Origin of the sequence: Actinomadura sp. 9N407 (assembly GCF_044326315.1) — a bacterium.
Taxonomy (GTDB): domain Bacteria; phylum Actinomycetota; class Actinomycetes; order Streptosporangiales; family Streptosporangiaceae; genus Spirillospora.
In genome coordinates this window covers 57,672-238,190 of sequence record NZ_JBIRAW010000013.1, presented here as the reverse complement: position 1 = coordinate 238,190, position 180,519 = coordinate 57,672, and the positions used below count along the sequence as shown (strand labels likewise).

Genomic DNA, 180,519 nt, shown 5'->3' with positions numbered 1-180,519 from the left:
TACCCCGCCCGGCCCAGCCGGCCAGCGCCGACCGTTCCTCATCGGACAACACCACTGGCTCAAGCTTCGGGCTCGGCATCCCCACACCCTACCGAGTAACAACAAACTAATGACTCAGGACACTAGCGCGCCTTCATGTGATTGATGCCTTGGCGCCGACCTCCGTCGTGCGGGATATCGGACCAGCACCGAGCTGCGCCCTGTCCTGCGGGCAATGGAACCATAGGCCATCGCGGACACCGCCGAGTTGGTCACCGATGCCGATGGCTAGGCCCCTCCGAAGCGCGGGCGGTGCCTGACCGCGCACAGTGAGCACACCATCGCTAATTAGCGGCGTTGCCGCAGTTGCTGAACGACGGGGACAACGGCCAGGGAGAGCAGTGCGGCGCCTCCGAATGCCGCGCCTGCTGAGAGGACGGCATCGGTGGCCGGGCTGCCGTCCAGTGCCTTGAGGAAACCGACGCACGCCGCGACGAGGGCGGAGAACAGCACCATGACCAACAGCCAAGGGATCCAGGTGAAGCGCCCCGGGTCGAGTGGAGGCTCCATCAAACCAGGGCGCTTCAAACCGACGACTCTGTCGCCGGCGGGACACCGCACCGCTCGCAGCCGTTCGCATGGTCGTCCCGACAGACGTAGGCGATGGTACCTTCCACGCACCATTCGGCAGCTGCTTCGGACAGCAGGTCCGGCCCGGCAAGCAGGAGCCGTCGCAGTTCAGCGTTGTCCGCAATGTCGGCCGGACGGCTGGTGAACCACTCGTCGAACCAAGGCTTGTCCCGGTGCACGCGCCAGTGTCCGTGCTCCCGGTCGTCGACTGCGGCAACGAACCGATCGACGATGCGCCCCCAACTAGGTGCGCCGAACCAGCCGTTGTCGGACGCGCAGAAGCGTTCGATCAGGGTCCGCAGGCCGAACTCCTGCTCGTGGAGGCGGTACGCACGGCCCCAACCGATCGCGTCCTGTGCCATCTCCGCGAGGTCGTCGCGCGGATCATCCTCGTGCACCGGGTCGTCAGGGTTGTGGCAGGCCAACCCGAGCTCGAGCACGGACTGTCCAGTCGGCAGAACCCGAGACGGGTTGACCATCGCGAGACCGACAGCGACCCAGTCGACATGGTCAAACGACAGCATCGAGCGCACGAGCCGGGTGGTCGCCGCGTTGATCCGCATCATCGTGCCGTCGTGCAGCGGGCTCCTGCCGGCATGCCAGTTCTCGACAGGCGTGTTGCGCCACAGGGCGAGCGTGATCCGGGTGGCGGCGAGCCACAGCAGAGCGTCGTCATCAAGGTGCCCGAACCGGCTGGCGCACTCCTGAGCGCCGTACCGGATCAACTCTCGCTGGCTCGGTCGCACGTGGCCGTCGGACCTTTCGGGTTCGACGTACTCGTAGTCGGTGGAGTACTCGTCGAGGATCTCGTTGAGCTCGGCCGCGCTGTCGGCGACGTCGCACTCGAAGCCGTCCGGCCCATTGACGGTGTACACGTCGTGATCCCACGTGACTTGCACGTCGCCCCAGAGCACGACCTCGTCGCACTTATCGATGGCGCCGTCAGTCACTACCGGCCTGATCGTGATCGGTGCAGTTCGCCCATCGGTCCGCCCGTCGTCCTGTTTGGCCGCCCACGCGGTGATGACGCCGAGCGGCTTCGGGACGAAGGGACCGACCTCGGTGAAGCCGAACGGCTCGTCGTTCTCATCGGTGTCGAACCGGCTGTTGATGAACGCGACCGCCTCGGCAGGCGTACTGACGATGGCCTCGGCGCCACTGTCGTTGTCGACAACTCGCCACAACACGCTGTTCTTCACGACGGCTCCGATCGAGGTGGGGACACCCGGGGCTGGCAGGACGCGCCGAGTTACTCGGCGCTGACTCCAATGATGGGGTGACCGTCCCCTCTGTAGGTCCCGCAGGCGCTCGACGGCGATGATGCCTGAGCGAACGGTGTGCAACCTACATTTCGCGACCGTGGTGACACGCCCGAGATCGAGAAGAGTACGGCGGTGTGTCTGCGAAGTCTGCGCTGCAGGTCGCCGCACCCGGCGTCGAGTAATCCACGAACGACAGCTGGACGCCGCGCTCGGTTCCGCCCTGGTCGTAGTACCAACCGACCACGATCGCCCTCACACGGTCGAATGCTGCCGCGCTGGTCTTGCCGCTACGAAGGCAGCGTTACCGTCGTAACCCGGTCGATCACCGGTTGGAGGCAGACGGTGCGGCTGCAGGCCCCGTAGGAGACGACGATCTTTGCTGCCGGACCTTTACCGCGGACCGGGAGGGAGATCGTGACCGGCCCGTCGGGGTAGACAGACAGTTGTGCATCCAGAAGGGACAGGTGCAGCCTGCGCTCTTTCTTGTTCGCCGTGGGAGGGCCGGTGGCCTGCAGGCCCGCCCGCACGTTGACTCGGGTGGGGATACCGATGCCGTCCGGCGGCAGGTCGAGGCTGTAAATGTGAAAACCGGGCCGGGCCGGGCGGAAAGTCACCTTCACCAGGTCCGCCGCTGCGACGATGGTCACCTCCACATCTCCCGCCGTGAACCGGGCGGCCGCTGGGCTCGGGTCTGGTCCACACCCGGCCAAGAGAACGATGGATAGGAGTGCGGCTCTCCTCACTGCCAGCGCCTGAGGAAGGCGGCGATGTTCCCGGGAAGCAACTCGCCGTGGCTGGAGGCCGGGTACAAGCCCTCGTTGCCCGCAGTTCGCACTTCACCCGTTGCAGACAGAACGACCAGAGCGGGGATCCCGGTCCGCTTGAGATCGAGTCCGTACTTGCGGGCCAGCCCCAGCCGCCGATCGATCCGGCCAACGTCGATGGTGACCAGGTGGTAGCCGTCCAGGATCGGGCGTACGGCTTTCAGCCGGAAGGCCTGCTGAAGCGTCGCGCATTCGGGACACCACCGCGCGCCGAAATCCAGGAGGACGGGGCGTCGGTCCGTCTGGGCCTTCGCAAGCGCGGCGCCGATTTCAGCGGCGGCGTCGCCTTTGGGGTCATAGGCAGGCCGCAACGCCGCGGGGTGCGGGGAAACCGGCGATTCCATTGCTGCCGGAGGAACTGCCACAGGACGTTCGGACCGGCCGCCCGCCTCGACGATCCCGCAGGCCGTGGTGGCCAACAACGCGGTCGCCAGAACCAGGAGCCATGTGACGGCGGGCATGGCTCTCTTCTTACCTACAGTCACAATCGTGCTCCCTGGCCGTTGGGGAACGCCGGCCCTGGCAACCATGCCGACAGGTGCCGGCGCCGTCTTGGCAGCGATCCGGCCAGGCGAGTGGCGCTGGGCCTTGACCGCGCGAGCGTATTCGATCTTGCTGGTGGGGAGCGGACGATCGGCGCGCATTGCAGCGGCCGGGTCCGGTCACCGCCCAACCGGACACTGCGTGTGGAGGCCGAAACTGTGTCACTGCACCCGACCTGCCCATACTCGTGAAGCACTTCGACAACTCGGTCCTGCCAAAAGCTCGCGAAGTTGCAGACATTTCCCGGCGCCCACCCCAACATGATCACTTCACCGGGGCTGATCCGCGGCCGGTCCGCCAGAACGACAACAACTCCCAGCGACCTGCACGGCGCCTCCCGAACCATCACCTGTCGGAACAATCAGCGCAGGAGGAAGTCGACGACGCGGGGCAGCATCCCCGCCGCTGTCAAATGCACCACTGCGGGGCCCCCGCGCGGACTATGTTCGCTCGTAGTTCGCTCGGGGGTACCGGTACTGTGCGTCAGACGCCAACACGGGGTATCATCTAAACACCGCTGGATGCGGACAGAGCGGCACAGCTTAACAGCTGGAATCACGGAAGAATCCGCTGTTATCCGACTCTTAATCCGCGGGTTCGGGGTTCAAGTCCCTGACGGCGCACCCCGTCTGACCTGGGCATTCGCAGCAACACAGCGAATGCCCATCAGTCTTTATAGGGGCATTCGTCCCCCGTGTTGCTCCATGTTCGCTCGCGGGTCCCAACCCAGACACTGCACGCCCGATAGGCGTCCCGGAACAGCGCCCGATCGTCGGCGCAGTGACCTGGCCAACACTGTTTCTCCCGCGACGCCAGTCCTTCTCCGGTTGATTGTCAGCGCGACGCAGCTCCATGCACCGACTCGCACTATGACCACCCGAGAGGGCGACTGCTCGCGCGCTACGGCACTTCTCGGCGAGGGCACTCCCAGGAAGCCGGTCGCCGGTAAGGGGGATGAATGACCAACAAGATCATCAAGGACAAGGTGCTCTGCTACATCGTCCGCAACGGGCGGCTCCTGGTCCTGCGGCACATCGACCGCAGCTACGAAGAGGTCGGCATCCAGGTACCGGCCGGCAGCATCTTGTGGGGGTTCCATACCCCCTGTCGCGGCATCTGACCTGCGGCGTCGCGGTCGGCAGGATGGCGGTCACGCCGTCCGCCGGTACTCGTTGATCAGTCCGCCCACGACTCTCCGCCGCCGAATTCTCGCCGTCGTCATCTCGGTTACCGCGGCCGTCGCGAAAGGGCTGTCGTCGCGGTCTGGTGGTCGCAGATTCCGGGCTCGGTGCGGACGATGCGGGTTGTAGTGCACGACGTACTCATTCAGGACCGCGTGCAGATGGCGTGGCTCGGCGATCAGCATCCGGTCGGTGACCTCGGCCCGCACCGTGCTGATCCAGCGTTCGGCGAAAGCGTTCGCCCTCGGAGTGCGCGGCAGGATTTTCACCACCGTGATCCCGGCAGCGGCGAACACCGCGTCGAACGCCGCGGTGAACTGCCCCGCCCGATCGCGTACCAGGAAGCCGGACCCGGCGGCCCGCTCCCCCAGATCCATCAGCAGATTGCGTGCCTGCTGCACCGTCCATGCCCCGTCCGGGTGCGCGGTCACGCCCAGGACATGAACGTGGCGGGTGCCCACCTCCATCACGAAGAACACATAGACGCGGCGCAAGGTGACCGCGCAGTCGACGTGGAAGAAATCGCAGGCCAGCATGGTCGAGGCCTGGATGCGCAGGAACTGCCGCCACGTGGACCGGGTGCGTTGCGGCGCGGGCGGTATCCGCAGCCGCTTCAGTACCCGCCGCACCGTGGACGCCCCGACCCGGATGCCCAGGCCGAGCAACTCGCTCTGGATCCGCCGGTAGCCCCAGCCCGGGTTCTCCCGCGCCATCTGCTCGATCAGCACCACGACCCGGGCATCGACCGGCGGCCGACCACCACGGCGAGGATAGGTCCACCGCCACCGGACCAGCCGCCGATGCCAGCCCAGCAGCGTCTCCGGGGTCACCAACCGACTCCTCCGCAGCGGTCTGGGAAGCAGCCCCGCGAACGCAGCGATCACCGCCCGATCCGCCCAGTCCAGCCTGGGCCGCGGATTCTGGCGCCGCAACCTCCTGGCGCAGCACCAGCAACTCGGCATCCTTGGACGCCGCCGAACGCGCCAGCAGCGCCATCCACCCGGCCAAGCGGACGAACATCAAATACAGCATCCGTACCGTCACAAGTACGCGATCCTGCCAGCACAGCGACCATTACGGTGGGCGTACCGGCAGGTCAGACACCTATGCCCCGTTTTTGGAACCCCACAGGAACCGCGGGCGAAGAAATGGCCAAGTCGGCGCATGCCACAGACCGGCAGGTAGACCGGAATCATGCGAAAACTCAGGAAGAGAAGGGTCCGAGCCGGTCGGCCAGCACGGCCAGCGCCTCCGCGCCCACCAGATCCCCCGGCAGCAGCGGCACGTCGAGCAACGGTACATCCGGGACCTGCTCCCGCAGCCGGACGAGGTGCTCATCCTCCTGCTTTCGGCGCTGGGCGAGCAGCTCCCCAGCATCGGCCGGGGAACGGCGGTTGGCGACGAGAGCGGCCACGTCGACGTCGAGGCCGGTGAGCTTCTCGTACACCTCCATGGTCTCGGCGATCGGGAGAAGCTCGGCGGTCAGCACGATCACGAAGCCGGTCCGCGCCGGGTCTGTCACCACATCGCGCAGCCGGGAGAAGCGGTTGCGCCGGCGTACGAGGATCCGGCGCAGCTCGGCGTCGCGGTCGGTCTCCTCGCCGCCGCCGAGACCGCGTAGTGCGGCGCTGAACCGCTCGGACCGGTCACGGTTGGCGAGCAGGGCCTCGGTCCAAGAGGTGAGCTGCTCGGGCAGCGCAAGCAGCCGCAGCGTGTGGCCGGACGGGGCCGTGTCGAAGACGGTGAGGTCGTACGCCTCCTCCCCGAACTCCACTGCCTCGGCGATCCGTTCCAGCACTGCCGATTCGTGGGTGCCGGGCGCCTGCCGGGCCAGCTCCAGGTGCCGGGCGGCAGGTGCGTGCATCCGCTCGGGGAGCAGCCGCCGCATCGTCCCGGCGACCGCAGCCAGGTGCTGCTCGACCGTGCGTTCCGGGTCGATCTCCAGCCCGTCGACGTAACCCGCCGTCCCGGTCCCCGCCCCGGAGGCAAGATCCCACGGGTCGGCGAGGCGCCGGGGCTCGTCGCCCACTGGGCGGTCCCAGAGGTGGCCGAGGTTGTGGGCAGGGTCGGTGGAAACGAGCAGCACGCGTGCGCCCGCCCTGGCACGGCCCAGGGCAAGCGCCGCGGCGATGGACGTCTTGCCGACCCCGCCCTTGCCGCCGACGAAGACGACCCTGCGCGAGGTGATGAGGTCTAGCAGCACCCGACATGCTCCAGTGGCGAACGGTCCATGCCCATCCGGCGATGCCAGGCGTGAAAGTCCTCGTACAGGACGGGCATCAGCTCGGCGGTGTAGTACGCCGCCGGATCAGGCACGCCCAGTGCCTCCGCGAGGACGACCATCCGGAAGAGGTCGTCCTCCTCTCGCCGGGCGCGGGCGAAGGTCCTCCGGTAGGGGCCGGCGTAGAACTCCTCCAGCCCGGCACGGAAAGAGGCCCAGCGGGAGGTCATCCCTTCGACCCGGCCTTCTCCATCACATCGGCGTCAGGGGCCTCCGGCGGCTCCCGGGACGCCCGCCGCATCGCGACGACCGCCTCGAAGGCCACCCACACGGCGGCGACGCTGATGACGACGTCCATGATCAGCAGCAACCAGTCCCGGGCGGCGTAGAGGTCGCCGAGCTGCACGACCGCGGCCCAGAACGACATCACGAACACGAACACGAGCGGCACGATCGCAGGCATCGGGCTGCGCCGCTTGCGAATCAGCATGACCGCGACGATGGACAGGGTCAGGGAGGCCAGCAGCTGGTTGCTGGTGCCGAACAGCGGCCAGATACGGAGGCCACCGGCGCCCTCGGCGCCCTGGCTGAAGGTGAGCCCTAGACCGGCGGCGAGCGCGACGAGGGTGCCGACGCCATTGTTGATCTTTACCTTCGCGGCCTCGCCGGCCTCCTGGACCACGAAGCGCAGCAGGCGCACGCCGGTGTCCATGGTGGTGGCGGCGAACAGGACCGCCATGGTGGCCAGGATCGTCGAGCTCAGCGAGGCCGACAGGCCCAGGCCGCTGTTGATGATCTCGCCGCCGCCCGCGACGAACGCCTTGACGCCGCCCTCGCCGAAGGCGCTGTAGACGGCCTCCCAGTCGGCCAGGGTGCGGTAGCCCGCGACGGCGGCGATGATCGCGCCGAGCGCGAGCATGCCCTCGCCGACCGCGCCGAAGTAGCCGACGAAGCGGGCGTCGGTCTCCTTGTCCAACTGCTTCGAGCTGGTGCCCGAGGAGACCATGCCGTGGAAGCCGGAGATCGCGCCGCACGCGATGGTGACGAAGAGCAGCGGCACGAGGTCCGGCGTGCCCTCGGGCACGGCGTTGTTGATGGCCGGGGCGACGATCGTCGGGGCGCTCAGCAGCACGGCGCCGAACAGGATGCCGAGCCCGACGAAGAGCTGGACGCCGTTGATGTAGTCGCGCGGCTGGAGCAGCACCCACACGGGCAGCAAGGAGGCTATGGCGGCGTAGCCGAACAGGGCGATGATCCAGAACGTCGCCGGGGACATGCCCAAGATCGGGTCGGGCAGTTCCACCGGGACGGCGTCACCGAGGAGGATCAAGCCGTAGAGCGCCGCGACGCCGACCACGGTGACCAGGCCGAGACCAAGCTTGTAGCGGTAGACGGCCTGGCCGACCAGTAGCGCCACCACGACCGCGCCCCAGGCGGGAATCACCGCCGTAGGGGTGGAGATCAGCAGGTTCTTGATGACCACCGCGAAGGCCGCGACCACCATCAGGAGCAGCAGAAAGATCACGACGAGGAAAAGGCTCGCACCCCGGCGGCCGATGTAGCGGCCGGAGAGCGTGCCCATCGAGCGACCCTTGTTGCGCGCCGAAGCCCACAGGGCGCCCAGGTCGTGCATGCCCGCGAAGAAGACCGTGCCGAGAGTGACCCACAGGAACGCGGGCAGCCAGCCCCAGATCACGGCGATAGCGGGGCCGACGATCGGAGCTGCGCCCGCGACCGAGGTGAAGTGGTGACCCCACAGCACGAACTTGTTGGTCGGGACGTAGTCCACGCCGTCCTCGAGCTCGTGTGCGGGCGTCTCGAAGGACGCGTCGAGTTTGTAGACCCGATCGCCCAGGAATTTCGAGTACAGGAAGTATCCGCCCGCGAACATCGCAAGGCCGATCAATAGCAGCGGAAGTGCATTCATTCCTGGTGCCCTCTGGGGTCGGGGAGATGGAGCCGATGCCGTGCACGAGATGTGCATCTGGCAGGCACAGACAGCGGGGACGGTAGAGCGCGGCCTTCCCCGACCGAGGGAGACCGGCGGCCGGAACGGGGATGCTCGCGCCCCTGTGCATAGCTTGGCAGCGTACCCGGGACACGGTGTGCTGCGGTTGTGCCGACGCCGACGGCGGAGCTCTCCTGCCACGGCCACAGGCACCTGGCCGAAGCCGTCGGTCAACGTGAACCGCCCCCGGTTCTGTGAGCTGATGTACCCCAGGTTCTGCGGTGTCGGGCGTGTAGTGATTCAAAACCCGCGATGTAGGCACTGAGCTGGGGATTCGTCTACCCGGCTACGCGGCCCTGTGATACTCGTCGGTCAGCCCGCCGGGCACTTTACGACGGTGGACTCGGCTTTCGATCGGCGTGGTGGCGTGCTCGTGGCGATCAGGTGGCCGCTGGCGGCGGAACCGGTGCGGCCGGTGCTCTCGGCTCGCACGGTCCGTACCCACCGCTCGGCGAAGCAGGGCTGGCGGTGACTTCAGCACGGTCACGCCCTCCCCGCCGAACACCCCATCGAAGGCCGCGGTGATCTTGGCGTCATCGATCGCAGATGAGAAAGCGAAACGCCCCGACACGCGCCGCCGTCCACACCACCGCCCGCGGACGGCGCGCACCCGGCAACTCCACCCGCGATGCCGGATTGTCGGTGAGGAGGCCTTGCCGGATGGCGGCGTTAAGCGCAGTGTGCAAGGTGGCACGGTTGCGGACCAGGGTCGTCGGCGACATCGGCTTCCCAAGCGCCTCGTGGTGGCGGGTGATCGCGGTGAACATCGCTTGCACATGCGCGAGCGAAAGCTCACACAGGAGCAGCTTGCCCAGATACGGGGACAGGTAGAGGCGGACATGGCCGGTGCACCCACGCACCGTTCCAGCGGCACGGTTACGGGTCGCGATCCAATGCGACAGCCAATCCCCCACCGTCAACATGCCCGCCCCCGCGTCGCCCGCGCTGGGCGTCCGCAGCCGCGCCAACGCCTCCTCGGCGGCCTTGCGGGTCGCGAAGCCGCCACGGCGGATACGCCTGCGGCCGCCGTCCAGGTCGGCGGGAAGCTCCAGCCGCAGATACCAACTGCCATGCCGCCGACCAGGCAGAAGCTTCGGACAGGAACGGCCCCAAGGGTTACCGGTCTCGGGGTACAGGCAGCCGCATCGCCGGTACACCCCACCAGCACACGTCGAAATCGTCACCACCGACACCTACACCCACAGAGCGCAAGGGGGCGCTCAACGCGACGAGCCGCTGGCTACTTGCTGTGAACGGAACCCGGTGCACTTCGCCTTGGCGCGCCCGAAACCGTCTGCGGCGGACGTGCGTCCCATGAATTGTGATCACGAGGTTGAAGAAGATGGGTCGGTGGGTCTTTGTGCGTTTACGGCGGCGCTGGGTGGTGCGGCTTTTGCTGGCCGGAATCCTGCTCGTCGTGGCGGCGCTTGTGCCGATCGGCTGGGCGTACCTTAGCTCGGCGCCCTACCGCGAGTCCGTTCAGGACGTTCCCGCAGCGCCGGTGGCGCTGGTGCTGGGTGCGGGTGTCAGACCGGACGGGTCGGCATCTCTTTCCCTGTCCCAGCGCCTGGATCTGGCTGCCGGGCTCTACCGCTCGGGGAAGGTGGAGGTCCTCCTGGTGTCGGGGGACAACCGCACCAAGAACTACGACGAGCCGAGTGTGATGCGCGACTACCTCCTACGCCACGGCGTCCCCGCGCGCCGGATTGTGCGGGACTACGCGGGGCACGACACCTGGGACTCCTGTACCCGCGCCAAGCGGGTATTCGGCGTGAACCGGCTGACGGTGGTCACCCAGAGTTTCCACCTGCCCCGAGCGGTCGTTCTCTGCCGCGCTGCCGGGATCGAGACCAACGGGGTCGGCAGCAACGTGTGGATCAAGCACGCGACGACCCTCGGTTACGCGCGCGAGCCCATCGCCATGCTGAAAGCGATGACGGACGTGGTATCGCGCCCCGATCCAGAGGTGCTGGGCCGACCGGAAACCAGCGTCCGCGAGGCCCTGTCCTCCCCAAGATGATCGAACCATCGACCTGCCGGCGGTTCCGCACCCCGCCGAGGACCCGTCGCGTCGGCTAAGCGGCCACGGCGCACCCGACAGCACGTCGACGGTCGCCGCCGGAAGCCAGGAGGTGGCCTTGGCTCGTCGAAGCCTGTGGTTGCCGAGAACCTCATCCATGCAGGTCACGCGGCATTCTCATACTGGTTGAGGATTCCGCCGAGGCGGTGGCGCCGTCGTACGTCCAGCCGGGTCATCTGCTTGAGGTCGGTGATCGGCCGGGGGCAGGGGAGTGCACGGCCGGGGGTTCGCGATGCCCTGATGAGGCCGATGCTCGTTATAGAAGGTCTCGAACTCGCGCAGTGCATGAACCAGGTGGCGCTGGTCAGAATCAGGATCCGGTCGAGCAACTCACGGCGGCAGGTCAGCACCCACCGCTCCATGATCGCGTTCATCCGTGGCATCCGCACACCGGTGAGCACGGTCTCAAAGCCCGCGCCGGCCAGCACGGTGTCGAACAGCCCGGGGTACTCGCCGTCACGATCCCGGATCGGCCACCGTGCCCGGCACCCGGAGTCCTCCAAGTCCATGACCAGGTTCCTGACCGCCTGCCTCACCCAAAAGACGGCCGGGGTGCGGGGTCGCACCCACGACGCGGATCCGGCGGGTGCGGTGCTCGATCACGGCCGGCACATACATGCGCGCCCCGGACGGCGTGACGGTCTCCAAAAAACCGCAAGCCATCAGGACGTCGGCTTGGGAACGCAGAAACACCGCCCATGTGCTCTGAGCGCGTTCGGGTGCCGGATCGATCCCGGCGTCGTGGAGAATCTCCCACACGGTCGACGCAGCGACCTTCCCCCAGCAGCAACTCGCCCTGCACACGCCGGTACCCCAGCTCGGGTTCTCCCGGACCAGCCGCAGCACCAGCACCCGGATGGAACGCACCGTCGGCGGCTGGCCCGGCCACTTCGGCCGGGACCGGGCAGCGTGCCGATGCCGGACGAGGTCGCGGTGCCGGCGCAGCACAGTGTCCGGGCGCACCGGCAAGGGCATCCGCCGCAACACCTCGGGTCACAAACGGTGCGGCAGCGCCGCCAGGAACGCCCGGTCAGAAGCGGTGAGCTGAACTCTCTTCCTGCCCAACCGGCGCTCCAAGACCGCGATCTGATGCCCGCAACGCCAGGATCTCGACGTCCTTCTCACGATTGCTCATCGGAAGAAGACCAAGCACCGCGAACGTGTTCGTCACCGTCAGATACGCCAATCGCAACAACACGGCCGACCATCATGCCGGGGCGACGTCCCCGCACCCACATCCGGCGCGATCACCCGAACCGTCACCCCGTGGCCTGCCGACACCAGCGATCACGACTCTCACCTGCACGGATCTAGTTTTCGGCAGGCACAGCATTGGAGACGCCCACTGAAGCGTGGACGAGCAGCCAGCAGCAGTAAGGTGATCGCTGAAAAGGCTCAGTACATTTAGGGGGCGCGGAGCCGCATGGCCGACGAAATGAAGTACGAGTACAAGACCGTGCAGACAGTTCGCGGCACCGACGGCTTGGTGATCTCGAAGATGCGGAAGGATGGCTGGGAGTTCGTAGAACAGACCCAGGGCACGCTTCGCTCCACCCTCAACTTCCGTCGGCCGAAGAAGCCGCAACCGTGGCTCCTGATCGGCATAGCGGCCGCCGTCCTGCTGATCCTGACCATCGTCATCGGCGCTGCCTCTGCACTCAGCGGCGGAGGCGAGAAGAGGGACGAGTCAGGCAAGTCGACAGCTGTTGCGAGCGAGAAGCCTTCCGCTACGCCGACTCCGACTCCGAGCGCGGCCACGTCCGCGGCCAGGTCGGCGGCCACTGAGGTGATCACGCCTCAAAACAACCCGGAGTTCGCAGCGCTGCTGAAGGGAGGGGACAACTGCGACAACGCGAACCTGAACTTCGCGACCAGGTATAAGGGCCAGACGGTTGCGTTCAACGGCTCGATCGTCCACATGGCGCCCCACGATGACTACGACACCCGCTACGACTTCCTCCTAGGTCCAGGCGGCAAGGGACCGAACACGGATATCGGGCCGGCCTTCAAGTACAAGGACGTCAACATCTCCGACCTGAAACTGACCGGCAAGAAGATCCCTGCCACCATCAGCGCAGGCGACAAGTTCCGCTTCGTCGCCAAGGTGGGCGAATTTAACGCGGACCAGTGCATCTTCTTCCTCGACCCGGTCTCGACGGGGATCCGGTAGTCAAGATGGGCAGCCCCGGTCACGGACCAGTGTGCCCGACTTGCGCGGCCGTATCTGTCACAGCAGAGAGCGCCGGCTCTGTCGTTCTCTCGGCTCTGGCTCACTTTCGGTGGTAACCGATCGTGACTGTGAACGATGAAGACGCGCTTGAGGTTAATCAGCTGGTCAGCAGGGTTTCGTGGCGCAGTCCGGTGAGCCGGGTCAGAGGCGACGGCACGGCCTCACAGGCATCCGGCGAATAAACGCTCAGCTCCGAGACATCAGATCGATGCACACGCTCCGTTACCAGTGCGTGGCGAAAACCGTGTCACCTCATGCGGCCTGCCAGTACTCGTGAATGAGTCCGCCGAGTCGATCACGGCGCAAGACGCGGATATTGCCGGATGGGGCTCATCGTTTCGCCCGTCGGGCGGTCGCTGCTTCAGACTGCGGTGGGGTCGGTGGGTGTTGTAGTGATCGGCGTAGCCGGTCAGCACCTGGCGCAGATGCCGTTCACCGGCGATCAGGATCCGGTCGGTGCACTCGCGTCGGGCACTGCCGAACCAGCGTTCGGCGATCGCATTGGCCTGCGGAGCCCGCACCGGCGTCACGATGACCCGAACGCCGATCGAGGTGAACGCCGCATCGAACACGTAGAAGGTGAACGATCAGTTCGAGCGGTTGTCGATGCTGATTCGGTTGCCAGACCTGAGGCGCGGTGCGGCCACGTTCTTGCTGGCCACCGGGTATGACATGAAAGGTCGTGCAGGAGACGCTGCGGCTGTCGTCGATCACCATTGCCGCCGGCATCTACACCAGCCTGCCACCCCGGTCGGCGGAGGACGCCGCCGCAGTGGTCCTCGACGCCGACCTCGCCACTTCGGGCCATCGACCTTGGTCAGAGCGTGGTGGCCACCTTCCACGCCGAGTGGATCGCACCCTGGATGTAGTTGACCTCGTCGGCGTCGCCGACCAGGTGGACCTCGACGCCGGCCTGGGCCAGTTCGTCGGCGAGCGGCGCCGCCGCCGAGACACCCGACGCCACGACGACCATGTTCGCCGGCGCGGAGTGCGACTTGCCGTCGACCGTGAACTCGACGGTCTTGGGAGTGATGCGCTCGACCGTCGCGTTGCGGTGGATTCGCACGCCCAACTCGCTGGCGTGCTTGACGGCCGTCCAGCGGCGGGGCATCGCCATCGGCACACCGAGTTGCCGGCCTTCCTCGACCAGGGTCACCCGGCTGCCGCGCTCGGCGAGGAACTCCGCGAGTTCGAGACCGACGAGCGATCCGCCGATGACGACGACGTTCTTGCTCATCGGCAGGAACTTGAGGAACCTGCGGCTCATGCCGCGAATCCTGGCGGGGCTCTTCGTGATACCGGCGAGACCGCCCAGCTTGCCGGCGATCCGCAGGAACAGCGGCTGGTCCGAGACGTCACCGGTGCCGGTCATCAGGTCGCGCAGGCTGTCACCGGTATGGACGTGGGGCAGGTCGCCGCCCGCAACGTTCGGACGTCCGCGCACAGCACCCGTGGCGACGACGACGGCATCGGGCGCGAGAGCCTTGATCGTCGCGGCGGTGGCCTCGGTCTTCAGCCGGACGTCGACACCGGCCCGCTGCACCTCCTGGGTGAGCCACGTCAGCAGGAGCTCGTTGTCGGGGGTGGTCAGCGACGAGAACCACAACGTTCCGCCGAGACGATCGGTCTTGTCCAGCAGGGTGACGCGGTGGCCGCGTTCGGTGGCGATACGGGCGGTCTCCATGCCACCCGGTCCGGCACCGACGACGACGATGTGCTTGGAAGTCGTGGTACGCGGGAACGGCAGCAGCGTCTCGCTGCCCAGCGCGGGGTTGACCGCGCACAGCGGGGTGGCGTCCCAGAAGTTCTCCTGTACGCACACGTAGCAGTTGATACAGGGGCGGACCTGCTCGCTGAGGCCGGCCTCCAGCTTGTTGACCAGGTCGGGATCGGCCAGCAGCTGGCGGCCCATGGCGACGAAGTCGGTGCCGCCCTCGGCGATCATTCGCTCGCCGACCTCGGGCAGCATGCGGCCGACGGTGATGACCGGGATCGACACCGCGCGCTTCACGACCGCGGCGTTGGCGGTGTAGAAGGCGACCGTGTTGGGGAGCGGTCCATCGGTGAAGTTGGCGAACGCGTTCAGCGCGGTGCCGGTGACGTGGATGGCATCGGCACCCGCCTGCTCGAACATGGCGGCGGCACGGGCGGCCTCGTCGGGCGTCAGCCCCTCGGACTCGCCGTACTCCTGGCCCGAAAGACGCACGATCACGGCGAGGCGGCCACCGACCTCTTCCTTGACCGCGCGGATCACCTCGCACGACAGCCGCGCCCGGTTCTCCAGCGACCCGCCGTACTCGTCGGTGCGCTGGTTCGAGTAGCGGCTCAAGAAGCCGCCGAGCACGTAGTTGTGGGCGCAGTGGATCTCGACGGCGTCGCCACCGGCGGCCTCCACACGGCCTGCCGCCTCCGCGAACATCCGGACCAGCCACGCGAGGTCCTCGTGGGTGGCCTCACGGTGGGTGGCCTTCTTGCCCTCCTGGGTCGCGGCCATCTTCCCGAGTTCCTCGGGGGTGCAGTCGATCATCATGCTCATGTCGCTGGGAGGCTTCGGGACGGACGGCACCAGCTGTGGCCGGCCGTCGAGGGTGTCGATCCGGGCGACCTTGCCGTGGTGAACCATCTGCACGCAAAGCTTGCTACCGGCCTCGTGGACCGCGTCGGCCAGCGCCTTGAGGCCGGGGATGAACCGGTCCTCGGACAGGCCCGGCTCCTTGCGGCTGGTGCAGCCCGCCGGATAGGCGACGGCGGAGCAGCCCGTGATGATCATCCCGGCGCCGCCCTTGGCCCGGGCCGCGTAGTGGTCTATATCACCCTGGTGGATCTCACCGTCCTCGCAGAGGTTCATGTCCATCGCGGGGAGAACCACCCGGTTGGCCAGCGCGACTGGTCCGATCTTGCCGGGCGAGAGGAGGGCAGGGAACGTTCTCTTTCGGGTCACCACCAGCCGAAAGATATGGCGCAACACCGATGGCCTCTCGCGCCTTCTCGCTCAGTGAGACGTCCTCGCAGGACCCGGGTGCGCCACGACGAGACGATTTGCCAGGTGGGATGGGCCACGGACGCCAGACGTCGGGGGGTCGCAGCGGGTGCCGTCCGGCCGTTCCGGCTGCTGCGGAACAGGCAGGCACAACTCGATTCAGGCAGCGAGATGACCATCATGCCGGGTGCCAGGCGAGTGCCCGGGACGGTTACGCCGCAGACCTTCACCGTGGCCTCCCAACCGACGACATCGAACCCGTCCAGGAGTTCCCCGACTCCCCAATGAAGGAGTGGATGCGCGCCGCGATCCAGCCCATATCCACCGGGTTTGAGCTGGCGGTGCATCCTGAGGGGCGTGAGAACGCTGGTTCCTCTCGTCCACCCTCCCGTCTCGCTGGCCGGACCCGCACCACAGCCCCGAACCTGCTCGCCCCGGACATCATCCACCGCCGAACGAGAAACCGCAGGTCACGACAGGCGGCGGAGTTCCGGCACCGACAGGTCGCGACCGCGCTATCGGTCGGCGGTCGCGGCGAGGGTGCCGAGCAGTGCGAGCGCGTCCGCGCTCGCGGAGCCGGGCTCGGCCTGGTAGACGACGAGCTGCTGCCCGGGTGCGGCCCGTACGTCGAAGGCATGCATGCGCAGTGTGAGTTCGCCGACGTCGCCGTGGCGGAAGGTCTTCACCTCGGCCCGTTTGCCCCGAGCCTCGTTCGCCCGCCACAGCTCGGCGAACTCCGGACTGCGCTCCAGCATCGAACCGAGCACCTCCCGTACGCGTGGATGGTGCGGGTCCTGCCCGTACAGCAGCCGGAAGCCGGCAACGGTGCCGACCGCGGCGGCCTCCCAGTCCTTGTAGAACCAGCGCGCGTCCGGATCGAGGAACAGCTTGACCAGCAGGTTCGCCCCGCCACGGAATTCCTCGAAGAGCGCGTGGCCGAGCCGGTTGCCGGCGAGCACGTCGTAGGCCCGCCCGAGCACCAGTGCCGGGTTGTCCGGCCAGCCGTCCAGCAGCTGCAGCAGCTCGGGATCCGCGCGCTCGGGGGTGGACCGCGCGGGCCGCGGGGCCGGCCCGGCGAGCCGGAAGAGGTGCGAGCGGGCGTCGTCGTCGAGGCGGAGTACGGTCGCCAGCGCGTTCAGCACCTGCGGTGACGGGTTTCTTTCCCGCCCCTGTTCCAACCGCACGTAGTAGTCCACGCTCATGCCGGCCAGCAGCGCGACCTCCTCACGCCGCAGCCCCGGCACCCGGCGCCGTGGTCCCGCCGGGAGGCCGGCGTCTTCGGGGCGTACGCGCGCCCGCCTGCCGCGCAGGAAGTCGCCCAGATGCCGTTCGGTCATGCTTTCAGGGTAGGCGGGCATGGGCGGCCAAGGGTGGGTGCGGGACTCCCATGCACGCGGCGGCCTGGAGCGGAGCAAGCAGCTGCCCGAGTCTCGAAGCATGACAAGGACACCAGAACAAAAGGTCGTACTGGTGACCGGCGCGAGCAGCGGCATCGGCGCGGCCACCGCCCGCACGCTCGCGACCGCCGGACACCACGTGATCCTCACCGCCCGCCGCACCGACCGGATCAAGGCGCTCGCCGCCGACCTGACCGCGGCCGGCCACTCCGCCGAAGCGCGCCCGCTCGACGTCACCGACAGTGCCGGCTTCCACGAGGTGACCGAGGAGGTGGTGAACTCGTACGGCCGACTCGATGTGCTGGTCGGAAACGCCGGAGTCATGCTCCTGTCCAGGCTGGACGCACTCCTGGTCGAGGAGTGGGACCGGATGCTGGACGTCAACGTTCGCGGCCTCCTCCATGGCATCGCCGCGGCCTTGCCGACCTTCCGCCGTCAGGGAGGCGGCCATTTCGTCACGGTCGCTTCGATCGGCGCCCACCAGGTCGTGGAGACCTCCGCGATCTACTCCGCGACCAAGTACGCCGCGTGGGCGCTCACCGAAGGGCTGCGGCTGGAATCCGAGCCGGGCATCCGGGTCACCACCATCTCACCGGGCGTGGTCGATACGGAGCTGGCCCACCACATCACCGATCCGCTCGCCGCCGAGGCCATGCGCACCTACCGGGCCGCCTCGATCCGCCCCAAGGACGTCGCGAACGCCATTGCGTATGCCCTCGCCCAGCCCTCCGACGTCGGCGTCAACGAGATCGTTCTCCGCCCGTCCGCCCAGCGCTGACGGACCTTCTCGCTGAGGGACTTCTCGCTAACGGACTTTTCGCAAATCGAGAGAAGCCGCTTGGTCAAGAAGGTCGCCATAGCCGCACGCCGTCCGTGTAGCCGAGGCTGGCCAGGGTCTTGCCGTCAGGGCTGAAGGCCACCGATTTGACGAAGGTGGTGTGGGCGGTGAGGGGACTGGCGATCTGGGTCCGAGTGGCCACGTCCCACAGCCGTACCGTGTTGTCGTTGCTGCCGGTGGCCAAGGTCTTGCCATCGGGGCTGAAATTCACCGAGAAGACGAAGTTGGTGTGGCCCATCAGGGGCTTGCCGATCTGGGTGCGGGCGGCCACATCCCAGAGCCGTACCGTTGCGTCGAAGCTGCCGGTTGCCAGGATCTTACCGTCAGGGCTGAAATCCACTGAGGCGACGTCGTCGGCGTGGCCGGTGAGGAGTTTGCCGGTTCGGGTGCGGGTGGCCACGTCCCATAGCAGCACCGTTTTGTCGGAGCTGCCGGTGGCAAGGATTTTGCCGTCGGGACTGAAGGCCACCGAAAGGACGAACTCGGTGTGGCCGGTGAGAGATTTGCCGATCTGGGTGCGAGTGGCCACATCCCATAGCCGTACCGTTGTTTCGTCCTTGCTGCTTGTGGCCAGGATTCTACCGTCGGGACTGAAGGCCATCGAGATGATGTCGGCATCGCCGTTGTGGCCGGTGAGGGCTTTGCCGGTTTGGGTACGTTCGGCTACATCCCATAGCCGCACTGTGCCGTCGTTCATGCTGGTGGCCAGGGTTCTACCGTCGGGGCTGAAAGCCACCGCGAAGTGGCTGTTTTCTGGACCGGCGAGGGGTTTTTCGGTTCGGGTGCGGGCGGCCGTGTCCCACAGCAGCACCGTTTCGTTGTTGCCGGCGGCCAGGGTTTTGCCATCGGGGCTGAAAGCAACACAGTAGAAGACGTTGGTGCGGCTGTTGAAAGGCTTGCCGATCTCGGTGGGGTTCCGCCAGGCACTGAGGGGTTGAAGGGCGGCAGGGGGATCTTGCCGGCCGTGCGTCTTTTTCTGGACCAGGCCGTAGGTGACGGTTGCCACCAGGCCGGCGGCGCCCACACCGGCGAATCGGCGACGGGTCAGGAGCCGTCCTGGCCCTGCGGCGGGAAGCAGCGACCGGGGCGCGGCCGGGGCGGGCCGATCAGAGGCGGCGCCGGAGGTCTGGGAAACGAGGAGGTGCTGGTTGGGCGCGTGTTGGAGGATGGTGGCGGCCTGGGTGGCGGTGGGGCGCTGGCCGGGGTCGGGGTTCATCAGGTCGTGCAGGATGGGTTTGAGGAGGTGGGCGCGGGTGGTTTGGGTGGGTACGCCGCGGGAGACCGCCAGCAGCAGCGCGCCCATGTTGGTGGCGGTGAAGGGGCGGCGGCCCTCGACCGCGGCGTACAGGGTCGCGCCCAGTGACCACATGTCAGAGGCGGGGGTGGCTTGGTGGTCGTTGACTTGCTCGGGCGCCATGTAGGCGGGGGTGCCCAGCAGCATGCCCTCGGCGGTGAGGGTGGCGTCGCCGGCGACGGCGGCGATGCCGAAGTCGGTGACCACGACGCGTTCACCTTCCACCAGCACATTGGCGGGTTTGATGTCGCGGTGCACGATGCCGGCCTGGTGGGCGGCGGCCAGCGCGGCGGCGATCTGCGCCCCGATCCGCAGCACTTCGGTCTCGGCCTGCGGGCCGTCCCGCTCCAGGAGGTCGGCCAGGGACAGCCCGTGCACGTACTCCAACACGATCCAGGGCAGCCCGTCCTGATCATGGAACTGGTCGTACACGGTGACGATGCCGGGGTGCTTCAGCATCCCGGCCGCGCGCGCCTCCCGCTCCATCCGGGCGACCAATTGCCCGCGGCGCCGAGCGTCCAGTGTCGGAGGGACCTTGAGCTGCTTGAGGACCACATCGCGGCGCATCCGTTCGTCCCGGGCCCGCCAGGCCGCGCCCATCCCGCCCTCGCCCAGCACCTCCACCAACCGGTACCGCCCGACGACGACTCTTTCCATGTCCCTGGTCACGCCCACACCATAGCCACTTTGAAGGGCGAGCCCAGGCATGACTAACAACAAACGTGATCGGCTTAATATCTCGTAGAATCGATTGAACAAGAGAGGTGTTGTGGTCATCTAAATCGCAGGTCACGGTACCCGAATCCGCTTGTCACGCTGCGGTACAGGAAAGGGCGAACCAGTACGGCGCCCCTCCAGCTATTTCGACGTCCCCAGCCGTGTCTCGGCTCCGGCTCGTGACGCTTCACCATATCCCCAACGCCATGAGCCGCCCAGAAGTGGTAGACGGCGGCAATAGGGCTTGGTCAGGCGAAGGTGCGCGCGAAGATGACGGTTACCGGGCCGTCCTCGTCCGGCCCGATGACCAGTTCGGCCTCGATCGTGAAACCCGCGTCACGAAGCCAGCCCGCGGTCCTGCTCGGCAGTGGTGGTGACCGTCAACGTTGATCGGGCGACCCGTGTAGCGCTCGGGCGTATGTCGTGTCTCGTCAGCGATGTGAAAGCCGACCAGTAGGGGCCCCTCTGGGCGCAACACTCGGCGGAACTGCTCGAACCGCCGGGCGCAGCGTGGTCGGGCACGTGGATCACGGACGAGAACGCGAGTACGCCGGCGACCGAATCGACCGCCAGATCGAGGGCGCTTGCGTCCCGGCCTGGAAGCGCAATTCGGGGTAGCGGCACGGTTGCCGAGGTCGACGAGCCTGGCTTGCCGGTGGCAGGAGGCGCCGCTCGCGCCATGCGGCCAGGACCGTTTCGTTCAGCGCCTAGCACGCTTCGGACAGGTCACTGGGATAACGGCGGTGTCGGTACATGGCCAGCGCGTACGCCGCGCTGGGCCGGATGCCCGGGCGTATGCGCCCCTTGGTCTGACGCCGCCCCGGGGGTCGCACGGTCTGGGGGCTGCTCGCCCTTAGACACCCGCAGAGCACATCCGACATCACGTCGTGTAGCGCTACATACACATTTTGCCACGCCCTCTTAGTCTATTTACGGATCTCCGCAGTGTCGTTTTCGGACACAACAAGAAAGGGACGCCTGTGGCGTGAAGAGGGGCAATCTATGTGGGTTGACCACTGAATATGAAATTTAGGAGGAACGCCGGATGAGTTCTGTGGTGCCGCGATTGGCCTGCGCTATACGATCACGCCGTTGGTGCACTCATGCTTCTGTGGCCCTCGGGCCCGCCCTTCCGAGGACCCCTTGATGACCATGCAGGACGCCGCGTTCGATCACTCGACGAGGCCACGTTCACGGCCGTCCGCGGCCTGGTCGGCGCTGCTGGTCTGCGCGATACCGGCCCTCGCCGTCGTGGCGATGGCGGTGCTGATGGCACCGGACTCCTACCGTCCTGCGCTCGCGGCGGGGGCGGTGGCCGCCGCTGCCGTACTGTGCGCGGCGGTCGCGGCGGCGTTCCACTATCGCGATCAGGCCATACGAAGCCGCAGGCAGGCTGCGGCGGACGCGGCGCAGGCCGCAGCCAGGATCGCCGGTGGAAACGAGGCGGTGGCGCGGCTGGCCGAGGAGTCCAAGCACAGTGAGGCCCGGCGGGCGAGCGCCATGGCCGCGTGCGCCAGCGCCGCGGGCCGTATGCAGGCGATGACGGCCAGCATGCTCGCCGACCTGCGTGAGATGGAGGATCGGCACGGCGACCCGAAGGTGCTGGCAGATCTGCTGCGTCTGGATCACCGTGCCGCGCAGGCCGGTCGGCTGGCGGACAGTATCGCGGTGCTGTCCGGAGCGCGCTCCGGACGCCGGTGGGCCAAGCCCATCGCGATGGAATCGATTCTGCGTGGGGCGATGGGCCGGGTCGGTGGTTATCAGCGGATCCGGCTGCGTGCCGTCACCGATGTCGCGATCGCCGGGCATGCCGCGGAGGGCGTGATGCACGCTCTCGCCGAATTCTTCGACAACGCCTGCAATTTCTCCCCGCCCACGACCGAGGTCCACGTCTATTCCGCTGAGGTCCCGGCCGGCGCGATCATCACCATCGAGGACAGCGGCCTGCGGATGAGCCAGTCCGTGCTGCACCGGGCCGAACGCGCCGTGTCCGGCGCGGCCGGCGACCTGTCCATGCTCAGCGGGACGCGGCTGGGGCTCGCGGTGGTGGGGCTTCTGGCCCGCAAACACGGCCTGACCGTGTCCTTTCGGCCGTCGGCCATCGGCGGCACCGCCGTGGTGGTGATGGTCCCGAAGGAGCTGATCACCAGGCCGGTTCCGGTGGCCCCGCGTCAGGTCTCCGGACGGCCCGCCGGCGGCCGGCCGGAGACGCCCGCGACCTCCGAGCAGGACCCGCCGAGCGGCAGCGATCGGCCGGCGGGCGACGGGCACTCCGCGTCCGCCCTGCCCAAGCGGCCGCGGGGCGGCACGCTGGCCACCGCTCATCCGGACGGCCTGCCGACCGATCGAAAGGCCCGCGATGCCGTCGCGGCCCCGTCGCGGCGCGCGCCCGACGGCTTCAGCGCCTTCCGCGATGCTTTCGCCCGACGGGAGGCCGGCGACACTCCGCCGCCGCCCTCCAGCCCCTCCGATCCCAGTGAGGACGACCGATGAGCGCGGTGTTGCCCGAGGGGACACGACCCTCCATGCCGCCTGTGCCGGGCAGGAGACTTCGCCCATGAGCACGGATCTGATCTGGCTGCTGGAGCGGCTGCTGAGCGGTACCCCCGGTGCCCGGCACGCCCTGCTGCTCTCCCGGGACGGACTGAGGATGTGTCACACCCCGGAACTCTCGGTCGACCAGGCCGATCAGCTCGCGGCCATCTCCGCCGGGATCCAGAGCCTCGCTCAGGGCGCCTCGGTCGAGTTCGGCGACGGGCGGGGAGGTGTCCGCCAGTCGATGACCGAGTTCTACGGCGGCATCCTGTTCATCGCCGAGGCCGGTGCCGGTGCCCATGTGGCGGTCGTCGCGGCCGACAGCGCGGACCCCGGTCTGGTCGGCCACCACATGCTCGAGCTCGTCGAGCAGCTCGGTCACCATCTGACGGCCGCGCCGCGGGCCCCGGCGGGCAGCCTCGACACGGGCGCGACGCTGTGAAGCGGCCCGGCCGAGACGACGATCCTGACCGGCTCTTCACCCTGACCCAAGGGCGCACCCAGCCGGACTCCGACACCTTCGACCTGGTCACCTTGGTGGTCAGCGAGTGCGATCCCGCACCGGGCATGCAGTCCGAACACGCGGCCATCCTGCGGATGTGCAAAACCCCGGCGGCCGTCGTCGAGGTCGCCGCGGAGCTGCGACTGCCGGTCGGCATCACCACGATCCTGCTGTCCGATCTGCTGATCACCGGAAAGATCACTGCCCGCCATCCACGACCGCGTCCCGCCGGGACGCGGCTGCATGACGCATCGACGCTGGAGAAGGTGCTCGTTGGACTCCGCGAGCTTTGAACGCCGGCCGACGCGGGCAAGCGCGCCGCTCAGCGGCACCGCGCGGCACGGCCTGAAGATCGTCATCGTGGGCGGCTTCGGTGCCGGCAAGACGACCATGGTGCGCTCGGTCAGCGAGATCCGCCCGCTCAACACCGAGGAGACGATGACCCGGGCCGGTCAGGACATCGATGATCCGCGCAAGGTCCCGGGCAAGTCCACGACCACGGTCGCCTTTGATTTCGGGCGCATCAGCGTGGCCGACGACACCGTGCTCTACCTGTTCGGCGCCCCCGGCCAGGAGCGGTTCTGGTTCTTGTGGGATCGGCTGTTCAGCGGCGCGCTCGGCGCCGTCGTCCTGGTGGACCAGCGCAGGATCGGGGATTGCTGGTACGCCATCGACCGTCTGGAACACCAGGGCACGCCGTTCATCGTCGCCCGCAATGACTTCGGCGGCCCGCCCCACGCGTCCGCGGCGGTCCGCGAGGCGCTGGACCTCGACCCGGGTGTGCCGCTGGTCGACTGCGACGCACGTTCCCGCGAGTCCAGCAAGCGGGTCCTGATCACCCTGGTCGAGCATCTGCAGACCCTTCCCACCATCGTGGAGACCGCGCCATGACCGCGTCCGACCCCGCCACGCCCGCCGCGGCCACGTCCGCCACCGGCCTCGCGGAGGGGCCGTCCGGGCTCGTGCCGCTCAGCGGACCCGGGTTCCACACCGACCCGCACCGGCTCTATCGCCAGATGCACCGGGAGCACGGACCGGTGGTCCCGGTCGAGCTGCCCGGCGGGTTCCCGGCCTGGCTCGTCATCGGGTACGCCGAACTCCACCAGGTCACCAGCGACCCCGAGCTGTTCCCCCGGGACGTGAGCCTATGGAACCAGTGGGCGAACGTTCCCGCGGACTGGCCGCTGCTGCCGATGATCGGTCCGCCGATGCCGTCCATCTACTTCACCGCGGGCGCCGAGCACCGGCGGCACGTCGCGATGGTGGAGCCCGCGCTGGAGGCCGTCGATGCCTTCGAGCTCCGGCGGACCTGTGAGGAACTCGCCGACGGGCTCATCGACGCCTTCTGCGGACGCGGCTCGGCCGAACTCGTCACCGAGTTCGCCGAGCCGCTGCCCGTGCTGGCGCTCGCCCGGATCATCGGCTTCCCCGACGAGGTCGGCCCGCACCTGGCGCAGACCATGAAGGCGTTCACCGACGGCGGCCCGGACGCCCAGCAGGCGCACCGGCGTTTCGGCGAGCACATGCAGCGCCTGCTGGCGGCCAAGCAGGCGCAGCCGGGCGAGGACGTGACCTCCAGGATGCTGGCCCATCCCGAAGCGTTCAGCGACCAGGAGTACGTGCTGGACCTGATGGCGATCACCGCCGCCGGCCACCTGCCCACGGCCGACTGGCTCGGCAATTCGGTGCGGCTGATGCTGACCGACAGCAGGTTCGCGGCGGCCCTGGGCGGCGGGCAGCACAGCATCGGCCAGGCGATGAACGAGGTGCTCTGGGAGGACACCCCGACCCAGATCCTCGCGGGCCGGTGGGCGGCGCGCGACACGCAACTGGGAGGGCGGGCCGTCCAGGCGGGTGACATGCTCCTCCTCGGACTGGCGGCGGCCAACGCCGACCCCCTTGTACGGCAGCACCAGCATCTGCCCGGCACCACCGAGCCCGCGTACTCGGGGAACAGCGCGCACTTCGCGTTCAGCTACGGGGAGTACCGCTGTCCTTTCCCGGCCCAGGAGATCGCCGAGATCATCGCCCGGACCGGTATCGAGGTGCTGCTCGACCGGCTGCCAGATATCGACTTGTCCGTCCCGGCGCAGAGCCTGGTCCGGCGGCCGTCGGCCTTCCTGCGCGGTATGACCGCGCTGCCCGTCAGCTTCACGCCCGTACGACCCACCGGAGGTCACTCTTGAGCAGTCAACTTCCCGACGCCATGGTCATCGACCCTCTCGTCCGTGACCTGGCCACCGAGACCGAGCGGCTGCGGGATGCGGGCCCGATCACCCGTGTCGACCTGCTGGGCGTCCCCGCCTGGACCGTGACCCGGCATGCCGAGGCCAGGCGGCTGCTCACCGACGAGCGCCTGGTCAAGGACATGAACCACTGGACGTTGTGGACCTCGGGGGCGGTCACCGACCAGTGGCCGCTGATCGGCATGATCGACGCGGGCCGTTCCATGTTCACCGTGGACGGCGCCGAGCACCGGCGCCTTCGGGCCAAGACCGCCCAGGCCGTGACCCCGCGCCGGCTCGAGGCGCTGCGCCCGGTGATCGAGCGGATCACCGACCAGCTCCTGGACGATCTTGCCGAGCACGGCCGCGACGACGCGGTCGTGGACCTAAAAGCGATCTTCGCGTACCCGCTGCCGATGCGCGTCGTCAGCGAGTTGATGGGCGTGGACCAGGTCGACCACCCGATGCTGATGGACAGGTACAAGGCGTTCTTCTCCCTGCTCACCCCGCAGGACGAGCGGCTCCGGGTGATCGGGGAACTGGACGACTACTTCACCGGCCTGGTGCGGGGCAAGACGGCCGAGCACACCGACGACCTCACCACCGCTCTGATCCTCGCCGACGCCGATGGCGAGCCGCTGACCGAAGAGGAGGTCGTGGGCAACCTCAAGGCGATGGTGGCGGCCGGCCACGAGACCACGATCGGCCTGATCCTCAGCGCCGTACGCGCCCTGCTCACCCATCCGGAACAGCTGCGCAAGCTGCTGGACGGCGACGTGCCGTGGGAAGCGGCGGTCGAGGAGACTCTGCGCTGGGACACCCCGGCGACACATCTGCTGATGCGCTTCGCCACCGAGGACATCAAGGTCGGCGACATGGTGATCCCCAAGGGCGATGGAGTGGTCATCTCCTACCGCGCGATCGGCAGAGACCAAGAGCAGCACGGCCCCGACGCCGATGCCTTCGACATCACCAGGCCCACCCCGATCCGGCACATATCCTTCGGCCACGGCCCGCACATCTGCCCCGGTGCGGCCCTCTCCCGGCTAGAGGCCCGCATCGCCCTTCCTGCGCTGTTCGCCCGGTTCCCGGGTCTACGGCTCGCCGTTCCGGTCGAAGAGATCCGCAACCTGCCGGTCCTCACCCAGAACGACCTGGAGTCGTTCCCCGTACGCCTCGGCACCTACTCAGCCGACCCGCAACCCGACTGACCGAACCGGTCCGCGATTGGACGGGCATCAAGAACCCCGCACCGAGCACGCCGCTGTCGCGGGCGCTCAGCACCTCTCGCTTGCGTGAATCGGGCTTCCGTTATGGGCAGGTGAAAAGAGGGGCCCCGCCGGTCGGGCGCCGTACGTCCGGTCATGCGGTGATCTCGTGCGTGAAGGCGTACCTGTCGAGGTCGGCGGTCAACCCACTTGGGTCTCCCCCACCGGTCAGCCGGACCGAGACGTGGGGCCGCCCGTCGCGCGTCTCGACCTCGACGGACCCGGTGAGGCCTGCTTCATCGAGCGCAGCGCTCACCAGGCGGCGGACGGCGTCCTCGACGAGCGCGGGCTTGAAGATCTTGCCGATGAGCGTCGTCGGCAGGCCGGTGACCACGTGCACCGCCTTCGGGGCCGCGGCGGGCTCGGGAGCGTGGGCACGCGCCCAGGCGAGCAGTTCCGCCTCGTCCACGCGGGCTTCCGTCGGGGAGAGGACGAGGTAGGCGACGGGGACCTCTCCCGAGTACGGATCGGGCGCGCCGACGACGGCCGCGGCGGCGACGCCGGGATGCCCGAGCAGGGACTCTTCGATGGGCAGCGGGTCGATGTTGTGGCCGCCGCGGATGATCAGATCCTTCGCGCGGCCGGCGAGGCGGACGTAGCCGTCGGCGTCGACCGTCCCGAGGTCGCCGGTGAGCAGCCACCCGTCGAACACCTTCCCGGACGGGTCGGGTACGGGACCGCCGGGCCCAGGCCGCAGGTAGCCGGGAAAGACGCTGGGCCCCTTGATCGCCAGGACTCCGGTCCGTCCGGGCGGGCAGTCCCTCAGCGGGCGTTCCTCGGCGTCCACGGTGACGGCTTTGACCTGCTGGTAGGGCAGCCGGAGCCCCACCGAGCCGGCACGCGGCGCGAGCGCGGGCGTGGCTGCGGTCGCACAAGTGGCCTCCGTCAGACCGTAGCCCTCCAGCATCGGTACCTTGGTGGTCTCCTCGAACGCGCGCCGCACCTTCCGGGGCAGGGGAGCCGCGCCGACGGCCCCGGCGCGCAGGCTGGACAGGTCGGCGTCCTCGGGCACCTCGGGCAGCCGGGCGTAGACCGTCGGGACTCCGGAGAAGCTCGTCACCTTGTAGTGCTCGATGATGCGCCAGAAGTCGGCTATGAGCGCTTTGTCCCGGTAGCCGAGGGGTCCGAAGCTGACGACCGGTATCCCGTGCAGGAACGGACCGAGCCCGGTGACGTGGACGGCGTTGACATGGAACAGGGGCAGGCCGGACAAGACGACGGAGTCGTCGAGGTAGGCACCCGAACAGCCCAGTGCCCAGGCCATGTACACCTCCATGGCATGGGTGTGCGGGGCCACCTTGGGCACCCCGGTCGTCCCGCCGGTGTGGAAGTAGGCGGCCAGGTCGCCCGGGCCAGGGCGGCGCCCGGTGCGCAGTCCACCGGACGGCTGCCGCGCGGCGACCGCGTCGAAGGCCACTCCCCCTGTGTCCGGCGGGTGGCCGACGGCGGCCAGGACGAGCGGGCCGCGCAGCAGGGCGGCGATGCGCCGTGCCTTGGCCCACAACTCCGGAGACAGACCTGGCCCGGGGGCCAGCAGCAGCCGCGCGCCGGTGAGGCTGAGGATCTCCGCCAGGTGCTCCTCGGCGAGCATCGGGTTGACGGGATTGGCGATCCCGATGGCCTGGGCGCCGAGCAGGGCCGCGTAGGCGGATCCGGAGTTCGGCAGCATCGACGCGACGACGCCGCCTTCAGGGACGCCGAGGTCCAAGAACGCGTTCGCGGCCTGGTGCACGCGCTCCAGCAGCGCGCCGTAGGTCCAGCAGGCGGCCTCGCGCCAGGGCAGGCCGTCCTCGCCGAGCAGGTACAGGGCGGGCCTGCCTGGATGTACGGACGCGGTCCGATACAGGAGCTCGTACGTGTTGGCGGGCAGGTCGCGTTCGTCCAGGGCGACCATCTCGACGGCGGGCAGGTCCTCGGGCAGCAGGATGAGCGGACGGTCGCCCTGCGTGTGCGGGGCAGCGGTCATCGAGATCTCCTCGAAGGCAGGGATGGAGGTCGTCTGCGCTGACGAGACCGGCGACGAATCCGGTCGGGACGTGATGGTTCAGGCGCTGTGCGCTCCGGTCATGAGCGCGGCCAGGTCGTCGGGCTCGATGAACGACGGCGGTACGGGCGGCCCCCAGCTGTAGAGGATCCGCATGTCGGCGAAGTCCTCGGGCTTCCAGACGGCCTCGTCGACGATGCAGTCCAGGTCGCTGTAGTACTCGGAGAAGTTGCCCGCCGGGTCCTTGAGGTACCAGAAGAAGTTGGAGCCGATGTGGTGGCGTCCCAGCCCCCAGACGTGCCGTTCCGGGTGGCCCTCCAGCATCCGGTGCGCGCCCCGGCCGATCTCGTCGACGTCCTCGACCTCCCAGGAGGTGTGGTGGAGGTAGGGCACGGGTGCGGGCTGGACCAGCACGTTGTGGTGGTCGGTGGAGCAGCGCAGGAACGCCGCGATGCCCGGCACCTCGTCGCTGATCTTGAAGCCGAGGCCTTCGGTGAAGAACCGCTGGCTGGTCTCCTGGTCGGTGGAGCCCAGCACCACATGGCCGAGTTTGCGCGGCCGGACGGCCTCGGCGCGCTCGATTCCGGGCGCGCGGGCGTCCAGCCTGGGGGTGCGGCCCGGTCCGTTGTAGACCGGTGCCGGCTCGGGTGTACGGACGATGGGCTCGGCGACCGTGACCCGTACGGTCACCCCTGTTCCCGGCTCACGGACGGTCAGTGCCCCGTCCTTGCGGTCGGGCCGGTGGCCCAGCCGGGACAGGCTCGCGGCGGTACGGGCCAGGTCGTCCGGGTCTTCGGCGCCGACGCCGAGTTCGACCAGCCGCCGGGTCGGCGTCCTGACCAGCCGCAACTGCCGGCCGCCGTCGGCGGTCGCGAAGAGACCGTCGCCGTCCGGCGTCAGCCCGAAGTCGGCGTAGTAGGCGGCGGTCTCGGCGGGGTTCGGTACGCCGATGGTGATGGTGGTCAGGCGGTGCAGTGCCACCTCAGGCCCCCTTGAACGTGGTACGGAGCGTTCCGAGGCCCTCGATGCGGCTGACCAGTTCGTCGCCGGCCTCGAGGAAGCGCGGCGGGGTACGGGTCCCGCCGATCCCGGCCGGGGTCCCGGTGAAGATCACATCACCGGGGAGCAGCGGGGCGACGGCCGACAGCCGCTCGACCAGCTCCGGCACACTGAAGATCATTTCGCTGGTGCGCGCGTCCTGCATCGTCTCGCCGTTGAGCTCGCAGCCGATCCGCAGGTCGTCCGGATCGCCGAGGTCGTCCAGGGTGACCACGGCGGGCCCGATCGGACCGAAGCCCGGGTAGGACTTGCCCAGCGAGTACTGCTGAGGGACGGGGCCGGACAGCTGCGTGATCCGCTCGGACAGGTCCTGGCCGACGGTCAGCCCCGCGACGTGGCCCCAGGCGCCGGCGGCCGTGACCCGGCCGGTGCGGCGGCCGATCACCACGACCAGTTCCACCTCCCAGTCCACCAGGCCGTCGGGCAGCGTGACCTGGACGTGCGGGCCGGCCAGGCAGGAGGGGAACTTGGTGAAGGTCGGCGGCCACGGCGGGCGCTCGGACACGTCGATGTTCGACTCGGCCGCGTGCTCGCGGTAGTTCACCCCGATCGCGAACACCTGCCGCGGCGCGGGGACGGCGGGCCCCAGATCGGCCGCGTCGTACGGCTGCGGTTCGGCGGAGGCCTCCCCGCGCGCTTCCCATGCCCGCAACTCGTCCCACCGTGCGTACAGCTCTTGCGGGTCTGGGCCGAACAGGCCGCCGCTGGCCTTGTGGACGTCGAGGGCCCCGTCGGCGACGAGCAGCACGGCTCGTCCGGCGAGATTGGCAACACGCATCTGGAGAGGCCTTCCGATCGGTGATGGCGTCTCCGATTCAACGCGTGCGGCCGACGGAACCGCTTGGGCGTGGCGCCCAAGCCGGCCGGCGCGTTTGTGCGCGACGCTCAGCCACCCGCGTCGTCGTGGCCGAGAATCCGGGCGGCCTCGAGCGCCAGCCAGATCTCCAGACCCGCGCCCACGGGGCGGCCCAGCAGTTCTTGTGCGCGTTTGATCCGGTAGGTCACGGTGTTGCGGTTGACGTGCAGCCGCTCGGCGGCCCGCTGGGGGCTGCGTCCCTCAGCCAGGTACACCCGCAGCGTCTCGCGGAGTTCCCGGGTCCGGTCATCGGGGGCGCCGAGCGCTCCCAGGACCTCCTGGACGAACCAGTGTCCGTGCTCGGCGTCGGCGGTCACCAGCGACGCCACCCGGATATCGGCGTAGTCGCACAGCCGCTCGCCGCCGCTTCGGCGGCGGATCCGCTCGGCTTCGCCCGCGCCGAGATGGCTGCGCCGGAACCCCGCGAGCCCCGCCGCGGAAGGCCCCACCGCGACACGCAGCTCTGGCGGGGGTTCGAAACGGGCGCGCCGGCCGGCGATGACGTCGGCGGGCGGGCCGGTCGCCCAGCCGGCCCAGGCCCACAACCGCGACGGACCCGACGGGACGGTGAGGAGCCGGTCCGCTCCGGCCGTCCGCGCGAACTCCGCGGCGTACCGGTGGAGGTCTTCGGCCGGCGTGTCAGGAGAGGGAGCCCAGACGACGAAGGCCAGATGATGGTGGGCGAGGTCGTAGCCGAGCACCCGCGTCGCGGTCTCCTGGTCGACGCGGCGGCCGGCCAGGATGTCCTCGACGATCCGCCGCCTGGCCGTCTCGGTGCCGCTACGCCAGCGGTCCCGTTCGGCGATGTAGTCCTCGGCGAGCCGGCTGGCCTGCATGTCGGCGTAGTCGAACAGCAGCTCAGTGACCCGGTTGGTCTCCGCCGCCCGGATCGGCTCCGGCTCGGACTCGATGGCGGCCATCAGTTCACGATGCAGGCGCGCGTGCCCGATCCGGACCCCGCGCAGGACCCGGTCCAGCGGGACGCCCCGGCGGGCCAGTTCATGGTTGCCCTCCACCGCCTCGGGTGCCACCAGGTCCGGATCCGGCCTCCTGTCGGCATGCAGCCCGCACAGCGCCACCAGCACGGTGGCCTCGACGGAGCGCCGCAGGGTCTCGAACGGAGCGGGGCCGCCGCCGTGCTCGGGCACCCGCTCGATGATCTCCGCGGTCATCGCCCGGGCCACCTGGACCGCCCAGTCCACCGGCCCCGAGCCCACCCACTCGACCGCGCCGGCGACGGTCGGCGCGGCGCAGGCCGGCCGCAGGTTCGGCGACTTCTCGCCGCGCAGCCTCAGCAGCCAGGCCTGTGCCGGATCGGTCACCGCTTCAGTAGATCAGAGGCCGGCGGCCGGTCCGCCGGGCGCCCGGTCAGCCGGTCGCGCAGATCGTCCACCAGATCCCCCAGGTCGTCGGCCGTGGCGGTACCGAAGACGTAGAAGTCGGGCCGGACGATGACGGCGGTCCGGCCGGTGCCGTTCAGCAGCGCGTGGTAGACCCCGTCGGAGTCGGTCACGGCGCCTGGAACGGGCTTTCCGGTGGCGGCCAGCCGGACCAGCCGGGCTCCGATCGCCGTACAGAACGCGAGGTGCTGGTCCGTGAGCGCCTCCGCCGGGTCGAACAGCGCGGCGATCACGAAGCCGGTCCCGACCACCTGGTCGAACGGTCCGGCGGCCCCGTTCCAGGAGACGTGGCCCTGCGGGCTGAGCTCGCCTGCCGCGGGGCCGGGCGTCCCGTCGGGGCCGCAGTGCAGGACACCTGCGGACAGCGCGGCGTCGGGAATGGTGTCCACGACCGTCCCGCCGGTCGCGGCTCCCATCGCCTGATCGCGCTCGGCCGCCGCCGCATCGTCCAGGACGCAGATCACCTTGCCCAATTGGATGGAGGTCTGGATCGCCTGCTGGACGTGCGCGGAGCGTTCGACGGTGTAGGAGTCCAGGAGTTCGGGCACGGCCCTGCGGGCGAGGACGAGGTCGAGTTTCCAGGCCAGGTTGGCCGCGTCCCGCAGCCCCGAGCACATTCCCTGTCCGGCGAACGGCGGCATGAGATGAGCGGCGTCCCCGGCCAGCAGGAGCCTGCCGTCCCGCCACTGGTCGGCCCATCGGGCCTGGAAGGTGTAGACCGCGTGCCGTTCCAGGACCGCGTTGGACGGTGTCAGTCCCCACGGCTCGATCAAAGACCAGGCCGTCTCGGCCTGATCGAGCCACTTCGCGGTCTCGTGCGGCAGCCGCATGAACTCGAACCGGCGCCGCCCCGGTCCTCCGGAGACCACCGTGGTCGGGCGCAGCGGGTCGCAGATCTGAAGATTCGACGGCGTCCACTCCCCTTCATGGTCGGGGACGACGTCGACGATCAGCCAGTCGTAGCGGAAGCCCAGGTCGGTGACCGTCGCCGTCATGTGCCGCCGTACCGTGCTGTTGGCTCCGTCGCAGCCGATCACGTACGAGGCGCTGATGACGTCCAGGTGACCGGCCGCGTCCCGGACGGTCACCTCCGCCCGGTGCTCGGACTGGACGACGCCGACGACCTCAAGCCCCGGGCGAACTCGCAGGCCGTCGATCTGCACCATCCGCTCGGCCAGCAGCGCTTCCAACCGTGGCTGAGAGAACATGCTCGACCAGGGCCATCCGGAGATGCCCGGCCGATCCCACTCGAACCGCAGCAGCACCTGCCCCGCGGCGTTGCGCCACTCGTACTCGCGGGCCGCCTCGCTGATCTCCCCGAGCCGGTCCCCCAGACCCGCGGCGGCCAGCAGCCGGGCGGCCTCGTGATCGAACGTCACGGCCCGCGGGAGCGGGTACGGCTCGGGCCACCGCTCGACGACCACGACACGCCATCCCCGCGTCCCGAGCAGGATGGCCGTCAGTTGCCCGACCGGACCGCACCCGACGACCACGACGTCGGCGCCGGCCTCCGCGTCACCACTCAGCATGATCCTGATCCCCTCCGTGCCGGATCGAGAGCAGGCTCCCGAGATCTCGTCATCAGTAAACGGCGCGAGGACAGCCACGGACTTGGGCCATGAGCCCAGTAGTCCCTCAGCTTTTGGGCGGGCCGGCGAGGTCGAAGCTCAGCAGATCCCGTCCCACGGTGATCCGGCCGCGATAGCCGCCCTCGCGGAGGTCCGCGGCGAACCCGTCCTCCTCTTCGGCCGTACTGGGCGCGGGGATGAGATGGGTCAGCACCGTGTGCGGGACTCCGGCACGCTCGGCCATGCCGCCCAGAGCGACGGTGTCGGCGTGATAGTCGAAGATGGTCGCGAAGACCGTCCCCCGCACGGCCCCGGCCAGGGCGGTGGCACGGCAGGCCTCGTGGACCAGCAGGTCCGCGCCGTGGCAAAGTGCCTCCACCTCGGGACAGACGCGGGTGTCACCGGAGATGACCACGGCGCCCTCGGGGGTGTCTGTTCCTCCTGGGCAAAGCCGATGAGCGGCCGCCCCCGGCGCTCGGACCGGGTGCCGCCCCATCAACTCGCATAAGGGAGCTTGTCGACCAGTATTCGTCGGCCCAGGCGAGCGAGGATCTTTATGCGCGCCGCCCAAGAACGCCGCCGTCGCCATGGAACGGACCAGGAACCTACTCGGGAAAGTCTTCGGGACTTACGTCCGAGGTGCGCGCGTTCCCGCCGACGACCTCCTGAAGCGTGATGCTCCAGGTGCGGTACCGAATCTGGGTGGCTGTCCGGGTGGTGGTGTAATCGAGCGGATCCTCGAACTTCTGGAAGGCGCACTCGCGGCCGAACGCCTTGGCCGCACCGTCCCAGCTGGTGCCGCCGGTGAAGAACACCGTGTACGCGCCGTCCGGCACACCGCTGAGCGTGTGCTTCTTACCGTGCCGGACGAAGACCGACATCATCGGCTTGCTGCCCTTGCCCAGCGTCACCAGCGTGTCGTCCGAGCCGCCCCTGTTGTCGATGGTGAGCCGCCCGTTGCCCCCGCCGCCGCCCGACCGGATGAGCGTCCCGTTGGACGGGCGCGACCCCGGCTTCTGGCCGGCGGACGGCAGCGTGAGCGTCCGCCGCTTGCCCGGCACCTTGGCCTGCACCGCCGCCATCGCGGAGCGGAGCGCGCCCGGGCCGTCCGCGTCGCCGATCTTGGCCCGGACCGCCGACCCGGTGCACAGGTTCCGCGAGCCGACCTCGCCGCCCAGGTCGCCGACCACGCTCTCGAACCGCCCGAGGGCACTGACGAGACTCGTGTGCTCCCCGGCGGCCTCGGCAGGCGGGGTGACCGAACGGAGCTTGGCGGCGGCCTGGGGCACGGCGTCCTTGACGTCGTTGACGCGACCCTGCAGACCCTTGTACGCCTTGGCCTTCGCCAGGTCCGCCAGTTCGGTCTCCAACGGATCGATCGCGCTCTTCAGCGTGGCGCCGTACTGCTCCATCGATACCGGCGTCGCGGATGGCGACCCTGCCGGTGTCGTCCCGCCGCTCGCGCCCGAGTCACCCGCGCACGCGCTCAAGCACAGCGCACCCGACACCGTCACGGCGACGCCCGTCACCCTCTGCCACTTCGTCACAGCTGTATCTTGGGCCCCACCCGATCAGAGATCAACGCGAATATCCGCAGACGGCCTGAAGCGGACGATCATGCGGTCACCCGGCTGCCGATCGCCAGGGTCTCGCGGTCGGATTCCTTTCAGCAGTAAGGGCCGAGGGCCTTCCTGATTTTGGCCGGCGCATTCGCCATTTTGGGACCGTCGCAAAGGGCGTCGGTGCCGTAGGTGACCAGGCTGACCTTTCCGCTTCGCGTCCGTACGATCACGCGCGACGGATCCGAGCCCGGATAGCGCATCTCTGTCGTCGCCCAGCCGCCCTGGCAGGTGATCTCGTCCGACACGATGACGCCGCTGGAACCGTCGGCGGCCGACACGGCGTCGGCGATCTGCGCCCGCGACGGGCACGGCGCGGCGGCGGGCTTGGAAGGGGACGGCGGCCGCGCGGTCGTGGCGGGCGCGGGGGCGCCGGGTGCCGTGGCAGGTGGGGCGGCGGACGTCTTCCCGGCGGCATCGTCATCCCCGCCGCCCTGGCAACCGGTGAGCACTCCCGCGCACGTCAGAACGGTGACGACTGTTACAAGCCTGAACACGGCCACGCAACCTCCGCTGTACGATTTCCGGACACATTTGCGCCCGCTCTGGTCGGGCGGCCACTATAGCCGGGCCGGCAGGAGTGAGCGCGAGATGGGAGACGCGGGAGTGCGTCGAGAGGAATTGCCGCAGAACATCGGCAAGTACCGTCCGCAGTCGCATCTCGCGGCCGGCGGCATGGGCCGCGTATTCCTCGCGCTCGCCCCTGACGGAGGGACCGTCGCGGTCAAACAACTCCATCCCAGCATCTCCTATGACCGCAAAATGCGGGAACGGCTCAGCCGCGAGGTCCAGGTGATGCGGCGCGTCAGCAGCCCCCGCGTCGCCGAACTGCTGGACGCCGACCTCGATGCGGATCCGCCGTACATCGTCACCCGCTACGTCCAGGGCCGGACGCTGCACGACGTCGTCAAGACCGACGGCCCGCTGCGCGGTGACGATCTGATGCAGATGGCACGCGGCATCGCCGAGGCCCTGGTGGCCATCCACGGCGCCGGGCATATCCACCGCGACCTCAAACCGTCCAACGTCATGGTCGTCGGCGGCGAACCGGTCGTCATCGACTTCGGCATCGCCCAAGAACAGGACGCGACCCGGATCACCCGCGAAGGCGGGACGATCGGGACGGTCGGCTACATCCCGCCGGAGGCCCTGGAGGGCGGCGCCGCCGGTCCGCCCGCCGACGTCTTCGCGTGGGGCGCCACCATCGGGTACGCGGCGACCGGCAAACCCGTCTTCGGCACCGGCGGAATGCAGGCCGTCGCGCTGCGCGCCTACCAGGGCGCCACCGACCTCGACGGCGTTCCCGCCGCATTCCGCCCGCTCCTCACCGCCTCGCTCGCGCCGCGACCGGACGTCCGGCCCGATGCCCGCACCCTCGTCCAGACCCTTTCCGGCCCGGAAGGCCCGGCCGCGTTCTCCGTGGACCCGGCCGCCGTCCGACCCGTACAGGCATCCGCGCTCGCGCCGGCCACCGATCCCGCCACCCAGGCCGCCGCAGCGAGCCGGAGACGAACCCTCGCCGTCGTCGCGAGCACGCTGGCCGTGGTCGTCGTCATCGGCGGGTCGCTCCTCATCCGGCAACTCCGCCTCGACGAGAACGAGCGCCCGTCCGTGCAGCAGACCCCCGTGGCCGCTCCGTCCCATCCGTCCTACCGGAAGGCCATCGCCAACTGGGCCCCGGGGAAGGAGTTCGCGCAGTTCCTGCAATCCAGTGTCGGCAAGAAGATATTCATCGGCGCCCGGCTCGATGAGGACATCGTCCCCGAGGACGGCAAAGGCCAGCCCTTCCGGGCCTCCCGCAAGAACGACGGGGCCTTGATCGTGGTGTGGACGGAGTGCTTCGAGAAGCTGGACCCGGGCGAACAGCCCTCGTATAACAAATGCACCGGCGTCCAGGTCAGCATCCTGGGTGAGCAACCGGGCTGGGCCGGAATGAACTGGGCGCACGGAATGTACAGCATCCAGGGTAATTTCGAGGTGGCGGGCGGCACCGTTCACCAGGGAATCGTCACCTACAGCCTCAAACCCGCCGCCGCCGCCTGACCGGACGGCGGCGGAACATGCAGATCACGCGTCCCCATCGCAGGTGCCTTCTGTGTCGGCGCACGTTGGGGCGATCGGTGTATCAGGGCGATGGCGGCGTCGCCCGTCCGCGTCGAGGGCCGACGCGGACGGGTTCGGGGCTCAGTCGCGGTAGGTCTCCAGGAGCCGGAGCCAGACCTCGCTGAGAGTGGGGAACGAGGGGACGGCGTGCCACAGGCGGGAGAGGGGGACCTCGGCGGTGACGGCGATCGTGGCCGAGTGGAGCAGTTCGGCGACGCCCGCCCCGACGAAGGTGGCGCCGAGGAGCGTCTCGCGGTCGAGGTCCACCACCGCACGGGCACGGCCCTGGTAGCCGTCGGCGTGCAGGGCGGCACCGGCCAGGTTGCCCATGTCGTAGTCGACCGCCCGCACCCGGCGTCCGTCACGGGTCGCCTGCTGAAGGGTGAGGCCGACGGAGACGGCTTCGGGATCGGTGAAGACGACCTGCGGTACGGCCCGCTCGTCCGCGGTGGCCACGCTGCGTCCCCAGTCGGCGATGTCCAGCGGGCGGGCGGCGGCGCGGTCGGCGATCACTCCGCCGAAGACGCGTCCCTGGTACTTGCCCTGGTGGGTGAGCAGGGCACGGCCGTTGACGTCCCCGGCCGCGTACAGCCACCCGTCCGGGACGCCGGCCGCCAGCCCGGTGGAGTCGACCTCGACCGGCCGGCCCGGCTCCAGGCCGACCGTCTCGAGCCCGAGGTCGGCGGTGGCCGGCACCCGGCCGGTGGCGAACAGCACCTCATCCGCGGTCACCGTCTCGCCGCCCTCCAGCGTGAGCGTCAGCGATCCGTCGCGGCGCACCGCGGTGACCGACGTACCGAACCGCACCTCCACTCCCGACGCCCGCAGGCTCTCGGTCACCAGTTCCCCGGCGAACGGCTCCATCCGCGGCAGCAGCCCTGATCCGCGCACCAGCAGCACCACTTCGCTGCCGAGCGCCCGCCAGGCCGTGGCCATCTCGCACGCCACCACGCCGCCGCCGACCACGGCCAGTCGCGGCGGCACCTGCGCGGACGCGGTCGCCTCACGGCTGGTCCAGGGGCGCGCCTCGGCCAGTCCCGGCAGATCGGGCAGCGCCGCGCGGGTGCCCGTGCACACCGCGACGGCATGCCGGGCGGTCAGCACCCGTCGCCCGCCCTCGGGAGTCCGCACGGCGACACGCTTGGGCCCGTCCAGCCGGCCGTGGCCGCGTACCAGCACCAGGCCCGCGCTCTCCAGCCAGCCGACCTGGCCGTCGTCCTTCCAGTGCGCGGCGAATTCGTCCCGGCGCTTGAGGACCGCCGCCGCGTCCAGACCTCCGCTGACCGCCTCGCGTGCGCCGGGCAGGCGCCGCGCGTCCGCCAGCGCGGCGGCCGGGCGCAGCAGTGCCTTGCTGGGCATGCACGCCCAGTACGAGCACTCCCCGCCGACCAGCTCGGCCTCCACGATCGCCACGCTCAGCCCGCCGGCGTGCGCCCGTTCCGCCAGGTTCTCCCCCGTCGGCCCGGCCCCCACCACCACGACATCGAACTCGTCCACAACGCCTGCCTCTCGTTCAACGCGACCTGTCGGTTCGTGCATCTTCCCTGGAATCCCCGGTCGTCTGCCGCCGGGCGCGCCCGGTCACCGGAATCGGCGGTCAGGCCGCGGTGAGCTTGCGGCCGAGGAAGTCGCGGATCAGGTCGGCGATCTCGGGGCCGTGGGTCGCGAGGGCGAAGTGGCCGGCGTCGAGGAGGTGGATCTCGGCGTCGGGCAGGTCGCGGGTGAAGGCCCTGGCGCCGTCCGGCCCGAAGATCTCGTCGTTCTGGCCCCAGACGACCAGGACGGGCGGCCACTTTGGGATCACATCAGGGCCGCCAGGTCCACCAGGAGTTCCGAGATGGGCACCGGGTCGCCGGGGGTGCCGGGCGGGGACTCGAACGCGACCGACTCCAGCCGCTGTTCGGGGAAGGTGTGGACCCTCCCCGCCACGATGCCCGGACTCAGCCTGATCACCAGGTCAGAGCCCGGGAGGTAGCGGTGAAGGGTGTACTCGACGCCGCCGTCCTCGACGGGGCCGCGTCTCCAGCCCTTGCGGGTGAGCCCGAGGAGTGCGCCGACGGGGACGGTGCGCCCGGTGAACCGGGCGAGCTCGCCGGTGCGGCGCTCCTCCTCGGTGAGCGTGTCGACCGGCCGGCCGAGCTGCGGGAACGGCTGGGTGATCAGGTAGTCGCCGAAGATCGCCGTCCAGGCGGCGACCGCGTCCGGCCCGAGCGCGGCCGGGTGGGCGATGGTGACCGTGGCGTCGTCGCCGGCGGTGAAGGCCGTGTCGTCGACGTCGGCGAGCGTGCGGTCCTCGGCGATGCGGAACGGGATTCCGCCGGCGCACCACACCAGCCCGCTCGCGATTCGCCACAGCAGCGGGTGGCCGAGCACGAACCGCCGGAAGTCCGCGCCGTTCCAGCGGTGGCCGTTCACCATGTGGTGTTCCAGCCGGTTGACCTGATCGCGGCCGAGGGCACGGGCGCCCTTGCGCAGTTCGGTGAACCGCTCGTATGCGGCGGTCGCCAGTACCGGGTCGTCCTTGGCGGCGGGCCGCGGCGCCATGGTGCGGCGCCCGCCGCCGTCATCGGTCACGTACGGGACGAGGGAGGCGTCGAACTCGACGGTGAATCGCCGGGGTCCGTAGTCGAGCAGGAGGGACCCGTCCCCTTCCAGGCCGAGGTCGTCGACGATGCGGTCGGCGAGCTCGCCGGCGGAGAGCCCGCGGGAGGTCGCGGCGTGCCGAAGGCGTTCCTCGGCGGCGGCGACACGGCCGGGCGGGCGGCCGCGGAGCGCGGTGCGGTGCAGCTCGCGCAGCGCCGCGTCGGTGGCGATCCAGCCGAGGACGCCGATCGCGTGCTTGTCGGTGCCGCCCGCGCCGGGCCACCGGCCCAGAACGTCGCCGAGCCGCGCGACGGTCGTGTCATCGGCGGTCCAGATGAACTGGTCGATCACCCAGCCGCTGCGCGAGGGCGTGCGGGCTCCCAGCCAGGCGTCGAACAGCGCCCAGCCGAACGCGGCCAGGGACCGGGGCTCCAACGCCTCCAGCGCTTCGGCGATCCCGCCGGGGAGCTGGGCCGGCGTGTCCCACAAAGCCCCGTACGAGAGGGAGAGCCCGCCGATGACGTTCTCGACGATCTCCAGCGGCAGTACCGACCCGTCGCGCAGCCGTAGTTCGGGCAGTACGTTCCGGTCGAGCCACGGGAGTTTCGGCGGCTGGGCGGGGCGCTCCGGCAGGCCGGCGGGGACCGCCGCTGGGGATGCCACAGAGAGCAGCAGGGCGACCGCCTCGGCGGCCTCGTCCCCGTGGTGGCGGGCGGCCTCGACGACCCGCTCCGCGCCGAGCTTCCCGGCCAGGGCGGTGAGCGCGGTGACGGCACGGTCGCGCAGGGCCTTCCCGGTTCCGAGGGCGTCCGGGACCAGGAACGGGACGGCGGCCGCACCGTGCAGGTCGAACCACTTCTCCGCGATCTCCCGTGCGGACTTGAGCCGGTGCAGCCAGTCCGCCATGAGCCGCGCGATCTGTACGTCGCGGAACGGCAGTAGCGAGTCGCCGTTGTCCTGGGGCCGGGACCGCACCTCGGCGAGAACGGCGTCCAGGGCCTCGCACTCGAAGCGGCTGAGGATTCCCGAGATGTCGCTCTGCATGTGCCAGCCGGTGGGAGCCGGCCGCCAGCCCGGAAGCAGCGGGCGGACGAGTTCCTCGGGTGCGTGCAGGAACATGGACCACTGGAGGGACGTGCTCAGCTCGCTCTTCTCATAGAGGTCGACGAGATGCTCCCAGCCATGGGAACGGACCAGGTAAGGCGCGTCGCCGGAGCTGGGCTTATCGATGTGGTAGCGCCTCCGCAGTTCCGGAGTCCAGGAGACGACGCGGTCGCCTGGCGGCGTCAGCCCCGCCATCTGCGGCGGCTTCCCTGCGGCGGCCCGCTTGGCGGCCCGTTCGGCCTTCTTCGCCGCTTCGTATTCGCGTAGCCGCAGCAGCCATGGCGGGTCGACGAGGACGGCGGGAATCCGGTCGGAGGTCATGGGTTCTCCAGGGTCAGGGCGGCCGGGACGGTCAGGAGTTCCGAGGCGCTGACGGGATCGAGCGCGTCGCCGGGCGGGTGATCACCCGGTCCGACCCATCGGACGCGCGCCTGGAACTTTCTGTTCCGGTCCGGTCCGAACAGGAGAGAGCCTGTTCGGCCCGGGAACCGGGCTTCAGGCTGTGAGCTGGGGCTTTGCTGCGCGATCAGCGACCGTTTCGGGGATGGTCGCCGTCCTGCAGAGGAACCTGCCCCGCCGTCCATGGAGTCGGCCGCCACGAGTGCCCCTGGTCGCACGGGTCCACGACCATGGAAATGGGCAGGTCTTAGCGATCTTGTCGGTGACCTCCTCTACGGTACGTCGTTATGACCGACCCTGCGGGCTCCGCTGAGGAAGCCCTCGTCGTGCCGGACAGCTGGCACCGCGTCCACCACCCGCGCCGCGACCGGCCAGGAGTCCTGGCGCCGCCCGCGCCCGCCACGGGCGCCGCCGAACGCGTGCTGCAGTTGGTGGACGGTGTCCGGGACGAGATCGAGGACATCCTCGCGCTGACCGGCACCCCGCCGCCGGTCGCCGATGAGGCCCGCGCCCACCTGCGCGGCGACCCCGCCCCGCGCGGCGCGGCGGCGGTCGCCATGCTCGCCGCCGTCCTGAACGAGCTGGAGCGCAAGGACGACCGCCTGTTCGCGTCGGTGTGGGTGGCCGAGCACGGCCTCCCCTTCGCCGCCGCGGCGTTCGTGGAGATGGGCGGTATCCATGCCGACTTCGACGTCGTCGGCATGGAGCGCCGGTGGAACGGCATCCGGTACGGGCCGGTAGTGGAGACAGGGAGCCCCTGGGTACTGAGCCGCGAGACCGCCCGGTGGCTGCGCACCCACCTCGCCGCCGCCCCCGACGACGTGTACGCCGAGGCCGTCGAGGGCCTCGGACGGCGGCGCGAGCACCTGCTGCAGCGGCTGGTCGGGGCCTACCTCGCGCCGACCCGCGGCGACTGGGTCCAGGAGCTGTGCAGGGAACCGGTCCTCCCCCGGGCCACCGGCGACGGCGCGCGCTGGATGCTGCTGTGCGCGCTCGGCGAGCCGCACCAGCTCACCGCCTTGACCGATCCGCTCGACTACACCAACCGCGGCCTGGATGTCATCGCGTCGCTGATCAACGGGATCGGGTTCGAGCCCCTCGTGCCGCTGCTCATCGAAGCCGCCGACGAGGAGTACGTCGGCGCCGACGTGCTGCGAACCGTTCTGGACGTGCTCGCCGCGCTGCCTTCGGACGAGGCGTTCCGGGCGCTCGCCGACCGGGCGGGCCGCCACGCCGTCCCGTCCGCCGTGCTGGACGCCGCCCGCCGCTTCCCGGCCCGCGCGATGCGCCTGCTGCCACAGGCGGCCGCCCCGCAGGCCGCCGACCTGCTGTCCGCGCACGTCCGCGCTCACCCCGAACTCGCCGGGGAGATGCTCCCCGGCCTACCCGCCGCCGCCCAGACGGCGATCCGGGAGACCCTGGACACGGACACACACCTCCCGCAGGCCAAGGACCTGCCACCGCTGCTGGCCGAGCCGCCGTGGACCCGGACCCGCCCGAAGACCAAGCCGGTCGTCATCAAGGGCCTGACCTCGTCCGGTGCCCGCGCCGCCACCTGGGAGCCGGGCGAGCGCGAGGCGTGGCTGGCCGAGGAGCCGTTCCTGTGGCGATGGGCCGACCGGCTCGACCCCGAGGAGCAGGCGGCGCGGTTCGCGTCCGGAACGCTGGTGAAGCACCAGGAGCCCGTGCTCTTCGTCAAGGGCCCGGAGGAGCTGGTGCGCCCGCTGCTCGACGGCTGGGAACCCCCGGACGCCTGGGATCCGGCCGACTGGATGCGGGTCATCGTCGCCCGCTTCGAGACCGACGCCGCCGACGCGGCCCTGTTCGCCGCTCGCCGCAACCCCGCCGGCGCCGCCGGGATCCTGCTGCCGCTGCTCACCGACGAGATCGCTCGAACCATGGCCGACTGGCTCGCCCGCCTCAAGACCGCCGGGCGGACGGCCCGCGCCTGGTTCACCCGCCATGGCCTCGCCGCCGTCCCCGCGCTCATCCCGGACGCGCTCGGCAAGGCCGGCACCTCCCGCCGCGCCGCCGAGACGGCCCTGCGCCTGCTCGCCGGGCGGCACGGCGCGGAGCCGATCAGCGAGGCCGCCCGCGTGCACGGCGACAGGGCCGCCGCCGCGATCGAGGCCATGCTCGCCGCCGACCCGCTCGACAACCTGCCCGGGAAGATCCCGGCCGCCGACTGGGCCGACCCGCGCGTGCTCCCGCAGATCCTCCTGCGCGGCCGCACGCACGCCCTCCCTCACGATGCCACCCGGCACGTCCTGACGATGCTGGCGATGTCCGGCCCTCGTGACGCGTACGCGGGCGTCCAGACCGTCCGCGAGCTGTGCGATCCGGCGTCGCTCGCCGAGTTCGGCTGGGCCCTGTTCCGCTGGTGGGAAACGTGGGGTGCCCCGTCCAAGGACGGCTGGGCGCTCACCCAGCTCGCTCTGACCGGCGACGACGAGACCGTCCGCCGCCTCACCCCGGTGATCCGGGCATGGCCGGGGGACGGCGGCCACGCCAAGGCGGTGACCGGCCTGGACGTCCTGGCCGCGATCGGCACCGACACCGCGCTCATGCACCTGCACGCGATCGCGCAGCGGGTGAAGTTCAAGGCGCTCAAGCAGCGCGCCCAGCAGATGATCGGGGAGGTCGCGGCCGAGCTCGAGCTGACCGCCGACCAGCTCGCCGACCGGCTCGTCCCCGACTTCGGCCTGGACGCCGCTGGCACCCTCACCCTCGACTACGGCCCGCGCCGCTTCACGGCCGGGTTCGACGAGCGGCTCAGGCCGACGGTCACCGACGAGGACGGCACGGCACGCAAGGCCCTGCCGAAGCCGGGCGCCAAGGACGATCCCGAGCTGGCTCCCGCGGCCTACAAACGCTTCTCGGCCCTGAAGAAGGACGTCCGCACCATCGCCGCCGACCGGATCTCCCGCCTCGAAACGGCCATGGTCACCCGCCACCGCTGGCCCCTGGGGGAATTCGGCGACCTCCTCGCCGGGCACCCGCTGATCCGCCATCTCGTGCGACGCCTGGTCTGGCTCGCCGAACACGAAGGCCGGACGACCGCCTTCCGCGTCGCCGAGGACGGCACCTACGCCGATGCCGCCGACGACTCCGTCACCCTCCCCGGACAGGCCGAGATCGGCGTCGCCCACCCGCTCGACCTCGGTGGCACCGTCCCCGCCTGGAGCGAACTGCTCGCCGACTACGAGATCCTGCAGCCGTTCCCGCAGCTGGGCCGTACCGTCCACACCCTCACCGACGCCGAACGCGAGGCCGGACACCTGGATCGCCTGGCGGGCCTGAAGGTTCCGGCCCACGCCATCCTCGGCCTGACCGGACGCGGCTGGGAGCGGGGCGTGCCGCAGGACGCGGGCATCGAATGCTGGATCTCCCGCCGAGTCGGCCCCGGCCGCCACGTCGTCATCGATCTCGACCCCGGCCTCCCTGTAGGCAACCCCGACGGCATGGGCGACCAGACCATCGACGGCGTCCAGCTCCGGGCGCGGCCCGAAGACGCCTACTTCGGCATACGTGACGACGACACGTCCCTCCTGTTCGGCGACCTCCACCCGGTGACCGCCTCCGAAATCCTTACCGACCTGCACACCCTCCTCTAGGCGAACGAGGAACCGCGCACAGGCCGGAGAAGGGCTCCTGGACGACCTCGATCACGACCGCGGCCGTCCTCAGTCGATGATCGCGGTGGCTTCGGCCTCGATGAGGATGCCGGGCTCGAAGAGGATGTCGACCCCGATCAGCGCGGCCGGCGGGGTGGCCATATCGAACTCGCGGGCCGCCTGTTCAACGCCGGCGTTGAAGGCGTCGTACATCTCCCTCTTCCAGCCTGCGGCGTACCAGGTGACCCGGACCACGTCGTGGAACGTCGCTCCCGCGGCGTCGAGTGCCTTGGCGAGGTTGCGGTAGACCTGGGCCACCTGCCCGGCGAGATCACCGGGTGCCACGAGCTCGCCGTTCTCGTCCCAGGCCACCTGCCCAGCGATATGAACCTGCCTGCTCCCCGTCGCCACCGCGACGTGGTGGTAGAGCGGGACTTGGACATGCCTGTCAGGGTTGATGAGCTGAACAGCCACACGATCTCCTCATTGCTTCATCGGGTAGGGAGCGCGGAGGCGGCGAGCCGTGGCGGGCCGCCCCGTACTCACTTGTGGTTACCCGGGAACCATAGGAGAGTGAGCGCTGACATGGAAGAACGCACTTTTCAGTGACAGGGGAACCAGATGGTGACCAAGCAGTTCACGGGCTCCTCCGACGACGCGGACCTGAGGCGCGCGGACTCCCTGGCGCGGGAGATCTTCTCGGATGTCGCCAACAAATGGGCGCTGCTGATCATCGAGGCGCTCGGTGAGCGCACCCTGCGCTTCAGCGAACTGCGGAACGAGGTCGAGGGCATCAGCCACAAGATGCTGACCCAGAACCTGCGCATGCTGGAACGCAACGGGCTGGCCGAGCGGAAGGTGTACCCGACCGTCCCGCCGCGGGTCGAGTACACCCTCACCCAGCCGGGTCAAGGCCTGCGGGCCACGGTCGACCTGATCTGCGACTGGACGCACCAGCACATCGGTCACATCGAGGGTGCTCGGCAGCGCTTCGACGTCTGACGGCTTGGAGTCGATGGCCGGAGGACAGACCTTCGCGACTCTTACCTGAACTCCTGGTCCTCTTCCCGCGTTCACGGAGCCGGACATCTTGCATTCGGGTCGCCTGCTCGGAACGGACGGCCCCAGGCAACCGTCCGAGCCTGAGGATCGGTTCGACCGTGTTCGGGACGAAAGGCTCCCAGGGTGCTTGACAGGGTGTATCTCCGAGCGGCGGCGGTCGTCGCCGGGACCTTCGGTCTGGCGGTACTCGGGGCATGGGTGGACGAGGGCTTGGGCCGGGACGGCCTCGGCATGCTCGTCATCGTCATCGCGGCGCTGTTCTGCGGCTGCGCCACGTTCTGGTACGTCCGCGACTCCCCGGTCGGTTGTGCCGCCCTGTTCCTGGGGACCTTCGGTGCACTCGTGTTCGGGATCGGCCTCGGACTGGAGACCAACACCTACTTGCTGCGTCACAATGGAATCGACGCCGAATGCACGTTCGAGCAGCAACTCCCCCCGCCGAGCGAGAACGACAAACGATGGCGGCTGCGGTGCCCGGGAGGGCAGAAAGCCGATCTGACGACCAAGCGCCTGACCAGAGGGCCCGACGGTCTCGTTCCCGTGCGTTACGACCCGAGAGGCCGTACGGACGCCGTCGAGGCCGAGGTATGGGAGAGCAGGAGCAGCAATCCCTGGCCCCGGCTGATGCTGGTCGGCGGCGGAATCGCCGTCCTCTGCCTGCCGTTCGCCGCGGCCATGGGACGCCCCCTGGACGATGACAGTGCTTGAGGCCGACCACGAAGGATGATCGCCCGCCTCACTGCGAACTCCGCAGGTGACGCGGGAAGATTGGCTACCGTGTCGCCCATGCCCGACAGCTGGCTGTCCGATACCCGCTCTTCGTACGACACCGACGCGCCCGGATACGCCGAGAAGGTACGTGGCCTGCTGGGTGAGAGGCCTTACCTGCGCGCGAGCCTGGCGTTGTTCGCCGAGTTGGTCCACGGTGCCGGAGGCGGGCCGGTCGCCGATGTCGGCTGTGGGCCGGGCTACGTCACCGGCCATCTCCACGACCTCGGAGTGGACGCGTTCGGCATCGACATCTCGCCCGAGATGATCGCCATCGCGCGGCGGGACCACCCCGGCCTCCGCTTCGAGGTCGGGACGATGACCGCCCTCGACCTGGCGGACGGTTCGGTCGCCGGCGTACTCGCGTTCTGGTCCGTGATCCATGTGCCCGACCACGCCATGCCCGGCGTGTTCGAGCAGTTCCGCCGAGTGTTGCGCCCAGGGGGTCCGCTACTGGTCGGCTTCCACGTCGGTGACGAGACACGGCATACCTCCGAGGGCTACACGGGCCGTCCGATCAACGTTGACAGTCACCACCGCCGGCCGAGCAAGATCGCGGGCTGGCTGCGTGACGCGGGGTTCACGCTCGAGGCCGAACTGGTCATCGGGCCGGACGAGGACGGCCCGGGAGCCGTCATCTTCGCGCGCAACCGCGCCTGACCGCGCCCTCGCTCTAGCTGCGGAGGGTGGCGACCGCCTCATCGAAGAGGCGCTCGACATCGTCGGTCCCACCGGAGCGGTACCACGCGTCGGTGGCCGCGTCGACGCAGGCCAACGCGGCGCTGCGCAGTGAGGGCCGCACCCTGGAACTTGTCGCTCAACACCTCCCGGCCGGCACGGATCTGCTGAGCTTTCTCCCTCCCTCCACACGGACGAGTGACCAGTAAGCGCACCGCAGCAGAGGTGGTCTCCCGCTGGGTGTATCAGATGGACCGTCAAAGCCGGCGATTCCTTCGTTCCATCGGACTCGGGGCATCGTGAAGGAAGCCGGTGGCCTCGTCGTCTGGTTCGGCCACGTTCCAAGTGCTGGGCAGTGGTGCTTCGCAAACAGCACAGACGAAGTGATCGTCTTTGACGATGTTGCGCTGTCGGCATCGGAGGCAGCGGCGGAAGTCGATCGGATGAGTGAAGCCGTGGGGGTGATCGATGCCGGCGCGGTCGAGGGCGGCCTCGACCGCTGCCCAGGACGTGACGTCGGGACAGTAACCGGTGGACTGGTTACTGATCTCATGGACCAGCCATCGGCCTCGCTCGCGAGCGAACGTGATCTCCCCAGCGCTCAGCACCGGGCCGCCGTTCGCGCAAGCAACGTGTTCACTTCGGCGCGGCGCGAGCACGAGTGTCGTGGTCACATCGATGACAAAGGTGAACGGGTTCTCACGATCGTCCTGGGTTCGACCTTCCAGCCAGGCGGCGAGGTCGCCGTGACAAGCGATCGGATGTCCGTTGCTGCTGGTTCGAACTTGTTCGCGAATTTCGGCAGGGCCGACGTAATGGTAGCGGTTCATACGGAGAGAGTCTGTCTCAACTTCACCGGCATAGCCTTTCGAGGATTCCCGTAGTGACGGATGGTGCTCGGGCTTCGCGTTTCCCGGTGGATGGGTGGCGCTCGCTGTAGCGTCGCCGGGGTCGGTCGTCGCGCAGGGACGACCGCTCGTGGGCGGTGCGTGCGGCGCACTAGCATCGGCCCATTCGCGGCGGGCGGGAGATGAGCGCGTGATCCACGAGGTCGTACGGGCGTCCAACGAGCTGACGGGCAGATGGGCGCGGCACGCCTGCACCGGGGAGACGAGCGCGCTGTCGGGCGCCGGGCTCTGGCCGCTGCTGGCGCTGCTGGCCGCCGCGGCGGAGGGCACCGGGCGCGCCGAATTGCAGGAGGCCGTGGGCTGCGACGCCGCCGTCGCCGATCAGGGCGCGCGGGAGTTGCTGGAGGTGCTGGCGCGCGGCACCGCGGTCGATGGCGCGTTCGGGCTGTGGAACCGGGCCGGGCTGCCGCTGGAGCAGTGGTGGCTGGACGCCGCGCCCGGCGGGTCGCGCGGCGAGCTGACCGGCGACGCCGGAGCCGACCAGGCGCGGCTGGACGCGTGGGTCGAGCGGTACACGCGCGGCCGGCTCCAGCGGATGCCGGTGCAGATCAAGCCCGACACTCTCATGGTGCTGGCGACCGCGCTGAGCGTGGACACCGAATGGCGGCACCCGTTCCAGGACGTCCCGTTCCGGCCGCAAGAGAGCCCGTGGGCCGGAAGGCAGTTGGCCGGGCTGTACCGCAACGGCGACGACCTCGGCCCGCTCGCGCTCGCCGAGACGCCCGGCGGCCCGCTCACCCTCCTCACGGTGGCGGGCGTCGACGACGTCGACGTGATCCTGCTGATGGGCGGGCCCGAACGTGCGGCGGGCGAGGTGCTCGCGGCCGGAGTGGACGCACTCGACGGCCGGCACACGCTGCGGCAAGGCACCGACCTGCTCGCCGAGCCGGTCGCCCGCATGGCGCCGGGCGTGACGTTGACGATCGTCCCGTCGTACGGCCCCACGCCCATCCTGCGCACGGCGACCGTCCGGTTCGACATCACCGCCGAACACGATCTGCTGTCCGAGCCCGGCCTGTTCGGGCTGTCGGCCGTCTCCACCGACGCCTCGCGCGGGCACTTCCCCCGGATCAGCCCGGCGCCGCTGAAGATCGGCCAGGGCGCGCAGGACGTCAACGCCACGTTCACCGCGGAAGGGTTCAAGGCCGCCGCGGTCACCGCCTTCGCCGTCGCGGCCGGTGGTGCGCCGTCCGGAGCCGAGGCCCCCATGCTCGCCGCCGTGTTCGATCGGCCGTTCGGGTTCCTCGCCCGGCACCGCCCGACCGGCCTCGTCCTCGTCGCCGGCTGGGTCGCCGAACCAGCGGAGTGGTCGCGGGAGACCGACGTCTCCTGGTGACCTCCGCCGATCATCGGCGCGACACCGAACACCCACGGCCGAGCACGGAGACCAGGACCATCCGACGCGATCGAGTCGGCGGCCTCCTTCATGAGTATTCGCAGGTCGCATAGGGCGGCCGAGTTTCCGGTGCCTGCAGGTGGGGCTTCCGCGCGGCGCCGGGCCGTTCATGACCTTGCCGATTCCGCGCCCCGGATTGTTAACACGAAGGGGGAGACATTTCTCAATCTTGGCGTTATCTTAGCGTGAATCTAACAGGTGATCCTGATATGGACTCATTCCAGGATGAGGTCCACTGACGGAAGGGAAGCGGTAGGTGGGCAGAAACGTAGAGGTCGGGCCTGCTTTGAGCGATCCGGGCAGGCGGCGTTTCCTGGGGTACTCCGGGGTCGGGGCGCTGGCACTGGCGTTCGGGCCGTTGCAGGCAGAGCCGTCGACCGTGACCCGTGAGGTGTCCAGGTTCAAGGCGAATCCGTTCAGTCTCGGCATCGCGTCCGGCGATCCGCTGCCCGACTCGGTCGTCCTGTGGACGCGGCTGGCACCGGAACCACTGGCCTCGCTCGGCGGCATGCAGCCGCACCGCGTCCCCGTCCGCTGGCAGGTCGCCGAGGACGCGAGGTTCCGCCGGGTCGTCCGGCAGGGGACGGCGACCGCGAGGCCGGAGTACGCGCACTCGGTGCACGTCGACGTGCGCGGCCTGCGGCCCGGACGGGAGTACTTCTACCGGTTCCAGACCGGCAGCGAGATCTCACCGACTGGACGGACCAAGACCGCGCCCGCACCCGGGGCGACGGCGAGCGCGTTCGCCTTCGGGATGGTGTCGTGCCAGGCGTGGTTCGACGGTTACTACACCGCGTACGGCCACCTGGCCAAGGAAGACCTCGACCTGATCGTTCATCTCGGCGACTACCTGTACGAATACGGCGTCCAGACCAATGGCGGCAGGGCGGACACGCCGGTGCCGGCCAAGTTCCACACCCCCACCATTCACCTGTCGGACTATCGCGACCGGTACGCCCTCTACAAACTCGACCCGGAACTGCAGGCGGCGCACGCCATGGCACCGTGGATCGTCACCTGGGACGACCACGAGGTCGTCGACAACTACGCCGACCTCGCCCACCCGTCGGCGCCGCCGGCGGACTTCCTCGTCCGCCGCGCCAACGCGTACCGGGCGTACTGGGAGCACATGCCACTGCGGGCACTGGAGCCGTCCGGTCAGAGCATGTCGCTGTACCGCCGGTTCACCTTCGGCAAGCTGCTGGAGTTCAGCGTCCTTGACACCCGCCAGTACCGCAGTGACCAAGCATGCGGCGACGGCCTCAAAACCGACTGCGACCAGCGGCTGGACCCGTCCCGGACGCTGCTCGGCGACGCCCAGGAGGCGTGGCTGCTGGGCGGCCTCGGACAGTCGCAGGCGAAATGGAACGTTCTGGCGCAGCAGATGATGCTGTCGCAGGTCGACTTCAACACCGATCCCGGGCAGGCGTTCGGGATGGACCTGTGGGACGGGTACAAGCCCTCCCGGGACCGGTTGCTGAACGGGATCGTCGAGCGGAAGGTCAGCAATCCGATCGTGCTGTCGGGCGACTTCCACCGCAGCATGGCCGCGAACGTCAAGCAGGACTTCAACGACTCCGCATCTCCGACGATCGCGACGGAGTTCCTCGGCTCGTCCATCTCGTCCGGCATGGACGGGGCGGACATGGACGAGTTCGGCTCGCAGTTCCTCGCGGCCAACGACCACATCCGCTTCTACAACGGGCAGCGCGGATACATGACGTACAACGTCACGCCCGACACCTGGAACGCGTCCTACCGCGTCGTCCCGTACGTCCGGGAACGCGGCGCGCCCGTGTTCACCCGCGCGAGCTTCGCCGTCGAGGACGGCAAGCCCGGCCTGCAGGCCGACTCCCAGAGCGCGGCACGCGGCAAGAGGTACCTGTCCGCCTCCGAAGTCGAACCTCCCGAGCCGCTGAAGGGGAACCGCAAGTGAGCGTTCGCAAGCTCATCGCACTGCTGGCCGTATCGTTCACGGCGGTCGCCGGTGTCGCCGTGTACGGCGGCACGGCCTCCGCCGCCAGGCAGGGACGCGGGCCGGTCACGATGACGGTGCAGTCCGGGACGCTGGACGTGCTCGCCGCCCCGTGCGGAGGCAGGCCGCTGCTGGTCGACCTCACCAACCCCGGCTCCGAAGGCGCGTACGTCGACGTGTTCATCACGCCGGAGCGTCCACTCGTCACCTCGCATGACGTCATCTCGACCTACGTGCCGCCGAACGACAACGTCGTCCTCCGGGCGCAGGTCTCCGCGCCGCTCGGCTCCGCCGGAGGGACGCACGGCGTGTCGCTGCGGCTGGGTCCGCGCGGGCCACGCCAGCAGGCGGCCGTCACGGTCACGCCGAAGCCGTCCGGGCCGGGCGCCGACCTCGCCCTCGGCGGTCCCGTCAGCGCCTCGTCCACGCACGGCAACTTCAGCGTCTGCGGCGCCGTGGACGGCAACACCGACTCCGAGGACTGGTCCACGCGGACCGGCTGGAACGACGGCACGCGCACGGTGTTCCCGGACACCTACACGGTCGAGTTCGGCGGCCCGCGGCCGATCGACCGGATCGTCCTGTACACGCTGGACTCCGCGCGCTACCCCGCCGCCCGCAACGGCCTGAAGGACTTCGACGTCCAGACGCTCGGCAGCGGCGGCGAGTGGACGACGGTGTCGAGCGTCCGCGGCAACACCACGGGCCGGGTGGAGATCTCGCCCGATCCGGTCGTCACCACCGCGTCCGTACGCATCGTCGCGCTCGCGTCCAACAGCGGCGACTACTCCCGCATCATCGAACTGGAGGTCTACCAGGACGCGTGATCGCCGCCGTTCGCCGCCATGAAGCGGCCCGGCCCAGGGCGCCAGAAGGGGCCGTCTGACGGTGCTCTCCCGGGGAGGATCAGGAAAGGAGCATGAAGTCGGCGACGAACCGGGAGATCCCGCCGTCGGCGTCGCGTCCGATGAACGTCGGATAGGCGCCGTCGCCCCATCCGGACCCGACCACCGAAAGGTTGGCTCCGGTGGCAGGGTCGACCACGGCCGTCACGTACCCCGGGACAGGCTTGTCAGGCAGTGGCCGGGGAATGTAGACCGATTCGAACCGGCTGAAATCCCATTTCCACAGCGCTTCACATGATTCGGCATCGGTCATGGTCGCGCAGCCGGAATCGACCGCGAAGCCGAAGTAATCGTCGTCGGTGTCGAGGGAGTCGATCGACTGCTTCTCAGTGAGGGCCATCTCCCATGACACGGTCGGGGCCTCACTGATCCGCAACTCCAGTGCGGCATTGCGGCGATCGATCTCCTTTCGGCGTCTCCTGATGACCGCGACCCATGCGTACATCGGATAGGTCCCGGGCGGGATCGTCGCGGCGAACGGCGCGTCACCTCGGGAGGGGTATCCGCCGCTGGCGACGATGCGTCCCGTTGGCAGTACCGCAGGGGCGAGTTCCCTTGATTCGATGATGTACTCGGTCCTCCACTTGGTTCGACGGTGGCCGTCGACCAAGAGCGTGGCGAGGTCGGCTGTGTAAGGCATCTCCAGATGGTAGAGGCCGGCCCGCTGATCGGAACCGGCGAATCCGGATCGGTAAAGCAGTTCCGGATACGGCCGGTGGAGTCCTGGAACGGGTCGCGACCGTACGGCCGTAGACCCGGTTATGCGGCAACCGTCCGTGGTGGTGATCCAGTCCCATTGAAGGCTTGTCAACTGTGGCCGAGTGTCCGGCGGAGTCTGTCGGTGTCGACGCCTACGGCGGCGAGCAGCGCGTTGCACGGGTCGTCGGGGTCCGCCAGTAGCGCGGTCAGCAGGTGGGTGGTCCCGGTGGACGGGTCCTTGCGCTCGTTCGCGTTCAGGCGTGCGCGCGTCAATGCCTGCTCGGCGCCACCGCTCAGCTTGGGCGGAACGGGTGAACCTGGCTCGCCTCGCTCCGCCGGGACCAGTTCGGCGGCATTGACGGCGACGGGCAGCGTGACCCCTTGGGCGCGCAGCAGTTCGGCGGCGGTGTTGTTCTGCTCCAGCCCGTCGCGGAGTCGGAGGCCGGTGGTGGTGAGCTGGTCGTCGAGGGCGAGCATGGCGAGCAGCAGATGCACGGTGGTCACGTTGGAATGTCCGAGCCGAACCGCCTGGCGCCTGGCCTCCTGGCGCACCGTGGGGACGATCGGCGACCCGAAGCCACCACTGGTGAGAGCCCTGGCGAGGCCGCCCCAGAGCTTCCAGCCTCCCTGGTTGAGCACGCCCAGATTGCGCAGACCCTCGACGCCGTCCGAACGGGGTGTGCCGTCCTGGTGCGCGCTCGGGTGCACGGAGAGCCTGGCGATGAGTTCGTCCCGGTCCAGCCGCCGTTCGAGCAGTGCCTCACAGGCCCGGTTGCCGGGATCGTGAATGAGCCCCATGAGCATGTGGGTCGCGTTCGCCTGGGAGACGCCGCGTTCGTGAGCGTGCAGGAACGCCTGGCGGATCGCGGCGGCGAGCGCGTCGGTCGGCAGTGGGTGCTGGATTTCCGGCGGGGGCTGCCCGCCGTCCGGGTGCTGCTTCCCGCGTCGGCCGGTGCTCTGCCGCGCCAGCCACTCCGCCTCGCGCAGCAACGCCACGACCGCGGGGTCGCCGGCGGACGCCGGGTCGGCGGCGCGCTCCTCGCTGGCCCAGTGCACGTCGTCCTTGGCTGCGATGACCCCCATCAGCGGGCCGCTGACGCGCGCCTTGGGAGCCAGCAGCTCGCTCGCCGCGGATTCGCCCGTGAGAAGTACGAAGAGCAGGTGCTCGGTTCCCACCGTGGGCCGGCTGAGCCGGATGGCCCGCTTGAACGCTCCGACCAGCGGCTTCACCATCTCGCGGGAGGCTCCGGCGATTGCAGGGTGCGGTTCGGGCCGCATGTCGATCCCTTCCTTTCCTTGGGTGGGGCGAACGAGATGAGTCACGGGGGCGGCTGCCGTGTGCACGGCCGGTTCCCGTTGAACGCGCATGGTTCCGTCCCTTCGGCTGATCACTGAGACGCAGCCTAGGAACGCGGCATGCGCCGGGGCGCCTGCCGATCGGCCCGGGCTCGTGGCCGATCGGCCATCATGTGCGAGCAGATCGGCAGGCTCCGGCATGCCGGTCGTTCATCGACAATGAAGCGTGTTCAGGCCGACCAGTCGAAGGTGAGGTGGCCGCAGATCTCCCCGCCGGCCGAAAGGACCCGTTCAGCCGTCGCGGCCGCCGCCCGCGAGGTGCGGGAGGCGCGGAACGCCGTGCGCTCCGCGCCGCGCCGCGTGGTGGCCCGCGAACTGGCCTTCTTCCTCGTGGCGCTCGCCATCGGATTCCTTCATCTCTCGATGTCACCGCTGTCTCCGAGCCACGTGGCCGCCACCGCGGCGAGCGCGTGCTGGGCGGCGCTGCTGGTCCCCGCCCGCAGGCGCTGGCCGGCGGCGACGCTGCTGGCCACGGCACCGATATTCGCCGGCGACAACATCGGGGCACTGGCGCTCCTGCCCGCCGTCACGTACTCGGCGGCCCGGCGCATCCGTCCCGCCCGGCGCCTGTGGACGACGGTGCTGCTGGTCGCGGGCGCCGATGCGCTCCTCCTCGTCGCGGCCGAGATCGGCGAGCCGCACGGGCTCGGCGAGGTGCTCGCCGGTTACGCGGTGAGCGCCGGGCTGCTGCTCCTGCTTCCGGCGCTCTCCGGCGGCCTGCTGGGACGGCGCCGGCCGGTGGTCCGCGTCCTGCGTGAACGCAACGACTACCTGGAACGGGCCCGGGTGCTCACCGGGGAGAAGGCGCGCATGAAGGAACGCGCACGCATCGCCGCCGAGATGCACGACATGCTCGGGCACCGGCTCAGCCTGATATCGATGCACGCCGGAGCGCTGGAACTCACCACCGCCGAGAACGCCCCCGAGCTGAGCGGCCAGGCGGAGCTCCTGCGTACCACGGCCGCGACCGCGATGACCGAGCTGCGCGACATCCTGGAGGTTCTCCGCGACACCCTGGAGAGCGCCCCCGACACCGCCGGCGAGCGCACCGGAACCCGGGCGGATATCGCCGATCTCGTGAACGGGTCCCGCCGCGCCGGCATCGAGGCCGACCTGGCGTGGTCAGGCGCGGACCTCGACTCCGCCGATCCGCGGACGCGTCACGCCGTGCACCGCGTCGTACGGGAAGGGCTGACCAACGTGCACAAGCACGCCCCGTCCGCGCGTACCAGGGTCGAGGTGACCAGCGAGGCCGACCGTGTCCGCGTATGGGTGGTCAACGGCCCGGTGCAAGGCGCGAGCCACCGTCTCCCCGGCACCCGCCAGGGGCTCGTCGGCCTGGAGGAACGGGTCGCTCTGCTTCGCGGCGCCTTCACCGCCGGGCCCACACCCGAGGGCGGTTTCCGCGTCATGGCCGTCCTCCCTCCCCACCCGCCCGTGCCCGCCTCCCCCGGCCTCGGAACGCTCCGGGACGAGCCCGAGCGTCCCGCGCCGCTCGACGCCGAAGTGCTCACGCTGCCCCGAGCACTGGGCGCCGGATGCCTGGGGGCGCTGGCGACCGTCCCGGTCGCGGTCGGGACGGTCCTGCTGATCGTCACGCGGGTCCTAGAATGATCAGGTGATCCGGACCCTCATCGCCGACGACGAGAAACTCATGCGCGCCGGCATCCGCCTGATCCTGGACCACGCCGACGACATCGAGGTCGTGGCCGAGGCATCGGACGGCCCCTCCGCCGTCCGCGCCTGCGGCGAGCACGAGATCGACGTCGCCCTGCTGGACGTGAACATGCCCGGCGGCGACGGGATCACCGCCGTCGCGGAGATCGCCCGCCGGTCCCCGCGGACCAACATCGCGATGCTCACCGCCTTCGGCGACGACCGCAACGTCGCCGAGGCGCTCCGGGCCGGCGCCATCGGCTTCCTGCTCAAGGACACCGGCCCCACCGAGCTCATCCAGGCCGTACGCGCCGCCGCCACCGGCGAGTCGATCCTCGCGCCGCAGATCACCCGCCGGCTCATCGAACGCCACCTCCTGGCCGGCGACGACGGCGCCCAGGCGGCCAAACGCCGGATCGACCGGCTCACCGACACCGAACGCGACGTGCTCGGGCTGGTCTCCGCCGGGCTGTCGAACGCGGAGATCGCCCAGCACCTCTACATCGGCGCGGGCACCGCCAAGGCGCACATCAGCCGCATCCTCACCAAGCTCGACTGCGCCAACCGCGTCCAAGCCGCCATCCTCGCGCACGAGGCCGGCTTACCGACCGGCCTCTGAGCCCGCTCCTCGCATGCAACGGACGACCTCGTCGTCCGTACCGGCGCCGTCGAAAGGCATCATCATGAACGTCACCATCACCGACGCAGCGGACCGGCACCGTTTCGAGGCGCACATCGACGGCTCCCTCGCGGGATTCGCCGAGTACATGCGGTCGGACAAGCTCGTGGTCTACCCGCACACCGTCGTCGAGCCCGCGTACGAGGGGAAGGGAATCGGCGGGGCGCTCGCCCGCGCGGCCCTGGACGACGCCCGCGAACGGGGGCTGCCGGTGCTGGCCACCTGCCCGTTCATCGCGGCCTGGCTGCGCCGCCACCCGGAGTACGAGGACCTCGCGTACCAGAACCGTAGCCGCGTCAGCGACTGACCACACTTCCGCCAATTCACCCTTTTGTCGCCCAGATCCAGACAAATGCGTACGATCACTACAGGCGGCGATGCGGGTGGTCCATGGATCCAGCTCGGGAGACTCCACCGAACCGGGATGATCGGGTTCGGCGCGCATTGTGCATCGCGGTCACGGCTTTCAGCACCGCTGCATGGGAAGACCTCGATTCGGCCGCGCTGGGAACCGAAGAACTGGGCGCCGCTCTGGAGCGGTTCGGATACGAGATCGTGCCTCTGGTCCAAGAGTCTCAGGATAGCGATCTCACCGCCGATGGGCTCGGCGACAGCGTGTACGCCTTCATCGAGCAGGCGGAAAGGGACGATCTGCTGGTCGTGGCGGTTCTCGGCCACGGCCTGACCCGAGGTGTAGGCGACCTTTATGTGATCGGTGCCGACGGGGCGCACACCAGCCGCACCCGAGTCGGGGACTGGATGAAGGAGATCGACCACTTCTCCGGTCCGTGCACGCTTTTCCTGCTGGACCTGTGCAACGCCGGCATCGCCGCCTGGCCGCAACGGCAGCCCGGCCAGCCGGCACGCAGCTGGATGCTGGGGGCCGCCGAGCCGGACAGGGCCGCCTTCGATGGTCGCTTCACGCGGGCGGTCGCCAATGTTCTGAACAGGATCGCCGAGGGGGAGCGCGACATCCACCATTCCGTCGCGCACGTTCCGCTCACCACCATCGCCAGTGACGTGCGCGGCGAACTGAACGCCCTGGTCAAGGCCGAGGAAGGCTACGAGCAGAATGTCGTCGGGGGTCTGGTCGAACTGTGCGACGCCGACGCACCGCCCTTCTTCCCCCATCCCCACTACCGGCCGGATCCCCTCGATTCGGTTCGGCGCCGGAGTGACGGCCTCGCCCGCGGATTCCTCGATGACCTCATAGAGTCGATCAACGTACCGGGGCTCGACCCCGATCATTTCGCGGGCCGCGCCAGCGGCCGCGGCCACACCGCCGATGTCGCGCTGACCGGTTGCTTCACCGGCCGGACCGAGCCGCTGGCCGATCTGGCGGCCTGGATGGACGGTGAGCGGGACGGCGACCTGCGCGTCGTCACCGGCAGCCCCGGCGTCGGGAAGTCGGCGCTGCTGGGCCTTCTGGTCTGCGCGGCCCACCCGGCACTGCGCGAACCGACGCAGCACCTGTGGTGGTCCGAGGGACGCCCCTCCCCTTCGGAGCATGAGGCCCTGGCAGTGGTCCACGCGCGGCAGCGCGGTGAGGCCGATGTCCTGGCCGCTCTCGCCGGGCAGCTGTCGATGAGTCCGGCCCCGGCGGACTGGGCCGCGTTCGTCCAGGAACTGAGCACCCGCGAGGGTGAACCGCCACTCATCGTGGTGGACGCGCTGGACGAGGCCGTGCGGTACGACCTTCTCACCGAAGGCCTGCTCCTCATCGTGCGCACCCGCCGCGCCGACGGCTCCCCGATCTGCCGGCTCCTGATCGGGATGCGGCCCTGGGACCGGTTCGCCGGGCTGCGCGAGGCCGCGGCGGCCGCGGGGGGCCTGCTCGACCTGGACGAGCGGCCGCGCGAGGAGACCCGCACCGATATCGAGCGCTATGTGAACGCCCTGCTCTCGCTCGACGAGACCTATCGGAGCCGGGCTCGCCTGGGGGCCCGTACGGCGTTCGCGAGAGCCGTCGCCACCGCCCTCACCGCCGAACCGGCCGGATCCGGGGAGAGGGATCATTGGGGGGCGTTCCTGGTCGCCGGGCTGTACACCAACCTGCTGACCCGGCGACCCATCGACGATCCCGATCGTGCCGCGGAGTTCGGCGGCAGCGTACCGCGCACGCTGCCGGGCGTCCTCAGGATCGAGCTGAGCGATCGCCCCCGGCTGCGTTCCGTGCTCACCGCCCTGTCGTACGCGGAGGGCGACGGGATGCCGCTCGACCTGGTCGAGAGGATCCTGCCCTTGTTCGAGGAGGACGGCGGCACCGACGTCCGCGACGCCTTTCACGAAGCGCGCTTCTACCTGCGGCAGACCGTCGACGTCGACGGTACGACGCTGTACAGGCTGTACCACCAGAGCCTGACCGACGCACTGCGGGACGAGCGTTTGGAAGGGGAGGTGTTCGAGCGGGTGCACACCGGTGACTGGCGACTCGCGACGCCGTACGCGACCAGGCATGCCGCCGGTCATGCGGCCGCCGCGGACCGTCTCGACGAGTTGCTCACCGATCCGGAGTTCCTCGCCCACGCCGACCCGGCGGTGTTGCTGCCGCATCTGACCGGCGCCGCCGGCGCCGAGGCCCGCCGGCTCGCCGCGATCTACCGCACCTCATTCCCCCGGCACCGGCGCCTGGGCCCGGACGAGCGCCGGCAGGTCCTCGCGGTGGACGCCGCGAGACATGGTGTTCCGTATGCGGCCAACGGCTTCGCACGAGGCATGCGGCTACGCCCCGTCATGGCCACCGGAAGCCAGGTGAGCCCGGCCCTGCTGGCGAGCGTCAGGCCTGACGGCGGCGCCGTGGTGTCCGTCGTGCCCTCGTCCGGGGAACGGCCGACCGTGATAGTGGCGACCGAGGACGGGCCGCCGCGCGAATGGGATCTGCGACTCGGCGCGCCCTTGAGACCGGCGCTCGGCTCGGCGCCCGCCGGCGCGATGGCGGTGACCTCGCTCAACGACCGCCGGGTCCTGGTGGCCGGTGGCCGGGACGGGACGGTGACCGTTTGGGACCTGAGCGATGCCCGGCCGGCGGGGCCACGGTGGACCGGACACACCGCGTGCGTCACGGCCGTCGAGTGCATCGGCCCTCCCGAGCGCCGCATCGCGGTGACCGGAGGCGCCGACGGCACGGTCCGGCGGTGGGACCTGGCCGCGATGGCGCCGTTCGGCCGTCCGGCACTGGTCGCCGGGAACTCTCCGGTGACCGCTCTTCTGGCGACACGTCATGCCGGGCATGACGCGCTGGGGGTCGCTACGGAGGACGGCTGGCTCTCCCTGTGGACTCCCGGTCACCGTCCGCTGCCGGACGAAGCCGCGGACCTGATCGGAGGCTCCCTGACGCCTTCGGTCGGCCAAGTGGTGGCCACGATCCATCTCGCGGATTCTCCGGCCCACGCCCTGTGGCAGGGCCCTTCCGGCTCCATTCTCGTTCAGCGCCGGAACGGTGAACTGCACGCGTGGGATCCCGTCACCGGGGAGACGGCGCAGACTCCTTCCGAGTCGGGCATGGCCTTTCCATGGTCGCTTCCACGGCTGCTCCCGGCCGATGCCCAGCCGACCACTTACGCATTCGCTCTCGGCCATGAGCCGGCGATGGGCATCGTCGGAACGGCGGGCGGACCGGTGATGCTGGCTCGCGCCGACGGGGCCGCGCATCCGCGCAGGGAGCACTACGCCGGGCACGGCGGCGCGGTCACGGCGTCGGCATTCCTGAACTGGGAGAGTCATCCGGTGGCCGTCACCGGCGGCGACGACGGCCTGCGCGTCTGGCTCCCCGGCGCCGGTCCTGAGAACCCTCCGGTGAGCGACGGCGCTCCGGTCACCACCGTCGTGCCGGCCTCGCCGGACACGGGCACCGGAGCCTTCGCCGCTCTGAACGGGCAAGGCCGCCTCACCATCTGGCACGCGGATCGAACTGCCACGCTGCTCAGCGACATCCTCTTCGCACCCTCGGCACTGGCGTCAGGATTTCTGCAGGGGCGTCCCGTGCTGCTCGCCAGCGGGCCGGAAGGCGACGTCTTCGCGGTGGACGCCGCCGACGGTCGTGTCCGCCGCCGGATTCCGGGATCGTCCGGGCCGGTCAGTGCGCTGTGCTGGGCGCGGATGGACGGCCGCGACGTGACCGTGGTCGCGGACCGCCGGGGCGTGATCAGGATCGCCGACTTGCAGGATGAGCGCCCTCTCCTGTCGTTCGCCACGGGCCATGGCGAGCCACGGGACCTGCGGATGCTCCCCGGCATGGGCGGTCGCACCGCGATGGTGATGCTGACCGCGGACGGTGGCTGCCGGTTATGGGATCTGGCCCGGACGGACCTGCCCTCCATCAGCGTCGGGCACGGGCCGGAACACGAGCGCGCGAGCGTTCTGGCCTGCGTCCGCATGGACCGGCGGCCACGGCTGGTGACCGGCGGCGCCGAGGGGATGCTCCGCGTCTGGGATCCGCAAACGGGACTTCAGGCCGGCGATCCGATGCGTGCCCACAGTGCCCCGGTCACCGCCCTGGACTGCCTGACGGTCGGCGACCTGACGCTCGCGGTGTCGGCCGGGCGGGACGCCAGGCTCACCGTCACCGATCTGGACGCCGGGCAGCGGGTCCACACGTTCGCTACTCCCGAATCGGTGCAGGCGCTGGCGGCCGGACCGGGCACGGTGTTCATGGGTATGGGGCAGGAGGTGATACGGATGGCCCTAAACGAGGGGCGGCCAATTCCTTCGAATGGAAATGCGTCACATGACACAGGTGCGGGAAGCGAAGATTAATTCCGGCGGTCTCCTGACGTATCATCACGGGGATTCCCTCTCGCTGAGGAGGTTGCCGATGGAGCGGTTCGGCCCTGACCTCGAATCGATCATCGCCGATCTGTCCGGCTCTCCGTTGTTTCTGCTCCGTACCCTGGACGACGCGGCACTGGCGGCCGTGGTCGACGGCTTCGTCGATTCCCGCGCCACCGCCTGTGCGCTCTTCAACAACGGCCAGCCGGGAGGCGAGCCCGCTGTCCGGACGACCCGCGATCGCGGCGCCGCCGCCCGTGACACGTGCCCGCCAACCACCGCCTGATCCCGGACGACCTGGGAGAGCTGGCCGACGGGCGGCCGGGCCCCGAGTTGCTCCAGCGGCTGCGGGCGGCGCAGTCGAGCAAGAACAAGCTGCTCTTCGAGGCACTGCGCCGGCGAGCGGCCGATCCTGATCTGGACGATCTGTTCCGCGACATCGAAAGGGCCGAACGCCTCGATCCGCCCGCCGCGCACGCCCCCTTCTCCCGGCCGTCCGCCGGGGTATGGGCCGTGCACTCCCTGCGGCTGCTGACCGCGGGCGGCCGCCCCGATCCGGCCCACTTCGCCACCCTGTCGGCTCCGAACGACGCTCCCGTGCTCCGCGCACAGCACGGTGATGCGCGGATCCAGATCGCGCTCGACGGTCTGGACCCGTTCCTCGATGTCTACGGATGCCCGGTCGATGTTCCGCAGCACGCGGAACTGGCCCTCTGGCGGGAACGGTTCGCGGCCTGCTGGCGGCTGCTCGTGACATTCCATCCGCGAACGGCCGCCGCCGTACAAGCCGGGATCAGCACCATCGTCCCGCTCAGGAGCGGTCCGAACGGCGAGGTGGTCAGCGCCACCTTCGGGTCCGCGTTCGGCGCGGTCGGATTGTCACTGCCCGCCGACCCGCTCGCCTTCGCCGAGAATCTCGTCCACGAATTCCAGCATCTGGTGCTCGTCGCCATCGACGACCTCGCTCCGCTGACCGACGGAGCGGGCCGGACCAGATACGCCCCCTGGAGGGACGATCCGCGCCCGCTGCCCGGCAGGCTGCACGGATGCTTCGCCTACCTGGGCATCTGCGCGTTCTGGCGGCGGCATCGCCGCTGCGGGCCCGAAGCGGACCGCGCGCTCGCCGACCGGCGGCTGGCGCGGTGGGTGACACCGACGCTGCAGACCGTCCGGGAGCTGCGGACCGATCCGGCACTCACGGACGTGGGCAGGGTGCTCGGCTCGGCCATGGAGGAACGGCTCTCGGCATGGGCCGACCAGCTGGCCGGTCCGGGCGGCGTGCCCGCCGACGTCCTCCGCGAGGCGGACGCGGCCGCGGCCTCCCACCGTGCGCTCCACCGGGACGGGGCTCGGTCCTGAGGCACGTCGGCCGGCCGGGTCAGGTCGCCATCGGCTCGATGTCCAGGCTGATCCTGCCGCGCTGGACGGCAAGGCGCGTCTGCGGGTGCTCGGGGAGAACCCGGTGGTACCGGGTGACCACCTCGTCGTAGAGCGCGGCCGCCGCCTCCTCGTCGCCGACCGCCTGCCGGTCGATCGAGAGGTTGGCGGCCGTGGCCAGGGTGGCCGGATGATCGGCGCCCAGCACGGCCGTGCCGGCTTCCATGGCCCGTTCCCCGAGGTCGCGGGCGCGGCGCACATCGCCGGTCGCGTTCAGGTCACTGGCGAAATTGGTGGCCGCCACGAGGCTGCTGGGATGCCGGGGGCCGAGATCGCGCTCGAAGATCTCCAACGCGCGCTCGTCCAGCTCCCGGGCCTCGTTCGGATTGCCGCGCAGGCGCAGCACGACCGCCAGATTCACCGCGGCCGACAGGGTGTTGGGGTGCTCGTGCCCCGCCACCTTCTGGAGCCCGGCCAGGGTCGCGCGGCCCAGTTCGTCGGCGGCGGGCAGATCCTCGGCGAGCCGCCGGTCGTTGATGAGGTTGACCGCGACCTGGAGCGTCTGGCGGTGCGTGGGGCCGAAGACCGACAGGTGCCGCTGGTATGCCTCTTCACCCTGAGCGCGCGCCTCGGCGTAGTGGCCCAGACGGCGCAGCGAGACCGCCAGATCCGTTTCCGACAGCATCCGGATCGTCCCCCAGGACTTGTCCTCGGAGGCGGCGATACGGACGAGAGCCCGGAGTTCGTCGAGCGACTCCTCATAGCGCCCCAGGCGGCGCAGGTTCCGCGCCACCGCGAACCTGGACGTCAGCGTGATGGTGTTGGTCGGTCCGAACGCGTGCAGGCGCTGCGTGAGATTCTCCTGGTCGTAGCGCAGGGCCTCCTCGAACCGGCCGAGGCAGCGCAGATCGATGGCGATGTTGTTACGCAGATTGAGCGTCTCGACGTGCTCGGGACGGAACACACGCTCGTACAACTGCAGCAGTCCGCTGTCGAACTCGTAAGCCTCCTGGTACCGGCCCAGCAACCGCAGCCCCTGCACATGGTTGCGGGCGGCCTTGAGATAGACCTCGTTCTCCTCGCCGAAGCCCTCGACCAGGCCGGTGAGGGCCGTCCGGTTCAATTCGTAGGACTCGTCGATTCTGCCGAGCAGGCGCAGTGTCGTCGCGTACTCGACCAGCAGGGCCAGCGCCTGGAGATCGTCGTCGCGGTGTTCGGCCCGCCAGACGCCGAGAGCGCGTTCGGCGAGCAGCAGTCCCTCTCGATAACCGCCCCGCAGGTGCATGCGGCGGACCTGGTTGATGATGAGCGCGCGGACGATCGTGTCCCGGGACTCCAGGGATCCGGACGGGATCAGATGCTGGAAGGAGCGCTCGTAGAACGCGTCGCTGGCCTCGTTGTCCGGCGAGCCGGGGTCGGACGCGCCCAGCAGAGTGTGCACCGCGGTCCGGTAGTCCGCCGCCTCACCGGCGTTCTCCTTCTCCAGCCTGCTCCGGGTGACCCGCTGCACCACCCGGTGCATCTGCACGACGTTGCGCAGGCCGTAGATCCGGACGAGGGAGAAGCGCGCCAGTTCACGGGCCGCGCGGCGGAGCTCGGCCAGGTCCTCGACCACCGGCCGCAGATCCTCGGGCATCTGCTGGGCGTGACCGGGACGGACGAGGATCTCCTCGGAGACCGGCTCGGGCGCGAAGAAGGCCAGCAGCTGGAACAGCGCCCCCGCCCCAGGAGTCAAGGAGGCGCGTGACACGCTCCAGGTGGTGGCGACCGCGTGCGGATAGTAGATGTCGACGTCGTGGCCGAGCAGGTCGTGCGCGTTCTTGTCGAAGGACTCCAGGTAGTCCTCCACCCGCGTGCCGGTCTCGACCAGGTAGGCGGCGGCATGCTCGGCGGCGAGCGGCAGGTTGCCCAGCGTGTCGCCCAGGCGGGTGGCCTCGGCGACACGGCGGCCGTTCTCGTCCCGGTCGTCGGTCTCGGCGAGCCGGTCGACGCGCCGGCGCAGGAACGCCACCGTCTCGGCGGGGTCGAACTCGGAGATCTCCAGGCCCTTCGAACGCAGCGACGTCTGCCACTCCGACAGGCGGGAGGTGATGATGACGTGACCCGTCCCCTGAGGCAGGAAGCGTGACACCACATCGGGCATCTCGGCGTTGTCGAACACCAGCAGCCATCGTTCGTACGGATCGCCGACGCGCAGCGCGTCCAGGACGACTCCGGCGGCGTAGTCGCGCTCCTGGCTGTGGAACTCGGGCAGACCCATCCGGCTGCCGAGCGCGACCAGGGCGTTGCGGATGGTCTCCTCCTGCTCGGCCCTGATCCACCAGACCAGGTCGTAGTCATCGCCGTGGCGGTGGCAGTACTCGGCGGCGATCTCGGTCTTGCCGACGCCGCCCAAGCCGTACATCGGCTCGGCCGGCTGGCCGACCAGCGCGGACGCGTGACCTGTCAGCCGTTGACGCAGCACACCCAGCTCGGTCTCACGGCCGGTGAAGTGCGGGTTGCGGAAGGGCACCTCGCGGCCCCAGATCTTTCGTGGATTCCGCCGCGCGTCCGGTCCGATACTGGCACCATGCGTCATACCAGTCACCACATCGCTTTCCAGGAGTCGCACCCGAGAGTCGACACTGCTCGACCAAAAAAACTAGAGGTCATTGTATGACCGCTCACGCTCTCACAGGCAGCTAGTCGATAATGTCCTTCATCCCCCCGAAGTCCGATTCTCTCCCGTGCCGGGTAACACTTCTCTGGCCACAAGCAGCCGTAACACTTGCGCCACAGCCGCCACGCGCTCCACTAAACTCCCAGGTCGTGGCAGCTCTCCCAGGTCTCGACGGCATGACGAACCGAACCGATTCGGCGATTGACGTATGCCGCCTTACCGGAGAGGCTCGACGGGGCGAACCTTCGAGCAGGGGGCCACAATGAGCGGCGTTTTCGCTTCGTCCGCTTTCACCCCCGTGACCTCGCCATGCCCGCCCGCCCAACGCGGCGAACGGATGCGCGCGCACGGCCTCCTCGAGAGGGCGAGCGCCGCCTGGAGGCAAGGTGATCTGGCCTCCGCCGAGGAGGGCTTCCGCGCCGCACTGGCACCGCTGGCATTGCTGGAGGACGTGCACGGAGTGGCGCGCGTGCTGAGCCAGATCGCCAGCCTGCGCGCCGCTGTCGGCGATCATGCGGCCGCCATCGGGCTGTACCGGCAGGCCGTCGAGCGCGCCCCGACCAACACGACCGCGCTGACCGGGCTCGGATACGCCCTGTGGCGTGCCGGCCACCCGGCGGACGGCGAGGTCACGTTCGGCCAGGCGCTCCGGCAGGACCGCCGCGCCGTACGGGCACTGGCCGGACGCGGTCAGGTCCGTGCCGAGATGGGCCTGCACACTGCGGCGCTCACCGATCTGGACCGGGCCCTCGACCTTGCCCGGACCGGCGAAGGAGACGGAGACCTGCTTCCGGGCGAACGCGCGGACATACGATCGGCGCGCGCGCTGAGCCTGGCACTGCTCACCCGCTTCGACGAGGCGGACACCGAACTGCAGAACGCCCTGGCCCTTTCTCCGGACCGGGCCCGTACCTTGGCGCGAGCGGGCCGGATCGCCGCGATGGCCGGACGTTCCGAACGGGCTCGGGAATCGCTGCGGCGAGCATTGCGGCAAACCGGAACCGGCGGTGAGACCGCTCCGGATACCGAGCCGCTGAGCGCCTCTGAGACAAGGGCGGTGCGTCGCATGCTGTCACTGCTCGAAACCACACCCTGAGTACTCAGGCCGAGTGGGTACTCGCGCCGAGCGGAGACCCGCCGCCGGACTCATGGCGGCATCCCCGCCGCGGGATACACAGGAGTCGTGAACTCGATACTCGGCATCCATGGCATCTGGAACCACGGTTACTACTCTGGTCATCGAAAGAACGCGGACGCGGCCGCCGCTGCGATGACCGATGATTGGGCCGAGGCGCTCGGTGGCGTCCTGCCCTCCGACGCGGCCTTGCGCGTTTGCTACTACTCACATCTGCTGCATCGCGGAACGGCGCAATCACCCGACGATCCGGAAACGCTCGACGACGACGAACAGGACATGCTCATCATGGTCGGCGACCTGCTGACCGAGCGGATATCGGGGGGACCGGTCCCGATCGCCCAGGGGACCCGGACCGTCCGGGCGCGCGCCGCGGCGGAAATGATCACTCGAAGATTCGGGCCGCAGGCCCGGGTCCTGGCGATGGCGTTCTGCCGGGAGGTCAACTGCTACCAGTCCAAGCCGCGGCGACGGGCCCGGACCCAGGAGACCCTCGCCGCGGCGGTCGCCGAGCACCGCCCGCGCGTCCTGATCGCTCACTCCCTGGGCAGTGTCATCGCCTACGAGACGCTCTGGAGCCGGCCGGACCTCCATGTCGACCTGCTGATCACGCTGGGCAGCCCGCTCGGTATGCCGACCGTGGTGTTCGACCGGCTCAAGCCGTCTCCTGAGGGGGGACGTGGCAGCCGTCCTCCGGGGGTACGCCGCTGGGTCAACCTGGCAGACATCGGCGATTTCGTCGCCGTACCGCCTACGCTCGCGCTCAAATTCGACGGCATAGGCCACGACGCCGAGGTGGTCGTGGGCGAGTGGGCCGCGCACGGGGCCAGGCACTACCTCGCCAATGACGACGTGCGGGAGGCCATCCTGCACGGTCTCCCTTGAGATCCTGAACGGTCTCGTCTGGGCGGGTGCGCCGGTGGCACCCCGACATCGAGCGCTGCCGGTTCCTGGGTGGGAATTAGGATCGGGGGCATGAGCTCGACTGCGCAGGATGTCGACCGGTTCGAGGCGTCCCGGCCGCGCCTGGAGGCCATCGCCTACCGCATGCTCGGTTCCGCCGGGGAGGCCGAGGACGCCGTACAGGAGACGTTCCTGCGCTGGCATGCCGCCGACATCGACCGCATCGAGGTCCCGGAGGCATGGCTGACGAAGGTCCTCACCAACCTGTGCCTCAACCAGCTCACCTCCGCCCGGGCGCGCCGCGAGACGTACGTGGGCCAATGGCTGCCCGAGCCGCTGCTCGCCGGGGACCCGATGCTCGGCCCGGCCGACACCGCCGAGCAGCGTGAATCGGTGTCGTACGCGGTCCTCACGCTGATGGAGCGCCTCTCCCCCGGCGAGCGGGCGGTGTACGTGCTGCGGACCGCCTTCGACTACCCGCATCGGGAGATCGCCGAGATCCTCGGCATCAGCGAGGCCGCCAGCCAGCAACTCCTGCACCGCGCCAAGGAGCACGTCGCGGACGACCGGGCCCGCGTCGAGATCGACGAGACCGCCGCCCGGCGGATCGTCGAGGAGTTCCTGGCGGCCGCCACCAGTGGCCGGACCGAGTCGCTGGTGCGCCTGCTCACCGAGGACTCCACCGCGATCGGCGACGGCGGCGGGAAGGTCCCGGCCCGCGCCAGGGCGTACGAGGGCGCCGTCGCGGTCGCGAAGTTCCTGCGGGGGCTGTTCAAGCCCGGGAAGGCCAAGCACGCCATTCTGGGCGGTACCGCCGAGGTGTACGCCTCGACCGCCAACGGCGATCCCGCCGTCGTGGCCGTGGTGGACGGACGGGTCTTCGGCGTCATGTGCCTGGAGGTCACCGCCGAGGGCATCGCCGCGGCCCGCAGCCAGGTCAACCCCGACAAGCTGGAACGCACGACGGCGCATTGGGCGGCCTCCGACCACGGCGAGCCCCTGATCCACGCCTTCTGATACCCAGCCCGCCGTCCACGCCTCTGCTTCCACGCCCTACCGACCTCCATGTGAGGTGCTTCACAGTGCATTCCTGTCAGGAAACGGCGGGCCGCCCGGTTCAAGGGTCGAACCCACCGAGACAAGGGGCAGGAAAATGGAGCACCGGATCATCGTCCTCGGCGCCGGATACACCGGAGCCTCCGCCGCCGGCCGCCTCGCCAAGCGGCTGCGCCGCCAGGACGTCGCCATCACCCTCGTCAACGCCGAGCCCGACTTCGTGGAACGGGTCCGCATGCACCAGCTGGCCACCGGCCAGGACCTCAAGGAACGGCCGTTCAGCGAGATGTTCGCGGGCACCGGCGTCGAACTGAGGCTCGCGAAGGTCACCGGCGTCGACGTCGACCGCAGGACCGTCGCCGTCACCGGCGTGGACGGCGACGAAGAGCTGGCCTACGACACGCTCGTGTACGCGCTGGGCAGCGGCTGGGACTCCCACGGCGTCCCCGGCGCCGCGGAGCACGCGAATGAGATCGCCAGCCGGGCCGGGGCGTTCCGGGTGCGCGAGCGCCTGGCCCGCCTCGGCGCCGGGCAGACCGTGGTCGTCGTCGGCGGCGGCCTCACCGGCATCGAGGCCGTGACCGAGATCGCCGAGGCCCGTCCGGACCTCGACGTCGCGCTGGCCGTCCGCGGCGCCCTCGGCGACTGGCTCGCCCCCAAGGGCCGTGAGCACCTGCGCAAGGTCGTCGGCAAGCTCGGCATCACCGTCCACGAGCACACCGCCGTCACCGGCGTCGAGGGGAACCGCGTCGATGCCGCCGACGGCACGGCCATCCCCGCCGACGTCACCGTGTGGACCGCCGGCTTCGCCGTCCACCCGATCGCCAAGGCGACCACCCTGGAGGTCAGCGGCACCGGGCAGATCGTGGTCGATGAGACCATGCGCTCGGTCTCGCACCCGGACGTGTACGCCATCGGGGACGCCGCCCTGGCGATGGGCCCCGGGGACAAGCCGCTGCGGATGTCGTGCGCCTCGGGCACCCCGGCCGCCTGGAAGGCCGCCGACGCGATCGCGGCGCGCCTGACCGGCCGGAAGCTCCCCAAAGCGTCGATCCGCTACTTCAACCAGTGCATCTCGCTGGGCCGCAAGCAGGGCCTGATCCAGTACGTCACCGCGGACGACCGCGCCCGGCGCGCGGTCCTGACCGGAAGGCTCGCCGCCGCCTACAAGGAAGTGATCTGCAAGAGCGCGGCCTGGGGCGTCGCCAACCCGACGCTCGGCCTGCCGGTCCGGCGCCGCCCTGTCACGCGGAAGGCGGCCCCGGCGGGCTCGGCCGTCCGCACGGGAGCGGCGGCACGGTGAAGGGCGCGCGGCGTCCGATGGCTGAACACCATGGCTGAACAACCGTTTACCGATGGACGCTCCGTTCCGTATGTTGTCTGTGCAACGTCCATGATGGTCAGCCCCATATCGATCGTCGAAGGGCGGGGCGTCGGGCGGCCGGACGCTTCCAGCGCGGCGCACCCGCCCGCGCCCCGGACAGGCCCCGGTACCCCGGGACCGCGAGGAGGAAGTCCGTGGAGCACGTCAAGCAGTTCTATATCGGCGGCCAGTGGGTCGCGCCGCTCACCGACAAGACGATCGACGTCATCAACCCGGCCACCGAACAGCCCATCACGTCCATCGCGATGGGCGGCGCCGAGGACGTCGACGCCGCCGTCGCCGCGGCCAGGGCCGCGTTCGAGACGTTCTCGCAGACCAGCCGGCAGGAGCGGCTCGACCTGCTCGACAGCGTCATCGCCGTGTACAGCAGGCGCCTGGACGAACTGGCCGACATCATCAGCCAGGAGATGGGCGCGCCGCTGTCCCTCGCCCAGGCCGCGCAGGCCCTCGCCGGGCTGGGGCACCTCGGGACCGCGCGGGCGGTGCTCGCCGACTTCGAGTTCGAGAGCCAGATCGGCGGCAGCCTCGTCGTGCGAGAGCCGGTGGGGGTCTGCGGGCTCATCACCCCCTGGAACTGGCCGCTCAACCAGATCGCCTGCAAGGTCGCCCCGGCCCTGGCCACGGGCTGCACGATGGTGCTCAAGCCGTCCGAGGTGGCGCCGCTGAACGCCATCCTGTTCGCCGAGATCATGGACGAGGCCGGCGTGCCCGCGGGCGTGTTCAACCTGGTCAACGGCGATGGCCTCGGTGTCGGTGCCCCGCTGTCGGCGCACCCCGACCTCGACATGGTGTCGTTCACCGGCTCCACCCGCGCCGGCATCGAGGTCGCCCGCGCCGCGGCCCCGACGGTCAAGCGCGTCACCCAGGAACTCGGCGGCAAGTCCGCCAACATCATCCTGGACGGCGCCGATCTCCAGACGGTCATCACGCGCGACATGGCCAACATGTGCACGAACTCGGGGCAGTCGTGCAACGCACCGACCCGGATGCTCGTCCCCGCCGCTCGGATGGACGAGGCCGCGGCCATCGCCGCCGAGGCCGCCGCCGGCATCGTCGTCGGCGACCCGCGCGAGGCGACCACCACCATCGGCCCGGTCGTGTCGGCCACCCAGTACGGCCGCATCCAGCAGCTCATCGAGAAGGGCGTCGGCGAGGGCGCCAAGGTCGAGGTCGGCGGCCCCGGCAAGCCCGACGGCCTGGAGACCGGCTACTACGTGCGGCCGACCGTGTTCTCCCACGTGTCCAACGACATGACCATCGCCCGCGAGGAGATCTTCGGGCCGGTGCTGGTGCTGATCGGCTACGAGGACGACGACGACGCCGTGCGCATCGCCAACGACACCGTCTACGGACTGTCGGGCTACATCTCCGGCGACACCGACCGCGCCAGGGCCATGGCCCGCCGCATCCGCAGCGGCAACGTCCACCTCAACGGCGCGGGCCCCGACTTCAACGCGCCGTTCGGCGGCTACGGCCACTCGGGCAACGGCCGTGAATGGGGCGCGTTCGGCTTCGAGGAGTACCTCGAGACCAAGGCCATCCTCGGGTACGGCGCCTGACCGTCCGGTCCACCCGGCCAGCATCAGCGCGGGACGCTGATGCCGCCGGGTGAGGCCGTCGGCCGCGCCGTCCGGGTGCGTGCGGGTTCAGGCAGCGACGCCCACGACGTGGCGCAGCGTCCGTTCGATCTCGGTGGTGCAGCGGACTCGGCGGTCGCCTCGCGGCTGGAGCAGGCCACTCTCTTCGGCGTCGTAGAGTTCGACGAGCTCGTCGGCCAGCAGCGGCGGCAGGCCCGCGTCAGCGCCCGAGCCGCCTCTGCCCCGATGTCGCGGGTCGCGGCCATCGGCGCCTCGACGTCGGCCGACGCGGCGAACACCGGGTAGAGGCCGTCCCCGGTGGCGGCGGCGAGCAGCGCGTCGGCGGTCGCACCGCCGATGACCTACCTCACCGGCTGGCGCATAACGCGGGCCGCCGACCTGCTCCGCCAGACCGACGCGACCATCGACACCATCGCCCGCCAGGTCGGCTACGCCAACGCCTTCGCCCTCAGCGTCGCCTTCAAACGCGTCCGCGGCTCGACCCCGCGCCGGCACCGTGCCGGAACCTGACCCGTCCGCAGCCGCAGTGTGGGTTTGGGAGAGCAGTTCAGGAAAGCAGCGCGGAATTGGGAGAGTATGGCGGTTTTCTGTTATCCGTGAGCGGCTGGAGGGTCCCCTGTGAGGTGGTCGGACGCGCCAGGCGTCCGAGGCGAAGGGTGAGCAGAGGTAGGCATGGAGGACCTGGATCGGCTGGTGGTGGCCGCGCGGGCCGGGGACGCGGCGGCGCGCGAACGGCTCGTGCGCGAGTACCTGCCCCTGGTCTACAACGTGGTCGGCCGTGCGCTGGACGGGCACGCGGACGTCGACGACGTGGTCCAGGACACCATGCTGCGGGCGCTGCGAGGGCTGGGCGGCCTGTACGATCCGACGCGCTTCAGGTCCTGGCTGGTCGCGATCGCGATGAACCAGGTGCGCCGGCGGTGGCGGTCCCGGCGGGACCGGCCGGGCCTCGGCCTGGACGGCGAGGCCGCCCAGGTGACCGACCCGGCCGCCGACTTCGTCGAGGCGACGATCGTCCGGCTGGGCCTGGACGGGCAGCGCCGCGAGGTCGCCGAGGCCACGCGCTGGCTGGAGGAGCCCGACCGTGAGCTGCTGGCCCTGTGGTGGCAGGAGGCGTCGGGGGTCCTGACCAGGGCGGAGCTGGCGGTGGCGGCGGGGGTGCCGCCCCGGCACGCCGCCGTACGCGTCAAGCGGATGAAGGAACGGCTCGACACCGGACGGGTCGTCGTCCGGGCCCTGGCGGCATCGCCGGCCTGCGAGGGGCTGGCGGCGGTGACGAGCCGATGGGACGGCAGGCCGTCGCCGCTGTGGCGCAAGCGGATCGCCCGGCACGTACGCGACTGCCGGGCCTGCCGTGGGCGAGAGAGGCTGATCCCGGCCGAAGCGCTGCTGGCCGGCCTGGCCTTGGTGCCGCTTACTCCGGTCCTGCTCGAATCGGCGCCGCAGGAACTGGTGGCGGCCGCCTCCTCACTCCCGCCCATGCCGGCGGACGTCTCCGTCGGCGCGTCCACCGGGCACGGGTCTCGGCTACCGCGCGGCAGCCGAGCGGCGGCGGCCGCCGGCGCGGTCGTCGTGATGGCGATCGTCGCCATCACGGTGTGGCCGGAGCAATCGCCCCGGCCCGAGAACGCGATATCGCGCTCGCCCGTACCCGCGACGGAAGCGGGCGAGAGGGCCGGCGCCGTTCCGTCCCGGCGCCCGTCCGCGAAGGTGACCAAACCCGCTCCCCGCAAGACCCCGCGGCGCTCCCGGGCGCCCGGTGCGTCCGATGCCCGGACCGAGGTGATCGAACTGGTCAACGCCCAGCGGGCCCGGCGCGGGTGCGGTCCGGTACGCGCGGAGCAGCGCCTGGCCACCGCGGCCCGCCGCCACTCGGCCGACATGGCCGCACGGGGCTTCTTCGGCCACACCAGTCCGGACGGCAAAGGCCCGGGAGACCGGATCGACGCCGCCGGTTTCCGCTGGAGCTCTTGGGCCGAGAACATCTCCAAGGGCCAGCGGTCGGCGACCTCCGTGATGACGTCCTGGATGAACAGCCCCGGTCACCGGGCCAACATCGTCAACTGCCGGTTCACCCGAGCCGGCGTCGGGCTCGTCCCCGGCGCGGGCGGCCCGTACTGGACCCAGGTCTTCGCCACCCCGCGCTGAACCGCGGGGTGGCGACGGACCGGCCGGGAACGTTCAGCGAGCCCCGAAGACCTGTGTCCAATTGGGCGTCCCGCCCTTGCGGGCAAGGCCGATCCCGATGTGCCGGAACGAGCAGTTGAGAATGTTGGCCCGGTGGCCCGGGCTCTTCATCCACGCCGACACGACGCTGGAAGGAGTCGGCTGGCCTGCGGCGATGTTCTCCCCGTAGGTGGACCACCGGTACCCGGCCGCGGTGATGCGGTCCCCCGGGCTCTTGCCCTCGGGACTGGTGTGGCTGAAGAAGCCCCGCGCGGCCATGTCGGCCGAGTGCCGCTGGGCCGCGTTCTGCAGCCTGCCGTCGAGTGTGAGGGGACGGCACCCGTGCTTGGCGCGCTCGGCGTTGGTGAGCGACACGACCTGCCCGGCCGTCGAGGCGTCGACCGGCGCCGCACGCCGCGGTGACCGTGCCGGACTGCGGGACTTGCTCGGAGTGGCGCGGGAAGGCTTCGTCGAAGCGCTCTCGCGCGCCTTCTTCTGCTTCGGCTTCGGAGTCGGCGTGGTGGACTTCGCGGGTCGCTCGGGTGTCGTGGTCGCCGGTGCCGGCGCCGGCGCCGGCTGCTCCGCCCGGTCCGCCGCTCCCGCCGGGGATCGGGGAGACTTCTCGGCCGAGCCGGCCAGGGCGTACCCGGTCCCGGCGACGGCGATGGAGACCACGGCCGCTGCTGACGCGGCCACCGCCCACCGCGCGCTCGAACCCCGGCCGCCCTTGGGCCGGGCGCTCTGGGGCCGGGCGCCCTGGGGCGGCCGGGCACCGGAGCGCCTGCCGTGGCGCTCCTCGCCGAACGTATCGCCGGGTCTCTTGTCGTAACGATTCATGCTTTGGGAGACCCTGGGGCCAGCGCCCGATAACAGAAACCCGCCGAGATTCTCGTGGCCGTGCCGCTCGCCTCGCGGGTCCCGGGACCCAGGTTCCGGCCCTGGATCGGGTGCCGGCGTTCGGCTCGGCGAACCGTTCGTGGGGGCTTCGCGTCCGAAGGTGGACGGTCGCTCCGGGACGGCGCCATGGTCGCCCTTGGCGACGGCGATCCGTCCGACCCGAGGGATGGGACCCATGCTCGACGCGCAGGAGATCCTGCGGCGCATCGACGCCGCCTATGACCTGGAACCGGAGAAGTCGCTCAGCGATCACGGCGTCTACTTCGCGGCGATGGCCGACTGCCTCGCCCAGGCCGAGGCGCTGGGCGACGCCGATGTGCTGATGTACGCCCGGCTCGGCTACGCCTACGCGCTACGCGAGAAGCACGAAGGCACGATGCGCGCGATCACCGGGGAGTGGCTGGGCGTCCTGCGCACATGCCTGCTGGCCTGGCACGCCGAACCCGGCCGGTACGACCCCAGGTACGTGAGGTTGCTCTGGTACCGCCTCCTCGACCTGGTGGGCTTCTACATCCAACTCTTTCCCGATCCCGGCGACCGGGTACTGCGGCTCGCCGACGAGCTGGGGCGGTACGCACCGTCCGCCCTGCCCTGGGTGCCGTACGAGCTGGACAGGGCCCGGATGATGGTGGCGGCGCGGCGCGGTGACGCCGCCGGGACCGAGCGGATCTGGCGGTCGCTGCGGGCGCGGGAGATGCCGAAGGGGCGCTTCTACCAGGACCGCATCCTGGCCGAGGACGCCAAGATATGGGCCTGGTTCGGCCGGGACGACCTGGCCGTCGAGTCGCTGGCGCCGGTCCTGGCCGGGCAGGTCCCGCTGACGGACGGTGTCCCGGTCGAGTACCAGCTGATCGTCCCGTACCTGCGGCTGGGACGGATCGACGAGGCCGTCGCGATCCACGAGCGCTCCTGGGACCTGCCCGGGCAGAAGGTGGAGCCCGTCCTGGCCCACCTGGAGTTCTGTCTGCTCACCGGCAACGAGGAGCGCGGCCTCCAGGTGCTGCACCACAGTTTCCTGCAGGTCGGCGGCCGGGCAGGCGGATCGCTCCACGGGATGGTGGTGGCGGCGCTGGGGGCGGCGCTGTGCCGCCGGGTCCTGGCGCGCGGGCTGGACCGCGAGTGGCTGCGGGACTGCGACTGCGGCGACCCCGACTGCGCCGATGTCACGCTCTACACCTATGCGGCGCTGGAACGGGACCTGTACTGGGACGCCGTCAATACCGCCGAGGAGCTGGACGAGATGGACGGGGCCTCGTTCCAGTCCGAGCGGGTACGCGCGCTGCTGGCGCTGGAGCCGGTCGCGCACGTCGAGCTGCCGTCGCGTCCGGTCGTACCGCCTGCCTTCCCGCATCCGGCGGCACATCTGCCCGCCACCGGAGCCGGCGAGCTGACCGCGGCGCTGGACGGCGCGATCGCCGCGCCGTCGAGCCGGCGCCGTGTCGCTCTGCTCCAGCGGATCACGCACAACGCCCTGCTCGCGGCCCTGCCACTGACGGCGGGCACGGCCCGGACGGCGATGCTGGACGATCTGGCCCGCGAGGACTGGGACGGGTGGCGGTTCGAGCTGGCCCGGAACCTGCTGGAGCTGTTCCGGCTGCACGACGCCCGCCCGGCGCTGCTCGGCGCCGACCGGCTCGACCGGATGTGGCGGGTCGTCCCGACGACGTTCGACCGCGTCCTGGACCGCCCCGGCCTGCACCTGGCCCAGGTGTACGAGCTGCTCGATCTGCTGGACCGCCACCGCCGTCCGGGCACCGACGACGAGCATCACCTCCGCTGGTATCGCGGTGCGTTCCGTACGCGCGGCGGGGACCGGGACGGGGCGCGGAGGGCCTGGGAGTCCTTCGACGCGCTGCCGCCCCACGACCGCTACCGCGCGCCCGACCAGATACGCCGCCGTGTCCGCCTGCACCTCGACCTTGGCGACGACACCGCCGCACTCGCCGCCGACCCGGGCGATAGCGACCTGCTGCTCATCCCGTACCTGCGCACGGGTCGCCCCGACTTGGCCCGTACCGTCCACGAACGCACCCGCGAGACCGCCTCGAGCGCCGCCGCCGTCACCGAGCACCTCCGCTACTGCATCGCCGTCGGCGCCCTCGGCGACGCCGTCGACATGATCCAGCGCAACCTGCCCCTCTACCACCTGCTGTACGACGACAACGATCCGACGTTCGACCACATGCGCGCCCACGCCGCGGCCACGCTCGTCTCCGAGGCGATGGTGGCCGCGGGCCGCGACACCACGTGGATCTGGCCCGGGGACGACTGCGACCCGCCCTGCCCGCCCGAGGAAGGCTGGAGCTACGCCCGCTTCGCCGACGGCACCCGCCCCTCCCTGCTGGCGCACGCCCGCCGCTGGGAGTCGCTGCTGGGCACCGATCTGCACACGCGCGCCGTGTTCGCCCTGGCCGGTGGCGACCGGAACGAACCGTGCGAAAGCCCGTTGCGTCCGACGAGGTGATGAATGATCAGGAGAGAGTCGCGGACGAGCATGGTTTCCGGGTCGACCTGCGCGGGATCGTCGACCTGCTGAGCCGGCACCTGTACAGCAGCCCCCGCGTCTACGTGCGGGAACTGCTGCAGAACGCGGTCGACGCGATCACCGCGCGAGCCACGGTGGAGGGTTCGGTGGTGGAGGGCACGGTGGTGGAGGGCACGGTGGTGGAGGGCACGGTGGAGGGTGCCGTGATCCGGATCGAGACCGGCGACGCGCTGCGGGTGCACGACCCGGGCATCGGGCTGACCGAGGAGCAGGTGCACGAGCTGCTGGCGACGATCGGGCGGTCGTCCAAGCGGGACGAACTGGGGTTCTCGCGGAGCGACTTCCTCGGCCAGTTCGGGATCGGGCTGCTGTCCTGCTTCCTGGTCGCCGATGAGATCGAGGTACTGACGCGGAGTGCCACCGGCGGGCACGCCGTCCGCTGGCGCGGCCACGCCGAGGGGCGCTACACCGTCGAGAGGTCCGAGCGGAACGAGCCCGGCACGACCGTCACCTTGCGGCCCCGGCGTGACCTCGGGCACTGGCTGGAGGAGTCGACCGTCCGGGAGCTGGTCCGGCACTACGGGTCCTACCTGCCGTACGAGGTCCGGCTCAACGACGTCCGGATCGACGACGGCGACCCGCCGTGGGAGACCCGGCACGACGGTCCCGGCGCGCGCCGGGACGCCCTGCTCCGGCACGGGACGACCGTGCTCGGCACGGTTCCGTTCGACGCGATCGACCTGGACGTACCCGAGGCGGGGCTGCGCGGCGTCGCGTACGTGCTGCCACGCGAGACCAATCCGAGCGACCCGCCCAAGCACCGGGTGTACCTGCGCCGGATGCTGGTCGGCGACCGGGTCGAAAAGGTGCTCCCGGACTGGGCGTTCTTCGTGCGGTGCGTGGTGGACGCGACGGAGCTGCGGCCCACCGCCAGCCGCGAGCAGCTCTACGACGACGGCCTGCTGACCACTGTGCGGGACCGGCTCGGCGAGCAGATCCGGGGCTGGCTGGTGCGGACCTCGGTGACCGAGCCGGAGCGGCTGCGCGCGTTCCTGGACGTCCACTACCGGGGCGTGCTGGCGCTGGCGGTGCACGACGTCGAGATGCTGCGGATCGTGGACGAATGGATCCCGTTCGACACCGGCGAGGGCCAGATGCCGCTCACGCGGTTCCGGGCACGGCACCGCGACATCCGGTACACGCTGAACGTCGAGGAGTTCCAGCAGTACGCGGGCATCGCCGCCGCGCAGGGCATCGGGCTCGTGAACGGCGGCTACACGTACTACACCCAGGTGCTGCAGCGGCTGCGGCTGCTCGACCCGGAGCTGGTCGTGCGGCGGCTCGACCCGGCGGACCTGGCGACCCGGTTCGACCGGGTGGACTCGACCGTGGAGTTCGCGGCGCGGGACTTCCTGGCCGTCGCGGAACGGACGCTGAAGGCCCGTGGGTGCGTCCCGGCGCTGCGGTCGTTCGCTCCTACGGAGCTGCCGGTGCTGTTCCTGGCCGGCGGCGGCCCGTCGCTCGATCCGCCACCCGCCGACAGCGTCTGGGCCGAGTTCACCGAGGAACCCGCCGAGCAGGTCGGGCGGACCGGTCCGACCCTGGTGTTCAACCACCGCAACCCGCTGGTCGCCCGGCTCACGACGACGGCCCGCGAGTCCGTCGTGGCCCTCGCCGTCGAGGCGATGTACGGCTACGCGCTGCTCACCGGGCGGCGGGCGGCGGGCCCGGCGGACGTGGCGGCGATGAACCGCGCGTTCCTCGGCCTCGTGGAGCACGCCGTCGAGTCGGAGGGCTGAGCACCGATGGGCACGATCCTGGGCAGGCTCCGGGCGCTGCGCGCCGGCCGCGAGCCGACCGTCGTCGGTTCCGCCGTGCTGCGCGGCGGCCTGGTGCTCGGTACGACCCTGCTCGGGTTCGCGCTCGCTGCGGCCGGCAGCCTGTGGTGGAGCACGACGGCCGCAGCTCTGATCACCGTCCCCGTGATGAGCGCAGCGCTGGTGGCGCTGCTGTGGCTGTACGGGACGCGGCGGCCACTGCGCTTCAAGGGCGTGCCGCTGGCCCTCGGCGTTCTGGCGATGTTCGGCCTCTTCTTCGTCGGTGTCGTGGCCGCGCCGAGCGTCGCGATGACGCTGGTCGGCGTCGACGCCGAGGCGGTCGTGGAGCGGACCTGGACGACGGGGGGCCGTGGCCCCAAGAACCACCATTGCACGCTCCGCCTGCCCGACGGCCGCACGATCCCGCGCGAATTCGCGGCCGACTGCCAGGGGTACGAGCGCGGGGACGGCATCCGGATCGTCCACGATCCGCAGGGACGCTTCGCGCCGGTCCGCGGCCCCAAGGCGGACCTGCCCGCGGTGGGACAGAGCCAGGTGGTGGCGGTCGCCGGGCTCGTGCTGCTGGTCTCGATCATGATCGGGAGCGTGCCCGAACGGGGTCGCGCCCGCCGGAGCCGTCAGCGCGGACCGCGCTGAGACCCTCCGTTGCCCTGGGCCGCCTTCTTGCGATTCAGGTAGAAGAGGACGCCGCCCGCCACGAATGCCGCGAGAGCGTACATGAGGTTGGTGCCGGCCCCGGAGGGGTCGATCATCGCGAGGACGATGAACGCGACACCTATCACCCCGGCAAGGCCCACGTAGACCATGTTGTAGGCACTCCACGCCTTGTCCGTCCTGTTCCCCATGACCGATCCCTTCTGTCGACTTCCAAAAAGACAGTAGCGTCTGTCAGAGATGGGTGCGGTGAACGGGGGCGGTATCGAGGGTGAAGAAGGCGTGACCGTGCCGAGGCCGCCGCCGGCCACGCGGCCGATCCACAGAGACCGGGCCACATGGACCGGGCCACAGAGTCCAGGTCGCATGGATCAAGCCAAATAGACACGAGTGTCTGCTAGATTCGGCGGCGATGGGCGACCGCCGTCCGGCCACCGGACGGCGCGCACTCGCACCGAGCACTCTGGAGCTGGGATGCGCCTGTTCAAGACGATGGCCACAGTGGTCACCGCGATGGTGGCGACGAGCTTGACGGGTCCGGCCGCCGCGGCGACCACCCCGGAGTACTACCTCGCGCTCGGCGACTCGTTGTCCGTGGGCGCGCAGTTCGGACTAGGCGAAACCGACCAGGGCTACACGGACCGCCTGCATGCCGCACTGACGGCACGCCAGCCCCGGCTGAAACTGGTGAAACTCGGCTGTGGTGGGGAGACCACCACGACGATGCTCAAAGGGGGCATCTGCCGGTACGCGGCCGGCTCCCAACTGGCCGCCGCCGAGTCCTTCCTGAAGTCGCACGCCGGCCGGGTCCGGTACGTCACCTTGAACATCGGAGCCAATGACACCAACACCTGCCTGCCCGGCGGTGGCATCGACGCGGGCTGCGCGCTGGAAGGCATCGGCTCCATGATCGCCAACCTGCCGCAGATCACCGCGCGGGTGCGGCTGGCCGGGGGCGGCACCCCGGTCTACGCCGCGATGAACTACTACAACCCCGGCCTGGCGTCCTGGGTGGCGAACCCCGGCGGAAAAGCGGCCGCGCTCGCCTCGATACCGGTCGTCGACGTCTTCAACACTTACGAGCACGCCGTCTACCTCGCCGGCGGGTTCAGGGTCGCCGACGTCAACGGCGCCTTCGCCGGCCACGACCTGACCACGAAGGTGACGGTGCCTCCGTACGGCACCGTTCCCCTGGCCGTGGCCCGGATCTGCACATGGACGTCCCAGTGCAGCGACAACGACGGCCATGCGACCCCGGCGGGCTACCGGCAGATCGCCGGGGCCTTTTTGAAGGTCCTCCCCGCCGACGTCAGGTGAACGGCCGCGACGACGGGCCGGAGCACGCGACGACGCTCCGGCCTGCACAGCGAAACGCCTGGCCGGGACGTCCCGGCCAGGCGCTCTGTCACCGTCTCCTCACAGCTTCTTCGGCCGGTACGCCGTGTACTCGCTACCGGACGACAGTCCGTAGTCGCGCGTCCGGTGGTCGGTGCCGTACCTGCCGCGCTGTTCGTAGGCCCAGTAGGACGTGCGGTCCTCGTCGGCCCATTTCTCGAAGATGACGACATGCCGGGTCGTGTTGGTGCCCTCGGCGTCCATGACGAGGTCACCCTTCTTCAGTTCGGACATCTTGATGCGCTCGGTGTACCGCGACGCCGTCAGGCCCACGGTGTTCGGGCCGGGCTTGGGCAGGTCGAGCGCCATCGCCACGTAGCCGGAGCAGTCGGTCCGGTAGCCGTCGTGGTAGTCGGTCTGGCTGTAGGGGACCCTCCGGTCGGTGTGCGGATCCCAGGTCTTGGCCCGGGTGATCACGTCGGAGCGGTCGTCGCGCGCACCGTCCGCCTCCCTCCCGGTGTCCGACTTCCCGGTGTCCGACTTCGTGGAGTCCGGCTTCTTCGCGGACTCCTTCGCGGAGAGCGTCGATGCGGCGGCGGCCCGGTCCGCACTGCCCGGCTCCGAGGACTGGACCGAAGCGTGGGCGGTCGTCGCCACCACGCCGGCCAAGGCGAGGCCGGCCAGTGCGCCGACGGCCTTGGGGTTCACGCGGTTCTTGCTGTGCTTGCCTTTCAAGGGGACTCCTTGGCTTCCAAGACGCCTGCCGGGTTAGCTGACGGGTTCGGACGTGGAAGTCGCCCTACGGCCTGGAACAGGCCGACTCACCCCTGTGCGGACGTTCGGAGTCCGGCACGTCGTGGGTCCCCGGCTCCGCCTTGACGGCGGACTCGGCGTTGCCGCTGCGATCGTTGGGCACTGGGCCCGTCCACGGGACTCTGGTGTCCCGTGCGCGAAAGAGCGGCGCTGATGGGGTTGTGCGGCCATGCGAGGGCCGCGTGCTCTGAGAGCGGTTGCCGGCGCGCTCGGGCCCCGCACGCCGTGGCGTGCGCATGGGAAGGCCTGACGATCGGGTCTCGGAGAGACCGGGCGCGGCAGGAAGGATGCGGGGTGACGCGTGGGTCGCGCCCCCGTCTCACCCGACGGTGTCAGGTGAGGTCATCGCGCCTCTTGGGGCATATAGGACCAAAGCGCCTGGCGGGCGCTTTGGTGGCCGACAAGCTACTCCGAACGTCGATAGAAGGCAAACTCGTACAAAATCAATATCGCCGCAGGTCAAGACCGCGCCATCAGGTGCCGGAGGTGCCGGTGGACTCCAGAGACGACGCGAGCGCCTGCACGTGTACGCGGACGGGCCGTCAGGGAGAGGAGAGCAACAGGGGCGAATCGATCCGCGTACTCCCCGCCAGCCAGATCCGTCCACTCGGCGCGACGGAGACGTCGTGGGTCCATGTCTCGACCGGGGTGGTGAACGTCTGCCAGCCGCCGCCCGCGTACCGCAGCAGCGGCGCGCGACCGTACTGCCTCGGTCGGATGACGGCCACGAGCGGGTTGCCGTCCTTGTCCAGTCTCACCTTCACGCCGTGGCCGTCCAGGGTGCCGGCGGGGGCCGCGGTCCACGTCGTTCCGTTCCAGCGGTACAGGGTGTCCCAGGCGAGCGCCCAGACCGTGCCGCCCTCGGCGGGCGCGACGCTGGTGACGCACGTGGCGGTGGGGAGCGGGGGCAGCACCGTCCAGCTGGAGCCGTTCCAACCGAGGGCCACCGATTCGCTGCTTCCGGTGTCGGGGTTGGAGCGGCAACCTCCGGTCCAGGCATCGGTGGCGCTGCGCCCCTGCAGGTCCCCGACCCCGTGCCACAACCGGCCGGCGACGGGGTCCGCCACCCAGGCGTCGCCGACCCGCCGGAACAGCGCGGGCAGGACCGTGTTGCCAGGGCCCGGTACCTGGATCTGGATCCACACCCCGGCCGGATTAGCCCACAGGCGGGTGTCGTAGTCGAGGATGCCGTCGGGCGGCGGGGCGACGGGCTGGAACGCGGTGCCGTCGAACCGCGCCAGGTAGAGGCGCTCCCCATCTTGAAGGCCCCACACCCAGACCTCGGTGCCGTACGCGACGACCTTTGAGATGCCGCCGTTGCCGGACCAGCCCCTGAGCGGATACTCCTTCCACTGCGACCCCATCCGGCGGCGCACCACCGGGTTGCCGGTGTTGTCGCCGATGTATCCCTGGCCTCCAGCGACCCATGCCTCGGTGTCGGAGACGGCGGCGACGCTGCCGGTCCACGCCCTGGGCCACAGGAACGGCAGCGGGACGTCCTTCAGCGTGGCGGGCGGGGGCGCGGCGTGCACGGCGGACACGGGGGCCAGGGCGATGAACGCGATGGCCGCGGCGGCCAGCCGGGCGGGGAGTGACCTCATGGCGAACATCATCCGAACGAGTGCCATAAGAACGCCAGTGTTCACTGGGAAAATCAGGACCGATCCCGTGTCCGCTTGTGGCCGCCGCCTACGCTCACCTGACATCGGCACGCCCCTGAGGCGGCGAGCGGGGTGTCCCGGTTCGAGGTCGCGAGATCGCGCCTCGATCCACCGACTCCGCTGCTCATAGCCACGGCGCCTATGATCCAGGAATGTTCAGCGATCTCGGGGCGCGGTTTCCCGGTGTGCCGGTGGAACACCGGTCGGTGCCCGAGAGGCACGTGGTGCAGCGCATCGGCGGGATGGACCGGGCCGTCGCGCAGCCCGTCACGTTCACCCCCTTCGCGTCGGCTCGACCGTGTTCGGCACGGTGCGTGTTCTGCTCGGAGACCCTGCGCCATGTCGACGCCTCCCGGCTCTCGGCCTCGCTGCGGCCCGCTTCGGACTATCACGATGGGTTGCGCACCGCACTGGCCGACCTGCGCGGCCTCCCCCTGGGCGTCTCCCTGTCGGGTTTGGAGGCGACCGACGATCCGGACTGGCTCGAGGCCACGGTCGCCGCGCTCACCGACCATGCGCACGCGGGCGGGATACTGACCGAGAGGGTGCTGTACAGCAACACGGCGGGGCTTTCCAGAGAGACGCACGGGGCGCGCCTGATCCCGTTGCTCCGCGACTTCGGGCTCGACCGGATCGAAGTCTCGCGCCACCACTTCGAAGCAGGGCCCAATGGCGCGATCATGCGATTCCGCCGCGGCCAGGCCGTCGCCGATCAGAACGTCTTCGAGGAAACGGTCAAAGAGGCGTCCTCGGCGATGCACGTCCGTCTGGTGTGCGTCATCCAGAAGGCCGGGATCGCCGATGCGGCGGCCGTTCACGGCTATCTCGACTGGGCGCACCGGACGCTCGGAGTGACCGATGTCGTGTTCCGCGAACTGTCGCGGCTGCCCGCCGACGAGTACCGCCCCAACACCACCTACCGCACGATCGAACGGGACCGCGTTCCGATCGAACACCTCGTTGACGCGGTGTGGCCGGTCGGAGCCGACCCGGTCGGCGAGTTCACGCCGTCGCGGGGCACCGCCGGTTACTACTACCGGAACGTGGTGCTGCGGTGGCGGAACACCGTGGAGGTCACGTTCGAGACCTCCGACTACGCGGTGATGAAGGACGCCCATCACTCCGATGTCGTCTACAAGCTGATCTACCACGCGAACGGGAACCTCTGCGCCGACTGGGATCCCGAGACCGCCGTGCTGCTCCGTACGGGAGCGCGGTGAATCGCGATGACACGGAGCTGGCGATATCTGGCCGCCGAGGAGGCCGGGTTCACCGGCGCTGAGACCGCCCCGGACCAGGGCTGGGTCGCGCAGATGCGGCCCCTGGTCACCGAACTTTCACAGCCCGGCGATGTGGTGCTGGATCCGTTCGCGGGCTGGGGCACCACGCTCGTCGCGTGCGCGGCCGAAGGCAGGCGCGGTGTCGGATTGGAGATCTCCGAAGCGCGGGTGGCGGCCGCCCGGCGGCGGTTGGCGCGGTGCCCGCAGGCGACACCGCAGGTGATGGTGTGCGCGGATTCGCGCACTCCCCCGTTGCGGGACGGAACGGCCGACCTGTGCCTGACCAACCTGCCGTATTTCGGGGGCGGAATGGAAGCGGACTCCAGCACTGACGGACAGTTGTACACGCGGCTCGACTATGCGGAATATCTGTCGGAAGTGGACCGCGTGTTCGCCGCGTTGCGGCGCGTTGTACGGCCCGGCGGGTACCTGGTGGTCGCCGCCGAGAATCTGCGCCTGAGCAGTGGCTTCGTGCCACAGGCCTGGGATGTGGCGCGATTGCTCGGACGGCATTTCACCCTGGGCGATGAGCGGATCCTGTGCTACGACAAGAAATCGCGAAGCAGTGACCCGCTGATGAGCAACCGCGCACACGAATATCTCCTGGTGGCGCAGCGGTGACAACGGTCCCGCCGGGCGAACAGGTCTATGTGGACGCGCTGCGCACGCTGCGCGAGCACGGGATCGCCTTCGTGGTGATCGGGAGTTTCGGACTCCGGCTCCACCTCGGCGAGCGGCTCGAGGGGGTCACGGGCAGGCCGCCCGCCGACTGCGACATCGTCGTCCCCGGCGACCGGGCGACGCTACTGGGCTTCGTCGAGGCCCTGCCGGAGTGGCGGGTGTGGTCATGGCGAGACCCGGTACCGCCGCTTCCCGAGGACATCGCCGGCCGGTTCTACCTGCGAGCACGGCGCGGCGGGCTGATCCTGGACGCCACCTACGAACCGCTCGGCGTGACCTGGCCCGAGTTGCGGGACACGGCGATCGAGCGGACCGGGATTCCGGTCGCCACGATCGAGAGCATCGTGAAGACCCTGGCCGTCCGTGGCGGCGAGCGGGATCGCCGGATCATCGACCGGCTCCGCGACCTCGAGCCATGACGTCGCGCCCGAGCCGGGAGGCATAGGGGTGTCACCGTGCCGGTAGTGACGCGGCCCCGCCCGTCCATGGTTACTAATTGAATCGACTCAACTACTGATGGTTATCCCACAGTGAGGGTGAGGCCCATGCCGCTCCGCACCGCCGGCACCCCGTCCGCGCTGTTCGGCACTGCCGTGCTGGGCTCCGCGCTGATCAGCCCTGCCGTCCTCGGCGTTCCGCCCCGGCCGGCGGCCGCCCCGCCGCGACCGCGGATCGCGGCCGTCGGCGGGGCCGGCGCCGCGGCCGTCACGATCACCAATGGAACGCGGTTCATCGGTGCCGGCGGCAAGGTCGTGCACGCACACGCCGGCGGCATGATCAAGGTGGGCGGCCATTACTACTGGTTCGGCCAGAACGCGCACTCCACCAACCGCTTCCGGTTCATCTCGGTGTACCGCTCGGCCGACCTGCGTACCTGGCGGTTCCGCAACCACGTGCTGACCCAGGCCTCGGCCGACGAACTGAACGTGGCCGGCCTCTGGCGGCCCAAGGTCATCTACAACGCCCGCACCAGGCGGTACGTGCTGTGGATGCGCAAGGAGAAGAAGGAGGGTGACTTCCGCCAGGGCCGGGTCGCGGTCGCCACCTCCGCCACGGTGGACGGCGACTACACCTACCGGGGCAGCTTCCGGCCCCTCGGCGTCAAATCCTTCGACATGAGCGTGTTCCGTGACGACGACGGCAGGGCCTACCTGATCTCAACGACCAATGATCAGAAGGATCTCACCATCTTCCGCCTGACCTCCGATTACCGCAGGCCCGCCGCCAGGGTGGCCACCCTGCGCGGCGTCGGGCGGGAGGCGGCGTCGATGTTCAAACGCGACGGGGTCTACTTCATCGTTTCCTCGGGCGTCACCGGCTGGCAGCCCAACCAGGCCAAGTACACCAGTGCCCGACGTATCACCGGGCCCTGGAGCCGCCATTCCAACATCGGCGACAGCATCGCCTACGGTTCGCAGGCCGCCTCCGTCCTTCCGGTGCAGGGCAGCACCACGACCTCCTACCTGTACATGGGCGATCGGAACGCCAACGCCTGGGGCGGCCGGATCAACGGCTCCGAGTACGTCTGGCTGCCGCTGCGGTTCCCCTCCCGCCGGTCGGTGTCGATGCGCTGGTATCCGCGGGTCTCGATCAACACCGCGACCGGCGTGGTGCGCGGTGTCGGCTCGGGTCACGCCTACGAGGTACTGCGCGCGCGGCACAGCGGCAAATGCCTGGCCGTGCGATGGTCCTCCAAGGCCGACGGGGCGGGGACGGCACAGCAGCCCTGCGGAACCTCCGCGAGCTCGAACCAGCACTGGCAAGCGCTCGGGCTGGGAAACGGCTACCACCGGCTCGTCGCCAGGCACAGCCACAAGTGCCTCACCGTGCCTTCATCGTCGACCGCCGACGGAGTACGGGTGACGCAGCGGACCTGCGGCACGGGCGCCGCTCAGCAGTGGCGGCTCACCCGGATCGACGGCTACTACCGGATCACGGCCCGGCACAGCGGCAAATGCCTGGACATCCGTCACGGAAGCACCGCGGCCGGCGTGCGGGCCATCCAGTACCGCTGCCGCGGCAGCGCCAACCAGCAGTGGCGCCGGGCGGGCGCACCCTACTGAACCTGCCCCAGCGTCCGAACCTGCCCCAACGTCTGAAACCTGCTCCAACGTCCATTCCAGGAGTGCGGCAACAGCGAAGACGGTGGCCACTCGCGCCACATATGCGACCGACCGATCAGAGTCACCATCTCGCATGGACGGGGGATCATGCATCACACCTTCAGGCGTTCAGGCACCCTCAAGCGTTCAGGCACCTTCAGGCGTTCAGTGCCCGTCACCGTTCTCCTTATCGCCGCTCTGGTGGCCGCCACGCCTATGCGGCCGACCGTGGCATCCGCGGCGAAGGCCCCGCTACACGTCTGGGTTCATCCCGGCGACAAGGTGGCCATCCAGCCGACGGTCTTCGGCGTGAACAATGAATGGCGCCAGGTCACCAGCGCCGAGTTCCCGGCCTTCAACGCCGGACTCCACAGTTTCGGATACCGGCTGCTGCGTTTCCCGGGCGGCTGGGAATCGGAACACTACGATTGGGCGACCAACACCACCCCGGGCTGGAGTAAATCACCGGCACAGCCCGGCGCGAACGTGCGGCAGGCGAAGAGGGCGGGCGTCAAGGCGGCGTTCGTGGTCAGAACGGCGCCCTATGTCGGCGATCCGACCGCGGCCAATCTGAACATGCTGAAGAACCAGGCCCGCCGCCTGGTGCGCGCGCATGGCGACACGGTCAAGCACTGGCTGGTGGGAAATGAATGGTGGCTCCAGTGGGGCGGCGACAGGGGCGAGAAGCTTCGCAGATACGCGACGGTGGCACGGGCCATCGCGCGAGAGATGAAGGCCGCCAACCGAACGATCAACGTGTACGTGACCGGCGACTGGACGGCCCCATGGGAGTTCACCTGGATGAAGAACATGTTCACCGCCACATCCGCCTGGCGTGACGTCGATGGCGTGGACCTGCACATCTACGCGGGAGACGACGGCACGGCCACGGATTACCGCAACATCCCGCGCAATCTTCGGGCCATCAGGTCGAGAACCGGAAAGTCGAAGATCTTCGCCTCGGAGTGGGCGGCCACCAAGGCCAACTCCGTCGGCAACAAGAGAGCCTTGCGATCGGTGAACAACATGGTCGTCATCATGCACTCGATGATCCGAGCCGGGGTGACGTCCATGGCCTACTGGCCGGCGCCTGACATCGCGCAGGGAATCGGCCTTCTTCGCGAGGTGCGCAGCGGGGTCTATCACGAACTGCCGCACGGTCAGGCATTCAGGTGGATGGCCAAGGGGATGGCGGGATACTCGGTCGCGACCACCGGCAGCCCGGCCACGGTCGCCTCACAGCGCACTCGCAACAAGACCATCACGGTGCTGATCCCGTCGAAGGCGACGTTCAACCAGCCGATCACCGTACATTTCGCCAATACGGACGTGACCGAGGTCCTGTCCGGACACGCCATGTGGATGAAGGACCCGAACGCGATCAGGCAGGCGGCGAACATCACCGGAATCCGGATCACCGACTTCGACGGGGCGAACGACACCGTGACCGTGACCGCCAACCCCGGAAGTGCCGGACGGGGAAGCAGCCACGAGCTCATCAGGCTCGTCGTCGGGTACCGGTGACTTCTCCGCATCGGGTCCGTGGCGTCGCCGAGCCCCTCGGCCCTTCGGGTGACCGGTGTCCAGGAGTCCACGAGCGATGAGTCCCGCCGTGCTCGCCGGTCTGTATCCCCGACACGATCTGTATCCGACACGATCAAGCACTCGAGGAGAGCATCATGACCGCCACCTACACGTTCGACGTCTTTTCCAGCCTTGACGGCTTCGGCGGCGCCGGTGGCGACTGGACCGGCTACTGGGGCAAGCAGGGCCCTGAGCTCCTCGACCACCGCCTCGCCCTGTACGGCGAGGAGCAGCGGATGGTCTTCGGGGCCACCACGTATCGCGCGTTCACGCAGATGCTGGCCTCGAGCACCGAGGATTCCGACGTACGTGACCCATGGGTCACACGGATGGTGAACCTGCCGGCGACGGTGGTGTCGACGACGCTCGAAGGCCCTCTCGACTGGCCGGACGCGACTCTCGTGGGCGGTGACGCCATCGACGTCGTCGCCCGGCTCAAGGAGGAGTCCGAGGTGCCGCTGCGCTCGCACGGCAGCCTGTCGATGAACCGGGCGCTGATGGCCGCCGGCCTGGTCGACCGCGTCCAGGTCACGCTCTTCCCCGTGATCACCGGACGGAGCGGGGAGGACCCGATCTTCCAGGGCGCGGCCGACTTCGACCTCGAACTGATCGAGCACCGGACGCTCGACGGCCGCACCCAGGAGCTCGTCTACCGGCCCACCCTGCACGCCTGAGTCCCGCTCGGGCCGGCTCAGGTCCGCCGGACGGTCTCGCGGTACTGCCGGGAAGTGAGACCGATCTGCCAGGCGGCGGCCTGCACCGGGTCCCGGATCCAGCCGGGCACCAGCTCACCGAACTCCCGCCGGGTACCGTCCCGTTCCACCGTCCCGTTGATCATCAGCAGCAGGTGCAGGTGGTCGTCGTACAGCTCCTCGACACACCAGAGGCTGAGGACCTGTCCGGGGTTGCCCGGGTCCGGTGCCTCCTGACCGACCCGGGGCCATCCTGCCTCGCCGACCAGCCGATGCCAGCCGGCCCGCCCGGCCAGCATCTCCACGGCGCAGCGGCGCTGCTCGGAGTTGCGCAGCGACACCGCGCGGCGGATCGGAACGTCGTCCTCGAAGATCTGCCGCGGCATCGTGACGCCGTGCCACGCCCACAGGCACCAGCCGTCGGGATACCGCACCGCCGGTCCGCTCGGATGGTGGAGCCGGCCTTCGGCGTCATGGTGCAGCTCGGTGGGGCGTTCGGTGAGGATCACGCTGTCGCGCATCGGCCACCACTCCCCGGCCGCCCGTCCCACCTGGAGCAGACCGCGGCCGTGGCGGTCCGGCTCCAGAACACCGCAGCGTGCGAGGAGATCGAGCCGGGCGAGCTGCCCCAGCATCCGCGGACGGAACGCGCCCAGCCGGGGCAGCGCCGCCACTTCTGGAAGCTGCTGCGCGTCCTGCAGGGTCGCGGCCGCCTGGTCGACGGCCGCGCCGAGCGCCCCGCCGAGCCCTGTCTCGACCGCAGCGGTCACGTCGCGGCCGAGCCGGCCCAGCAACCCGCCCCACCCCGGGTCCCGCTTCAGGTGGTCGAGGCCGGGCGGCAGCGGATCCAGCATGATCAGGTCGGTCTCCGGCGGGTCCTGCGGAACCTGGTCGACGATGGCCGCACCCGTCTGTTCCGGCAGTGACCGCCACGCCCGCCTGGAGACCAGTGGAAGCCGGCCCGCGCGGATGTCGGCGCCGATGCCGCCCGCCATCGGCGAGCCCAGCCAGATCACGTGCTCCGGTGGCTCCCGGCCGGCACCGAGGTAGACGTCGTGGACGCCCGCCTCGGCCGCCGCCCGGTCCGCCGGACCCACCGCCAGCCCGTGCCCCACCCACTCCGCCGACACCGACCGCAGCAGTGCCTGCTGCTCAGGGGTCGGCGCCGGTAGTGGCCGGCCATGGCCGTGCGCGGGGCGCAGATCCGCCATCGTCAGTCCGCGACGAAGCGGACGGTCGCGCTCCATGCCTGGTCACGTTCCGCCTGGTCACGTGCCGCTTGCGCGCGTACCGCCTGAGCCGCCCGCGCCTGTGCCGCCTGCTTGCGGGCCCGCTTGCGGGCCTGATCGCGCTTGCGGCGCGTCTCAGGGTCCAGGACGCGCGGCGCCAGCTCGCGCTTGCGGCGCAGGACGTACAGGCCGGGGGCGATTCCGGTGTTGCCGTGCTCGGGGTGGTCCAGCCACGCCGTCGCGCCGTCGCCGACCTCCAGCGTCCCCAGGGTGATGTGGTCCGCCGCGCCGTCGCGGGCGTCGTACCGGACGTCACCGGAGCCGAGCAGCAGGTGCGTGTGGCCGCCCGCCTCCCCACGGACCACCGCGACGCCGGCCGCCGGGACCGGAGCCATCGGGGGACGGCCGTCCTCCACCGCCATCGCGGCGGGGATCACGGACAGGTCGCCCTGGTGCTGCAATCCGGCGATCGTCGGGATGTCGAGTTCGGCGGCCAGATGAGCCAGGTCGGCGCCTTCTGACTGCACGCTGCTAAGGAGTTTCACCACGGCCTCCCGCGAAGTGTCTTCCATAAAAGCTAGCGCCGCCCGTCCGCATGGGAAACGCATTTATTTGGGGAGGGCTCCAGCGTCGTACGCCTGACCTAGGGTGATGGTCCATGGGAGATCAACTTCATTCATCGGATGAGAACAGCCTCGTCATTCCTGCCTCGTGGGCCCGCCCGCTGTACCCGCGGCGGGATGGGCGGCCAGGCCTTGGAGTCAAGGTGGACCGCTCCGCCGGTGCGGCGATGCGCGAGCGATTCGGTGAGTTGGAGGCGTCGGAACCGCTGGCAGAGCGCGACGATGTCGATACGGAAATGGCGGAGGCGGCGCGCGATTTCCTGGCCGGTGGCGCGAATGCCCGTGGGGCGGCCGTGGTCGCGGCGTTGCTGGCCCAGAAGACGAGCAACTGGGACCTGGAGAAGTTCGCGGTGCCGTTGACGGACTCCTGGGTGGCCGAGCACGGGGTGCCTTTCGCCGCCTGCGTGTTCGCCGAACTCAGCCAGTTCGTCTGGGACGACGATGGCATCGGGATCATGGACGAGCACGGCTCGAGCCGGGGGCACACGTCGACCACCAGGTCGAAGCTGATGACGGCCGCGACGCGGCTGCGAGCCCTCCTGGCCGCCGGCACCGACGAGGACTACCAGGAGGCCGTCGACCGCTTGGCGGGGTGCCGCCGTACCGCGGCGCAGCGGGTGGTGGTCTCCTTCCTGGTGCCCACCCGGCACGACTGGGTGCGGGAGTGCTGCGCCGCACCACCGCCGCCCGGGCACCAGCCGCACTTCTGGTGGATGCTGTACTGCTCGCTGGGCTCGGCGGAGCACGTCGACCTGATCACCGGGACGACCCCCAGCGGCTACAGGATTCTGTTCTGGGCGTGGACCCGGCCGATCATGCTCACGATGGTGGACGGGGCGGGAGCGGCCATCGCGCCGTTGCTCATCCAGGCGTTCGACGTCAGCCGCGAGACCGTCATCACCAAGACGGTCCCGGAGATCCTGGCGGTCCTGCCGACTGACGAGGCGTTCCAGGCCCTGGTCGACCGCGCCGACCGGAAGGGTGTGCTGCCCGCGCTGCGGACGGCGACGAAGCGTTTTCCCGTGCGGGCGTTGCGCCTGCTGGCACCGGTGGCGGCCGGTACGCCGAAGTTCGCCGAGTTGCTGGCCGAGCATGTCCGGATCCATCGTGACCTGGTGCTGGAGGTGCTGCCGGGCCTGCCGGCCGAAGTCGCCGAGGTGGTCGGTCCCCTGGTCGCCGACGGCGGCATGCTGCCGGACGCTCCGGCGGACGTCCTGCCGCGGCTGCTGGTCGACCCGCCGTGGCTGCGTACCGCCAAGCCGCCCAAGCCAGCGGTCGTCGCGGGGCTCACGCCACCCGGAGAGTCCGCGATGAAGTGGGCGCCGGGCGAGCGGGAGCGATGGGCGCAGACCCATATGCGTTTTCTCCGGCTGAAGTGGGAGGACCCGGACGGGCCGATCGACTGGGACGAGGAGATCGAGCCCTTCCTCCCCGGGGGTTTTCGGTCCGTCTCCCGCCAGCCGGAGATCCTCATCCACGGTCCTGAGGACAAGGTCCGCCCACTGCTGGCCGACTGGCGGCCACTGGAGACCGCCTACAGGCCGGACCTGGCGTACATCCAGAGGGAGGCCATGCCGGTCGTGGCGCGGTTCGGGCTCGATGCGCTCCCCGGCGTGCTGTCCCGCGTGGAGGACGCGCCGGTGTACTTCGCCGTTCTGCTGCTGCCGTTCCTGGACGCCCAGGCCGCGCGGTTGGTGGCCGGGTCGCTGGCCCGGCGGAAGACCCGCAAGGCCGCCCTCGACTGGTTGGAGCGGCATGGCCTGGCCGCGGTCCCGATGCTGGTCCCGGCCGCGGTGGGCAAACCCGGCGTCCAGCGGCGGGAGGCCGAGAGCGCGCTGCGCCTGCTCGCCGACGGCCACGGGGACGAGAAGGTCGTCCAGGCCGCGGCGCGCTCGTACGGGAGTGAGGCCGCCGGCGCCGTCGAGGCGATGCTGGCGGCGGATCCGCTGGAGCTCGTGCCCAAGCGCGTGCCGGATGTGGGTGAGTGGGCCGATGTGCGTGCGCTGCCGCAGGTCCGGCTGCGCGGCCGGGACGACGCGCTCCCTGCCGAGGCGGCCCGGCATCTGCTGACGATGCTGGCGATGTCCAAGATCGACCAGGTCTACCCGGGTGTCGAGGTGGTCAAGGAGGTGTGCGACCGCGAGTCGCTGGCCGCGTTCGGGTGGGAGGTGTTCCAGCAGTGGCGGCAGCACGGGGCACCGTCCAAGGACGGCTGGGCACTGGCGCAATTGGGCTCGCTCGGCGATGACGAAACGGTCCGCAGGCTGACCCCGCTCATCCGCGCCTGGCCGGGCGACGGCGGCCACGCCAAAGCGGTCACCGGCCTGGACATCCTGGCCCGGATCGGCACCGACGTGGCCCTGATGCACCTGTACGGCATCGCCCAGAAGGTGAAGTTCACCGGCCTCAAGACCCGCGCCCAAGCCAAGATCCAGGACGTCGCCGACAGCCTGGACCTGACATCCGAGCAGCTGGGCGACCGGCTCGTTCCCGACTTCGGCCTGGACGCCGCCGGCGGGCTGGTCCTGGACTACGGGCCGCGCCGTTTCCTGATCGGCTTCGACGAGGCGCTCAAACCCTTCGTCGCCGACGAGGACGGCGCCCGCCGCAAGGCGCTGCCCAAGCCCGGTGCCAAGGACGACCCGGAGCTGGCGCCCGCCGCGTACAAGCGCTTCTCGGCACTGAAGAAGGACGTCCGAACGGTGGCCGCCGACCAGATCCGGCGCATGGAGGCCGCGATGATCGGCCAGCGCCGCTGGAGCGTCGGCGACTTCCGGCGCCTGTTCGTCGCCCATCCGCTGATCGGGCACATCGCCCGGCGGCTGGTGTGGATCGCCGAAGACGGCGGCAAGACAACCGCGTTCCGCGTCGCCGAGGACCGCACCTTCGCCGACGCCGCCGACGATGTCCTGACCGTGCCGGAATCGGCGGTCATCGGCATCCCCCACCCGGTGCGACTGGGCGACACCCTGGACACATGGACGACGGTGTTCGCCGACTACCTGATCCTGCAGCCGTTCCCGCAACTCGGCCGCACCGTACACACCCTGACCGACACCGAACGCGCCGGCCACCGCCTGGACCGGTTCCAGGGCGCCGGCGCGTCGGGCCAGGCCATCCTCGGGCTGGAACGCTTCGGCTGGCAGCGCACGGCCCCCATGGACGCCGGACTCCAGCACGCCCTCTACCGAGAAGTCCCCGGCGGCATGTACATCAACATCAGCCTGGACCCACCGGTCAGCATCGGCGACCTCGAAGGCGCAGAGCTGAAAGAGATCTGGCTCGAGAATGACTCCGCGAGCAACTACGCTCCCGAGCCGTACCGGCCAAGGCCCTTCGGTGACCTCGACCCTGTCACCGCCTCGGAGGTGATCAGCGAACTCACCGACGCGACGCGCTGACCCGCGCCGCCAGGAGTACGCTGCCGCCGCCGGCCCGGCACCTGTCGTTCAGCGGAACCGGTCGTTCAGCGGAACCAGGTGCCGCGGCGGTACTCGTACCCGTTGCCCTCCACGGTCATGATCAGGGTGAGGGCGGCCGCCATGGTCTCGGCGGCGCGGTGGCGGGCCCGGTACGCCTCCGGCTCCAGCGGGGTCAGCCCGAGCGCCCCGGCCGCCTCCTCGTCGGCCTCCTCGGGGTCGCCGTCGTCGGGATGGGCGCTCACCATCAGTTCCAGGGCCTCGGTCAGGTCGCGGCCCAGCACCTGCGCGCCGCCCTCGGAATCGGCGTACAGCAACGGCCGGCGCGGGCCGTCACCGCACAGGAAGTAGGTGCCGCCGGTGCCGTGGCCGCCGATGGCCTCCAGCCGGGAACCGCTGATCAGGTGGACGTCCTCGACGTGCCCGCCGGGACCGAGTTCGAAGTCCAGGCCCGCCACGTCGCCGGTCAGGTCGGGGCTCTCCCGGATCCGGCGCAGCAGGGCCGGTTCGGGTGCGGGTTCCGGGCCGTCGCCGCCGAGCCATGCCGCGGCGGCGACCGGGTCGTCGGCGTCGGTGGGCACCAGCAGGCCGGTCCCGTCGGCGGTGCCGCCGGTGCGTACCACCACCCGGGCCGGACGGCCGAACACCGCTTCGGGTACGTCGTACAGCGTCAGCGTCGTGCCCGGATCGTGCGGGTCGGCGGCGGGGCCCGTCACCGGGGGCAGAGCGGCTTCTGCGGCGAAGCGGCTCCAGCCCAGCCGCTCGACGGCGCAGCGTCGCAGATCGGGCACCACGTATTTGGCGGGCAGCCGCCCGGTGAACGAGCCGGGGCCGAGCTGCCGGGCGGCCCGTCCCTGGAGCTCGTCGTCGGAGGCTTCGGCGATATCGGAGGCGCTCCACCCAGGGGCGATGAGGTCGGGCGGCACCATGTGGCCATGCCAGAAGTAGTGCGTGAGGCCGTCGGCGAACCGGATCGCCGGGCCGTCGGCGCGGTGCGGTACCCCGCGGGAGTCGGTGTGCAGTTCGGGCGGGGGCGGGGTGAGGAGCGCGACGCCGTCGAGCGCCCACCACCAGCCGATGGCAGCAGCGATCCGCATAAAGGCGTCGACCGGTTCGGAGACGGTGGCTCCGACCGTGGCCAGGAAGGCGGCTGACACGAGCGGCACGGGGTTGGAGGGCGCGCGCGCCGCCTGCCAGATCTCCTGCCACTGCTCGTCGGTAGAACGCGGACCGGCGCCGTGGTCCTGGAGCGCGTCGCGTACCGCGTCACGTGATCCGGCGGGGACCAGCGGCGGCAGTCGCTCGGCGAGCCGCTTGGTGACATCGGCGTGTACGCGGGCGAGGTACGCCGCATCGCCGGACGCGATCGTCTGCAACCGCCACTGCTCGACCAGAGCGGAGGGCATGGCCCAGGTGGGCTGGGCGACCTGCCGGGCGATCTCGTCCTGGAGCCGGGACCACGGTTCCCAGCCAATGTGCCTGGCGGCCTCTTCGGCCAGGCCGTACGCGTCCGGTTCGCTCGTGGCCGGCAGTCCCTGCGGGGCCGTGCCCGCCTCGGCCCATACCGTACGAGCCTGCGGATGCTCGGCGAGGCGCGGATGCCCGTGGCCGTGCATGAGCGTCCACGCCGCCACGGCCCCCGCGACGGGCGAGTCCAGCCAGACGAAGGCCTTGGGCGGTTCAAGACCGGCGGCCCGGTACAGCTCGGTCACACCGCGCTCGGCCTCGGCCCGGTCGGCGCCGGCGGCGCGGGCCGCCCATCGCGCGCTCGACTCGTCCACCGAACGCCGGTGCTCGTCGCTGGGCCGGCCTGCTGTCACGGCTGCTCCCTCACATCGTGGAAGTCATGATCTTTCCTCAGATGCTCGGGAGCTTCCGAATGGTTCCCTAAGCCGGCGAGGGTCGTCCAGGAACCGATCACCGACCGATGGCGCCTAAGCAGTCGCCCAGCGGGACGAGCCCCCCGTGGACCCAGTGCCCCCGTGAACCAGGTGCCCCCGTGAACCCAGTGCCCCAAGGAGACCGCATGGTGGTCCCAGTCGTCGTGGTCGGCGCCCCCCGCAACCAGATCATCGAGTTCGGCGGGCTGCCGGTACTGGACGCGATCCCCTCACTCAGCAGCTGGAACCTGCGCGAGAGCGCCGCGGGCGAGTTGGAGCGCCTGGACGAGGCGCTTCGGCCCGGCCTGGTGCCCGATGGACGGCGCGACGCCGAGCGCCTGGCCGCGGCGGTCGCCGATCCGGGTTCGGTGGCCTGGTGGCTCCCGCCGATCTCCTGGGTGGACGGCGACTTCCACTACACCCGCGAGCACCTGCGGGACCTCGCACGGCTGACGTGCAGTGAGGCGATCACCGCGCTGGTGATCGGCGGCACCTTCGACCACCTCCAGGTCGAGACCGACGCCGAGGACGAGATCGGGGAGCCGATCACCCCGCCTCGCCCGCAGGTCTTCCTCGAACCGCGCGACGCCCCGCCCCGGCTCGCCGACGAGGGCGTCCTGCCCGCGACCGTCGAGGCGCTGGCGCAGCGGGCCGCGGACTTCCCGAACCTGCGCGCACTGTTCGCCGGGGAAATCGACAACGGCCAGTGGATCCATGGCGACAAGGTCGAGGTGGCGGCCGTCCTCCAGGCGTTCCCTCGATTGGAGGAACTCGCCATGTCCGCCTTCTGGATGCTGCAGTTCCGCGTTCCCGGCCACGCCCGGCTGCGCCGCTTGAGTCTGCACGGCGTGATGGACCCGGAAGAGATCCTGGGCATCGCCCTGTGCCGGCTGCCCGCCCTGGAGCACCTGGAGCTGTGGTGGCAGGAGGACGCCGGCGGCGTACAGGACCCTGACGAGCGGACGGCCTTCGACGCGCTTTTCGGCAGCGACACGATGCCGAACCTGCTCCACCTCAGACTGGGCCAGTTCACCTTCATCAACGACATGGTGGAGCAACTGGCAAGTTCGCAGCTGCTGTCCCGGCTGCACAGCCTCGACCTGTCCCACAGCCTCCTGACGGACAAGGGAGCACGCGTGCTGCTGGAGGCCCCCGGCTTCCGGGGCCTCCAACGGCTGGAACTTCGTCGCAGCCGCATGTCCGAGGAAATGGCCGGACACCTCGACCGGGCCTTCACCGCAGCGGGCGTGGACATCGACACCCGCCACGGCAGGCCGATGCCTCGCAGGCGGTGATCGATCGCCGGTGCGCGCAGAAGCAGTTCGCCTAGGGCAGCCCAGTAATCGGCACCTACACGCCCAGAGACGGTCGAGGGCGCCCTGCTCTAGGAAGGGTCGCCTGGCCGGTCGGTCGTCCTGGGTGGGGCGGAGGGTTTCTCATGCTGCCGGGACCGGTGGTGGTCACTGCGGTCTGGCGGGGTGTCGAGCGTGGTGGCCCAGCTGGCGAGCAGGCGGAGCTTGTCTTCCACATCGCTGCCGGGTTCGGCGCTGTAGGCGACCAGGGTGAGACCGTCGGCGGACAGGTCCAGGGATTCGTAGGTGAGGTGCAGATCACCGACCACGGGGTGGCGGAAGGGCTTGGCGCCGATGTGGTGCTGGCGGACGTCGTGGCGGGCCCAGCGGGTACGGAAGTCGTCGCTGCGGGTGGACAGTTCACCGACCAGGCCGGTGAGGCCCTTGTCGTACGGGTCGCGGCCGGCCTGGGCCTGCAGGAGGGCCACGGTGTCGTCGGCGGCGCGTTCCCAGTCGGCCCAGAACGCCTGGGACCGGGGATCGAGGAAGATGAACCGGGCGTGGTTGGGGGTGGCGCCGCGGGCCGCGTCGATCATGGGGGCGTACAGGGCGCGGCCCAGAAGGTTGAAGGCCAGGATGTCCCCCTGGCCGTTCATGACGATCGCCGGGGCATCGGTCATGGAGTCCAGCATCCGCTGCACCGTGGGCCGTACCTGCTGCGGAGCCGAACGGCGTTTGCGGCGCGGGCCGGGGCCTGCGGCGCGGGCCAGGTCTTCCAGGTGGGTGCGTTCCTCGTCGTCGAGGCGCAGGGCGCGGGCCAGGGCGTCCAGAACCTGGTCGGAGACCCCGGCCAGGTCGCCGCGTTCCAGGCGGGAGTAGTACTCCACGCTGACCCCGGCGAGCTGGGCGACCTCGGCGCGGCGCAGGCCGGGCACCCGGCGCGTGCCGTACGAGACCAGCCCGGCCTGCTGCGGGCCGATCCTGGCCCGGCGGGAGGTCAGGAACTCGCGGATCTGGCTGCGGTTGTCCACCCTTCCCAGGCTAGGCGGCCCCGCGACCGGCAGGGGTGCCCTGCCGGTACACCCTTCAGCAGTGCCTTCTTCCCACTGCGGCAGGCGCCTTTGATGGACGACGGCCGCCCTATCCCGCAGGTCCTTGGGATGCGGGGCGGACCGACCCCGATCTAAGGAGCGATCTTCATGCGCGTCCGCGCCTATGCCGCAGCCGCCGCCGGCGAGCCGCTGGAGCCCACGACCATCGAACGGCGTGACGTCGGTCTCAACGACGTGCTCATCGAGATCGAGTACGCCGGTATCTGCCACTCCGACCTTCACACCGTCAACGGTGACTGGGGTCCCCAGCCCTATCCGCTGGTCCCCGGCCACGAGATCGTCGGCATCGTCGCCGAGGTCGGCACTGCCGTCACCCGGCACCGGATGGGGGACCGCGTCGGAGTCGGCTGCATGGTCGGCTCCTGCGGCGAGTGCGCCAACTGCCGCAACGGCGATGAGCAGTACTGCTTCAGCGGGATGGTGCCCACCTACGGCGGCACCGACCGGGACGGCACCATCACCCAGGGCGGTTACTCCACGCACGTCGTCGTCGACGCCGGCTTCGTCCTGTCGGTGCCCGAGGGCATCGAGCCGGCGGCCGCGGCGCCGCTGCTGTGCGCCGGCATCACCACCTACGCGCCGCTGCGCCGCTGGGGCGCCGGCCCGGGTAGGAAGGTCGCCGTGGTCGGCCTCGGCGGGCTCGGGCACATGGCCGTCAAGATCGCCCACGCCATGGGGGCCGAGGTCACCGTCCTCTCGCAGTCGTTGAAGAAGCGGGAGGACGGCCTGCGGCTCGGGGCCGACCACTACCACGCCACCAGCGACCCCGGCACGTTCGAGCGGCTCGCGGGCCGCTTCGATCTGATCGTCAACACCGTCAGCGCTCCCATCGACCTCGACGCCCACCTCGGCCTGCTCGCGCTCGACGGCGCCCTGGTCAACGTCGGCGCCCCCGCCGAGCCGCTGAGCCTGAACGTGTTCTCCCTCCTCACCTCCCGGCGCTCCTACGCCGGGTCGATGATCGGCGGCATCGCCGAGACGCAGGAGATGCTGGACTTCTGCGCCGAGCACCGCATCGGCGCCGACATCGAGCTGATCCCGGCGGACCGGATCAACCAGGCCTACGCGCGCGTGCTGGGCTCCGACGTCCGCTACCGGTTCGTCATCGACGCCGCCACCCTCGGCTGACGCACGGCAAAGCCGCGGGCAGACCGGGCAAGGCCCGGGAAGCAGATGCCACGGCTGATCGCCGGTCGCGTTCGCGGGCAAGGCCGCCTTCGCGACCGGCGCGGCCGGCGGTGGCGGCCGCGCCCTGGTGGTCGACGCGGCCAGATCACCTGGAGCAGCACCGCCTCCCATAGCGTTCACTCTCATTTCATTGCAACGGACAGAGTGGCGATCGTTGCATTAAAGCCGACAACATTGCAACAATTTTACGGCCTCTACCTGCATAGATCGTGATTTGACGCAACGAGCTTGTTGCCGAATTCTCGAAAGCAACGTAGCTTTTGCGTTGTACGAAACAACGAGTCGCAAGCAACGAGTCAGGGAGCACCCCATGGAGAAGTTCGCCACCGCCGCCCCGGTCACCGCCGTCGTGGAGATCCCCGCCGGGCGGGTCCGGTTCATCGCCGCCGACCGCGCCGACACCACGGTGGAGGTGCTGCCCGCCACCCCCTCCAAGGGCCGCGACGTCAAGGCCGCCGAGCAGACCACGGTCGAGTACGCCGACGGTGTCCTGCGGATCCAGGCCCCCCACAACCAGCAGGTCCTCCGGAACTCCGGCTCCATCGAGGTCACCGTCCAGCTGCCCACCGGCTCCCGCGTCGAGACCAAGGCCGCCAGCGCCGAATTCCGGGGCGTCGGACGGCTCGGCGACATCACCCTGGACACCGCGCACGGCGACATCAAGATCGACGAGGCCGCCGCCGCCCACCTCAGCACCCAGGCCGCCGACGTCGAGATCGGCCGCCTGACCGGGCCCGCCGAGATCAGCACCGCCAAGGGCGACATCCGTATCACCGAGGCCGTACGCGGCACGGTCGTGCTGAGCACCCAGGCCGGCGACATCACGGTCGGCGCCGCCGCCGGAGTCTCGGCCTCCCTGGACGCCGGGACCGGCTACGGCCGCATCACCAACGCCCTCAAGAACGACGGCACCGCCGGACTGGACATCCGCGCCACCACCTCTTACGGCGACGTCACCGCCCGCAGCCTCTGATTCGTCCTCCCCAAGAAGCGCCGCCATGACCCGCCGAACGGGCTGCGCGGGTCCTACGGCGACAGGACCGTGCTCGACGGCGGCGGGCGCCCGCGAGCAGACCTGCGAACCGCGCCCGGCCCACCGCCGCGCCGGCCGCGGCCTCCAGGCGGCGGGTCGGTCCTGAGGCGCTGCGGTTCATGGTCATCGAGCGGGCCGGGAACGCCGTAGAGTTCGACGCGTTCAGCGAGCGTCAGTGCTGCCGCCTGGACGGCCACGCCTGCGAGCGGGCCGGGATCGGCTGAGCACAATGGGGGAAATGATGGCATCAGGTCAGACGGTCGCGGTGTTCGGCGCGTACGGGCACACCGGACGCTTCGTGGTGGCGGAGCTGCAAGATCGCGGGTTCGTCCCGGTCCTCTCCGGCCGCGACGCCGGGAAGCTGGAAGCACTGGCGGTGTCCTTTCCAGGGCTCGACGTCCGGCCCGCGTCGGTCGACGATCCGGCGTCGCTCGACCGTGCGCTGGCGGGCACCGCGGCGGTGATCAACTGTGCCGGGCCGTTCGCCGCGACGGCCGCCCCGGTGATCGAGGCGGCGCTGCGCGCCGGCGTCCCGTACGTGGACGTGGCGGCCGAGATCGAGGCCAACGCCGACACGTTCGCGCACTTCGCCGAGCGCGCCGCCGGGACCGTGATCGTTCCCGCGATGGCCTTCTTCGGCGGCCTCGGCGACCTGCTGGCCACCGCCGCGATGGGCGACTGGACGGCCGCGGACGAGGTGCACATCGCGTACGCGCTGAGCAACTGGCACCCCACCACGGGGACGCGCGCCGCCGGCACGGTCTCCCGGGAACGGCGGGACGGCCGGCGGGTCCGCTTCACCGGCGGGAAGCTGGAGTACCACGAGGACGCCCTCCCGTCCCTGAAGTGGACGTTCCCCGAACCGATGGGCGTCCGGCCCGTCATCGGGGAGTTCAGCATGGCCGACGTCGTGACGATCCCCAGCCACCTCGCGGTCCCAGAGATGAACTCGTACATGACGGTCGAGGCGGTCGAGGACCTGTCGGCCCCCGACACACCGGCACCGGCGGCGGCCGACGAGCGCGGACGCTCCGACCAGACGTTCCTCGTCGATGTCGTCGTACGCTCCGGCGGCACGGAACGGCGCGCCACGGCGAGCGGCCAGGACATCTACGCCATCAGCGCGCCGCTCGCGGTGGAGGCGGTCCACCGCATCCTCACCGGCCAGACCAGAACGACCGGGGTCGCCTCCGCCGGAGAGATCTTCGACGCGGCCGATTTCCTCGGCGCACTGTCCGCACACCTCACGTTCGACCTGCACCGCTAACCGCCGCCGCGAGGCAGGCGCGCCCGATCCCTCGGGGGACGTTGACTCGTGGCGTGTTCGCCCCTACGGCCTTCCGCCAAGGCGAACACGCCACGAGTCAACCAAAGGGCCGAGGGCGGGCGGGGGCGGGGAGGATAGGGATGGGGCGGTCAGGTCAGGTCAGGTCAGGTCAGGTCGAGCTGACCGGCCTTCACCCGCCGGGCGAAGACGTTCCAGGCCGCCGAACCGAACACCAGCTTCGGCCCATCCGGATCCTTGGAGTCCCGCACTGCAACATCATGCGGACATCCGGCCAGCTCAATGCACTGCCCACCGGTGTCACCGCTGCGGCTGCTCTTACGCCACACACCGCCAAGCTCGACGCACTGTCCGCCTGAAGAGTCACTATGGGAACTCTTACGCCAGTGGATCGATAGGTCCAGCATGGTCACATGCCTCCATAACTTCGCGAATGAAGCACTCGGAGTCATCAGCCGTCAAGGCAGCCGATCTCACCTGATCGAACACTACGCCAAGCTCGACGACTGCTGCCGGTTCATCGACCAGGCTTCCATGCCCCATGGCTCCGTCGACGAAGCCGATGTCGTCGTCCCCCTCGAATCCCAGTAGACAGACGGCACTCGCCTGATAGACCGGCGCACGCTCAGGTATCACCTGGATCGTGACGTTCGGTTCGCGGGCTACATCCAACAAGCGTTGAAGCTGCCTCTTTTGGATCTCTGGGCTACCAACCACTCTGCGTACCGCAGCTTCGCTGAGCAAGACGAGCAACCAGGGCGGATCGTCTCTCACCAAGGTCGTCTGCCGTTCCATCCTGGCGGCAACCAGTTCCACTGCCTTCTCTCGCCGCTGGCCAGAGCCCATGACAACTGCCGCATACTCTTCTGTCTGGAGAATCCCAGGAACCAGTTGTGGCTCAAAGACCCTGATGTACGCCGCCCTGCGTTCGGCTTCGGCGAAGGGACGGAAACCGGCTGGCAGAATCTGAATCCGATCAATCTCCTGAATCCACAGCCAGTTTCTATAAAATGACCCGTTTGTCCCAAATACGGTATCGCAGTCCTGGGCGAGCTCCTCGGAGGGACTTCCGTCACCCGCCTCGACCTGGCCGATCCACTGTGGTGAGTAGCCGATCTTCTTCGCCAAGGCGGGGCGCGACAGTCCAACAGCCTCACGATAAGCGCGCAGTTCCTTGCCGAAGTACTGGGCGGGAGTCTGGGGAGTGCCGGGGTCGCGGGGGCGGCGAGGCATCGGTTCCTCCGGGGATAGAAAACTGATCCACTTTCTAACGACCAGAAGCGCATTCCAACGCTGGTTTTCTTGCTCTTCACGACGATAACTCGATCACGCCATGCTTGCGAGTCGTAACGGAGAGATACAACGTTGTGAGGCTCTTCACATGTCGAACACTCGCGTCAACACCGACCACCAGGCGCTCATCGAGCTACGGACGGACTTCCCCGGGCACCGGATCTTCCGGGCCAACCGCTGGGACGGACGGTACGGCAGCTGGGTCGCCACACTCCGCGATCCGGCGTGCGGCGTGGACCCCACCGTCATGGCCGACACCGCCGAAGACCTCCGCAAGGCACTGAAGGTCGAGGCCGGCCGGGCAACGGTTCCCGGCACGAGCCGATGACCAGTCGGCGAGGCCCGAGTTCTCGCCGCACCAAGGCCCGTCTCCGGTGGACATGGGGACGCAAACGCACGGAATCCCACGCCGACACCTCGCGGCCGCCTCAGCCAGTGGCGGTAGGTGCCCAACGCGCACGAGCGAACGGCCCCCGCCCTTACGGGCTGCCCGCACCGGCGATACTCCCTCCTCCGAGCAACGCCCCACGCGAATACCGGTCCGCGCCGTCACAGCCGCTGACCATCGCGGAACTGCGGCACCGTCTACCCGGCGTCCTCTGCTGGTGGGGAGTCTGGACGCACGAGTGGTGGGCGCTCGTCCAGACATCCGGCGACTACCGGCTCGTCAACGCGACCACCGTGGACGGCCTCGCGCGGGCGATCACCACCGCGCTCGCCGAATGACCGCCGCGCGGCCGGAGGTCCTCCCCCCGGGTCCTCCGGCCGCGCGGCCTTTCATCAGCGAGACCGCACAGCTCCGTTGACTCGTGGCGTGTTCGCCCCTTCCAGGGCGGTGGACAGGCGAACACGCCACGAGTCAACAGAGGTGGATCGTGGCGGTGAACGGTGGTGGGCGGGTCAGGCGTCCCGCACGATCCGCTGGACGACCGCGACGGCTCGGGCCAGGTGCGGTTCCGTACGGTCGGTCCGGTGGGCGATCGCGAGGTCGACGTCCACGACGGGCCGTACCAGCGGCCGGAAGGCGACGCCTTCGAGGGCCAGGACCATCACCGGTTCCGGGACGACGGCCACGCCGAGACCGCCCGCGACGAGGGTGATCAGCGTGGAGGTCTCGCCGACCTCGTGGCGGATCCGAGGCTCGACGGCGGCGTCGCGGAAGAGTCCGAGCACGACGTCGTACATCATCGAGCGGCGGTCGGCGGAATGCACGATGAGGTCGGCACCCGACAGGTCGGTGACCCCTACCTGCCGCAGGGCGGCCAGCGGGTGGTCGGCGGGAACGGCGACGACGAGCCGGTCCCTGCGCAGCGGCAGGACGGTGAGGGCGAGATCGGGGATCGGCGGCCGCAGCAGCGCCAGGTCGATCTCGCCGGTCCGCAGTGCCGCGGCCTGGTCGGGCACCAGCATCTCGCCGCGGAAGGAGAAGTCGACGCCGGGCAGCTCCAGCCGGAGGCCGCGGGAGAGCGCGGGCAGCAGGCTGTACGTCGCCGAGCCCACGCAGCCGATCGCGAGATGGCCCACCGCGCCGGCCGCGACCCGGCGGGCCTCGTGCGCCGCCTCGTCCACCTCGCCGAGGATCTTCCGGGCCCGCGCGAGGTAGGAGCGGCCCGCGTCGGTGAGGTCGACCCTGCGCGTGGTGCGGTGCAGCAGATCCACGCCCAGCTCGTTCTCCAGCCTGCGGATCGCCTGGGACAGCGGCGGCTGGGCCATGTTGAGCCGCTCGGCGGCGCGGCCGAAGTGGAGTTCCTCGGCGACGGCGACGAAGTACCGCAGGTGGCGCAGATCCATATCGAAAAGGTCTTAATGGGAGTGGATATTGATACTTCACTATATCAAGGGAGGTCACCTAGCCTTGAGGTCATGAGCCGAACCGAAGTTCTTGACAGCGTGGACGAGGCCGTCCAGGGGATCGAGGACGGCAGCACCATCCTGGTCGGCGGCTTCGGCATGGCCGGAATGCCGTTCGACCTCATCGACGGGCTGATCCGGCAGGGCGCGAAGGACCTCACCATCGTGTCCAACAACGCCGGCAACGGAGACGTCGGGCTGGCCGCGCTGCTCAAGACCGGGCGCGTACGGAAGGTGATCTGCTCCTTCCCCCGGCAGAGCGACTCCCATGTCTTCGACGGGCTCTACCGGGCCGGCGAGATCGAGCTGGAGATCGTCCCGCAGGGCAATCTCGCCGAGCGGATGCGCGCGGCCGGCGCGGGCATCGGCGCCTTCTACTGCCCGACCGCCGTGGGCACTCCCCTGGCCGAGGGCAAGGAGACGCGGACCTTCGACGGGCGCGTCCACATCCTGGAGCACCCCATCAAGGGCGACGTGGCGCTGATCAGCGCCCATCGCGCCGACACGATGGGCAATCTCGTCTACCGCAAGACCGCCCGCAACTTCGGCCCCGTCATGGCCACCGCCGCGACCACCACGATCGTGCAGGTGGACGGGATCGTCCCCGCCGGCGGCCTCGACCCGGAGACGGTCGTCACGCCCGCCATCTACGTCGACCGCGTGGTGCAGGTCGAGGAACGGCACTACACCGTCCAAGGAGCCCGCTGACATGTCCCTCCCCACAGGACCTCCCACCGCAGGACCTCCCGCTACGGGCCGTCTCACCACGGGACCCCTCACCCCCGACGAGCTCGCCGCCGTCGTCGCCAACGACATCCCGGCCGGCTCCTACGTCAACCTCGGCATCGGCCGTCCCACCAAGGTCGCCGACCATCTCCCCGACGGCTCGGGCATCGTGCTGCACACCGAGAACGGCATGCTCAACATGGGCCCCGCCGCGACCGGCGAGCAGATCGACCCTGACCTCACCAACGCCGGCAAGGTCCCGGTGACCGAGCTGCCCGGAGCGTCGTACTTCCACCACGCGGACTCCTTCGCCATGATGCGCGGCGGCCATCTCGACGTGTGCGTGCTGGGCGCGTTCCAGGTCTCGGCCACCGGGGACCTCGCCAACTGGAGCACCGGTGCCCCCGACGCCATCCCGGCCGTCGGCGGCGCGATGGATCTGGCCATCGGCGCCAAGCAGGTCTTCGTGATGATGACGCTCTTCGACAAGAAGGGCCGCTCCAAGCTGGTGCCCGCCTGTACCTACCCGCTGACCGGCGTCGGCTGTGTCAGCCGGATCTACACCGACGTCGCCGTCATCGACGTCGGCCCGGACGGAGCGGCGGTCCGGGAGACCTTCGGCATCACGATCGACGAGCTCCGCGACCGGCTGCCCGTTCCCCTCAAGGCCCCCTGACGGCCGTACGATCCAACCCCCCTGACGGCCGTACGACCTGACACCACGGCCTCAACCCGGCCGTTACCGACCGGTGCGCATAATGCGTGCGGGAGGTGCCCCGGGTGCGAAGGGTGGACCGCGAGCACTACGCGCGCCTTCTGCGGCTCGCGTACCTGGTGCTGGACGACGGCGACGGCCCGTTCATGCGCGCCCGCCGCCTCGCCGCCGGCGCGACCCGGGTCCGGCGCGGCGGTTACCCGGCCATGCGGGCACGGCTCGTCGCGAGCCTGCTCACCGCCCCTCCCACCGGGCGGCACCGGCTGCATCGCCTTGTCTTCGAACCCGTACGGACCCCGCCGGGGCCCGTACGGGCGGCGCTGCTGGAGCTGTCGCCGCAGGAGCGGCTGGCCTACCTGCTGCGCCGCGACGGCCTGACCGCACCCGAGGTCGCCGCCGAGCTGAGCGTCCACCTGCGAGCCGACTTCCAGGGCGATTTCCAGGCCGACTTTCAGGGCGGCTTCCAGGGCGGCTTCCGGGACGTGGACCAGGCCACCACCGCCGTGGACGGCCGGACGGGGCTGGACGAGGCCGCACAACGGGCCGAGATCGAGGCGTTCCAGCCCGACCTCGTCCGGCTCCGCCCGCCGCCCGCCTGGCGCGCCGCCGTCGCGGCCGTGCTCGCAGTGGCGCTGCTGGCGGTCGCCGGATTCGTGCTCACCCGGCCGGAGGAGCGACCCGGCGAGACCACCGCGATCGACCCGCGCGCGTGGCAGCGGACCGGCACGCCGACCATCGACGAGTGGCCCGCCCAGGGCGAACTACGTGACAACGCCGGGCTGCTGCGCCGAGCCACCGGCGCCTGGCGGGCCGACCGCCAAGACCCACCGATCGGCCGCGTCCTCGTCCTGTACGCCGGGACGGTCGACGGCGCGTCCCTCGTCGTACTGCGCGACTCCCCCGGCCACCGGAACGCGCCAAGCGTGGCGCAGTACTTCGAGCGGCGCCTGTCACGCGGCGTGGAGTCGATCCGCAAACTCGGAACGGGCGCGGGACAGCTCATCATGCTGGGCATGACGTGGCGTTACCTCGTCCCGCCATGGCTGCGGGATCTGCGGGCGGCGGTCCCGTCCGGGCGCTCTCCGGACTGGGTGCCGGTGTCGGTACGGGACGGGGTGAGCGATCCGCTGCCGTGGAGCTGGTTCACGCCCCGCTGCCAGAACTACGTGGTGTTCCAGATGACGTTCCGGCCGACCACCGGCGAGCCGCGTACGGTCACGCAGCTCGCCTCGCACAACCCGCAGTCCGCGGCACCGCACGTGACGTTCCACGACCCGCCCGAGCAGCAGGAACGGTTCCGCTGGGCGGCGCTGCAAGCCGTCGCCTGCGAAGCGGCGACGACGCTGAGCGAGTCGGGCGACCTGCGGCTGGGCCATCTGTGGAGCGGCGAACTGCCCGACGACGGCGGCCGGGCGACGCTCCTGACGGTCGACGCGGCCGCGCCCTGGGCCGCCCCGGGCAACTCCATCCTGATCTCCGATGCCGGCCGGGCCCTGTCCGAACGGGGCGGGACGAACAGCGCCACCACCTCCACCACCGGAACGATGACCGCCGCCCTGTGGTGGCGCTCATCCCAACGCTGGCACCTGATAGCCGCAGCGGGCCCCGGCATCGCGCGGCTGAAGATCGTCGGCGAGCTGGGCGCCCACGAGAAGGGCACGGACCGGCCAGGCGGGACGCCCCTGCTGGTGGTACCGGGCCCGCGCACCGGCGGCACGCCCCCGGAATCGGCCCGCCTCCCCGTCGTCCAGGTCGTGGCCTACGAGACGGATGGAGACCGCACAGTCGTCAGTCCCTCCTGAGAAGGGCCGGGCCACTCGAACACGCCGACCAGCACACCCGCCCGGCGCACCCTGCTCAACACCCTCTGCTCAACACACTCTGCTCAGCACACCCTGCACGCGCACGGCCCTCATGATCACGCGGGCATCGAAACGGATGTCGGGCGTACCTCGATCTCCCTATGATTTGACGGAGATGGTCAACCGATTCCCGAAGGCGGTCCCGGATGTCCTCCTCCCCCCTCGTTCCCTCTCAGCCGGGCCCCCGAAAGCCGGTACCCAGTGGTGGTGGACCGATCGCTCCGTACACCGCTCCGCTGCACGAGCGCGGGGAAATGGAACTGGACACGGACGCGCCTCTGCGCGAGGAATGCTGGGCCTCGATGGGACAGGCCATCCGGAACCGGCTGGTGGAACGCGCCGGGACCGTACTGGACTGGTGGGCGCGGCAGGATCCCTCCGACCCTGATCGCAGGCCCCACGCCGCGGTGCTCGGCGACCGGGCGCTGTGCGTCGCCGAGCCACGCATCGACACCGGGCATCGGGCGGTCTACTCCCTGTCAGCCTACGAATTTGACCCGGCGACCTTTCGCACCATGGCGATCGAGTATCGCCCTCTTCCGGGCGCTCCGGGCGCTCCGGCCGCGACCACACCCGCGGCGCCGGGTGGCGCGGCGCCCGATATCGGGCTGTCCCGCTCGGCACGTGAGCTGCTGGGGAACTTGCCGGGGAAGGCACAGGAGTTGTTGCAGGCCCCGTTCCTGCGGGGACAGAAAGTTCTGCGTTGCGATTGGCATTACGAAGGATCCGAGCACCGCCTGGATATGTTCATGGCATATCTCGCGGGCCCGAACGACGTCACCGCCGTGAGCGGAACCAAGGTCGTTCCCGCCGGCCACACCGAGGCCACGGCGCATTGGAGTCTGCTGTGCCGTCGTGCGTCGGTACGGCGCAGGGCCGGTCAATGAGCCGTGTCAAGGGCGACGACTGGGGGCTGGGCGGCAGGGACGCCTACGAGGTGCTGGGAGCGGCGGACGACGCCTCGCCCGCCGAGATCAGGAAGGCCTACCGGAGAGCCGCTCGCGCCACCCATCCCGACCTGAACGGACGCCGGGACGGGGAGGCGGAAGAACGGTTCCATCTCGTCACCTCCGCATACAGGGCGTTGACGGATCGGCGCGCGGAATATGACGCGTTCCGTGCCCGTCCAGCGGCCGCGGAAGAAGAAGAGGTGGACGGGAGCGACTCCGATCCGTGGGAGGAGCCCGAGACCGTACAGGACGACCCCTGGGGAGCGGCCGGCCATGGCACCGCGCCTCCGCCTCCGCCGCGCCCTCCCATTCCCACTCCCACTCCCACTCCCCCACGGTCCTCCTGGCCCCCGAACGGCCATCGCAATCCACCACCCCGCCAGCGTCCGCCGTTCCCCCCTCCCCCCTCTCATCCGCGTGCCGGGCGAGGCGGGGGCCGTCGAGTGGCGAGCATGATCGGATTCGTGCTGGCAGGCATATGGACGCTGTTCATCGGTTTCGTTCTGGTGTTCGCCGTGGCCAGCATCGTGGCTGAGGGCGAACCGGAGCCCAAGGCGGCCGTTCCGGAGAAGCTCACCGGACACTGGTCCGGTACCTACCAGCGCGCCGACGGCGGTTCGAAGATGAAGGTCAGCCTCATCCTGCACCAAGGCCGGGTCCGGGGGGAGATCTCCTACCCGCACGGCGAGTGCAACGGCTCTCTCACACCGCTCGGCGTCGATCCAGAAGGAGCGTTCGTCGTCCGCGAGTACACCGGCGACGACCGGTGCCAGGACTCCGACCTCCATATCACCCATAAGGACGGTGAACTGCGGGTGGAGTACACGGACCAGGGGGAGATGGCTCCGAGTGCCTTCATCAAGAAGATGAAGAAGGCCCCGCTGCGGACGTAGGCACTCCTCGGCCCTGATCGATGTCCGGCGGCGACGGCGGCCTGGACGCGGAGGTACGGGGAGCGATCAAAATAATTCTTCGGCGGCATGTCGATCCGTCGGGACGTCGTTCGACCTATGAGTGACGGTCCCCGTCCAGGGCCACCCGCCCCGACGCGATCTTCCACCCGATCCGAACCTTCCACCCGATCCAAGGAGCATCCCGATGGGATTCATCAAGTCCAGCCTCTTCATCTCTCTCGACGGCGTGATCGAAGCGCCGGAGACCTGGCACTTCCCCTACTTCGACGACCAGATGGGCGCCGTCGTCGGCGAGCTGATGAACGAGGCCGAGGCGACCCTGCTCGGCCGGCACACCTACGACGGGTTCGCCTCCTACTGGCCGAACGCCGACCCCGAGGAGCCGATGACCAAGGTCATGAACAGCGCCCGCAAGTACGTCGTGTCGAACACGCTGACCGAAGCGACCTGGGAGAACTCCACGCTGGTCACCGGCGATGTCGTGGCGGAGCTGACCAGGCTGAAGGCCGACACGCGGCTCGGTACGACGGGCAGCGCCGCTCTGGTGCGCTGGATGCTCGGGCAGGGCCTGATCGATGAGCTGCACCTGCTCCTGCACCCGATCGTCGTCGGGCATGGCGCGAAGCTGTTCGCCGACGGCGGCACCGTGCCGCTGAAGCTGGTGTCCTCGACGACCTTCGAGGCCACCGGCGTGGTCCACCTCGTCTACGCCAACGCGGACGCCCCCAAGGGCTGAGCGCCCTACAGCCAATCGTGCTCGCGCGCGTACCGTGCCGCTTCGTGGCGGGTACGGGTCTGCGTCTTCTGCATCGCGTTCGAGAGGTAGTTGCGTACCGTGCCCTCCGCCAGGTGGAGCCGGACGGCGATGTCGGCGGCCGAGTAGCCGTCGCCGGTCGCGCGCAGCACGTCGATCTCGCGGTCGGTGAGCGGGCAGTCGTCGGCCAGGGCGAGCGCGGAGACGTCCGGGTCGATCCATCGCCTGCCCGCGTGCAGCATCTGGATGACCGACGTGATGTGCGCCGGTTCGGCGGACTTGCTGACGAAGCCCTGGACGCCGAGTTTCAGGGCTTTGCGGAGCACGCCCGGCCTGGCGTGGCGGGTCAGCATGAGGATCACCTGGTCCGGCCGCGTCCGGCGGATCGCCGCTACGGCGCCGAGTCCGTCCACGCCGGGCATCTCCAGGTCGATGACGAGCACGTCGGGGTGGTGGAGCAGGGTGGCCTGTACGGCGGCTTCGCCGTCCTCCGCTTCGGCGAGCACGGCGATCTCGCCCTCGAGCGGAAGCAGCGCGGCCATCGCCTTGCGGAGGAGGGCCTCGTCGTCGGCGAGCACCACGGTGATCATCGGTCCTCCCCTGTTTCGGAACGCTCTCCTGTTTCGGAACGCCCTGCTTCGGAACGCTGCCCTGTTTCGGAACGGAGGTACGGGAACGCCGCGGCCGTCACGAAATGCCCGTGCTTCTGTTTCACCGTGAGCTCGCCTCCGTTGCCCGCCACCCGTTCCTTGAGGGTGGCCAGCCCGCGTAGTTCGGGAAGCGGAGCCTCCTGTACGCCGTCGTTGACGATGGCGATGCCCGATCTGGAGAGAGTGATCCGTACCTGCTCGGCCTGCGCGTGCCGCAGGATGTTGGTCGTCGTCTCCCGGAGGACCTGGCCGAGCAGTTCTCCCACCCGGGTGTCGACGTCGGCCTCGCGGTCGATGCGGACGCGGATTCCCGCGGCCTCGAAGAGGTTCTTGGCGTTCTCCAGCTCCGCCGAGAGGTTGAGCCGCCGCTGTGCGTAGGCGAGTTCCTTGGTCTGGGTGATGGTGTCGCCGACCAGGGCGCGAATGTCCTGGAGTTCCTCCGCCGCACGTTCGGCGTCGGTGCGCACCAGTTTCTGGGCCAGGGCGGCCTTCAGCTTCACCACGTGCAGTGTGTGGCCCTGGATGTCGTGCAGTTCACTGGCGAAGCGCACGCGCTCGCGGATGACGGCGAGTTCCGCTTCGCGTTCTCGTGACTCCTCCAGTTCCGTGACGAGGTCGTAGAACACCTGGTTGACGAACATGAGGCCGGTCGAGACCACGATGAGGCCCGTGGGAACGAGGACGTACTGGAGCAGGACGCCGGAGACGTCGTCCTGGGACACCACCAGTCTCGCCAGGCCCGCCGCGGCGACGAAGGCGGTCGCCCCCAAGGCGGCCACGGCTCGCCCGCGCGGTAGCTGCGGAACAACGAGCGGGCCCACGATGGTGAAGCCGTAGAAGGCCGTCGGGCTGCCCGACACCAGCACCCCGAAGAGCCACACCGCCCCGGTGACGATCAGGCAAGGGAGCGCGACTCGGGCGATGTCGCCCGCCGCCCACCGCTCGGCGGCCACCAGCCCCGCCACCACACCCAGAATCAGGACGGCGGCCTCCCACCAGGAGCGGGCGTCGAACACCACCAGCAGTGCCCCCACCGGGGCGAGAACCGCGAACTGCGAGATGGTGTTCAGCCGGCGAAGCCGCCCCCGCGTCAGGTCAGACTCCCCGGACATGGTGCGAGCCCCCCGTTCCGGCCTCGCCGCCGAGTTGGCCATCAGCAGCAGGCGCGGCGGTTTGGTGTCCAAGTGGCTCTCCGGGATCGAACAGCAGGGTTCGCCTCTCCAGTATTCGATCGATCCTGCGGGGTCACCAGTGACACTGCGTCATCGCTTTACCCGAAGAACGTCATGGCGAGGTGATGACGTGGCCGCACTGGCCGCCGAGCGCGGCGGCGGCTGGAATCGACGGTATGTCCTCCACACCAGTCATCGACGTTGAACATCTGAACGTCACGTACGGCGATTTCCACGCCGTGAAAGACCTGTCGTTCCAGGTACGGCGCGGAGAACTCTACGCGCTGCTCGGCACGAACGGGGCCGGGAAGACCTCGACCCTGGAGACCATCGAGGGCCACCGTACGGCCAGTTCGGGCACCGTCCGGGTCTTCGGGCAGAGCCCGCGTGACCGTCGCGACGTCCGGCCCAGAATGGGCGTGATGCTGCAGGAGAGCGGATTCTCCCCCGATCTGACGGTACGGGAATCCGTGCGGCTGATCGGGAAGCTCACCCGCCGTGTGGACACGGTCGAACGCGTGCTCGGCATCGTCGATCTCACCCGCAAGGCCCGCACCAAGGTGTCCCAGCTGTCCGGCGGCGAGAAGCGGCGCCTGGACTTCGCCACCGCCGTGTACGGAGCACCCGAACTGGTCTTCCTGGACGAGCCGACCACCGGCCTGGACATCCAGTCCCGGGACGGTCTCTGGGACGCCGTGGACAGGCTGCGCGAGGACGGATCCACCATCGTTCTCACCACGCATTACCTGGAGGAGGCGCAGCAGCGCGCCGACCGCATCGGGCTCATGCACAACGGCACGTTCCACAGGGAAGGGACGGTCGCCGAACTGACGCGGACCCTTCCTTCCACCATTCGCTTCACCCTTTCGGCCCCCGCGCCGGCGCTACCGCCGCAGGCCACGCGCGAAAGTGACGGGAGGTTCCTCATCGAGACCTTCGACCTGCCCAAGGACCTGTACGCCTTGCTCCATTGGGCCCGGCACCACGGGGTGGAGCCGCTGGAACTCGAGGCCGGACCGACCCGCCTCGACGACGTCTTCCGTGCCATCGGCAGCGAGTAGAGGACCGTATCCATGCTTTCCATCGCGCTCAGCGAGCTGATCCAGATCTTCCGGAACCGACTGGTCCTGGTCACCAGTCTCATCATCCCCGTAGTGGTCAGCGCGTTCTTCATCTACCAGCACGAAGCCTTCGCGACCCTGGGCAGCCTCGGATACATCGCGGCGATCCTGGTGTTCACCGTGGCGGCGTTCGGGCTCTACACCACCACGGTGACCACGCTGGCGGCACGCCGGCAGAACCTCTTCCTCAAGCGGCTGCGCTCCACCGCGGCGGGCGACGCCGGCATCCTGACCGGGCTGCTGCTCCCGATCACCGTCATCACGCTGGTCCAGGTGGCCGTACTCCTCACCGTGTTCGCCGCGGTCACCGGCGAGCCGGCCGATGTTCCGCTCCTGGTGGCGGCGGTGCTCTCGGCGGTGATCATGATGCTCGGCCTGGGACTGGCCACGGCGGGACTGACCAACTCCCCCGAGCACGCCCAGGTGACCACGCTGCCCGTCAGCATCGGCACCATCGCCGTGGCCAGCTGGGTGGGGGTCACCGGTACCGAGGAACTCGCCGCGCTCAAGCGGCTGCTTCCCGGCGGCTCGGCCACCGAGCTGGCCGTCAACGCCTGGAACGGCGGCGTTCCCGTCGCCGATTCCCTCATCCTGCTGGCGCCCACGCTGGCCTGGGTCGTCGTCGCCGTCGCGCTCGCGTCCCGGCTCTTCCGCTGGGAACCGCGCCGCTGACGGCGCCGCCGCCTGCAACGGCGAGTCGTCGTGTCCGCTGTACCGGGACGGTAGCGCTGGCTACACCACGTTTCTTCCTGCGTACGTTATGGAGCCGGACGACCCTGGCCGAGATCCTTGGGGGGTTCCCGAGAAACGCCCCCCGCTCCACCGACCAGGTGGTTTTTGAGGAGTACCCGTGTCCGCGCACTTCCAGCCCGCCGCTCGCCCGAACGTCCCGTCCAAGCGCCGCCGGAGGCTGTCGCAGATCGCCGGGGTGACGGCGGCCGGCGTCCTCACCGTGGGCGGCCTGACGGGCTGCGCCACCGGTGACGCGTCCGACGCCAAGGCGGAGATCGGCGCCGCCAGGAACGAGATCGCCCTGCAGCAGGCGATGCGGACGTTGGTGAAGTCCGGATTCCCCGGCGTGATGGTCTCCGTCAAGGGCAAGGACGGCAAGACCCGCGACTACGCGGCCGGGGTCGGCGACCGCGAGACGGGCGAGGCGCCCCCGAAGAACGGGTACATGCGCATCGCCAGCAACACCAAGACGTTCGTCGCCGCGACCGTCCTCCAGCTGGTCGGCGAGGGCAAGGTGAAGCTGGACGAGCCGATCGACACGTACCTGCCGGGCGTCGTCAAGGGACCGGACTGGGACGGCGAGAACATCACCGTCCGTCACCTGCTCGGGCATGCCAGCGGCATTCCCGACTACACCGGATTCATGGACGCGGGCACCGGCGACATCCCGCTCACCACCTACACGGCGGAGCAGCTGCTCAAGCCCGCGCTCAAGGCCAAGGCCGCGTTCCCCGTCGGGAAGAAGCGCGAGTACAGCAACACCAACTACGTCATCGCCGGGATGCTCATCGAGAAGATCACCGGTAAGCCGGTGGGCGAGGCGGTCACCGAGCGGGTCATCGACCGGCTCGGCCTGAAGCAGACCTCCTGGCCCGAGCCCGGGGACAGGAACGTCCCCAGGCCGCGGATGGAGGGGTACACGGCGCAGATCGGCGAGGAGCTCGAGAACGTCACCGAGATCGATCCCTCCATCTCCGGGGCCGCCGGCATGGTGATCTCCACCCCGCGCGACCTCAACCGCTTCTTCGCCGGCCTGGTCGGCGGCAAGCTGATGCCCGCCGCGCAGCTGGCGGAGATGCGCAGGACCGTCGAAGCGCCGGGCAGCCAGCCCGACACCGTGTTCGGGCTCGGCCTCGACAAGATCACCCTGTCCTGCGGCCCGCTGTGGGGCCACGGCGGCGACATCCACGGCTACGAGTCCCGCGGTGGCGTGACCCCCGACGGCCGCGAGGTCACGCTGGTCGTCAACGCCCTGCCGTCCGCGCTCATCAAGAAGCGGCCCTCGATGGAGGCCATGGAGAAGGAGGCCATGCAGAAGCACCAGCAGGTCATGGACGTGGTCGACACGGCAATCTGCAAGTAACCGGAGACTGCCGCGCCGGTGCCGTCCCCTCGGTCGAGGGGACGGCACCGGCATTTCGTCTTTCCGGCCGGCGGAATGATCACGCAAATGGCCATGATGGGTGGCGCCGCCGGGCGTTTCAGTGGCCACTCTTCGCACATGGAAAGTCACCGCTTACCACGCCGGGATAGGGACGGAAAAAGCCTCGGGAAATCCTTGATCGGTAATCGGAACCGTTCTAACGTCGATCTTGATTGAGATGACGAAGGGCGCTGTCGATGGCCGACCCTGCCGACGACCCGCTCGACGGGAACCCGAGCCACCGCGATCCGGACGGCGTGGAGTTCCTCGTTCTGGGCGAGCTGGCCGTACGCGCCGGCGGACGTCTCGTTCCGCTGCCCGGACCGAGCGTGCGAGCGCTGCTGAGCGCGCTGCTCCTCACCCCGGGCGACATCGTGGGCGAGGACCGGCTGCTCACCCTGGCCTGGGGCGCGGACAAGGGCAGCCGCCGCGCCCTCCAATGCGCCGCGACGCGGCTCCGGACGTGGTTGCGCACCGCTGTGGGGCCGGGCGTCGAGCTGGAGCACGCGGGATCGGGGTACCGGCTCGCGGTGCCGGCCGAGGCCGTCGACATCGGCCGGTTCCGCCTCCGGGTCGCCGCGTACAGATGCGCCGACGATCCGGAGCGGCGGCTCGTCCTGCTGGCGGGCGCGCTCCGGGAATGGCGCGGGCCGGTGCTGGGCGGGCGCCCCGAGCCGGTCGCCGACGATCCGGCCGTGCGCGAGGTGGAGCACGCGCGGATCGACTGCGCGGGTGCACTGGCCGACCTGGCGCTTCGGCTGGAACGGCCCGGCGCCGCCATCGCCCTCGTGGAGGACGTCGCGGCCGGGGCACCGTACGACGAGCCCCTGCAGGCGCGGCTCATCCGGCTGATGGCGGCCTGCGGCCGGAACGCGGCGGCGCTCCGCCAGGTCGAGCGGATCCGGCGGCGGCTGGACGACGAGCTGGGCGTCGCCCCGTCCCGCGAGGTGCTGGACGCGCACGCGGCGGCGCTGCGCGGCCATGACGGTCGCGTCCCGGTACCGCGGCAACTGCCGGCGGCGATCTGCGACTTCACCGGACGCCGGGACGAGGTCGCGGCGCTCAGCGGCCCGCTGCTGTCGGGCCACGGCCGGGGCGGGCCGCTGCTGCTGGTGATCAACGGGACGGCCGGTGTCGGCAAGACCACCCTGGCCACCCACGTGGCCCATCGCGCCGCCGCGCTGTTCGCTCACGGGCAGCTGTACGCGGTGCTGCGCGGCCCCGGCTCCCGAGCCGTCGATCCGGCCGAGGTGCTGGCGGGGTTCCTGCGGACCCTGGGTGTGGAGGACGAACACGTTCCGCGATCCCTGGACGAGCGGTCGTCGCTGTTCCGCTCGCGTACCGCCGGGCGCCGCATCCTGATGCTGCTGGACGACGCCATGGACGACGCGCAGCTGCGCCCGCTGATCCCGGGAACGTCCGGCTGCGCCGTCCTGATCACGGGACGGGTCCCGCTCGCCGGGCTGACCGGCGCCCGCACGCTCAAGCTGGACGTGCCGCCGTGCGAGGACGCCGTCGCCCTGCTCGGCCGCGCAGCGGGACGGGACGGGGTGAGCGCCGATCCGTCGGCGGCCGACATCGTCCGGATGTGCGGCCGGCTGCCGCTGGCGGTGCGCATCGCCGGGGTACGGCTCGCCCGCCGCCCCGGGTCGAGTCTGGGCCGGCTCGCCGAGCACCTGCGTCCCGAGGACCGCAGGATGGACGAGCTGTCCGTCCGGGGCATGGCGGTACGGACCCGGCTGCACGAGAACTACCAGGATCTCGACCTGGCCCACCGGCGCGCGTTCCGGCTGCTCGGGCTGCTGCGCACGCCGAGCTTCCCGGAGTGGGCGGCCACCGCCGTCCTCGGCACCACCGCCGATGTGACGCGCGTCCATCTGGAGGCGTTGGCGGACGCCGCGCTGCTGGATCCCCTGGGAGAGGACGCTGCGGGCCAGGTCCGGTACGGCATGCCCGACCTGCTCCGGCTGTACGCGCGAGAGCTGGCGCTGGCCATGGAACGGCCCCGGATCCGGGAGGCGGCGCTGCGCCGCGCGCTCGGCGGCTGGCTCTGGCGCGCGGAGCGGGCCGCACACGATCTCGCCGCCACAGGGTTCGCCACGACTGCGCCCGCCACCACTGGGCTCGCCACCACAGGGCCCGCCACCACTGGGCTCGGGTCGGCGGCCTGGTTCGAGGCGGAGGACGAGGCTCTGGCGACGGCCATCGAGCAGGCCACGGCGCACGAATGGAACGATCTCAGCGTGCGGCTGGTCCGGGCCACGCTCGGCCACCGCGCCCAGCGCCGTACCGGCAGAGCCCACGACCGGTCGAGAGCGAACTGAGAGCGGAATGAGAGCGGTCATCGGTCACGATGCGTCCGTGATCGAAGAACCCCGTACCGGAGTGCCCCTCGCGGGCGCCCAGGACGAGCATCCGCTGCCGGGCGGCCTGGCGTTCCTCCGCTTCGACCGCCCGGAACTCCAGGAGGGCTCGATGGTGGTACGGGCGATCCCGGCGGACGTCCGCGCGCATCGCAGGCACGCCCACGGCACACCGCTCGCCTATCTCTACGAGGTCGTCTCCGAGGGAGAGCCCGAGCACGACCTCGTCTTCACCGCCGGGCATTTCGACGAGACCCGGCTGGTGTGGCGGTTCTCCGGCGAGGTGACCGGGATCATCGGCATCACCGAGCCGTCGGATTCGCCCCCGCCCTGAGCATCCCGTCCGGACGGCCCGTCCCGTCCCGGGGCCGACGACCCGCCCCGCCCCTTGAGTTCCGCCATGGCAGCCACGCCATGGCGGTCGGTCCGAAGGTCGCCGCGCACGCGGTGACGAAGGAGGTCGACAGCATGTCCGACACCTTGACCCGAGAGCCGCTGCACACGGCGCTCTCCTTCCTCGAAGGCGTCCAGGTCGAGCCGCAGCGGCCGGCCGACCCGCGCCTGCAGCCCCTCGCCTACCTGTACTCCGCCGACTGGGAGGGCCAGGTCGCGGACCGGATGCCCGGCCACTACGACGAGAACACCCAGACCTGGGTCGCGCCGCCCGGGATGCCCACGGCCGGTATCGCCACCTACACCAACACCAGCTGCTATCAGGGTTCGGACCGCTGCCGGGACGACACTTGCGCCTGACCCGATGACCGCATCCGATCCCCGGGTCCTCATCCTGACCCAGGAGTTCGACCCCACGGTCGATCCGGTCATCACGGCCCTGTCCGAACGGGGCACCGAGGTCGTGCGCGTGGACCTGAGCTACTTCCCGCGCCGGCTGACGTTCACCACCTCGGACTTCGGCGACGGCGGCCGGCGGATACTGCGCCACCAGGACCGGGAGCTGGACCTCGACCGGCTCTCGGCGGTGTGGTACCGCCGGCCCACCGGCTTCGACTTCGGGCCGGACATGCCCGAGCCGGAGAAGCTGTTCGCGCGCAAGGAGGCCATGCAGGCCATCGGCGGCATCCTGCGCGCGACCGACTGCCTCTGGGTCAACCGGCCGGACATCGACGCGATCGGGGAGCTCAAGCCGTACCAGCTGGAGCTGGCCAAGCGGCTCGGGTTCCGCGTACCGCGGACGCTGCTCACCAACGATCCGCAGGAGGTGGCCGGCCTGCTGGAGCGGGCCGACGCCCAGATCGTCTACAAGTCGCAGATCGGCGGTGTGATCCACTACCCGGGCGCGTTCCCGGGCGGGCTGCTCACCGCCGTCGTCGGTGACGAGATCAAGGAGAACCTGGACCGGGTCGGCCACACGATGTGCATGTTCCAGGAGTACGTCGAGAAGGCCTACGAGGTCCGGCTCACCGTGATCGGGAACACCTACTTCCCGGTGACGATCAATTCGCAGGAGATGGATTCCACCCGGGTGGACTGGCGGGGCGAGGCGGGCGAGGTCGCCGTGCTGCCCTACGGCGAGTACCACCCGCTGCCGGAGGAGGTCGTCAAGCGGACCCAGGCGCTGCTGGCGGAGCTGAACGCGGTGTACGCCGCGGTCGACTTCATCGTCACGCCGGAGGGCGAGCACGTGTTCCTGGAGGTCAACCCGGCCGGCCAGTTCATGTGGATGGAGCATGACCTGGACCTGCAGCTCGGCTCGTGCATGGCGGACCTGCTCATGAAGGGCGGTCCGTTCCAGCGCGGCGACGTGGTGCAGATCGGGTACTAGTGCTGTACCTCCCGGGGGGCGACCCCCTACACCCCCCGGCCGACTCCGTCGGATCTGGAGAAAGGAGCGGGCGGCGTGACCGACGTGATGCCGTACCTGACGATCGGCTGCCAGGCGGTCGTCGCGGTCGCGTTCGCCCGCTCCTGCGCCGCCAAGGTCGCCGGCCGGGACGCCTTCGCGGATTTCCGGCGCTGGCTGTCCGGCGCCGTACGGGTCCCGGCGGCGCTCGCGGGACCGGCCGCCGCGGGAGCCGTCATCGCTGAGGCGGCCACCGCGGCGGCCATGCTCGTCCCGTCGCTCGTTCCGATCGGGTTCCTGGTCGCGATGCTGCTGCTGGCCGTCTTCACCGTGGCGGTCGTGTCGATGATCAGGCGCCGGGTGCGGGTGCCGTGCCGGTGTTTCGGCGCGGGCAGCCGTCCGCCGGGCGTCCCGCATGTCGTACGGAACGTGGTGCTGCTGCCGGCCGCCGGCGGCGGCGCTGTGACGGCGCTGATCGGGGACGGTCCGCCCCCGGCCGACGCGGCGGCGGCGCTCGCCGTACTCGCGGGCGCGGCGGCCGCCCTGCTGCTGATCGACCTGGAGGAGATCATCGAGATCCTCCGTCCCTTGGCCGTTACCAGCGAGGAGGCCCCATGACGGTGTCCACGGCCGCGATCACGGTCGTCGGCGTGCTGTGCCTGGCCAACATCGCGCTGACGCTCGCGGTGATCCGGCGGCTCAACGAGCAGGGCCGGCTGCTGGCCGAACGGGGCCGCGCCCCCGCCGCCGCCGGCTATCCCCCGCCGCTGGAGGTGGAACCCGGGGCACGGGTCGGGGACTTCACCGTGACCGCCATGGACGGCGAGCCGGTGTCCAGAGCCGATCTGCACGGGTCCACGCTGATGGCGTTCATGGCCCCCGGGTGCCAGTCGTGCGAGCACAGCCTGCCGGAGTTCGTCGCCCGCGCCGGGTCGGCGCCCGGCGGCCGCGACCATGTCCTCGCCGTCGTACTGGGCAAGGGCCCGGGACGGGACGAGTTGTGCGCGGAACTGGCCCCGGTGGCACGGGTGCTGACCGAGGAGGAAGAGGGCGGCCCGGTCATCCAGGCGTTCGGCATCGGCGCGCTTCCGGCGTTCGCCGTCCTGGCCGGGGACGTGATGGTGGCCAGCTACGCGCTCCCCGAACGCATCCCCGTCCCCGACGACACGCCCGTATGAGCCTGCATGACCCCTATGAGCTCTGCTTGACCTCTATGAGCGCTGTATGACCCCTATGAGCCCTGTATGAACGAGGAAGAGCCGCGATACACGGCGGGCTCGCTGCGGGCGGTGGCGGAGCTGGCCTGGACGTCCGGGCGCGGGCGGCTGCTGCTGCGCGTCGTCCTGGCCGTCGCGGCGGCCGCGGTCCCGGTGGCGCTGGCCTGGCTGACCAAGACGATCCTGGACGGGCTGGCCGATCCGGGGCGCCCGCTGCTGGTCCCCGTCCTGATGCTGGCCCTTGCCGGTGTGGCGGCGGCCGTCCTGCCGCACGCCGTCCCCTTCGTGGACGCGGAGCTGCAGCGGGCCATCGACCTGATCTGCCGGCGGCGGCTGTACGCGGCGGTGGCGCGGCTGCCCGGCCTGCGGCATCTGGAGAACCCGCGATTCCAGGACCGGCTCGCGCTCGCCGGTGAGACCGGGTCGTCCGGGCCGGCGGAGGTGGTCGGCGGCACGCTCGCGGGCGTCCAGGGGACGCTCATGCTCGGCGGCTTCCTCGGCACCCTCGCCGTACTGAACCCGTGGATGCTGCTGCCCGTCGGGCTCGCGGGGCTGGTGGCGCTGAACGGGCAGTTCCGGCTGAGCCGCTACCGGGCGCGCGTCCATGGACGGCTCGGGCACGCCACCCGGCGCGAGTTCTTCTACGCCCAGCTGCTGAACAGCACCGCCGCCGCCAAGGAGGTCCGGCTGTACGGGCTGGGCGGGCTGTTCGGCGCGCGGATGCTCACCGAGCTGCGCTGGATCAACGCCCAGCGCAGCCGGATGGATCGCCGGGAACTGCTCGTCCAGGGCCTGCACGGCGCGCTGAGCGCCGTGGTCGCCGGAGCCGGGCTGGTGTGGGCGGTGAACGCCGTCCGGCAGGGCCGGCTGACCGTGGGCGACGTGGCGATGTTCGTCGCGGCCGTCGCGGGCGTCCAGGACGGGCTGGCCATCATGATCAGCAGCGCGGGCCGCACGCACGAGGCGATGCTGCTGTTCGGCCACTACCGCCATGTGATCGAGACGGAACCCGATCTGGCGGAGCCGCGCGAACGGCTCCGCCCCGTCCTCCCGCTCCGCTCGGGCGTCGAGCTGCGGGACGTGTGGTTCCGCTACGACGACGACCTGCCGTGGGTGCTGCGCGGCGTCTCGATGACGATCCCGGCGGAGGGGGCGACCGCGCTGGTCGGACCGAACGGCGCAGGAAAGAGCACGCTCGTCAAGCTGCTGTGCCGGTTCTACGACCCGACCCGCGGCGCGGTCCTCTGGGACGGCGTCGACGTACGCGAGCTGCCGGTCGAGGAGCTGCGGCGCCGCATCGGCGGGGTCTTCCAGGACTACGTCTGCTACGACCTCACCGCCGCCGACAACATCGGCCTGGGCGACACCGGCGTCCTCGAAGACCGGGACCGCATCGTGGCCGCCGCGCGCCTGGCCGGGATCCACGAGACGCTGGCGGCCCTGCCGCGCGGCTACGACACGATGCTCTCGCGCTCCTTCGACACGCCCGCGTACGACGATCCCGGCACCGGGGTGATGCTCTCCGGCGGCCAGTGGCAGCGGGTCGCGCTCGCCCGCGCCCTGCTGCGCGACCGTACCGACCTGCTCATCCTGGACGAGCCCAGCGCGGGCCTGGACGCCGAAGCCGAGGCCGAGATCCACCAGTGCCTGCGCGAGCACCGCGCCGGGCGGGCGGGCCTGCTCATCTCGCACCGGCTCAGCACCGTACGGGACGCCGACACGATCGTCGTGCTGTCCGGCGGCGAGGTGGTCGAGCGCGGCCCGCACGACGCCCTGATGGACGCGGGCGGGCTGTACGCGCGACTCTTCCGGCTCCAGGCGTCGGGTTACCAAGGCTCTGCTAGCCAAAACTCTGCCTACCAAAACTCTGCTCACCAACAACACGAGCAAGAGCAAGAGCAGGACCGCGCCTGGTCCTAACCGCCGTCGGAAACTTTGCGTGCCAGAACGAGCCGGTAGCGCGGGCTGCCGTCATCACGCCGGCCCAGGGCCGTCATGGGAACGGTCGTCACGGTGAATCCGGCCGCTGCCAGGTCGTCGCGGACCGCGTGCAGCGGGCAGGTGCGGTAGTACATGACGAACGGCGGACGCCACACGGCGTTCCGGACCTGCATGGCCAGGTCGAATCCGAGCAGCGCCCAGTACGCGCCCGACGTGAGGGACGGCGGCGCGCCGATCGGAAAGGCGAAAAGCCCGCCGGGCCGCAGCGCGCGGTGCACCCCGGCGAACAGCGCGGGCCGTTCGGCGGGCAGGAAATGTCCGAGCGCTCCGAAGCTGACCGCCAGGTCGAAGCCCTCGGCGAAGGGCAGAGCGCGGACGTCGGCCCGTACCCAATCGGCGTCCGGGTGCGCGGCGCGCGCCTGCGCGAGCATGCCGGCACTGAAGTCGACGCCCGTGACCCGTCCCCGGCACAGGGTTTCGAGAGTCCGCACGCCCGCGCCGGTACCGCAGCACACGTCCAGGCCCTGATCGAACGGGCCGAGCGGGCGCAGCGCGTCGGCGGTCGCGCCGAGAATGCTGTCAGGGGTACGGAAAGGCGTGCGGTCGAACTTCGGCGCGAGCAGGTCGTAGCCGCGCTCGACCGACGACAGCGCCTGGATCGCCAGTTCACGCAGAGTTGGACCTTGAGGCGAGAACACCGGCCAAGCGTACTTGCCGGCCGGCCTGAAACACCGGCGGCCTAGGCTGGCCACATTCTCGCGGCGGGGAATCCCTACCATGATCGTATGACGCAACCGGAACCCGGTCCTGACGAGCAGCCGGGGCAGCAGCCGCCCCCTTACAGCGGCGCCTATGGCCAGCCCCATGGCCAGCAGCCCGGGCAGGTACCGCAGGGCCCGTCTCCGTACTCGCCGGACGAGCACGGGCGGCCCTATGTGGGAACTCCCGGCTACGGGGCCGGGCCCTACGGCGAACTGGCGAGCCGCTGGGCGCGGCTCGGCGCGCTGTTGCTCGACAGCGTCCTGATCGGGACCGTCAGCCTGGTGCTGTCGCTGCCGTTCATCGACTGGGACGCCGTGATCGACCCGTACGCCGACACCGGGTCGTACTTCACCACCGACCTGACCACCAGCGCGATCTCCACCGTGCTCGGCTTCTTCTACTTCTGGCTGATGCACGCCCGCTCGGGGCAGACGCTCGGCAAGAAGGCCGCCGGCATCCGGGTGATCCGGGAGCAGGACGGCGGAGCGATCAGCTCGGGGACCGCCGCCTGGAGGTACGGCGTGCAGATCCTGCTGGCCATCCCCTGCGGCCTGGGCAGCGTGCTGGACGCGCTGTGGATCCTCTGGGACCCGCGCAAGCAGACCCTGCACGACAAGGCGGCGCACACCCTCGTGGTCAAGGTCGTGCCGGGCATGCCCGACCCGTACGCGAAGCACTGACCGCGGACCGCCGGCCGGACCACCACACTGACGGCCGGCCGGACCGGTCAGGAATCGAGAAGCGCCGGCCACCGGGCCGCGCATAGCGTCATCAGCATGACTTCCATCAAGAACATCACCCTCGAGGCCGCCGACCCCATCGCCGCCGAGCAGTTCTACACCGCCGCCTTCGGCCTGGGCGACCGGGTGCTGCTGCGGGCCTCGGAGGCACCGACGACCGGCTTCCGCGCGTTCACGATGTCGATCACGGTGTCCCAGCCCGCCGACGTCAACGCCCTCGTCGACGCCGCCGTCGAGGCCGGCGCCACGTCCCTGAAGCCGGTGGCGAAGTCGTTCTGGGGGTACGGCGGGGTCGTGCAGGCCCCGGACGGGGCGATCTGGAAGATCGCGACCTCGGCGAAGAAGGACTCCGGCCCGGCCACCAGGAAGATCGACGACATCGTGCTCCTGATGGGCGTCGCGGACGTGGCCGCGAGCAAGCGGTTCTACGTCGACCACGGCCTCACCGTGGCCAAGAGCTTCGGCCGCAAGTACGTCGAGTTCGCCACCGGGTCGAGCCCCGTCAAGCTGGCGCTCTACGGGCGCAAGGCCCTGGCCAAGGACGCCGGGGTCGCCTCCCCCGACGGCACCGGATCGCACCGGCTCGTGATCGGCAGCGACGCCGCGCCCTTCACCGACCCGGACGGGTTCGCGTGGGAGACCGCGTCGGAGATCGCGGCGCTCTGAACCGGATGGCGCGGCAGGCGCCCCGGACGCTCATCGACCCCAGACGCTCGTGGATGAACGCTCGTGGATGAACGCTCATGGAAGAAGGAGTCCTCTCATGTGTCACCCCTCTTGGGGCCGCGCGCTCACCGCGGCGCAGCGCCTGAGCGACCTCGCGCGGCTGCGCCGTGTCCGGGACCGGATCGACCGGGAGTACGCGCAGCCGCTGGACGTCGAGGCGCTCGCCCTGGGCGTGAACATGTCGGCCGGGCATCTCAGCCGGCAGTTCCGCCTCGCCTACGGTGAATCGCCGTACGCCTATCTGATGACGCGGCGGATCGAGCGTGCGATGGCGCTGCTGCGCCGGGGCGATCTGAGCGTGACCGAGGTCTGCTTCGAGGTCGGCTGCTCCTCGCTGGGCACGTTCAGTACGCGCTTCACCGAGCTGGTCGGTGTGCCGCCCAGCGTCTACCGGCGCGAGGGCGCGCGCGCCACGGTGGGAATGCCGTCGTGCGTGGCGAAGCAGGTGACCAGACCGGTCAGGAATCGAGAAGCGCGGCATACCGAGCCGCAGCTAGCGTGACCAGTATGGACATCACGATTCACACCACCGCCCTTCCCCATGACGACCCCGACGCCTCGCTGGCCTTCTACCGCGACACCCTTGGCTTCGAGGTCCGCAGCGACGTCGGAAGCGGCAAGATGCGCTGGATCACGGTCGGGCCGCCCGACCAGCCCGGCACGTCCATCCTGCTGGCGCCGCCGGCCGTCGACCCCGGTGTCACCGACGACGAGCGCCGCGTGATCGCCGAGATGATGGCCAAGGGCACCTACGGCTGGATCCTGCTGGCCACCCGGGACCTGGACGGCACCTTCGAGAAGGTGCAGGCCGGTGACGCGGAGGTCGTCCAGGAGCCGACCGAGCAGCCGTACGGCATCCGCGACTGCGCCTTCCGCGATCCCGCGGGCAACCTGATCCGCATCCAGGAACTCCGCTGAATCGCAGCACCGGGCGGCGCTCTCCCCGTTGACTCGTGGCGTGTTCGCCTTTGGCGTCGCCCGTCGAGGCGAACACGCCACGAGTCAACGTGGGCGGCGGGGCGGCCGGACGGGAGCCCCGGTCAGAACGGGAGCTTCGCGGGCGGCTTCGGCCTGGTGTCGGTCCACTGCGCCGAGCGGACGGCCGTGTACTCGATGATGAAGCCCGGCTTCATCTCCGCGTACCGGCCGCCGGGCACGGTGAGCACGTTCTGCCGGGACAGCAGCGCTCCGGTGCGCTCGTCGAAGATGATCACTTCGCGGGTGCGGTAGGTCCCCTGCTCGGCCTTCGGCGCGCCGTGCTCGGCGGTGACCGTGACGGTACGGTCGTCGGCGGCCAGCGCGACGCCCTCCCGGCCCAGCGGGTCGGTGACCTTGCCGATCGCATGGATGCCCTGCTGGGCGGCCAGGGCCCGCATCAGGCCCGCCCGGACCTTCGGCGGGACCGGAGCGCCACCGAGGAGCGACGACACGCGCATGATCTTGGGACCGGCGTCCCCCGGCTTGAATCCCAGCCGCTTCGAAAGGCCTGAGGGGCTGCCCTTGCCCGCGCCCAGGAACATCTCGGTCAGCGCGGCCGGGTCGGTCGGCAGGTTCTGCAGTTCCTCGACCGACCTGCCCATGAACGCTCCGCCGCCACCCGGGTCGATGCCGACCTCCGGGCCGTCCGACCGCCAGTCCGTCGCCCGGGTGGTGTAGATGACGTCACGGCCGTCGCCCCGGACGCGGAAGCTCGACGGCGACCCGGCCTTGCGCCAGAGCGCCTCGTCCCGCTCGGTCTGCGGGTGGGCCGGGAGGTCGCGGCCGTAGTACGCCTCCCCTGCTCCGGACTTCGCGCCGTGCCAGTTGAACGACTCGTCGAGCGCGGCAGTGATCGCGTAGGTCCCGGTCTTCGCACGGATGACGTAGGCCTGGCCCTGGATCCGGTCGGTGAACCAGTACTTTCCGAGCGGCTGCGCCGCCGCCTTCTCCGCGGCCGCCAGCACGGCCTGCTTGCCGAGGGCCACCGGAGCCGGGGACGACGGCGAGCCGGGCGACCCCGACCCTATGGCCGCGATCGCGATCGCGGCCGCCGCGCCCACGGCGACGACGCCGATCCCGGCCTTGAGCCGCCACCCGAACCGGACGCGGCGGCGGGGCGGTTCCCCGAACGCTCGGGCGCGGGCCTCGCTCATCTCGCGCAGGGTCGGCGGCGCGGGCTCCCCGTACGCCTCCCTGACCACCCGCAGATCATCGACCATCCGCGCGTCATCGAGCATCCGTGTCTCATCGGGCATCCGGGGGGCATCGGCCATCCGCGGCTCATCCATGGTCATCCTCCAGATCACGCATCGGGTTCGTCCCGCCCAGCGCCTCGCGCGTCTTCCTGCGCGCCCGGTTCAGCCGGGAGCCGACCGTCCCGTACGGGATGTCCAGGGCGGCGGCCACCTCCTCGTGGCTCAGGTCGGCGAGCGCGACGAGCAGCAGCACGTCCCGGTCGCCGTCCGACAGCCCGGCGATCGCGCCGGCCAGCCGGCCCCGCAGTCCCTGCGCGCTGACCCGGGCGTCCACCCGGTCGGCGTGCCCGCCCTCGTCCTGGACGGGGCCGAGCCGCGCGCGGGCCCGCAGCCCGCGCACCTCGCTGCGCCGGTGCTTGCCGATGACGTTGGTCGCGATGCCGTACAGCCAGGTCCGCACGCCGGCGCGGGACGCGTCGTAGCGGCTCCGCCCGCGGAACGCCTCCAGGAACGTCTGCGCGGCGACGTCGGACGCGGCGTCCGGTCCCAGCCTCTTGGCCGCGTATCCGTGGATCTCGGCGAAGTAGGTGTCGAAGACGGCGCTGAACCGCTCGGGTTCGTCCAGGGACATCCGCAGTTGGGCCGAGTGGTCCGGCCTCCCCAGGGCCCCGCCCCAGGGTGGGTCCGCGGTGAGAGGTTCCCCTGTCATGTGATGCCTTTCCGTGGGCCGGTGGCGGTCACACAGGTATCACCCGCAAGCCCGCACCGCTTTCACGAAGGCAGGTTCACGAAGGCAGGTTCACGAAAGCACCGGGTTTCACGAAGGCGCCGGGGCGGGCTCCGAACGGACGTGGTGGCGGCCGATGGGGAGCATCAGGGGACGCCCGGAGACGGGGTCTTCGATGATGCGGCTGTCGAGGTCGAAGACGGTGCGGACGCTCTCTTCGGTGAGGACCTCGGCCGGGGTGCCGGCGGCGTGCAGCCGTCCGCCGGCGATCGCGATGAGGTGGTCGGCGTAGCGGGCGGCGAGGTTGAGGTCGTGCAGGACCATCACGATCGTGGTGTCGCGGGTGCGGTTCAGGTCCGTCAGCAGGTCCAGGACGTCGATCTGGTGGCTGGGGTCGAGGAACGTGGTGGGCTCGTCCAGCAGGAGCAGGTCGGTCTGCTGGGCCAGCGCCATGGCGATCCAGACCCGCTGGCGCTGCCCGCCGGACAGCTCGTCGACGGCCCGGTCGGCGAGGTCCGTGGTCCGCGTCGCCTCCAGGGCCGCGGCGACCGCGGCGTCGTCCTTGGCGTTCCACCGGGAGAAGATCCCCTGGTGGGGGTGGCGGCCCCGGCAGACCAGGTCCAGGACGGTGATGCCCTCGGGCGCGACCGGCGACTGAGGGAGCAGCCCGAGCGTACGGGCCAGTTCCTTGGCGGGCATCCGGTGCACCTCCCTGCCGTCCAGGACGACACGGCCCTCCCGGGGTGAGAGCAGCCGGGACAGGGAACGCAGCAGTGTCGACTTCCCGCAGGCGTTCGCGCCGACGATGACCGTGACCTTGCCGGGCGGCACGGCCAGGTCGAGGGACTCGATGACGGCGCGGTCGCCGTAGCCGAGCGTGAGGCGCTCGGCCTGCAGGGAGTGGGACGTGGTCACAGTGAGCCTCCGGCCCGATGGGTGCGGACGATCAGATAGACGAGGTACGGCGCGCCGAGGACGCCGGTGACGACGCCGACCGGGTAGCGGGCATCGAACGCGAACTGCCCGGTGAAGTCGGCGACGAGGACCAGCAGGGCGCCGACGAGCCCGGCGGGCAGCAGCAGGGAGCCGCCCGTACCGACGAGCCGGGCCGCGATGGGGCCGGACAGGAACGCCACGAACGCGACCGGCCCGGCCGCCGCCGTGGCGAAGGCGATCAGGGCGGTGGCGGTGACGATGACCGCGACGCGGGTGCGCTCGACGCGTACCCCGAGGGCGGCGGCGGTGTCGTCGCCGAGCTGCATCGCCGACAGATCGCGCGTCAGGCCCAGCAGGACGGGGGTGAGGACGGCCACCGCGACGAGGGCGGGCATCGCCTGCTGCCAGGTCGCGCCGTTGAGGCTGCCGGTCAGCCAGCGCAGGGCCTCCTGGAGGTCCCACTCGGCGGCCCGCGACAGGACGTAGGAGGTGATGCTGTCGAGGAACGCGGCGGTCCCGATGCCGATCAGGATGAGCCGCGTACCGGCGACGCCGTCCCGGAACGCCAGCGTGTACATCAGCAGGGCGACGGCGAGGGCGGAGACGATCGCGAAGATCGACACCTGCGTACCGCCGAGGCCGAGCGACACGATCGCGATGGCCGCCCCGGCGCTGGCGCCCGAGCTGATGCCGATGATGTCGGGGCTGGCCAGCGGGTTGCGGAGCATCGTCTGGAAGGTGACGCCGGCCAGGCCGAAGCCGAATCCGACGGTCACGGCGAGGACGGCCCGCGGCAGCCGGAGCTCCCCGACCGTGAAGGACGCCCCCGGGACCTGCTCGCCGAGAATGACGCGGACCACGTCGAGCGGCGGGTAGAACGTCTGCCCCACCATCAGCGTCACGGCGAACCCCGCGACGATGAGCAGCGCCAGCGTCAGGACCACGGCGCGGCGCCGGACGGCGCGCCGGCGCCGGCCGCGCGCGACGGCCTGAACGACGGACGCCCGCGGGCCGGCGGGCGTGACTTTGGCCGGGGGCGCGTCGGCGGTGGCGGTCACAGCTCTCGTACCTTCTGACGGCGGACGATGTGGATGAAGAACGGGGCGCCGATCAGCGCCGTCACGATGCCCACCTCGACGTCCGAGGGACGGGCCACCACGCGGCCGACCACGTCGGCGGCGGTGAGCAGCGAGGCGCCGGCCAGGGTGGAGAACGGCAGCAGCCAGCGGTGGTCCACGCCGGCGAGCAGGCGGCACGCGTGCGGGACGACGAGTCCGACGAAGCCGATCGGGCCCGCGACGGCCGTCGACGCGCCGCACAGTACGACGGCGCCGAGGGCGGCCGTGGCGCGGATGACGGCGACGCGCTCCCCGAGCCCGGCGGCGAGCTCGTCGCCCAGGGCCAGCGAGTTCAGCGCCCGGCCGGACAGCAGGCACACGGCGAAGCCGACGGCGAGGAACGGCAGGACCTGCCCGATCCGCTCGTACGACCCGCCGCCGACCCCGCCGATCTGCCAGAGCCGGAAGCTCCCGGCGATGTCGTTGCGGGGCAGGACGACGGCGCTGACGAGGGACGCACAGGCCGCCGACGTGGCGGCACCGGCGAGCGCGACCTTGAGGGGCGTGGCTCCGCCGCGCCCGAGGGATCCGACGGTGTACACGAACACGGCCGAGGCGGCGGCTCCCGCCATCGCGACCCAGATGTATCCGATCGGCGAGGCGAGCCCGAAGAACGCGACGGCGGTCACGACGGAGAGCGACGCGCCCATGTTCACGCCCAGGATCCCCGGGTCGGCCAGCGGGTTGCGGGTCACGCCCTGCATGACGGCCCCGGAGAGGCCGAGCGCGGCGCCGATGAGCACCGCGAGCAGGGTCCGCGGCATCCGCTTGGTGACCGCCGCCTGCTCGAGGGTGTCGTCCGCGCCGCCGAGCGCCGCCCAGACATCGGACCAGGCGACGTCCCGCGAGCCCACGGCGACGGAGACCACCATGAACGCGGCCAGCACCAGGACCATGACCAGCAGCCAGAAAATCCGGATGCGCGCCGGACGCCGCACGAGGGCGGTGTCCGGCGCGCGGTCGGTGACGGCCGTCGTCACTTGACCTTGTCCGCGGCCTCGGCGAGCGCCTTGACGTAGTCCTCCAGCACCCACGAGATCGACAGCGGTGTCGGGTTCGCGGCGGTGCCCAGCGGCTTGCTGTCGGGCAGCAGGTACATCGAGCCGCGCTCGACGGCGGGGATCTTCGACAGCAGCGGGTCCTTGCCGAGCTTGCCGAGCAGCGTGCCCTTCTCGTCGCCGTACCCGGTGATGATGTCGACGTCGTCGAACACGTCGATCTGCTCGGCGCTCCGGGTCAGCGCGAACTTGTCGGTGCCCTTGGACGCCTCGGTGATGCTGGCCGGGATCGTCAGCCCGAGGTCCTCGAAGAACAGCGTGCGGGTGTCGTGCGTCGTGTAGAAGCCGACCTGGCTCACGTCGTTGGGGTCGACGTGCGTCATGAACATCGCCGACTTGCCCTTGAGCTGCGGGTACTTCGCGACGACCCGCTTGATGTCGCCCTCGATGCCGCCGATGAGCCGGTCGCCCTCGGCGGCCAGGCCGATCGCCTTGCTGTTCAGCTTGATGATCTCGCGCCACGGGGTGGCCCACGCGGCGTCCGGGAAGGCCACCACGGGAGCGATCTTGCTCAGCGTGTCGTAGTCCTGCTGGGTCAGGCCCGAGTACGCGGCCAGGATCACGTCCGGCTTGGTATCGGCGACGGCCTCGAAGTCGATGCCGTCGGTCTCGTCGAACAGCACGGGCGTCTTGGCCTTGAGTTCCTTGAGGCGCTCGTCCACCCAGGGCAGGACCCCGTCGCCGTTGTCGTCGCCGAAGTTCGCGGCGGCCATGCCGACCGGGACGACGCCGAGGGCGAGCGGCACCTCGTGGTTGGCCCAGTTGACCGTGGCCACCCGCTTCGGCTTCGCCTGAACGGTGGCCGTCCCGAGCGCGTGCTTGATCGTCATGGGGAAGGCGTCGGCGGCGCCGCCCGTGCTCGCCTGCTTGGTCTCCGACGAGTCGCCGCAGGCCGCGATGCTACCGGCCAGGACGGCCAGGACGGCGAGGATGCGAAGGCTACGTGGACGTTTCAATCCGTACTCCACTTTCAGGAACAGCCGCAGGTCAGGGCCACTCAGGTCGGGCCAAGACTTAGGTAAGGCTTGCCTTGGTCTGCACCTTAAGAGGAATGCCCGACTTGTCGCAATCAAGCCTTTGGGACACCCGTTATCGAGATCGGGACACCGAGCGGCGGACTCAGGCCGCCCGGAACGCTCCCGGGGTCAGCCCGGTCGTCCGCCGGAAGGCCACGCCGAACGCGCTCGCCGACCGGTAGCCGACCTCCTCGGCCACGACGTCGATCTCCCAGCCCAGGCTCAGCAGCTCGACCGCGTGCTGGGCGCGCACCGCCGCGACCCACCGCGCGAAACTGGTGCCCGTCTCCGCGTTGAAGGCCCGGGTGACCGTACGGGCGCTCACCCCCAGGCGGGACGCCCAGTCCGCCAGCGTCCGCTGATCACCGGGATCGTTCCGTACCACCTCGGCGATCGGGCGCAGCAGGTCCGAGACGGGCATCTGCACGAGCAGTTCCCGCGAGGAGGGCCGCAGTACGTCGAGCACCATCGCCTCGGTCAGCCCCCGCGACTCCGCCGACAGCTCCGCGTCCGCCAGCCGCTCCAGCAGCAGCCGGAGCAGCGGGGTGATCTCGACCCCGACGGGGACGGCCGAGATCGAGGACATGGTGCCGAAGCCGAAGAAGTCGGCGCGGCACCAGGTACCGGCCGTCGCCGAACCGGAATGCAGCGTGCCGGCGGGCATCCACAGGCCCAGGGCGGGCGTGACCGTCCACACCCGCGGCCCCACCACGGCCGTGGACGCGCCCCGCTCGTTCCAGAGAAGTTCATGGAACGGGTGCGAATGCTCGTTCCAGACGGTGTCGCGGGCGAAGGCCTCGCTCCAGCTCAGGATCGAGAACGGCATCTCGACCGGCCCCGCCGGGAGGGCGGGCAGCGTGCGGGTGTCCCTGGTCATGGCGGACTCCCGGTCCCACGAAGATCTCAAAGCAGGTGAGGCCTACCTTATATTCGGACAGTGCATCCTTCTGAGATCCGTACGGTGACGACCGAGGCCCAGCTCCGCGAGATCGTCCTGGAGCCGTCGCAGGCCATGTGGGACAAGGACATCGCCCGGATCGACGAGCACGCGCGAACGATCATCGCGCACTCGCCGTTCGTGCTGCTGTCCACCTCCGACGCGGAGGGCGCCTGCGACGTCTCGCCCCGAGGCGATCCCGCCGGGTCGGTCCTGGTCCTGGACGACCACCGGCTGGCGATCGCCGACCGCCCCGGCAACCACCGGATCGACAGCTTCCGCAACCTGCTGCGCAACCCCCGGATCGGGCTGCTGTTCCTCGTGCCGGGCATGAACGAGACGCTGCGCGTGAACGGCCGCGCGACGCTCGTCTCGGACGCCCCGTTCTTCGACGACCTGACCGTGCAGGGCAAGCGGCCCCGGCTGGCGGCCCTCATCGAGGTCGAAGAGCTGTACATGCACTGCTCGAAGGCCTTCGTACGCTCGTCGCTCTGGGACCCCGCGACCTGGCCCGACCGCAAGAGCCTGCCCACGCTCGGACGCATCGCCAAGGACCACCTCGGCATCAAGGAGGTGTCCGTGGAAGCGATCGACGAGGGCCTGGCCCAGGACGCCGAAACGAACCGGTACTGACCCGGAGCCCCAAGACCGACCCGGCCCCCGGGCCTGACCCTGATCCCCAGGTCAGGCCCGGATCTCCGGCTCAGAGCGGTGAGTTCGCCGCCGGTTTGCGGGCGACCGCGCAGGCCCCCAGATCGGCGATCTCGTCGCTGGGCTCCCGTTCGGCGGGATCCAGTTCGGGCAGCCAGCGGAAGGGGTCGACCAGGCCCGGTTCGAGCATCTCGAAGTCCCCGAACAGGGCGGTGATCTCGTCCGGGGCCCGCAGTGCGCCCAGGCCCATCGTCCCCTGGTACGCCTCGGCGACCTCCCGCAGCGCCGGGAGCACATGGCTGATCGTCAGGAAACTGCCGGGGGCGAGCCGGTCGCGGAGGTGGGCCAGCAGGTCGGCCGGCTGGGGGTCGGGCAGGAAGTGGAACAGGGCCAGCGCGCTGACCGCGACCGGCCGGCTGAAGTCCAGCGTCCGGGCCGCCTGCCGCATGATCCGGTCGATGTCGACGACATCCGAGTCGATGTAGTCGGTGACGCCCTCGGGACGGCTGCTCAGCAATGCCCGGGCGTGGGTGAGCACGATCGGATCTTTGTCGACGTACACCACCCGGGATTCGGGGGCGATGCCCTGGGCGACCTCATGCAGGTTGGGCGAGGTCGGCAGCCCGGTGCCGAGATCCAGGAACTGCCGGATTCCGTAGTCGCGCGTAAGCACACCGACGGAACGGGCCAGAAATCGGCGGTTGGCCTGCGCCAGCGGCCGCAACTGCGGGCAGATACTCAGAATCCGCCGGCCGAACTCGCGGTCGACGCTGAAATGGTCCTTGCCGCCGAGATAGAAGTCGTAGACCCGCGCGGGGTGCGGCTCGTCGGTGCGCAGATCGGCGGAAGGCGGGGTCTCCGTCATGAAGGGCGGTTCCTAGGAGAGCGGGGCGGTTCGCGTCAGTCGAAGCATAGCGGCGCCGGACTCTCAAGATCACCGCCACGCGCGCTTTCTGCCCCTTTCCTACCCCTCTCCTGTTCCTCTCCGGTCCGCCTCCGGTCCTTTCCGCCTCCGGTCCTTTCCGCCTCCGGTTCTTTCCGGCTCCGGTCCTTTGCGGCTTCGGTGCTTTCCGGCTTCACCGACCGGGCCGGGTGGAGGAAGTCCTCCGCCCCGGCCCGTTCCGCTGCTGCCATCGAGAGTCCACGTGGGGCGCGGTGTCCGCGGGGGCCTGGTCAGGTGCCGATGTAGGACGCGAGGTGCTCACCGGTGAGGGTGGAGCGGGCGGCGACGAGGTCGGCGGGGGTGCCCTCGAAGACGATCTGGCCGCCGTCGTGGCCGGCGCCGGGACCGAGGTCGATGATCCAGTCGGCGTGCGCCATGACCGCCTGGTGGTGCTCGATGACGATGACCGACTTGCCGGAGTCGACGAGCCGGTCGAGCAGGCCGAGCAGCTGCTCGACATCGGCCAGGTGCAGTCCGGTGGTCGGCTCGTCGAGGATGTAGACGCCGCCCTTCTCGGACATGTGGGTGGCGAGCTTGAGCCGCTGCCGCTCGCCGCCGGACAGCGTGGTGAGCGGCTGGCCGAGGGTCAGGTAGCCGAGCCCGACGTCGGCGAGCCGGTCGAGGATGCGGTGCGCGGCCGGCGTGCTCGCCTCGCCGGCGCCGAAGAACTCCACGGCCTCGTCCACCGGCATCGCGAGCACCTCGCTGATGTCGCGGCCGCCGAGGTGGTGGTCCAGCACCGAGGCCTCGAACCGCTTGCCCTCGCACTCCTCGCAGGTGGTGGCGACGCCGGCCATCATCGCCAGGTCGGTGTAGATGACGCCGGCGCCCTTGCAGTTGGGGCAGGCGCCCTCGGAGTTGGCGCTGAACAGCGCCGGCTTCACGCCGTTGGCCTTCGCGAACGCCTTGCGGATCGGGTCGAGCAGGCCGGTGTAGGTCGCCGGGTTGCTCCGCCGCGAGCCGCGGATCGGGGTCTGGTCGATCGACACCACGTCCGCGCCGGCGGGCATCGACCCGTGCACCAGGGAGCTCTTGCCGGAGCCGGCGACGCCGGTGAGGACGGTCAGGATCCCGAGCGGGATGTCGACGTCCACGTCGCGCAGGTTGTGCTTGTTCGCGCCGCGGATCTCCAGCGTGCCGGTGGGCGTCCGCACCTTCTCCTTGAGCGCGGCGCGGTCGTCGAAGTGGCGGCCGGTGATGGTACCGCCGGTCCGCAGCCCCTCGACGGTGCCCTCGAAGCAGACGGTGCCGCCCGCCGTACCGGCGCCCGGACCGAGGTCGACGACATGGTCGGCGATCACGATCGTCTCCGGCTTGTGCTCCACCACGAGCACCGTGTTGCCCTTGTCCCGCAGCCGCAGCAGGAGGTTGTTCATCCGCTGGATGTCATGCGGGTGCAGGCCGATGGTGGGCTCGTCGAAGACGTAGGTGACGTCGGTGAGCGAGGAGCCGAGGTGGCGGATCATCTTGACGCGCTGCGCCTCGCCGCCCGACAGCGTGCCCGACGGCCGCTCGAGCGAGAGGTAGCCCAGCCCGATCTCCACGAACGAGTCCAGGGTCTGCCGCAGCGTCTCCAGCAGCGGCGCCACCGACGGCTCGTCGAGGCCGCGGACCCATTCGGCCAGGTCGCTGATCTGCATCGCGCACGCGTCGGCGATGCTGATCCCGCGGATCCGGGACGACCTGGCCCCTTCGCTGAGCCGGGTGCCGCCGCACTCGGGGCAGGAGGTGAAGGTGACGGCCCGCTCCACGAACGCCCGGATGTGCGGCTGCATCGCCTCCTTGTCCTTGGACAGGAAGGACTTCTGGATCTTCGGAATCAGCCCCTCGTAGGTGAGGTTGACGCCTTCGATCTTCACCTTGACCGGCTCTTTGTAGAGGAAGTCGTCGAGCTCCTTCTTGGTGAACTTGCGGATCGGCTTGTGCGGGTCGACGAAGCCCGACTCGGCGTAGACCCGTACCGTCCAGAAGCTGTCCGACTTCCAGCCGGGAATGGTGAACGCGCCCTCGGAGATCGACTTGGAGTCGTCGTAGAGCTGGGTCAGGTCGATATCGGTGACCTGGCCCCGGCCCTCGCAGCGCGGGCACATGCCGCCGGTGATGGTGAAGCTGCGCCGTTCCTTCTGGGTTCTGCCGCCGCGCTCCACGGTGACCGCGCCCGCGCCGCTGATCGAGGCGACGTTGAAGGAGAACGCCTGCGGCGAGCCGATGTGCGGATCGCCGAGCCGGCTGAACAGGATGCGGAGCATCGCGTTGGCGTCGGTGGCGGTACCGACGGTGGAACGGGGGTCGCTCCCCATCCGCTGCTGGTCGACGATGATCGCGGTCGTCAGCCCCTCGAGGACGTCGACCTCGGGCCGTGCCAGCGTCGGCATGAAGCCCTGCACGAAGGTGCTGTAGGTCTCGTTGATCATCCGCTGCGACTCCGCGGCGATCGTGTTGAACACCAGCGAGCTCTTGCCCGAGCCGGAGACGCCGGTGAACACCGTCAGCCGGCGCTTCGGGATCTCGATGCTGATGTCCTTGAGGTTGTTCTCGCGCGCGCCGTGCACCCGGATCAGGTCGTGGCTGTCGGCGACGTGCGGCACAGGCGGCTGCGCGTCCGGCGTGGTGGTGGCCTTGCTCATCGAGTCTCCATCTGTACCGGCCGTTGCGGGAGAAAGCCGCTGTGGATGGTGATGTCCATGACGGTCACGCTAGGCGTGGCCCGGTAAGCGGCGCTTCTCGATTCCTGACGGGTCTGGTCACCTGCTTCGCCACGCACGACGGCATCCCCACCGTCGCACTGGCCCCCTCGCGCCGGTAGACGCTGGGCGGAACCCCCACCAGCTCGGTGAAGCGCGTACTGAACGTGCCCAGCGACGAGCAGCCGACCTCGAAGCAGACCTCGGTCACGCTCAGATCGCCCCGGCGCAGCAGCGCCATCGCACGCTCGATCCGCCGCGTCATCAAGTAACCGTACGGCGACTCACCGTAAGCGAGGCGGAACTGTCGGCTGAGATGCCCGGCCGACATGTTCACGCCCCGCGCCAGCGCCTCGACGTCCAGCGGCTGCGCGTACTCCCGGTCGATCCGGTCCCGGACACGGCGCAGCCGCGCGAGGTCGCTCAGGCGCTGCGCCGCGGTGGGCTTGCTGGTCACGTACGCAATGTTGCCACATCGCGACATTTGCCACATCCGCCACACATGACCGGCCTGGCGATCACCGTGAACGGCGCCTGAGGCACCGCACGCATCGAGGGTGAGCGGCCGGGCCGGCCGCTCACCCTCGGTCACACTGGACGATCACACTGGATCAGCGTGCCGCGTTACCGGCCCTTCCGGTCAGCATCAGCGCGCGGTTGCGGTCGGGGATGGACCTGGTGCTGAACGCGTATCGCGCGGTGGAGTCGGCGATCGCGTCGGCGTTGACGTCCAGCGCCGTCTGGTTGGCGTTGGCGAGGGTGTCGCAGGCCACGTGGTAGCAGACGTCGTACGCGACGCCGGCGGTACCGCCGAACAGGGCGGCCTCGGCGGGCGTCTTGATGCCTTCGGCGCCCGTGAAGATGCCTCCGGACGGGATGCCGATCGCGATGAACGGGCCGTAGTCCGAGCGGCCGTCGAAGTCGGTGCCCACGTGCCCCAGGCCGCGGCCGTCGAAGAACTTCTCCAGCCGGTTCTCGATCTGTGCCGATCCGGGCGGGCCCGCCGGCGAGCCGGTGGCGTCGGAGTCGTCACCGTCGTACAGCTTGAAGGCGTAGTTCGGTGAGGCGACCATGTCGAAGTTCAGATACAGCCGGATCCTGTCGCGCTCGGCCTCGGACAGGGCGGCGACGTACTGGTCGGAGCCGAGCAGCCCGATCTCCTCGGCGGCCCAGAACGCGAACCGCACCTTGTTGCGTACGGGGAACTTGCTCATCTGCAGAGCGGTCTCGAGGATGGCCCCGCTGCCCGAGCCGTTGTCGTTGATTCCCGGCCCTTCGGGCACGCTGTCGAGGTGGGCGCCGACCATCACCACGTTGCCGGGGTTGCCGCCCCGGGACTCTGCGATGACGTTGTGGTTGGTGCCCAGTACCAGGTTGGCGTCGACCTTGAGCCGTACCACCGTGCCGGGGTTGGCGGCCAGTTCGTTGCCGACCGCGAAGCTGGAGAAGACCATCGGGATCCCGGCCCGCCACTCGCCGATGTCGAGCGGGGACGGGTCGGTACGGCCGGGCTGGCCCTCGTTGAAGACGATGATGCCGGTCGCACCGGCCGCCTTGGCGTTCTGCACCTTGTTGACGAACGGGCAGGTACCGCGCTGGATCAGGGCGATGCGGCCGGACACGAAGCCGGCGAAGTCCGCCGCCTCGCAGCCGCTGGTGCTGGTGTTCGGTGCCGGCGCGGGCGGGAGCGTCAGGTCGACGCCCTGGACCTCGGCGGTCACGTCGCCCGGGGGCGAGGGCCGGAAGGTGAAGAAGTCGGTGCCGGGCGTGTAGGTCTTCGGCGTCGGCGACTGCTGCGCCAGCACCGGCGCGGAGTTCTCGCTCCAGTTCTCCACGAAGTTGATCGGCTGCAACTGGACCTTGTAGCCCGCGCGCCGCAGCTTGTTCGCCACGTAGTCGCGGGAGGCGTCATAGCCCGGCGATCCGGCCGCCCGGTTACCGCCGTTGGCGTCGGCGATCGCCTGGAACGCTTTCAGGTGCTTGTTGACGTTCTTGCCGGTGACCCGCTTGACCAGCACGCGGGAGAAGGCCTCGTCCAGCGAGTGGGTGCCGGCCTCGGCCGGTCCGGAAACGGTGAGCGGCGCGAGCATGCCCAGGGCCACTGCCCCGGCCAGTGCCGCGCGCCTGCGAGGGCGGATGCGCATACGACTCCTTTGTCAGTACCCGTGTCAGTACCGAAAGCGCTGCCAGTACCCGAAGCGCCGCCAGTACCCGAAACGCGCACATCCCCCGACACGCGTTTTTAGGAAGGTAACCCCCGCAAACACACCAGCACGTCATCAATGACCACTCACGGCCAATCCCCTCCCGCCCGTCAGTGCCCCGCGATCCGACGGTGCAAGCGGCGCAGCGGTGCGGTGGCCGCGTGATCACAGTTGGGGAATGTTGATCCGGCGGCCCGCGGTGGCGCCGCCGTCGACCATGACGGAGGCACCGGTCATGTAGGCGAATTCGCCGCCGGCCAGTGCCAGCACCGAGGCGGCGATGTCGGCGGCCTCGCCCATCCGGGGCAGCCCGTCGAGGTTGAGCTGGGCGAACGCCTTCTTGGCCAGCTCCCACTCCTGATCACTGAGGTCGGGGAAGCCCCCGCGCACCATGGGGGTGTCGATCGTGCCGGGCTGGATGGCGTTGACCCGGATGTTGTGCTTGCCGTAGTCGAGCGCCGCCGCCTTCACGATCCCCTCCAGGGTCCCCTTGCTGCCGGAGTAGGCCGAGCCGCCGGGACGTGCCATCTCGACTCCGAGCGAGGAGGTCACCACGATCGCGCCGCCGCCGCGTTCGATCAGATGCGGGATCTGGTACTTCATCGCCAGGAAGACCCCGCGGGCGTTGGTGTCCTGCATGTCGTCGTACTCGGCCGCGGTGATCTCGTGCAGCGGCTTGAACCAGTTGACCCCGGCGTTGTTGAAGGCGACGTCCAGCCCGCCGTAGCGCTTGACCGTCCGGTCGACGAAGGCCCTGATCTGCCGCTCGTCCCGGACGTCCGCCCGGATGTAGGCGGCCTCCCCGCCCGCCTTGCGGATGCCGGCCTCGACCTGGCGCCCCAGCTTCTCCCGGCGGCCGCAGAAGGCGACCTTGGCGCCCTCGGCGGCGAACGCGCGGGCCGTGGCCGCGCCGATCCCGGAGGTGGCACCGGTGATGATCACGACCTTGCCCGCGAACCGTTCGGCCCTGGCGGGCGCCGCGTGCGCCGCCTGCCGGCCCGTCGCCGCCGGCGCCGCGACCGCGGCCAGTCCCGCGATCCCCGCTGCCGTGCCGGCCAAAACCAGCCGGCGGCCCAGCCGGGCGGGCTCCCTGCCGTCGGTGCTTCCGGTGCTCTCGGTGCTCTCGGTGCTCTCGGTGCTCTCGGTGCTGGTCATGATGATCCCCTTCTTCGCCGTCGATGTCCGCCGGTCGGACCCAGATCCCACTCTCAGCGGGGGCGGCACGGCCGGTATCTGTCGAAACGACCGGTCGGTGATGCCCGGTTAGGCTGAAGAAGTGATCTTCGGACGGGATTCTGAACGGGAGGCCATCGCCGCACTGCTGACGGACGCGCGGGGAGGCCGCGGTCAGGTCCTGGTACTGCAGGGCGAGCCGGGGATCGGCAAGAGCGCGCTCCTGGACGACGCCGTGGCCCGGGCCACCGACATGACGGTCCTGCGCTGCGGCGGCATGGAGTCGGAGATCGACCTGCCCTACGCGGGACTCCAGCAGCTCCTCGCCCCGGCCGGCGACCGGCTCGGCGATCTGGGCGCGAAGCACGGCACCACCATCGGCGGACTGCGGCCGGTGCCCCGGTCCGCCACGGCCGTCGCCGATCCCGTCATCACCCCGGGCACGGCGGGTCCCGCCGTCCTGGCCGCCTGGCGATCCCTGGCCGCGCAGCGCCCGCTACTGGTCGTGGTGGACGACGCGCACTGGCTGGACGGCGAGTCGGCCCGGGCGATCCTGTTCGCCGCCCGCCGCCTCACCGCCGATCCGGTCGCGGTCCTCATCGCCCGGCGCGACCTCGACCGCACCGACCCCTTCGCCCGGACGGGCCTTCCCGTGCTTCCCCTGGCCGGCCTGGCCACGGCGGACGTCCGCGACCTGCTGGCCGGACAGGGCTGGTCTCCCCCGCGACCGGCCATCGAGAGGCTCACCGAGCACACCGGCGGCAACGCCCTCGCACTGCTGGAACTGGCCGCCACCGGCGACACCGGCGACCTGTCGGCCATGGCCTCGATGGCCAGGACCGTCCCGCTCACCGACCGGCTCCGGGACGCCTTCACCGACCGCCTGCGGACGCTGCCCGAACCCACCCGCAGGGCGCTGGTCGTCGTCGCGGCCGATGACACCGGCCGTCCCGAGACGGTTCTCGCGGCCATGGCCCGGATCGGCCTGACCGCGGACACCCTGTCCGCGGCCGAGACCGCGCGTCTCGTCACCGTCGGCACCATGACCGCGTCCAGGGGCGCGCTGGGATTCCGGCATCCGCTGATGCGGTCGGCGGTGTACCACGACGCGCCGTTCGCCTCCCGGGTCGCCGCGCACGAAGCCCTCGCCGCCGAGCTCGACGACCATGATCCCGCCCGGGCGGCATGGCACCGCGCGCTGGCCGCCACGGGAACCGACGAGCAGCGCGCGGCGGCGCTCGTCCACCACGCCGCGGCACTGCGGAAAGGCGGCGGCCTCGCGGCGAGCTCCGTGGTCCATCAGCGGGTCGCGCAACTCACCCGGATCCCGGCCCGCCGCCGCCACCACCTCGCCACGGCCGCGTACGACGCCTGGAAGGCAGGGGAATCGGCACGCGCCCGCTCGCTGGCCCGGCAAGCGGCGGCGATTCCCGCCGGACCGCCGGCCACGGACGGAACCGGCACCCATGACACCGACGTGGCCCTGGAGCGGCTGCAGGGCTACATCCAGTGGTACGCCGGCGACCAGATGATCGCCGCCGCCCGGCTGGCGGACTCGGTCGACGACACGCACACCGCCGCCCCCGCCGAGACCGCGACCCTCCTCCTCGTCGCCTCCGACGCCGCCTGGCAGGCCGGCGAGATCGCGACCGCACGATCCCTGGCACACCGGCTGGCCGCCCATCCGGCCGCCACCGCCTACCGCCCGCTCGCACACCTGCTGGCGGCCTCGATCGACGACCGCCTCGCTCCAGAGGAGGACCTGGGCGCACGCCTACACGAAGCGATCGACACCGACCTCGGCGACGGCGATCCCCGCCGGGGGCTGTACGCCCTGCTCGTCGCATGTCGCGGCCCCGATCCGACCGCCGCCCGCGACCTCGGCCTGCGGGTGACCGACCGGTTGCGGGCCGATGGAATCTTCGGCCTGCTCACCGTGGCACTGAGCAGGCTCGCCGACATCGAGTTCCAACTGGGCCATTGGGAGGAGGGCGTCGCCCACGCCGAGGAAGGCCTGTGCCACGCCGACGACGCCGAGCACCAGGCCCGCCAGGCCGACATGGCATCACATCTCGCGCGGTTCGCCGCCGTCCGCGCGGACGACCCGGGCCTCCAGGCGTACAGCCACACGGCCCTCACTCTGGCCTGGCGCACCCGCCACCGGCAGGCCGCGGCACGAACCGCCTGGGGGCAGGGGCTCCTGGCCCTGGCCACCGGCGACAACCGCACGGCCTTCGAGCACTTCGCCTCGCTCGCCCGGCCCGGCCCCAGCGCCCATCCCGACACGGCTCGCAAGGCCACCGCCGACCTCGTCGAAGCCGCCCTGCGCAGCGGGCAGACGGAAGCGGCCGAACGGGCCGTGACCGGCATCGCCACCTGGGCCCGCGGCCGGACCTCGCCGTGGGTCGAGGCCCAGGTCCTCCGCTGCCAGGCGCTGCTCGCCGCGCATGGCGAGGACCCCGACGCCGACAAGCTCTACGCGAGGTCCGCGTCAGCCGCCGGCCTGGCACAACTCCCCTTCGAGCAGGCCCGCACCGAGGCCCTCCACGGCGAATGGCTCCGCCGCAACCGCCACCCCACCCAGGCCCGGCAGCACCTCCGCACGGCCGTCACACTGTTCCACCGGCTCGGCGCGTCCCAGTGGACCGAACACGCCCGTACCCAGCGGCGAGCGCTGGGTGGCGCCCCCGACCACCGGCCGGCCGGCCTGACCGGGCGGCTCACCCCGCAAGAGCTACAGGTCGCCCGGCTCGCGGCCCAGGGACTCAGCAACCGCGAGATCGGCACCACCCTGTTCCTCAGCCCGCGCACCGTCGGCTACCACCTGCACAAGATCTTCCCCAAGCTCGGCATCGCCCGCCGCGCCCAGCTGCGCCACCTCGACCTGGGATAGGGGCGACGGCCACAAGGCGTTCCGCGGGCCGATCCGGCGATCGCCTTCCGTCATGGGTCCCTACGCGATGGTGACGCGGGCGTTGCCCTCGGGACACCTCCGGCTGGGCATGACGCTGTTCATGGGAGCCTGGTTCACGCGGGAGATCGTCGACAGCGGGAGGCTGCGGCTGGCGGTCTTCCTCGTCGCGTTCATCGCGGCGTTCCTGTTCATCCGGTTCAGCGTGCGGATGATCCGGCGCGGGGCACGCTGGTGGCCGGGAAATGTCACGCCGGGCGGCCACCACATCCACCATGTGGTGTTCGGGCTGGTGTTCATGTGCGTGGGCGGGATAGGCGGCCTGACGGTGATCGACGGTACGTCGGCCGTGGCCGGGGTGCTGGCGGGCGTGTTCGGAGCCGGAACGGCCCTGGTCCTGGACGAGTTCGCCCTCGTCCTCCACCTGGAAGACGTCTACTGGTCCGAGCAGGGGCGGCTGTCGGTCGAGGTCGTCTTCATCGCCATCGCCCTGTGCGGCCTGGCGCTGCTGGGGCTGCACCCGCTCGGCATCGGCGACGACAGGGGCGAGGAGGGCACGGTCTGGGTGGTCGCGCTGACGCTGCTGTTCAACCTGGCGGTCACTCTGGTCGCGCTGGCGAAGGGCAAGCTCTGGACCGGCCTGATCGGCCTGTTCATCGGCGTCGTGGCCATGGCCGGCGCGATTCGGCTGGCCCGTCCCGGATCCCCCTGGGCCCGCCGCCGGTACGGCGACCGCAAACTCGCCCGCGCCACCGCGCGCGATGACCGGCTGCGCCGCCCCGTCCAGCGCTTCGGCACCGCCGTCGCCGACCTGATCGCGGGCCGCCCCTCGACCGGCGGGTGACGTCGCCGGCCGTACGACGCGGGAGACGAGGCACGACCGCCACGTGTCGCCGCACCCCAGCGGCGCCACCTCGAGCCGGTATCGGATGGCAGCGCGTGCCACCTCCCTGTCGCGGGTGCCGGACTCCTTCGTTTGTGCCGAAGGGGCGAGTTTGTGCCGAAGAGAGCGAGTTCGTGCCGGACGTGGCGAGTTTGTGCAGGACGTGACAAGAAGCCTCGATAGCGCCAGTACATACTGGCATCCATGTTCCGACTCAAGATCTCCAGCGCGCTGGCCGCCGGTGTCCTCGCCGCCGCCGGGCTCGCCTCCCCCGCCGCCGCGGCGCCCGCGCTGCTCGGTACGCCCGGCGACTTCAAGCAGGTGTCGCTGCCCTTCTTCTGGCCGAGCAACGACCTCTACGACGTCGCGGCGGCGTCCGCCGACAGCGTCTGGATCGCCGGCCACCAGGGCGAGTTGATCGTCCCGGGCCCCATCCCCGGCACCGGGCGCACGATCCCCGGCAACCCGGTCGTTCGGCGCTGGACGAACGGCGGCTGGAGGGAGTACGACCTCGGCGGCATCCCGAATCGCGCCACGATCAACAACGTCGAGGCCGTCGGTCCCGAGGACGTGTGGATCTCCGGGAGCAGGTACGCCGCCGACAACTCGACCGATCCCTACATCGGGCGTTTCACCGGCTCGGCGTTCACGGAGGTGGCGCTGCCGCCGGGCACGAACGCCGCGCATCTGCAGGCCGACGCGTCGGGCGTGTGGCTGTCGACCACCGAGGACGTCTACCGCTGGACGAACGGGGCCTGGGCGCATCTCACCACGCTCCCGACAGTGAAGTGGCAGCACAATCTGCACGTGCGGTCGGCCGATGACATCTGGTTTTTCGGCGAGGTCGCCGAGTACTCCGAAACCGTCGAGGCGTTCCACTGGGACGGCACGTCCTGGAAGCAGGTCCAGGTGGAGCAGTCCCCCCGGTTGGGGACGATCACCGACGTGCTGGCGCTGCCGTCCGGCGAGGCCTGGGCGGTCGGCGTCGACTGGGTCACCAGCGGGGGCAAGCCGACCCTGCTGCGCTGGGACGGAACGGCGTGGAAGCGCGTCGCCGTACCGGCCGGGCTCAACTCGCTCAGCCGTATCGTGCGCGGGCCGGACGGGACCCTGTGGGCCAGCGGCCACGCCACGGATCCGCCCTCCGCGCCCGGCCTGATCCGCTACCGCGGCGGCGCCTGGGAGCGCGTGCCGACGCCGGCCGTCCCGTTCCGGAGCAACATCCTCGTGAAGGCCCTGGCCGTCGATCCCGTCTCCGGCGCGCTCTGGACGCTGGGCACGACCAACATCGGCGGCCCGGTCCTGCTCTCGGACCGCTGACATCACTCCCAGGTCGCGGACTCCGGGTCGACACCGTGGGACTCGGAGTTCGCGAAGATGACGTCGCGCAGCCAGACGGCCAGGCCCGGCGCGATCGCGTCGAAGCTCTGGACGTACGCGGGATCGCCGGCGTACATCCGGCCGATGCACGCGTGCATCGAGTGCGTGCAGTCGAAGTACCGCGAGATCGACGCGCGGTGCCTTTCCGCGAGGGCGTTCGCCTCGACGGAGCCGGGTACGACGCCGGCGCGCATCGCGGTGGCGAGGTCGGCGTGCAGGGCGTGGGTCGCCGCCGCGACCTCCTTCCAGTCCTCCGGCGTCATCCCGGCCGCCCGCTCCGCGTACTGGGCCCACTGCGCGCTGTCGCCCCAGCGCTCCTCGGCCTCCTCGACCCAGGCGGGCCGCCAGTCGGTACCGAAGATCTCGATCTGCTCTTCCGGCGTCAGCCGGATCCCGGGCTTGGACGCCTCCATCATGCGATCGACCGCGTGCACCATCTTCTCCAGGCGGGAGATCCGTTCCACGAGCTGGGACCGCTGCCGGCGCAGGTGGTCGCGCGCGTCGGCACCGGGGTCGTCGAGGATCCGGCCGACCTCGGCGAGCGGCAGCCCGAGCTCCCGGTAGACCAGGACCCGGTGGATCCGGGCGACGTCGTCGCCCGAGTACACCCGGTATCCGGCCCAGGTACGCCCGCTCGGGCGGACGAGGCCGATCGCGTCCCAGTGGTGCAGCGCCTTCACGCTGACCCCGGCGAGCGCGGCCACCCGGCCGACGGTGAGGCCCTCGTCGGCGAGGGCCGGGCGCTGCTCGTGGGCGTCACCGGTCATCGGCTCAGTGTCGCGCACCTCGCCGGGCCGTACCGCCGCGGCCTCGGCGGTACGGGTCACGCGCTGGTCGGTACGCCCGCGTTCGTGAGGATGTCGCGGGCCGGCAGCGCGACGCTCTGGGCGGCGGTCAGGCCGGAGGCCGCCAGGTGGGCGTCCGCGATCCGCAGCCCGACCGCGTACCCGGAGAAGTCCGGCAGCCCCACGGGTCGCAGCCCCATGGCCCGCGTGGTCCTGTCGCCGTACACGTACGCGGGCAGGTTCGGCATCCCGGCCACGTCGATCCCGGCCGTGACCTTCTCGTAGGCGTCGTCCAGTTCCGCGCCGGACAGCGCCGTCGCCCAGGGCCCCATGGCCTGCTCGCCCGCCAGTTCCCGTACGAACGCCTCGGCCATCCCTTCCGCCACGACCTGCTCACCGACCGTGACCGCCGCCGGGTCCCAGACCACATTGGCGTAGCGCACGTTGTGGTGGAGCTCGTGCGCGGCGGCGTGGCCGATCTTCGCCAGGCTGGTCTCGGTGGGCCACATCGTCAGCTGGATCGCCCCCGGGATGCCGCCCATGCCGGTGTAGCCGGCGACGCCCGCCAGGAGTTCGTCGTCAGGGTCGCCGAGCACCAGGACGACATGGACGGTCTCGGCGCTCTTGATCCCGGGTACCGCACCGCTCAGGCGCTCCCATGCCGTTGCGAGGGAGCTCTCGACCTGCTCCCACACCCCCGCGTCGCGCATCTGCGCCAGGGCCGTCAGGTAGCGCGGGTCCTCCTGATCGATCCGGAAGCCGCTGCCCATCTCGTGCATCTGGACCATGTCCCCCACCACGGACATCACGTCCTGCAGAGGGCTGAGCAACTCCCGCAGGGCGTCGGGCCGTTCCTCCAGCGGGCGGCGGAGGAGGTCGAGCATGGCGGACGCCGTGTCATGAACGATGATCTTCATGCTCCGGACCGTAGGACCTCCTGTTACAGGAGGGACAAGTTCCAGAGGGACAAGCCACAGAGGGAACGAACCGTCCACCGCACCAGGGCTCTTTGTAGGTTCCCCACAAGGTCGCGGCTCCACCCTGTGCGATGCGGGACATTGGTGTAGAAGGCGGTAATCCAGCAGGGTGTAGGCAGGTGCAGGCGACGCTCCGGACCCGGACGTCGCCTTCTGCGCTTGAGTACATGGGGAGGCTCAGCCGGTGTTCAGTCGTGTCGCCATCGTCAACCGTGGAGAGGCCGCGATGCGGCTCATCCACGCTGTCCGGGACCTTTCGGCCGAAACCGGGACGCGGATCGAGACGGTCGCCCTCTACACCGACGCCGACCGCAACGCGACCTTCGTCCGTGAAGCGGACGTCGCGTACCTGCTGGGCCCCGCCTCGGCCCGCCCGTACCTCGACCACGCCGTACTGGAGCGGGCCCTGGTGGAGACCAGGGCCGACGCCGCGTGGGTCGGCTGGGGGTTCGTCGCCGAGGACCCGGCGTTCGCCGAGCTGTGCGAGAAGATCGGCGTCACCTTCGTCGGGCCGAGCGCCGAGGCGATGCGCAGGCTGGGCGACAAGATCGGCGCCAAGCTGATCGCCGAGGAGGTCGGCGTCCCGGTGGCGCCGTGGAGCCGCGGCGAGGTCGCCACCCTCGAGGACGCGCTGCGCGCCGGCGACGCGATCGGCTACCCGCTGATGCTCAAGGCGACCGCGGGCGGCGGCGGGCGCGGGATCCGGATGGTCGCCTCGGGCGAGGACCTGGCCGACGCGTACGAGCGCACCAGCCAGGAGGCGCTGCGCGCGTTCGGCTCCGGCGTGGTCTTCCTGGAGCGCCTGGTCACCGGCGCCCGGCATGTCGAGGTCCAGGTCATCGCGGACGGGCAGGGCACCGCGTGGGCGCTGGGTGTACGGGACTGCTCGGTGCAGCGGCGCAACCAGAAGATCATCGAGGAGTCCGCCTCGCCGGTCCTCTCGCCCGCGCAGACCGCCGAGCTGAAGGCGTCGGCCGAACGGCTCGCCGTGGCCGTCGACTACCGCGGCGCCTGCACGGTCGAGTTCCTGTACCACCCCGGCGAGAAGCTGTTCGCGTTCCTCGAGGTCAACACCCGGCTGCAGGTCGAGCACCCGATCACCGAGATCACCACCGGTACCGACCTGGTCCGGCTGCAGCTGCACGTGGCGAACGGCGGGAAGCTGGAAGGCGCCCAGCCGGACGAGGCGGGCCACGCGATCGAGGCGCGGCTCAACGCCGAGGACCCCGACCGCGACTTCGCGCCCGCCCCCGGACGCATCGCGCGCCTGGTGCTGCCCACCGGGCCCGGCATCCGGGTGGACACCGGCGTCCGCGAGGGCGACCGGATCCCGGCCGACTTCGACTCGATGATCGCGAAGATCATCGCCTATGGCGGCGACCGCGACCAGGCACTGGGCCGGCTGCGCCGCGCGATGGCCGAGACCACGGTGATCATCGAGGGCGGCGCCACCAACAAGGGCTTCGTGCTCGACCTGCTCGGCCAGCCCGAGGTGATCGACGCGAGCGCCGACACCGGCTGGATCGACCGGGTCCGCGCCGAAGGCCGGCTGGTCGACCACCGGCACTCCGCGATCGCCCTGGCGGCGGCCGCGATCGAGGCGTACCAGGACGAGGAAGAGATCAGCATCCAGCGGCTGCTGACCGCCGCGCACGGCGGGCGCCCGCAGGTCCAGCACGACCCGGGCCGTCCGCTGGACCTCAAGCTCCGCGGCGTCGGCTACCGGGTACGCGTGGCCCGGGCCGGGCACGGCCGGTTCCGCGTGGCCGTCGGCGTCTCTGGTGGCGGCGGTGGCGGGGCGCTGCATGAGGCGGACGTGGAGGTGGAGCGGTACGACGAGCACGCCGGCCAGATCGTGGTCAACGGCCGCCGGTTCCGGCTGATGTCGGCCACCCACGGGACGATCCACCTGGTCGAGGTCGACGGGGTCACGCACCGGATCAGCCGCGACGAGGGCGGTGTCGTCCGTTCTCCCGCGCCCGCGCTGGTGGTCGCGACGCCGCTGGCGGTCGGCGACGAGGTCGAGGCGGGCGCGCCGATCCTGGTGCTGGAGAGCATGAAGATGGAGACGGTGCTGCGCGCGCCGTTCCGTGCCCGTGTCCGCGAGTGCCCGGTGTCGGTGGGCGGCCAGGTCGAGACCGGCGCGCCGGTGATGCGGCTGGAGCCGCTGGCCGACGAGGGCGCCGAGGAGGCGGACCAGTCCGCCGGGGCCGTCGAGATCGAACTGCCCGCCGAGCCCGCCGCGGCGTCCGCGGCCGAGCGCGTCGAGCGCGGCCTGCAGGACCTGCGCGGCCTGCTGCTCGGCTACGACACCGACCCGCACGACCGCGAGCGGGTGCTGAAGCCCTACCTGGCCGCGCGCGCCGAGCTCGGCGGACGGCCACTGGAGGGCGAGCTGGACCTGCTCACCGTGTTCGCCGACCTGTCCGACCTGAGCCACAACAGGCCGGGCGGTGAGCTCGACGTCGAGCCGGGCAGCCCGGTGCACAGCCCGCGCGAGTCGTTCCACAGCTACCTGCAGAGCCTGGACGTCGAGCGCGCCGGCGTCACCGAGGACTTCCAGGCCAAGCTCACCAAGGTCCTGTCGCACTACGGCGTCACGGACCTCGACCGTACGCCGGAGCTGGAGGCGGCGGTCTTCCGGATCTTCCTGGCCCAGCAGCGGATGGGGACCCACGCGGCGGTCCTGTCGGAGCTGCTGCGCCAGTGGCTGGCCGGCGCGCCGCCGTTCGAGTCGTTCAGCGAGCGGGCGGGGCTCACCCTGGAGCACCTGGTCGAGGCCACGCAGGTGCGCTTCTCCACGGTGTCGGACCTGGCCCGCGGCGTGGTGTTCCGCTGGTTCACCCAGCCGCTGCTGCGCCGCAACCGCGCCCGGGTCTACACCTCTGTACGCGACGGGCTGCGCTACCTGGACCGCGTCCCGGACGCGCCGGACCGCGCCGAGCGGATCCAGGCCATGGTGGCCTGCTCCGAGCCGCTCGTCCGGCTGATCGGCCAGCGGATGCGCCGTCCCGGGCGGGACCACGCGCCGCTGCTGGAGGTCCTGACCCGCCGCTACTACGGCAACCGCGGGCTGTGCGAGGTCACCACGCGGGAGGCCGCGGGCTGCCGGTTCGTCACCGCCGAGCACACCGGTTCGGCCGGCGTGCTCCGCGTGGTCACCACCGCCGTCGACATCGCCGCCCTGCCCGACGCCATCGGCGCCGTCGGCGCGTTCGCCACCGGCGGCTCCGAGCACGGGCTGGTCGCCGACCTCTACGTCACGTGGGAGGACCAGCCGGACGCCGACGCGATGGCGGTACGGCTCGGAGAGCTCCTCGCCGAGCACCCGCGCCCCGCCGGCGTACGCCGGATCACCACCACGGTCGCCGGCACCAGCGGCGCCGTGATGCACCACCACTTCACGTTCCGTCCCGAGGGCCGTCCCGAGGGCCGCCCCGAGGACGGGCCCGAGGGCGCGGGCTACGTCGAGGACCGGCTGATCCGCGGCCTGCACCCGCAGATGGCGCGGCGCCTGCAGCTGCAGCGGCTGCGCGAGTTCGACCTCACCCGGCTGCCGTCCTCCGACGAGGAGATCTACCTCTACAAGGCGGTGGCGCGCAGCAACCCGGCCGACGAGCGGCTCGTCGCGATGGGCCAGGTCCGCGACCTGACGCCGCTGCGCGAAGCCGACGGGAGCCTGGTCGCGCTGCCGGCGGTCGAGGACGTGCTGACCGGGTGCCTCGACGCGATCCGCAACATCCAGGCGCAGCGGCCCCAGAACAAGCGGTTCGACACCAACCGGATCCTGATGTACCTCTGGCCGTCGACCGAGCTGTCCACCGACGATCTCGAGACGCTGATGCAGCGCATCCTGCCGGCCACCGCGGGCGCCGGGCTGGAGGAGGTCCAGTTCGTGGCCCGCCAGCGGACCGCCACCGGCGAGCTGACCGAGATCGCCGTACGGATCACCCTCGATCCCGGCCACGGCGCGCGCCTGCACGTCGGCGAGCCGTCCACCGAACCGGTCCAGCCGCTGGACGACTACCGCCAGAAGGTGCTGCGGGCGGCCCGGCGCGGCAACGTCTACCCGTACGAGCTGACCCGCCTGCTCGCCGGGCCGGAGGGCGGCTTCGTCGAGCACGACCTCGACGACAAGGGCGCACTCGTACCGGTGGACCGGCCGAGGGGCAAGAACACCGCGGCGATCGTCGCGGGCGTCGTCACCACGCCGACCGAGCGGAACCCCGAAGGCGTCACCCGCGTGGTGCTGCTCGGCGACCCGACCAAGGCGCTGGGCGCGCTGTCGGAGCCCGAGTGCTCGCGGGTGATCGCCGCGCTCGACCTCGCCGAGCGGATGCGGGTCCCGCTGGAGTGGTTCGCGCTGTCGGCGGGCGCGCGGATCTCGATGACCTCGGGCACCGAGAACATGGACTGGGTCGCGGCGGCGCTCAAGCGCATCGTCACGTTCACCCAGGGCGGCGGCGAGATCAACATCGTGGTCGCGGGGATCAACGTCGGCGCCCAGCCGTACTGGAACGCCGAGGCGACGATGCTCATGCACACCAAGGGCATCCTGGTGATGACGCCGGACTCGGCGATGGTGCTCACCGGCAAGCAGTCGCTGGACTTCTCCGGCGGCGTGTCGGCCGAGGACAACTTCGGCATCGGCGGCTACGACCGCGTGATGGGCCCGAACGGCCAGGCGCAGTACTGGGCGCCCAGCCTGCCGGCCGCCCGCGACGTGCTGATGGCGCACTACGACCACACCTACGTCGTGCCCGGCGAGACGGCGCCGCGGAAGGCGGACACGAACGACCCGTTCCACCGCGACGTCTCCGCGTTCCCGCACGCGATCGCCGACAGCGACTTCGCCACCGTCGGCGAGATCTTCTCCGCCGAGCACAACCCGGACCGCAAGAAGCCGTTCGACATCCGGACGGTGATGCGCGCCCTGTCCGACCAGGACCACCCGGTGCTGGAACGCTGGGCGGGCATGTCCGACGCGGAGACGTCCGCCGTACAGGACGTGCACATCGGCGGCCGTCCGGTCTGCCTGATCGGCATCGAGTCGCGGTCGGTGCCGCGGCGCGGCTTCCCGCCCACCGACGGCCCCGACACCTACACCGCGGGCACGCTGTTCCCGCGGTCGTCGAAGAAGACCGCACGGGCGATCAACGCGGCGTCCGGCAACCGGCCGCTGGTCGTGCTGGCGAACCTGTCCGGGTTCGACGGCTCCCCGGAGTCGATGCGCAAGCTGCAGCTGGAGTACGGCGCGGAGATCGGCCGGGCGATCGTCAACTTCGACGGCCCGATCGTGTTCTGCGTGATCTCCCGCTACCACGGCGGCGCGTTCGTGGTGTTCTCCAAGGCGCTCAACCCGGCCATGACCGTCCTGGCGCTGGAGGGCTCGTTCGCCTCGGTGCTCGGCGGCGCCCCGGCGGCGGCCGTGGTGTTCTCCGGCGAGGTGAACAACCGGACCAAGACCGACCCCCGGGTGACCGAGCTGCAGGCCCAGGTCTCCGAGGCCGGCGGCGTCGAGCGGGCCGCGCTCAACGCCCGGCTCGCCGAGATCCAGTCGTCGGTACGGGCGGAGAAGCTGGGCGAGGTCGCCGCGGAGTTCGACCGGGTGCACAGCATCCAGCGTGCGGTCGAGGTCGGCTCGGTGGACGCGATCATCAGCGCCGCCGAACTGCGGCCGCGGATCATCGAGGCCATCGAGCACGGCCTGAAGCGCTGACCCGTCCAGGCTGACAAGGCCCGGCTGACAAGGCCCCAGCTGACACGTCCCGGCTCACACAGCCCGGCTGACACGTCCCGGCTAACACAGTCCGCCGGGCCCTGCTGACCTGTGCCGGCCGGGCCCGCCTCACTTGGGGTGGGCCTGGCGGGCAGGCCCGGCTCGAATGCGCTGGGGCGCACTCCGGATGCGTCGAAAGAGTGAACAATTCGCGAATCTTCGTGACGTCAGGGCAGGCGGATGGGCAGATCGGGTGTGCCCGCCTTGGTCCGACCAGTACTGTTCCTGCTGCCGCTGCCGTGGTTCCGCGTTCCGGCATTGCCCAGTCCCGGCATTGCCCACGCGGAACCTCCTGGCGCAGCGCGCACCCCCTGAGCAGTGAGATGCGGCCGGTTGCGGTGAAGCCACCGCGGCCGAGTGCCGCATGCATCGACGAACGAACGCGAGGGCGACGTTGAACATTCTGGAAGCGGTCCTTCTCGGGGTGGTGGAGGGGGTGACCGAGTTCCTGCCGATCTCCAGCACCGGGCACCTGACGATCCTCGAGAGCCTGCTCGGGCATTCGCCCGACGACCCCGACATCACGGCCTTCACCGCGATCATCCAGGTGGGAGCCGTGCTGGCGACCCTGATCTACTTCCGGGGCGACTTCGCGCGGCTCATCGGCGCGTGGGCACGGGGCGTGTTCAGCCGGGAGCACCGCAGCGATATCAACTACCGGCAGGCGTGGGCGGTGATCCTCGGCGCGATCCCGATCGGCATCGTCGGCCTGACGTTCAAGGACCAGATCGAGACGACGCTCCGCAGCCTCTGGTTCGTCGGAACGGCCCTGATCCTCTGGAGCGGGGTGATGTACTACGCCGACAGGAACGCCACCCAGGACCGGGGCGAGAAGGACGTGACCTGGAGGGACACTCTGATCATCGGGGTGGTCCAGTGCCTGGCGCTGATCCCCGGAGTCTCCCGCTCCGGCGCGACGATGTCGGCCGGCCTGCTGCGCGGCCTGGACCGGGTCACCGTCACCAAGCTGTCGTTCTTCCTCTCGGTCCCCGCACTGACCGCGGCGGGCGCGCTGCAGGTCGTCACCGAGTTCGACTCCATCTCCAAGGGCGTCGGCTGGCCGGCGACGCTCACGGCCACGGCGGTGAGCTTCGCCGTCGCCTACGTGGCCGTGGCGTGGCTCCTGAAGTTCATCGCAAAGCACACCTACAGCGTCTTCATCGTCTACCGGGTCATTCTCGGTGTCATCGTGCTCGGGCTGGTCGCGACCAACGCGGTCCCGGCCAGCTGACGCAGGGCTCGCAGACCTCGCACCGTGTTATCTCTCGGCTCTCGGTTATCTGTAGCGCTCGGTTATCTGGAGTGCTCGGTTATCTGGAGCGCTCGGTCAGCGATAGCGCTCGGCGATGCGCCGGCGGTGGGCAGCGGGAGAGCCGAACAGCGAACGGTTGAGGGCCGCGCGCTTCAGGTAGACGTGGATACCGCTTTCCCAGGTGTAGCCCATGCCTCCGTGCAACTGCATGGCCTTCCCGGTGATGTCCACGGCGGCACCGCCGGCGTACGACTTCGCCATCGACACCGCCACGCCCACCTGGGGACCGTCTGCGCATAGAGCCTGCACAGCGGCCGATACGAGGCGACGTGACACCGATACCTGGACGAGCATGTCGGCGCACGCGTGCTTCACGGCCTGGAACGAGCCGATCGGCCGGTCGAACTGGCTCCGTACACCGGCGTACGCCACCGTCGCGTCCAGCATGGCCTCACTCAAGCCGAGGCTGTCGCAGGCGACGGCGGTGGCGGCTCGGTAGAGGAGCCTGCGGAAAGCCGCTTCGGAGTCACCCCTGAACTGCCACACGCACTCCTCCCCCACCACCCCATGGTCCGCGGTCACCAGACCGAACTGACGGGTGTCGTCCAGGACAGGCCGGGCCGTCACGCTGAGCCCGGTGGTATCCGGCCCGGCGGCAACGATCACGGGCGTGCCGTCAGGGCCGAGTGCGGGCAGCAGGAGGTGGTCGGCATCGGGGGCATCGGGTACGAAGTCCGCCCGGCCGTGCAGCCGGAGTCCCCGCGCCGACCGTTCGAGGCGGAACCCGGCGGCGCCATCCCCCTCCCCCGCCAGCGCGAGAGCCGGGACGGCGGCGCCCGACGCGGTCTCGGCCAGCAGGCGGTCGCGGTCCGGCCCCGGCTCCAGCAGGGCGAGGGCTCCGGCCGCCAGGACGGCGGTTCCGAGGTACGGGCTTCGCGCCGCCGCCCGTCCCATCTCCTGGACGATGACGGCGACCTCGGCGAACGTGGCGCCCGCGCCGTCCAGCGACACCGGTGCCTCCAGCCCGAGCCAGCCGGATTCGGCGATCAGCCGCCGGTCGACGGCAGCGCCGGAACCCGCCTTGCCCAGCAGATCACGCGCCACCGCCCGGAGTTCGTCATGGAGGTGGGAGAAGTCGGAGAGATCAGAGAGGCTGGAGAGATCAGAGGTCATCGGGCCGCCCTCGGTTCCCGGGGCAGTCCGAGGCCGCGCTCGCCGATGATGGTGCGCTGGATCTCGCTCGTCCCGCCCGGGATCGTCCACTCCCAGGAGCCGATGAAGTCCAGGACCCAGGCGCCCGACTCCCAACCGCTGGACAGGGGCTTGCGCAGGTCGGTGTGGGCGGCCAGGCCCGCGATCTCCGTACCGAAGTCCATCGTGCGCTGGAGCAGTTCGCTGTAGTACAGCTTCACGATCGAGGCATCGGCCGGGCCGACGGTGCCGGCGGCGTGCCGTTCCACCAGGTCGCGGCAGAGGGCGCGGAGGCCGGTGATCTCGGTCTCCAGCATCGCCAGCCTGTCGCGTACGAGGGAGTCGTCGAGGGGACGTTCCCCGCCGGGGCCCGGCCGGGCGCACGCCTCCACCAGCCGGCGGAAACCGGCGTTGCCGAGCCGCTCGGCCAGTTCGAGCATCGTCATGCCGCGTTCGGCGCCCAGCGTCTCCTGCGCCACCCGCCACCCGTCGTTCACCGGCCCGACCAGGCAGGTGTCCGGGATGGCGACGTCGTCGAGGAAGACCTCGCAGAAGTGCGACTCGCCGGTCGCCTGGCGGACGGGACGGATGTCGATGCCGGACGTCCGTAGGTCGAGCAGGAAGTAGGAGATGCCGCGACGCTTGGGGGCATCGGCGTCGGTACGGGCCAGTAACAAGCACCAGTCGGCATGCGCCGCCCCGCTGGCCCACACCTTTTGCCCGGTGACGACGTAGGTATCTTGCCCGTTGACGACGTAGGTGTCCCGCTCCTTGCGGGCGGTCGTCCTGAGGGCGGCCAGGTCGGATCCGGCCTCGGGCTCGGAGAAGGCCTGGGCCCAGATCTCGCCGTCGAGGATCGCCGGAAGGTGGCGCCGCCGCTGCTCGTCCGTACCGGCGGCCAGCAGCGTGGCCGCGGCATGGTGGATCGCGACGAAGGCCAGCACCAGCCGGGGCGCGTCGTGCGCGGCCAGTTCCTGGTAGAGGACGATCTGCTCGGCGACCGGCATCCCGCCACCCCACTCGGCGGGCCAGTGCGGGACGGCGTACCCGGCGCGGCGCAGCTCCTGGAACCAATCCTTCTGGAAGGCGGCGAACTCCCCGTCCGGGACGCCCGTCTGCGCCTTCCGCCAGTCCGCCGGTACGTGCCGCCGGCACCAGTCGCGCACTTCCGCGCGGAACTCGTCGAGATCCCGTGACGCAGACGTGGACGTGGACGCAGAGGGGGACGCCACCGTCAGCCCGCCTTCCGCAGGAGCGCGAGCAGCCGGTCGCGGTGCTCCTGGGAGCGCATGGTCTCGGCCTCGGCGGCGAACCCGGCCTGCATGGCGCCGCTCAGGGCCTGGGACAGGTGCATGTTGACCACCCGCTTGGTGCCGCGCAGCGCGTCCGCCGGCTGCGCGGCCAGCCGCTCCGCGAGGCGCCGGGCCTCTGCGAGCAGGCCGTTCGGCGGGGTGGTACGGGACGCGAGCCCGAGCTCGACGGCCGTGGACGCGGGGATGCGGTCGCCGGTCAGCAGGTACTCGCGGGACCGCAGGATCGGGGTGAGCAGCGGCCAGAACGCGGCGCCGCCGTCCCCCGCCACCAGGCCCACGGACACGTGCGGGTCGGCCAGGTGCGCGGTCTCCGCGATCAGCACGACATCGCACAGCACGGCCAGGCTGCAGCCCAGCCCCACCGCCGCACCGTTGACGGCGGCGATCACCGGCAGCGGGAAGCGGAGCACCTCCTCGATGATCTGCGCGCCCTCGCGCAGGCTCTCCTCCCGCGCGGCCTCGTCCTCCAGGAAGGAGGTGATCCACTCCAGGTCGCCGCCCGCGCAGAACGTCCGGCCGGCGCCGGTGAGGATCACCACCCTGGCCTCCCGGTCGGCGGCCAGCTGCCGCCAGACGTTGGCGAGTGCCCAGTGCAGCGGCTTGTTGACGGCGTTCAGCTCCAGCGGCCGGTTGATGACGACCGTACGGACCGGGCCGTCGCACTCGACCGTCAGCTCCTCGGGGAGGTCGTAGACGTACTCGCCCGCAGACTTCCCCTTGACGCTGCCGCCCTGCCCTCTCATGGCGCCACCCGTTCCGGCGAGCCGCCGAACAGCCCGGTCAGGCCGCGCCGGCCGATCCGGCGGGTCAGCTGGTCGCGCGTCGCCGACAGGCCCAGCGGCAGGCGCCGCAGCGGCTGGCTGTAGCGGGAGATCCACGACAGGGACGTCTCGTCGCAGAAGCCGGTGGCACCGTGCAGCTGGTGCGCGACGCGGAACACGACGTCGGCCGCTTCGACGGCCGCAAGGCGCAGCGCGAGCGCGTCGTCCAGCGCCTCATCCAGTGCCTCTTCACGGTCGGCCTGGACGCTCCACAGCGCGTACCTGGCCAGCACCTCGGCACCGCTGCGCTCGACCTCGGCGTCCGTGAGCTGGAACCGAACGCCCTGGAATCGCGCGAGCGCCTGCCCGAACTGCTCCCGGACCAGCACGTGCTCCCTGGTGAGATCGATCGCCCGGTCGAGCATCCCGAGCAGGGTCCAGCACGGCAGGACCAGGCCGAGCGCCACGTCCCGCGCGCCCTGGTCGTCGAGCGGCCGCACGTCGAGCCCGGTGACGAACGCCGATGTACGCGGCGTCGCGTCCGGCGGCCGTGCGACGGCGGTGCCGCGCCGTCCGTCCAGCGTCACCGCCGCCCAGCGGAGGCCGAGGCCCGCCACGGCACCGGCGGGATACGAGTCGGCCACCACCAGAAGCCCGTCGGCGTCCAGATCGGCGGGCCGGGCGAGCCGTTCGGCCAGCGGGTACGGGAGGGCCCAGTAGCCGGCGCTGCGGCACAGCGCGGCGGCCGCCTCCAGTTCCTCAGCGTCGCCCCGGGGATCGAGGTGCCAGGCGCCCAGCTCGGCCAGGACCGGCGCGACGAGGGCCTCCCTGCGCTCGGGTTCTCGTTCGGCCGCCTGGACTAGCCCGTCTCCCCCGGCCGCCTCGAACGCCCGGAGCGCCTGCCGCCCGTACTCGGCCGCCTCCTTGCTCAGATCGATGCTCATGTGACCGAGACCCGTGAGCCCGGCGGCCGTGTGCCCGGTGCCCGTGTGCCCGGTATCCGTGTGGTTGACATCCGAGTGGCCGGCGCCCGTGTGCCCGATGTCCAGGGACCCGGTCATGAGGCCAGCAAGGATCGAGACAGCAGGATCTGCTGCATCTGGACGCTCCCCGACGCGACGGTGGACGCCTGCGAGTAGCGCCAGTGGTCCTCCACCTCCAGGCGGAAGCGGCGCTCCTCGGCACCGTCCGGTGCCGCTGAGGCGACGATCTCCATGAGCACCTCCGCGCTCTCCTGGTCGAGTCTGGTGACGGCGATCCGGTACGCGGCGGCGTCACCCGGCCGTACGGTGCCCTCGTTCTGCGTCGCCAGCACCTGGTAGGCCAGCAGCCGGGCTCTGCGGCAGTGCGTGAGCATCCGCGCCCACCGTCCCCGCAGCTCGGCGGGCAGGTCGTCCCACCGCTCACCGAGCACCGCCGGGGCGGCCTGGAGCAGGCGCTCGCACCGGGCGTACCGGGCGATGCCGACGCGCTCGAACGACAGCACCTCCTGCACCACCTCCCAGCCCTCGTCCACCGTGCCCAGGACGTCGGCCTCGGTCACCCGCAGGTCGTCGAAGAACACCTCGTTCAGGTGGTGCGGTCCCATCAGGCAGTCGATGGGCCGGACCTCGATCGCGGGATCGGACATCGGCACCAGGAAGATCGTCAGGCCCTGCTGCTTCCGCTCGCCCGTGCACGTCCTGGCGAGCAGGAAGCACCACTGGGCCATCGTGGCGTACGAGGTCCAGATCTTCTGGCCGGAGATGCTCCAGCCGTCCCGGTCCCGGCGCGCCGCCGTACGGAGCGAGGCCAGGTCGGAGCCCGCGTCGGGCTCGCTGAAGCCCTGGCACCAGATCACCTCGCCGCGCGCGATCGGCGGCAGGTGCCGGCGCCGCTGCTCCGGGGTGCCGTGCCGCATGATCGTCGGCCCCACCCAGTTGACGCCCATGTACTGGGCGCCGCGCGGCTCGTGATGGGCCCACATCTCCTCGCGCACCACGGTCTGCTCCCACACCGAGGCACCGCGCCCGCCGTACTCCTCGGGCCAGGCCAGGCACAGCAGGCCGCGCTCGGCGAGCAGCCGGCAGAAGCGCTGGGCGGTCGCGAGGTCGGCGGGATCGTCGGTGAACGCCCCCAGGAAGTCCGGCGGGACGTGCTCCGCCACCAGCCCGCGCAGTTCGCCGCGCAGCGCCTCGGCGCTCGCCCCCATCGTGAAGTCCATGGCCACGACAGTATTGCAATCCTTAAAAGGATTGCAATGCTGCGCTAGCTTGCAATACTGAGTTTGCTTGTCCGGACAGCTAGACTCAGCGCACGTAAACCCGGACTCAGCGCACGTAAACCCGGACTCAGCGCACGTAAACCGATCGCCGATCCCCGAAACCCCACAGGAAGCCACCTAGGTGACGACCACCCGACGTACCCGCATTCCCCAGTACCGCATCGCCGAGACCGTTGCCGCCGAGCTGCGGACGCGCATCCTCGCCGCCGAGGACGACTACGCGCTTCCCACCCAGGACCAGTTGGTCAAGGAGTTCGGCGTCAGCTACCCCTCGATCCGGGAGGCCATCCGCATCCTGGAGACCGAGGGCCTGGTGACGGTACGGCGCGGCAAGGTCGGCGGCGCCGAGGTGCACCGTCCCGACAGGTCGTCGGCCGCCTACCACCTCGGCCTCGCGCTCCAGGGCGACCGGGTCACGCTGGGCGACCTCGCGGCCGGCCTGCGGATGCTGGAGCCGCTCTGCGCCGCCGAATGCGCCAAGCGCGAGGACCGCAACGAAGTGGTCGTCCCCGTCCTCAGCGCCAACGTCGACCAGTGCACCGAGCTCGTCGATGACGGCCTCGCGTTCACCCAGGCCGCCCGGGAGTTCCACGACCTGCTCGTCTCGTTCACCCCGAACGCGACCGTCCGCCATGTCGTCGGCAGCCTCGTCGCCCTCTGGTCGGCGCAGGAGGAGGCCTGGGCGGAATCCCTGACCAAGCGCGGCGAGTACCCCTCCAGGGACGAGGCGCTCACGGCCGTCCGGACCCACCGCCGGATCGTCGACGACATCGCGGCCGGCCGCGCCGGCGAGGCCGAGCGGGTGGCCTGCGCCCACCTGTCGGCGACGCAGGCGGTGGTGCTCGACCGCTTCGACGACGGCGTCGTGAACGCCTCGTCCGCCGCCGCCCGCCAGGCGATCCAGAGCGGCCAGCGCTCCCGGTCCTGAACGTCGCCGGCCGAGCCCTGCCGTTTCAGGACGTCCTTGTACTTGGCGTTGCAGTCGTCGAGTCTGCTGCGCAGATCGCCCGTGGCGTCGGCCACCCGCCCGGCCCGATCGTCGCTTACTTCTCGCCCGCGTCGCCGGAGTAGTAGGCCACCGGGTGTTCGGGCTTCTCGATCTCCTTTTGTGTGTTCCTTGACTGGAGCCCGGTTAGCCGAACGAGTTTCGCGGGCATCAGGCCTTCGGCGCCGGAGTGTCTCATTAGTCATGTCCAGAGAGAGTTCGCGCTCCGACCTCACACGACGACACGCACGCACGACGACATGCACACCCGCCGAACGCATGTCCGCCGGCGTGTGCGGGCCAGGAAAAGGCCGAACGAAAAGGAGATCTCGACATGACCACGACACAGGATGCCACCCTCCGCCAGAAGGCGGCCGAGCGATTCCGAAGCCAGATCACCCAGGGCATCGTGCCGCGACGCAAAGGCCCGCTCCCCCATCCGAGCACCACCGATCACGGCACCACGAACATGCTCCAGGCCACCCCGAAAAGCGCGGGGAACGGCCAGACGCCACCGGTATCCGAGACCAGTTATTACAGCCGAATGTTCGGTGACCTCAGCCCTTATTCTCCCGATGATCGCGCACTCGGCGAACTCGGAGCTCCCTGCGGGCCCATGGACGCCAACCCGCCGGGAACGGGAAAGTGTCTTTCACCTGGATCCAAGGTCGCCGAAAACCAACTCAACACCAAACTACCCGCCGGTTACACCTATTTCGGTCAGTTCCTGGACCACAACATCACCTTCCAGGCCGACGCGACGTTCGACCCGGGCAACAATCCGAAGGGCACCACGAACTACCGCAGCGGGCGAATCAGCCTGGAGCACGTGTACGGACTCGGTCCGCAGACCCAGTCGTTCGCGTACTACGACAATGGTGACAACGGGAAGTTCTGGCTCGACCCCGCTCGCGGCTACGATGTCCCGCGCAACGGCGAGGGCGTGCCCATCATCGCCGACCCGCGCAACGACAACACCATCATCACCATCCAACTCCATCTCGCGTTCATGAAATTCCACAACGCGGTGGTGGACATGCTCAAGAAGGACGACACCCCGTACGTATCCGACAAGGATCTGTTCGCCACGGCACAGCGCCTCGTCATCTGGCATTACCAATGGCTGGTACTGCACGACTGGCTGGAGAACATCATCCAGAAGAACGTGTTCGAGGCCATCACGAAGAACGATGGCGGCCGATTCTTCAACCCCAAGCCCGGGGAGTCGCTGGCACTACCGGTCGAGTTCACCGTGGCAGGCTACCGGCTGCATGCACTGGTCCAGGAGGAGTACCGCCTCAATGACAAGACGGCGGGACATCTCTTTCACTTCCGCAAGCCGTTCGCGCCCCTCACGAAGGACGTCGACATCATCGACTGGTCGCACTTCTTCAAGATCGGTGGCCGCGAGCCGCAGTACGCCAAGAAGTTCGACGGCAAGATCGTGCACACGTTCCTCAACATTCCCGGGCCGATCGACACGCCGATCGAATGGATCGAGGATCCCACGGAACAATCACCGCTGCCCTCCAGGACGAATGAGCAGTACACCCCGATGCGGTCCATCGCCATTCGCAACCTGCTGCGAGGAAAGGCGTTCAATCTTCCGTCCGGACAGGATGTCGCCACCAAGATCCAGCAGGCGTACGGCACGGAGATCGTCCCGAAGGTCTACGACAACAGGGCGCTGGGTCTGACGGTGAACGGCCTCGGCGACAAGGCGCCCCTGTGGTACTACGTGATGCGCGAGAGCATGGTCGCCCATGGCGGTGAGCGCCTCGGCGCGGTCGGCAGCGTCATCGTCGGGGAGGTCCTGTACGGCCTGCTCAAGGCCGACCCGTCATCGTTCGTCAACCACAACCGCGAGAACCCCGGCAAGAAGTGGGAGCCCATGAACGGCCGGTTCACCGTCGCCGACATGCTCCAGCTGGCCGGTGTCGCATAGGACGCCCCCGCCGGCGCCGCCGACCGACCGAACCGCGCGCCCGTACCGACGGCGGCCCCGGCATGGATCGCCGGGGCCGCCGTCGCCCCGGACGTGCATGAGGCACATGGCCGACCCGCCGTGCCCCGGGAAGCCCGGATGAGCTCCCCGATGTCCGTGCCCGCGCCCTCTTCTGCGGTGCCATGCTTCTGAGGTGCCATGCTTCTGCGGTGCCATGCGAGCACGTGACGCTAGCGGGCGGTCCAGCCGCCGTCGACGACGATCGTCTGCCCGGTGACGTAGCTTCCGGCGTCACCGGCGAGCCACACGATCGCGCCCACGATGTCGTCAGCGCTCCCCTCCTTGGGCAGCGGCGTGTTGCGGCGCAGGTATTCGGCCGCGCGCTCGCTCTCGTACAGCGGCCCCGTGATCTCGCTGCGGAAGAAGCCGGGCGCCACCGTGTTCACCCGGATCGAGTGCCGTGCCCACTGCACCGCCAGCTCGGCGGTCAGGCCCGACAGTCCGGCCTTGCTCGCCGCGTACGACGCCTGCGGGATCCCGGGGATGCCGACCCGGCCGCTGATGGACGAGACGTTGACGATCGCGCCCCGGCCGACCGCGCGCATGTGCGGAAAGACCGCCTGCGCGAGCAGGAACGGCGCCACCAGGTTGAGGTCCAGGGTCCGGCGAACGGCGTCGAGCGGCTCGGACTCGGCGCGTTCCTCCGTGAACATGCTCCCCGCGGCGTTGACGAGGATCTCCGGCGGCCCCAGGCCCTCGACCACCGCCGGGACGACGGAGCCGACCCGCTCGGGGTCGGACAGATCGCAGGCGACGGCGATGCCATCGATCTCCCTGGCGAGCGCGGCCAGCCGGTCCTGCCTGCGAGCCACCACGGCGACCCGGGCACCGAGCGAGGCCAGCGTCCGGGCGGCCGATGCCCCGAGCCCCGACGAGGCACCGGTCACGATCGCCACCCGGCCGTCGAGATCGAACATCTCCCGTGCGGTCCCCTCGCGCGCCGGTGTCATGCCGGGTTCCCTTCGGTCGGACGGCGGTGGCGGACGGCCAGCTCGGGCAGCCCGGCGCGTTGCACCTTGCCCATGGCGTTCACCGGCAAGGCGTCGACCTGGGACCAGACCTCCGGGACCTTGTACGGCGCCAGCTCGCCCCGGCACAACTCGGTGAGCGCCGCGACGTCCAGCGGCAGGCCGGCGCTCTCGACCACGGCCGCCACCCGCTGCCCCAGACGGTCGTCGGGAACGCCGCATACCGCGACCTTGGCGACGTCCGGGTACGCCATGAGAACCCGTTCCACTTCGAGCGGGTAGACGTTCGCCCCGCCCCTGATGATGACGAGCTTCTTGCGGTCCAGCACCGTCAGCCAGCCGTCGCCGTCGACCGTCCCGACATCGCCGGTGGGAAGCGGGCCGGGGTCCATCGGCCGGACGCCGCCTCGTTCCCAATACCCGAGCGGCGGCGTCCACCGGCCCTCCCACGGTCCGGCGGTCGTCCCGTTCAGGCGCAGCTCACCGAGCTCACCCGCCGGGAGCCGGCGGCCCTCGTCGTCGTACGCCGCGACGTCGTAGTGCGGCAGCACCCGCCCGCTCGCGCCCGGACGCCCCTCGTCACCCGGGGGGTCAATGGACACGATGGTCGGCGCCTCGGTCAGGCCGTACGTGGCCCGGGGAACGAGCCCATGCGTCTCGGCGAACGCCCGGCGGAGCGCATCAGGCGTATCCCCGCCTCCGCTCCACACCTCGCGCAGCGAGCCGAGATCGAGGTCAGGACGTCCGGCGAGGTCGTAGAGCTGTGCGGGGGCACCGTTCCAGACGGTGACGCGCCGCGAGGAGATCCAACCGGCGACACCCTCGACATCGCGCCGGTCCATCACGACCGAGCATCCGCCCGCCTGCGCGGTGAGCAGGGTGGACAGGACCATGAGGTTAAGGATCGTCAGCGGGAAGCTGTCGCCCTTGCGCAGGTCGCTCCCCCAGCCTCGGGTCGCGACGAGGACCGCGCCCGGCAGGAGCAGGTTGCGCTGGCTGTGCACGACGGCCTTGGGACGTCCCGACGTCCCGCTGGTGAACGCGATCCCCGCCGGAGCGTCGGCGTCCAGCGCGACAGGGGACGCCGTCAGGTCACCGGCCAGGAGTCGCGCCCACCGCTCGGGGCCGACGCATTCCGGGGAGTCGAGGCGGCAGCGCGGCCCGGCCAGGACGACCGCCGGATCGCAGATATCGCGCAGTTCCCGCTGCTCGCTCTCGGCCAGCGCCTCACCGATCCCCGCCCAGACGGCCCCGATCCGCTGCGTGCCGTGGAAGGCCGCGACGATGTCCAGATCGTTGGGCAGGCACGCCGCGACCCGGTCGCCCGGACGCACCCCGAGCGACCACAGCGCACCGGCCGCCCGCCGCGCCTGATCGTCCAGCTCGGCGTACGACCACGTACCGGAGGCCGCCTCGACCGCCGCCGCATGCGGCCGCGAGGCGAGCGGCGCGGCCAGCACCCCGGCGATCGTGCGCGGGACCGGCAGGGATCCTGTGCTCGCGTCCGAAGGACCTGTACTCATGGGATCTTGATATCACCTGGCCCGTTGTTCTCTCTATTCTTACAAGGATTAATCTTATAGTCTCGTCCGGGCCGTTCCGCGAGGACGTCCAAAGCAGCGGTACGGCCACAGGCGACACGACGAGGTGAGGCTCAGCCGATGGAACACCCAGGTCCGCTGGCCGGCGTGCGGGTCGTCGACCTGACGGCGATGGTGATGGGCCCCTACTGCACCCAGATCATGGCCGACATGGGCGCCGACGTGATCAAGGTCGAGCCGCCGGCCGGCGACAACACCCGGCACGTCTCGGTGGGCCCGGAGCCGGGAATGGGAGGCGTCTTCGTCAATGTGAACCGCGGCAAGCGCAGCGTGGTGCTGGATCTGCGTTCCGCCGAGGGCAAGGACGCGCTGAGCGAGCTCGTCCGGCACGGGGACGTGTTCATCCACTCGATGCGCGCCAAGGCGATCGCCAAGCTCGGCTTCGGCTACGACGAGGTGGCCGCGCTCAACCCGTCGATCGTCTACACCAACTGCTACGGGTACGGGCGCCGTGGCCCGGACGCGGACCTCACCGCCTACGACGACACCATCCAGGCGGAATGCGGCCTGCCGTACGTACAGGAGCAGCTGACCGGAACGGCCGGTTACGTCGGCACCATCATCGCGGACAAGGTGGCCGGAATGACGGCCCTGTACGCCACCATGATGGCGCTCTTCCACCGCGAGCGGACGGGCGAGGGCCAGGAGGTCGAGGTCAGCATGTTCGAGACCATGGCCGCGTTCATGCTGGTCGAGCACGCCAACGGCGCGATGTTCACCCCTCCCCTGGGGCCCGCCCTCTATCCCCGCGCGGTGACGGCCAACCGGAAGCCCTACCGCACCAAGGACGGCCACATCTCCGCCCTCGTCTACAACGACAAGCAGTGGACGGCGTTCGTCGAGGCCGTCGAGCCGTCCTGGGCCGACGAGCGCTTCGCCACCCTCGAACAGCGCGCGCGGCAGATCGACACCGTTTACGGCCTGCTGGCGGAGACCTTCCTGGAACGGACGACGCGGGACTGGCTCGCCCTGCTCAGGTCGCTGGACATCCCGGCCGCGCCCGTCCGCACGCTCGACGAACTCTTCGACAACCCGCACCTGAACGAGGCCGGGTTCTTCGAGACGGTCGACACCCCGAACGGCCCGGTGCGCTTCCCCGGCCCGCCGGCGTGGTTCTCACGTACCCCTGGAAAGATCGCCGGGCCCGCCCCGAGGCTCGGCGCCCACACCGGCGCCATTCTGGACGAGCTGGGCCTGGACGAGCTGGGCCTGGACGAGCTGGGCCCGAGCGAGCCGGGCCCGGGCGAGGCCGGCATGCACGCACCTGCCATGGACGAGTCCAGCACAGACGAGTAGCCGGCACAGGCGAGTAGAAGGAACGAGATCGTGGACTTCTCCCTGACGGAAGACCAGCAGAACATCCGGGACGCCGTCCTCGACCACTGCTCCCGGTTCTCCGACGACTACTGGCTCGAACGCGATCGCGAAGGCGTGTTCCCGCACGACTTCCACAAGTCGATGGCCGAGTCCGGCTGGCTCGGCGTCGCGATGCCCGAGGCGGTCGGCGGCGGGGGCCTCGGCATCACCGAGGCCGCGATCATGATGCAGGCCGTCGCCGAGTCCGGCGGCGGGATGACGGCCGCGTCCAGCATCCACGGCCCCGTCTTCAGCATGCAGCCGATCACCGTGTTCGGCACCGCCGAACAGCAGCAGCGCATGATCCCGCCCGTCCTCAGCGGGCAGGACCGCATCTGCTTCGCCGTCACCGAGCCCAACACCGGCCTCGACACCACGAAGCTGCGTACCCGAGCGGTCCGGCAGGACGGCGGCTACCTGGTCAACGGCGAGAAGATCTGGATCTCCGTCGCCCAGGTCGCGAACAAGATGATGCTGCTCGCCCGCACCACGCCCCTCGACGAGGTCGAACGCAAGACCCAGGGCCTGTCGCTGTTCTTCACCGACCTCGACCGGGCCAAGGTCGAGGTCCGCAAGATCCCGAAGATGGGACGGCACGCGGTCGACTCCAACCTGCTGTTCATCTCCGACCTGTGGATCCCCGAGGAGGACCGGATCGGGGCCGAGGGCGACGGCTTCAAGATCATTCTGCATGGCCTCAACCCCGAGCGTGTCCTGCTCGGCGCCGAGGCGGTCGGGCTGGGCCGGGTGGCGATCGAGCGCGCCGCCCGCTATGCCAGGGAACGTACGGTCTTCGACCGTCCCATCGGCATGAACCAGGGCATCCAGCACCCGCTGGCGAAGTGCTGGGCCCAACTGGAGGCCGCCGGCCTGATGGTCATGAAGGCGGCCACGCTGTTCGACAAGGGACAGGACTGCGGCGTCGAGGCGAACGCCGGAAAATACCTGGCCGCCGAGGCCGGATTCGAGGCGTGCCACACCGCGATGCTGACCCTGGGCGGTATGGGATACGCGCAGGAGTACCACATCGAACGCTACCTGCGGGAGATCCTCATTCCCCGGATCGCGCCGGTGAGCCCTCACATGATCCTGAACTTCCTGGCCGAGAAAGTGCTGGACCTCCCCAAGTCGTACTGACCGGGTCGTACTGACCGGGTTGCACTGACCGAGTCGCACTGAAGCCGCGAACGATCCCGATCGAGGAGCACCAGCAGCATGACCGGCACCAGAGAGACCTTCCGCGCGCGCTCGTGGCTGTTCGCCCCCGGCGACAGTGAGCGAAAGATGGACAAGGCCGCCGCGGGCACGGCGGACATCGTCCTCCTCGATCTCGAGGACGCGGTGGCCGACGAGGGCAAGCCAGGTGCCCGGGCACTCATCGCGGCCTTCCTCGCAGCCCGGCCGCAGCGGGACCGGGCCCGCCTCTGGGTACGGATCAATCCCCTGGACGGACCCCACGCGCTGGCCGACCTTGCAGCCGTGATCCCCGGACGGCCCGGCGGCATCATGCTGCCCAAGTCGCGCGGACGCCAGGACGTGGAGCGTCTCGACCACTACCTCTCGGCCTTGGAGGTCTCGGCCGGTATCGAAGAGGGCTCCACGAAGGTGATCCCCCTGGTCACGGAGACGGCCGAAGGCATGTTCAGCACCGGCACGTACAAGGGCACCCCCAGGCTGGCGGCCATGACATGGGGCGCGGAGGATCTCGCCGACGCCGTCGGAGCCGGTGAGAACCGCGATCCGGACGGAAACTACGGCTTCACCTACGAACTGGCCAGAAGCCTGTGCCTTCTGGGCGCGGCGGCCGCCGGCGTACCGGCCATCGACACCATCCAGGGCGACTTCCGCGACCTCGAAGGGCTACGCAAGCGGGCCGAGAAGGTACGCCGTGACGGCTATCGCGGCATGCTCGCCATCCACCCCACCCAGGTCGATGTCATCAACGCCGCCTTCACACCCACCGACGACGAACTCGCCGCCGCGCAGGAGATCGTCGACTTGTTCGCCGCCCATCCCGGCGTCGGCGCCATCGGCCACAAGGGCGCCATGCTCGACCGTCCGCATCTGTCCCGCGCGCAGGCACTGCTGGCGGCGGGGGGACGCGCGTGAAGGTCGTTCCCGACGGCGGCGACCTCGACCTCAGCCGGATCCTCCGTCCCGGCGACCGCATCGTCATAGGCCAGGCCTGCGGCGAACCGACCACCCTCATCGAAGCCCTCGTCGCTCAGGGCCCCATTTCTCAAGGCCCCATCCCTCAAGGCCTCACCCCTCAAGGCCGAGACATCGGCGGTCTCTCCGCCTTCATCGCGACGAGCTTCTCCGGCCTCTTCGCCCCGAAGGCCACGGATGGCCTCTCCGTGTCCAGCATGGGCGCCATCGGGACGCTGCGTTCGCTCACCAAGGCGCACAGGCTCAGCGTGATCCCCTGCCATGTCAGCCAGGTCGGCCCGATGATCGAGGCCGGCATCATCGGCTGCGACGTCGCGTTCATCCAGGTCAGCCCGGCCGACACCGAGGGCGACCACAGCTGCGGCCTCATCAGCGACTACGTGCGGGCAGCCGTCACGAAGGCCCGCGTCGTCGTGGCCGAAGTCAACGACCAAGTGCCGTTCACCTACGGCGAGACCATCCCCGCAAGCGCCATCGACCACGCCGTTCACACCTCGCGTCCGCCGGTGGAGGTGGCACCCGCACGCATCGGCGAGACCGACCGCGCCATCGCCGGGCACGCCGCCCCGTTCATCGAGGACGGCTCGGTCATCCAGACCGGGATCGGCGCCGTACCGGACGCCATCCTCCGCCTCCTGCACGACCGCAAGGATCTCGGCGTGCACTCCGGGATGCTGGGCGACGGCCTGGTCGACCTGATCGAGTCCGGAGTCGTCACCAACGCACGCAAGCCGATCGATCGCGGCGTCTCGGTCAACGGCGCGCTCATCGGCACCAGGCGCCTGTACGACTTCGCGCACCGCAACCCGCAGATCCGCATGTGCGCCACGTCCTACACCCACGACGCGGCCGTACTCTCCCGGCTCGACCACTTCGTCACCATCAATTCGGCGATGGAGGTCGATCTGACCGGCCAGGTGAACGCCGAGCAGAGCGGCGCCGCCTACCTCGGCGGCACCGGCGGCCAGGCCGACTTCGTCCGCGCGGGCGCACGCTCGCCCGGCGGCCACGCCATCATCGCCCTGCCCGCCACCGCCAAGCGCGGAACGGTCAGCCGCATCACCGCCGCCCTGTCGGGCCCGGTCACCACGGCCCGCAGCGACGTGGACGTGATCGTCACCGAGTTCGGCGCGGCCGAACTCAAGGGCCGGACCCTCGCCGAACGCACCCGCCGGCTGGTCGCCATCGCCCATCCCGACTTCCAGGAGGAGCTGGCACGTGAAGCCCACTCGATCCAGCAGCGAGGCTATTGACCAGCAGAGAGTCTATTGACGAGCCGAGAGGCCATTGATGAGCGACGCCGCACTCTTCGACGCCCGGGACGACGGCATCGCCGTTCTCACCCTGAACCGTCCAGAGACCCGTAACCGCCTGGCCCAGGACGTACGCGAAGGCCTGTTCGCCGCCGCCACCACCGCGAGATTCGCGGTCACCGATAAGTGACGCTTCTTGAATGGTGGTCGTCGGAGGGCCACGGGTCGCTGACCGCGTGCAGCAGTCGGCCGATGGCCGACAGATCTCCTACGACGGCGACGCTGCCGTCGGCACAGGCGGTCGCGAGTGTGGCCGGATCCACCAGCAGGGTGCTGAGCGTCTTGGGGTCTGCGCGGAGCGAGGCGGCGGCCGTTGCGGGTTCCCCCGGCTCCACCTCAACCCGTCCGGACGCCAGGCGGACCGTCCAGACCCGACCGTCGAGCTCGAGACGGCACGTCGTCGGCGGTGCCGCGGGGTCGGGACGAGCGGCACCGCGCAGGAAGATCAGTACGGAGGTGGCACTGAGTGCGGCCGGCGCCGGGGGTTCCGGGGCGTCGCTCCCCCAGTCGCCCAGCGCCAGCACGATCGGCTCCAGCTTCCGGCCCCATTCGGTCAGTTCGTAGGCCCGCGGGTCTGCCGCCGGTGCCTGTCGACGGCGGATCACCCCGTTGTGTTCGAGCTCTCGGAGTCGGTCCGCGAGCAGGTTCGAGCTGACGTGGGGCAGAGCGTGCCGCAGCTCCGAGAAGCGTCGAGGCGCCAAGAGCAGCTCGCGAACGACCAGCAGAGCCCATCGCTCCCCGACGACGTCGAGGGCTCGAGCGATCGCGCATGAGTCCCGATAGCTACGGCTGGTCGGCATGGCCACTCTCCTCGTTCAGTCTGATCCGAAACTACCACGGTATTTAATTTACAACTTTCTCTAGTTGTTTTTCACAAGCGACTGTGGTTACCGTTGGCTCGCATCGGCGTACCGGCCCAGGAGGGCCGGCCACGACGGCGATGAGGGCGCGAGGGATCTCCTCGAGACGGAACGGGATGATGCGGATGACTACTCAGCCCATGGCGCTGAGCCGGGGCAGGACGAACCTCACTTTGGCCACGCTGTTCTTGGGGATGTTCGTGCTGGGCAGCGGCGAACTGCTGGTGGTCGGCCTGCTGAACCTGATCGCCGCCGACCTCCAGGTCTCCATCTCCGCAGCCGGCGTTCTGGTGACCGCCTACGCGCTGGGTTTGGCCATCGGCGGTCCGATCCTGACCGCACTGACGATCAAGCTGGACAAGCGGACGATCCTGATCGGCACGGTCTCCCTGGTCGTCCTCTGCACCCTGGTCCCGGTGCTGACCTCCAGCTTCGGTCTGTTCGTCGCGGTCCGTGCCGTGATCGGAGCGTTGCACGGCCTGTTCGTCGCCGTCGGGTTCGTGCTGGCGATGTCGATCGTCCCGCCGGAGCGCATGGGCCGGGCGATCTCCGTGGTCGTCTCCGGTCTCTTCGTGTCGACCGCATTGGGCGTGCCGCTGGGCACGCTGGTCGGTCAGATCCTGGGCTGGCGCGGCTCGTTCACCGCGGTCGCCGTGCTGAGCGCGGTCGCACTCACCGCCACGCTGGCACTGGTCCCGTCCATGCCCAGCACCGGTGGCGGCGCGGCCAGCCAGGCCAGGTACGCGTTCGCACCTCGGGTGCTCGCCGCACTGGTCGTGAACGTGGTGGTGTTCGCGGCGGTGTACTCGGCACTCACGTACATCGTGCCGTTCCTGGAGGACGTCACCGGTATCTCCGGCCCGCTGATCAGCTTGTTCCTCCTGGCCTACGGTGCGGCCACCGCGGCAGGCTCGTTCGCCGGCGGCCGATTCGCCGACCGGAATGCCGCGCGCACCCTGATCGTCGGCGCCATCGGTGTGGCGGTCTCCCTGCTTGCGCTCTACCTTGTCGGCCCGATCGCCGTGCTCGTGGCCCCGGCGCTGCTGGCCTTCGGCCTGTTCGCCACGGGCATGGTGCCCTCGATGCAGTACCGCGTGGTGAGCCTGGCCGGCCCGGGCGGGCAACTGGCGTCCTCGCTGCCCGTGTCCGCGGCCAACGTGGGCATCGCGTTGGGCTCGTATGCCGGTGGCGTGGCGATCGGCGCCTTCACCGCCTCGTCCGCGGTACTCATCGGCCTGATCATCGCGGTCATCTCCATTCCGGTCGCCTGGGGAGCCGGCTTCCTGCGGCCCCCAGTGATCGCGGACGCGACAGAGCCTGCGGCGACGGCGGCTGTGAGCCCTGAGCCTGCCTGATCACGGATGAACCCATCACCTGGAGGACACATGAGTGGATTGCTGCTCGAGAACAAGAACGCTGTGATTTACGGAGGTGGGGGCGCCATCGGCGGCGCCACCGCACGGGTATTCGCCCGGGAAGGCGCGATGGTCTTCATCGCCGGGCGGACGCAGGCGAAACTCGACGCCGTGGCGCGTGATATCGCCGCCATGGGCGGAACGATCGAGACCGCGCAAGTCGACGTCTTCGATCAACAGGAGGTCGAAGAGCACGCCGATGCGATCGCGGCGGCGGCCGGCGGCATCGACATCGCCCTCAACGCCGTGAGCGTCATGCACGACCAGGGGACTTCGCTGGCGGACCTCTCGCTGGATGAGTTCATGCGACCGATCGACGGCTTCCTGCGAACGCTGTTCATCACGAGCAAGGCCGTGGCACGGCACATGGGCCGCAAGCGTCCTGGCGTCATCCTGACTCTGTCCGAGCCGGGCGCCAAACTCGCCGTCGGCGGCATCTTGGGGCACGGCGTGAGCGCGGCCGGCAAGGAGGCGTTCTCGCGCCTTCTGGCCGCGGAGTTGGCCCCCGGCGACATCCGGGTGATCGACATTCGTCCACACGCCGTCATCGATGCGCCCGCAGCCGGTTCGTACACCAAGGACCTCTTCGAACGATCCGCGACGGCAGGCGGGCAGTCGGTCCAGGAATTCCTCGAAGGCGGGATGGCGGAGGGGACGCTTCTGAAAAGGCTGCCCAAGCTCGCCGAGATAGCGGAAACGGCCGCGTTCCTGGCTTCAGACCGTGCTGGAGCCATGACCGGAACGGTCGTCAATCTGTCCGGCGGCGCACTGGTGGACTGAGTCGCAAGCTCACCGATGCCACTGACACCGGACCTTCTCGCGTTCCGGGCCGGCGCATGACTCGTGGCGTGTTCGCCCTTCCGGGGCGGCAGACGACGAACACGCCACGAGTCGACGCCCCGCTCGTTCACCTGCTCGTTCACCTGCTCGTTCACCCTCGCTGACCTTCCGGGCCGAAAGCTCAAGCGATCTCGACTTCCGGGGCACCGTGTCGCCTGAACCAGGCGGCCGCCTCGGTTCCATCGAGAAGACGGGGTTCCCGTTCGCCGACGTCGACGGGGCCGCAGACACGACCGCGCGCGCCGTCCAGCCTCGCTGACCAGAGCCTGGCTTCCTCGAGGGACGTCGTGCAGCCCTCCTCACCGAACGAGCAGCCGCGCAGATCCGCCCCCGCAGATCGGCCCGCGCCAGAAAGGCACGATCCAGGCACGCGCCCCGCAGATCGGCCTCCCGCAACTCGGCACGCGGGAACATCACCTTGGTCAGATCGGCATCGGCGAAACGAGTCCGCTCGGCCACGCACTCGGTCCCGTCGGCCTTCAGCAACCAGGCGCCGGACAGATCGGCGTCCGACAGATCCGCAGCGTTGAGCAGAGCCCGGTTGAGATCGGCCCCGACCATGCGCACTCCCCGCAGGCACCCACCGAACAGGTTCGCCGACCCCAGCACCAGCATCGTCAGATCGGCACCGGTGAAATCCAGATAAGCGCCGTCGAGCGCCTCCGGGATCACCCGCGCGCCCCCCGGGACAGCGTCCAGGTAGGCCTCCAGCGCCCGGCGAGCATCGGCGTCCACCGGCCAAGCACGCACACCGTCCCTCGACGTGACGCGGTCCCGCATCAGTAGAAGATCACCTTCTTCCGCGGACTCTGGCCGAACTCCTGTTCGCGGCCAGCGCGGCCAGCGCGGCCAGCGCGGCCAGCGCGGCCAGCGCGGCCGGGGCGGCCGGGGCGAGTACGCCTTCTGATTCATTTCTACATCTGATTCATTTCTGCAGGGGTGTCGAATGGCGTCGAGCCCGTTCGTAGCCAAGGTGAGGGACCGGTAACGAGCCGGTCGCCACTCACCGGAGGTCCACGATGTCCGTCACCACCACCGCTCCCGCCAAGCCACTGATCACCAGCGACGTGAACGCCACGGCCGTGGACCAGGAGAACGTGAGCGCCGTCCTGACCGTCCCGGTGCCCGCCGCGCGGGTGTTCGCGGTGCTGGCGGACCCGACGGCACATTCCGCGATCGATGGCACCGGCTGGGTTCAGGAACCTGCCGACGCGGCGCCGCTGACCGCGGTAGGGCAGATCTTCCGGATGGACATGTATCACCCCGGTCACCCGAACGGTGGCTACCAGGTGGCCAACAAGGTCCAGGTGCTCGACCCGCCGCGCACCATCGGCTGGCTGACGGGCCAGGAGAAGGACGACGGCCGCCTGGAGTTCGGCGGCTGGTTCTGGCGTTACGACCTTGCGCCGCTCGGTCCGTCCGAGACCGAGGTCACGCTCACCTACGACTGGTCGGCGGTGCCGCAGTCCATCCGGGAGTACCTGCAGTTCCCGCCGTTCGGCCCGGAGCATCTCAGCAATTCACTGCACCACCTGGCAGAGCTTGCCTCCGGTAGGTGACGTCGTCCGGAATGACCATCAATTCAACGTCGTGGCTCCCCTAGAGGTCGGCCCGAGGGCGCGGCCCGTACTGGTCCTGGCGCTCGGACGGGACCACCACCCGGGGCTCGCGCCACCACGACGACCACGCGATAGCGCGTCGCCACCAGTGCGCGCCGACGACGACAGGATCAGATCGTGACCGATGCAAACTCCCGTGCGAACACCGATGCGGACACCAACCCCAGAGCCGGGCGGCGGGAATGGGTCGGGCTGGCCGTGCTCGGCTTGCCCACGTTCCTCGTGGCGATGGATTTCTCCGTGCTGTACCTGGGCGTTCCGCACCTGACCGCCGACCTCGCGCCGAGCGGCATCCAGCAGCTGTGGATCGTGGACATCTACGGCTTCCTGATCGCGGGCTTCCTGGTCACCATGGGCACCATCGGCGACCGGATCGGCCGCAGGACACTGCTGCTCGGCGGCGGCGCCGCGTTCGGCATCGCCTCGGTGGCGGCGGCGTTCTCCACAAGCCCGGAGATGCTCATCGCCAGCCGCGCGCTGCTCGGCGTGGCGGGCGCCGCGGTGATGCCGTCGGTGCTGGCCCTGGTCACCGGCATGTTCACCGACCAGAAGCAACGCAGCCGCGCCCTCGCCGTCTACCTGACCTGCTTCATGGGCGGGACGACGCTCGGCCCGCTCGTCGGTGGCGTGCTGCTCGAGTATTTCTGGTGGGGTTCGGTGTTCCTGGTGGCCGTGCCGGGGATCGTGCTGCTGCTGGTGTTCGGCCCCTCCCTGCTCCCCGATCAGAAGGCACCACGGCCCGGCAAGCTCGACCCGGTCAGCGTCGTGCTGTCCCTCGCGACGATCCTGCCGTTCGTGTACGGGCTCAAGGAGCTGGCTCGCAACGGCTGGGAGTGGGGCCCCGCCGTGGCGCTGGTATCCGGCATCGCGGCAGGCGTGGTGTTCGTCCAGCGGCAGCGGCGCCTGGAGCACCCGCTGCTCGACCTGCGCATGTTCGGCGACCGGACGTTCAGCTCCGCACTGACCCTGTTCTTCGTGACCGCCATGGTGGGCACCGGCACCCTCCTGCTCGTCACGCTCTACCTGCAGAACGTCACCGGCCTCACCCCGCTGGAGGCCGGCCTGCTCCTGGTGGTGCCCAACGTACTGATGATCATCGGTAACCTGTCCACCCCGCCGCTGGCGAACCACATCCGTCCGGCGTACCTGATCGCCGGCGGCCTGCTCGTCGCGGCCGCCGGCTACATGATCTTCGCGCTGGCCGACTCGGCGTCCGGTCCCGAGACGATCTTCATCGCGATGTGCGTCGTCATGCTCGGCACCGCGCCGCTGGCCGCGCTCTGCAACCACCTCGCCATGGGGGCCGTGCCGCCGGACAAGGCCGGCTCCGGAGCGTCGATCGTGCAGACCATCACCGAACTCGGGCTCGGGCTCGGCATCGCCACGTTCGCCACGCTCGGGACCGCTGTGTACGGGAGCAATGTGGAGGGTGCACTCGGTTCGCTGCCACCCGACGCGGCGGACGCCGCCCGGGAGAGCATCGACCGCGCGATCGCCGCGGCCGGCCGCCTACCCGCCGAGCAGGGCGGCGACCTGATGGCCGCGGCACGCGACGCGTTCACCTCTGGCGTGCACGTGGTGGGCATCGTCGCCGCCATCTTCTACGCCGGCCTGGCCGTACTCGCCATGTGGGCGTTCAAGCACGTGCGGAACTCGCACGGCGGCGATGACGACACCACGAAGAAGGACCCGGAGACCGACCCGGCACCCCAGGCCACGCCGGCCACCGAGGCATGAAACCGACTGCGTTCCAGTCGGTCCTGATAGGAACGGTCGAATGGAGTCGAGCCGGTTCGCAGCCAGGGGTGAGGGGCCGGCTACGGGCCGGTCACCTGACAGCAATTGGAGTCCACGATGAAAAAGTACCTGCTCGCCGTTCAGTTCGACGAAAGCGCACCGTCACCGTCCGAACAGGAAATGCAGGAGCAGCACACCCGGACGGCCAAGGTCACCGCCGAGATGCAGGCCGCCGGTTCGTGGGTGTTCGTCGGCGGCCTGCTGGCCTCGCCCGCCGCCACGGTCGTCCGTCCCGGCAACGGCACGACCACGATGACCGACGGCCCGTTCGCCGAGACCAAGGAGCAGCTCGGCGGGTTCTGGGTGGTCGAGTGCGACGACCTGGACCAGGCGCTGGCCTGGGCCGAGAAGTGCGCGCTGGCCTGCGGGGCGCCGATCGAGGTGCGCCCGTTCGAAGACGCGCAGTGGAAGTGAGCACGAGGAAGTGAGCACGAGGAAGTGAGCACGAGGAAGTGAGCACGAGGAAGTGAGCACGAGGAAGTGAGCACGAGGAAGTGAGCACGAGGAAGTGAGCACGAGGAAGTGAGCACGAGGAAGTGAGCACGGCGCAGTGGAAGTGAGCACGGAGGAAGTGAGCACGGATGGATCTGGACAGCGTCTACCGGGCGGAGTACGGCCGGTGCCTGGCCACGCTGACGCGCCTGCTGGGTGACATCGGGCTCGCCGAGGAGGCCGTCCAGGACGCGTTCGTGGTGGCCCTCCAGAAGTGGGACGAGATGCCGCCCAATCCCGGCGCGTGGATCGTGACCACCGCCCGCAACCGGGCGATCGATCGCCTGCGTCGAGAATCCACCCGCGAGGCCCGCCACGCGCAGGCGCTGCTGCTGCACCAGCCCGACGAGCCGCAGGAGGTAGGACCGGTGCGCGACGACCAGCTCCGCATGATCTTCACCTGCTGCCATCCGGCGCTGTCGCCGCTCGCGCGGACCGCGCTCACCCTGCGCCTGCTCGGCGGGCTGGAGGTGGCGGAGATCGCGCGGGCCTACCTGGTACCGGAGGCGACCGTCTTCCAGCGGATCGTCCGCGCGAAGAAGAAGATCCGCGACGCCGGTATCCCCTACCGGGTACCCGACGCCGCCGAACTCCCCGATCGGCTGACCTCGGTGCTCGCCGTGCTCTACCTGGTCTTCAACGAGGGCTACACCTCGACTTCCGGCGAGCTGCTGAGAACGGACCTGTGCCTGGAAGCCGTCCGCCTGGCAAGGGCGCTCGCCGAGCTGATGCCCGACGAACCGGAAGTTATCGGGCTGCTGGCGCTGCTCCTGCTCACCGAAGCCCGGCGGCCCGCGCGGGTCGGGCCCTCGGGTGAACTGGTGGTACTCGCCGAGCAGGACCGGTCGCTGTGGAACCGGGAGCTGATCGCCGAGGGGCACGCGCTGGTGCGCCGGTGCCTGCGCCGTGACCAGCCGGGGCCGTACCAGTTGCAGGCCGCGATCAACGCCGTGCACACGGACGGGCCGGCGACCGATTGGGCGCAGGTACTGGCGCTCTACGACCAGCTGCTGCAGCACACCCCGACCCCGATCGTCGCGCTCAACCGCGCGGTCGC

At 70.3% G+C, this 180,519-nt stretch carries 156 protein-coding genes, 1 pseudogene and 1 riboswitch (1 of these 158 cut by a window edge); of the genes and pseudogenes, 89 read left to right on the top strand and 68 right to left on the bottom strand.

Annotated features, from left to right (window positions below):
• Positions 1-327 precede the first annotated feature (327 nt).
• The 4 genes from ACH34Q_RS22510 to ACH34Q_RS22495 all read right to left on the bottom strand — a co-directional run bounded on the left by ACH34Q_RS22510 (position 328) and on the right by ACH34Q_RS22495 (position 3,156).
• Entirely contained in the window at positions 328-495 is a 168-nt protein-coding gene (locus tag ACH34Q_RS22510) for a hypothetical protein (RefSeq protein WP_395984981.1), read from the bottom strand.
• A gap of 68 nt (positions 496-563) precedes the next feature.
• On the bottom strand, positions 564-1,808 hold the full coding sequence (locus ACH34Q_RS22505; protein ID WP_395984980.1) for a hypothetical protein: 1,245 nt from the start codon (positions 1,806-1,808) through the stop codon (positions 564-566).
• A 350-nt stretch (positions 1,809-2,158) separates the two neighbouring features.
• The gene (locus ACH34Q_RS22500) at positions 2,159-2,518 is read right to left on the bottom strand and encodes a hypothetical protein (RefSeq protein WP_395984979.1); all 360 of its coding nucleotides are present in this window, start codon (positions 2,516-2,518) and stop codon (positions 2,159-2,161) included.
• Positions 2,519-2,610: 92 nt separating this feature from the next.
• The gene (locus ACH34Q_RS22495) at positions 2,611-3,156 is read right to left on the bottom strand and encodes a thioredoxin family protein (protein WP_395984978.1); all 546 of its coding nucleotides are present in this window, start codon (positions 3,154-3,156) and stop codon (positions 2,611-2,613) included.
• Between the two features lie 1,040 nt (positions 3,157-4,196).
• Here ACH34Q_RS22495 and ACH34Q_RS22490 point away from each other — a divergent pair.
• Positions 4,197-4,358, top strand: coding sequence for a hypothetical protein (locus ACH34Q_RS22490; RefSeq protein WP_395984977.1), 162 nt, complete (start codon positions 4,197-4,199; stop codon positions 4,356-4,358).
• A gap of 30 nt (positions 4,359-4,388) precedes the next feature.
• On the opposite strand, the gene ACH34Q_RS22485 is transcribed toward ACH34Q_RS22490, so the two are convergent.
• From ACH34Q_RS22485 to ACH34Q_RS22465, 5 genes are all read right to left on the bottom strand, one after another.
• Positions 4,389-5,249: an integrase core domain-containing protein gene (locus ACH34Q_RS22485; protein WP_395984976.1), complete on the bottom strand. Its 861-nt coding sequence runs from the start codon at positions 5,247-5,249 to the stop codon at positions 4,389-4,391.
• A 374-nt stretch (positions 5,250-5,623) separates the two neighbouring features.
• Positions 5,624-6,622, bottom strand: coding sequence for an ArsA family ATPase (locus ACH34Q_RS22480; protein ID WP_395984975.1), 999 nt, complete (start codon positions 6,620-6,622; stop codon positions 5,624-5,626).
• Positions 6,613-6,870: a cory-CC-star protein gene (locus ACH34Q_RS22475; protein ID WP_395984974.1), complete on the bottom strand. Its 258-nt coding sequence runs from the start codon at positions 6,868-6,870 to the stop codon at positions 6,613-6,615. Before ACH34Q_RS22475 ends, ACH34Q_RS22480 begins: the two co-directional genes overlap by 10 nt.
• Positions 6,867-8,567 (bottom strand): carbon starvation protein A, encoded by a 1,701-nt coding sequence (locus ACH34Q_RS22470; protein ID WP_395984973.1) that lies wholly within the window; start codon positions 8,565-8,567, stop codon positions 6,867-6,869. Before ACH34Q_RS22470 ends, ACH34Q_RS22475 begins: the two co-directional genes overlap by 4 nt.
• Positions 8,568-9,181: 614 nt before the next feature.
• A complete protein-coding gene (locus ACH34Q_RS22465) occupies positions 9,182-9,832 on the bottom strand; it encodes an Arm DNA-binding domain-containing protein (protein ID WP_395984972.1) in 651 nt (216 codons plus the stop codon).
• A 158-nt stretch (positions 9,833-9,990) separates the two neighbouring features.
• Here ACH34Q_RS22465 and ACH34Q_RS22460 point away from each other — a divergent pair, with 158 nt between their 5' ends.
• Entirely contained in the window at positions 9,991-10,668 is a 678-nt protein-coding gene (locus ACH34Q_RS22460) for a vancomycin high temperature exclusion protein (protein ID WP_395984985.1), read from the top strand.
• 164 nt (positions 10,669-10,832) lie between these two features.
• Here the strand turns inward: ACH34Q_RS22460 and ACH34Q_RS22455 are convergent, their stop codons facing one another.
• Positions 10,833-11,237, bottom strand: coding sequence for a hypothetical protein (locus ACH34Q_RS22455; RefSeq protein WP_395984971.1), 405 nt, complete (start codon positions 11,235-11,237; stop codon positions 10,833-10,835).
• Positions 11,238-11,758: 521 nt separating this feature from the next.
• The gene (locus tag ACH34Q_RS22450) at positions 11,759-11,926 is read right to left on the bottom strand and encodes a hypothetical protein (protein WP_395984970.1); all 168 of its coding nucleotides are present in this window, start codon (positions 11,924-11,926) and stop codon (positions 11,759-11,761) included.
• 225 nt (positions 11,927-12,151) lie between these two features.
• Here ACH34Q_RS22450 and ACH34Q_RS22445 point away from each other — a divergent pair, with 225 nt between their 5' ends.
• Positions 12,152-12,898, top strand: coding sequence for a DUF4839 domain-containing protein (locus ACH34Q_RS22445; RefSeq protein ID WP_395984969.1), 747 nt, complete (start codon positions 12,152-12,154; stop codon positions 12,896-12,898).
• 260 nt (positions 12,899-13,158) lie between these two features.
• Here the strand turns inward: ACH34Q_RS22445 and ACH34Q_RS22440 are convergent, their stop codons facing one another.
• The 3 genes from ACH34Q_RS22440 to ACH34Q_RS22430 all read right to left on the bottom strand — a co-directional run bounded on the left by ACH34Q_RS22440 (position 13,159) and on the right by ACH34Q_RS22430 (position 17,275).
• Positions 13,159-13,530 carry an integrase core domain-containing protein gene (locus ACH34Q_RS22440; protein ID WP_395984968.1) on the bottom strand — a complete coding sequence of 124 codons (372 nt, stop codon included), beginning with the start codon at positions 13,528-13,530 and terminating at the stop codon, positions 13,159-13,161.
• A gap of 245 nt (positions 13,531-13,775) precedes the next feature.
• Positions 13,776-15,902, bottom strand: coding sequence for an FAD-dependent oxidoreductase (locus ACH34Q_RS22435; RefSeq protein ID WP_395984967.1), 2,127 nt, complete (start codon positions 15,900-15,902; stop codon positions 13,776-13,778).
• A 551-nt stretch (positions 15,903-16,453) separates the two neighbouring features.
• Positions 16,454-17,275: a helix-turn-helix domain-containing protein gene (locus tag ACH34Q_RS22430; RefSeq protein WP_395984966.1), complete on the bottom strand. Its 822-nt coding sequence runs from the start codon at positions 17,273-17,275 to the stop codon at positions 16,454-16,456.
• 100 nt (positions 17,276-17,375) lie between these two features.
• Between ACH34Q_RS22430 and ACH34Q_RS22425 the strand changes: the two genes are divergently transcribed.
• On the top strand, positions 17,376-18,113 hold the full coding sequence (locus ACH34Q_RS22425) for an SDR family oxidoreductase (RefSeq protein WP_395984965.1): 738 nt from the start codon (positions 17,376-17,378) through the stop codon (positions 18,111-18,113).
• Between the two features lie 64 nt (positions 18,114-18,177).
• On the opposite strand, the gene ACH34Q_RS22420 is transcribed toward ACH34Q_RS22425, so the two are convergent.
• Entirely contained in the window at positions 18,178-20,136 is a 1,959-nt protein-coding gene (locus tag ACH34Q_RS22420) for a WD40 repeat domain-containing serine/threonine protein kinase (RefSeq protein WP_395984964.1), read from the bottom strand.
• A gap of 1,194 nt (positions 20,137-21,330) precedes the next feature.
• Here ACH34Q_RS22420 and ACH34Q_RS22415 point away from each other — a divergent pair.
• From ACH34Q_RS22415 to ACH34Q_RS22390, 6 genes are all read left to right on the top strand, one after another.
• Complete coding sequence (locus ACH34Q_RS22415) at positions 21,331-22,677, top strand: sensor histidine kinase (protein ID WP_395984963.1); 1,347 nt, start codon at positions 21,331-21,333, stop codon at positions 22,675-22,677.
• A 64-nt stretch (positions 22,678-22,741) separates the two neighbouring features.
• Positions 22,742-23,161 (top strand): roadblock/LC7 domain-containing protein, encoded by a 420-nt coding sequence (locus tag ACH34Q_RS22410; RefSeq protein WP_395984962.1) that lies wholly within the window; start codon positions 22,742-22,744, stop codon positions 23,159-23,161.
• Complete coding sequence (locus ACH34Q_RS22405) at positions 23,158-23,514, top strand: DUF742 domain-containing protein (protein ID WP_395984961.1); 357 nt, start codon at positions 23,158-23,160, stop codon at positions 23,512-23,514. The genes ACH34Q_RS22410 and ACH34Q_RS22405 overlap by 4 nt, the downstream gene beginning before the upstream one ends.
• The gene (locus ACH34Q_RS22400; protein ID WP_395984960.1) at positions 23,495-24,112 is read left to right on the top strand and encodes a GTP-binding protein; all 618 of its coding nucleotides are present in this window, start codon (positions 23,495-23,497) and stop codon (positions 24,110-24,112) included. Before ACH34Q_RS22405 ends, ACH34Q_RS22400 begins: the two co-directional genes overlap by 20 nt.
• Entirely contained in the window at positions 24,109-25,407 is a 1,299-nt protein-coding gene (locus ACH34Q_RS22395; RefSeq protein ID WP_395984959.1) for a cytochrome P450, read from the top strand. Before ACH34Q_RS22400 ends, ACH34Q_RS22395 begins: the two co-directional genes overlap by 4 nt.
• The gene (locus tag ACH34Q_RS22390) at positions 25,404-26,657 is read left to right on the top strand and encodes a cytochrome P450 (protein ID WP_395984958.1); all 1,254 of its coding nucleotides are present in this window, start codon (positions 25,404-25,406) and stop codon (positions 26,655-26,657) included. The genes ACH34Q_RS22395 and ACH34Q_RS22390 overlap by 4 nt, the downstream gene beginning before the upstream one ends.
• Positions 26,658-26,808: 151 nt before the next feature.
• Here ACH34Q_RS22390 and ACH34Q_RS22385 read toward each other — a convergent pair whose 3' ends face one another.
• From ACH34Q_RS22385 to ACH34Q_RS22350, 8 genes are all read right to left on the bottom strand, one after another.
• Positions 26,809-28,680: an acyl-CoA synthetase gene (locus tag ACH34Q_RS22385; RefSeq protein WP_395984957.1), complete on the bottom strand. Its 1,872-nt coding sequence runs from the start codon at positions 28,678-28,680 to the stop codon at positions 26,809-26,811.
• Positions 28,681-28,758: 78 nt separating this feature from the next.
• On the bottom strand, positions 28,759-29,679 hold the full coding sequence (locus ACH34Q_RS22380; RefSeq protein ID WP_395984956.1) for a VOC family protein: 921 nt from the start codon (positions 29,677-29,679) through the stop codon (positions 28,759-28,761).
• 1 nt (position 29,680) lies between these two features.
• Positions 29,681-30,535, bottom strand: a complete 855-nt coding sequence (locus ACH34Q_RS22375) for a fumarylacetoacetate hydrolase family protein (RefSeq protein WP_395984955.1) — start codon at positions 30,533-30,535, stop codon at positions 29,681-29,683.
• Positions 30,536-30,642: 107 nt separating this feature from the next.
• Complete coding sequence (locus ACH34Q_RS22370; protein WP_395984954.1) at positions 30,643-31,935, bottom strand: PucR family transcriptional regulator; 1,293 nt, start codon at positions 31,933-31,935, stop codon at positions 30,643-30,645.
• A complete protein-coding gene (locus ACH34Q_RS22365; RefSeq protein WP_395984953.1) occupies positions 31,932-33,542 on the bottom strand; it encodes a bifunctional 3-(3-hydroxy-phenyl)propionate/3-hydroxycinnamic acid hydroxylase in 1,611 nt (536 codons plus the stop codon). The genes ACH34Q_RS22370 and ACH34Q_RS22365 overlap by 4 nt, the downstream gene beginning before the upstream one ends.
• Before the next feature lie 106 nt (positions 33,543-33,648).
• Positions 33,649-33,996 (bottom strand): MBL fold metallo-hydrolase, encoded by a 348-nt coding sequence (locus ACH34Q_RS22360; protein WP_395984952.1) that lies wholly within the window; start codon positions 33,994-33,996, stop codon positions 33,649-33,651.
• A gap of 190 nt (positions 33,997-34,186) precedes the next feature.
• Entirely contained in the window at positions 34,187-35,128 is a 942-nt protein-coding gene (locus ACH34Q_RS22355; protein WP_395984951.1) for a hypothetical protein, read from the bottom strand.
• Positions 35,129-35,247: 119 nt separating this feature from the next.
• Positions 35,248-35,703 carry a hypothetical protein gene (locus ACH34Q_RS22350; protein WP_395984950.1) on the bottom strand — a complete coding sequence of 152 codons (456 nt, stop codon included), beginning with the start codon at positions 35,701-35,703 and terminating at the stop codon, positions 35,248-35,250.
• An 88-nt stretch (positions 35,704-35,791) separates the two neighbouring features.
• Between ACH34Q_RS22350 and ACH34Q_RS22345 the strand changes: the two genes are divergently transcribed.
• Positions 35,792-37,243, top strand: a complete 1,452-nt coding sequence (locus ACH34Q_RS22345; protein ID WP_395984949.1) for a serine/threonine-protein kinase — start codon at positions 35,792-35,794, stop codon at positions 37,241-37,243.
• 141 nt (positions 37,244-37,384) lie between these two features.
• Here the strand turns inward: ACH34Q_RS22345 and ACH34Q_RS22340 are convergent, their stop codons facing one another.
• The 3 genes from ACH34Q_RS22340 to ACH34Q_RS22330 form a co-directional block, all read right to left on the bottom strand.
• The gene (locus tag ACH34Q_RS22340; RefSeq protein WP_395984948.1) at positions 37,385-38,800 is read right to left on the bottom strand and encodes a dihydrolipoyl dehydrogenase family protein; all 1,416 of its coding nucleotides are present in this window, start codon (positions 38,798-38,800) and stop codon (positions 37,385-37,387) included.
• Positions 38,801-38,900: 100 nt separating this feature from the next.
• Positions 38,901-39,107: an alpha/beta fold hydrolase gene (locus ACH34Q_RS22335; RefSeq protein WP_395984947.1), complete on the bottom strand. Its 207-nt coding sequence runs from the start codon at positions 39,105-39,107 to the stop codon at positions 38,901-38,903.
• Positions 39,104-41,311 carry a DUF4132 domain-containing protein gene (locus tag ACH34Q_RS22330; RefSeq protein ID WP_395984946.1) on the bottom strand — a complete coding sequence of 736 codons (2,208 nt, stop codon included), beginning with the start codon at positions 41,309-41,311 and terminating at the stop codon, positions 39,104-39,106. Before ACH34Q_RS22330 ends, ACH34Q_RS22335 begins: the two co-directional genes overlap by 4 nt.
• 365 nt (positions 41,312-41,676) lie before the next feature.
• Here ACH34Q_RS22330 and ACH34Q_RS22325 point away from each other — a divergent pair, with 365 nt between their 5' ends.
• Positions 41,677-45,003, top strand: a complete 3,327-nt coding sequence (locus ACH34Q_RS22325; RefSeq protein WP_395984945.1) for a DUF4132 domain-containing protein — start codon at positions 41,677-41,679, stop codon at positions 45,001-45,003.
• Positions 45,004-45,072: 69 nt separating this feature from the next.
• Here ACH34Q_RS22325 and ACH34Q_RS22320 read toward each other — a convergent pair whose 3' ends face one another.
• A complete protein-coding gene (locus tag ACH34Q_RS22320) occupies positions 45,073-45,477 on the bottom strand; it encodes a RidA family protein (protein WP_395984944.1) in 405 nt (134 codons plus the stop codon).
• Between the two features lie 147 nt (positions 45,478-45,624).
• On the opposite strand from ACH34Q_RS22320, the gene ACH34Q_RS22315 reads away from it, so the two are divergent.
• From ACH34Q_RS22315 to ACH34Q_RS22305, 3 genes are all read left to right on the top strand, one after another.
• Positions 45,625-46,005 carry a winged helix-turn-helix transcriptional regulator gene (locus tag ACH34Q_RS22315; RefSeq protein ID WP_395984943.1) on the top strand — a complete coding sequence of 127 codons (381 nt, stop codon included), beginning with the start codon at positions 45,625-45,627 and terminating at the stop codon, positions 46,003-46,005.
• A 183-nt stretch (positions 46,006-46,188) separates the two neighbouring features.
• On the top strand, positions 46,189-46,773 hold the full coding sequence (locus ACH34Q_RS22310; RefSeq protein WP_395984942.1) for a hypothetical protein: 585 nt from the start codon (positions 46,189-46,191) through the stop codon (positions 46,771-46,773).
• Between the two features lie 78 nt (positions 46,774-46,851).
• On the top strand, positions 46,852-47,493 hold the full coding sequence (locus tag ACH34Q_RS22305; RefSeq protein WP_395984941.1) for a class I SAM-dependent methyltransferase: 642 nt from the start codon (positions 46,852-46,854) through the stop codon (positions 47,491-47,493).
• A 275-nt stretch (positions 47,494-47,768) separates the two neighbouring features.
• On the opposite strand, the gene ACH34Q_RS22300 is transcribed toward ACH34Q_RS22305, so the two are convergent.
• Complete coding sequence (locus ACH34Q_RS22300) at positions 47,769-48,341, bottom strand: hypothetical protein (protein ID WP_395984940.1); 573 nt, start codon at positions 48,339-48,341, stop codon at positions 47,769-47,771.
• A gap of 208 nt (positions 48,342-48,549) precedes the next feature.
• On the opposite strand from ACH34Q_RS22300, the gene ACH34Q_RS22295 reads away from it, so the two are divergent.
• From ACH34Q_RS22295 to ACH34Q_RS22285, 3 genes are all read left to right on the top strand, one after another.
• Positions 48,550-49,755, top strand: coding sequence for a serpin family protein (locus ACH34Q_RS22295; protein WP_395984939.1), 1,206 nt, complete (start codon positions 48,550-48,552; stop codon positions 49,753-49,755).
• A gap of 316 nt (positions 49,756-50,071) precedes the next feature.
• Entirely contained in the window at positions 50,072-51,751 is a 1,680-nt protein-coding gene (locus ACH34Q_RS22290; RefSeq protein ID WP_395984938.1) for an alkaline phosphatase D family protein, read from the top strand.
• Positions 51,748-52,617, top strand: coding sequence for a discoidin domain-containing protein (locus tag ACH34Q_RS22285; protein WP_395984937.1), 870 nt, complete (start codon positions 51,748-51,750; stop codon positions 52,615-52,617). Before ACH34Q_RS22290 ends, ACH34Q_RS22285 begins: the two co-directional genes overlap by 4 nt.
• Before the next feature lie 79 nt (positions 52,618-52,696).
• Here ACH34Q_RS22285 and ACH34Q_RS22280 read toward each other — a convergent pair whose 3' ends face one another.
• Together ACH34Q_RS22280 and ACH34Q_RS22275 are read right to left on the bottom strand one after the other, a co-directional pair.
• Positions 52,697-53,305 carry a DUF4241 domain-containing protein gene (locus ACH34Q_RS22280; RefSeq protein WP_395984936.1) on the bottom strand — a complete coding sequence of 203 codons (609 nt, stop codon included), beginning with the start codon at positions 53,303-53,305 and terminating at the stop codon, positions 52,697-52,699.
• Positions 53,306-53,502: 197 nt separating this feature from the next.
• A complete protein-coding gene (locus ACH34Q_RS22275; RefSeq protein WP_395984935.1) occupies positions 53,503-54,672 on the bottom strand; it encodes a Clp protease N-terminal domain-containing protein in 1,170 nt (389 codons plus the stop codon).
• Between the two features lie 237 nt (positions 54,673-54,909).
• On the opposite strand from ACH34Q_RS22275, the gene ACH34Q_RS22270 reads away from it, so the two are divergent.
• The 6 genes from ACH34Q_RS22270 to ACH34Q_RS22245 all read left to right on the top strand — a co-directional run bounded on the left by ACH34Q_RS22270 (position 54,910) and on the right by ACH34Q_RS22245 (position 63,211).
• Complete coding sequence (locus tag ACH34Q_RS22270; RefSeq protein ID WP_395984934.1) at positions 54,910-56,364, top strand: sensor histidine kinase; 1,455 nt, start codon at positions 54,910-54,912, stop codon at positions 56,362-56,364.
• A 4-nt stretch (positions 56,365-56,368) separates the two neighbouring features.
• Entirely contained in the window at positions 56,369-57,025 is a 657-nt protein-coding gene (locus ACH34Q_RS22265; protein WP_395984933.1) for a response regulator, read from the top strand.
• A 64-nt stretch (positions 57,026-57,089) separates the two neighbouring features.
• Positions 57,090-57,392, top strand: coding sequence for a GNAT family N-acetyltransferase (locus ACH34Q_RS22260; RefSeq protein WP_395984932.1), 303 nt, complete (start codon positions 57,090-57,092; stop codon positions 57,390-57,392).
• 248 nt (positions 57,393-57,640) lie between these two features.
• Positions 57,641-61,840 (top strand): WD40 repeat domain-containing protein, encoded by a 4,200-nt coding sequence (locus tag ACH34Q_RS22255; protein ID WP_395984931.1) that lies wholly within the window; start codon positions 57,641-57,643, stop codon positions 61,838-61,840.
• A gap of 58 nt (positions 61,841-61,898) precedes the next feature.
• On the top strand, positions 61,899-62,138 hold the full coding sequence (locus tag ACH34Q_RS22250; RefSeq protein ID WP_395984930.1) for a hypothetical protein: 240 nt from the start codon (positions 61,899-61,901) through the stop codon (positions 62,136-62,138).
• Entirely contained in the window at positions 62,117-63,211 is a 1,095-nt protein-coding gene (locus ACH34Q_RS22245) for an aKG-HExxH-type peptide beta-hydroxylase (protein WP_395984929.1), read from the top strand. Before ACH34Q_RS22250 ends, ACH34Q_RS22245 begins: the two co-directional genes overlap by 22 nt.
• Before the next feature lie 19 nt (positions 63,212-63,230).
• On the opposite strand, the gene fxsT is transcribed toward ACH34Q_RS22245, so the two are convergent.
• Complete coding sequence (gene fxsT / locus ACH34Q_RS22240; RefSeq protein ID WP_395984928.1) at positions 63,231-65,807, bottom strand: FxSxx-COOH system tetratricopeptide repeat protein; 2,577 nt, start codon at positions 65,805-65,807, stop codon at positions 63,231-63,233.
• Between the two features lie 343 nt (positions 65,808-66,150).
• On the opposite strand from fxsT, the gene ACH34Q_RS22235 reads away from it, so the two are divergent.
• From ACH34Q_RS22235 to ACH34Q_RS22200, 8 genes are all read left to right on the top strand, one after another.
• Entirely contained in the window at positions 66,151-66,984 is an 834-nt protein-coding gene (locus tag ACH34Q_RS22235; protein WP_395984927.1) for a tetratricopeptide repeat protein, read from the top strand.
• Positions 66,985-67,071: 87 nt separating this feature from the next.
• Positions 67,072-67,908, top strand: a complete 837-nt coding sequence (locus ACH34Q_RS22230) for a hypothetical protein (protein WP_395984926.1) — start codon at positions 67,072-67,074, stop codon at positions 67,906-67,908.
• 90 nt (positions 67,909-67,998) lie between these two features.
• Positions 67,999-68,943: an RNA polymerase sigma-70 factor gene (locus ACH34Q_RS22225; RefSeq protein WP_395984925.1), complete on the top strand. Its 945-nt coding sequence runs from the start codon at positions 67,999-68,001 to the stop codon at positions 68,941-68,943.
• 136 nt (positions 68,944-69,079) lie between these two features.
• On the top strand, positions 69,080-70,285 hold the full coding sequence (locus tag ACH34Q_RS22220) for an NAD(P)/FAD-dependent oxidoreductase (RefSeq protein WP_395984924.1): 1,206 nt from the start codon (positions 69,080-69,082) through the stop codon (positions 70,283-70,285).
• 215 nt (positions 70,286-70,500) lie between these two features.
• Positions 70,501-71,925, top strand: coding sequence for an aldehyde dehydrogenase family protein (locus ACH34Q_RS22215; protein WP_395984923.1), 1,425 nt, complete (start codon positions 70,501-70,503; stop codon positions 71,923-71,925).
• Positions 71,926-71,964: 39 nt separating this feature from the next.
• Positions 71,965-72,249 (top strand): hypothetical protein, encoded by a 285-nt coding sequence (locus tag ACH34Q_RS22210; RefSeq protein WP_395984922.1) that lies wholly within the window; start codon positions 71,965-71,967, stop codon positions 72,247-72,249.
• 12 nt (positions 72,250-72,261) lie between these two features.
• Entirely contained in the window at positions 72,262-72,474 is a 213-nt protein-coding gene (locus ACH34Q_RS22205; protein ID WP_395984921.1) for a helix-turn-helix domain-containing protein, read from the top strand.
• Positions 72,475-72,636: 162 nt separating this feature from the next.
• Positions 72,637-74,112, top strand: a complete 1,476-nt coding sequence (locus ACH34Q_RS22200) for a sigma-70 family RNA polymerase sigma factor (RefSeq protein ID WP_395984920.1) — start codon at positions 72,637-72,639, stop codon at positions 74,110-74,112.
• 33 nt (positions 74,113-74,145) lie between these two features.
• Here ACH34Q_RS22200 and ACH34Q_RS22195 read toward each other — a convergent pair whose 3' ends face one another.
• Positions 74,146-74,967, bottom strand: a complete 822-nt coding sequence (locus ACH34Q_RS22195) for a CAP domain-containing protein (protein ID WP_395984919.1) — start codon at positions 74,965-74,967, stop codon at positions 74,146-74,148.
• Between the two features lie 235 nt (positions 74,968-75,202).
• On the opposite strand from ACH34Q_RS22195, the gene ACH34Q_RS22190 reads away from it, so the two are divergent.
• From ACH34Q_RS22190 to ACH34Q_RS22180, 3 genes are read left to right on the top strand one after another with little or no spacing between them, the layout of a single operon-like run.
• Positions 75,203-77,491 carry a hypothetical protein gene (locus ACH34Q_RS22190; protein WP_395984918.1) on the top strand — a complete coding sequence of 763 codons (2,289 nt, stop codon included), beginning with the start codon at positions 75,203-75,205 and terminating at the stop codon, positions 77,489-77,491.
• Positions 77,491-79,311, top strand: a complete 1,821-nt coding sequence (locus tag ACH34Q_RS22185; RefSeq protein WP_395984917.1) for an HSP90 family protein — start codon at positions 77,491-77,493, stop codon at positions 79,309-79,311. Before ACH34Q_RS22190 ends, ACH34Q_RS22185 begins: the two co-directional genes overlap by 1 nt.
• Positions 79,312-79,317: 6 nt before the next feature.
• Entirely contained in the window at positions 79,318-79,986 is a 669-nt protein-coding gene (locus tag ACH34Q_RS22180) for a hypothetical protein (protein ID WP_395984916.1), read from the top strand.
• Here the strand turns inward: ACH34Q_RS22180 and ACH34Q_RS22175 are convergent.
• Positions 79,968-80,195, bottom strand: a complete 228-nt coding sequence (locus ACH34Q_RS22175; RefSeq protein ID WP_395984915.1) for a hypothetical protein — start codon at positions 80,193-80,195, stop codon at positions 79,968-79,970. The two genes, ACH34Q_RS22180 and ACH34Q_RS22175, sit on opposite strands and share 19 nt — an antisense overlap.
• A 283-nt stretch (positions 80,196-80,478) precedes the next feature.
• On the opposite strand from ACH34Q_RS22175, the gene ACH34Q_RS22170 reads away from it, so the two are divergent.
• Positions 80,479-81,321 (top strand): SGNH/GDSL hydrolase family protein, encoded by an 843-nt coding sequence (locus tag ACH34Q_RS22170; RefSeq protein ID WP_395984914.1) that lies wholly within the window; start codon positions 80,479-80,481, stop codon positions 81,319-81,321.
• Between the two features lie 99 nt (positions 81,322-81,420).
• Here the strand turns inward: ACH34Q_RS22170 and ACH34Q_RS22165 are convergent, their stop codons facing one another.
• Together ACH34Q_RS22165 and ACH34Q_RS22160 are read right to left on the bottom strand one after the other, a co-directional pair.
• Positions 81,421-82,074 carry a hypothetical protein gene (locus ACH34Q_RS22165; protein WP_395984913.1) on the bottom strand — a complete coding sequence of 218 codons (654 nt, stop codon included), beginning with the start codon at positions 82,072-82,074 and terminating at the stop codon, positions 81,421-81,423.
• A gap of 7 nt (positions 82,075-82,081) precedes the next feature.
• Positions 82,082-82,242: riboswitch (cyclic di-AMP (ydaO/yuaA leader) on the bottom strand.
• A gap of 452 nt (positions 82,243-82,694) precedes the next feature.
• Positions 82,695-83,753 (bottom strand): hypothetical protein, encoded by a 1,059-nt coding sequence (locus tag ACH34Q_RS22160; RefSeq protein ID WP_395984912.1) that lies wholly within the window; start codon positions 83,751-83,753, stop codon positions 82,695-82,697.
• A gap of 212 nt (positions 83,754-83,965) precedes the next feature.
• On the opposite strand from ACH34Q_RS22160, the gene ACH34Q_RS22155 reads away from it, so the two are divergent.
• From ACH34Q_RS22155 to ACH34Q_RS22130, 6 genes are all read left to right on the top strand, one after another.
• Entirely contained in the window at positions 83,966-85,033 is a 1,068-nt protein-coding gene (locus ACH34Q_RS22155; RefSeq protein WP_395984911.1) for a hypothetical protein, read from the top strand.
• 6 nt (positions 85,034-85,039) lie between these two features.
• Positions 85,040-85,714: a TRM11 family SAM-dependent methyltransferase gene (locus ACH34Q_RS22150; protein ID WP_395984910.1), complete on the top strand. Its 675-nt coding sequence runs from the start codon at positions 85,040-85,042 to the stop codon at positions 85,712-85,714.
• Positions 85,711-86,193, top strand: a complete 483-nt coding sequence (locus tag ACH34Q_RS22145; RefSeq protein WP_395984909.1) for a hypothetical protein — start codon at positions 85,711-85,713, stop codon at positions 86,191-86,193. Before ACH34Q_RS22150 ends, ACH34Q_RS22145 begins: the two co-directional genes overlap by 4 nt.
• A 126-nt stretch (positions 86,194-86,319) precedes the next feature.
• A complete protein-coding gene (locus ACH34Q_RS22140; RefSeq protein WP_395984908.1) occupies positions 86,320-87,837 on the top strand; it encodes an RICIN domain-containing protein in 1,518 nt (505 codons plus the stop codon).
• 147 nt (positions 87,838-87,984) lie between these two features.
• The gene (locus tag ACH34Q_RS22135; protein WP_395984907.1) at positions 87,985-89,400 is read left to right on the top strand and encodes a hypothetical protein; all 1,416 of its coding nucleotides are present in this window, start codon (positions 87,985-87,987) and stop codon (positions 89,398-89,400) included.
• 155 nt (positions 89,401-89,555) lie between these two features.
• A complete protein-coding gene (locus ACH34Q_RS22130; protein ID WP_395984906.1) occupies positions 89,556-90,134 on the top strand; it encodes a dihydrofolate reductase family protein in 579 nt (192 codons plus the stop codon).
• A 17-nt stretch (positions 90,135-90,151) separates the two neighbouring features.
• On the opposite strand, the gene ACH34Q_RS22125 is transcribed toward ACH34Q_RS22130, so the two are convergent.
• Together ACH34Q_RS22125 and ACH34Q_RS22120 are read right to left on the bottom strand one after the other, a co-directional pair.
• Positions 90,152-91,363, bottom strand: coding sequence for a DUF6745 domain-containing protein (locus ACH34Q_RS22125; RefSeq protein ID WP_395984905.1), 1,212 nt, complete (start codon positions 91,361-91,363; stop codon positions 90,152-90,154).
• A 2-nt stretch (positions 91,364-91,365) separates the two neighbouring features.
• Entirely contained in the window at positions 91,366-91,926 is a 561-nt protein-coding gene (locus ACH34Q_RS22120; RefSeq protein WP_395984904.1) for a hypothetical protein, read from the bottom strand.
• Between the two features lie 221 nt (positions 91,927-92,147).
• Between ACH34Q_RS22120 and ACH34Q_RS22115 the strand changes: the two genes are divergently transcribed.
• On the top strand, positions 92,148-95,405 hold the full coding sequence (locus tag ACH34Q_RS22115; RefSeq protein WP_395984903.1) for a DUF4132 domain-containing protein: 3,258 nt from the start codon (positions 92,148-92,150) through the stop codon (positions 95,403-95,405).
• Positions 95,406-95,470: 65 nt separating this feature from the next.
• Here the strand turns inward: ACH34Q_RS22115 and ACH34Q_RS22110 are convergent, their stop codons facing one another.
• Entirely contained in the window at positions 95,471-97,243 is a 1,773-nt protein-coding gene (locus ACH34Q_RS22110; protein WP_395984902.1) for a DUF6745 domain-containing protein, read from the bottom strand.
• 206 nt (positions 97,244-97,449) lie between these two features.
• Between ACH34Q_RS22110 and ACH34Q_RS22105 the strand changes: the two genes are divergently transcribed.
• Positions 97,450-98,598, top strand: a complete 1,149-nt coding sequence (locus ACH34Q_RS22105) for a hypothetical protein (protein ID WP_395984901.1) — start codon at positions 97,450-97,452, stop codon at positions 98,596-98,598.
• 89 nt (positions 98,599-98,687) lie between these two features.
• On the opposite strand, the gene ACH34Q_RS22100 is transcribed toward ACH34Q_RS22105, so the two are convergent.
• Positions 98,688-99,626 (bottom strand): helix-turn-helix transcriptional regulator, encoded by a 939-nt coding sequence (locus ACH34Q_RS22100; protein WP_395984900.1) that lies wholly within the window; start codon positions 99,624-99,626, stop codon positions 98,688-98,690.
• Between the two features lie 168 nt (positions 99,627-99,794).
• On the opposite strand from ACH34Q_RS22100, the gene ACH34Q_RS22095 reads away from it, so the two are divergent.
• From ACH34Q_RS22095 to ACH34Q_RS22085, 3 genes are all read left to right on the top strand, one after another.
• Entirely contained in the window at positions 99,795-100,835 is a 1,041-nt protein-coding gene (locus ACH34Q_RS22095) for an NAD(P)-dependent alcohol dehydrogenase (RefSeq protein ID WP_395984899.1), read from the top strand.
• Between the two features lie 370 nt (positions 100,836-101,205).
• Positions 101,206-101,868 (top strand): DUF4097 family beta strand repeat-containing protein, encoded by a 663-nt coding sequence (locus tag ACH34Q_RS22090; protein WP_395984898.1) that lies wholly within the window; start codon positions 101,206-101,208, stop codon positions 101,866-101,868.
• A 298-nt stretch (positions 101,869-102,166) separates the two neighbouring features.
• Positions 102,167-103,195 (top strand): saccharopine dehydrogenase family protein, encoded by a 1,029-nt coding sequence (locus ACH34Q_RS22085; protein ID WP_395984897.1) that lies wholly within the window; start codon positions 102,167-102,169, stop codon positions 103,193-103,195.
• A gap of 164 nt (positions 103,196-103,359) precedes the next feature.
• On the opposite strand, the gene ACH34Q_RS22080 is transcribed toward ACH34Q_RS22085, so the two are convergent.
• Both ACH34Q_RS22080 and ACH34Q_RS22075 read right to left on the bottom strand, forming a co-directional pair.
• The gene (locus ACH34Q_RS22080) at positions 103,360-103,620 is read right to left on the bottom strand and encodes a DUF397 domain-containing protein (RefSeq protein ID WP_395984984.1); all 261 of its coding nucleotides are present in this window, start codon (positions 103,618-103,620) and stop codon (positions 103,360-103,362) included.
• Entirely contained in the window at positions 103,592-104,446 is an 855-nt protein-coding gene (locus ACH34Q_RS22075; protein WP_395984896.1) for a Scr1 family TA system antitoxin-like transcriptional regulator, read from the bottom strand. The genes ACH34Q_RS22080 and ACH34Q_RS22075 overlap by 29 nt, the downstream gene beginning before the upstream one ends.
• A 148-nt stretch (positions 104,447-104,594) precedes the next feature.
• On the opposite strand from ACH34Q_RS22075, the gene ACH34Q_RS22070 reads away from it, so the two are divergent.
• Entirely contained in the window at positions 104,595-104,834 is a 240-nt protein-coding gene (locus tag ACH34Q_RS22070) for a hypothetical protein (protein WP_395984895.1), read from the top strand.
• 107 nt (positions 104,835-104,941) lie between these two features.
• Complete coding sequence (locus ACH34Q_RS22065; protein WP_395984894.1) at positions 104,942-105,232, top strand: hypothetical protein; 291 nt, start codon at positions 104,942-104,944, stop codon at positions 105,230-105,232.
• 174 nt (positions 105,233-105,406) lie between these two features.
• Here the strand turns inward: ACH34Q_RS22065 and ACH34Q_RS22060 are convergent, their stop codons facing one another.
• Positions 105,407-106,297: a LysR substrate-binding domain-containing protein gene (locus ACH34Q_RS22060; protein WP_395984893.1), complete on the bottom strand. Its 891-nt coding sequence runs from the start codon at positions 106,295-106,297 to the stop codon at positions 105,407-105,409.
• 72 nt (positions 106,298-106,369) lie between these two features.
• Between ACH34Q_RS22060 and ACH34Q_RS22055 the strand changes: the two genes are divergently transcribed.
• From ACH34Q_RS22055 to ACH34Q_RS22025, 7 genes and pseudogenes are all read left to right on the top strand, one after another.
• Positions 106,370-107,065, top strand: a complete 696-nt coding sequence (locus ACH34Q_RS22055) for a 3-oxoacid CoA-transferase subunit A (RefSeq protein WP_395984892.1) — start codon at positions 106,370-106,372, stop codon at positions 107,063-107,065.
• 1 nt (position 107,066) lies between these two features.
• Entirely contained in the window at positions 107,067-107,759 is a 693-nt protein-coding gene (locus ACH34Q_RS22050; protein WP_395984891.1) for a 3-oxoacid CoA-transferase subunit B, read from the top strand.
• Between the two features lie 104 nt (positions 107,760-107,863).
• A complete protein-coding gene (locus ACH34Q_RS22045; RefSeq protein WP_395984890.1) occupies positions 107,864-109,600 on the top strand; it encodes a hypothetical protein in 1,737 nt (578 codons plus the stop codon).
• A 314-nt stretch (positions 109,601-109,914) separates the two neighbouring features.
• Positions 109,915-110,547, top strand: a complete 633-nt coding sequence (locus ACH34Q_RS22040; protein WP_395984889.1) for a hypothetical protein — start codon at positions 109,915-109,917, stop codon at positions 110,545-110,547.
• Positions 110,544-110,759, top strand: a pseudogene (locus tag ACH34Q_RS22035) (J domain-containing protein); the annotation flags it as partial. The gene ACH34Q_RS22040 and the pseudogene ACH34Q_RS22035, both read left to right, overlap by 4 nt.
• A 303-nt stretch (positions 110,760-111,062) precedes the next feature.
• Positions 111,063-111,503: a hypothetical protein gene (locus tag ACH34Q_RS22030; protein ID WP_395984986.1), complete on the top strand. Its 441-nt coding sequence runs from the start codon at positions 111,063-111,065 to the stop codon at positions 111,501-111,503.
• Positions 111,504-111,708: 205 nt separating this feature from the next.
• Entirely contained in the window at positions 111,709-112,260 is a 552-nt protein-coding gene (locus ACH34Q_RS22025; protein ID WP_395984888.1) for a dihydrofolate reductase family protein, read from the top strand.
• A gap of 5 nt (positions 112,261-112,265) precedes the next feature.
• Here the strand turns inward: ACH34Q_RS22025 and ACH34Q_RS22020 are convergent, their stop codons facing one another.
• Positions 112,266-112,868 (bottom strand): DNA-binding response regulator, encoded by a 603-nt coding sequence (locus tag ACH34Q_RS22020; protein ID WP_395984887.1) that lies wholly within the window; start codon positions 112,866-112,868, stop codon positions 112,266-112,268.
• Entirely contained in the window at positions 112,865-114,040 is a 1,176-nt protein-coding gene (locus ACH34Q_RS22015) for a histidine kinase (RefSeq protein WP_395984983.1), read from the bottom strand. Before ACH34Q_RS22015 ends, ACH34Q_RS22020 begins: the two co-directional genes overlap by 4 nt.
• 236 nt (positions 114,041-114,276) lie before the next feature.
• On the opposite strand from ACH34Q_RS22015, the gene ACH34Q_RS22010 reads away from it, so the two are divergent.
• From ACH34Q_RS22010 to ACH34Q_RS21965, 10 genes are all read left to right on the top strand, one after another.
• Entirely contained in the window at positions 114,277-115,161 is an 885-nt protein-coding gene (locus ACH34Q_RS22010) for an ABC transporter ATP-binding protein (RefSeq protein ID WP_395984886.1), read from the top strand.
• A 12-nt stretch (positions 115,162-115,173) separates the two neighbouring features.
• A complete protein-coding gene (locus tag ACH34Q_RS22005) occupies positions 115,174-115,893 on the top strand; it encodes an ABC transporter permease (protein WP_395984885.1) in 720 nt (239 codons plus the stop codon).
• 178 nt (positions 115,894-116,071) lie between these two features.
• Positions 116,072-117,316 (top strand): serine hydrolase domain-containing protein, encoded by a 1,245-nt coding sequence (locus ACH34Q_RS22000; RefSeq protein WP_395984884.1) that lies wholly within the window; start codon positions 116,072-116,074, stop codon positions 117,314-117,316.
• Positions 117,317-117,573: 257 nt separating this feature from the next.
• Complete coding sequence (locus ACH34Q_RS21995) at positions 117,574-119,700, top strand: BTAD domain-containing putative transcriptional regulator (protein WP_395984883.1); 2,127 nt, start codon at positions 117,574-117,576, stop codon at positions 119,698-119,700.
• 37 nt (positions 119,701-119,737) lie between these two features.
• Positions 119,738-120,073: a hypothetical protein gene (locus ACH34Q_RS21990; protein WP_395984882.1), complete on the top strand. Its 336-nt coding sequence runs from the start codon at positions 119,738-119,740 to the stop codon at positions 120,071-120,073.
• Positions 120,074-120,207: 134 nt separating this feature from the next.
• Positions 120,208-120,492, top strand: coding sequence for a hypothetical protein (locus ACH34Q_RS21985; protein WP_395984881.1), 285 nt, complete (start codon positions 120,208-120,210; stop codon positions 120,490-120,492).
• Between the two features lie 4 nt (positions 120,493-120,496).
• Positions 120,497-121,522 (top strand): MvdC/MvdD family ATP grasp protein, encoded by a 1,026-nt coding sequence (locus ACH34Q_RS21980; RefSeq protein ID WP_395984880.1) that lies wholly within the window; start codon positions 120,497-120,499, stop codon positions 121,520-121,522.
• Positions 121,523-121,597: 75 nt separating this feature from the next.
• Positions 121,598-122,158: a MauE/DoxX family redox-associated membrane protein gene (locus ACH34Q_RS21975; RefSeq protein WP_395984879.1), complete on the top strand. Its 561-nt coding sequence runs from the start codon at positions 121,598-121,600 to the stop codon at positions 122,156-122,158.
• Positions 122,155-122,718, top strand: a complete 564-nt coding sequence (locus ACH34Q_RS21970) for a TlpA family protein disulfide reductase (protein ID WP_395984878.1) — start codon at positions 122,155-122,157, stop codon at positions 122,716-122,718. The genes ACH34Q_RS21975 and ACH34Q_RS21970 overlap by 4 nt, the downstream gene beginning before the upstream one ends.
• 66 nt (positions 122,719-122,784) lie before the next feature.
• Positions 122,785-124,677, top strand: a complete 1,893-nt coding sequence (locus ACH34Q_RS21965; RefSeq protein WP_395984877.1) for an ABC transporter ATP-binding protein — start codon at positions 122,785-122,787, stop codon at positions 124,675-124,677.
• Here ACH34Q_RS21965 and ACH34Q_RS21960 read toward each other — a convergent pair.
• The gene (locus ACH34Q_RS21960; RefSeq protein WP_395984876.1) at positions 124,674-125,396 is read right to left on the bottom strand and encodes a class I SAM-dependent methyltransferase; all 723 of its coding nucleotides are present in this window, start codon (positions 125,394-125,396) and stop codon (positions 124,674-124,676) included. The two genes, ACH34Q_RS21965 and ACH34Q_RS21960, sit on opposite strands and share 4 nt — an antisense overlap.
• Positions 125,397-125,483: 87 nt before the next feature.
• On the opposite strand from ACH34Q_RS21960, the gene ACH34Q_RS21955 reads away from it, so the two are divergent.
• The 4 genes from ACH34Q_RS21955 (at position 125,484) to ACH34Q_RS21940 (ending at position 127,844) form a co-directional block, all read left to right on the top strand.
• Positions 125,484-126,140 carry an RDD family protein gene (locus tag ACH34Q_RS21955; RefSeq protein WP_395984875.1) on the top strand — a complete coding sequence of 219 codons (657 nt, stop codon included), beginning with the start codon at positions 125,484-125,486 and terminating at the stop codon, positions 126,138-126,140.
• Positions 126,141-126,236: 96 nt separating this feature from the next.
• Positions 126,237-126,866 (top strand): glyoxalase, encoded by a 630-nt coding sequence (locus ACH34Q_RS21950; RefSeq protein ID WP_395984874.1) that lies wholly within the window; start codon positions 126,237-126,239, stop codon positions 126,864-126,866.
• A gap of 97 nt (positions 126,867-126,963) precedes the next feature.
• A complete protein-coding gene (locus tag ACH34Q_RS21945) occupies positions 126,964-127,428 on the top strand; it encodes a helix-turn-helix transcriptional regulator (RefSeq protein WP_395984873.1) in 465 nt (154 codons plus the stop codon).
• Positions 127,429-127,433: 5 nt separating this feature from the next.
• On the top strand, positions 127,434-127,844 hold the full coding sequence (locus ACH34Q_RS21940; protein ID WP_395984872.1) for a VOC family protein: 411 nt from the start codon (positions 127,434-127,436) through the stop codon (positions 127,842-127,844).
• A gap of 122 nt (positions 127,845-127,966) precedes the next feature.
• Here ACH34Q_RS21940 and ACH34Q_RS21935 read toward each other — a convergent pair whose 3' ends face one another.
• From ACH34Q_RS21935 to ACH34Q_RS21905, 7 genes are all read right to left on the bottom strand, one after another.
• On the bottom strand, positions 127,967-129,193 hold the full coding sequence (locus tag ACH34Q_RS21935) for a CU044_5270 family protein (protein WP_395984871.1): 1,227 nt from the start codon (positions 129,191-129,193) through the stop codon (positions 127,967-127,969).
• Positions 129,186-129,809 (bottom strand): RNA polymerase sigma factor, encoded by a 624-nt coding sequence (locus ACH34Q_RS21930; protein WP_395984870.1) that lies wholly within the window; start codon positions 129,807-129,809, stop codon positions 129,186-129,188. Before ACH34Q_RS21930 ends, ACH34Q_RS21935 begins: the two co-directional genes overlap by 8 nt.
• Positions 129,810-129,917: 108 nt before the next feature.
• Positions 129,918-130,742, bottom strand: a complete 825-nt coding sequence (locus ACH34Q_RS21925; RefSeq protein WP_395984869.1) for an ABC transporter ATP-binding protein — start codon at positions 130,740-130,742, stop codon at positions 129,918-129,920.
• Positions 130,739-131,821, bottom strand: a complete 1,083-nt coding sequence (locus ACH34Q_RS21920) for a FecCD family ABC transporter permease (protein WP_395984868.1) — start codon at positions 131,819-131,821, stop codon at positions 130,739-130,741. The genes ACH34Q_RS21925 and ACH34Q_RS21920 overlap by 4 nt, the downstream gene beginning before the upstream one ends.
• Complete coding sequence (locus tag ACH34Q_RS21915) at positions 131,818-132,861, bottom strand: FecCD family ABC transporter permease (protein ID WP_395984867.1); 1,044 nt, start codon at positions 132,859-132,861, stop codon at positions 131,818-131,820. Before ACH34Q_RS21915 ends, ACH34Q_RS21920 begins: the two co-directional genes overlap by 4 nt.
• Complete coding sequence (locus ACH34Q_RS21910; RefSeq protein ID WP_395984866.1) at positions 132,858-133,895, bottom strand: iron-siderophore ABC transporter substrate-binding protein; 1,038 nt, start codon at positions 133,893-133,895, stop codon at positions 132,858-132,860. Before ACH34Q_RS21910 ends, ACH34Q_RS21915 begins: the two co-directional genes overlap by 4 nt.
• Positions 133,896-134,058: 163 nt before the next feature.
• On the bottom strand, positions 134,059-134,832 hold the full coding sequence (locus tag ACH34Q_RS21905; RefSeq protein WP_395984865.1) for an AraC family transcriptional regulator: 774 nt from the start codon (positions 134,830-134,832) through the stop codon (positions 134,059-134,061).
• Between the two features lie 60 nt (positions 134,833-134,892).
• Between ACH34Q_RS21905 and ACH34Q_RS21900 the strand changes: the two genes are divergently transcribed.
• Positions 134,893-135,525 (top strand): pyridoxamine 5'-phosphate oxidase family protein, encoded by a 633-nt coding sequence (locus ACH34Q_RS21900; RefSeq protein WP_395984864.1) that lies wholly within the window; start codon positions 134,893-134,895, stop codon positions 135,523-135,525.
• 70 nt (positions 135,526-135,595) lie between these two features.
• Here ACH34Q_RS21900 and ACH34Q_RS21895 read toward each other — a convergent pair whose 3' ends face one another.
• The 5 genes from ACH34Q_RS21895 to ACH34Q_RS21875 all read right to left on the bottom strand — a co-directional run bounded on the left by ACH34Q_RS21895 (position 135,596) and on the right by ACH34Q_RS21875 (position 142,529).
• Positions 135,596-136,408 (bottom strand): SAM-dependent methyltransferase, encoded by an 813-nt coding sequence (locus tag ACH34Q_RS21895; protein WP_395984863.1) that lies wholly within the window; start codon positions 136,406-136,408, stop codon positions 135,596-135,598.
• A gap of 308 nt (positions 136,409-136,716) precedes the next feature.
• A complete protein-coding gene (locus tag ACH34Q_RS21890) occupies positions 136,717-139,113 on the bottom strand; it encodes an ATP-binding cassette domain-containing protein (RefSeq protein WP_395984862.1) in 2,397 nt (798 codons plus the stop codon).
• Positions 139,114-139,177: 64 nt separating this feature from the next.
• A complete protein-coding gene (locus ACH34Q_RS21885; protein WP_395984982.1) occupies positions 139,178-139,654 on the bottom strand; it encodes a helix-turn-helix transcriptional regulator in 477 nt (158 codons plus the stop codon).
• Positions 139,655-139,781: 127 nt separating this feature from the next.
• The gene (locus ACH34Q_RS21880) at positions 139,782-141,314 is read right to left on the bottom strand and encodes a M28 family peptidase (protein ID WP_395984861.1); all 1,533 of its coding nucleotides are present in this window, start codon (positions 141,312-141,314) and stop codon (positions 139,782-139,784) included.
• Between the two features lie 225 nt (positions 141,315-141,539).
• Positions 141,540-142,529, bottom strand: coding sequence for an SDR family NAD(P)-dependent oxidoreductase (locus ACH34Q_RS21875; RefSeq protein WP_395984860.1), 990 nt, complete (start codon positions 142,527-142,529; stop codon positions 141,540-141,542).
• Between the two features lie 121 nt (positions 142,530-142,650).
• Here ACH34Q_RS21875 and ACH34Q_RS21870 point away from each other — a divergent pair, with 121 nt between their 5' ends.
• From ACH34Q_RS21870 to ACH34Q_RS21860, 3 genes are all read left to right on the top strand, one after another.
• Positions 142,651-145,440, top strand: coding sequence for an AAA family ATPase (locus ACH34Q_RS21870; protein WP_395984859.1), 2,790 nt, complete (start codon positions 142,651-142,653; stop codon positions 145,438-145,440).
• Positions 145,441-145,492: 52 nt separating this feature from the next.
• Positions 145,493-146,302, top strand: a complete 810-nt coding sequence (locus ACH34Q_RS21865) for a hypothetical protein (protein ID WP_395984858.1) — start codon at positions 145,493-145,495, stop codon at positions 146,300-146,302.
• Positions 146,303-146,545: 243 nt separating this feature from the next.
• Entirely contained in the window at positions 146,546-147,661 is a 1,116-nt protein-coding gene (locus tag ACH34Q_RS21860; RefSeq protein WP_395984857.1) for a hypothetical protein, read from the top strand.
• Between the two features lie 2 nt (positions 147,662-147,663).
• Here ACH34Q_RS21860 and ACH34Q_RS21855 read toward each other — a convergent pair whose 3' ends face one another.
• Both ACH34Q_RS21855 and ACH34Q_RS21850 read right to left on the bottom strand, forming a co-directional pair.
• Positions 147,664-148,548, bottom strand: a complete 885-nt coding sequence (locus tag ACH34Q_RS21855; protein WP_395984856.1) for a MerR family transcriptional regulator — start codon at positions 148,546-148,548, stop codon at positions 147,664-147,666.
• Entirely contained in the window at positions 148,545-149,423 is an 879-nt protein-coding gene (locus tag ACH34Q_RS21850) for a DUF2268 domain-containing protein (protein ID WP_395984855.1), read from the bottom strand. Before ACH34Q_RS21850 ends, ACH34Q_RS21855 begins: the two co-directional genes overlap by 4 nt.
• Positions 149,424-149,667: 244 nt before the next feature.
• On the opposite strand from ACH34Q_RS21850, the gene ACH34Q_RS21845 reads away from it, so the two are divergent.
• Both ACH34Q_RS21845 and ACH34Q_RS21840 read left to right on the top strand, forming a co-directional pair.
• Complete coding sequence (locus ACH34Q_RS21845; RefSeq protein ID WP_395984854.1) at positions 149,668-155,202, top strand: biotin carboxylase N-terminal domain-containing protein; 5,535 nt, start codon at positions 149,668-149,670, stop codon at positions 155,200-155,202.
• A gap of 424 nt (positions 155,203-155,626) precedes the next feature.
• On the top strand, positions 155,627-156,493 hold the full coding sequence (locus tag ACH34Q_RS21840) for an undecaprenyl-diphosphate phosphatase (protein ID WP_395984853.1): 867 nt from the start codon (positions 155,627-155,629) through the stop codon (positions 156,491-156,493).
• A 96-nt stretch (positions 156,494-156,589) separates the two neighbouring features.
• On the opposite strand, the gene ACH34Q_RS21835 is transcribed toward ACH34Q_RS21840, so the two are convergent.
• Genes ACH34Q_RS21835 through ACH34Q_RS21815 form a run of 5 tightly spaced genes read right to left on the bottom strand, consistent with a single transcriptional unit; the run spans position 156,590 to position 161,982 of the window.
• Complete coding sequence (locus ACH34Q_RS21835; RefSeq protein ID WP_395984852.1) at positions 156,590-157,687, bottom strand: acyl-CoA dehydrogenase family protein; 1,098 nt, start codon at positions 157,685-157,687, stop codon at positions 156,590-156,592.
• Positions 157,684-158,937, bottom strand: coding sequence for an acyl-CoA dehydrogenase family protein (locus ACH34Q_RS21830; protein ID WP_395984851.1), 1,254 nt, complete (start codon positions 158,935-158,937; stop codon positions 157,684-157,686). Before ACH34Q_RS21830 ends, ACH34Q_RS21835 begins: the two co-directional genes overlap by 4 nt.
• A 2-nt stretch (positions 158,938-158,939) precedes the next feature.
• Positions 158,940-159,761 (bottom strand): enoyl-CoA hydratase/isomerase family protein, encoded by an 822-nt coding sequence (locus ACH34Q_RS21825; RefSeq protein ID WP_395984850.1) that lies wholly within the window; start codon positions 159,759-159,761, stop codon positions 158,940-158,942.
• A complete protein-coding gene (locus ACH34Q_RS21820) occupies positions 159,758-160,840 on the bottom strand; it encodes an acyl-CoA dehydrogenase family protein (protein ID WP_395984849.1) in 1,083 nt (360 codons plus the stop codon). The genes ACH34Q_RS21825 and ACH34Q_RS21820 overlap by 4 nt, the downstream gene beginning before the upstream one ends.
• Entirely contained in the window at positions 160,837-161,982 is a 1,146-nt protein-coding gene (locus ACH34Q_RS21815) for an acyl-CoA dehydrogenase family protein (protein ID WP_395984848.1), read from the bottom strand. The genes ACH34Q_RS21820 and ACH34Q_RS21815 overlap by 4 nt, the downstream gene beginning before the upstream one ends.
• A 181-nt stretch (positions 161,983-162,163) precedes the next feature.
• Here ACH34Q_RS21815 and ACH34Q_RS21810 point away from each other — a divergent pair, with 181 nt between their 5' ends.
• Positions 162,164-162,970, top strand: coding sequence for a FadR/GntR family transcriptional regulator (locus ACH34Q_RS21810; RefSeq protein ID WP_395984847.1), 807 nt, complete (start codon positions 162,164-162,166; stop codon positions 162,968-162,970).
• A gap of 391 nt (positions 162,971-163,361) precedes the next feature.
• Positions 163,362-164,972 carry a peroxidase family protein gene (locus ACH34Q_RS21805; protein ID WP_395984846.1) on the top strand — a complete coding sequence of 537 codons (1,611 nt, stop codon included), beginning with the start codon at positions 163,362-163,364 and terminating at the stop codon, positions 164,970-164,972.
• Positions 164,973-165,202: 230 nt separating this feature from the next.
• Here ACH34Q_RS21805 and ACH34Q_RS21800 read toward each other — a convergent pair whose 3' ends face one another.
• Both ACH34Q_RS21800 and ACH34Q_RS21795 read right to left on the bottom strand, forming a co-directional pair.
• On the bottom strand, positions 165,203-165,982 hold the full coding sequence (locus tag ACH34Q_RS21800; RefSeq protein WP_395984845.1) for an SDR family NAD(P)-dependent oxidoreductase: 780 nt from the start codon (positions 165,980-165,982) through the stop codon (positions 165,203-165,205).
• Positions 165,979-167,523, bottom strand: coding sequence for a class I adenylate-forming enzyme family protein (locus ACH34Q_RS21795; RefSeq protein WP_395984844.1), 1,545 nt, complete (start codon positions 167,521-167,523; stop codon positions 165,979-165,981). The genes ACH34Q_RS21800 and ACH34Q_RS21795 overlap by 4 nt, the downstream gene beginning before the upstream one ends.
• Before the next feature lie 138 nt (positions 167,524-167,661).
• Here ACH34Q_RS21795 and ACH34Q_RS21790 point away from each other — a divergent pair, with 138 nt between their 5' ends.
• From ACH34Q_RS21790 to ACH34Q_RS21770, 5 genes are all read left to right on the top strand, one after another.
• A complete protein-coding gene (locus ACH34Q_RS21790; RefSeq protein ID WP_395984843.1) occupies positions 167,662-168,897 on the top strand; it encodes a CaiB/BaiF CoA transferase family protein in 1,236 nt (411 codons plus the stop codon).
• A 30-nt stretch (positions 168,898-168,927) separates the two neighbouring features.
• Positions 168,928-170,094: an acyl-CoA dehydrogenase family protein gene (locus ACH34Q_RS21785; RefSeq protein WP_395984842.1), complete on the top strand. Its 1,167-nt coding sequence runs from the start codon at positions 168,928-168,930 to the stop codon at positions 170,092-170,094.
• 78 nt (positions 170,095-170,172) lie between these two features.
• Positions 170,173-171,066 (top strand): HpcH/HpaI aldolase/citrate lyase family protein, encoded by an 894-nt coding sequence (locus ACH34Q_RS21780; RefSeq protein ID WP_395984841.1) that lies wholly within the window; start codon positions 170,173-170,175, stop codon positions 171,064-171,066.
• Positions 171,063-172,379 (top strand): acetyl-CoA hydrolase/transferase family protein, encoded by a 1,317-nt coding sequence (locus ACH34Q_RS21775; RefSeq protein WP_395984840.1) that lies wholly within the window; start codon positions 171,063-171,065, stop codon positions 172,377-172,379. Before ACH34Q_RS21780 ends, ACH34Q_RS21775 begins: the two co-directional genes overlap by 4 nt.
• A gap of 37 nt (positions 172,380-172,416) precedes the next feature.
• Positions 172,417-172,569: a hypothetical protein gene (locus ACH34Q_RS21770; protein ID WP_395984839.1), complete on the top strand. Its 153-nt coding sequence runs from the start codon at positions 172,417-172,419 to the stop codon at positions 172,567-172,569.
• Here the strand turns inward: ACH34Q_RS21770 and ACH34Q_RS21765 are convergent.
• Entirely contained in the window at positions 172,556-173,239 is a 684-nt protein-coding gene (locus ACH34Q_RS21765; protein ID WP_395984838.1) for a winged helix-turn-helix transcriptional regulator, read from the bottom strand. The two genes, ACH34Q_RS21770 and ACH34Q_RS21765, sit on opposite strands and share 14 nt — an antisense overlap.
• 185 nt (positions 173,240-173,424) lie before the next feature.
• Between ACH34Q_RS21765 and ACH34Q_RS21760 the strand changes: the two genes are divergently transcribed.
• Both ACH34Q_RS21760 and ACH34Q_RS21755 read left to right on the top strand, forming a co-directional pair.
• A complete protein-coding gene (locus ACH34Q_RS21760) occupies positions 173,425-174,654 on the top strand; it encodes an MFS transporter (RefSeq protein ID WP_395984837.1) in 1,230 nt (409 codons plus the stop codon).
• Between the two features lie 30 nt (positions 174,655-174,684).
• On the top strand, positions 174,685-175,494 hold the full coding sequence (locus tag ACH34Q_RS21755; RefSeq protein ID WP_395984836.1) for an SDR family NAD(P)-dependent oxidoreductase: 810 nt from the start codon (positions 174,685-174,687) through the stop codon (positions 175,492-175,494).
• Positions 175,495-175,503: 9 nt separating this feature from the next.
• Here the strand turns inward: ACH34Q_RS21755 and ACH34Q_RS21750 are convergent, their stop codons facing one another.
• Positions 175,504-176,334: a pentapeptide repeat-containing protein gene (locus tag ACH34Q_RS21750; protein ID WP_395984835.1), complete on the bottom strand. Its 831-nt coding sequence runs from the start codon at positions 176,332-176,334 to the stop codon at positions 175,504-175,506.
• A gap of 239 nt (positions 176,335-176,573) precedes the next feature.
• Here ACH34Q_RS21750 and ACH34Q_RS21745 point away from each other — a divergent pair, with 239 nt between their 5' ends.
• The 4 genes from ACH34Q_RS21745 to ACH34Q_RS21730 form a co-directional block, all read left to right on the top strand.
• Positions 176,574-177,113: a hypothetical protein gene (locus tag ACH34Q_RS21745; protein ID WP_395984834.1), complete on the top strand. Its 540-nt coding sequence runs from the start codon at positions 176,574-176,576 to the stop codon at positions 177,111-177,113.
• Positions 177,114-177,290: 177 nt separating this feature from the next.
• On the top strand, positions 177,291-178,910 hold the full coding sequence (locus ACH34Q_RS21740) for an MFS transporter (RefSeq protein ID WP_395984833.1): 1,620 nt from the start codon (positions 177,291-177,293) through the stop codon (positions 178,908-178,910).
• A gap of 117 nt (positions 178,911-179,027) precedes the next feature.
• A complete protein-coding gene (locus tag ACH34Q_RS21735; RefSeq protein ID WP_395984832.1) occupies positions 179,028-179,384 on the top strand; it encodes a YciI family protein in 357 nt (118 codons plus the stop codon).
• A 167-nt stretch (positions 179,385-179,551) separates the two neighbouring features.
• On the top strand, positions 179,552-180,519 hold the 5' portion of the coding sequence (locus ACH34Q_RS21730; RefSeq protein ID WP_395984831.1) for an RNA polymerase sigma factor. 223 nt of this gene lie beyond the right edge of the window; only the first 968 of its 1,191 coding nucleotides appear in the window; its start codon is at positions 179,552-179,554; its stop codon lies off the right edge, out of view.

Coding starts and splice junctions, on each gene's coding strand:
- ACH34Q_RS21750 (WP_395984835.1), bottom strand. CDS start 176,334: ATGCGGGACCGCGTCACGTCGAGGGACGGTGTGCGTGCTTGGCCGGTG.
- ACH34Q_RS22090 (WP_395984898.1), top strand. CDS start 101,206: ATGGAGAAGTTCGCCACCGCCGCCCCGGTCACCGCCGTCGTGGAGATC.
- ACH34Q_RS21940 (WP_395984872.1), top strand. CDS start 127,434: ATGGACATCACGATTCACACCACCGCCCTTCCCCATGACGACCCCGAC.
- ACH34Q_RS21805 (WP_395984846.1), top strand. CDS start 163,362: ATGACCACGACACAGGATGCCACCCTCCGCCAGAAGGCGGCCGAGCGA.
- ACH34Q_RS22005 (WP_395984885.1), top strand. CDS start 115,174: ATGCTTTCCATCGCGCTCAGCGAGCTGATCCAGATCTTCCGGAACCGA.
- ACH34Q_RS22445 (WP_395984969.1), top strand. CDS start 12,152: ATGGCCGACGAAATGAAGTACGAGTACAAGACCGTGCAGACAGTTCGC.
- ACH34Q_RS22055 (WP_395984892.1), top strand. CDS start 106,370: ATGAGCCGAACCGAAGTTCTTGACAGCGTGGACGAGGCCGTCCAGGGG.
- ACH34Q_RS22130 (WP_395984906.1), top strand. CDS start 89,556: ATGACCGCCACCTACACGTTCGACGTCTTTTCCAGCCTTGACGGCTTC.
- ACH34Q_RS21905 (WP_395984865.1), bottom strand. CDS start 134,832: ATGACCAGGGACACCCGCACGCTGCCCGCCCTCCCGGCGGGGCCGGTC.
- ACH34Q_RS21945 (WP_395984873.1), top strand. CDS start 126,964: ATGTGTCACCCCTCTTGGGGCCGCGCGCTCACCGCGGCGCAGCGCCTG.
- ACH34Q_RS22030 (WP_395984986.1), top strand. CDS start 111,063: ATGATCGGATTCGTGCTGGCAGGCATATGGACGCTGTTCATCGGTTTC.
- ACH34Q_RS21790 (WP_395984843.1), top strand. CDS start 167,662: ATGGAACACCCAGGTCCGCTGGCCGGCGTGCGGGTCGTCGACCTGACG.
- ACH34Q_RS22180 (WP_395984916.1), top strand. CDS start 79,318: ATGGGCACGATCCTGGGCAGGCTCCGGGCGCTGCGCGCCGGCCGCGAG.
- ACH34Q_RS21865 (WP_395984858.1), top strand. CDS start 145,493: ATGGGTCCCTACGCGATGGTGACGCGGGCGTTGCCCTCGGGACACCTC.
- ACH34Q_RS22135 (WP_395984907.1), top strand. CDS start 87,985: ATGCATCACACCTTCAGGCGTTCAGGCACCCTCAAGCGTTCAGGCACC.
- ACH34Q_RS21825 (WP_395984850.1), bottom strand. CDS start 159,761: ATGAGAGGGCAGGGCGGCAGCGTCAAGGGGAAGTCTGCGGGCGAGTAC.
- ACH34Q_RS22330 (WP_395984946.1), bottom strand. CDS start 41,311: ATGACCTCCGACCGGATTCCCGCCGTCCTCGTCGACCCGCCATGGCTG.
- ACH34Q_RS22270 (WP_395984934.1), top strand. CDS start 54,910: ATGAAGCGTGTTCAGGCCGACCAGTCGAAGGTGAGGTGGCCGCAGATC.
- ACH34Q_RS22080 (WP_395984984.1), bottom strand. CDS start 103,620: ATGCTGGACCTATCGATCCACTGGCGTAAGAGTTCCCATAGTGACTCT.
- ACH34Q_RS21745 (WP_395984834.1), top strand. CDS start 176,574: ATGTCCGTCACCACCACCGCTCCCGCCAAGCCACTGATCACCAGCGAC.
- ACH34Q_RS21985 (WP_395984881.1), top strand. CDS start 120,208: ATGTCCGACACCTTGACCCGAGAGCCGCTGCACACGGCGCTCTCCTTC.
- ACH34Q_RS21770 (WP_395984839.1), top strand. CDS start 172,417: ATGAGCGACGCCGCACTCTTCGACGCCCGGGACGACGGCATCGCCGTT.
- ACH34Q_RS22410 (WP_395984962.1), top strand. CDS start 22,742: ATGAGCACGGATCTGATCTGGCTGCTGGAGCGGCTGCTGAGCGGTACC.
- ACH34Q_RS21860 (WP_395984857.1), top strand. CDS start 146,546: ATGTTCCGACTCAAGATCTCCAGCGCGCTGGCCGCCGGTGTCCTCGCC.
- ACH34Q_RS21930 (WP_395984870.1), bottom strand. CDS start 129,809: ATGACAGGGGAACCTCTCACCGCGGACCCACCCTGGGGCGGGGCCCTG.
- ACH34Q_RS21835 (WP_395984852.1), bottom strand. CDS start 157,687: ATGACCTCTGATCTCTCCAGCCTCTCTGATCTCTCCGACTTCTCCCAC.
- ACH34Q_RS22495 (WP_395984978.1), bottom strand. CDS start 3,156: ATGCCCGCCGTCACATGGCTCCTGGTTCTGGCGACCGCGTTGTTGGCC.
- ACH34Q_RS22195 (WP_395984919.1), bottom strand. CDS start 74,967: ATGAATCGTTACGACAAGAGACCCGGCGATACGTTCGGCGAGGAGCGC.
- ACH34Q_RS22300 (WP_395984940.1), bottom strand. CDS start 48,341: ATGAACCGCTACCATTACGTCGGCCCTGCCGAAATTCGCGAACAAGTT.
- ACH34Q_RS22025 (WP_395984888.1), top strand. CDS start 111,709: ATGGGATTCATCAAGTCCAGCCTCTTCATCTCTCTCGACGGCGTGATC.
- ACH34Q_RS22490 (WP_395984977.1), top strand. CDS start 4,197: ATGACCAACAAGATCATCAAGGACAAGGTGCTCTGCTACATCGTCCGC.
- ACH34Q_RS21890 (WP_395984862.1), bottom strand. CDS start 139,113: ATGAGCAAGGCCACCACCACGCCGGACGCGCAGCCGCCTGTGCCGCAC.
- ACH34Q_RS21875 (WP_395984860.1), bottom strand. CDS start 142,529: ATGACCAGCACCGAGAGCACCGAGAGCACCGAGAGCACCGAGAGCACC.
- ACH34Q_RS22475 (WP_395984974.1), bottom strand. CDS start 6,870: ATGACCTCCCGCTGGGCCTCTTTCCGTGCCGGGCTGGAGGAGTTCTAC.
- ACH34Q_RS21760 (WP_395984837.1), top strand. CDS start 173,425: ATGACTACTCAGCCCATGGCGCTGAGCCGGGGCAGGACGAACCTCACT.
- ACH34Q_RS22075 (WP_395984896.1), bottom strand. CDS start 104,446: ATGCCTCGCCGCCCCCGCGACCCCGGCACTCCCCAGACTCCCGCCCAG.
- ACH34Q_RS21765 (WP_395984838.1), bottom strand. CDS start 173,239: ATGCCGACCAGCCGTAGCTATCGGGACTCATGCGCGATCGCTCGAGCC.
- ACH34Q_RS21955 (WP_395984875.1), top strand. CDS start 125,484: ATGACGCAACCGGAACCCGGTCCTGACGAGCAGCCGGGGCAGCAGCCG.
- ACH34Q_RS22275 (WP_395984935.1), bottom strand. CDS start 54,672: ATGCGGCCCGAACCGCACCCTGCAATCGCCGGAGCCTCCCGCGAGATG.
- ACH34Q_RS21820 (WP_395984849.1), bottom strand. CDS start 160,840: ATGACCGGGTCCCTGGACATCGGGCACACGGGCGCCGGCCACTCGGAT.
- ACH34Q_RS22155 (WP_395984911.1), top strand. CDS start 83,966: ATGTTCAGCGATCTCGGGGCGCGGTTTCCCGGTGTGCCGGTGGAACAC.
- ACH34Q_RS22170 (WP_395984914.1), top strand. CDS start 80,479: ATGCGCCTGTTCAAGACGATGGCCACAGTGGTCACCGCGATGGTGGCG.
- ACH34Q_RS22125 (WP_395984905.1), bottom strand. CDS start 91,363: ATGGCGGATCTGCGCCCCGCGCACGGCCATGGCCGGCCACTACCGGCG.
- ACH34Q_RS21970 (WP_395984878.1), top strand. CDS start 122,155: ATGACGGTGTCCACGGCCGCGATCACGGTCGTCGGCGTGCTGTGCCTG.
- ACH34Q_RS22305 (WP_395984941.1), top strand. CDS start 46,852: ATGCCCGACAGCTGGCTGTCCGATACCCGCTCTTCGTACGACACCGAC.
- ACH34Q_RS22210 (WP_395984922.1), top strand. CDS start 71,965: ATGCCGCCGGGTGAGGCCGTCGGCCGCGCCGTCCGGGTGCGTGCGGGT.
- ACH34Q_RS22460 (WP_395984985.1), top strand. CDS start 9,991: ATGGGTCGGTGGGTCTTTGTGCGTTTACGGCGGCGCTGGGTGGTGCGG.
- ACH34Q_RS22020 (WP_395984887.1), bottom strand. CDS start 112,868: ATGATCACCGTGGTGCTCGCCGACGACGAGGCCCTCCTCCGCAAGGCG.
- ACH34Q_RS22470 (WP_395984973.1), bottom strand. CDS start 8,567: ATGAATGCACTTCCGCTGCTATTGATCGGCCTTGCGATGTTCGCGGGC.
- ACH34Q_RS21880 (WP_395984861.1), bottom strand. CDS start 141,314: ATGCGCATCCGCCCTCGCAGGCGCGCGGCACTGGCCGGGGCAGTGGCC.
- ACH34Q_RS21850 (WP_395984855.1), bottom strand. CDS start 149,423: ATGAAGATCATCGTTCATGACACGGCGTCCGCCATGCTCGACCTCCTC.
- ACH34Q_RS22185 (WP_395984917.1), top strand. CDS start 77,491: ATGAATGATCAGGAGAGAGTCGCGGACGAGCATGGTTTCCGGGTCGAC.
- ACH34Q_RS21755 (WP_395984836.1), top strand. CDS start 174,685: ATGAGTGGATTGCTGCTCGAGAACAAGAACGCTGTGATTTACGGAGGT.
- ACH34Q_RS22345 (WP_395984949.1), top strand. CDS start 35,792: ATGGGAGACGCGGGAGTGCGTCGAGAGGAATTGCCGCAGAACATCGGC.
- ACH34Q_RS22105 (WP_395984901.1), top strand. CDS start 97,450: ATGGTGGTCCCAGTCGTCGTGGTCGGCGCCCCCCGCAACCAGATCATC.
- ACH34Q_RS22095 (WP_395984899.1), top strand. CDS start 99,795: ATGCGCGTCCGCGCCTATGCCGCAGCCGCCGCCGGCGAGCCGCTGGAG.
- ACH34Q_RS21965 (WP_395984877.1), top strand. CDS start 122,785: ATGAACGAGGAAGAGCCGCGATACACGGCGGGCTCGCTGCGGGCGGTG.
- ACH34Q_RS21895 (WP_395984863.1), bottom strand. CDS start 136,408: ATGACGGAGACCCCGCCTTCCGCCGATCTGCGCACCGACGAGCCGCAC.
- ACH34Q_RS22385 (WP_395984957.1), bottom strand. CDS start 28,680: ATGACCGCTGCCCCGCACACGCAGGGCGACCGTCCGCTCATCCTGCTG.
- fxsT (WP_395984928.1), bottom strand. CDS start 65,807: ATGACGCATGGTGCCAGTATCGGACCGGACGCGCGGCGGAATCCACGA.
- ACH34Q_RS22510 (WP_395984981.1), bottom strand. CDS start 495: ATGGTGCTGTTCTCCGCCCTCGTCGCGGCGTGCGTCGGTTTCCTCAAG.
- ACH34Q_RS22015 (WP_395984983.1), bottom strand. CDS start 114,040: ATGTCCGGGGAGTCTGACCTGACGCGGGGGCGGCTTCGCCGGCTGAAC.
- ACH34Q_RS21980 (WP_395984880.1), top strand. CDS start 120,497: ATGACCGCATCCGATCCCCGGGTCCTCATCCTGACCCAGGAGTTCGAC.
- ACH34Q_RS22365 (WP_395984953.1), bottom strand. CDS start 33,542: ATGCTGAGTGGTGACGCGGAGGCCGGCGCCGACGTCGTGGTCGTCGGG.
- ACH34Q_RS22200 (WP_395984920.1), top strand. CDS start 72,637: ATGGAGGACCTGGATCGGCTGGTGGTGGCCGCGCGGGCCGGGGACGCG.
- ACH34Q_RS22235 (WP_395984927.1), top strand. CDS start 66,151: ATGAGCGGCGTTTTCGCTTCGTCCGCTTTCACCCCCGTGACCTCGCCA.
- ACH34Q_RS21885 (WP_395984982.1), bottom strand. CDS start 139,654: ATGTCGCGATGTGGCAACATTGCGTACGTGACCAGCAAGCCCACCGCG.
- ACH34Q_RS21800 (WP_395984845.1), bottom strand. CDS start 165,982: ATGACACCGGCGCGCGAGGGGACCGCACGGGAGATGTTCGATCTCGAC.
- ACH34Q_RS22140 (WP_395984908.1), top strand. CDS start 86,320: ATGCCGCTCCGCACCGCCGGCACCCCGTCCGCGCTGTTCGGCACTGCC.
- ACH34Q_RS21795 (WP_395984844.1), bottom strand. CDS start 167,523: ATGAGTACAGGTCCTTCGGACGCGAGCACAGGATCCCTGCCGGTCCCG.
- ACH34Q_RS22325 (WP_395984945.1), top strand. CDS start 41,677: ATGACCGACCCTGCGGGCTCCGCTGAGGAAGCCCTCGTCGTGCCGGAC.
- ACH34Q_RS22430 (WP_395984966.1), bottom strand. CDS start 17,275: ATGACCGAACGGCATCTGGGCGACTTCCTGCGCGGCAGGCGGGCGCGC.
- ACH34Q_RS22060 (WP_395984893.1), bottom strand. CDS start 106,297: ATGGATCTGCGCCACCTGCGGTACTTCGTCGCCGTCGCCGAGGAACTC.
- ACH34Q_RS22250 (WP_395984930.1), top strand. CDS start 61,899: ATGGAGCGGTTCGGCCCTGACCTCGAATCGATCATCGCCGATCTGTCC.
- ACH34Q_RS22160 (WP_395984912.1), bottom strand. CDS start 83,753: ATGAGGTCACTCCCCGCCCGGCTGGCCGCCGCGGCCATCGCGTTCATC.
- ACH34Q_RS22190 (WP_395984918.1), top strand. CDS start 75,203: ATGCTCGACGCGCAGGAGATCCTGCGGCGCATCGACGCCGCCTATGAC.
- ACH34Q_RS22050 (WP_395984891.1), top strand. CDS start 107,067: ATGTCCCTCCCCACAGGACCTCCCACCGCAGGACCTCCCGCTACGGGC.
- ACH34Q_RS22010 (WP_395984886.1), top strand. CDS start 114,277: ATGTCCTCCACACCAGTCATCGACGTTGAACATCTGAACGTCACGTAC.
- ACH34Q_RS22415 (WP_395984963.1), top strand. CDS start 21,331: ATGACCATGCAGGACGCCGCGTTCGATCACTCGACGAGGCCACGTTCA.
- ACH34Q_RS22425 (WP_395984965.1), top strand. CDS start 17,376: ATGACAAGGACACCAGAACAAAAGGTCGTACTGGTGACCGGCGCGAGC.
- ACH34Q_RS22260 (WP_395984932.1), top strand. CDS start 57,090: ATGAACGTCACCATCACCGACGCAGCGGACCGGCACCGTTTCGAGGCG.
- ACH34Q_RS21780 (WP_395984841.1), top strand. CDS start 170,173: ATGACCGGCACCAGAGAGACCTTCCGCGCGCGCTCGTGGCTGTTCGCC.
- ACH34Q_RS22375 (WP_395984955.1), bottom strand. CDS start 30,535: ATGCGTGTTGCCAATCTCGCCGGACGAGCCGTGCTGCTCGTCGCCGAC.
- ACH34Q_RS22455 (WP_395984971.1), bottom strand. CDS start 11,237: ATGGACTTGGAGGACTCCGGGTGCCGGGCACGGTGGCCGATCCGGGAT.
- ACH34Q_RS22040 (WP_395984889.1), top strand. CDS start 109,915: ATGGAACTGGACACGGACGCGCCTCTGCGCGAGGAATGCTGGGCCTCG.
- ACH34Q_RS21815 (WP_395984848.1), bottom strand. CDS start 161,982: ATGGACTTCACGATGGGGGCGAGCGCCGAGGCGCTGCGCGGCGAACTG.
- ACH34Q_RS21950 (WP_395984874.1), top strand. CDS start 126,237: ATGACTTCCATCAAGAACATCACCCTCGAGGCCGCCGACCCCATCGCC.
- ACH34Q_RS22150 (WP_395984910.1), top strand. CDS start 85,040: ATGACACGGAGCTGGCGATATCTGGCCGCCGAGGAGGCCGGGTTCACC.
- ACH34Q_RS22175 (WP_395984915.1), bottom strand. CDS start 80,195: ATGGGGAACAGGACGGACAAGGCGTGGAGTGCCTACAACATGGTCTAC.
- ACH34Q_RS21840 (WP_395984853.1), top strand. CDS start 155,627: ATGCATCGACGAACGAACGCGAGGGCGACGTTGAACATTCTGGAAGCG.
- ACH34Q_RS21735 (WP_395984832.1), top strand. CDS start 179,028: ATGAAAAAGTACCTGCTCGCCGTTCAGTTCGACGAAAGCGCACCGTCA.
- ACH34Q_RS22395 (WP_395984959.1), top strand. CDS start 24,109: ATGACCGCGTCCGACCCCGCCACGCCCGCCGCGGCCACGTCCGCCACC.
- ACH34Q_RS22315 (WP_395984943.1), top strand. CDS start 45,625: ATGGTGACCAAGCAGTTCACGGGCTCCTCCGACGACGCGGACCTGAGG.
- ACH34Q_RS22085 (WP_395984897.1), top strand. CDS start 102,167: ATGATGGCATCAGGTCAGACGGTCGCGGTGTTCGGCGCGTACGGGCAC.
- ACH34Q_RS22220 (WP_395984924.1), top strand. CDS start 69,080: ATGGAGCACCGGATCATCGTCCTCGGCGCCGGATACACCGGAGCCTCC.
- ACH34Q_RS22225 (WP_395984925.1), top strand. CDS start 67,999: ATGAGCTCGACTGCGCAGGATGTCGACCGGTTCGAGGCGTCCCGGCCG.
- ACH34Q_RS21935 (WP_395984871.1), bottom strand. CDS start 129,193: ATGGATGAGCCGCGGATGGCCGATGCCCCCCGGATGCCCGATGAGACA.
- ACH34Q_RS21995 (WP_395984883.1), top strand. CDS start 117,574: ATGGCCGACCCTGCCGACGACCCGCTCGACGGGAACCCGAGCCACCGC.
- ACH34Q_RS22070 (WP_395984895.1), top strand. CDS start 104,595: ATGTCGAACACTCGCGTCAACACCGACCACCAGGCGCTCATCGAGCTA.